We start from the raw sequence: 161,519 nt of genomic DNA on the forward strand, positions 1-161,519 counted from the left end.
GCCAGGCGAGCGCGCCGCCCCGGGCCACGCCGACACGCGCCGCCGCACCTGCACGCCCGGCGGCGACACGGTCCCCGGTCACGCGCGAGCCGCTTCCGCCTGGCTGACGCAGCTTCCCGCGCGGGCAGGCTTCACCGAAGCGTCACGGAAGCGCGCGCGTCGCAGCGCGATCATTCGGCGCGTGTAGCCCGGGGCGACAGCGGAGGGCCTGGATGCGCGTGATCCTGTTCGGCTTCGATGGGTTGCGGCCCGACCTCGTGACGGAAGCAGCGTCGCCGAACATCTGCCGCGTGATCGCCGAGGGCACGCGGTTCGCCAATGCCCGCTCGGTGTTCCCCTCCGAGACGCGCGTTGCCACGCCCTCCCTCGCCACGGGCTGCCGACCCGCCTCGCACGGGCTCGTCGCCAACGCGCTCTACGATGCTGCCGCCGCGCCGGACCGCGTGCTGAACACCAAGCACGCGAAGGCGATGGATGCGCTGGTCGCCGCGCATGGAAGGCTGCTCGAGCGCCCCTCGCTCGGCGCAATCCTGCACGCGGCGGGGCGGAGGATGGACGTGGTGTGGACCGGAACGCTCGGCGCGGCACGCGCGGCCTTTCCCGAAGCCGGCGCGCTCGGCGCCTTCCGCTGGCACCCGGAGGAAGCGGTCGGCGCGGCCGAAGCCTTCGGGCCGGGGCCGGAGGCCGCCGTGCCGAACACACCGCGCGTTCGTCACGCCGCGCGGCTCTTCGTCGACCACGTGCTCGGCCTCCGCCGGCCAGACGTCGCGCTGTTCTGGGCATCCGAACCGGATGTCTCCTTCCACTACGAGGGCATCGGCGCGGCCACCTCGCGCGAGGCGCTGCGTGACGCCGATGCCGCACTCGGCGAGGTGCTCGCCTGGCGCGACGCGCAGCCCGACCGTGACGGGATCGTCGTCATCGCGATGTCGGACCACGGCCACGTGACGGGACAGGGGCGGATCGATCTCGTTTCGGAGTTGTCGCGCGCTGGCTTCGCATCCGGCAGGCGGCTCGCCGAGGAGACGCCGATCGCGCTCGGCGGCGGCGGTGCGCCTGGGCTCTGGGTGAAGGGCAGCGACGGCGCGACGATCCGCGCGCTCTGCGCCTGGCTGCAGGAGCAGCCCTGGGTCGGTCTCGTTCTCGCGCGCGCGGCGGAGGCGCATGGCCTCGCTGGAACCGTTCCGCTCGCGGCGCTCGGCGCGCTGCACGCTCGCTCGCCCGACCTTGCCTTCACCTTCGCCGGGTCCGATGAGCCCGACCAGTTCGGCCTTCCCGGCCGTGCCTTCATCGAGGTGGCCGACGTGCCGGAGGGCGGCGGCATGCATGGCGGGCTGCACCGGCGCGAGCTGGCGGCCTTCCTCGCGATGGCAGGCGGACCGGTTCCGCGCGGCCGGGTCGCTGCCTGCCCGAGCGACCTCACCGATATCGCGCCAACCATTCTCTCCCTGTTCGGCATCGCGCCCGAAGGCATGGACGGCGTGCCGCTCGCCGAGGCGCTCGGCGGCGCGGAGCCTGCGCCGGCACGGCGCTTCGTATTGCACGGCCATGGCGACGCGACGCTCGCGATGGACGAGGCGCGCGGACGCACCTATCCCGCCGGCACCGCTCACGGGTGAGATACTGGCGGGGCGCGCCGCGCGGTGCGATGCTCCCGCCCGTCCCAGCCCCCCCTGGAGCGATCATCATGCGACTGGTCATTGCCCTTGCCGCTGCGGGCCTTCTCGCATTCACCACGGCCGCAGAGGCGCAGACGCTGCGCATCGCCCTGTCCGCCCAGCCTACCTCGGCCGACCCGCACAATTACGCGCTGACACCGAACTCGACCCTGCGCGATCACATCTTCGACGGGCTCACGCAGGTCGATGCAGAGCTCCGCGTCGTGCCGGCGCTTGCGACGTCATGGGAGCGGCGCGATGACCGCACCTGGGTGTTCCGGCTGCGCGAGGGCGTGCGGTTCGCCAACGGTGCCGCCTTCGGCGCGCCGGATGTGGTGTTCAGCTTCTGCCGCATCCTGAACAACGAGACCGAGGTCGTCGGGTCCTTCTCGCGCGAGGTGAAGCGTCTCGCCCGCGTCGAGGCGGAGGGAGAGGGCACGGTGGTGATCACCACCGGCGAGCCGAACCCGCTTCTGCCGTCCGACCTTGCCTCGCTCGCGATCATCCCGCGCGGGCTCGCGAACCATGAGGGTTTGCGCTTCTCTGCCGATGGCTGCGGCGTGAAGGGCCCGTGGCCGACCATCGCGCAGTTCAACGACGGCACGGCCGCGATCGGAACGGGTCCGTATAGGCTCGTGCGGTTCACGACCGGGGGTGCGATCGAGCTTGCTCGGAACGACACCTACTGGGGCGAGAAGCCGCATTGGGCCGCCGTTCGGCTGACACCGCTGACGCAGGTAGGCCCGCGGCTCGCGGCACTTCTGGCCGGCGACCAGGACGTGATCGAGAGCCCGTCTACCGGCGACATTCCGCGCCTGCGGGGGAACCAGGCCGTGCGGCTCGCGGTCGCGCCGACGACGCGGCTGATCTTCCTGCAGCTCGACTTCCGCGAGCCCGCGCCCTTCGTCAACGGAGGCCAAGCGCCCAACCCGCTTCGCGACGTGCGCGTGCGCCAGGCGCTCTCCCTCGCGATCGACCGCGGCGCCATCGCCGAGCGAATCATGGATGGTGTGGCGACGCCTGCGGCGCAGTTCCTGCCGAACGGCATGCGCGGCACCATCCCCGAACTCGCCGTACTCCCTTACGACCCCGCGAGGGCGCGCGCGCTGCTCGCCGAGGCGGGGCACCCGAACGGGTTCAGCCTCACGCTGCACGCGACCAACAACCGCTACATCAATGACGTGCGCGTCATCCAGGCGATCGCGCAGTACTTCCAGCGGATCGGCGTGCGCGCGGAGGTCGATGCGATGCCGTCCACCACCTTCTTCCCACGCCGTGGCCGTGCCGAGTTCTCGGTGGCGATGGGCGGCTGGGCGGCGGGGGCAGAGGAGACGCTCCTGTTCTTCCGCGCCTGGATGATCAGCCGCGACCCGCCGAAGGGGCTCGGCATGAGCAACTACGGCGCATGGTCGAACACGGCGTTCGACCGCCCCGCCATCGCCTCGCTCTCGACGATGGACGATGCCGCCCGCACCGGGCTGATGCAGGAGGCCGGCAGGATCGCGCTCGCCGAGATGCCCGTGATCCCGATCCATTTCGAGAGCGGCGTCTGGGCCTTCCGCACGGGGCTGACATTCTCCGGGCGTGTCGATCAGACGACGCCGGCGATGGACGTACGCCCCGAATGAGCGCGCTCTCGAGCCTGATCGCCGAACGCCTCGCGCGCCCGGGGCGCGTCGGTATCCCGTTCGAGGACACGGGCAATCCCGATCGCAAGCTGACGCTCGAGGCCTACCGCGCGAACGCATTCCGGCCGGGCAGGCCGGTCGTGTTCGTCCAGCACGGCATGGGGCGGAACGGGGACGAGTATCGCGACTTCTGGATCCCGGCGGCAGACCGGCACGGGTTGCTGATCCTCGCCGTCACCTTTGGCGCCGAGGCGTGGCCGACGCCGGAGACCTACAACAACGGGCTCGTGTTCGACGAGGCTGGCGCGGTGCGGCCCCGCGAGGCCTGGGGCTACGCGGTGCTGCCGCGCCTGTTCGCCGCAGCGCGCGAGGCGGGGCTGATCATTGGCGATGCGGCGCACCTCTTCGGCCATTCCGCTGGCGCTCAGTTCGTCCACCGCATGCTGGCGACCTGCGGCGCTGGGCCCTTCGCGCCGGTGATCGCCGGCAATGCGGGATGGTACACGCTTCCCGAACTCGATCGCCCCTTTCCCGAGGGCCTCGGCGGGCTCGGACTCGGCGGGGATGCGCTGCGGCGCTTCCTCGCGACGCCGCTGACCATCCTCGCCGGCAGCGCCGACACCGAGACGAGCGGGCCGAGCCTGCCGAGCCACGCGGCCGCTCTGGCGCAGGGGCCGCACCGCTTCGCCCGCGCGCACGCCTTCCTCGAGGCGGGGCAGGCGGCGGCGAAGCGGCTCGGCATCGCCTGCGCGTGGCGTCTCGTCGTGGCCGATGGCATCGGCCACGATGGTGCCGCGATGTCACGCATGGCGGCGGGGTTGTGGTTCGACCGGCTCGACGCGGGCGAGGCCGCGGCGAAGTCGCGGGAAGGCGGGCTCGCGACCGTTCTTTGACGGTTACAACGCCTCTGCCGCGGCGCGCGCAGCGAGCGCGCGGATTCGCGCGACCATCGCGGCGATGCCGTTGCCGCGGTTGGCAGACAGGTTGCCGATGAGGTCGAGCTCCTTGAGGAACCGCGCGGCATCGGCGGCGAGAACCTCGTCCGGTCTCCGGCCGGAATAGATCCGCAGAAGCATCGCCACGAGGCCCGCGACGATCGCGGCATCCGAGGCGGCGGCAAGGTAGAGGCGGCCGTCGCGCAACTCGGAGGCGAGCCACACCTGGCTCTGGCAGCCCTCCACCTTGTGTGCGGCATCCTGCCACTCGGCCGGATAGGGCGGCAGCTTGCGGCCCCAGTCGATCACCATGCCGTAGCGGTCCATCCAGTCGTCGAAGAAGGCGAACTCCTCCGCGAGCGCCGCCATGGCGGAAGCGGCGGTGTCCTCCTGGGGCTGGACGAACGGGTCGGTCATACTCAGGCACATGGGCTGGAACGGGGCGGGCTCAATAGGCCATCCAGCCGCCATCGACCATCAGGTTCTCGCCGGTGATGAAGGTCGCCTCGTCGGAGGCGAGGAAGAGCGCCGCGGAGGCGACGTCCTCCGGCCTTCCGAGGCGCGGCCAGGGGGTGCGCTGGTGGCTGTACTCGACCCAGCGCGGCTCGATCGCCCGTCCCGTCTTGCCCGTCATGATCTTGCCGGGTGCGACCGCGTTGCAGACGATGCCGTGCTTGGCGTAGTCCACCGCGATCTGCCGGGTGATGTAGACGGTGCCGGCCTTGGCGACGCCGTAGGCGATGTTCTCCGGGCTCGCGACCATGCCGTGCTGGGAGGAGATGTTGACGATGCGGCCGCGCACGCCCTCTTCGTTCGGCTCCTGCCCGAGCATCACGTTCACCGCCGCGCGGCTCATCAGGAACACGCCCGTGATGCCGACGGCGAGCGTGCGGTTCCATGTCTCGAGGCTCGTGTCGGTCAGCGTGCCGCCGACATTGTAGATCGCGTTGTTGACGAGGATATCGAGGCGGCCGAACCGCGCGAGGGTCTCAACGACCGCGCCTTCGGCGGAGGCCTCGTCGGACACGTCGGTGCGCAGGAAGGCGACGCGGTGGCCCTCGCGCGCGAGGATCTCGTGCGTCGGCTCGCCGCCCTCGCGCACCTCCTCCGTCATGTCTGCGATCGCGATCGCTGCCCCTTCCGCGGCGAAGCGGCGGGCAATCGCGCGGCCGATGCCGCTCGAGGCGCCGGTGACGAGCGCGACCTTGCCGGCAAGACGACCTGCCATCGAGACTGTCCTTTCAGTAACCGAACGTTGCGAGAACGGGGAAATGGTCGGAGGGCCGGCGTTCGCGCGCGCCCTTGCCGTCGCCCTCGGTGAAGCGCGCGGCCAGCTTGTCCTGCACCTTGCAGGAGGCCTGGTGCAGCCTGACGGCGTTGCGCGCGACCATCAGCCGCGGCGAGACGAGGACGTGGTCGATCAGCTCGTGCACCTCCGCCCCGCCCTGGAGCGGATCGGAGAAGGTGACGGAAGAGGCCGCGCGGAGGATGTCGGGCTTCATCGCGTGGCGAAGCAGGAGGTCGGGCTCGAGGAAGGAGCCGACCATCTCGTCGAGGATGTTGTGCAGCAGGAACTCCGCCTCGAACAGCTCGCCGAACGGCCCGTCATTGAAGTCGCCGAGCACCACGAGCCCATGCGGCACATCGGCCATCATCAGGCGCAGGCTCACGTAGCGTCTGAGCGCGGCGACCTCCGCGGAGACCTTCTGGCGCACGTCGAGCGCATCGAGCATCGCCTCGGGTTCGCGCGCCTCCCATTGCGCCATCGTCTTCAGCTTCGAGAACTTCGACTTGAGGTGGACGTTGACGAAGGCGAGCCGCTTGCCGCCAGGCAGCGCGAGATCGACGCAGACGGGCTCGCGCGCGAACTGGTGGCGGCGACGATCCGCCACGCGGAAGCCCTGCCAGGGGTAGAAGAAGAAGCTTCCCGTCAGCGCCGCCATGCCTGGCGAGTCGGGCGGAACCACCGTGAGCCCGCCGGCGAGCGCGCGCCGGACGAGGATGTAGGTCGATTGCCATGTGGCGTTCGAGCCGACGACGGCGAAATCGTCATCGAGGAAGCGCGCGACGAAATGCTCGACCTGCGCCTTCAGCGGCGGGCCTTCCTGGATGGCGAGCACGTCCGGCTTCAGGGCGCGGATCACCCCGGCGATGCGGTCGCACAGGAGGGGCACGTCGGCGATCGGGTCGAGGCGGATGCTGCCGAGCGTGCGGCCGGCGAAGCGCGGCGGGATCGTGCCGTCCCAGTCCTTCCAGCGGCCGTTGAACAGGCCGACCATCCACTCGATGTTCCAGGTCGCGACCCGCAGCGTCGGCATCCCGCCCCCCTCTGGCCATGGCCACCGTAGTGGCATGCAGGGGCCGTCGGGAAGGGCGCTTGAAGTGGCCTGCACCTGCGCCCATGGTCAGGCGCATGACGACGAAGGACATGCTGATACGCCCGGACCCGGCCGACGCGCGGCTGACGCGGCGCGTCGCCGGCATCGATCAGTCCGGCGCGCCGGTCGAGACGTCGGTGACGGTCGAGCGGCCGCTGACGCTCTACCTGAACGGGCAGGAGATCGTCACGATGATGACGATCGGCGACTACCCGGAGTATCTCGCGCTCGGCTACCTGCTGAACCAGAACATGCTGCGGCGGGACGACGTGGTCACCGCCGTCGACTACGACGAGGAGATCGAGACCGTCGTCGTCCGCACCGAGCGGGGAACCGACTTCGAGGAGAAGCTGCGCAAGAAGACTCTCACCTCGGGTTGCGCGCAGGGAACCGCCTTCGGCGATCTGATGGAACGGTTCGAGAGCGTGACGTTGCCGGACGCCGAGCTCCGCACCTCCTGGCTCTACCGGCTGACGCATGCCATCAACACCATGCCCTCGCTCTATCTCGAGGCCGGCGCGATCCATGGCTGCGTGCTCTGCGAGCGCGATCAGCCGCTCGTCTACATGGAGGATGTCGGCCGCCACAACGCGGTGGACAAGATCGCCGGCTACATGTTCCGCCACGGCATCGAACCTGGAGACAAGATCTTCTACACCACCGGGCGGCTGACCTCAGAAATGGTGATCAAGACCGTTCAGATGGGCATTCCCATCCTCGTCTCGCGCTCGGGATTCACCGCCTGGGGAGTGGAGCTCGCGCGCCAGGCGGGGCTGACGCTTGTGGGCCGCGCGCGGGGGCGGCGCTTCCTCGCGCTCGCGGGAGAGAAGCGCATCGTGTTCGACCTCGACCCGGCGCTGGCGGAGGAGGAGCGCGCCGCGCATCGGCGGAAGGGCGCAGAGCGTGACGACTGAGCCTGTTCCTCCCACCCTGGGCGTCCTGCTCGCCGGCGGGCTCGCGCGCCGGATGGGCGGCGGCGACAAGGGGCTCCGCACCCTCGGCGGGCAGACCATGCTCGCCCGCGTGATCCTGCGCGTCGCCAACCAGTGCGATGGCCTGATCCTGAACGCCAATGGCGACCCCGCGCGCTTCGCCGGCACCGGCCTTCCCGTGGTGGCCGACGACGTGCCGGGCTTCGCCGGCCCGCTCGCAGGCATCCTCGCCGCGCTCGACTGGGCGGCGGCGAACCGGCCCGGCATCGAGTGGGTGGTGAGCCTGCCGACCGACAGTCCCTTCCTGCCGCGCACGCTCGTCGCGCGCCTGCACCGCGCCCGCGCCGCCTCCGGCGTGCCGCTCGCCTGCGCGCGCTCTGCCGGCCAGGCGCATCCCGTGATCGGTCTCTGGCCGGTCTCCTTGCGCGACGACCTCCGGCATGCGCTGACGGTCGAGCACATCCACAAGATCGACCGCTGGACGGCGCGGCACGGCATCGCCTTCGCCGACTGGCAGACCGAGCCGGCCGATCCGTTCTTCAACGCCAACACGGTCGGCGAACTGGCGGAGGCGGAGGCGCTGCTCGCCGCCCACCCGGAGCTTTAGCGACTTGAAAAACCGAACGATACGGCGCAACGATGTGGCCAGGAACGCCACCATCGGAACGCCGCCATGAAGGCCTTCATCGTCGCCGCGGTCATCGCCATCTGCCTCGCCGTCGCAGGCAACTACGTGCTCGAGGGCAACTTCCAGCAATACGTCGACCACGCCTTCTCGACGACCGGCGTGCGGCTCTGACCGGCCTCAGGCGAGGCCGCTGAACGGCAGGAAGGCGACGCTGTCGCCGGGCGCCACCTCGCGCACCTCCTCGCCAAGCTCGACGAACCCATCGCTTTCAACAAGCGACGACAGGATGCCTGCGCCCTCGCGCGGGAACTTGCGCGCTTCCGTCATCCCGTCCGGCGCGAGGGCGAGGCTTGCGCGCACGTATTCTCGCCTGCCCTCCTTCTTGCGATAGGAGAACGCCGCGCGCACCGCATAGCGCGGCAGCGGCCGCAGCTCTGCCCCCGCAAGGTGCAGGACGAGCGGGCGGACGATGTGGGCGAACGTCACCATCACCGCCACGGGGTTGCCGGGAAGCCCGACGAAGGCGGTTCCCGCAACCTGGCCCATGGCGACGGGCCGCCCGGGCTTGATCGCGAGTCGCCAGAGGAACAGCGAGCCGGCCTGCTCCACCGCCGCCTTCACGTGGTCCTCCTCCCCGGTCGAGACGCCGCCGGAGGTCAGAAGCAGGTCATGCTCCGGCGCGGCGGCGGCGAGCGCTTGAGCCACGGCCTCGCGCCGGTCGGGCAGGATGCCGAGATCGGTGACGCCGCAGCCGAGCGCGCCGAGCAGGGAAGCGAGGGTGAACCGGTTGCTGTCATAGACCTGCCCGGGTGCGAGCGTGGCGCCAGGCTCCGCGATCTCGTCTCCGGTCGAGAACACGGCGACGCGCAGCATCCGCCGCACGGGGAGCCGCGTGAGCCCGACGGAGGCTGCGAGGCCGACATCCTGCGGCCTGAGCCGTCGCCCGGCCGGGAGGATACGTGCCCCGCGCGCGACATCCTCGCCCGCCTCGCGCGCATTGGCCCCGCGCTTCAGCCCGGCAGGCAGCCGCACGCGCCCATCGGTCAGCGCCTCGGTGTCCTCCTGCATGAACACCGTGTCCGCGCCCTGGGGCATCGGCGCGCCCGTGAAGATGCGGATGGCCTCGCCGGCTCCGAGAGGGGGTACCCGCTCGGCCCCCGCCGCCACCCGCCCGGCGACGGGAAGCACGCTGTCGCCCTCGGCCGAGAGATCGGCATGGCGCACGGCGTAGCCGTCTACCGCGCTGTTGGCGAAGCCGGGCACGTCGAGCGGAGCGATCACATCCTCGGCCAGCACGCGCCCATGCGCGGCGGCAAGGCCGACCGTCTCGGCCTCTGCGATCGGGGCCAGCCGCTCGGCGAGGATCGCGAGCGCCTCCTCGATCCGTATCAGCGCGCCGCCGAAGGCGAAGCAGTCGTCGGAAAGCTGGGCCATGCCCCGCCCTCTCAGGCCGCACGCGGCCGCAGCCCGGCGGCGGCGGCGACGAAGGCGGCGATCGCCTCGACATCGTCGAGCGGCAGCACGGGGAGCGGGCAGCCCGGCACCGGCCCGTCAGAGGCGACGGCGACGACGGAGGGGTCATCGGCCCAGAGCGGCGGCTTGCCGACAGAGGCGCGCCAGACCTCGAGCTTGCGGTGCCCCTCCTTCTTGAAGCCCTCGACCAGGACGAGATCGACGGGCGCGAGCCGTGCGGCGAGCTCCTCGAGCGTCGGCTCGCGGGCGCCGCGGAGCTCGTGGATCAGCGCGTAGCGCGCGGCGGAGCCGACAAGAACCTCCGTCGCGCCGGCCATGCGGTGGGTGTGGCTGTCCTTGCCGGGCGTGTCGATGTCGAAGGCGTGGTGCGCGTGCTTGATGGTCGAGACGGTCAGGCCGCGCGCGACGAGGGCGGGGATGAGCCGCGCGAGAAGCGTCGTTTTCCCCGAGCCGGACCAGCCGGCGATGCCGAACAGCGTCATGGACGAAAGATGGGGGCTGGCGGAGCCTCTCCGCCAGCCCCCCTGAACACCGCTGCGGTGTGCCTCAGTCGGCCCCGGCGCCGCGCGCTCCCGTCGGCGCGCGGGCATCCCGGCTGCCGGCCATCACCTCCTCGACCCAGAGGCTGTGATGCTCCTTCGCCCAGTTGAGGTCGACCTGGCCGCTGCCCATCGCGTCGAAGGCGCCCTCCATGCCGAGCGAGCCGATGTAGATGTGCGCGAGGATGATCGCGATCATCACGAGCGCGATCACGCCGTGCAGCTGGGTGGCGAGCTGCATGCCCGACATGGTGGTCACGAACTGGAAGGGGAACATCAGGATGAACCCCGTCACGGCGATGGCGCCACCGCCGAGCACGACCGACCAGAAGATGATCTTCTGCCCGGCGTTGAAGCGCCGCGCCGGCGGGTGGCCGTGGCCGATGAGCCCGCCGCCTTCGGCGAACCAGCGCACGTCCGTCGCGCCGGGAATGTTGTCGCGGATCCAGATCACGAGCATCAGCAGGATGCCGAGCGTGAAGGGGAAGGCGAGGAAGTTGTGCGCGAGCTTGCCCCACTGCGACCAGGTGGTGAACGCCTCCGGCCCCATCAGCGGCAGGAGCAGCTCGCGCCCGAAGCTGATGTTGAGGCCGGTGATGCCGAGCACGATGAACGTCGTAGCCGTCAGCCAGTGCACGAAGCGCTCGAAGCCGTTGAAGCGCTCGATCGTCCGGCCCGAGGGCCCGCCATCGATGCGGATCTTGCCGCGCATGGCATAGAACAACACCAGCACCACGAGCATGCCGCCGACGGCGATGGCGCCGATCCACTTCAGCGTGGTGCGCCAGAAGTGCTGGAACTCGCGCCCCTCCGGCTGGATGAGCGTCGCCGCGCGCTGGTCCGGGATTGTGATCCGGCCGCGCACGTCGCCTTGGAGGTAGTTGAACAGCATCTGCTCGCTCGCCTGCGCCGGCGCGGAGGGCGCGGGCGCCTGGGCGTGTGCGGGCGTCGTCGCGCCGGGCGCGGCGATCGCGAGGGCGAGCGCGAGCATCGTCCCTGCGAAGGCCCGGCGCAGCGTTCGGGTCAGTCCTGTCATGCGGTGCTCCTGCCGCTCGGAGGCATCGCGCCCCCTGACCATGTCGTCAGCCCGGCTCAGCCGGTCGTCATTTCCTTGTACGCGGTGCGCCAGCCCCAGGCGCCGGACCCGTAGCCGCGGCGCGTCACGCGCTCGGCGTAGATCTGGGCGATGATGTCGCCGTCTCCGGCGAGCAGGGCCTTGGTCGAGCACATCTCGGCGCAGAGCGGCAGCTTGCCCTCGGCGAGGCGGTTCGAGCCGTACTTGGCATATTCCGCCTGCGTACTGTCCGCCTCCGGGCCGCCGGCGCAGTAGGTGCATTTGTCCATCTTGCCGCGCGTGCCGAAATTGCCGAGCCGCGGATACTGTGGCGCACCGAACGGGCAGGCGTAGAAGCAGTAGCCGCACCCGATGCAGAGATCCTTCGAGTGCAGCACCACGCCGTCTGCCGTGGTGTAGAAGCAGTCGACCGGGCATACCGCGGCGCAGGGCGCATCGGTGCAGTGCATGCACGCCATCGAGATCGAGCGCTCGCCCGGCTTGCCGTCATTGATGGTGACGACGCGCCGACGGTTGATGCCCCAGGGAACCTCGTGCTCGTTCTTGCACGCCGTGACGCAGGCGTTGCACTCGATGCACCGGTCGCTGTCGCAGAGGAACTTCATGCGGGCCATGGTTGTCTCTCCCCTTCCCTACCCGCTCACGCCGCCCTGATCTGGCAGAGGGTGCACTTGGTTTCCTGCATCGCCGTCACCGGGTCGTACCCGTAGGTCGTGACCGTGTTCACGCTCTCGCCGAGCACGATCGGGTCGGTTCCCTGCGGGTATTTCCGCCTCTGGTCCTCCTGCATGAACCAGCCGGCGAAATGGAACGGCATGAAGGCAACGCCGCGGCCGACGCGGTCTGTCACCAGCGCCTTGACGCGGATGTGCTTGCCGGCAGGCATCTCGGGTCCGTTCACGAGCACCCACTGCCCGTCGCGGATGTTCCGCTCGGCTGCGTCCTGGGTGTTGATCTCGACGAACATGTCCTGTTGCAGCTCGGCCAGCCACTTGTTCGAGCGCGTTTCCTCGCCGCCGCCCTCGTACTCGACGAGGCGGCCCGAGGTCAGCACGATCGGGAAGTTGCGCGCGACGTTGTTCTGCACCGCGCGGTCCTGCACCGTCTTGCCGATGTTGCGCACCCGGAGCGCCATGAAGTTGTCGCGCGTCGGGTACTGCGCCACGAGGTCCGGCCGCGGGCTGTAGATCGGCTCGCGGTGCACCGGGATCGGGTCGGGCAGGTTCCAGGCATTCGCCCGCGCCTTGCCGTTGCCGAACGGGATGCAGCCATGCTCGAGCGCGACGCGCTGGATGCCGCCCGAGAGGTCGGTCGACCAGGCGACGTTGTCGGGGTTGGCGCCGCCGATGCGCTCGATCGTCGCGCGCTCCTCGGCGGTCAGGTCGGAATCCCAGCCGAGCTTCTTCAGCACGCCGTAGGTGAACTGCGGATACCCGTCCTCGATCTCCGAGCCCTTCGACCAGCTTCCCTCCGACAGCAGCGTCTCGCCGTTGCGCTCGACGCCGAATCGCGCACGGAACGTTCCGCCACCATCCTTCACGTGGAGGTTGGTGTTGTAGAGGATGTGCGTTCCGGGGTGGCGGTACTGCGGCGTGCCCCAGCAGGGCCAGGGCAGGCCGTAGTAGTCGCCCCTGATCTCGGCCGGTGCGTTCTCCGGCGCGCGCAGCGTCACCAGATCGAACGCGCCCTGGTTCGCCATGTGCGCCTTCAGGCGCTCGGGGCTCTGGCCGCAATAGCCGGTCGACCAACCGCCGAGGTTGATCTCGCGCAGGATGCTCTCGGCCTCCGGCTCCTTGCCGTTGACCTTGATGTTCTTGAACATCTCGGTAGCGAAACCGAGCTTCTCCGAAAGGCGGTAGATGACCTCGTAGTCGTTCTTGCTCTCGAAGATCGGCTTGACGACCTGCTCGCCCCACTGCAGCGAGCGGTTCGAGGCCGTGCGGCTGCCCGAGCATTCGAACTGCGTACAGATCGGCAGCACGTAGGTGTTCTCGCGCCGGTTGGCGAGCACGGCGAAGGTGGTCGGGTGCGGGTCGGCGATCACCAGAAGGTCGAGCTTCTCGAGGCCCGCGACCGCCTCCGGCATGCGGGTGACGGTGTTGCCGCCATGGCCGAACACCACCATGCCGCGGAAGTTCGGCTGGCCCGCGATCAGGTTCGCGGTGTCGCCCGAGCCGGGCTCGAGCGTCGTCGCGTCGAAATAGCGCGTGGTGGTGATGCCGGGCATCTCCATCATCCGCTTCCGCGCCGCGTCATCGGCGTTGCCTGGGCCGAACCGGCCGCGGAGATAGTCGTAGGAGACGTCCCACACCCGGCCCCAGTGCCGCCAAGCGCCCTCGTCGAGCCCGTAGTAGAGCGGCAGCGTCGTCACATCGAGGCCGAGGTCGGTCGCGCCCTGCACGTTGCAGTGGCCGCGGAAGATGTTCGCCCCCGTGCCGTTCGAGCCGACATTGCCCGTGGCGAGAAGCAGGATGCAGGCGGCGCGAACGTTCGCGGTGCCAACGGTCTTCTGCGTCAGCCCCATGCACCAGATCAGCGTCGCCGGCTTCTGCTTGGCGAACATCTCAGCCACCTTGCGCATCTGCGCGCCAGGCACGCCGGTGACCTTCTCGACCTCCGCGGGGGTCCACTTCGCGACTTCGCGGCGGACCTCGTCCATCCCGTACACGCGCTGGCGGATGAACTCCTTGTCCTCCCAGCCGTTCTCGAAGATGTGCCAGAGCAGGCCCCAGAAGACGGGGATGTCGGTGCCGGGCCGGGGCCGCACGTACTCGGTCGCATGCGCGGCCGTGCGGGTGAAGCGCGGGTCGATGACGATCAGGTTGGCGCGGTTGATCTCCTTGCCCTGCAGCACGTGCTGCAGCGACACGGGGTGCGCCTCCGCCGGGTTCCCGCCCATGATGATCATGGTCTTGGAATTGCGGATGTCGTTGTAGCTGTTCGTCTGCGCGCCGTAGCCCCAGGTGTTGGCAACGCCCGCGACCGTCGTCGAATGGCAGATGCGCGCCTGATGGTCGACGTTGTTGGTGCCCCAGAAGGCGGCGAACTTCCGGTAGAGATACGCGCCCTCGTTGGAGAACTTGGCCGAGCCGAGCAGGAACACCGCGTCGGGGCCGGATTGCTGGCGGATCTCGAGGAGCTTGTCGCCGATCTCGCTGATCGCCTGGTCCCAGTTGATGCGCGTCCACTGCCCATTGACGAGCTTCATCGGGTACTTCACCCGACGGTCGCCGTGCACGAGCTCGCGCACCGAGGCGCCCTTGGCGCAATGCGTGCCGCGGTTGATCGGGCTTTCCCAGGCCGGCTCCTGGCCCACCCACACGCCGTTCTGCACTTCCGCGATCACCGTGCAGCCGACCGAGCAGTGCGTGCAGATGTTCTTCTTGAGCTCGACGGCGACGCCGGGCTGCATGGGCCCGGCCTCGGCCTTCCTCACCGTGCCCGCGCCGAGCGCGCCGAGCGCGCCGAGCCCGCCGGCAACGACGCCGGACCTCCTGAGGAAGCCTCGGCGATCGGTCGCGCCGCCCGAAAGTCCGGCGAAGGACGCGGCAAGCCCGCCGCGCGCGGCCCTGCCCTCGCTGCGCTTGATCAGCATCGCGCCTCTCCCTCAGTGCTCGTAGCGGTTGGTGCGGTAGAAGGCCTGCACGTTCGGGCTGTCGGCCTTGTAGCGGGCCTTGCGCGCCTCATCGCGGCTCTCGCGCGCAGCGGCCGGCGTGGCCACGAGCGGCGTGGCGGCCGCGGCGGCGCCGGCGGAAAGCCCCAGGGCCTTCAGGAAGCCACGCCGCGCGGGCACGGCTTCGCCTTGCTTCTTCGTCATCGTCCCTCGCTCCAAACCAGTCCGTTCCAGCACCCGGGAAACCTTCGCAGCGGCACGGAGGGGCAGAACCCCTCAGGCCGGCAGCGTGGCCGCCTCGGTCTCGATCGCAGTGAACACGGCCCCGAGCCGGCCGACGGCGCGGTAGAACCGCGCATGCTCGGCCGCCTCGAGGTCGGAAAAGAACTTCGCAGCCCAGGGCTCGACATGGCGCGCGTAGAAGCGCCGCGCCTCGTCCGCTCCGCCCGCCGGGTCGCTGCCGAACTCGCCGCGCAGAAGCCCGGCCATGATCTCGGCAAGCGTGGCGATATGGTCCTCCGGCTCCGCGACGCCCTCGGCGCGCGCGATGCCAAGACGGTCCATCTCGGCACGCAGCTTCGCAAGCGGGCGCTCGTGCAGGAAGCCGGTGAGGTAGTAGCTCGCATAGGGCAGGAGCTCGCCGCGCCCGAGCCCGATGAAGAGGTCGTGGAACTCGCGCGCGACTGCCGCGGCGTCGACCGAAGCGGCGGCGGCGGAGAGTGCGCCGCGCGCGGCGCCGAGCGCCGTGTCGTCGCCGCCGATCGACGCCAGGCGACGCAGCAGCGCGACATCGGGTGCGCGCGCGAGAAGCGCCGCGAGAAGCGACCAGTGCTGCGCGCGCATCGCATCGACCGCGTCCGGCTCATCGGCCTCCGCACCCGGTGCCGGGTAGAGGTCAGGACGCAGGATGGTGCGCGCGACGCCGCTGGCCTGCTCGACCATCAGCACACGTTCGGCCGGAACACGTTGCCAGTGCGACACGGAGGGCTGAGAAATCCCGAGACGGCGCGCAAGCTCACTCACCCCGCCACAGGCGCGGATCGCTTCCTCGAGGCCAGGTTCTCTCCCGGACGACACGACTCCCTCCATGCCCGGAGGCTATGACTGAGCGAGGCGCAGGGTCAATAGGAGTTGACTATGCCGCGAGATCTACGCTTCGGCGTTGATATCGTTGCGGTACGGAACCGGACTTGGGCGATCGCCGCACGCGCGTGCAATTCCGACCTGAGAAGTCCGGTATCAGGTCGGGACCGCCCCGCCGTGGCGTGGCCGGGGCGGGTCGGCGACAGGCGCGGGCGGCCGCGCCTTGGCTCCTGCCGGCGGCGCGCGCTCAGGCGGGGCGGCGGCGACGGCTTGCGTCTCGTTCCGAACAGGCTCCGGCGCGGCAGGCTCGATCCGCACGGGCGAGGGGGGCGCTGCCCCATCCTGTCGTGGTTCGGCGTCCCCGGCCGCCTCCGGCGTGGGCCTGTCCCTGACGAGGCCGAGGATCCTGTCGGCAAGCGCCTCGACATCGGGTCCGGAGGCGAGATCGGCCATGTAGCCCGGCGCGCCGCCGGGGGTGTTCCAGTCCCACGCATAGTCCGCCGGGCCGATGAAGTCGCGGATCGAGGGGTCTAGGCTCCAGGCCCGACGCAGCGCGGCATTGCGCAATGCGGCAGGGACGCCCTTCCTGAGGAAGACCGTCACGTCGCTCTCCACCGTCAGCTCCTCGATCGGCGGCAGGGAGGCGAGGTCGATCTCCGGATCTGGCTCGGCGGGAGGCGCCGGCCCGGGCTTGGGCGCGGACGCGGAGGCGCACTCAGGCGCAACAGGCTCCGGCTGAGCCTCGGGCCTCGCCGCGTCGTCGACGGGCACGCCCTCGCGCGCGGCCTGCTTGCGCCTCGACCAGCGGGAGAGGAACCCCTCTCCTCCACGGCTCTCGTCCTCAGCCATCGCGGCCAACCCTGCGCCGGATGCCGAGGCTTTCGGGGTCGGCCCGATCGCGCTTGCGCTTGTGGAATCCGCGCTCGACATGGTGGGCGGCGACGAAATCCTCGAGCGCCTCGCGGATCTGCCCGGGCATGGGCACGGTCTCGATCACGTCCTCCCCGGCGGTGATCATCGCCTCCGCTTCGCCCGGGTCGGCCAAGACGGCGACGAGCGACATGCCCGGCGCAGCCTCGCAGCGCCGCAGCACCACCCACAGCACGGGCGCGCCCGTCTCGAGGTTGGCCTTGTAGTTGGGGGTCTCGGAGGAGAAGAAGCTCACCGTCGCGCGGCCGGCGATGAAGGCGGTGAGCGCTGCCGTCTCGCGCAGTACCGTCCAGGGCGCGGCCGTCGTCTCGCCCGGAAGCACGGCGACGGGGCACCAGACATGGTCCTGCCAGGGCGAGGTCGCCGGCCGGCGTTCGACCACGACCGAGACGGGGTGGTGCTCCTCTGCGAGCATGGCGGTCCCTCCCCTCAGGCCGCCTTCGCCTGCCGGAGCGGCAGGCCGGCGAGCAGGTTCTGCGGCTTCATACGCACGGTCTTGCCCGCGCTCATGGCGAGCGAGAGATAGACCGGGCGGCCGGCCACGCGCGGCAGCATCTCTGCCGGGTTCTCGAACTCGAGCCGGAACAGGGCCAGCACGCGGCCGAGATCCTCGGGCTCCACCTTCTCGCCGTTCCAGAGCCGCGTGGCGATCGCCGTCGCCTCGGCATCGAGCCCGACATACCAGGCCCAGGCCTCGTCATGGATCGTCTGAAGCGGCTGGACCGAGACGCCTATGCCGAGAAGATGCCTGACCCAGGCCTCGATGACGCGGGCAAGCGCATCCTGCCCCTCCCGGCCGAAGGTGAGGTCGAGCACCGTGTCGAACCGGTCGCTCCTCTCCCAGTAGGCTTGGGTGTTCTCGGGCGAGAGCACGTCGAGCTCGACGGAGCGGAGCCCCGCGCCCGTCTCGGCGATCATCTGGCCGAGCACGCCGAGGCCCCCGTGGCCCGCGCGCGCGCCGCCCGCGGCGGCCTCGACCGTCTCCTCATCGGCGAGAAGCAGGTTGCCGCCCTCGGTGCTCACGCGCTGGGGGCGGAAGAACAGCTCTGCGGCGCGGACGCGGAGCGGGTCCTCCGCCGCATCGAGGATGTTGCGCAGGATGAGCTGGGCGAGCTGGGCGATGAAGAGAGGCGGCGTGCCGCGCACGTCGCCGCGGAACAGGGCGGTATAGGCGGCCTCGAGCGTCGGGTGGGCGAGCAGGTGGTCGCGGAAGGCGAGCCAGGCCTGCCAGTTCTCCCGGGCATCTTCATCCGCCAGCGCGGAGACCTCGATCCCGGCAACGCCCCGTCGCGGATTGGCCAGCAGGCTCGCATGCAGCGCGCGCTCGGCGTCGCAGGCCTCCCCGGGTGGGACGAGCTCCGGCCGGGCGAGCCAGGCAGAGAGAAGCGCGTCGGAGATGGCGAGGCCGCCCGCCTCGTCGCGCTCGACCAGGTGATGGCCGCAGGAGAGCCAGAAATCAGGCCTCACGCCGCCCCCCGCTTCATCAGCGAGACGAGATCGACCTGCTCCGCCGCCTCCTCGGCCTCGTCGGTGCGGACAAGGCCGATCACCGGCAGGGCCTGGGTGTCGCCCCTTGGCCTCAGGCTGCGGAAACGCTCGCGCACGCCGTCGGCTTCGACGCTGCGGGTCAGCGCGATCACGGTTCCGGGCTCATGGCCTGCCGCGAGCTCCTCTGCGAACCCCATCTCCTCCTCGGCGGCAGCGCGGGCGGCGGCGTCATCCGGCGCGCCGAGATGCGCGCGGATATGGGCCGCGAGCGTCGCGAGCGCCGCCTCGCGCTCCTCCTCGCCCGCCACGCCGACCGTGACGAGCGTCGAGAAGCCGAAGCTCGGCAGGCCGAGGAAGCCCGCGCGGAAGGCCTGGCGGGCGCGGCCGGCGAGTGCGGCAGGATCATCGTCCCAGAACATGAAGCCGCCGACGACGGCGATCTCGCCAGGCTCGGCCGCACAGTCGAACACCACCGTGTCGGAGACATCGAGGCGGATGGTCCGAAGCGCGCGAGTCATAGGCGGGCGAGCCAGGACGGCGTGGCGGCAAGCGCCTCCGCGAGGGATAGCCGCTCCTCATGCCCGGCCTCGTCGCGCAGGATCAGGTCGCCCGAGGGGTCGATGCCGCGGCGGACGCCTGCAGGCTCGTCGAGGCGCGAAAGATAGGCCTCCGCCACCGGGGCGAGCCCCTCGTCCTGCCAGGTGTAGAGCCCCGCCATCAGGTGCCGGGCGAAGCGCTCGGCGAGGCGGGCGCCGTCGGCGTCCTCGAAGCCCTGCTGCTCCAGCGAGGTGCGGTCAGGGTGAAGGCCGGGCTCGACATCGGCGGGCTCGCCGAGGCGGAGGGCGGCGTGCAGCACGAGCCAGGCGGGCGCCTGGAGGTCGCCCACCACGGGCGCATTGGCCATCCGCATGCCGCCGAGCAGCGCGCCGTCGATCCGCACCGTGCCGGGCCAGGCGAAGCCGATCGGGTGCTCGGGCGGTGCGGCGACGGCGAGCGCATCGGCGAGCGCGGCCATGCCCGCGAGGAAGGCAACCCGGGTGCGGGCGAGCGGCATCGCCGGCTCGAGGATCACCGCGCAGTCGAACAGGAGCGACCCGCGCGAGAGAACCAGCGTTCCGGCCCCCTCCTCCGCCGCGATGGCGCAGGCATGGCCAAAGGCATCGCCCCCCTCGCGGAGGATGACGCCGCGGAAGAGCGGCGGCAGGTCAAGGCGTCGGTCGAGGTCGGCGGCGCGCATGAGCCGGGTCCGATGTGTCCTGGCGGTCGTCGTCGTCCCGACATATATGGCCACCAGGCCGGGAGTAACAGGCGGGCCTCTGGAGCGAGGGATACGGGGCATGGCGGGCGAGCCTGGGCGGCGCGTGTTCGTGTGCAGCTGCGAGGACACCATGCCGCTCGACGAGGCCGGCATCGCCCGGGCCTGCGCGCGCGCCATCCCCGGCGCACGCGTGGAAGCCGCCCGCCAGCTCTGCCGCGCCGAGATCGAGCGCTTCGCCGCCGCCCTCGGCCAGGGCGACGTCCTGGTCGCCTGCACCCAGGAGGCGCCGCTTTTCGCGGAACGGGCGGAGGATGCCGGGCACACGGGCCGGCTCGATGCCGTGAACATCCGCGAGCAGGCAGGTTGGAGCGCGGAGGCGAAGGCAGCGACCCCGAAGATCGCAGCCCTTCTCGCCGCCGCCGCCGTGCCCATGCCGGAGGTGCCCATCGTCCCCTTTACGAGCGAAGGGGTGACGCTCGTCTACGGCCGCGACGAGACGGCAATCGAGGCGGCGCGGCAGCTCGAGGCACGGCTGAACCTCACGGTGCTGCTGACGAAGCCGAGGGACGTGCCGCCGCCGAGCCGCACCGAGTTCCCTGTGCTCAAGGGAACCATCCGCGCGGCCAAGGGCCATCTCGGCGCCTTCGAGCTCACGGTGGACGACTATGCCGCCCCCGCCCCGTCCTCGCGCGCCGCGCTTGCCTTCGGGCCGGGGCGCGACGGGGCGAAGAGCCGCTGCGACGTGATCCTCGACCTCTCCGGCGGCACGCCGCTCTTTCCCGCGCACCACAAGCGCCCCGGCTACCTGCGCGCGGACCCGGGCGACCCGGCCGCCGTGCAGCGCGCCCTCCTCAAGGCGTCGGAGCTCGTCGGCCAGTTCGACAAGCCGCGCTTCATCACCTTCACCGAGGGGCTCTGCGCGCATTCGCGCAACCGCCGCACGGGCTGCACGCGCTGCCTCGACCTCTGCCCCGTCGGCGCCATCACGCCTGCGGGCGACCATGTGGCGATCGACACGAACATCTGCGCCGGTTGCGGCTCCTGCCACGCCGTGTGCCCCACCGGTGCCGCCACCTACGCACTGCCGCCGCCCGATGCGCTCCTGCGCAGGCTGCGCGCGCTCCTGCTCACCTATGCCGAGGCAGGCGGCAGGCGGCCGGTGCTCCTGGTGCATGAGGGCGAGCACGGCACGACGCTGATCGAGGCGCTCGCCCGATACGGCGAGGGGCTGCCGGCGCGCGTTCTGCCCTTCCAGCTCAACGAGGTGACCGCGCTCGGGCTCGAGACGGTCGCCGCCGCCTTCTCCTATGGCGCGGCCGAGCTTCAGGTGCTGATGACCGCACGCCCGCGCGAGGATACCGAGGCCCTCGACCGCACGCTGACGCTCGCCGACACGGTTCTGCGTGGTCTCGGCTTCGGCGAAGGCCGCCTCGGCGTGATCGCTGCCGACGACCCCGGCGCGCTCGGCCGGGCCCTCGCCGCCCTGCCGAAGCGCGACGGCGTCGCCTCGCCGCGCAGCTTCCTCGCGATGGGCGACAAGCGCGGCGTGACGCAGACAAGCCTACGCGAGCTCGGCAAGGCCGCGCCCGTTCCGGCGATGCTGATCCCGCTTCCCGAGAAGGCGCCCTTCGGCAACCTCGTCATCGATGCCGCCGGCTGCACGCTCTGCCTCGCCTGCGTCGGCACCTGCCCCACGGGCGCGCTGCGCGACAACCCCGACCGGCCGATGCTCACCTTCACCGAGGATGCCTGCGTGCAATGCGGGCTCTGCGCCGCGACCTGCCCGGAGAAGGTGATCACGCTCGAGCCGAGGCTCAACCTTGCCCCCTCCGCCTCGGAGCCGCGCCTTGTGAAGGAGGAGGAGCCGTTCTGCTGCATCCGCTGCGGCACGGCATTCGGGACGAAGAGCACGATCGAGCGCGTGGCAGCGAAGCTTTCCGCCTCGCACTGGATGTACAAGGGCTCCGCGCCGAACCTCGACCTCATCCGCATGTGCGCGGACTGCCGCGCCATCACCGTGACGGAGGGCAACCGACTCGACCCCTATGCGGCAGCGGAACGACCCCGGATCGTCACGACCGACGACTACCTCGCTGCCCGCGAGGAAGGCGCGCCCGACGATCCGAAGAAGCTGAATTGAGCATGGCGCTCGTCATCAGCGAAGGCGGGCTCGACCACCCCGATGTCGTGGCACTTCTCCATACGCACTTCACCCGTGCCCACGCGGTGACGCCGAAAGGCTCGGCGCATGCGCTCGACCTCTCGGGACTCAAGGCGCCCGCCATCACCTTCTGGTCGGCCTGGGATGGGACTGCGCTGCTCGGTGTCGGCGCACTGAAGGCAATCTCGCCGGACCACGGCGAGGTGAAGTCGATGCACACGGCGGAAGCCGCCCGGCGCCGCGGCGTCGGCGCGGCGATGCTGCGGCACATCATCGGGGCGGCACGAGCGCGGGGCATGGCGCGGCTCAGCCTCGAGACCGGATCGTTCGACTACTTCGCCCCCGCCCGCGCCCTCTACGCCGCGCACGGCTTCATCGAGTGCGAGCCTTTCGAAGGCTACCGGCCCGACCCGAACAGCACGTTCATGACGCTCTCGTTGCGCTGAAACCTTGACGGGTCGGTTCGCCGCAGTGGCAGCGTCACGCAGAAACGAAAACCCGCCCTGTCGTCGCGACAGGGCGGGCCCATGAAGCCGTAGCCTGAGGGCTGGTCAGCGCCGGCGGCGAACCACGAAGCCGAAGCCGACGAGTGCCGTGCCAAACAAGGCCAGCGCGCCAGGTGTTGGGATCGGCGTTCCGTTGCTGAAGCTGTAGGTGATGTCGTTGATCCCGCCGTTGAACCCGTCCGGCCCGAACAGCACGGCGAAGCCGGTGCTCGACGTGGCGTTGACGTTCACCACGAGGCCCGTCGTGCCCGACACCGCGGCGCCAGGGTCGGAGGCGACGACGCTGCTGTCGGTCAGGTCGATCACGCTCCAGGCGATGGTGCGGTTCGTGTCCGGCCAGCCGCCGAGGAAGAAGCTCTCGAGCGTGACGGTGTTGCCGGCCGCGACGTTGAGGTTGAGCTGGCAGTCCGTGCCCGTGCTGCAATACGCGGCATCGCGGCCCGAATAGGAGCCGACCCAGTTCAGCAGCCGCTTGTCTGCGTCGTTCAGCGGATCCCAGTTCAGCGTCACCGGGCCGGAACTGCCGAAGCCGGGCAGGGCGATCTGGATCACGTTGGCGTTCGTGACGAAGCCCATGTCCTCGACCTTGACGACGACGGGCGCCGCAGAGGCGATGCCGCTTGCGAGAACACCGGCAAGGACGGCTGGAGCCAAGATTCGGCGAAGCATATTCGCTCTCCCCTGCGCAACGTCACGCGCTCGCTGACGCGCCACGCAACACTACGCCCGGGACAAGCAAACACCATGCCGAGACGTAAGGCTCTGATGTTCGATGACTTTCGAACGCCCATGAGAGGCCGTGTAAAGTCTCCCGACAAACAGCCGCACGCAACGGCGGCAGACACCCAGCTCTGACTCAACCGGTGCGTCAGCGTCGCGTCTCGGCCTCGAGGAAATCCAGCAGCGCGTCGAGGTCCTCGCGGTTGCCCACCGTCTGCTCCGGCATCCGCGTCCCTGGCGTGTAGGCGGCCGGGCCCTGCGTGAACAGCTGCGCCACCGTCTCGCGCGTCCAGACGATGTCCATCCCCTTCAGCGGCTCGGAGTAGCGGTAGTCCGGCACCGTCGCGATGCGGCGCCCGAACAGGCCGGCAAGCGTCGGGCCGGCGCGGTTGGCGCTGTCGCCCGAAAGCGTGTGGCAGGCAGCGCAGGCGCGGAACACGCGTGCGCCCGGGTGGTCGGACGCGGCGAGCCTGTCCTCCGCCTCCGGCGCAACCGCGCCGAGATGCGCGCCCGTCTCTGCGTTCCAACGGCGGACGCGCCGATCCGTCCCGCCCGTATAGAGCGTTCCATCGGGAGCGAAGGCGGCCGCCCAGACAGGCAGGCCGGGGCCCGACAGCGTGCGCGCGAGCCTTCCCTCGGGAAGCGACCACAACGCGACCGAGCCGCGGATGCCGCCCGCCGCGAGAAGCGTGCCATCCGCGTTCGCCGCGAGCGCGATCACGGGGCTCGAGCCGCCGGCAAGCTGCATCACCGCGCCGCCGCCGAGCGGCACCAGGCGCACGACACCGTCCGCCCCCGCAACCGCCACGCGGCCCGTCAGCACGGCGAGCGTGTTCTGCGGCCGGCCGAACTCGGCAAGGATGCGCGGCTGCGCGCCGTCAAGCGGCCAGAGACGCAGCGTGCCGTCATAGCCCGCGGAGACGATGGCCGAGCCATCGGCGAGCACGCCCACGGCGTTGACCGCGTTCTCGGCGTGGCCCTCGAACACGCGCGGCGGCGAACCGTCGATTGGCCAGAGCCGCACCGTGCGGTCCCACGCCGCGGAGACAAGGAAGCGCCCGCGCGGGTCGGCGGCGAGCGAGGCGATCTTCGCCTCGTGGCCCTCGAACACGCGCTCGGGCCGCGCCGCACCTGGCCGCCACAGGGCGATGCGCCCTTCCTCGCCCGCGGTCGCGAAGCGCCCATCGGGGAGGAAGGCGACGGCGTTCACCGCGCCGTCATGCGCCCGAAGCACGGCGAGCGCAGCCGCACGCTCGGGCGACCAGAGGATGGCGGACTGGTCGAAGCTCCCCGACAGGACCTGCGCGCCGTCGGGCGACACCGCGACCGCCTTCACCGGCCCGCCATGGCCGCGAAGTTCCGCCACAGCCGGCGAGGCGAGAACGAGTGCGGCGAGCAGGACGAGAAACCTCATCGCGCGAACCCGAGCTCTCGCAGCATCGCCCCCGTTCCCTCCTCCGCCAGAAGCGCCTCGAAGCGCTGCACCGCCTCGCGCCCGCGCCGCGCATGGGGCACGGCGAAATCGTAATGCTCCTCGGCAAGCGGAAGGAAGCCGAGGCCGTAGGCGCGCGCCACCGTCTCGATCGCCACGCCCCAGTCGACCCTGCCCTGCGCCACGGCCGCGGCGACCGCGTTGTGGCTCTTCGGCTGGTTCAGCACGCCTGCGGGCCGGGCGCCCGCGAGAAGCCGCTCGATCAGGATGCGCGTGCCAGAGCCCTGGTTGCGGCTGATCATCACGCAGGCAGGATCGGCCAGCGCCGCGGTGACCGCATCCGGGATGTCGCGTCCCTCGAAGCGCGCATCGCCCTGTCGGAACACGATGCCCTGCATGCGCCGCCAGCCCGGGATCAGCCCCACGCCTGGCGGAAGTAGCGGTGCGTTGTAGGTACCGCTCACCTCGTCGAGCAGGTGCATGGGCGCAAGGTCGCACTCTCCGCGGCGCGCTGCGGCGAGCCCGCCGAGCGAGCCGATGGCGAGAAGCTTCGCCGTGGTGCCGCGTTCGGCGAGAAGCCCGACTACGCGGTCGAGCCCGACGCAATGGCTGCCCATCACCACGAGATCGGCCGGCCGCATGCGCGCGCCGATCAGCGTGACGGAAACAGGCGTTCCGGCGTCGATCCCATCCGCAAGCGCATCGATCGCGACGAACCCGTCAGCCATCGAGAAGGCGGTGACGGAGCCGGAGCCCTTCGCGAGAGGATAGGCGGCGAGGCCCGCCTCGTCCTCGACAAGCGACACCATAGCGTACTCCGTGCGGCCGATCTCGGACGGCGTGCGCACGGCGAGCCGCGCCTCGACGGTTTCCGCCGCGTACTCCGGGAGCCCCGCCATCGCACGGACCAGCGGCGCGACAAAGGCGTGAAACGTGAACACTGCGCTTGTCGGGAAGCCGGGAAGCACCGCGACCGGCGTGTCGCCGACGAAGCCGAGGCAGAGCGGCTTGCCGGGCTTCAGCGCGACGCCGTGCACGACGACGCGGCCGAGCGAGGAGAGGACCCGGTGCGATACGTCTCCCGCGCCCTTCGAGGTGCCGCCCGAGAGCACGACGAGATCGGTCTCGTCGGCCGCGCGCGCGATGGCCGCGGCGAGCATCCCCTCGTCGTCGGGGATGATGCCGAACGGCACCGCCTCGCCCCCTACCTCGGCGACGGAGGCGGCAACGATCGCGCCGTTGCTGTCGAACACGCCGGCCGGGCGCTGCGGCGAACCGGGCGGGACCAGCTCGTCGCCCGTCGACAGCACCGCGACGCGCGGGCGGCGCAGCACCGGAACCTCGGCCAGCCCGATCGCTGCGAGCATGCCGATGGAGCGCGACGACAGCACCGTGCCGCGGCGAAGCAGCGTCTCGCCGCGCGCGATGTCGCTCCCCGCGCCGGCGATCGCGGCACCGGGCGCGACGGCGCGGCGGATGAGCACGACCGGCCCCGCCTCGCCCTCCTCCGTCTCGGTGTGCTCGACCATCACCACCGTGTCGGCGCCGCGCGGCACCATTCCGCCCGTGGCAATCACCGTCGCGGTGCCAGGCTCGACGGCGAGGGCCGGCGCGTGCCCGCAGGCGAGAACCTCCGGGTTGAGGCGAAGCCTGACAGGCGCCTCCTCGCTCGCGCCAAGCGTGTCGGCCGCGCGAAGCGCGAACCCGTCCACCCCGCTCCGGTCGAAGCCCGGAACATCGACGCCGGAGACGACATCCTCGGCGAGCACGCGTCCCAAGGCGGCGCCGAGAGGGCTGGTCTCGGCGCCGAGCGGCCGTGGGGTGAAGGCTGCGGCGAAGCGGGCGCGCGCCTCGGGCTCCGCCACCACCTCGAGGAACTGTTCCTGCCGTGCCGCGGCGCGGACTACCGCCATCGCGTCGAAGGGCGGCATGGGTTCAGGCAACCAGGAACGGGGGGAAGAGATGCACGGTCACTCCGACACCGTCGGGGTGCCCCTCGCTCTCCGGCGGGATCTCGACCCAGCCGGTAGCGCGCGCGAAAGCAGCGAGCGAAGGCTGGTCGGCGGCGGTGAGCGGAATGGCGCGCCCCTCCTCGAGGCGAACCAGCACGAGATCCGCAAGCCCTGGCTGGGACGGCATCTTCCGCGCCAGCGTCGCCTCGGCACGCTCGCCCGAGGGCGCGAGAAGCGCGCACCAGGCGAGCAGGCATGCGGCCGGGTCATCGGGCAGCATCGCCGCAGGGCGTCGCGCCTCGTCGAACCCGAGAAGCGTCTCCTCGATCGGCCGCGCGGCGAGGCCCGGGAAGGCCGGATCGGCGACCGGCCCGAGCACGACCCTGGACAGCGGCGCGAGCAGGGCGCGCATCGCCGCGGCATCGCCTGCGGCCAGCAGCCGGGTGAGAAGCGGGGGCCGCTCACCGGCCCGGGCCAGGACCTGGCCCGCAGGCAGGTGCGCGCCTGGCTGAACCACCCCCTCACCCGGCGCGGCGGTGGCCGTCACCTCGAACCAGCGGCCGGCATCCGAGGCTGCATCAGGCGGGATGACGGCATCGGCGCCTTCGGGAAGCGCCTCTCCCGCGAGGATGCGCCGCAGGCCGGCGAGCGGCACCGGCCCGTAGGGACTCGCCCCCAGCGTCGCTTCCGCGGGCACGGCCCAGCCTGCGCGGCGGGCGGTCATCACCGCCGGCACGGGGTCGGCGACGCGGAGATCCTCGGCAAGCGGCTCTGCCGTCGAAGCGGGCGCCGACGCCTCTCGCGCCTGCGACGCGACCCACGAGCGCGCCTCGGCGAGCGGGGAGAGTGCTGGCCTGCGGGAGAGAACCGACATGGTCGGGAATGTGGGGCCAGGATGCCCCGGGGAAAACCCCGCCGACGAATCAGGCCCGCTCGATCAGGGAACCTTGTGGCAGGCCACCCTGTGCCCCTCGGCACGCGGCCGCAAGGGCGGCTCCTCCGCCGCGCAATGGGCATCGGCGAGCGGGCAGCGGGTGCGGAACCGGCAGCCGGAGGGAGGATCGTCGGGGCGGGGGATCTCGCCGGTGAGCACGATCCGCTCGCGCCTCTCTCCTCCGGGGTCGGGCACGGCGGAGAGGAGCGCTCGGGTGTAGGGGTGCAGCGGCGCGTCGAACAGCACCTGGCGCGGCGCCTCCTCGACCACCTTTCCAAGATACATCACCGCCACCCTGTCGGCCATGTGGCGCACCACGGCGAGGTTGTGGCTGATGAAGAGGAAGGCGAGGCCGCGCGCGCGCTGGATGTCGCGCATCAGGTTCAGGATCTGCGCCTGGATCGAGACATCGAGGGCGGACACGGCCTCATCCGCGACGATCAGCGCGGGGTCGAGCGCGAGCGCGCGGGCGATGCCGATGCGCTGGCGCTGCCCGCCGGAGAATTCGTGCGGGTGGCGCCCGGCATGGTGCGCGGCCAGCCCGACCTGGTCGAGCAGGCGGCGCACCGCCTTGGCGCGCTCGGGCGCGTCGCCGATGCGGTGCACGACGAACGGCTCGGCGAGGATCTCCGCAACCGTCATGCGCGGATCGAGCGAGGCGAACGGGTCCTGGAACACGATCTGCATCCGCCGGCGGAGCGCCCGGAGCCGCGCGGGGCTCGCCTCGCGGATGTCCTCGCCCTCGAAGCGGATCGTTCCCGCATCCGCCTCGATGAGGCGGAGCGCGAGGCGGCCCGTGGTGCTCTTTCCGCAGCCCGATTCGCCGACGAGGCCGAGCGTGCCGCCGGCGGGAACGTCGAGGTCTATGCCGTCGACCGCGCGCACGGGCCGGCCTTCCGGGCCGAGGAAGCGCGCGCGGGCCCGGAAATGCTTCACGAGGCCACGGATCTCGAGAATCGTGCCGCTCACGGCACGAGCTCGTAGCCGGTGTGGCGGATGCAGGCCGCCGCACGCGCCGGCCCGAGTGGGATGAGCGGCGGCAGCGCCTGCTCGCACGGTGCCTTGGCGTATTCGCAGCGCGGCGCGAAGCGGCAGCCGCGCGGCAGGGCGAAGGGCGGCGGCACCTGGCCAGGGATAGCGTGCAGCCGCTCGATGTCGCCGCCCATCCGCGGAAGCGAGGCGAGCAGTCCCTCCGTGTACGGGTGCGCGGGGTCCGCGAACAGCATCGCGGCCGGCGCGGTCTCGACGACGCGGGCGGCGTACATCACCGCGACCCGATCGGCGAAATCGCTCACCACGCCGAGATCGTGGGTGATCAGGATGACAGCCATGCCGAGCTCGGCGCGAAGCCGGCGCAGCAGGTCGAGGATCTGCGCCTGCACGGTGGCATCGAGCGCCGTGGTCGGCTCGTCGGCGATCAGCAGGCGCGGGTTGCAGGCGAGCGCCATCGCGATCATCACCCGCTGGCGCATGCCGCCCGAGAGCTGGTGCGGATACTCCGAGACGCGCGCGGCGGGGTTCGGGATCTCGACGAGCGAGAGAAGCCGCACCGCCTCGGCCTTCGCTGCCGAGCCGGAGAGGCCGCGATGCCAGGAAAGCGCCTCGGCGATCTGCGAGCCCACGGTGAACACCGGGTTCAGGCTCGTCATCGGTTCCTGGAACACCATCGCCATCGAGCCGCCGCGGATCGCGCGCATCTGGCGTTCCGGGAGCGACAGCAGGTCCTGCCCGTCGAAGGTGACGCGGCCCGTCACCTTCCCTGGAGGCGGAATGAGCCGCATCAGCGCGAGCGCCGTCATGCTCTTGCCAGAGCCGCTCTCGCCGACGACGGCGAGGACCTCCCCGGGCGCGACCGAGAAGGCGAGGTCCTCCACCACAGCGAAGGGGCCGAACCGAACGGTCAGCCCCTCGACCTCGAGCAGCGCACTCACCGCATCTCGACCTTCATCCTTGGATCGAGCACGTCGCGCAACCCATCGCCGAGCAGGTTCAGCCCCAGCACGGTGACGGCGATGGCCAGCCCGGGGAACAGGCTGATCCACGGCGCCTCGAGCATGTAGTCGCGCCCGTCGGCGATGACGCTGCCGAGCGAGGGCGTGGGCGGCGGCGGGCCGACGCCGATGAAGCTGAGCACCGCCTCGGCGAGGATGGAAAGGGCGAAGATGTAGGTGCTCTGCACCACGAGCGGCGTGAGAGAGTTGGGCAGGATGTGGCGGAACAGGATATGCGCATGCCCCGCGCCGAGCGCGCGCGCCGCCTCGACATACTCCATCTCGCGCACCACCAGAACCGAGGCGCGCACGATGCGCGCGGTGCGCGGCGTGTAGGCGACGGTCAGCGCGATAGCGGCGTTGGTCTCCGACGGGCCAAGCGCGGCGGCGAGCGAGACGGCGAGCAGGATCCCGGGAAACGCCATCAGCCCGTCCATCACCCGCATGATCGGCCCGTCGAGCGCGCGGAAGTATCCCGCCATCGCGCCGAGCAGCGCGCCGAGCACGCCGGTGGTAACCACGACCATCAGCCCGATGCGGAGGGAGACGCGCGTGCCGTGGATGATGCGGCTCAGGATGTCGCGGCCGAACCGGTCCGTGCCGAGCCAGTGGATGTCGTTCGGCGCACCGAGGCGGTAGCGGAAATTGTTCCGTACCGGATCATGCGGGGCGATCCAGTCGGCGAACAGGGCAATGAGCACCACCGCTCCGAAGAGCGCGAGACCGATCAGCACGCCGCGATGGCCGAGCGCGCGCACCACGACGCCCGCGCGGCGCGGCGCGGCCGCCTCGCCTGCCACCGCTTCAGCGGCCATAGCGCACGCGCGGGTCGACCGCCGCGTAGAGCAGGTCCACCGCGAGGTTGACGAGAACGAAGATCGTCGCGGTGAGCAGGAGCCCACCCTGGATCACCGGATAGTCGCGCCGCTGGATCGCGCCGATGATCAGCCGCCCCACGCCGGGAAGGCTGAACACCTGCTCGATCACCACCGCGCCGCCGAGCAGGATGCCGACGGAGACGCCGGCCACGGTGATGACCGGCACGAGCACGTTCGCGCCCGCGTGGCGGAACACGACAACCCATCCGGGCAGGCCCTTCGCACGGGCGGTGCGCACATAGTCCTGCCGCAAAACGTCGAGCATCGAGGCGCGTGTCATGCGCGCGAGCAGGCCCATCTGCGTCAGGGCCAGCGCTCCCGCAGGCATCGCCATCGAGCGGAGCCAGCCGAGCGGGTCCTCGCCGAACGGCACGTAGCCACCCGTCGGCAGCCAGCCGAGCTGGACGGCGAAGCCCCAGATGAAGACGAGGCCGAGCCAGAAATCCGGCAGCGACAGCCCGACGAGGGCGAGCGCCATCACGCCCTGGTCGGTCCAGCTGTTCGGGCGCACGGCAGCGACCATGCCCGCGAGAACGCCGAGGACGATGGCGAAGACGAGCGCGAGGAAGGTGAGCCCCAGCGTGACGGGAAGCCGCTCGAGGATCGCGTCCGTCACGCTTCGCCGGAGCAGCACGCTCTCGCCGAGATCACCGCGGAGCAGCGCGCCATACCACTCCACCATGCGCTGCAGGATCGGCTTGTCGAGGCCGAGCTGGACGCGAAGCCGCTGCAGCTCCTCCGCCGTCGCGGAAGGCCCCGCCATCTCGCTCGCCATGTCGCCCGGAACGAGGGCGATGATCGCGAAGGAAACGAGCGAGACGACGAGAAGGACGGGAATGGCGGAGAGGAGCCGCCCGAGCGTGTAGCGAAGCACCGTTCGTGCAGACCCTCTCCGCCCGTACCCTCAGGAGAACCAGCAATCCCACATGCGCGGAATGCGGTAGGGCTTGTAGTTCACGACATTCGCCCGCGTTGCCTGCACGATGCCGACATCGCCGCACTTGATCGAGATCGCCTGGTCGTACATCCGCCTCTGGAAGTCGGCGACGGCCTGCTTGCGGTCAGCCTCGGCGAGGCTCGTCGTCAGCTTCGTCTGCGCCGCCTCGATGCCCGGGTCGCGCTCGTGCTGCACCGGCGCGTGGCCGGAGAAGAAGCCGACGACGCCGTAGGGCCCCTCATAGGGCTCGATGCCGAGCATCAGCGTCCAGAGATGCCAGCCCTCGCGGCGCGTGCGCTGGTTGAAGGCCGTTGGCCAGTCGACAACGACGAGCTTCACGTTGACGCCGATTGCCTTCAGCTGCTCGGCGGCGACCTCGCCCGTTGCCTTGTGGTTGGAGAAGGAGCTGTCGCAGAGGACGATCACCTCCTCATTGCGGTAGCCGCTCTCGCGCAGGAGCGCGCGGGCACGGTTCTGGTCCTTGAGGTTGTAGAGCTCCTTACCGACATCGCCTGCGAAATAGGTCGTACCGGGATGCTGCCAGCCATGGGTCAGGCGATAGAGCCCGTCGGTGGAGATCGCCATGATCTCCTCCATGTCGAGCGCGGCCTGTACGGCGCGGCGGAAGGCGAGGTTGCTGGTCGGTCCCTGCGCATGGTTCATCATCAGCGTCTGGAACGCCCACGGCATCATCTCGTAGGCGCGGACGTTGCGGTCGTCCTTCAGACGCTGCGCGGCGGGCACGGCGAGCGCCTCGAGAACGTGCAGCTCGCCCGTCTGCAGTCCCGCCGTGCGCGCGCCGGCCTCGGGCATGAAGCGGATGGTGACGCCGTCGAAATGCGCCGTCTTCTTGCCGCCGAACCCGTCACGCTCGCGGAAGTTCGTGTTCTGCACGTAGTCATCGAAGCGGGCGAGCTTCACGTGGCTGTCGGGACGGTACTCCACGAACCGGAACGGCCCCGTACCGATGATCTCGATCTTGCCTGCCTCCTTCCCGGCCTCCTCGGCCGGGATTATGGCGCAGGGCGCGCGCGGGCTCGAGATGCCGGCGATGAAGCCGGGATACGGCTCCTTCAGCTTCACGACGACGGTGTTGGCATCGGGCGTCTCGATCGTATCCACCGGCCGCATGATGAAGGCCGAGCCGCCTACCTTCCCGTAACGCTCGAGCGAGGCCTTCACGTCGGCCGAGTTCATCACCTTGCCGTTGTGGAATTTCACACCACGGCGAAGCGGGAAGGTGTAGGTCAGCCCGTCCGACGAGATGGTCACGCCTTCGGCGAGGTCGGGCATCGGGTTGCCGACCTCGTCGCGCGCGAACAGCGTCTCGTAGATGTGCAGGTTGATGTTGCGGCTTGCCTGCGCCGTCGTCGTCGCGGCATCGAGGCTCGGCGGCTGCGCCTGCTGCGCGATCACCACCTCCCCGCCGCGGCGCTGGGCGATCGCCGGCGCGCCGATCGTCGCCGCGGCCAGCCCCGCCGCCGTACCCTTGCCAAGCGTCCTGCGCGTGATCATTGCCCGTCTCCCCAACGGTTGCCTCGGAACGATCCCTCGAAGCAATGATGGCGCGATGCAGGCATCTTGGCAAACGGCTCCGGAGGCGCGACAGTCACGCCGTCGAGACGAGGAGCCTGATGGAGCATCCGGCGGAAGCCTCGCCCGTGCGCGCCGAGATCGACCTCTGGGCGCAAGGCAAGCAGGCGGGCCACCTGCGCGTTCCCTACTCGCGCGACGACAGCGGCTGGGGCACGATCGGCATTCCCGTCGTCGTGGTTGCCAACGGCGAGGGGCCCACGCTCCTTCTCACCGCCGGCAACCATGGCGACGAGTACGAGGGCCAGGTCACGCTTCTGCGGCTTGCCCAGGCACTGGACCCCGCCGCGCTCTCCGGCCGCGTGATCATCCTGCCCGCGATGCATTTTCCCGCGGCACTCGCCGGAACACGGAAAAGCCCGCTCGACGGAAAGGACTTCAACCGCTGCTTCCCCGGCAACCCGCGCGGAAGCTTCGCGGACGTCCTCGCCCACTACATCGATTCGCACCTGCTGCCGCTCTGCGACGCGCAGATGGACCTGCACAGCGGCGGCACGGGGATGGACATCGTTCCCTCCGCAGTCGGCCACGTCCTGCCGGACGAAGGCTACATGGCCAAGACGCTGGCGATGGCCGATGCGTTCGGCGCGCCGATCACGCTCGTTCTCGAGGAGGTGAACGCGGGCCCGACGCTGCTTGCTGCGGCGGAGCGGCGGGGCGTCGTCGCCCTCTCCTCCGAGCTCGGCGGCATCGGGCGGCTGAACCCACGCGGCCTCGCCATCACCGAGCGCGGCGTGCGCAACGTGATGAAGCATCTCGGCATGCTCGACGGTGCGCCCGAAGGCGAAGGCAGCCGGCGGATGACGGTTCCGGACATGCGCCACTACGTGTTCGCGCCGCATGACGGCATCTGGGAAGCCGCCGACGGGCTCGGGGCGACCGTGGCGGAAGGCGCGATCGCTGGCAGGCTGCACCGGATCGAGGCGCCGCTCGCGCCCGCGCTCGAGCTCTCCTATGCCGCGGGCGGGCTTCTCTGGTGCACACGCGGGCCGGGACGGTGCCGTGCGGGCGACCCCGTCGCCGTCGTCGCGCGCGATCTCTGAGCCACATCGCTGAGGCCAGAATCGCTGAGGCCAGAATCGGTGAGGAAGGAAACGGAGGCAGACGCTATGACAGCCGTGGTGAAATCGCTCTCGAACTCGAAGGCCGAAGAGGCCGAGTGGGAACTCCGCTGCGACATGGCGGCGGTGTTCCGCGTCTCCGCGAGGCTCGGCTGGAACGAGCAGATCGGCAACCACAACAGCGCGATGATCCCGGGCGATGACCCGCTCTTCGTGATCAACCCGCGCGGCTACCTGTTCCAGGAGCTCAAGGCGTCCGACCTGATCGTGTGCGACCTCGACGGCAAGGTGCTGCGCGGCACGGGCGAGCTGCGCAAGGTGGCCTTCCACATCCATGCGCGCATCCACCTCGCCAACCCGAAGGCGGTCGTGGTCATGCACGTGCACCCGCAATACCTCACCGCGCTCTCGATGCTCGACGGCGGCGAGTTCAGGCTCGCGCATCACAACAACCTGCTGCTGAACGACCGGATCGTCTACGACACGCAGGGCTACGAGCCGGTGCACGACAACGAGGAGGGGGACCGCATCGCCAGCATGCTCGGCGACAAGACGATCATGGTGATGGGTGGGCATGGCGTGTCGGTCGTCGGGGCCACCGTGCACGAGGCGTTCGACGAGCTCTTCATCGCCGAGCGCACCGCGATGTACCAGGTGACCGCGCTTTCGACAGGCCTGCCGATGCGCGAGCTGCCGCAGAAGTATCGCCGTGGCTATACAGGGCCCTGGGGCGATCGTGTCGATGCACGGATGCATCTCGACGCTTGGCGCCGCATCCTCGATCGGGAGGAGCCCGACTACAAGACCTGACAGGTACGGCCGGCGGGGGGAGGTTGCAGCGTCGCCGGGAAGCGCCAACATTCCCGGTGACGTTTCCACCGCCAAGGACCTGCCCCGATGATCGACCTGTATTACTGGCCGACGCCGAACGGCCACAAGATCACGATGTTCCTCGAGGAAGCCGGCCTCGCCTACGACATCAAGCCGGTGAACATCGGCAAGGGCGAGCAGTTCAAGCCCGACTTCCTCGCCATCGCCCCCAACAACCGCATGCCCGCGATCGTCGACCACAAGCCAGCCGATGGCGGCGCGCCCATCAGCGTGTTCGAGAGCGGCGCGATCCTGCTCTACCTCGGAGAGAAGACCGGGCAGTTCATTCCGAAGGACAGCCGCGGCCGCGTCGCGGCCCTCGAGTGGCTGTTCTGGCAGATGGGCGGTCTCGGGCCGATGCTCGGGCAGAACAACCATTTCCGCGCCTACGCCCCGGAGAAGATCCCCTATGCGATGGACCGCTACGGCAAGGAGGCCGACAGGCTGTTCGGCGTGCTCGACAAGCGCCTGTCGGGCCGCGAGTTCCTCGCCGGCGCGTACTCGATCGCCGACATGGCGAGCTACCCCTGGGCGGTGACGCATGAGCGCCAGGGGGTCGACATCGCCGCCTTCCCGAACGTGAAGGCCTGGCTCGACCGCATCGGCGCGCGGCCGGCCACGCAGCGCGCCTATGCGCTCGGCCCGAAGTACCGCCCCGAGCAGGCACCGGTAATGGACGAGGAACAGCGCCGCATCCTGTTCGGCCAGACCTCCGCTTCCATCGCCTCGGGCGCGCACACGGCCAAGGCGTGATCACGCTCTTCGAGCTGGCCGGCGCGGAGGATGCGCGCCGGTTCAGCCCGGCCGTGTGGCGCGTGCGGATGGCGCTCCGCCACAAGGGTCTCGCCTTCGAGGGAAGGCCCTGGCGCTTCATGGAGAAGGAGGCGATCGCGCCCTCCGGCGGTGCGACGGTCCCCGTGATCATCGATGGCGGGAAATGGGTGCGCGAGAGCTTCGCCATCGCCGAGTATCTCGAGGACCATTACCCCGACCGCCCAAGCCTGTTCGGCAGCCCGCAGGGCCGCGCGCTCGGCCGGTTCATGCTCGCCTGGGTCGACCGCACGCTGGCCTTCCCCGTCGCGCGGCTGATCCTGACCGACATCTTCGCCTGCCTCGCCGAGACCGACAGGGACTACTTCCGGCAGAGCCGGGAGAAGCGTTTCGGCGTCGCACTGGAACAGGTGTGCCCGGACCCGGACGCCGAGCTCGCGAACATCCGCACCCTGCTCGAGCCCGTACGGCGGCTCGCCGCGGCCCAGGACTTCATGGGCGGCGCGGAGCCGGGCTTCGCGGACTACGCGCTCTACGGCACCTTCATGTGGGCGCGGATGACGAGCGGCAGGCTCACCCTCGCCGAGGACGATCCGCTTCGCGCCTGGCTCGCACGCGTCGATGCGCTGTTCGACGCGGAAGGGCCGAAGGCGCTGGAGGCGGCGGGAATGAGCGGGCGATAGCAGTGCCGCTCGCGGCCGCCTGTCAGCACCCTACTGCGGCGCGGCCCCGGCTAGGTGCGGACCCAGTCCGTCTCGGAGCTCGGCGAAGGTGTATGGATGTCCGCTTGTCCAAGCAGCGGCGCAAAGGAGGACATCGCTGCAGATCCGAAAAGGATGACAGGCGGCCGCGCCGATAATCCCGTGGCAACCATAGAGGTTGGCGGCGTCGGGTGGAGGAGCAGGAGAGCGATCGACAGGCCTATCCTGGCCGACGGCCAACGATCGCATTGGCGTGCGCCTCGATCGAAACACGCCCACTGGCCTCGATAGGCACCTGCTCACGAACCCGAGATTTGAGTTGCGTCACGTCGGCTGACGCCAGTGTTGCGAGCATCGGAGCGAGATGGGGCGCCGTGATCGTAGTGGACCAATAGTCGTCAAAATCGTCGAAGGTTCGTCGCATGCGAATAACGCACGCCTCGATGTCGGCGAAACCCGCCCCTGTCCACAGCATATGTAGTCCTTCGGGCGTCGAGGCTTCCGCTCTAGGGGCCCGTAGTGGCGTGAACCCCATGCCCGCGATCTCGCTTATGATGGCCTCCGACGGGCCGCCGCCGCTGACGACGTCCCAGACATACGCGGCCGCGAGACCGCCCGGGCGCAAGACACGAGCCATTTCAGCGACGCCCCGGGCAGGGTCGGGAATGAAAAACACGACGAGCGCCATTACGGCCGCATCGAAGGTGCCATCGGCAAACGGCAATGCCATTGCATCGCCCTGTCGAAACCTCGCGATGGGTATCGCCAGCCGCTCTCGTGCAAAGGCCAGCTGACCTTCCGAGGGATCCACGCCTTCGACAGTCATTGGGGTGCAGTGCTCGACCACAACCTGTGTAAACGCGCCATTGCCACACCCGATGTCGAGCCATCGCAAATTCGGCGGGGGCGAGAGCCAATCAATGAAGGCGCGTCCGGCCAGTCCACTCCACTTGCCCATCATCCGTTCATAGACGGCGCCGTCATCGAACTTGATCGTGGGGGTGGACATTCGGTCACCTCGCTGCGTATTCGCGCGCTTACGAACGTCGGCTCCAATGATAACCGGACACAACCTCGGCGTCTACATTCCGATCACGGTGATGACTGTTCGGGGTCAGGCACGACTAAACTCAACCTGAGTATCCCGGAACCCTTTTCGGACCGGCAACGACCAGTTGAGCTCGGCTGGCGAACCGTGGTTCGAGCTTCCATAGGAGAGCCGGAATCATCCGTCCCGGAATCGGCAGCAAGCCAATGCTGCCCAGCGCGCCGGGCGGCGTCCTTCAACCCGATCGATCGCTGCCACCGGGTGGCGCGCCACGACCAAACCGGCTGCCATCCATCTTGCCTTCGTTCAGCCTGCGTCAATCAGGCTGTGGCCCCGCGCTCATGAGTATGCGCCTTAGAGCCTGTCTCGAATCTCATGCGCAACGGCCAAGGCGCCGCAGCAAGAGCATGATGGAGGCAGCTTATAGAAAGGCCTCGGCCGAACAGACGGATGCCTCGAAGTCCTTCGCAAGACGGCGATTGCGGCCGATCCACGCGAAGAAGCGCTCGACCACCCATCTGCGCGCGTGAACGGCGAAGCCGACTTGTCCCTGCGACTTTCGGACGATCTCGATGCGGATAGGGCTGGCGCCCGCGACCCGCTCGCCCGCGTAGCCCGCGTCGGCGAAGGCGAGTTCTACGAAGGGCTTCCGCGCTCGTCCCGCTCGCCTCTGACCGACCCGTCGGAAGCGATTAGCCTGCCAGCCTGAACCGGGTTGACCTGCGTCATCGACGAGGCCGACCCTTGCCGATACGTTCCTCGGCCCGATCGAGCGTGGGGAGCGCATCATGACCACCAGACGTGAGCTTGCCGCGCTTGTCGCTGCCGCCGCCGCTCTTCGTGGAGGATTCGGGCCCGGCGCGGTGCTGGCGCAGCCCCTCACCGGCACACCGGCCCCGCCGGTATTCCGCTACACCACGCCGATGCCCTCCGGTGTCGTCATGCCCGCCACGGTCGAGACCGGCTTCGGCCGTTTGAACTTCTTCGACGGCGTGCCGGATGCCGACAGCACGCGCCTCATCTACGACAATCTCGATCGTCAGCGCGCCCTCCAGGCTTACCTGCTTGCCCTGCCTGCCGTGAACCAGGCGGCAAATCGCGACGCCATCCTCAGCGTAGGCCCAATCAACCTGACGGTGCCGATCTGGGAAGCGGTCGTGGACAGCCGCACGGTCGAGCTGACCGCCAACAACAACACGCCCTACACTTGGTTCTGGGTAGACCTTCGCAGCGGCCCGCTGGTGATCGAGGTGCCGCCGGGCGTGCTGGGCCTGATCAACGACATGTTCTATTCCTGGGTGGCCGATGTCGGCATCACCGGCGCCGATCGTGGCCGCGGGGGCAAGTATCTGTTGCTGCCGCCGGGCCACAGCGGGGCGGTGCCGCAGGACTACATCATCGTCCGCCCGAAGACCTTCCAGAACTGGCTCGCCTGGCGCAGCTTCCCCGTCAACGGCGACTTCCGCCCCGCCGTGGAATCGGTGAAACGCCACACCAAGATCTATCCGCTGTCCCGCGCCGCGAATCCGCCGCGCCTGACCTTCGTGGACATGTCCGAGCGGCCCTTCAACATGGTCGGCCCGTCCGATTTCCGCTTCTGGGAGATGCTGAACGACGTGGTCCAGGTGGAACCGAGCAACGCGTCCGACCCGGTCACGCTCGGCTTCTTCGCCTCCATCGGTATCCAGAAGGGCAAGCCCTTCCAGCCCGACGCCCGCATGCGCCGCATCCTGACGGAGGCCGCCGTGGCCGGCGATGCGACGGCCCGCGCGCTGTCCTATCGGGCGCGCGATCCGGAGGCGCGCATCTTCAACGACCGCCGCTGGCGCTTCGCGTTCCAGGGCGGCTACCAGTTCCTGCATCAGCCGGGTGTCGCCAACCTCGACGCGCGCGCGTTCTTCTTCTTCCTGGCGACCGGCGTGACGCCAGCGATGGACACGCAGGTCGCGGGCGAGGGCTCGACCTATCCCTGGACGGCCGAGGATGCGCTAGGCAACGCCTTGGACGGCGGCAAGACCTATCGCCTGCACCTGCCGGGCCCGGTGCCGGTGCGGACCTTCTGGTCCACCATCGTCTACGACACCCAGACCCGGTCCATGCTGCAGACCGACAACCGCTTCCCCTCGGTCAGCAGCCAGAATCCGGGCCTGCAGGTGAATCCCGACCGCTCGGTGGATGTCTGGTTCGGCCCGACCGCGCCGGCGGGGAAGGAGAGCAACTGGGTGCAGACCATCCCGGGCAAGTCGTGGTTCATGATCCTCAGGCTCTACGGCCCGCTGCAGCCCTGGTTCGACAAGAGCTGGAAGCCCGGCGACATCGAACTCCAGGGCTGAAGCGGGGGACGGCGGCGGGCAAAGTGCTACGGGCGGCGCCGATGCGCCGAAGCCCGTGCTGAGCGTATGTCCGCATAGCGTCGCAAGCAGCCATTACGCTGGCATTTCGAGACAACCGCTTAGCTCCCCCAATCGGGCGCGAAGGCCGGGTTCACGAAGCGGCGGTCCTTCGGCAGCGCGGCGATCGCTGCGCGGTCCTCGTCGTCGAGCGTGAGGGAGAGGGCGGCGAGGTTCGCGCGCTGGTTCTCCGGCCGTGACGATTTCGGGATCGCCGACACGCCCTCCTGCCCGACGAGCCAGGCGAGCGCGACCTGCGGGCCGGTCACCCCGTGCTTCGCGGCGATGCGCGCGAGCGCTGGGTCATCGGTGAGCCCGCCCTTGCCGAGCGGCGAGTAGGCCGTCAGCGCCAGGTTGTTCTCGCGGCAGATCGAGAGAAGCGGGTCCTGCCCCAGCATCACGTGGTACTCGACCTGGTTGGCCGCGATCGGCGCGCCGGTCGCGATCGCCTCGCGCAACAGCCGCGGCGTGAAGTTCGCGACCCCGATGGCGCGGCAGAGGCCGCGCTCCTTCAGCACCGCCATCATCGCGAGCGTCGGCGCGAGCGGCACGGCGGGGTTCGGCCAATGGATGAGGAAGAGGTCGACATAGTCGAGCGCGAGGCGCTTCAGGCTCTGCTCCAACGCATGGTCTGGCGCGGCGAGGTTCTCCCACCACACCTTGGTGGTGACGAACACCTGCTCGCGCGGCACTCCGCCGTCGCGGATGCCCTGCCCCACCGCCTCCTCGTTGTCGTACATCTCGGCCGTGTCGATGTGCCGGTAGCCGATCTCGAGCGCGGAGGCGACGGCGCGGGCGCACTCCTCTCCCTTCATCGGCCAGGTGCCCAGGCCAAGCTTCGGCATCGACAGGTGCGGCGTCTGGATGATCGGCATGCGAGGGGCTCCCGTTCTGGCAGGCGAACCCTCTGCGGGGATGGCCCCGCGGTCAACCCGCACTGGCCGAAACCGGCCGTTTCCCTTTCCCCTGAAGGTGATCTAGGCTCGCCGCCAATAGCCTCGTTCCGCTCGGGAGAGAACGCCATGACAATGTCGCGACGCCACGCCCTCGCCGCCGCCGCCCTCATCCCCGGGGCAGCCCTGGTCGGCGGTCCGGCCCGGGCGCAGCAGCGCTTCGACAGCATCTTCATGTTCGTCCCCGCCGGCCCCGGCGGCGGGTGGGACGGCACGGGCCGCGCCATCGAGCAGGCGGCGCGCCAGGCCGGGCTGGTCGGCTCGTTCCAGTTCGAGAATGTCGGCGGCGCGGGCGGCATGGTCGGCCTGCCGCGCTTCGTGAACCAGCGCCGCAACCAGGCGAACGCGCTGATGGTGGGCGGTAGCGTGATGGTGGGCGCCGGCATCACCAACAAGTCGCCGGTGACCATCGCCAACGTCCAGCCCGTCGCGCGGCTGACGGAGGAGGCGGGCGTCGTCGTCGTGCCGGCCAACTCCGAGGTCAAGAGCTGGACCGATCTCGCGGCGAAGTTCCGCTCGAACCCGGGCGCTGTGCCGGTGGGCGGCGGCTCGGCAGGCGGGACGGACCATATCGCGCTCGGCCTGATCCTGAAGGCGCTCGGCCGCAACCCGCGCGAGGCCTCCTACGTCGCCTTCGCCGGCGGCGGCCCGGCCAATGCCGCGATTCTTGGCGGCCAGGTGGGCGCCGGCATCTCGGGCTACTCCGAGTTCTCCGAGCAGGTGAAGGCGGGGCGGATGCGCGCCCTCGCAACTACCGGAGAGAAGCGCATCGCGGGCACCGACATCCCGACGCTGAAGGAACTCGGCATCAACGTCACGGCGGCGAACTGGCGCGGCGTGTTCTGCCCGCCTGGGCTGAACGGGCAGCAGCGCCAGGCGCTGATCGACCTGATGACGGCGATCCATGCCACGCCGCAGTGGAAGGAGATCCTGACCACCCGCGCCTGGGACGATGCGTTCCTCACCGGCGATGCGTTCGGCGCCTACCTGAAGCAGGACATCGCCGCGACGGAAGAGGTCCTGAAGGACCTCGGTCTCGCGTGAGCCTCGCTCTCGGCCGCCGGGCCACCCTCGGCGCGGCGCTGGCCTTCCCCGCGCTCGGCGCGGCGTGGGCGCAGCAGCGGTTCGACAGCCTGTTCGTGTTCGTCCCTGCCGCGCCAGGCGGCGGCTGGGACCTGACGGGCCGCGCGATCGAGCAGGCGGCACGCACCGCGGGGCTGGTCGGGTCGTTCCAGTTCGAGAACGTGGGCGGAGGCGGAGGCATGGTCGGCCTGCCACGCTTCGTCAACCAGCGCCGCGGCCAGGCCAATGCGCTGATCGTCGGCGGCTCGATCATGCTCGGCACGGGCATTACGGGGAAATCCTCCGTCACGGTGCGTGACGTTCCGGCCATCGCGCGGCTGACCTCAGAGGCAGGCGTGATCGTCGTGCCTGCGGCCAGTCCGTATCGCGACTTCGCGGGGCTGGCCGCTGCGCTGAAGGCGAACCCCGGCGCGGTGCCGATCGGCGGGTCCGTCGCCGGCGGGATCGACCATGTGATGCTCGGGCTGATCCTGAAGGCGCTCGGGCGCTCCCCGCGCGACGCCTCCTATGTCGGCTTCCAGGCAGGCGGGCAAAACATCGCCGCGGTGCTCGGCGGGCAGGTTCAGGCCTCGATCAGCGGCTATTCGGAGTTCTCGGAGCAGATCAAGGCGGGCAGGCTGCGCGCGCTCGCCATCTCCGGCGAGACGCGGCTCGAGGGCGAAGGCTCCGACATCCCGACGCTGCGCGAGCAGGGCGTGGACGTCACGCTCGCCAACTGGCGCGGCGTGTTCGGCGCACCGGGCACCACGGCGGCGCAGCAGCAGGCGCTCGCCTCGCTCATGGGCGCGATCCACGCCACGCCGCAGTGGAAGGAGATCCTCCGCACCCGCGCCTGGGCCGATGCGTTCCTCGCCGGCGAGGCCTTCGCACGCTTCGTCGAGAAGGATATCGCAGACACCGAGGCGGTGCTGAAGGATCTCGGGCTTGCCTAGGCACCGGCCGATTGCGGGCGAGGTCGCCTGCGCTGTCGCGCTCGTCGTCATCGCGCTCGGCGCGCTGTGGCAGACCGCGGTGATCCCGACCTCGCCGATCTATGCCCGCGTGGGCCCGACGCTGTTTCCCTGGATCGCCTCGTCCTGCCTTCTCGTCATCGCCGTGCTGCTTCTCGTGCAGGCGCTGCGCACGGGCTTCGGCGTCGAGGAAAGCCTGACGGTCGACTGGCGCTCCCTCGCCTGGGTCGCTGCGGGGCTTGCCGCCAATGCCGCGCTGATCGGCACGGCGGGCTTCGTGTTCGCGGCGACTGCCCTGTTCGCCTGCGTCGCGCGCGGCTTCGGCAGCACCAATTTCCTGCGTGACGCGGCGATCGGCCTCGTCATCGCCTTCGGGTCCTATTACGGGTTCGAGAAGCTGCTCGGCGTGAACATCGGCGCCGGCATTCTCCAGGACCTCATCTGAATGGATACGCTTGCCGCGCTCGCAGGCGGATTCGCCACCGCACTGACGCCGACCCACCTTCTGTTCGCCTTCGTCGGCTGCTTTCTCGGTACGGCCGTGGGCGTCCTGCCAGGCATCGGCCCGGCGCTGACGGTCGCGCTGCTTCTGCCGATCACCTTCCAGGTGCCGGCGACCTCCGCCTTCATCCTGTTCGCTGGCGTGTACTACGGCGCGATGTATGGCGGCTCGACCACCTCGATCCTCCTGAACACGCCGGGCGAGAGCGCGACCATCATCACCGCGCTCGAAGGCCACCGCATGGCGCGCGCGGGCCGGGCAGGGCCCGCGCTCGCGACCGCCGCGATCGGGAGCTTCGTCGCGGGAACGATCGCGACGCTGGCGCTCACCTTCGCAGCCCCCGTCGTCGTCGAGCTCGCGCTGAAGCTCGGGCCGGCTGAGTACTTCAGCCTGATGGTCGTCGCCTTCGTCGCGGTCTCCGCCGTGCTCGGCGCCTCCGCGCTGCGCGGGCTCGCCTGCCTGTTCCTCGGGCTTCTTCTCGGCATCGTCGGCGTCGACCTGCAGACGGGCCAGCCACGCTTCACCTTCGGCATGATCGAGTTCCTCGACGGGATCGAGGTGACGATCGTCGCCGTCGGCCTGTTCGCGGTGGCAGAGACGCTGCATCTCGCCACACGCCGCAAGCACGGCGAGGACGAGATCCTGCCCGTGCAGGGCAGCTTGTGGCTCTCGAAGTCGGACTGGGCGCGATCCTGGAAGCCGTGGCTGCGCGGCGCCTGCATTGGCTTCCCCTTCGGCGCCATCCCGGCAGGCGGGTCGGAACTGCCGACGTTCCTCTCGTACTACATGGAGCGGAAGCTCTCGAAGAACCCGGGGGAGTTCGGCCACGGCGCGATCGAGGGCGTGGCGGGGCCGGAGGCGGCGAACAACGCATCGGCCGCGGGCGTGCTGATGCCGATGCTGACGCTCGGCCTGCCGACCTCGGTGACGGCGGCGATCATGCTGTCTGCCTTCCAGAGCTACGGCATCCAGCCCGGGCCGATGCTGTTCGTGACGCAGGGCGATCTCGTCTGGGGCCTGATCGCGAGCCTCTATGTCGGCAACGTGATGCTGCTGATCCTGAACCTGCCGCTGGTCGGGCTCTGGGTGAAGATCCTGAAGATCCCGACGCCGCAGCTCTATGCCGGAATCCTCGTCTTCGCCACGATCGGATCCTACGGCGTGTCGAACTCGGTGATCGACCTGCTCGTGATGTACGGCGTCGGCATCGTCGGGCTGTTCATGAAGCGCTACGACTTCCCCGTGGCACCGGCCGTCATCGGCATGATCCTCGGCCCGCTCGCCGAGCAGGCCTTCCGCCAGGCGCTGACGATCAGCCAGGGCGATGTCACGACCTTCATCACCCGCCCGATCAGCGCCTCCTTCCTCGTCGTCGCGCTGCTTCTCGCCTTCGGCCCGAAGCTGTGGTCGGCCTGGGTCGCCACGCAGCAACGCGCGCGCGCCTGAGGCGCGCCAACCCGCCGCCATGATCGCGAGGTAGAGCGCGCGGCATGATCATCCGCCGCCTCGTCTATCTCGCCCTCGCCCTTGCCCTCGCAGCCCTGCCGCTGTGGCTGCTGTGGCACGCCCTCGCAGCGGGTGGGTGGACGGCGTGGGAAGCGGTGCTCTGGGGCTCGCTCGCGGTGACGAGCCCGTGGGTCGGCAACATGGCGGCCTCCTCGCTCATCGGCGCGCTCGTGCTGTTCCTCTCCCGCGACACGCTTCGCGCCGTCTGGCCTAGCGTGGCGCGCGGACAGGTGGCGGCGCGCACCGCGCTCCTTCTCTGCATCCGCAACGAGGACACCGACGCAGCGCTCGCACGCGTCGCGCCGCTTCTCGACGGTCTCGCCGGGGAGGGAGACCACTTCGCCCTGTTCATCCTGTCCGACACGCCGGACGGCGCACAGGCCGAGGCCGAGGCAGCTTCCGTCGAGCGGTTCCGCTCGGCACGGGCGGATGCCGCGCGCATCCAATACCGCAGGCGAAGCGAGAACACCGGCTTCAAGGCCGGCAACGTGATGGAGTTCGTGAAGCATCGCTCGGTCGGCTTCGAGGCGATGATCACGCTCGACGCAGACAGCGTGATGACGGCCGAGACGGTGCTCGCCCTCGCTCGGCTGATCGCTTCGAATCCCGGCACGGCGCTGATCCAGACGCTGATCGTCGCGCGGCCCGCGCTGCTGCCGTTCCCGCGGCTGTTCCAGTTCGGCATGCGCCACGGCATGCGCGCCTACGCCGCAGGCATCGCCTGGTGGCAGGGGCCGGATGGTCCCTACTGGGGACACAACGCGATCATCCGCGTCGCGCCCTTCGCCGCACATGCCGAGCTGCCGAGGCTGCCGAACGGGGCCGCGATCCTGAGCCATGACCAGGTCGAGGCGGCGCTGCTGCGCGGCGCGGGGTTCGACGTGCGGCTCGATCCGCGCGAGTGCGGCAGCTACGAGGCGAACCCCCCGACGCTGCTGTCGTTCCTGCAGCGTGACATACGCTGGATGGCGGGGAACCTGCAGTACTTCTCGCTTTTGCGGCTGCCCCTGTTCACGCTGGTCGGGCGCGTGCAGCTCGTCTTCGCGATCATGCTGTTCGCCTGGGCGCCGCTCGGCGTTCTCGCGGCCCTCGCCGCGCTTGGCAACGCGCTGTCGTCAAACCCTGCTGCGGCGGTCGATCGGGGCTGGGCGCTCGCGGCGACGCTTGCCTACCTGCTCGCCTATTTCTCGCACAAGCTGCTCGGCGCGCTCGAGGTCGCGCTCAAGCCGGCGGAGCGCGCGCGCTGGGGCGGAGGTGCGGCACTCGCGCGCGGCGTTGCCGTCGAGTTCGTGCATGGCCTCGCCCTCGAGGCGATCCGCGCGGTGAACCAGACGGCGGGCATGGTGGCGATGGCGTTCGGGCGGCGCATCGGCTGGGCGCCGCAGGCGCGCGAGGACACCCGAGTGCGCTGGGGCGAGGCGGTGCGCGGCCTCTGGTGGCACAGCCTCGCCGGCCTCGCGGGGCTCGCTGGATTTGCCGCCGCGGGCCTCGTGCCGTTCCTCTGGGCGCTGCCTTTCCTCGGCGGCCTCGCGCTCGCCGTGCCGCTCTGCGTGTGGGCGTCGGATCCCGCGCGGGGTGAGGCGATGGTGCGTAGCGGCCTTGCCGCGATCCCGGAGGAGCGCGACCCCGCCTCGCCGTTTCCGCCCCTGGTGGGGTGAAACCTTCTCCTCGCCGCCGGCGAAACGAGGGCGGGACCGTGGAGGAGACCGACGATGCCCCAGCTTCACCGGCGTGAGCTTCACCGGCGTGCCGTGCTCGCCCTTCTGGCCGGCCTCGCGCTCGCGCGCGACGCGAAGGCCGAGCGGACCGTGTTTGCCGAGGATGGCGTGGCCGTGCGCGGCACGGACGTGGTCGCCTATTTCAGGGAGGGTCGCCCCATCGCCGGGCGGCGTGAGTTCACCCATGCGTGGCGCGGCGCGACCTGGCGCTTCGCGAGTGCCGAGAACCGCGACGCCTTCGCGGCAGAGCCCGAGCGCTACGCGCCTGCCTATGGCGGATTCTGCGCCTGGGCGGTCGCGCAGGGCTACACAGCGCCCATCGACCCCCGGGCTTGGCGGATCGTCGAGGGGCGGCTCTACCTCAACTACAACGCCCAGGTGCAGCGCGACTGGGAGCGCGACATTCCCGGCAACGTCGCCAAGGCCGATACGAACTGGCCGAGGCTCGCCATTACACGTTGAAGCGGAACAGCATCACGTCGCCATCGCGGACGACGTACTCCTTGCCCTCGACGCGCATCTTGCCGGCTTCCTTGGCGGGAACCTCGCCGCCGAGCGAGACGTAGTCGTCATAGGCGATCGTCTCTGCCGCGATGAAGCCGCGCTCGAAATCGCCGTGGATCACACCTGCCGCCTGCGGCGCCTTGGTGCCCTTCACGATGGTCCAGGCCCGCGCCTCCTTCGGGCCGACGGTGAAGTAGGTGATGAGCCCAAGCAGCCCGTAGCCGGCGCGGATCACCCGGTCGAGCCCGCTGTCGGAGAGACCCAGCCCCGCGAGGAACTCCGCCTTGTCGGCCTCGGCGAGCTGGCTGATCTCCGCCTCGATCGCCGCGGAGACGACGACATGCGCCGCGCCCTTCTCCTTCGCCATCGCGGCCACGCGCTCGCTCAGCGCGTTGCCGCTCGCGGCCGACGCCTCCTCGACATTGCACACGTAGAGAACGGGCTTGGTCGTCATCAGCCCGAGCGCGCGAGCCGTCGCCTCCTGGCCAGGCGCGACCGCGGTACGCGCGGGCCTTCCGGCGGCAAGCGTGGCGATCATCGGCTCGATCACCGCCACCTGCGCCACGCTTTCCTTGTCCGCTCCGCGCGCCTTCTTCTGGAGCTGCGGCAGGCGCTTCTCGAGGCTCTCAAGGTCGGCGAGCATCAGCTCGGTCTCGACCGTGTCGGCATCGCGGATCGGGTCGATCGAGCCGTCCACATGCGTCACGTCGCTGTCCTCGAAGCAGCGCAGCACATGCACGATGGCATCGACCTCGCGGATGTTGGCGAGGAACTGGTTGCCGAGCCCCTCGCCCTTCGAGGCGCCGCGCACGAGGCCCGCGATGTCGACGAACTCGAGGCTGGTGGGGACGACCTTCGCGCTCTTGCCGATCTTCGCGAGCGTCTCGAGGCGCGGATCGGGCACGGCCACGCGGCCCACGTTCGGCTCGATCGTGCAGAACGGGTAGTTCGCGGCCTGCGCCGCGACGGTGGCGGTGAGCGCGTTGAAGAGCGTCGACTTGCCGACATTCGGCAGGCCGACGATGCCGCAATTGAAACCCATGTCGGTCCCTCTACGAGGCAGGCTGGGTGAGGAGCGCCACCCGCGTCATGAAATCCTCCGCACGCCCCTCCGCGAGAAGCGGCGCGGCCTCGGCCACCGCGTCGAGCAGCCGCTCGAGCCACTCCCGGTCGCCGGAAGCGAAGTTGCCGAGGACGTGCCCGTGCACCCGCTCCTTCTGCCCCGGATGGCCGATGCCGAGGCGGACGCGCCAGTAGTCCTGGCTGCCGAGCTGGCGGTCCATCGAGCGGAGGCCGTTGTGCCCGGCCGCGCCGCCGCCCTTCTTCACCCGCACCTTGCCGGGCGCGAGGTCGAGCTCGTCATGGAACGCGGTGATGGCCTCGGGCTTCAGCTTGTAGAAGAAGGCCGCCGGCTGCACCGACGTGCCGCTCTCGTTCATGAAGGTCTCGGGCTTGAGCGCGAGGATCTTCTGCCCCGCTATCGTGCCCTCGCAGAACTGGCCGCGGAAGCGCGCGCGCCAGGGCGAGAAACGGTGCCGCGCGGCGATCGCCTCGAGCGCCATGAAGCCGATATTGTGCCGGTTCCGGGCGTATTCCGGCCCAGGATTGCCGAGCCCGACCCAGAGCCGCATCACGCCCCCGCGGCATGCGCCGCCCCCCGGGTCACGGGGAGCGGCGGATGCTCATGCACTACTTCTTGGCGGCGGGCTTGGCGGCGGCAGGCGGAGCCGCGGCCGCAGCGGCGGCCGGCGCAGCCTCGGCGGCCGGGGCCTCGGCCATCTTGGTCGGCGCGGCGATCGTCGCGATCGTGAAGTCACGATCGGTGATCACCGGGCGGACGCCTTCCGGCGCCTTCACCGCGCTCCAGTGGATCGAATCGCCGATGTTGAGGCCGGTGAGGTCGATCTCGAACTTCTCGGGCACCGTCTCGGGCGTGCAGTACACCTCGACCTCGTGGCGGACGACGTTCAGCACGCCGCCGGCCTTCAGGCCAGGCGAGGCCGTGTCGTTGAGGAACACCACCTCGACGCCGACGCGGATTTCCTGACCCGCCGCAAGGCGCTGGAAATCGACATGCTCCGGCCGGTCTGTCACCGGGTGGAACTGCACGTCGCGGAGCAGGGCACGCTCGGTAACTTCGCCGACCTTCACGTCGTAGAGGCGGGACCGCCAGCCGGCCTTGTGCAGCTCACGCATCACCATGCGGGGATCGAGCGCCACCAGGCGCGGGGTCTGCTTCGCCCCGTAGATCACCGCGGGGACATGCCCCTCACGCCGTGTCGCACGCGCCGCCCCCTTACCGGCCCGCTCGCGCGCCACGGCCTCGATCGTCACGACCTCGACCATCATAGGCTCCTTCGCGAAAGAGAAGCGCCGGCCTCCAGGGGTGCCGGCGCGGGGCGGTGCATAAGGGAAACGGCCAGGAAAGACAAGGCTGCCCTCAGTCGGGGCTGACCACCGTCATCGTCCAGGCGGCCACACCATTGGCTGGCGGCTCGACGAAGAGCGGCGTGGCATTGGGTGTCCGCACATTGGCCGGCAGGCCGATGACCGAGCGGATGGCGCGCCAGAACGCGCCGTGGCCGATGAGCAGCACGGCCGGGGGCTCGGCGAGGGCCCGGTTCACCGCCCCCACCGCGCGGGTGCGCAGCGCACCGAAGGGCTCGCCGCCCGGCGGCGTGAAGCGCTCCTCGATCCATTCCGCGAACCACTCGGCCATGGGCTGGCCCTCGTGACTGCCGAACGCGCTCTCGCGCAGGTCTTCATCCATTGCGATGGGCAGGCCGAGCTCGGCCGCGACGATCTCCGCCGTATGCCGGGCCCGGCCCAGGGGCGAGTGGATGATGGTCGAGATGCCGCGCCCCTTCAGCGCCTTCGCAGCCGCCTCGGCCTGGGAGATGCCCCGCGCGTTCAGGGGAATGTCGACGTTGCCCTGGCTGAGCATCCGGGCGTTCCAGTCGGTCTCGCCGTGGCGAAGGAACCAGAAGGCGACAGGGGTGAGCGCCATCAGGCAAGGCCCTCCTCGGCGAGGATGGGGGCAACCGCAGGGCGCGCCGCGATGCGCGCGCGATGCGCCGCGAGGTTCGGCCAGCGGCCATCGGCGAGACCCAGCCGCGCGGCGATGGTGGTGTTGAAGAAGAGCATGAGGTCCGCTGCCGTCGGCCTGTCGCCGAGCAGCGTCTCGCGCCCCTCCAGCGCCGCCTCGGCGATGTCGAGCGCGCTCATGGCGCGCGCTGTCGCCGCCTCGGCCAGCGCGGCCTCCGCGCTCTCGCCGCCGTCGGTGAAGCGGCCGGGCATGAAGCGTGGCTGCCAGGCCGTCACGATGGTGCAGACGCCCCAGGACAGCCACTCGACCGTCCGTGCCATGGCGAGCGGATCGGCCGGCACGAGCCCCGAATCCGGGGCGGAGAGGCCGACGTGCAGCGCGATGGCGATGTTCTCGGTCAGCACGCTGCCGTCCTCGAGCGCGAGGGCCGGAACCTGGCCCTTGGGGTTCACCGCGAGATACGCGGGCTTGCGGTGCTCGCCCGCGCCAAGCGAGAGGAAGCGCGTCTCGTGGTCGATCCTCGCCTCGGCCAGCATGAGCCGCGCCACGGTTCCCGTGGTGCGCATGCTGGTCCAGAGGACGGGGCGCGGCATCAGGCAAGCCCCTCCGCAGCGAGCGCCTTCTTCGTGCCCTCGCGGGCGGCCACCCGGTCATGCAGCCGCTTGAGGTTCGGGAAGTCGGCCAGTTCCTTGCCCGAGCGGGGAACCCAGCGCGCCATCACGAAGAGATAGTTGTCGACCACCGAGTGGCCGGACCTCAGCGCCGTGTCGCGGCCGGAGAGCATCTCCTCGGCGATCTTGAGGTACTTCACCGTGTCCTCCTTCGCCTTCTCGGCCGCCGCCGGTGCATGCGCGGGGTCGCCCACGAAGCGCTCGGCGCGAAGGATGCGGGTGAAGCCGCCATTGTGCAGGCTGCCGGAGATGAAGTTCATCCACTCGAGCGCGCGAGCCTGCTCCTCCGTATCGACGGGCAGCAGCCCGGCGCCGGGGCTCGTGCGCGCAACCCAGAACAGCAGCGCGGGGCATTCGGTGAGCACCGAGCCGTCGTCGCGCACGATCGCGGGAACCTTGCTCTTGGGGTTGATCTTCAGGAACTCGGGCTTGAACTGCTCGCCCTCCTTGAGGTTCACGCGCACTGCCTCGAAGGGCCGGCCGCTCTCGTAGAGGGAGATATGCACCGCCTGGCTGCAGGCGCCCGGGCTGTAGAAGAGCTTCATCGTTTCTTGGACCTTTGCCGGTGGGACGGAAATAGGATCGAAACCGCGGCGCACGATGGAGAGGGAGTGTCGGCCACGCAAGAGGAGAGACAATGACCGAAACCGCCGAAAGCCTCGTCCTGTTCTGGCGCGAGGCGGGGCCGGAGCGTTGGTTCGCGCGCGACGACGCGTTCGATGCCCTGTTCCGCTACCGCTTCATGGCGCTTCACCTCGAGGCGGCGGCACGGCAGCACGACGACTGGAGCGGGACGGCGGAGGGCGCGCTCGCGCTTCTCCTGCTGCTCGACCAGTTCCCGCGCAACTGCTTCCGCGGCACCGGCCACATGTACGCGACCGACCCGCTGGCGCGCATGTTCGCCGACCGCGCGATCGCGGCAGGACATGACCAGGCGACCGGGCCCGAGCTTCGCCTCTTCTTCTACCTTCCATACTGCCACGCGGAGGACATGGCCGCGCAGGAGCGGGCGGTCGCGCTCATCACCCCGCTCGGAGAGGAACCGGCTGGCCACGCGCGCGGGCACCGCGACATCATCCGCCGCTTCGGCCGCTTCCCGCACCGCAACCCGATGCTCGGGCGCGAGACGACGGCAGAAGAGCAGGCGTTCCTCGATGCGGGCGGGTTCAGGGGGTGAGAGGCGTGGCGGCGGTCAGCAGAAAAGGCTGCTGACCGAGCTCTCCTCGCTGATGCGGCGGATCGCCTCGGCGAGAAGCGGGGCGATCGTCACCTGTCGGATGTTGTGGCTAACACGTACGGCTTCGGTGGCGAGGATGCTGTCGGTCGTCGTCATCATGCCGATCGGGCTCGCCGCCACGCGTGCCACCGCGCCGCCGGAGAACACCCCGTGCGTGACGTAGGCGGAGACGCCGGTGGCGCCGTTCTTCATCAGTGCCTCGGCGGCGTTGCAGAGCGTGCCGGCCGAATCGACGATGTCGTCGACGAGGATGCAGTGCCGGCCGTCCACCTCGCCGATGACGTTCATCACTTCCGAGATGCCCGCGCGCTCGCGCCGCTTGTCGATGATCGCGAGGTCGCAGTTCAGCCGGGTGGCGATCTGCCGCGCGCGGACGACGCCGCCGACGTCGGGCGAGACGACGATCAGGTCCTGGCCCTTGTAGCGGTCACGGATGTCGCCGGCGAACATCGGCGCGGCGAAGAGGTTGTCGACGGGGATGTCGAAGAAGCCCTGGATCTGCCCTGCGTGGAGATCCATCGTCAGCACCCTGTCGGCCCCCGCCTCGGTGATCAGGTTCGCCACGAGCTTGGCCGAGATCGGCGTGCGGGGCCCCGATTTCCGGTCCTGCCGCGCATAGCCGAAATAGGGGATCACCGCCGTGGCGCGTCGCGCCGAGCCGCGGCGCAGCGCATCGAGGGTGATCAGCAACTCCATCAGATTGTCGTTCGCCGGATAGGAGGTGGACTGCACGACGAACACGTCCTCGCCGCGCACGTTCTCGTGGATCTCGACGAACACCTCCATGTCGGCGAAGCGGCGGACGGAGGCCTTGGTGAGCGGCAGGTTGAGCGCGGTCGCGACCGCCTCGGCGAGCGGGCGGTTCGAGTTGCAGGCGACGATCTTCATCGCAGGCGGAACCCCCAGGCAGTGTGCGGTCGCTATGTCAGGACGAGGCAGGAACGCGGCGCGGGCTTCGTAGCAACGTGACGATTGGGTGTAAACCGGCGGAGGGACATTGCATGCCCCAAAGGACATCGCATGCCCTCAAGCGCCGGGCGCCCGCTCCGCGGGCTTGGCTCGCGCCATAAGGCGCGGCGCGCAGTTCGCGCATGGTCCATCCATGCCCTCAGTCGCCGGGCGCCCGCTCCGCGGGCTTGGCTCGCGCCATAAGGCGCGGCGCGCAGTTCGCGCGCTTACTCGCTGCGCGGCTACTCGCCGTTGCGGTAGCGGGCGATCACCTCGGCCACGCCCTGCGCCGCCTGGTCGGCCACGATCACCGCCACGTCGCCCCAGAAGCCGTTCAGCGAGCCGCGGGGGATCTCGTTGAGCTGCGCGACGCGGCCGAGCTCGAGCCCGTCTGCCCGGGAGACGACCCAGGTAATCTCCACGCGCTCCTGCCCGCGCGCGACGGGGGCGACCACGACCTGCCCCGCCACCGAGAACTCGGCCGGCGCGCCCGGATCGGCCACAACGACCCCCTCGCGGCCGAGCGCGTTTCGGATGGCGCGGTCGAGCGAGCGGGCGCCGTCCCCCGGCGCGCCGGTGATCGGCACGACGCCGGCGCTCGGCAGGCGTTCGGCCAGCTGCTCGGTCGTCGCCTCGCGCTGGCGGGCATCGACGGTCGCGAGCATGCGCGCGATGGCCGGCGCCGCCTCCGTCGCCGTCGTCTTGAGCGTGTCGCGCGACGCGCCGGCCCACGCGCCGGCCGGAACGGCCCGCGGTCCGCCCGCTTGGGCGATCGGCTTTCCGTCGGGGCCGGCGAGCGAATAGGTCAGCCGCACCTGGCCCGCCTCGGCCGCGCCGTTCACCAGGAGGCTGTAGCGCGGGTTCTGAATGCCAGCGGCGGTGGCGGGGATCTCGAGCTCCTGAAGTGCCGCGGCGAGCGCCTCGGCGAACTGCTTCGCCCGGTCCTCCGTCAGCCCGGCCGAGGAGGGCGGCGGCACGACGATGCGCGCCGGCGGGGGCCGGACGAGCGAGGGTGGCGAGGGCGAGGGGCTCGAGCCGGGTTCGAACGGCATCGGCAGCTGCACGCAGCCGCCGAGCAGAAGGAGCGCGAGAAGGATCGAGAGAAGGCCGGGCCTAGAGCGCACAGGTCGCGAGCATCCCGAGGAGCAGGAGGAGGACGAACATCCAGACATAGGGCATGGCGCGCCTCCCTTAGAGCACGTTCCGATCGATTGGAAACAATCGATCGGAAGGTCGTGCTCTAGAACCATAAACGGGTAGAGCAGCTTAGCCCGACCTGATGGAACCAGCGTTGGTTCCATCAGGTCGGGCGCTGCTCTAGCACGCCGCCCGGCCCAGTTCATCCGGTCGCGCCGGGCCCAACTCTTCAATCCAGGGCGATGGCGGAGAGCTGGTGCCCGATCGGCCCCGCACCTTCGAGCGTGGCGCGGCGGTAGCTGAAGAAGCGGTCGGTCTCGGCGAAGGTGTCCGCCGGAACCGTGGCCCGCCGCTCCACGCCGGCGGCGGCGAGCGCGGCGTCGCAGTAGCCGGCGAGGTCGAACTGCGCGTGGCCCGGCCGCCGGCCCGCGGCGAAGAAACGAGCATTGGCCGCGTCCGCGGCGAGGAACTGTGCGTGGAACGCGTCGTCCACCTCGTAGCTCGGCTGGCGGATCGAGGGGCCGATCACGCCCGCGATGCGCCCCCTGCGCGCGCCGAGGCGCTCCATCGCCGCGACGGTCGCCTCGATGATGCCCGCGAAGGCGCCGCGCCAGCCGGCATGGGCCGCGCCGATCACGCCCGCCTCGGCATCGGCGAACAGCACCGGCACGCAATCGGCCGTGACGATGCCGAGCGCGAGGCCCCGGCGGCGTGTGACGACCGCGTCGGCCTTCGGCCGCGCATCCGCGCCCCAGGGCTCGTCGAGCACCGCCACATCGGGCGAATGCACCTGGAAAAGCCCAACGAGCGCCTGCGCGCCGAGCCCGAGCGCGGCCGCGGCGCGGGCGCGGTTCTCCGCCACGGCCTCAGGGTCGTCCTTGCCCGACAGCGAGCAGTTCAGGCTCGCGAACTGGCCCTCCGACACCCCGCCCGCGCGGGTGAAGAAGCCATGCGGCAGCCCGTCGAGCACGGGGTGGGTGAGCGAGGGAACGGTCATGCGGCGAATCCCGGAAGGGGCGGAAGCCGAGGGTCGCAAAGCGCGATCGCCTTGAACAGAAGCCCCATCGCGTCCGCGTCCATCAGCCGCCGCGCGCCAGACTGCAGCAGCGCGGCCTGCGCGGGCAGGGCGTTGCGGCAGAGGATGGCCGTTCGCTCCGGCAGGCCGAGTCGGCGGAGGAACTCGCCCTGCGGCACGGGTCCCTGCACGGCGGCTCCAGCGGCGCGCGCCGGGGCGGCGAAGGCGCGGAAATCGACATGGGCGGTGAGGTCGGCCTCCCCTGGCTCGGCGAGCGGGTCGGCCCGCGCATGGCCGCGCACGGCCTGGAGGCTGTCCTGCGTCGCTTCGTCCGCGCGGCCGTAGTCGATGAAGAGGGCCGCGCCGCCCTCGCGGGCGAGCCGCGTGCCGAGCAGCGCCGCGAGCGCGCGCGCGGCCTCGCACACCTCGCCGCCGCCTGCTGCAGCAATGTCGGGCGGGGGGGCGGCGGGCATGGCGGTGAAGGCGAGGCGACCCTCGGCCAGCGTCACCGCCTGCTCCACCCAGGCCTCGCCGGCACGGAAGAAGCGGCGGATCGGCAGGGCATCGAGGAACTCGTTGGCGATCAGGATCATCGGCCCTTCCGGAAGCGCCTCGGCCGTCTCGTGCCAGGTCGCCTCGCCGAGGCGCACGCGCTGGATCTCCCGCAGCGCCGGGCTCGTCTCGACGAGATGCAGCGAAAGCGCGGCGCGGAAGCCGGGCGCGACGCGGCCGATGGCGCGGAGCGCATCCTCCATCAGCGTTCCCCGCCCCGGCCCGAGCTCGGCGAGGACGAGGCGCGTCGGCGTCCCCATCGCCTGCCAGACCGTCACCGCCCAGACGCCGAGGAGCTCGCCGAAGGCCTGGGTGATCTCGGGGGCCGTAACGAAATCGCCCCGCGCGCCGAGCGGGTCGCGGCTGGCGTAGTAGGCGGCGTTGGCGTGCGCCATGAACCGGTCGAGTCGCATCGGGCCGGTGGCGGCGATTTCGGCCCGGATGGCCGCCGCCGTCATGCCCGCCTTCTGCCGCTCGTCGCCATCATCCAGAGACCGATCGCCAGCATCGGCAGGGACAGGAGCTGGCCCATCGTCGCGCCGAAGGCGAGGAAGCCGAGGAAGGCATCGGGCTCACGGAAGAACTCGCCGATGATCCGCGCGATCGCATAGCCAGCGAGGAAGGCGCCGCCGAGGAAGCCGCGGCGTGCGCGGATATCCTCGCGGCGCGCGAGCGTTGCTAGAACCGCGAAGAGCACGAGGCCCTCGAGCGTCGCCTGGTAGAGCTGGCTCGGGTGGCGGGGGATGCCGAGCGGGTCGGTCGGGAAGACCATCGCCCAGGGCCCGTCCCAGGCGCGGCCATAGAGCTCGGCATTGATGAAGTTGGCGCAGCGGCCGAGGAACAGACCGATCGGAACGACCGTCGCGACCCTGTCGCCGAAGGCGAGCATGTCGATGCCCTGGCGACGGCAATAGACGACGATGGCGACGATGACGCCGAGCATGCCGCCGTGGAAGCTCATGCCGCCCTGCCACACCATCAGCGCCTCGAGCGGGTTCGCGAGGTAGTGGCCGGGCCGGTAGAACAGGACGTAGCCGAGCCGCCCGCCGAGGATGATGCCGAGCACCGTCCAGGTGAGGAAATCGTCGACCTGCTCGCGGGTCGCCACCGGCGGCGGGGCCGGGCCGAGGCGGCGCATGATCATCCAGCCCGAGACGATGCCGACGATGTAGGCGAGCGCGTACCAGCGGATCGCGAAGGGCCCGATCGAGACGAGAACCGGGTCGATGCTCGGGAAGGCGACGAGGCCGAGCATCACGGGCAGCCCCGTGCGGGTTCGGCAAGCATCGCGCGCAGGCCCGCATCGGCGTCATCGAGCACCGGCGCGATGTGGCGGAGCGGCACGGCGAGCGCGGCGACGAGGTCGGCATGGCCGACGCCCCGGTACTCGTGCAGGCGCACCGGACGGCCGAGATTGGCCAGCGCCGCGGCAAGCACCTGCGCGTTGCGCGGCAGCACCGTCACGTCCGCCGTGCCGGTCATCAGGACCGACGGCGGCGCGCCTCTCCCGACATGGCTGATCGGCTCGCCCGCGAGGTCCTGCGGCGGCGGCCCGAAGGCCTCGACGACCGTCCGCCCCGTGCCAGGCAGGAAGTCGTAGGGTCCTGCGAGACCGAGGAAGGCCGCGACATTGCGGCACGGAGAGAGGCCGTGCTCGCCGAGGAAGCGTGGGTCGAGCGCGAGCATCGCGGCGAGATGCGCCCCGGCGGAATGCCCGGCGAGCACAAGGCGCCGTTCGGGCGCGATGCCGTTCGCGGCGAGAAGCGTCGGCAGGGACGCGACCGCGTCGGCCCCGTCTTCCACAAAGCCCGGGAAGGTCACCTCCGGCACGAGCCGGTAGTCGGGGATGGCGACGAGCCAGCCGCGCGCGGCGAAGGCTTGACCCACGAAGCGGAAATCCTCCCGCGCGCCTCCGCTCCAGCCGCCGCCGTAGAAGAACACCATGAGCGGCGTCTCTTCCGTCACGCCATCGGGCGGCAGGTAGAGGTCGAGCCGCCCGCGCGGGCCCTCGGCATAGGCGAGGCCCTCGATGCGGCGCGTGCCCTCGTCGGGCGTGATCGCGTTGAGCGCATCGACGCCCGAGCAGCCGGCGGCGAGAAGCAGGGAGAGGCCGGCAAGCGCGGCACGGCCCCCCTTCATGCGTCGGGGCTCATGCGTAGGGATCGTCCGAGGCGAGGTGGCGCTTCACGTAGGCTTCGACGCCCTGCTCGAGCGTCGTGAACTGGCCGGGGTAGCCGGCGGCGCGAAGCCGGTCCATCCGCGCCTCGGTGAAGTACTGGTACTGGCCCTTCAGGCTCGCGGGCATGTCGATGAAGCGGATGTCGGGCGCCCGCCCCATCGCTGCGAACACCGCGTGCGCGAGGTCGAGATAGGTTCTGGCCTTGCCGGTGCCGAGATTGAACAGGCCGGAGACCCCGGGCGTCTCGAGCAGCCACAGCATCACCGAAACGCAGTCTCCAACCCACACGAAGTCCCGCGCCTGCGCGCCGTCGGCGATGTCGGGCCGGTCGGAGCGGAACAGCGTCGCCGGGCCGCCCGCGGCGATCTCCTCGGCCTTGCGCTTGACCACCGAGATCATGTGGCCCTTGTGGTACTCGTTCGGGCCGTAGACGTTGAAGAACTTGAGCCCCGCCCATTGCGGCGGGCGCGGCCGCCCGCGCCGGACGAGATCGACCACCCGCCTGTCGAAGGCGTGCTTCGACCAGCCATAGAGGTTGAGCGGGCGGAGCTTCGCGAGCGATTCCGGAGCGGCATCGTCCTCGAAGCCCTGGTCCCCCGCTCCGTAGGTTGCGGCCGAGGACGCGTAGATGAACGGCACGCCGGCCTTGGCGCACCATGACCAGAGCGCGAGGCTGAGGGTGATGTTGGTCGCGATCGTCAGGTCGGCGTCGCGCTCGGTCGTCGAGCTGATCGCACCCATGTGCAGGACCGATTTCAACTTCGGCGCCGTCTCGAGCCAGGCCGGGAGCTGCTCTGGCGCGATGAAAGAGGCGACCTGGTGCTTGGCGAGGTTGCGCCACTTGTCGTCGGAGCCGAACCGGTCGCACACCGCAACCTCCTCGCCGCGCGCGGCGAGCGCCGCGACGAGGTTCGAGCCGATGAAGCCGGCCCCGCCCGTGACGAGATGCATCCTGTCCCCTGTCGACGACGCGTGGTGTCCCGAAGACGCGAGTTGTCCATGGACCGGCCGGGGTTATAGGGTCCGGGCCGAGGGCGCCGCAAGCAAGCGCCGCCCCGCACGGAGAGGAGCGAGCGATGCGCGGCAAGGTGGCGGACGATCTGGCGGGCGTGGCCGGCGGCGCCTTCTCGGCGCTCGCAGGATTGCGGAGGGAGCTCGGCGAGCTCGTCCGCTCCGGCACCGACGAGATGGCCCAGCGCCTTGCCCTCGCGAGCAGAGAGGAGGTCGATGTCCTGCGCGACCTGCTCGACCGCGCGCTCGCCGAGCATGCGGCGCTCGAAGCGCGGCTCGGCGCGCTCGAATCCCGCATCGCCCTGCTCGAAACGCGCCCCGAGCCGAAGCCGGCGCGCGCGCAGAAGCCGGCACCGCCGGCTGCCGAGGAGGAGTGACGGGTCGGTGACATCGCGCCAGCCGCGAAGACGGTCCTTGCGGCGCGGCAGCCTCACCCCGTAATCTATTGTTGGTGTGAAAGGGGTTCGCCGGCAACAAGATGTCGGGGTTTCGGCCCAGTCACCCTGGGCCCGTCACCATCCCGCGGCACATGCCGCGGCCGTGCGATATAACTCCAGGACAGGGAGCACGCGGCCATGACCGACCGCCTCGCCCTCCGAGACGCCCATACCGCCAACCCGCTCGACCTTCTCGAACAGATCGTCTCGGCCAATGACTGGCCGTTCGACCGTCGCGGCGATGACGAGATGGCCGTCGAGGTCCCGGGAAAATGGTGCGACTACACCCTGCACTTCTCCTGGTGCGCCGAGATCAGCGCGATGCATTTCTTCTGCGCGTTCGACCTCAAGGTTCCCGCCGCGCGCCGGGCCGCCGTGCATGAACTCCTCGCGCTCGCCAACGAGAAGCTCTGGCTCGGCCATTTCGGCGTGTGGGCCGAGGAGAACACGCCGGTGTTCCGCCACTCCGTCCTGCTTCGCGGCGCAGGCGGGCTGTCCGTCGAGGCGCTCGAGGACATGGTCGACATCGCCGTGACGGAGTGCGAGCGTTTCTTCCCCGCCTTCCAGTTCGTGCTGTGGGGCGGCAAGGGCCCGGCCGATGCGCTCGCCGCGGCGATGCTGGAGTGCGCCGGAGAAGCGTGATCGGCGTCGTGATGCCGGGCTGAACGGGGGGAGAGATGGCAGAAGCGGGTCCGGTCCTGCTCGTCGGCTGCGGCAAGATGGGTGGGGCGATGCTCGCCGGCTGGCTCGAGGCCGGCCGCAAGGTCGCCGTGGTCGAGCCGAAGGCGCCGGTCCCGCGGACGCCTGGCCTGGTCGCTGCCGTCGCGGTGCCCGAGGACCTGCCGGGCGGGCTCGCGCCTTCTGCCGTCGTGCTCGCGGTCAAGCCGCAGGAAGCGGCCAACGTCGTGCCGATCTACGCGCGCTTCGCCCGCTCGGCCGTCTATCTCTCGATCATGGCGGGCAAGACCGTCGCGGGCCTTGCCGGGATGCTCGGCGCGGAAGCCCGCATCGTGCGTGCAATGCCGAACACGCCAGCCTCCGTCCGCAAGGGCGTGACCGCCTGCTTCGCCGGCGAAGGCGTGACGGCGGCACAGAGGACGCTTTGTGACGAGCTGCTCGGCACCGTCGGCAAGGTGGCCTGGGTCGATCGCGAATCGCTGATCGACCCGGTCACCGCCGTCTCGGGGGGCGGCCCGGCCTATGTGTTCCTGCTGGCGGAGGTTCTGGAGGAGGCGGCCGTTTCCGAAGGCATCCCGCGCGACCTCGCGCGGCTTCTCGCGCGCGAAACCGTCTCGGGCTCCGGCGCGCTCCTCGCCGCGAGCACCGACGACGCCGCGCAACTCCGGAAGAACGTCACGAGCCCGGGCGGCACGACGGCCGAGGCGCTCGCCGTGCTGATGGCCGAGGATGCATGGCCCGCGCTGATGAAGCGCGCGATCGCTGCGGCGACGCGGCGGTCACGGGAACTCGCAGGATAGGCACGGGCCGGTCTATCCTCCCTGCATGACAGCCATCGACAGCTTCGACCGGGACGTCACCGCAGCCTTGCTCGCCGTCGCAGGCCGCGACGGGTGGTCTGCCGTGACCATGACAGCCATCGCGGAGGAGGCGGGCTGCACGCTCGCCGCGCTCCGCGCCCGCTTCGCATGCCGCGAGGCGATCCTGCTCCGCTTCGGCACGATCATCGACGTGACGGTGGCGGCAACGGAAACCACGGGCGAGACAGCGCGCGAGCGGCTGTTCGACGTCCTGATGCGCCGCTTCGACGTGCTTCAGCCGCATCGCGCAGGCGTCCTTGCCGTCGCCCGCGCCGCGCCGGGCGACCCGTGCCTTCTCGCTGCCGGCGCTCCGGCGGCGGTGCGCTCGATGGCCTGGATGCTCGAGGTGGCAGGGCTGCCGGCGACGGGCATCGCCGGGCAGCTTCGCGCCAAGGCGCTTCTCGCCCTCTGGCTCGCCGCCTTCCGCGCCTGGGCGAAGGACGACACCGCCGACATGGGCGCGACGATGGCCGCGCTCGACCGGCTGCTCGACCGGGCAGAGGGGCTCGCACGGACGCTCGAGCCGCTTCTCGCGGCGCGTGGATCGACCCCGAAACCGGCCAGCGAGGCCGAGGAACCGACGCCCGCCTGAGCCTCGGCGCGGCGCGCCCCCAAGGCGTTATACTGCACCGCACAATAGGGTTTGACCCGGCCTTATCGGGCCGCTAGACGGTCAGGCGGCCGAGACGGCCGCGGCACCCTGCCCCCCGGTTCGGCGCCGCCCCGCGACGCCCACGGAGCCACGCAACAAGGACCAACAGTCATGGCAAAGAAGCCCGAGCCCATGTTCGACATGGACCTCGCCAAGGTTATGGCCGATTTCAAGCTGCCCCATGTCGACGTCGAGGCGATGGTCGCTGCCCAGCGCAAGAACATCGAGACGCTGTCCACCGCGAACAAGCTCGCGATCGAGGGCATGCAGGCGGTCGCCAAGCGCAACATGGAGATCATGCAGCAGACGATGGCCGACCTGACGGAGGCCATGAAGGCGATCGCCTCTGCCGACGCGCCGCAGGCCAAGGCCGCGAAGCAGGCAGAGATGTTCAAGTCCGGCTACGAGAAGGCCATGCAGAACATGCGTGAGCTGCAGGACATGGTGCAGAAGGTCTCGGGCGAGACGCTGGGCGTGCTGAACAAGCGCGTCGCCGAGTCGCTCGACGAGGTGAAGGCGATGATGGCGGCCGCCTCCAAGAACTGAGCGAGACCGTCCGATCTACGGATACGGGAGCGGCGTAACGCCGCTCCCACGCTTTATCCAGGCAGGCTGATCCGGGCCCGCAACCCACCGCGCGGGCTTTCCTCGAGCGCGATCTCCCCGCCATGCGCGCGCACGATGTCGCGCGCGATCGTCAGCCCAAGCCCCGTTCCCCCCGCCCCGCCGGGCTGGTCGAGCCGAACGAAGGGGCGGAACGCATCCTCGCGCCTCGCGGCCGGAATGCCCGGCCCGTCGTCATCCACCGTGATTTGAACCGCCACGCCGCCATTGGGGCGGACGAAGCGCGCAGCACCGAGCCAGACATGCGCCGCATGGCGCCGCGCATTGTCGACGAGGTTCGTCACGCAGCGGCGCATCGCATCGGTGCGCAGCGGCAGGACGAGCTGGCGCTCCGCCTCCACCGTCACCTCCGTGCCGTTGCGCCGCGCCTTGGCCGCGACCTCCTCGAGCAGCTCCGACACGTCCGCCGCCTGGGCCTGCTCGGTTCCCTCGCCGCGCGCGAAGGCGAGATAGGCCTCGATCATCCGCTCCATCTCGGCAAGGTCGCCCGAAAGCGCCTCGGCCTCCTCGCGGTCCTCGTCGGGCAGGCGGGGGGCGAGCATGGCAAGCCCGAGCCGCATCCGCGTGATCGGCGTGCGCAGGTCGTGGCTGACGCCCGCGAGCATCTCGGTGCGCTGCGACAGGAACCGCGCCACGCGCTCGCGCATCCTGTTGAAGGCCACCGCCGCCTGGCGCACCTCGTCCGCCCCTTCAGGCTTGATCGGCGCGACGTCTCGCCCCTTGCCGAAGGCCTCGGCCGCCGAGGCGAGGCGGCGGATCGGCTTGACCTGGTTGCGCATGAACAGCACGGCGATGGCGAAGACGATCAGCGCCGACCCGATCAGCCAGAGCACGAACACCGTGACCGTTCCGGTAAAGAGCCGTTTCGCCGGCGCCTCGACATGCAGGAGCGCATTGGGAAGCTGCACCTGGATCTCGACCGCGCGCTCCGACCGCGGCCAGGTGATGCGGAAGGGCAGCCGCACACGCTCCTCGATCGCCGCTGCGAGCTCGTCCTCCGCCGGCCCGGTGCGGATGTCGGGCTCGTCCGGAAGCACCCCGCCAGGCTCTAGGCGGAGCACGAGCTCGAGCCGCGACAGCGCCTCGTTCGTCACCCAGACGAGAGTCTCGGGCCGCGGGTCGCGCTCCAGCGTCTCGACGATGAAGCCGATGTCGCCCGCGACCGCGGAGGCAAGGCGGCGCGATACGACCTCCCAGTGCGTGCCGTAGAACACCTGCAGCGCCACGGCCTGGAGCACGATCAGCGGCGTCACGATGATCAGCACCGAGCGCCCGAGCAGGCTTCTCGGCAACACGCGCTTGACGTGGGCGAGCAGGCCGCGTGCGATCACGCGCTCCCTCCCATCAGCCGGGCCTCAGCACGTAGCCCCTGCCCCGCACGGTCTGCAGGAAGGCGGGCTCGCGCGGGTCGGGCTCGATCTTGCGGCGAAGCCGCGTGACCTGAACATCGATCGCGCGCTCGCCCGCGTCCTCCTGTCCGAGCGCCGCGGCAAGGTCCTCGCGCGTCAGCGTCTCGCCTGCACGGGAGGCGAGCGCGCCGAGAAGCGCTGCCTCGCCGCTCGTCAGCCGCACCGGCTCGCCGTTCCTGACGAGCAGCCCGCGCGCAGGGTCGAACGTCGCCTCGCCGAGGCGCACGGGGCCGGCGCTGGGCGCCTGCGCGGCCGGGGCGGCGAGGCGACGCAGGATCGTGCGGATCCGCAACGAAAGCTCGCGCGGCTCGAAGGGCTTTGGCAGGTAGTCGTCGGCGCCGCGCTCGAACCCGGCGATGCGGTCCTCCGGCGTGCCGCGGGCGGTGAGCAGAACGACCGGCACGTCGCGCTCGCGCCGCACCGCCTCTGCAAGGTCGAGCCCGCTCTCGCCAGGCATCATCACGTCGAGCACGATCAGGTCGAACGCCATCAGCTTCAGGAGGTGGCGCGCCTCGGCGGCATCGGCCGCGGCCGTCACGCGGAACCCCTCGCGCTCGAGGAAGCGGCGCAGCAGGTCGCGCAGCCGCTGGTCGTCGTCGACGACGAGGAGGTGGTAGGCCTCGGACGCGGCGCCGCTGGCCATCACGCGACCTTGCCGCTCTCCCGGTCCTTCGCCTGGCCCGCCTCGATGCGGGCGCGCGCATCCGCCCCCATCATGCCGAGCATGACGCGGCGGAAGCCTTCGACCGCCTGCGCGCCTGATTCGCGGTAGGCGCGCGAGATGGTGTCGCGCTGGCGCTCGAACAGGCGGCGCTCGAGCGCCTGGCCCTTCTGCGTCAGGGTCAGCAGCCTCTGGCGGCGGTCGTTCCGCCCCGGCGCATGCACCACGTAGCCGCCTTCGACGAGCGGCTTCAGCACCCGGCCGAGCGATTGCTTGGTGATGCGCAGGATGGCGAGAAGCTCCGACACGGTGATGCCCGGGTGCCGGCCGACGAAGTGCAGCACGCGGTGATGCGCCCGCCCCATGTCGAGCTCGGCGAGGATCGCGTCCGGCCCCGCCGTGAAGTCCCGGTAGCCGAAGAAGAGGAGCTCCATCCCGAGACGGATCTCCTCCTCGCGGAGGAACAGGAGGGAAGCGGCACCGCGGGCATCCATGCGCGTCAGTCTTTCCTGGGTTGACGGGTCGTTACGTCAGCAACGTTGACATATTAACCGACCGACCGTAGCGTCGCCAAGGTTGCTCTTGAGGCATCACTCACGCAAGAAAGTTGCTCGAGAAGCAGCGGCAACATACCGAAGGATGCGCCCATGGCCCTTGTTCCCTATGACGACCGCGACGGGCTGATCTGGCTCGATGGTGTCCTGCGCCCGTGGCGCGAGGTCAAGGTTCACGTTCTCACGCATGCCCTGCACTACGGCTCGGCCGTGTTCGAGGGCGAGCGTGCCTATGAAGGCCACGTCTTCAAGCTGACCGAGCACAGCCAGCGCCTGATCGACAGCGGCCGGATCATGGACATGCAGATCCCCTGGACGCTCGAGCAGATCGACGAGGCGACGAAGGCGACGCTCGCGGCCTCGGGGCTGAAGGACGCCTATGTCCGCCCGATCGCCTGGCGCGGCTCGGAGATGATGGGGGTGGCGGGCCAGAAGAACACGATCCACCTCGCCATCGCCGTCTGGGAATGGGGCGCCTACTTCGCCGACAGGATGAAGGGCATTCGCCTCGACATCGGCGAGTGGCGCCGACCGCACCCGAAGACGGCGCCGACCGCGGCGAAGGCCGTCGGCCTCTACATGATCGCGACGCTGAACAAGCACGCGGCCGAGGCCAAGGGCTACGCCGACGCGCTGATGCTCGACTGGCGCGGCCAGGTCGCCGAGGCGACGGGCGCGAACATCTTCTTCGTGATCGACGGCGAGGTGCATACGCCCACGCCTGACTGCTTCCTCGACGGCATCACGCGCCGGACGGTGATGAAGCTCGCGCGGAACCGGCAGATGAAGGTGGTCGAGCGCGCGATCATGCCCGAGGAGATGGCCAAGGCGACCGAGTGCTTCCTTTGCGGGACCGCAGCCGAGGTCACGCCTGTCTCCGAGATCGGGCCCTACAAGTTCACGCCCGCCGACATCACCAAGACGCTTCTCGACGATTACGAGAAGACGGTGCGGATGAGCCCGGAGGAGGTCGCGAAGATCGCCGCCTGAGACCGTTCGCGAAGGCTGCTGCCGCGGCCTGGCGGCAGCAAATTCTCAAACGGGGTCAGATATCCGTCGATCACGCTCGCCTGAAGCCAGTTGCCGGCACGCGCGGCGGCGGTTAAGCCCCGCGAGTGCCGAACGCCTCCGAACAGCCTTGGTTCCCTCGCGCGCTCGCGCTCGTCGGCGCGATCACGCTTCTGCGGGTGTTCTGGCTCGCCTTCAACACGCCGGATCTCTACGCGGATGAGGCGCAGTACTGGGTTTGGGCGCAGGACCTGCGCCTCGGCTACGTCACCAAGCCGCCGCTCGTCGCCTGGCTGATCGCCGGCACCACCGCTCTCTGCGGCCCGGGCGAGGGCTGTATCCGCCTTTCCTCGCCGCTTCTGCACGCAGGTACCGCGCTCCTGCTCTGCGCGACCGCGGCACGCCTCTTCGGCGCCCGCGCGGCACTCTGGGCCGCTTCCGTGTACGCGACGCTTCCGGCCGTCTCGGTCTCCTCCGCCATCGTCTCGACCGATGCGGCGTTGCTCTTTGCCTGGGCAGCTGCGCTCCATGCGCTCGTCCGGCTGCGCGAGGGTGCGGGCCTCGCCTGGTGGGCCGTGCTCGGGCTCTCGCTCGGGCTAGGGTTCCTCGCGAAATACGCGATGGTGGGCTTCCTCGGCGGGCTTGTACTTACCCTCATCCTCGACCGCGAGGCGCGCAGCACCCTGCTGCGCGGCGCGGGCCCGTGGCTCGCCGCAGCGCTCGCGCTCGCGGTTCTGACGCCGAACCTCGCCTGGAATCTCTGGAACGGGTTCGCGACCGTCCGCCATGTCGGGGAGAACGCCAACCTCGGCGGCGGCCCATCTTTCAACCCGATCCAGGGCCTCGAGTTCCTCGGCGCGCAGTTCGGCGTGTTCGGGCCGATCACCTTCGCGCTGCTTCTCTGGGTGCTGTCGCGCCGTGCCACCTGGGCCGACCCCGCAACGCGCATGCTCGCGCTGTTCGCCGCCCCGATGGGCGCGCTGATGCTCGCCCAGTCCTTCGCGAGCCGCGCCAACGCCAACTGGGCCGCGCCCATCTACGTCGCCGGCACGCTGCTCGTCGTCGCCTGGGCGCTGGCGCAGGGGCGCGCGCTGCTCCTCCGCCTCTCCGTGGGCCTCCATGTCGCAGCGGCGCTGATCCTGTTCGCGGGGCCTCCGGCGGCAGAGGCCGCCGGCTTCTCGCTTCCGCGCGGCGCCGATCCGTGGATGCGGCAGAGGGGCTGGGCCACGCTTGGCGAGGCCGTCTCGCGCGTCGCCGCCGAGAACCGCGACGCGCGACTCCTGTTCGAGCAGCGCCGTGACATGGCGACGCTGATCTACTACGTCCGCCCCCACCCGCTCGATGCGCGCATGTGGGAGGCGGACGGCATCGCCCGGAACGAGTTCGAGCTGACCGCCGCGCTCCAGCCGGGCGAGCGCGGCCCCCTCCTGTTCGTGACGCGCCGCGACACCGCACCCGATGTGTTCGCGCGCTTCGAGCGCGTCGAACAGGCCGGGCGCATCACCGTGCCGACGCACCGCAACGCCGCGCTGCGCTACACGCTCTGGCGGCTCGAGGGGTTCCGCGGCTACCGCGACTGAGCCTCGTGTCGCGACAGACGCGGCGCGGCGCGGAATGCTACGCTCGGCCGGCATGCAGCCTGGCCACGACACAGCCCGACCGACGCGGAGCCTCACCGGCCTCCTGCTGCGCGTCACCACCGGCTTCGCGCTGCTCGCGCTCGCAGCGATCCTGCTTCCCGCGCTCGGCCGTGCCTGCCAGGACTGGCTGGAGTCGCGGGTCAACAGCGCGCATCTCGCCGCCCTCGCGCTTGAGGCGGCGGGCGAGGACATGCTCGACCCACAGCTCCAGGACCAGCTTCTGACGCTCGCGGGCGTCGATCTCGTGTCGCTGCGCACCCCCGGGCGGCGCATCCTGCCGCTTGCCCGCGAGGGGCGGGAGTTCCAGGTCGGCAAGGTGATCGACCTCAGGACACTGTCGCTCCCCCGGGCAATCGTGCTCTCGATCGAGCTCCTGATCCGCGACGAGGACGGGCATGTCCGCGTCATCGGCGACGGCATCACCGAACCGACGACGGTGGTCGACCTAGTGATGGAACGGAAGCCGCTCGTCGCCGCGCTGCATGCCTCGATGGCGCGGATCGTCATCACCGGCGTGGTGATCGCCGTGATCGCCTCGCTCCTGCTCTTCGCCATCCTGCAGATGCTGCTCGCGCGGCCGATGCGGGCGCTGACCGACAGCATCCGCCGCTTCGCCGATGACCCCGAGCGCCCGCTGCCCGAGCCGCGCGTGCGCCGGAAGGACGAGATCGGCGCCGCGACCGAGGCGATGGCGCAGATGCAGAGCTCGATCAGGCAGGACCTCTGGCGCAAGTCGCGCCTCGCCGCCCTCGGCACGGCGGTGGCGAAGGTGAACCACGACCTGCGCGGCGTGCTGGCCACGGCCCTTCTCGTATCCGACAGGCTCTCGGGCAGTTCCGACCCGAAGGTGCGCGCCTCCGCCCCGCAGCTCCTGGCCTCTATCGAGCGGGCCGTCGCGCTCTGCTCGCGCACGATGGAGTTCGTGCGCGAAGGGCCGCCGACGCTGAATGCGGCGCGGTTCGAGCTGAAGCCGCTGATCGAGGAAGCCGGCGCGGCAGCGAAGGCAGCGGCCTCGGCGGACGAGGCGCGCGTCTCGGTCATCGCCGATGCGCCGGGCGAGCTCGCCCTGGTGGCCGACCGGGAGATGCTGTTCCGCGTGGTCCTCAACCTCGCGCGCAACGCCATCGAGGCCGGCGCGACCCGGGTGACGGTCACGGCGCGGGAACGGGAGGGCGCCGTCTCGATCGAGCTCGCCGACAACGGCCGCGGCCTTCCCTCCGCGCTGGCGGCCGATCCGTTCAAGCCGTTCCAGTCCGGCCGACGCGGCGGCTCGGGGCTCGGACTCTCGATCGTGCGCGACCTCGTGCGCGCCCATGGCGGAGAGATCTCGGTCGCCGAGACGGGCCCCTCGGGAACTCGGTTCCATATCGGGCTGCCGCTCGATGCCACCGCCGAGCCGGAGGCAGAGGCGCCCCAGGCGCAGCCGCCCGCCCCACCCCCGCCAGAGCCGATCAGCGCTTCGTGAGCGCGTGGCGCGTCAGGTCTCCGGCTCGTCGCGCTCGATGCGCGAGGAATCGAGCGTGCGGTCACGCTGCCTCCGACGCGCGGTCTCGGCATCGTCATCGGCCTTCGCCGCCTTGTCGCGGCCATGCACGGCGCGATTGGCCTCGGCCTTCGCCTGCTCTTCGGCCTTCGCGCGCGCCTTGCGTACGCGGCGCAGGTTGACGATCTCGCCCATGGCGCTGCCCTCCCGCGGCGTTGCCGCCGCTCCGTGCCCGGCCCGATCATGACAGAGGTGCTCTCCGCTGTCCTGACCACCGTCGTGCCGGTCTTCGCGCTGGTCGCGCTCGGGTTCGTATCGGTCAAGCAAGGGTATATCGACGCCGCGGCCCAGCGCGGGCTCGTCATCTTCGCCTTCAACCTCGCCGCACCCGCGCTTCTGTTCTCCGCCGGCGTCTCCTCCGAGGGCGCGGGCGGGCGGGCGGCGGTCGCGTTCTTCGCCGGCTGCCTCGCCACCTACGGGCTCGTCTACCTGCTCGGCAAAGGCCCGCTCGGGCTCGGCATGGCCGAGGCGGCACTGACGTCGCTCAACGCCGGCTTCGGCAATGTCGTCGCCATGGGCATCCCGCTCACGCTCGCGGCCTATGGGCGCGAGGGGCTCGAGACGCTTCTCGGCATCGTCGGCCTGCACTCGCTCGCGCTGGTGGGGCTGACCACCGTCCTGCTCGAGCTCGCGCTTCGTGGCGCAGGCTCGGTTCGGGCGTTCGGCAACGTCGCGCTCGCCGTCGTCTCGAACCCGATCGTCGCGGCCCTTCTCGCGGCCATCCTGTGGCGGCTGCTCGGACTGCCGCAGCTGCCCGGGCCGATCCGCGCCACGCTCGACCTGCTCGGCTCGGCGTCGGCGCCGGTCGCGCTCGTCTCACTCGGTGCCGGGCTTGCCGCGTTCCGCCTCGGCCATGCCTGGCGCGAGGTGGCGGTCGCGGGGCTCGCGAAGCTCTTCGTCATGCCAGCGCTCGTGTTCCTCGCCTGCCGCGCCATCGGCCTCTCCCCGGCGGAGACGGCCGTGACGGTGACGGCCGCCGCCTTGCCGACAGGCTCGAACCCTGTGCTGCTCGCCGTGCGCTACGGCCTCGGCGCGGACCGTGCCGGCGCCACGGTGGTCGCCTCCACCCTCGTCTCGGTGGTCACGCTCTCGGGCCTGGTCGCTCTGTTCCGCTGAGACGCCAGGCTGCGGGGTTGCACGACAGGCCCGGCTGCGTCATCGGAGAGGGACAAGCGAAACGGGAGGACCAGATGGGCAGGACCATCACGCTCACGGCATCGGACGGCCACACGCTCTCTGCCTATGCGGCAGGGCCGGAGGACGCGACGCGCGCGCTCGTCGTGGTGCAGGAGATCTTCGGCGTGAACCATCACATGCGGACCGTGTGCGACCGGTTTGCCGCCGAAGGCTACGCCGTGGTCTGCCCCGCCCTGTTCGACCGCACGCAGCGCGGCGTCGAGCTCGGCTACACGGGCGAGGACGTCGCCCGCGGCCGCGAACTTCGCGGCCAGGTGCCCGAGGCGGGGCCGGTGCTCGACATCGAGGCCGCCGCCGCGGCGCTGCCGAAGGGCGCGAAGCGTGGCATCGTCGGCTATTGCTGGGGCGGAACGGTTGCCTGGTGGGGCGCGACGCGGACGAAGAGCTTCGCGGCAAGCTCCTGCTGGTATGGCGGCGGCATCGCCGGCACGCGCACGGAGGCGCCGCACTGCCCGGTGCAGATGCATTTCGGGGAGAAGGACGCCTCGATCCCGATGAGCGATGTCGAGGCGATTCGCGCCGCCCAGCCCGGCGTCGAGATCTTCGTCTATGAGGGAGCGCAACACGGCTTCGGCTGCGACGAGCGCGGCAGCTTCAGCAAGCCCGACTCCGACCTCGCCCAGAAGCGGACGCTGGCCTTCTTCGGAAAGCATCTTTCGTAGGCCCTCAGACGCCGGGCGCCGCCTCCGGCGGCTTGGCTCGCGGAGTTTCTTCATGCCCTCAGGCGCCGGGCGCCGCCTCCGGCGGCTTGGCTCGCGCCAGGGGGCGCGGCGCGCAGTTCGCACGCTTGAAGCAAAGGCCCTCAGGCGCCGGGCGCGGCGAGACCGCTACGCCTCGCCCTTCGCCTCGAGGCCGAGGACGCGCCCGGCCACGGCGTCGAGCCGCGCGACCAAGGCCGGGTCGCGCTTCTCCGGCGCCGTGACGATCGCGTTCTCGAGCGCGGTGTGGCAGCCGGCCCAGCAGGGCTCGCGCCGCTCGCCGAGCACCGGAACCACCTTCGCAACGAGCGACCGCGCCTTCGCCGCGTTCTCGAACAGCACCTTCACGACGAGTTCGACCGTCACGTGGTCATGCTCGGGGTGCCAGCAATCGTAGTCCGTCACCATCGCAACGGTCGCGTAACAGAGCTCGGCCTCCCGGGCGAGCTTTGCCTCCGGCATGTTCGTCATGCCGATCACGTCGCAGCCCCAGGCGCGGTAGAGCTCGCTCTCCGCGCGCGTCGAGAATTGCGGCCCCTCCATCGCGAGATAGGTGCCGCCGCGCTGGTGCGGCAGGGCGAGGTCGCGGCAGGCCTGCTCGAGCGCGTCGCCAAGGCGGCGGCACACCGGGTCGGCCATCGAGACGTGGGCGACGCAGCCTGCGCCGAAGAAGCTCTTCTGCCGCGCGAAGGTGCGGTCGACGAACTGGTCGACGATCACGAAGCTGCCGGGCGGCAGCTCGGCGCGGAGCGAGCCGACGGCAGAGAGAGAGATGATCTCGGTGCAGCCCGCCCGCTTCAGCGCATCGATGTTTGCGCGATAGGGAAGGTCGGTCGGCGAGAGCCTGTGTCCGCGGTCGTGCCGCGGCAGGAACACCACCTGCACGCCGGAAAGCCGCCCGAACAGCAGTTCGCCCGAAGGGAGGCCCCAGGGCGTCTTCACCTGGCGCCACTCCGCCCCCTCGATGCCCTCGATGTCATAGACGCCCGAACCGCCGATGATGCCGATGACGGGCGTGGGAACGGGCGGAGGCGAGTCGGCCATGCGTGGTGTCCTTGCAAGCGAAAGGGGCCGCCCCGGAAGGCGGCCCCATCTTCTAGCCCAAAGCCGCGCTGCCGATCAGTGCTTCAGGTCAGCCCAGATCTTGCGCTTCACGGCGTAGGTCATGCCGGCCAGGATCGTCAGGAACAGGATCACCCGCACGCCCATCGCCCTGCGCTGCTCGAGTTCCGGCTCCGCTGCCCATGCCATGAAGGTCGTGACGTCGCGCGCCATCTGTGAGGTGGTCGCGGGCGTGCCGTCGGCGTAGACGATCTGGTCGTCGTTCAGTGGCCGGCCCATCGCGATCCAGTGCCCGGGGAAGTAGTCGTTGTAGTGCATCCCATCCATCACCGGCACGCCAGGCGGCGGCTCGTCTCGATACCCGGTCAGAAGCGCGTAGAGATAGTCGGCGCCGCCACCGCGCGCCTTGATGATCAGCGAGAGGTCAACAGGGTAGGCGCCGTTGTTGACCGCGCGAGCCGCCCTCTCGTTCGGGAAGGGGCTGCGGAAACGGTCGGATGCGCGGCCGGGCCGCTCGAACATCTCGCCATCGTCGTTCGGCCCGTCCTGGACCTGAACCTCGGCGGCGATGGCCCGGATCTCGTCCTCCGAGAGCCCGATCTCGGCGAGGTTCCGGTAGGAGATCTGCTTCATCGCGTGGCAGGCTGCGCAGACCTCCTTGTAGACCTGGAAGCCGCGCTGGGCGGAGGCACGGTCGAACGTGCCGAACAGGCCACCGAACGACCAGTCCTGCGCGGGCGGCTTGACCACCTCGCCCGCCGCGTTCGCTGCGAACGGCGTGGCGAGAACGAGCGCTGCCGCGACAACAGCGTTCCGAAGACTGCGCATCATGCCTTCTCCATCGGCTTGGCGGAGGCGCCCGCGGGCACAGGACCGCCGCCACGCAGCACCGGCGCCGAGATGCTCTCGGGCAGCGGGCGCGGCCGCTCCAGCTTCCCGAGGACCGGCAGGATCACCAGGAAGTACATGAAGTAGTAGGCGGTGCCGACGCGGCTGATCGTCACCCAGATGCCCTCGGCCGGCATCGCGCCCGCATAGCCGAGCACGACGCAGGCGATCGCGAACATCCAGAAGAACGGCCGCGCGAGCGGGCGGAACTTCATGCTGCGGACCGGGCTCGTGTCGAGCCAGGGCAGCACGAACAGCACCGCGATCGAGCCGAACATCAGCAGCACGCCGCCGAGCTTGTCGGGCACCGCGCGAAGGATCGCGTAGAACGGCAGGAAGTACCACTCGGGCACGATGTGCGCCGGCGTCACCAGCGGGTTCGCCGGGATGTAGTTGTCAGCGTGGCCGAGATAGTTCGGCATGAAGAACACAAGGAACGCGAACACGATCAGGTAGATGCAGAGGCCGAACGTGTCCTTGATCGTGTAGTAGGGGTGGAACGGGATCGTGTCCTGCGGGCCCTTCGGCTCGATGCCGAGCGGGTTGTTCGAGCCCGTGATGTGGAGCGCCACCACGTGCAGGAACACCACGCCGACGATCAGGAACGGCAGCAGGTAGTGCAGCGAGAAGAAGCGGTTGAGGGTGGGGTTGTCCACGCTGAACCCGCCCCACAGCCACACCACGATGTCCGGCCCGACGATCGGGATCGCGCTGAACAGGTTGGTGATCACGGTCGCCCCCCAGAAGCTCATCTGGCCCCAGGGAAGCACGTAGCCCATGAAGGCGGTGGCCATCATCAGGAGCAGGATGACGACGCCGAGCATCCACAGGAGTTCGCGCGGCGTCTTGTAGGATCCGTAGTACAGGCCGCGGAAGATGTGGATGTACACCACAATGAAGAACATGCTGGCGCCGTTCATGTGGATGTAGCGGATCAGCCAGCCGTAGTTCACGTCGCGCATGATGCGCTCGACACTGTCGAACGCGTAGGCCGTGTGCGCCGTGTAGTGCATCGCGAGGAAGATGCCGGTGACGATCATCACCACGAGGTTGACCATCGCCAGCGCGCCGAAGTTCCAGAAGTAGTTGAAGTTCTTCGGCGTGGGGAACTGCGCATACTCCTTGTTGAGCATGCTCGGGATCGGCAGGCGCTCGTCGATCCAGCGCACCACCGGGTTCTTCATGTCGCTCTTGTGCAGTCCGGCCATCGTTCTGTGCCTCAGCCGATGCGGATGGAGGTGTCGGTCAGGAACGCGTACTCGGGGATCTCGAGGTTGCGTGGCGCAGGGCCGCGGCGGATGCGCCCCGAGGTGTCGTAGTGGCTGCCGTGGCAGGGGCAGAACCAGCCGCCGAAGTCGCCCTTCGGGTCCGTCGGGCGCTGGCCGAGCGGCACGCAGCCGAGATGGGTGCAGATGCCGATCATCACGAGCCACGCGGGCTTCTGCACGCGGGACTGGTCCGTCGCCGGGTCGGGAAGGGCGGACATGTTCACGTCGGCCGCGGCCCGGATGTCGTCGGCCGTGCGGTGGCGGACGAACACGGGCTTGCCGCGCCAGACCACGGTGATGGCCTGGCCCTCGGCGATCGGCGCGAGATCGACCTCCGTGGAGGCGAGCGCCAGCACCGAGGCGGAGGGGTTCATGCTGTCGATGAAGGGCCAGGCAAAGGCGCCGACGCCGACAGCGGCCATCGCCGTCGTGGTCAGCTTCAGGAAGTCGCGCCTCGTTTCGGCTGACCTGCCGTCGGCAGAGCCTGTCGCGGTGGCCGCGTTCGCCATTCCCACTCCCTCCTGCGGCCCCGCCACATGTCGGGCCGCCCTGATCGCCCACGTCGTCGCCCGTTGCCGGCGCCGGTGCACGGGGCGGGGAAACGGCAATGCAGCCGCAGGCGGGCACACGCATGCCCGCACCCCGAACCCAGCGCCCGCGGGCCTATAGCGCCTGATGCCCGGTAGGGCAACCTGGCGAGGCTCGGACGACTTGCGTTGCGACATGGACATGGCTCCGGCATTGGCAAGGGCGCTGCCGCCCCAGTGAACCGCCTTCTGCGAAGCCGGGGGCGTTGACGCCGCGCCCGGCTTGCCGCCCCATTCCGTCCATGCCGATTCCCTCCGACGCCCAGAAAGACGCTGCGCGGACCTGGTTCTCGACGCTGCGTGACCGCCTCTGCGCCGCCTTCGAGGCCCTCGAGGACGCGCCGGACACCCCCCTCGCGGGGACCCGCCCGCCCGGGCGCTTCACCCGCACGGAGTGGCAGAGGCCAGGCGGCGGCGGCGGAGCCATGAGCGTCATGAAGGGGCGCGTGTTCGAGAAGGTCGGCGTGAACGTCTCGACCGTGCATGGCGAGTTCAGCCCCGAATTCCGCGCCCAGATTCCCGGCGCTGCGGAGGATCCGCGCTTCTGGGCCTCGGGCATCAGCCTCGTCGCGCACATGCAGAGCCCGCGCGTGCCGGCCGCGCACATGAACACCCGCATGATCGTGACGACCAAGGGCTGGTTCGGCGGCGGCGGCGACCTGACCCCGATGTTCCTTGACCGTCCCGAGACGGAGGAGGACGGCGCGACCTTCCACGCCGCCTTCAAGGGGGCCTGCGACCGGCACGACCCGGCCTGGTACCCGAAGTTCAAGGAATGGTGCGACCGATACTTCTACCTTCCGCACCGGGGCGAGCCGCGTGGCGTGGGCGGCATCTTCTACGACACCCACGATACCGGGAACTGGGACGCCGATTTCGCCTTCACCCGCGATGTCGGCCTCGCCTTCCTCGAGGCCTTCCCCGCCATCGTCGCGCGGCGGATGCGCGAGCCATGGACGGAGGAGGAGCGCGAGCACCAGCTCATCCGCCGCGGCCGCTATGTGGAGTTCAACCTTCTCTATGACCGCGGCACGCTGTTCGGGCTGAAGACGGGCGGCAACACCGAGGCGATCCTGATGAGCCTGCCGCCCGAAGTGCGCTGGCCCTGAGGCGCCGGGGGCCGGGATGCCGGGCGGCCCCCTCTTCCACGCCTGGTCCGTCGGCTCGCTGCGCAGGCTCGGCTTCACCGGCCCCTGGATCCGCGTGAGCCTCGAGCCAGACGCGCTCGTGCTCCTCGGCGAGGGGGGCGTGATGCGGCGCATCGCCCTGACGGACATCACCGCCATGGCCGCGAGCGTGGTCAGCGGCAGGCACGTCTGGCACGCGATCTGGCTGACGCTCGGCGGTGCGCCGGGCAGGCTGGAGATCACGACGCCGCCCTCGCTCGAGGAGCGCGTGGGCTACGAGGCGGTCGTGCGCGGCCTCGCCGAGGCACTGATGGCCCGCGGCGTGCCGGTCACGACCGGCCATGGCTGGTTCGGCGCCGTGTTCGGATTGGGCGCGCTTGGCCTCGTCGCTGCAGGGCTGGTGGTGTTCTCGATCGTGCTCGCGGTCGAGGAGGACGGGAGCTGGTGGCACCCTCTCCCGGCGCTCGCCTTCATCCTGACGATGATCGCGCTCCTCTGGCGCACGCTGACGCGCGAGACGCCGAGGCCGGCACGCAGCGCGGCCGACCTCTCCCGCGCCTTCGCCTGGCGGCGCTGACGCCTCGTCACGTCAGGCGGGTGCGGCATCCGGCCTGACGTGGCGACACAGGCTCAGTCGCCGGTCCAGCCGCGCACTGTCTTCACGTGACGGCGCCTCAGCAGGTCGAGCACCACGTGCGGCTCCATCTCGAGCTCCTCGTCGGTGCAGCCCAGCATCCTGGCGAGGCTGACCGGTTGCATGGCTGCGAGGGCCGGTACGCCAGGGACCGCCGCGACATCACTGTCATAAAGATCGAACCAGGGGATTCCCGCCGCGGCATATTCCTTCGCCGTCGGCGGCTCAGTCGGAGGAGCCTCGCCGGTCACGTGCCGCCATGCCATGGCATCGAGGATGGTGACGAACATGCGCAGTGTGCGGGAGGTGTCGTAGTCGGCAAGCGGCCGATCATCTGCATAGACGCGCTGCCTGATCCAGCCTCCCGGAGCGAGGCCGAGCTGCGGCGATTCGCTGTAGAGACGCTGGGCTGACGCCTGCTCCTGCCAGACCAAAGGCTCCTTCCAGCGCGCATAGGCATCGCTGGTCAGCGGCGTCACAGACAGCTGCAGCCCGCCATGCTCGGCCGCGCCGGTGAGCTGCTCCTCGGCCGTCACCCCCGCGCCTAGCGGCATGGCCACGAACTGCCGAACGACATCGCTTTCGGTCTTGAAGCCGTCGAGCCACGGCTGCAGCGGAACCGGACAATAGTCCTGCGGCTCCCGGTGCAACCCGTCGCGCCATCGCTCTCCCGACACGGCGTTGATCTTGCCGGTCGCGATCTTCACCGCGCACGGCATCCGCCTGTCCTCGAACCAGCTTTCGTGGAAGCCTATCCACAGCGCCTCGGCCTGCCACATCGGCATGATGAGGCCGCCGCGCCGCACGACCGAGGCAGGCAACCGATCGGCATAGTCGTCAACATGCTTCAGCGGGAACCAACCAAGCCCGGCAGGCAGGCGGTGTATCACGTCCGTATCCGGCACCCGTAGCGTGCGGTGGAATGAAATGCGCGCCGCCGCTTCCGCGCCAAGATGCGGAAACCGGAACGTCAGGATGCTGCCATCGAGTTCGATCATCGCCAATCCCCCTCCTGTCACGTCGTTGCCTCAGCTAATCACCACTCCCCGTCACGCACCTCGCGCGCGATGCGGAGGATGGCGTGGTCGGGCATCGCGTTCAGCTCGCGGATGAGCTCCGCGAACAGTTTCGGCCGCCGAAGGATCGCGCGGCGCAGGTCGGCCGAGACCTTGCCGGCAAGCGCGAGCAGAACGTCGCGGTCCTCGCCCAGCACATCCGCGAGGCGGGCGATCGCCTCCTCCCCCGGCGGTGCGACGAGGCCCCGCTCGATCCGCGAGAGGTAGTCGGGCTGCACCCCGGCACGCGCTGCGACCTGGCGCAGGGTGAAGGCCCGCGGTTCGGTCTTGGCGCGGGCGAGACGGGCGTGGCGGATGGTCTCGCCGAAGCCGCCATCTGCCCCTGCGCCAGCCTCAAGCCGGGTCGCGTCATCCTTCACGGCGCCCATCTGATGACTGTTGATGCATTAGTCAACACTTACCAACGGTCAGACGAGGAGCAGCGGCCGTTCACCGCCCCAACCGCGCAAGCGCCATCAGCGCTCCGCCGGCGAGAAGCCCCCAGAACGCCGCGCCGATGCCGCCGATGCTCACACCGGAGGCAGAGACGACGAAGGTGACGATCGCCGCCTCGCGGTCGCGCACCTCGGCGAGCCCCGCCACAAGCGCGGCGGCGAGCGGCGCGAGCAGCGCAAGCCCCGCGACGGCCTGGACGAGTACGGGCGGCGCCAGCGCGGCGAGCCCCGTCACCCCGCCCGCCAGAACGCCGAAGGCGACGTAGGTCGCGCCCGCAACCGTCGCCGCCCACCAGCGCCGGGCGGGGTCGCGGTGCGCGCCAGGCCCAGCGCAGATCGCGGCCGTGATGGCGGCAAGGTTCACCGCGTGCGAGCCGAACGGCGCGGCAAGGACGGACGTGACCCCCGTCGCCGTGAACAGCGGCCCGGGCGCAGGGCGGTAGCCATTCGCCGAGAGCACCGCGATGCCCGGAATGTTCTGCGACGCCATCGTCACCAGGAACAGCGGCAGCGCGATGCCGACGAGCGCCGAGGGCACGAATTCCGGCACCACGAGCACGGGCGTCGCGACGATCTCGCCGATGCCGCCCTCGGGAAGCGACACCGTTGCCGCCACGCCGATCACCGCCGCGGCGACGGCGGCGGGAATGGCTGCGAGCCGGTTCAGCCGTCCCGCCACCGCCCAGGCGAGCAGCATCGGCAGCGCCAGCAGCGGCACCTCCGCCGCGGCACGCACCGGCGCGAGGCAGAGGCTGAACAGGACGCCGCCGAGCATGGCGTTGGCAAGCGGCGCGGGGATTGCCGCCACGGCGCGGCCGAGCGGCCCGAACAGCCCCGCGAGCACCACGAGCGCGCCGGAGACGACGAAGGCGCCAACGGCGGCCGCGAACCCGCCCTCCGGCGCCCCCGACGTCGCGAGCAGCGCCGCCCCCGGCGTGGACCAGGCGACGGAGATGGGCATACGCCTGGCCAGCGACAGGACGATGCCGCAGAGGCCCATGGCGGCCGTCAGCGCGGCGAGGCCGGAGGCCGCCTCCGCCGGGTTCGCCCCCGCCGCCACGAGCCCCTGCAGGACCACCGCGAAGCTCGAGAAGAAGCCGACGAAGCCGGCGAGGAGCCCTGCCCACGTGGCCTGGAGCGAGGCCCCTCTCAGAGCCAGTCCAGTGCTTCGCCTGCCGTGATCGTCTGGCATCGATTTCCTGCGATTCCGGTGCTCCCGGCCTTCAAGGCCGCTCCGCTCCGGTTCCCGGAAACCGCGCCATCCAGGTCACGGCAGCGACGTCTCGGACTGCCTCTGCGCACGCTCCGCTCACGCGGCCTCGCGCATGTTCCGCGCCCGCCGCGCGGCCGGCCGCTCCAGGCAGAGGTCGAGCCATGCCTTCACCTTCGGGAAGGGCGAGAGGTCATACTTGTTGAACCAGGCCGAGTAGGCGACGGACGCGACGTTGAGGTCCGCGACGGTGAAGTCCTTGCCGAGCAGGTAGCGCCCGGCCTTGGCGAGCGTCGCCTCCAGCACGCCGTACGGCTTCTTCATCCCCTCGGCGCCCGCGGCTGCGAGTGCCGGGTCGCGCTGGTCGGGCGGGCGGATGAAGCTGTTGTAGGCCCACTGCATCTGAATCGGCTCGAGCTCGGTCGCGGTCCACAGCGTCCACATGAACACGCGGCCCTCGTCCTCGACCTTCTCCGGCCACAGGCCCTCGCCGTACTTGCGGGCAATGTAGAGGTTGATGGCGAGGCTCTCCCACAGCACGAGGTCGCCGTCCTTCAGAGCGGGGATCTTGGCATTCGGGTTCAGCGCCTGGAACGCGGAGGATTTCACGCCGGTGGCGAAATCCGTCGGCTCCAGGACGTAGTCGAGCCGCACCTCCTCCGCCGCCCAGAGATTGCGGAAGGCGCGGGAACGGGGAATGCCATAGATCGTCACGGGCTCTGCCATCGCTGCGGTCTCCTTTGTGTGGCGGCGGGACGCTAGCAGCGGCCGGCGCGTCGGTCATCGGGGGCTGTTCCGGAACTCGGGCGATGCTAGTTTGGTAGCGGAACGAACCCGCCGGGACAGGGGAGAAGGTACCGATGACGTCACGCCTTGCAGCTCCATGCCTTGCCCTGGCGCTCGCCGCACTTGGCGGCTGCGCCCAGGGTCCGAGCCCGGCGGAGGTCCAGGCCGCGCGCGAGCCGCCGGCCGGCTTCCACTGCCCCGCCCCGGGCACGACCGTGCGCGGCAGCGACGGGCGCGAGATCATCCACCGCGGCGTGGCGGCAGACGACGCGGAGGTCTGCCTGATCTCCCTCACCGTGGGCGGGCGCACGCAGGAGGTGCGGGCGCTGTTCAGCATCGCCGCACTCAGCCGCTTCACGCCGGGCGAGGAACGCGCCGCGCTGCGCGCACTCTTCCCCCTCGCGCCAGGCAAGTCGGCCTCCTGGCTGACGCACGATTTCTACGGCGAGGCGTGGACGGTGAGCGTGCAGGTCGTCGGCCGCGAGACGATCACCGTCCCTGCCGGCACCTTCGATACGTGGCGGCTGCAGCTCGGCGACCGTGGCTTCGGGTTCAACTCCTGGGAGGTCCGGATGCACCGCTGGGTGCTCGAGGACGGCACCGTCATCCAGCAGCGAGGCGAGGTGGTGCGCGGCGGCGTGCCGCCGGGCTCGCCCTTCCTGCAGAGCTGGAGCGCGACAGCGGTGATCCGCCCCTGAACGGGCTGCGGCGGTGCGCCCCACTCGCACCGCCGCGATCATCGCGGGTTCTCCGCAGAACGATACGCTATCGGCTCATTCCGCGGCCACACGCTGCAGCGGCGAGGGCGGAGCGCCCCTGGCGCCGTGGTCGTCGAAGAACTGCTCGTCCTCCGTCGAGCCCTTGAGCGCGGTGGTCGAGGATGCGCCCCCGGTGATCGCGATCGACACGGCATCGAAATAGCCGGTGCCGACCTCGCGCTGGTGGCGCGTCGCGGTGTAGCCCATCGGCTCGGCGGCGAACTCGGCCTGCTGCAGTTCCGAGTAGGCCGCCATGCCACGCTCGCGATAGCCGCGCGCGAGCTGGAACATCGAATGGTTCAGGCTGTGGAAGCCGGCCAGGGTGACGAACTGGAACTTGTAGCCCATCGCGCCGATCTCCCGCTGGAACGCCTCGATCCGGTCCGGCGCGAGCTTCTTCCGCCAGTTGAACGAGGGCGAGCAGTTGTAGGCGAGCATCTTGCCGGGGAACGCGCGGTGGATCGCCTCCGCGAAGCGCCGCGCCTCCTCGATGTTCGGCTCGGACGTTTCCCACCAGAGCAGGTCCGCATAGGGCGCGTAGGCCAGGCTGCGCGCGATCGCGTACTCGACGCCCACGCCCGGCTTGATCCGGAAGAAGCCCTCCGCCGTGCGCTCGCCTGTCAGGAACGGGCGGTCACGCTCGTCGATGTCGGCGGTGAGAAGCTGGGCGGAGTGGCTGTCGGTGCGGCAGAGCAGGACCGTCGGCACGCCCTCGACATCGGCGGCAAGCCGCGCGGCGTTCAGCGTGCGGATATGCGTCGCGATCGGAACGAGAACCTTGCCGCCCATGTGGCCGCACTTCTTCTCGGACGCGAGCTGGTCCTCGAAATGCACGCCTGCGGCGCCGGACTCGATCATCGCCTTCATCAGCTCGAACGCGTTCAGAGGCCCGCCGAACCCCGCCTCGGCGTCGGCGATGATGGGCGCGAACCAGTGCGTCTCGTCCCCCTTTCCCTCCATCTTCGCCACCTGGTCGGCCCGGCGAAGCGCGTTGTTGATCCGCCGCACCACCATCGGCACGGAGTTCGTGGGGTAGAGCGACTGGTCGGGATACATCTCGCCGGCGTGGTTGGCGTCGGCCGCCACCTGCCAGCCGGAAAGGTAGATCGCCTTCAGCCCGGCCTTGACCTGCTGAAGCGCCTGGTTGCCCGTCATCGCGCCGAGAGTGGGCACGAAGGGCTCGGTCCTCAGCAGGTGCCAGAGCCGCCGCGCCCCCATCTCGGCGAGCGTGTGGCGGATGCGCACATGGCCCGAGAGCCGTTCCACCTCCTCCGGCGTGTAGTCGCGCCGAATGCCGGCAAAACGCTCGGCAAGCCAGGAAGGCGGGGTGCCGGGAAGCCCGGCACCGGCCTCTGGGGCGTAGACGCGCGGGTAGTTCATCATCGACATGGCGGTCTCACTCCTTGGCACATCCCTCGGTTTTCGGGAGGGCGATAAGTGAATGTTTGACGCTGCAGTCGCGAAACGCCAGCAGGTTCGCGCAAGAAGATGAGCAAAGCGGTGCGTCGCTTTTCGGAAAACTGCGTGGTAATGTGAAACATGTAAAAGTTCGGAGCGCGTTCCATGGCACGCAAACCGCTGATCGGACGGACGATCCGCCGCCTGCGAACAGAGCGGGGCATGACGCAGCAGGCGCTTGCCGCAACCCTCGGCATCTCCGGCAGCTACCTGAACCTGATCGAGCATGACCAGCGTGGCGTCACCGCCTCGCTGCTGCTGAAGCTCGCCACCTTCTTCCAGGTCGACCTCGCCGCGCTCGGCGGCGCCGAGGAGCGGCAGACGGAGGCCTCGCTCCGCGAAGCCTTCCTCGACCCGCTTCTCGGCGCGGAGAAGGTTCCGGAAGCGGAAGTCTCCTCGCTCGTCGATGCCGCGCCCAATGCCGCGCGTGCCGTGCTTGCGATCTACCGTGCCTTCCGCGTCGCGCGCGAGGATGCCGCAGGTATCGCGCTTCCGACCGGCACGCGTGTGACGCTGCCGACCGAGGAGGCGCGGGACGTGTTCCACGCGCGGCTGAACCACTTCCCGCCGCTCGAGGCCGCGGCGGAGGCGATCGGTGGCGAGATCGGCGCGGTGCTGCCGGCGGAGATGAACCATGCCATCGCCGAGCGCCTCCGCCGCACGCACCACATGCGGGTCGTCGTGCAGGCGCAGCCCGAGATCCGCCGCTACGACGCGGCCACGCGCACGCTCTTCCTTTCCGACCTGCTTCCCCGCGAAAGCCGCGGGTTCCAGATGGCCTACCAACTGATGCTGATCGAGGCCGGCGAGGTGGTGGAGGCGGAGTTGGCGACCATCGCCCCAGGCACCGAGGAGAGCGCGGCGCTGATCCGCTTCGGCCTGCTGAACTACGCCGCGGCCGCGCTCCTCATGCCCTACGCAGCGTTCCTCTCGGCCGTGCGCGCGCTGCGGCATGACGTCGATGCGGTGGCCGCCCGCTTCGGCGTCGGCTTCGAGCAGGCCTGCCACCGGCTCTCGACGCTCTCGCGCGAAGGCGCGCGCGGCATCCCCTTCTTCTTCCTGCGAGCCGATGCCGCAGGCAACGTGACGAAACGATTCTCTGCCGCGGGGTTTCCGTTCGCGCGCTATGGCGGGTCCTGCCCGCGCTGGGTTCCGCACCAGGCCTTCGCGACGCAGGGCCGCGTGCAAGTCCAGGTCGCGCGCCTGCCGGACGGCGCGACCTTCCTCTGCTTCGCCAAGGCACTCGCCCGGCCGGCAGCGCCGTGGCCCGAGCCGCCCGAGGTGCACGTGATCGCGATGGGCTGCGACATCGGCCACGCGCGCGACGTGGTGTACGCGGACGGGCTCGACCTCGAGCGGGCGGTGACGGAGATCGGCCTCTCCTGCCGGCTGTGCGAGCGTCCGAACTGCAGAAGCCGCGCCTTTCCTCCCGTCGCGCACCGCCTGGTGCTCGACCCGGCGGTGAAGGGCGCCTCGCCGTTCAGCTTCGCACCCGCAGTGCGCTGAGCGCGGCGGCAACGCCACGCTCCTTCCATACGGCAAAGCCGAGAAGTGCTGCGATGCCTGCGGCGATCGTGGTCGCATCGAGCCAGAATGCGCCCTGGCCGAGACGGAGCGCGACGCCGCCCGCCCAGGAAAGGAACAACCCGACGCAGAACACCTCGAGACTGTGCCGCCCCGCTGCGCGGAGAGGGACGAACACCGGCCGCGCAAGCACCCCCTCACGCGCCGTGAGGCGGGAAGCGAGCACGGCGAGCGCGAGCGCGTGCAGGATGCGCGGCAAGGCGAGATCCTGCTTGCCGAACACCCCATCGTTCATGGGCACCGGCAGAAGCAGGGCATCTGGCAGCCACCCGCGCCAGCCAAGCCTGATCCAGAGACCTGCGAGGACAACGAGCGCGGCGAGCCCCGTCACCCACGCGCCGCGCGGCAGGACGCGCCCCTCGAGCAGCGCGCGACGGCCGCACACGGCGCCGATCGCGAAGAGAACCTGCCAGGTGAACGGGTTGAGGCCGATCGGTTCGCCGCCCAACCCGGGAAGCTGCAGCCCGCCCCAGAAGCCCGCCGCGTAGACAAGCCCGGACAGTCCGAGTGCGGCGGATGGCGAGCGCGCAACCAGCGCCATGAAGACGGGCAGCGCCAGCATGCACCAGACGAACACCGGCAGGATGTCCATGAAGCGCGGCTGGTAGAGCATCGTCGGCGCGGCGAGCGAGGCGGCGATCGGGCTCTCCGCCATCCACACCCAGCCCAACCGGGCGATCTCGCCGGGCAGCTTCATGGCGCGATCCGACCAGACGACGAGGGCGGCGAACAGGAAGAAGACGATCAGGTGAATGCGCCAGAGCCGGACCGTCCGGGAAAGCAGATCGGCGCGCGCCGCAGGCATGCCGTCGCGGCTCGCCCGATAGGCGAACAGCGAACCGAGGCCGAGGCCAGAGAGCAGCACGAACTGCTCCGAACTGTCGGAAAGCCCCCAGGCGCTGTGGATCGCCCAGGCGCCAAACCAACTCCCCGCGACGTGGCTGACGAAGATCTGCAGCTGCATCAGGCCGCGCAGCGCATCCAGCCGCGGATCGCGCGCCGGACGCGGCGGCGCTGCGGGCATCGATGTCACCTGTCAGGCTTCCGCGCGCTGCAGCCAGGACCGCAGGCGGCCCAGCGCTGCCACCCCCTCGTCGCGCTTCACCCAGAGGATGACCGCCGCCATCAGCAGGGTGAACACCGCCTCCTTGAACAGCACGCCGCCATCGCCGTAGGGGTCGATCCCGAGCGGGCTGACGACGTGGAAGAAGATCGCTCCTGCCATAATGCAGAAGGCGAGTGCCGCGCCGGCCATGCGCGTCGCAGGAATCACGACAAGCACGGATGCGACGATCTCGATGATGCCAACACCGATGCGCATGACCTTCTCGTGGCCGGGAAAGCCGAGCCAGTCGGTCAGGATGGTGAAGAGATGGACCGAGCCTTCGTTGCCGGTCAGCTTGTACTGCTCGTACCAGAGGAACTCGTAGGCGATCCAGATCGCTGCGGGCCATGTCATCCAGGAGAGGATCGTGCACGTGTCGCGGCGGTTCATCATCGGGCTCCGGCGGAGGCGGCCATCCGCTCGATGGCTGCACAGGCTTCGCCCGCCGCGTCGTCGTGGTTACCCTCCCGGCACGATGTCACGCGCCGGAAACATCACGCCTCTGCGAGCATCGGTTTGCGCTAGGCTCGCGGCCAGGAGGGCCCTATGTCGCAGGACCGCTACCACAAGGACCGCATCGGCAACCGGCGCCTGAAGCCCGAGACGCTGATGCTCGGCTACGGCTACGACCCCGCGCTCTCGGAAGGCGCGGTGAAGCCGCCGGTGTTCCTCACGTCCACCTTCGTGTTCCGCTCGGCCGAGGACGGGCGCGATTTCTTCGACGTGGTCGCCGGCCGCAAGGAACCTCCTGAGGGCGAAGGCGCGGGCCTCGTCTATTCGCGCTTCAACCATCCCAACAGCGAGATCGTCGAGGACCGGCTTGGCATCTACGAGGAGGCGGAGGCCTGCTCGCTGTTCTCCTCAGGCATGGCGGCGATCGCGACGGCACTGTTCGCGTACGCGAGGCCGGGAGACTGCATCCTGCACTCGCAGCCGCTCTATGGCGGAACCGAGACGCTCGTCTCCCGCACCCTCGCACCCTGGGGCATCTCTGCGGTGGGCTTCGCGGAGGGGATGAGCGAAGCGGCGATCCGCGATGCGGCCGAAGCGGCGCAGGCGAAGGGAAGGCTCTCGGTCGTGCTGCTCGAGTCGCCGTCGAACCCGCTGAACACGCTCGTCGATCTGTCTCTCGTCCGCCGCGTCGTCGACGCAGTGGCGGAGGCTCACGGCGCGCCGCGGCCGATCATCATGGTCGACAACACGCTGCTCGGGCCGCTGTTCCAGCACCCGCTGCGGCACGGGGCGGACCTCTCGCTCTATTCGCTGACGAAGTATGTCGGCGGCCATTCCGACCTCGTCGCCGGCGCGGCCCTCGGCGCGCGCGCGGCGATGAAGCCCGTGCGAGCGATGCGCAGCGCCATCGGCACGCAGCTCGATCCGCATTCCTGCTGGATGCTCGGCCGCTCGCTCGAGACGCTCAGCCTCAGGATGCGGGCCGCCGTGCGCAACGCCAAGACGGTGGCAGGCTTCCTGCGCACGCACCACGCCGTGATGAAGGTGCATGATCTGGGCGCGCTGGCCTCCGGCAGCCCCGCTGCTGCAGTCTACGCCGCGCAATGTTCCGCTCCCGGCTCGACCTTCAGCTTCGACGTGCGCGGCGGGCAGAGCGAGGCCTTCGCGGTGCTGAACCGCCTCCGCGTGTTCAAGCTTGCGGTCTCGCTCGGCGGCACCGAGAGCCTCGCCTGCCACCCGGCGAGCACGACGCATTCGGGCGTGCCGCAGGCGGTGCGCGAGGCGATCGGGCTCTCGGCGGCGACGATCCGCCTGAGCGTCGGCATCGAGGACGCCGAGGACCTCGTCGCCGATCTCACCCAGGCGCTCGCGCCCCTGTAGCCGCGAGGATATCGATGCCGCGATGGCCGGGCTCGACGCCTTCGAGCAGCGCGACATCGCCTTCGATGTGCGCGGTGCGCAGCGACCGGATCGCCCGGTAGGCCGGCGAGCAGTACCACGCCCGCGCGGCATCGATATCGGGAAAGGCGATGACCACGAGATGCGATGGCCAGGCGCCTTCCAGCACCTCCGGCGCGGCACCGTGGATGAGGTATCGCCCGCCGAACGGCGCGAGCGTCGCGTCGATCCGCTCCAGATAGGCGATGACCTCGTCACGCAGCGCGGCGGGGCGAAGCTGGGCGACGGCGTAGCCGGGCCGCGCGCCGTTCATGCCACGCTCTCGGCCGGAGCGCGGAGGAAACACCCCTCCGCGACGGTGATCGCGGCGACCGCCACGGCCTGCCCGATCACGAAGGCGATGCCAAGACCGCTGAGCGGAACGAGCGCGAGCACGCCCACGCTCGCCGCGACCCAGGCGCCGTTGCCCAGCACGATCAGGCGGAGCAGCCACCCCGGCACCGGACGCGACCGCGCCGCATAGACGAGCACGATGGCGGAGGCGAGCAGGATGCCGCCCGCCGCGAGCGACAGCGCCGGCGGCAGGCCGAACAGCCGGGCGAGCAGTCCTGGCGCGGCAAGGCAGAGCGCGCCGAGGCCCGCGCAGCTTGCGGCATCGACGGCGAGAACGGTGTTCAGCCAAGTGGAACGATTGGTCATTGGTCGGTCTCCATGCGGTTCGGACGAGGCCGTGATGCCGCGGTCTCGCATCGCGCGTCGATGACCTCGGAGGTCATGGAGAAGCCATCGGAGACGCCCTAGGCTCACGCGATGACCGACACGACGGATATGCGGACCGAGTTCGGAGCGCTTCTGCGAAGCTGGCGGGAGAGGCGGCGGCTGAGCCAACTCGCGCTCGCGCTGGAAGGCGGCATCTCCTCCCGCCACCTCAGCTATATCGAGACGGGCCGTGCGAGCCCGAGCCGCGAGATGGTGCTGCGGCTCGCCGAGCAGCTCGACATACCGCTGCGCGAGCGCAACCGGCTTCTGCTATCCGCCGGCTTCGCCCCCGCCTTCGCCGAGCGAGGCCTCGACGACCCGACGCTTGCGCAGATGCGCGCGATGGTCACCCGCATCCTCGAGGCGCACGCGCCCTTCCCTGCCGTCGCGATCGACCGGCACTGGCACCTCGTCGCGGCGAATGCGGCCGTGCCGCCTCTGCTTGCCGGCGCTGCAGAGGCGCTGCTCAAGCCGCCGGTGAACGTGCTCAGGCTCACGCTGCACCCGGAAGGGCTCGCCCCGCGCATCGTCAATCTCGGAGAGTGGCGCGGCCATCTCCTCGCGCGGCTGTCGCGCCAGATCGCCGACACGGGCGATGCCGCGCTCGCCGCCCTGCGCGCCGAGGTCGCTTCCTATCCGTCGCCGCCTGAGGAGGAGGGCCATGCGCAGGGCCTCGCCGTTCCGTTCCGGATCAGGACGGCGAGCGGCGTGCTGAGCTTCCTCTCGACCTCGATGGTCTTCGGCACGCCGCGCGAGGTGACCCTGTCCGAGCTCGCGATCGAGGCCTTCCTGCCGGAGGACGCGGCGACGCTCGCGGCTCTGACGGGCTGAGGTTCAGCCGCCGAGCGCGAGCGCGATCGGGATCGTCGCCGCAGAGACGATCGTTTGCGCTGTCGTAATGCCGGCCATGAGCGGCGCGTCGCCCCCGAGCTGCCGGGCGAGGATGTAGGACGACGAGGCCGTCGGCATCGAGGCGAAGAGAAGCGCGATCTCCGCCGCCGCGCCGCCCACCCCGAAGCCGCGGCAGGCGAGCCAGACGGCAAGCGGCAGGATGACGAACTTCGCCACGCTCGAGATCGCCGCGGCGCGCGGCTTTGCCCAGAGCGCTGCCGGCTGGAACGCAGCGCCGACGCAGAGCAGCCCGATCGGCAGGCTCGCCTGGCCGAGCGAGCGGCCTGCGGAGACAACGAAGCCGGGAAGCGGAACCCCGATCAGCTGGATCGCGCCGCCGATGGCGCAGGCGAGGATGAGCGGGTTGGTCGCGAGCGCCTTCGCCGTGCCGAGCACGGTGGGCCGCGCCGTTCCGAAACGCGCGAAGACGAGGACCGACATCACGTTCACCGTCGGCACGATCGCGGCGGTGGCGACGGCGGCGAGCGTCACGCCCGGCGCGCCATGCAGCCCGGCGGCGACGGCAAGGGCGATGTAGTTGTTGAAGCGAACGCCGCCCTGGAACACGGAGGTGAAGGTCGGGCCGTCGACGCGCATCGCCGGCTTGGCCGCGACAAGCCCCGCGCCCACCACGACGAGCGAGAGGACGATCGCGCCCGCCATTGCGGCGACCGGGACGGCGGAGAGATCGGCCGTCGCCAGCCCGACGGCGAGAAGCGCGGGAAGCAGCACGAGGTAGCATAGCCGCTCTGCGCCTGCCCAGAACGCATCGCCGAGCCCCGGCACGCGCCGCAGAAGCGCGCCGAGGCCGATCAGCGCGGCGACAGGCAGGATGGCGGCAAGGACGATGGCAGCGCGGTCCATCGGCGAGGGATAGCGCGCCGCCGTCGTGCCGTCATGTCACGTCGGGCACCGGGACCCCGGCAGCCACGAGTGCCTGCTCGAGTACGGCAAGGCGCGCACGCAGCGGTGCGGTTGCCCCCTCCACCTCCTCCACGGTGAAACGTGGCGTAATGTGAGCCGGGCAGTTCCAGTCGAACGCCTCGACCGTGACGAGCACGGCACGCTCCGCCCGCCCGCGCCAGCCAGGAAGCGCAAGGCGTGCGGCAAGCAAGGGATCCTCCACCAGCGCCACGGTGCGCGCATGCCCGAGGACCTTCAGCCTTCGCCGCCGCGCGAAGTCGAGCAGCAGCAGGCTCACCCGCCCGTCGCGCGCGAGATTGCCGACCGTGATGTACTGCCGATTGCCGGCAAGATCGAGGAAACCAAGCGTGCGGTCGTCGAGAACGCGGATGAAGCCGGGCTTGGCGCCCCGATGCTGCACGTACGGCCAGCCCGATTCGCCGACGGACGCGATGAACATCGTGTCGCGTTCGGCGATGAACCCAGCCTCGGCCGGCCCGAGGCGATCGGGCGCGGCCTCCGCACGGGTTGCCCGGGCGTACGCAGCGGCACTGCCCATTTCCGCCTGCACCGCGCGAACGCTGTCGGTGAAGGCGATTTCCCCGAAGCGTGCTGTCATCGCTCCCCTCCTCACTCCGCCGCGGCGAGCGCGATCTTCGGGAAGTCGATCTCGGTCGCAGCCAGGCGGTTGAACATGTTGGTCAGCAGGTTCAGCGCCACCACGCCGACGATCTCGACGATCTCGGCATCATCGAGGCCGGCCGCGCGGGCGTCGGCGAGCGCGGGGGCGCCGACGTCGCCGGTGTGCTCCCTGATCGCGAGCGCTAGGCGAAGAGCGGCCTCTGCCTTGGCATCGCCAGACACGCCACGCCGTGCGGCATCGATCTCCTCGGGAGCGAGCCCGGCCATCCGGCCTAGCACCACGTGGGCGGCGAGGCAGTAGCCGCAGCGACTCGTCTCCGCGAGCGCAAGCGCGATGCGCTCCCGGATGGGCGCGTCGAGCCGCGCCTCGGACAGCGCGCCCGAAAGCGCCAGATAGCCGCCAAGCAGCGCCGGCGAATGCGCCATGCTGCGCATCATCGCGGGCACGCGGCCCAGCTTTGTCTGCACAGCGGCGAAATGCCTACGGGAGGCTTCCGGCGCGTCTTCCAGTGCCAGGGCGAGAATCGTCTGCATCATCGTACCTCGTTGCCTGGGCAGCCATCATGGCGCCCCTTGCCCGGAGAAATGCGCATCAGGGGTGGCGAGTGGAATTGGGTGTAGGCGCAAGACATCATTCCGTTATACGGAATGATCATGGACCGGCTCAACGCGCTCACGCTCTTCGTCGCAGTTGCGGAGGAAGGAGGTCTTGCGGCCGCCGGGCGGCGGCTTGGCCTGGCGCCGCCTTCCGTGACCCGCGTCATTGCGGAACTCGAGCAGCACCTCGGGGTGCGCCTCTTCCTCCGCACGACGCGCCGCGTGACGCTGACGGACGCAGGGGCAGCGCTGCTGCCGCGCGCCCGAGCGGTCATCACCGCGATGGCCGAGGCGGAAGCCGAGGCGGCTGGCGCGGCAATCACCCCCCAGGGCATGCTCCGCCTGACAGGCCCTGTCACCTTCGGGCGAATGCATCTTGCCGGCATCGTCGCCGCCTTCCTCCGCGCCGAGCCGCGCGTGACGGCGAGCCTGCTTCTTGCCGACAGGGTGGTCGATCTCGTCGAGGAAGGGCTCGACCTCGCGCTGAGGATCGGCGCGCTACCGGACAGTTCGCTCCTAACCCGCAAGGTCGGGCAGACCCAGCGCGTGCTGGCCGCGAGCCCCTCCTATCTCGCCCGCCGCGGCGTGCCGGACACGCCGTCCGCGCTTACGGTGCACGACATGATCGGCTTCAGCGCCCTGCCGGACCCGCTAGAGTGGCGCTGGGGACGCGCAAGAGCCGACGCCGTCATGCTGACGCCGCGTCTTTCCGTCAACGATGCAGGAGCGGCGATCGCGGCGGCGGAAGCCGGCGAAGGGATCGTGCCGGCCTTCTGCTACATGCTCGCCCCCGCGATTGCATCAGGAAGACTCGTGCCGGTGCTCGGCGCGTTCTCCCCGCCGGCGGTGCCGGCGCATCTCGTTCAGACCGCAGGTCGTTTCCCGCCGGCGCGCGTCAGCGCCTTCATCGGCTTTGCCGCACCGCGGATCGCTGACGCCTTCGGCGCTTATGCGCGCGCGCTCGGACCCGCCGTCACGCCCGCACATCCATCGCCTGGCGCAACCCGTCGGACAGGAGGTTGAAGCAGATCGAGGTCGCGAAGATGCATACCCCGGGCAGCATCGCGACGGTCGGGTTCACGTAGATCGCCGTGCGCAGCGTGTTCAGCATCAGCCCCCATTCCGGTTCGGGCGGCGTCACGCCGAGGCCGAGGAAGGAGAGGCCGGAGGCGAGGATCATCGACACCGACACGAGGCTCGTCGCGTACACGAAGATGGGCCCGAGCACGTTGCCGAGGATGTGCACGCGGATGATGGTCAAGGCACCCGCACCGGAGGCCCTCGCCGCCTCGACGAAATCGAGGTTGCGCACCCCCGTCGTGACGCTTTCCGCCACGCGGATCACGGGCGGGATGAACACGAGGGTGAGCGAGAGGATGGCGTTCAGCGTTCCCGCACCCAGCGCGCCGGAGATGGCGATGGCGAGAAGCACCGAGGGGAAGGCGTAGAACACGTCCGTCCCGCGCATGATCAGCATGTTCACGCCGCCGCCGGCATAGCCCGCGAGCACGCCGAGCGTGGTGCCGATCAGGAAGGCGAGGAACACGGGCGTGATGCCCATGAACCAGGAAAGCCGGCCGCCATAGAGAAGCCGCGTCAGCATGTCGCGGCCGAGCTCGTCGCTGCCCAGGGGGTAGTTCGGCGTGCCGACGGGGCGAAGCCTGCGCAGCATGCTGCCCTGGTAGGGGTCGTGCGGCGCAATCAGGTGCGCGAACACGATGGCGCCGAGCATCGCGAGCAGGATCAGCGCGCAGGCGATGGTCACGGGGTCGCGCCGAAGCCGCTTCCATACCCCCGCCCAGTAGCCCTGCGAGCGGATCGCCGTCTCGCGCGCCTGCACGGCGAGCTCCGCCGCAGCGGCAGATGCTTCGACCCTCACCGTCGTGCTGCCATCGGCCATGCGCTCCCCCTCCTCAGGCCCGCTTGATGCGCGGGTCGAGCGCCGTCTGCACGAGATCGACGACGAGGTTCAGCGCGACGAAGAACATCGCGAGCACGAGGATGGTTCCCTGCAGCACCGGCAGGTCGCGCTGGAAGATCGCGCTGTTGAGCAGGAACCCCGTGCCGGGCCAGGAGAACACGGTCTCGACCAGGATGGAGCCGCCCATCAGGTAGCCGAGCTGGAGCCCGATCACGGCGATGGCGTTCGGCGCGGCGTTCTTCACCACGTGCCAGAAGATGCCGCTTCGCGAGAGGCCTTTGCCGCGGAGCGTCTGGATGAAGTCCTGGTTCAGGATCTCGGCGACGATGCCGCGTACGGTGCGCGTCACGATCCCCATCGGGATCACCGAGAGCGTCACGGCAGGAAGCACAAGGTGGCTGATGTGCTCCCAGTCCCACACCCAGTCGCTCGAGCCGCCAGGCCCGGCGCCCATTGCGGGAAGCCAGTTCAGGTTCACGCTGAACAGGATCACCAGAACCATGCCGAGCCAGTAATGCGGCACCGACACGCCGGTGACGGCGAGCGAGACGGCGATCTTGTCGATCGCGGTGCCCTGGAAGGAGCCGGCAAGCCCGCCGAAGATGCAGCCGAGCACGAAGCCGATCAGCGCGGCGGTGAGCGCGAGCCTGAGCGTGTTGACCACGGCGACCGACAGGTCGGCCCAGACGGGCCGGCCGGTGGCGAGGCTATTGCCGAGATCGCCTGTCGCCACCTTGCCGAGCCAGACGCCGAACTGGATCGGCAGCGGCCGGTCGAGCCCATAGTCGCGGCGGATCTGCTCGACGAGGTCCTGCGGCGCATCGGCCGGAACGATCGCGTTGATCGGGTCTCCCGGTGCGATGTGCACCAGCAGGAAGCAGACGAGCCCGACAGAAAGAGCGATCGGGATCGCGTAGAGGATGCGCCGGACGAGATAGATCAGCATTCAGCGGTGACCGTAGCGAGGGGGCCCCGCACGCCGCACGGATTGCGGGGCCCCTCTCTTCGTCACTGGATGTACGGAAGCGTCAGGTCGACGAACCAGCTCTGCGGCTGGACGAAGCCACGCACACGCTGGCTCATCGCGCGCGGCGACACGTCATGCGCGATCCAGATGAACAGCGCCTCGTCCACGCCGGCGGCATGCAGCTTCGCAAGCGCCGCGTCGCGCGCCTCGGGCTCGAACGCGTTGCGCGCGGCAGCGACCATCTCGTCGAACTTGGGGTCGCTGAAGAAGCCCCAGTTGTTCGAGGTGGGCGGGGCCATCTTGCTGTCCCAGAACCGCACCATGGCGAAGAACGGGTCCATCGCCGCGAAGGACACGTTGATCGCGTGCGCGCCGCGGGCGGAGGCGTCCTTGCAGCCGCGCCGCCAGTTGGTGAACAGCGCGTTCCACTCGATCACGTCGAACTCGACGTTGACACCGATCTCCTTGAGGTTCTGCTGCACGAACTCGTTCATCGGCAAGGGCTGCATCTGGCCCGAGCCGGAGGCGCTGATCTGGACCTTGATGGTCAGCGGCCGCTGCGGCCCGTAGCCTGCCTCGGCGAGAAGCCGCTTCGCGGCTTCCGGGTCATGCTTGATCTGGAAGGACGGGTTGCCCCACCAGGGGTGGCCCGGCGGCACCGATCCGACGGCCGGCACCATCAGCCCGCCGAGCAGCGTCTTCAGCCCCTCGCGGTCGATGCCGAGGTTGATCGCCTGGCGGACGCGCCTGTCAGCCAGCGGCGAGCCTTCTGCGAAACAGGGCTGCCAGGGCCACACATGCGGCTGGGCGTTCTGCTCGATCCGCATGTTGCGCGACCGGAGCTGCGGCAGCGCATCGGGCGCCGGCGCCTCGATCCAGTCCACCTGGCCCGAGAGAAGCGCTGCGGTGCGCGCATTGGCCTCGGGGATCGGCAGAAGGACGATGCGCTCGGCCTTCGCCTTCTCGCCCCAGTAGCCGTCGAAGCGGACGTACTCGGCACGCTCGCGCGGCACGAACCGCACCATCCGGAACGGACCGGTACCGGAAGGATCTGCCGCGAAGGCGTTCCATGCCGCCTCGGGCGAGGCCGCGCCGGCGCGCTTTGCGTCCCAGTGCCTCGGGCTCGCGAAGAAGAGGTTGGTGAGGTTGATCGGCAGAAGGCTGTCCGGCTCGGAGGTGTAGAGCGCGACGGTGTAGTCGTCGATCTTCTCCGCGCGGCGCAGCGTCGGCATGCGCGTCGCGGTCACGCCCACCTGGCGCGGGTCGAAATGCGGCGCCTCGCGGTCGAGCACCTTGCGGACGTTCCACACCACGGCGTCGGCGTTGAAGTCCGACCCGTCGTGGAACTTCACGCCCTGGCGCAGCCTGAACACCCACTTCGTCTTGTCGGCCGCGTCGACAGCCCACTCGGTGGCAAGCCCCGGGCGAAGCGGCGTCGCGCGGTCGCCCCGCGTGAGGTCCCACTCGACGAGCGCGTTGTAGAGCGGAATGCCGGTGAAGCGGTTGCCCTCGAACCCCTGGTCCGGCTGGCCGTGCGTCAGCGGGATGTCCGCCGCCGTCATGCCGATGCGGATCGTTCCCTGGGCGAGTGCCGCGCCCGGCGCTGCCGCGATCAGGGCGGCAAGGCTCGCGGCGAGAAGCGTCGAGCGTGTCATCGTCATCAATGCTCTCCCTGCTTTCCGGTCGATGCGGCTCGTGGTGGCCGCTGCCGGAACATCGTGATGGGTCGCGCGACGAAATGCCAGCGTATCGGGTGCAACCCGCGATGGGTCTGGCAAGGCGCGTGCCAGCCTCGACCCGCTTCGGGGCTTGCGAGGCAGCAGGAAGCGGGGCGATTCTGCCCAACCCCTGGGCAACCTGCCCTGCAATCCAGCGCCGGTGCCTCCCATGCGCCTCCTCCTGCTCAACGCCAACACCGATGCCGCCATCACCGCGCGCATGGCCGCCCTCGCCGCGCCCATGGCCGGCGACAGCGTGACGATCGAGCAGGCGACGGCCCGGTTCGGCGCGCGCTACATCACGACGCGCGCGGCCGCGACCATCGCCGCCCATGCCACGCTCGATGCCTTCGCCGCCCACCTCGCCTCGGCTGCCGCACCGCCCGATGCCGTCCTGCTCGCCTGCTTCGGCGACCCGGGCCTCGCGGCGCTGCGCGAGCTCGCTCCCGTTCCCGTCGCTGGCATGGCGGAGGCGAGCCTGCTTGCCGCAGCCTCGCTCGGCGGGCGCATCGGCGTGCTGACGGGCGGGGAACGGTGGGTGCCGATGCTCGGCGAATACTTCGCCGCCATCGGCCTGGGCGGCAGGACGATCATCCGCGCCGTGCCGCAGACGGGGGCGGAGATCGCCGCCGACCCCGATGGCGCCGTCGCCGGGCTCGCCCGCGAAGCCTCGGCTCTGGTGGAGGACGGCGCGGAGGTCGTCATCCTCGGCGGCGCCGGCCTCGCGGGGCTTTCGGGGAGGATCGCCGCGCGCGTGCCCGTTCCCGTGCTCGACAGCCTCGCCGCAGGCCTCTCCCAGGCGATGATGCTCGCCCGCCTCGGCCCTTCCGCGCCTTCCGCGGGTTCCTATGCCGCCCCGCCTCCTTCGCCTGTCACGGGGCTGAGCGACGCACTCTCGCGCCTGCTCGCCGGGGGCTGACCGGCTGCGCGATCGGCCCGCTCGATGCGCGCCGCGCAGTGCTTGAATCCTGGGATGTGTGCAATCGGGTCGAGCGCGGGGTGTGTCAGCAGGTTCGCCGCTGCCTCGCGATAAGCGAAGGGGATGAAGGCGAGGCCATCCGGCAGGCCCGGTGCGGCGCGCACCGCAAGCACGATCTCCCCCCGCCGCGTCGTGACGCGCGCGAGCCCACCCGGCTTCAGCCCGAGGCGGCGAATGTCGGCTGGCGCGAGGCTGAGCGTTGGCGAGGGCTCGAGCGCATCGAGGGCCGCGGTGCGGCGCGTCATCGTTCCGGTATGCCAATGCTCGAGCTGCCGCCCCGTCGTCAGGATGAAGGGATAGGCAGAATCGGGAAGCTCGGCGGGGTCGGACAGCGCTGCGGGCACGAGGCGTGCACGACCACTCGATGTCGGGAACCGGTCGGCGAAGACGATCTCCTCGCCTGGCGCGCCAGGCGTCGGCGCGGGATAGGTGACGGAGCCTTCGCGCTCGACCCTCTCCCACGGGATGTTGGCGAGCGACGGCATGAGCTGCGCCATCTCGGCGTACACCTCCGAGACGGGCCGGTGCTCCCACGCGAGGCCGAGGCGGCGGGCGAGCTCGACGAGGATCCAGAGATCCTGCCGCGCCTCGCCCGGCACGGCGAGCGCGGCGCGGCCCATCTGAACCTGGCGGTTGGTGTTGGTGACCGTTCCGGTCTTCTCCGGCCAGGCCGAGGCAGGCAGCACGACATCGGCGAGCGCGGCGGTTTCGGTCAGGAACAGGTCCTGCACCACCAGGTGCTCGAGCGAGGCAAGTGCGGAGCGCGCATGCGCTGCATCGGGGTCGCTCATCGCCGGGTTCTCGCCCATGATCAGCATCGCCCTGATCGAGCCCTCCTCGGCCGCATGCAGGATCTCGACCACGGTGAGACCCGGCTCGGCCGAAATCTCGACGCCCCACAGCGCCTCCGCTTCGCGTCGCGCGGCGTCATCGGCAACGCGGTGATAGTCGGGCAGCATCATCGGGATGAGCCCGGCATCGGACGCACCCTGGACGTTGTTCTGTCCTCGCAACGGATGCAGCCCCGTTCCCGGCCTGCCGACATGGCCGCAGAGCAGCGCGAGGGCAACGAGCGCGCGCGCATTGTCGGTTCCGTGCACCGACTGGCTGATGCCCATGCCCCAGAGGATGATCGAGGCGCGCGAGGTCGCATAGGCGCGCGCCACGGTGCGGATCTCCTCCGCGGCGACGCCGCAGATCGGCGCCATCGCCTCGGGCGCGAAGCCGCGGACGTGCCCGGCGAGCGCCTCGAACCCCTCCGTGCGGGCCGCGACGAAGGCTTCGTCGTACAGACGTTCTGCGACGATCACGTGCAGCATCGCGTTCAGAAGCGCGACATCGGCACCGGGCCGGAAGCGCAGGACGTGGCGCGCGAACCTGTCGAGCGGCGTAGGCCGCGGGTCGGCGATCGCGAGTGTCGCACCGCGCGCGGCGGCGTCCTTGATGAAGGTCGCCGCCACGGGGTGGTTCACCGCGGGGCTCGCGCCGATGATCAGGATGAACTCGGCATCGGCCACGGCGGTGAACGGCGCGGTCACGGCACCGCTGCCGATGCCCTCGAGCAATGCGGCGACCGAGGCGGCGTGGCAGAGCCGCGTGCAGTGATCGACGTTGTTCGTTCCGAACCCCGTGCGCACGAGCTTCTGGAAGAGATAGGCTTCCTCGTTCGAGCCCTTGGCGCTGCCGAAGCCCGCGAGCGCGTCTGGCCCGTCACGGTCTCGCACGCGCCGCAAGCCCGCAGCGGCGCGCTCGAGCGCCTCGTCCCAGCTCGCCTCGCGGAACTTCGCGCGCGCTGCGGCAGGCGTGTCTGAATCGCGCGGGTCCTTCGCTGCGCCGTCGATGCGCACGAGCGGAACGGTCAGCCGCTCGGGGTGGCGCACATAGTCGAACCCGAACCGGCCCTTCACGCAGAGCCGCCCTTGGTTCGACGGCCCCTCGCGCCCGCGCACCTCGACGATGCGGTCCTCATCGACATGGAACGCGACCTGGCAGCCGACGCCGCAATAGGGGCAGACACTGTCGACGACGCGCTCGGGCTCGACTGCGCGCACGCCGTTGACGACCACGCTCGCGGCAAGCAGCGCGCCCGTCGGGCAGGCCTGGACGCATTCGCCGCAGGCCACGCAGGTGCTTCCGCCCATCGGCAGGCCCGCGTCGAACACCACGCGCACATCGGCACCGCGATGCGCGAGCCCGATCACGTCGTTGTGCTGCACCTCGCGGCAGGCGCGCTCGCAGAGCCCGCAGGCGATGCAGGCATCGAGCTGGACGAGCATCGCGGGGTGGCTCGCGTCAGGCTCCGGCGGCGGTGTGGTGCGCGGGAAGCGACTTTCCGTGACGCCGAGTTCGCCGGCGAAGCGCGCGAACGGGCCAAGCGGGTCGCGCAGCGTCTCCGGCTGGTCGGCGAGCAGGAGCTCGAACACCATCCGCCTCGCCCGCGCCGCGCGCGCGCTCGCCGTGCGCACCACCATGCCCTCGGCAGGCGTGCGGATGCAGGAGGCGCCGAGCACGCGCTCGCCCTCAATCTCGACAAGGCAGGCGCGGCAGTTGCCATCGGGACGGTAGCCAGGCTTCGGCAGGTGGCAGAGATGCGGTATCTCCGTGCCGCGGCGCTGTGCGACCTGCCAGATCGTCTCGCCCGGCACGGCGGTGACGCTCTCTCCGTCCAGCGTGAACGTGACGCTCACGGAATGCTCTCCGGCATGTGGCGCATCAGCGTGAGAACCGGGTTCAACGCCGCCTGGCCGAGGCCGCAGATCGAGCCGTCCGCCATCGCGGTGGCGAGCTCGGCAAGCAACGGCCGGTCCCACGCCGGCGCGTCGAGCAGCGCAACGGCCTTCGCCGTGCCGACGCGGCAGGGCGTGCACTGCCCGCAGCTCTCGTCCCGGAAGAAGCGCAGCAGGTTGCGCGCTGCCTCGGCGAGATCATCGTGGTCCGACAGGACGATCACGGCGCCCGAGCCGACGAAGCAGCCATGCTTCTCGAGCGCGCCGAAGCCGAGCGGCAGGTCGGCCATCGCAGCCGGCAGGATTCCGCCCGAGGCGCCGCCCGGAAGATAGGCCAGGAAGCGGTGCCCTTCCGCCATTCCGCCCGCATGCTGCTCGATCAACGCGCGCGCGGTGATGCCGACGGGCGCGTCCTTCACGCCGGGGGCGCGCACGCGCCCCGACACGGAGTAGAGCCGACGCCCCGCATGGCCGTTCAGCCCCTGCGCGGCGAAGGCCTCGGCGCCGCCGGAGACGATCTCCGGCAGCCACCACAGCGTCTCGATGTTGTGGATCAGCGTCGGCTGGCCGAACAGGCCCTTCTGGCCGGGAAACGGCGGCTTGTGGCGCGGATAGCCCCGGCGGCCCTCGAGGCTTTCGAGCAGCGCCGTCTCCTCGCCGCAGATATAGGCGCCCGCGCCACGGCGGAGATGGATCGCGCCGCCGAAGCCGCCGGCGGGAATGTCGGCGATCGCCTGCCGCAGCGCCGGGATAAGGTGGCGGTACTCGTCGCGGAGATACATCCAGCATGCCTCAGCCTCGACGGCGCGCGCGGCGATCAGCATGCCTTCGAGGACGCGGTGCATGTCGCGCTCGAGGCACCACAGGTCCTTGAAGGTGCCAGGCTCGCCCTCATCGGCGTTGACCACGAGATGGCGCGGCCCGGGGTTCGCGCGGACGAGCCGCCATTTGCGCGCGGCTGGAAACCCCGCCCCACCCATGCCGCGGAGCCCCGCGCGTTCGACGAGAGCGGCAAGCGCCTCGGGATCGACAGGCGCGGCGGTGAGCGCCGCGTAGGGGCGCGGCGGCGGCGCGGGAAATGGCGCTCCCTCCTGCTCGTGCGCAGGCGCATGGTCGCACAGGCCCATGCAAGGGGCATCGATGATCCGCGCACCGGGATGCGCCGCACGGAGCCGCTCGCGATGGGCAGAGGCGCCGGCCATCGCGCAGGGCAGGCCGGTGCAGACCCGGATCGTTTCGGGCGGTACATCGGCGTGGTCGTCGATCAGGTCGAAATGCGCATAGAAGCTCGCCGCCTCGAAGGGCACGACATGCGGCACGCCGAACGCCTCGGCAAGCGCGCGGAGATGGCCGCGGCGGATCGCGCCTAAGCGGCCCTGCACCGCGTGCAATGCCTCAATCATCATGTCGGGCCGGCGCGGCATGTCGCCGAGCGCGTCTGTCACCTCAGCGAGCGCGATCGCATCCAGCGCCTCGCCGCGCGGGCCGCTCCTCGGCGTCCGCGCCCTGTCCGCTGCCATGGCGGTTCCTCCCGCGGCGAATCATGCGGCGAACCTGCCACGCGCGCAATCCGCCCCCCCTACATCGAGGGTTCGAGGCGGCAATTCACCAGAAGCTCGGCCACCACCGCGTGCGCTGGCAGGCGCAGGGTCGTCTCGATCAGGGCCGCGGCATCCTCCGCGTGCGTCATCTCCTCGCGGGGGTAGGTGCTCACGCCGGCCGTCATGTCGGTCGCGACATAGCCAGGGCAGAAGGCGGTGGCGCGGATGCCCTGCGCCCAGCCTTCGCGGCGGATCGCGTGGGCGAGCGCGACCACGGCGAACTTGCTTGCCGCATAGCCCATGTTCTCGTTCGCCACCCGCTTGCCGGAGAGGGACGAGACGATCACCACGCGGCCCGTGCCCGAGGCGGCGAGGTGCGGCCAGGCTGCACGCACGAGATGCTTCGGCCCCTTCACGTTCACCGCCCACATCCTATCGAGCGCCGCGTCGTCCTCGTCCAGCAGCCGCGCCATGGGGTTGATGCCGGCCGCAGCCACCACGCCGTCGATGCGCCCGAAGCGCGCGGCCGTCGCCTCTGTCCAGGCATCGGCCGAGGCTGCCGTCTCGGCATCGTAGCGGTGGGCGAGCAGCCTGTCGGACACAGGCAGGTCATGGCGGTCCCGCACCCCGGCCGAGACGGCGTAGCCGGCCTCGAGAAGCCGCTCGACCACCGCGCGGCCGATCCCCCGCGCCGCGCCGGACACCATTACCACCCGGCCTGTCGGATCCAGCATTCGTCCTCCCGTCTCGCCGCCATCGCGTTCCGCTGGCATCCTACACGCCATGACACCACCCGATACCCCGCTCGCCACGCTCGAGGCGGCCGCGCGCAGCACGCTCGCCTATCTCGACTACCCCAAGCGCGCCTGGACGCCCGCGCGCCTCGCACCGGACGGGACGGAGGCGGCGGATGTGCTGGTCGTCGGCGCAGGCATCAACGGGCTTGCCATCGCCTTCCTGCTGGCGCGCGAGAAGGTCGCCCGGGTGCGGGTGATCGATGCGGCGGCGGAGGGCCAGGAAGGCCCCTGGCTCGGCTTCGCGCGGATGCGCTGGCTGCGCACGCCGAAGGAGCTTGTCGGCCCCGATCTTGGCGTTGCCCCCCTCTCCTTCCCCGCCTGGTATGCCGCGCGCTTCGGGAAGGCGGCCTGGCAGGCGCTCGACAAGGCGCCGAACGCGGTATGGATGGAGTATCTCGCCTGGTTTCGCGACACGGCCGGCATCGCCGTGGAGAACGGCACGCGCCTCGTGTCGGTCGAGGAGGGGTCGGACGGGCTGTTCGCCTGTACGCTGCGCACCGAAGCCGGCGAGACGGTTGCCTACGCACGCCGGGTCGTGCTCGCGATGGGCGTGCTCGGTGCGGGTGGGGCGGCGCTGCCACGCGAGATCGCCGCGCTGCCCAGCCATCTGCGCGCGCATTCCTCGGACACGATCGATTTCGCGGCGCTCGCCGGAAGGCATGTCGCGGTCATCGGCGCGGGCGCCTCCGCCTTCGACAACGCCGCCGTCGCGCTCGAGACAGGCGCGGCGAAGGTGACGCTGATCGCCCGCCGCGCCGCCATCGCCCAGCCGAACGTCAAGCAGGCGATGGAGTTCGCGGGCTTCCTCCGCCACTACGGCGAGCTCGAGGATGCGCAGCGCTTCCGGCTGCACCAGGTGCTCGCCCGCTTCGCCGTGCCGCCGCCGCCCGACAGCGTCAAGCGCTGCACCGTGCATTGCGAACGCTTCGCGATGATCACCTCGGCGCCGCTCCTTTCCGTTCGCGAGGAGGGCGGGCGCGCCGTGCTCGAGACAGCGCGCGGCAGCGTGACGGCGGATTTCGTCATCGCCGCCACGGGCTTCGCGGTGAATATGCAGGCGCGGCCCGAGCTCTCCGCCTTCGCCCCGCGCATCGCCACCTGGGCTGACCGCTTCCCCGCGGCCGCGGCCGACACAACGCTCGGGGCAATGCCCTATCTCGATGGCGGCTTCGCCTACACCGCGCGCGAGGCGAAGGACGCGTCGGTGCTCGGGCGCATCCACGATGTCGGCATCGCCTCCGTTCCCTCGGTCGGACCGGTCTGCGTCGGGCTGAACGGGATGAAGTTCGGGCCGGACCGTGTCGTGCGCGCCATCACCCGCAGCCTCTTCCTCGAGGATGCGGAAACCCATGTCTCCGCCGTCGAGGCCTTCGCCGCAACCGCCGCGCCGGCCGGGGACGACCCGCTCGTGATCTGAAACAGCTAGCATCGGGAACACCGCATGGACGCCGTCCTGCAAAGCCTCGCCGCCGGTCTGCCGCAGCTCGTTCTGCAGTTCCTTGCCGCCGCGGGCGTCTATGCCGCGGGCATCGCCGTCTACACGCGGCTGACGCCGTATCATGAGCTCGACCTGGTGCGCAGCGGCAACATCGCCGCCGCCGTCACGCTCTCCGGCGCGCTGCTCGGCCTTGCCCTGCCGATCGGCGCGACGCTCGCGCGATCGCTCTCCGTCGCCGACATCCTCGTCTGGGGCGCGGTCGCGACCATCGTCCAGGCGGCGGCGTTTGGCGCGGCGAGCCTCCTGTTGCGCGAGCTTCCGGCGCGGGTCGAACGGGGTGACCTCGCGGCCGCGCTCGTCGCCGCAGCGGTGCAGCTTGCGGTCGGGCTGATCAACGCCGGCGCCATGTCGGGCTGAGGCGATGCGCCGGCTCGACCGCTTCGCGACGCTGCTGCTGCTGGCGATGGCGCTGTGGGCCTTTTTCGGCGAGGAGCGCGAGCCGGCTCCGCCGCCGCGCTCAACCCCGCCGCCGGTCCTGCTGCCGCCCGAGCTTCCTCCCGCGCAGCCCATCCCGCCGACCCCGCAGCCGCAGGACCGTGCCGTGCTTCCGCCGCCGTCGCCGCGGGATCCCGTGTTCGACGTCGCCCCCGGGCCCAATGGCGGCACGAGCAGCGGCACGGCGTTCTCGATGAACCCCTCCGGCCTCTGGCTGACGGCAAAGCATGTCGTGAACGGCTGCCGTCGCGTCGGCATCCGGGAGCGGCAGGGCTGGGTTCAGGCCTCCGTCGCCTGGGCGCATCCCGGTGCCGACATCGCGCTGATCCAGACGCGCGGCGGCACGCCAGGCTTCGCACTTTCGGGAGACGCGCCGACACGGGGGATGGACGCGTTCGGCATCGGCTATCCGCAGGGCCGCCCCGGCGCGGTGCAGGGGCGGCTTCTCGGGCGCGCGCAGATGCAGGCGCGGCGCCTGTTCAAGGGCCTCGCGCCGACGCTCGAATGGGCGGAGGTGCGGCGCGTGCCGAACTTCGGTGGGTCCTTGGGCGGCATTAGCGGCGGGCCCCTCTTCGATGCGAACGGCAACGTGCTCGGCGTGATGGTTGCCGAGCAGCCACGCCGCGGCCGCTTCTCCACCGCGGCACCCGAGACGCTTCTCGCCATGGCAGGAAGCCAGCGGCCGCTTCCCATCGCCGGCGCCGGAACGCGCGCGGTCGCGATCAGCCCCGGCGGTCTGGGCACGGTGGCCGATCGGCTCCGCGGCGAGCTTCGCGTGGCGCAGGTGCTTTGCCAGGGGTGACTCAGCGCTCGATCGGCGTGCCTTCGGGATTGAGCGAGACATGCGCCGAGACGACGCGCCAGCCGATGTCAGGGAGTCGCGCGAAGATCTTCGTCTCCCGCCCGATCATCCCCGTCGCGATCCGGCGATAGACGATGTTCGTCACACCGAAATCCCGGCCATAGGTGGTGATGCGAATCTCCAGCCGCTCGCGCTGCTGGTAGCCGCCGGTCTGCGCACGGCGGAAGCGGCGGATCGCCTCCATGCCGAACAGGATCTCGCCCACGCCGAGGCGAACCGTGCGCGGGTCGTCCCAGAAGATCGCCTCGAGCGTGGGGATGTCGTTGGTCATCAGCGCGGTCTCATAGCGGTCGAGAACCTCGCGCACTTCCGCCACCACGTCTGCCTGGTCGATCTCCATCGGGCTTTTCCTCTCCTGTTGCGCTTGTAGGATGCGCCAGCCGGAGAAGGAGGGCGAGACGGGATGAGCGCGATGGAGGCCGAAGAATGAGCGACGCGCTGCCACGCCGGCTCGACCGGTTCCTCGAAGCCCTGCCGCAGCGTTTCCCGGGCCCCGGCGGGGCCGTCGCGATCCTGCGGGAGGGCGAGGTGCTTGCCCGCCACGCCTGGGGCTACGCCAATGCCGAGAGGCGCATTCCGTTCACGCCGCGCACGCTGTTCCGGATCTGCTCGATCACGAAACAATTCACCTGCGCGGCGGTGCTCGAGGCTCTCGGCGAGCCCGAGGCACTCGATGCCGCCATCCGTGCGCGGCTTCCGCTCCTCGGAGCGGCGGCACCGCCGGCGCGGCTGCTCTGCCACAACCAGTCGGGCCTCAGGGACTATTGGGCGGTGGCGATGCTGCACGGCTCGCCGGCCGAGGCGCCGTTCGGAGACCAGGAGAGCGCGCGGGTGATCGGCGCGACGCGATCGCTCCAGTTCGCGCCGGGCACGCGCTCGTCGTACGTGAACCAGAATTTCCGGCTTCTCTCCGATGCTCTGGAGGAGGCGTCGGGGCGCAGCTTCGCAGAGCTTCTGCGCACCCATGTCTTCGGCCCGATCGGCATGGAAAGCGCGATCCTCGCCGCCGACACGCGCGCCATGCCCGACGGCACCGAGGGGTACGAGGGCACGCAGGCGGGCGGGTTCCGCGCTGCAGAGAACCGCATCGTCTGGACCGGCGATGCCGGCATCGGCGCCTCGCTCGACGACATGATCGCCTGGGAGAAGCACATCGACGCGACGCGCGACGACCCCGACGCGCTGCATGCGCGCCTCTCCGCGCCGACCGCCTTCGCAGACGGCGCACCCGCCCGCTACGGCTTCGGCCTCGCGCGCCGCGCCGAGCTCGGCCGCGCGGTGATCGGCCATGGCGGGGCGCTGCGCGGCTGGCGCAGCCATCGCTTCTACGCGCCGGCGGGGCGTATCTCGGTCGTTGCGTTCCTGAACCAACTTGGCGACGCCACGGCGCTTGCCATCGATGCCTTCGCCACGCTTCTCGACCTCGAGAAGCCGAAGCCCGACACGACGATCGCGCCGCCGCGATGGCTCGGCGCGTATCTGGAGCCGGAAACCGGCCTTGCCGCGCGCATCGACTCCTACGCCCCCGGCCAGGTGCGGCTCCGCTTCGGCCAGACGCCGGAACTTCTCGATCTCGACGCCTCGGGCGCGGCGTCCGCGAGCGGCACGCGGCTCGCGTCGGACGGTGCCGCGCTCACCATGCAGCGCTTGCAGGAGAACATCACGACGCGGCTCATCCCTCGTGGGGGCGTGCCCGAGCGCGACATCGCCGGGCGGTATCGCTGTGCGGAGCTCGACGCCGAGCTCGCCATCGAGGATGCCGGCGGCGCGCTCTATGGTGCGTTCTCCGGGTTCCTCGGCCAGGGGCGGATGGAGCTGCTCGAGCCGATCGCGACCGATCTCTGGGCGCTGCCCTGCCCCCGGGCGCTCGACCATACCCCGCCGGGAGACTGGACGCTCTCGGTGCAGCGGGAGGGAGGACGGCCGACGGCGCTCGTCGTCGGCTGCTGGCTCGCGCGCGGGCTTCGCTACGAACGGGTCGCCTCGGGCTGAAAGGCCCGACGCAGGGGCGGGCTACGCCCAGGATCAATGCCGCAGGGGGCGTGCCCGTGCCATAGTGAGCCGGTGATCGTCTCGGGACACGGCGCATGAGCCGGCAGGGTCGGCGACGCCTTGAAGGGATGCACCGCCGCTCGGTGTTCGTGGCGCTGTTGCGCCTGCTGTTCCAGCCGGAGATCGAGGCCTTCGAGGGCCGCGCCCCGCTTGGCCGCGTGTTCTGGCTCTACGGCGTGGCGACCAGCCTCGGCATTGCCCTGCTCTACCGCCTCGCGATGGAGGCGGGGCGGGTCGGGCTGCAGCAGGGGCTGCTGCTGCTTCTCGCGGCCTATACGGTCTGGGTGCTCGTCGCGGTGTGGCGCTGCGCGGCGAACGCAGCGCCGTTCTGGCGAACCCTGGCACGCAGCCTGACGGTGACCTGGGCCGCCAATGCCATCCTGCTCGGAAGCTTCCTCGAGCTCGAGCTCCTCGCCCGGCTTGGCGGCGGTCCATGAGGGAGCATCCTGCCGCGCGGCGCGGATGGTCCAGAGGAGGGAGGATCGATGCCACGACACGATGACGACGCCGAACCCCCGGCCTGCTTCGCCTCGCCTCCCTGCTTCCTGCATGAGCTCGACCCCGCCTGGCGCGGCGGCTTGGCTGCCGACGCGGAGACCTGGCGCGACGTGTCCCGCTGGCGGAAGGCCGAGCGCGCGCGCCTGGTCGCGGAGCGCACGGCGCTGGCGCCTGAGGAGCGCGCGCGGCGGACGGAGGCGATCATCCGCCATCTCGATGCGCTGCTCGGCGAGGTTGCCGGCAGGGTCATCTCCGGATGGTGGCCGGTGCGGGGCGAGCTCGACCTGCGGCCATGGCTCGCCGGCCTCGCAGCGCGCGGCGCCACTGCCGCACTCCCCTGCGTCCTGCGGCGGCGCGAGCCGCTCGGCTTCCGCGCCTGGCACGAAGGCGCGGCGATGGGCCGCGATGCGGTCGGGATTGCCTGCCCGCAGGAGGACAGGGCCGTCCGCCCCGACATCGTGCTGGCGCCCGTCGTCGGGTTCGATGCCGCCTGCTACCGCCTTGGCCATGGCGGCGGATACTTCGACCGGACGCTCGCCCTGCAGCCGCGGCCGCGCGCCATCGGCATCGGCCTCGCCGCCGCACGGGTTCCGTCCATCTTCCCGCAATGGCACGACGTCCCGATGGAGGCGGTGGTGACCGAGGAGGGCGTGGTCAGGCCCTCTGCGTGAGGCCAGGGCGGCCGCCCACCCTGGCGCTGCGGCGGTGATGCCGTAATCTCGCGCCCATGGCAGCAGCGCGAGGGCAGTGGCGTGACAGGGCGGTCGCGCCCGCACTCGTCGTCCTCTCGGGGCTTCTCTACACGGCCGGCTACGTCACCTCGAAGCTGCTCGCCGGGCGCGTCGATGCGATACAGCTCACCTTCCTGCGCTGCGCGCTGCTGCTCGCCGCCTTCGCCGCGTCGACGCCGTTCGCGGCGAGCCCAGGCGCGGCCTGGCGGCGGCTGCTGTTCCCGCCGAGGGCGCGGGACATGCGGCTTGCGGGGCTCGGGGTGATCGGCTCCTCGATCATGGTGATCTTCGCCTATGCGCGCATGCCCGTGGTCGAGGTCTCCGCCGTCGGCTTCATGGGGCCGATCATCCTCACCGCCCTGGCAGGCCCGATCCTCGGCGAGCGGGTCGGAGCGCTGCGCTGGCTCGCCGTCGGGCTCGGCTTCGGCGGCATGCTCGTCGTGCTCCGGCCGGGTATGGCCGGGTTCCAACCCGCCGCCCTTCTCGCGCTCGCCGGACAGTTCGCCTATGCGGGCTACCAGATCGTCACGCGCAGGCTTCGGGGCATCGCCGATGCGCGCGACCTGACGCTCCAGGCCGCCATCGTCGGCACCGCCATCACCGCGCCGACGCTGCCCTGGCTGTGGAGCCACCCCTCCGCCGCAGACTGGGCGATGATCGTCGCCTTCGCCGCGCTCCAGGCAGCCGGGCAGGTGACGCTCGCGATGGCGCTGCAGCGCGCCGAGATGGCTGGGCTGCAGCCATGGCAATACGTGAAGCTTCTCTGGGCGGTGGGCTTCGATCTCCTGCTGTTCGGCCTCTGGCCTGACCCCGTCGCGGCCATCGGCGTCGCGTTGATCCTCGCGGGAACGGCGCTCGCCGCCTCCCGCGCAGCACCGCCCCGTTGACGACGCCGCGGGCGCCCGCACATGGTGCGGCGATGGAAGGGACCCAAGCCGCACGCGCCCCGCGCGACGCGACCGTTACCGTTGCGTCCGATACGCCCGCCTCGACGCCCTTCCTGCTTCTCGCAGCGGTTGCCGGCATCGGCCAGATCGCGGCGAACCTGCCGCTGCCGAGCCTTCCGGCCATCGCCGAGACGTTCCGCGTCGGCGCGGGCGGGGGCGAGCTCGTGCTCGCGGTGTTCCTCGCCGCCTTCGCGCCGTTCCAGCTCGTCTGGGGGCCTCTGTCGGACAGGCATGGGCGGCGGCCGGTCGTGCTCGGCACGCTCGCGCTGTTCGCCGCCGGAAGCCTTCTCTGCGCCGCCGCCACGAGCTTCGCCGTGCTGCTCGCGGGCAGGGTGCTGCAGGCGGCCGGCGGGGCCGCGGGGCTTGCCATCGCTCGCGCAATGATCCGCGATGCCAACGAGGGCGCGGGCGTCGGGCGGGGCATGGCGTCGCTCTCGATGGCGATCGCCGCGGTGCCCGCGCTTTCGCCGCTCGCGGGTGCGGGCCTCGACCTGCTCGCGGGCTGGCGGGCTGGCTTCGTCGCCTCCGCAGCCGTGGCGTTGGTGGTGCTCGCCTGGGCCGCCAAGGCGCTCGGGGAGAGCAACCGGACCAGGCTCGCCGTGCTCGATGCGGCGGCGATCGCGCGCGGCTACCGCGGCGTGTGGTCGTCTCAGCGGTTCCGCGCCAACGTGCTGGTGGCCGCTGGCGCGATGGGCGGGCTGTTCGCCTTCGGGGCCGGCAGCCCGCACCTCTACATCACCGTGTTCGGGCTGACGCCGACGGCCTACGCGCTCTACCCGCTGATCGCCGTGATCGGCGTCGTCATCGGCGGGGGCATCGCGCGGCGGCTGATGAAGTCGGGGCGCACCACGGCGGGGCTGACGACGGGGACGGTGCTGATGCTCGCAGGCGGCATCGGGATGGTCGCGCTCGGCCCGCTCGATCTCTTCACCAAGCACGGCGTGAACGTGACGATGAGCCTGTTCGTGCTCGGCCTCGGCCTCGCCCTGCCGGCGGCCTTCGCCGAGGCGCTCGCCGAGTTCAAGGGCAATGCCGGAACGGCGGCCTCGCTTGCTGGCGCGATCCAGATCGCGGGCGGGGCGGTGGCTGCGGGGCTTGCTGGCGTGATCGGCATGCCCGCGGCGATGGCCGCCTGCGGGCTGCTCGCCATCGCCTCGCTTGCGATCAGGCCTGCGACGGAGCGGCCGTAGGGCTAGCGAGGCCGGGGAGCGAACCCCCCGGCCCGCGGCGGCCGATCAGGCCGCCTGCTTCGCCAGATGCCCCTGGGCGATCAGAGTCTCGGCGATCTGCACCGCGTTGAGCGCAGCGCCCTTGCGGAGATTATCGCTGACGCACCAGAAGGCGAGGCCGTGCGGAACGGTCGTGTCCTTGCGCATGCGGGAGACGAACACCTCGTCCTCGCCTGCCGCCTCGACCTGCGTGATGTAGCCGCCATCCTCGCGGCGATCGACCACCGCGACGCCTGGCGCCTTCCTCAGCGCGGCGAGCGCCTCCGACACCGTGATCGGGCCCTCGAACTCGACATGCACCGCCTCGGCGTGGCCGACGAACACCGGCACGCGCACGCAGGTGGCGATCACCGCGATGTCGGGGTCGAGGATCTTCTTGGTCTCGGCGACCATCTTCCACTCTTCCTTGGTCGACCCGTCCTCCATGAACTTGTCGATGTGGGGAATGCAGTTGAACGCGATCGGCTTGGTGAACTGCTCTGGCGTCGGCAGGTCATTGACGAAGCTGCCCTTCGACTGGGTGTAGAGCTCGTCCATCCCCTCCTTCCCTGCGCCGGAGACCGACTGGTAGGTCGAGACGACGACCCGCTTGATCCGCGCGATCGCGTGCAGGGGCTTCAGCGCGACGACCATCTGGATGGTCGAGCAGTTCGGGTTGGCGATGATGTTGCGCTTGGCGAAGCCCTTGAGCGCCCCAGGATTCACCTCGGGGACGACGAGGGGGATGTCGGGCTCCATCCGGAAGTGGCTGGTGTTGTCGATCACCACGCAGCCCGCTGCCGCGGCGCGCGGCGCGTGCACGGCAGAGACCGACGCGCCGGGGCTGAACAGGCCGATATCGATACCCTTGAAGTCGAAGGTCTCGAGGTTCTGCACGGTCAGCACCTTGTCGTCGCCGAAGCTCACCTGCGAGCCGGCGGAGCGGCCGGAGGCGAGGGCGACCACGTCCGTGGCGGGGAAGTCGCGCTGGGCCAGCGTTTTCAGCAGCTCGCGCCCGACCGCTCCGGTGGCGCCGACGACTGCAACCCTGTAGCCCATGACACATGCTCCTTTCCGCCTGGATTGGCAGGAGAGGGAGTTACGCCCCCCGCCCGCCGTGTTCAAGCGCCGGCCGTGCCGCAAGCCGTGCGCCCGAGGCAAGCCACACCCCGGCTGTCAGCGCCGCGAATCCAGGCAGTTCGGGCCAGGAGGGCACCTCGCCGAGGGCAGGGATGGCGAGCAGCGCGGTCAGGGCCGGGTTCAGCGCCGCCGGGCTTGCCGCCCGCGCCGCCCCAAGCCTGGCGACGCCGATGTTGAACAGGATGACCGAGAGCGTCGCCGCCAGCCCGCCATGAAGGGTCGCCTGGAGCGCGAGCTCGCCGAGCGGGATCTCGAGGAACCGCGGCCCGGACATCGCGAGATAGGGCGGCAGGTAGACGACGGTCGAACCGATCGTCGACAGCGCCACGGCATCGAGCGACGGCAGCCGCGCCTTGCGGATGGCGATGGTGTAGAGGGCCCAGAGCAGGCCCGCGCAGGCGAACAGGGCATGGCCGATGAAGACGCGCGGCGAATGCCCGGCAAGCGTGGCGCCGACGAGCGTCGCGACACCGGCGACGATCAGCACCAGCCCCGCAAGGCTGCGCCGCGACAGGCTTTCGCGCAGGAAGAGATGGGCGAGCACCCCTGTCCACACGGCCGAGAGGGGGGCGGTCATCGCCCCGCCATGGCCCGCGGGGGCGAATACGAGGCCGCCGGTGTTGCAGAGGCTGAATGTGAAGCCCGAGCCGCCGATGACGGCAGCGAGGGAGAGAGGGCTCAGCTTCCGCACGGCAAGCCCGTGCCGAAGCGCATAGGGCGTCATCAGGATCGCCGCGGTCAGGAACCTCAGCGCCACCATGTCCGGCGCGCGGAGGCTCGAGGCGCCGAGCAGGTAGCGCGTCGCGACGGCCCATCCCGCCCAGATCGAGACCGCTCCGATCGCCGCGGCCCAGCCGAGCGCCTCGCCGGCCGGACGCCGGGGCGGTGCGCCTGCTTCGCGTTCCATGCGCGCCGAGCATAGGCAAGCGGCTGGCGCACGCCAGAGCGGGACATCCATGCGCGGCGGGCATGCTTGGGAGGCTGGTGCAGGGCCCGGAAACGCGAACGGCCGGCGCGTCGCCGCGCCGGCCGCCCGTTCAGCGCAAGGCGCCGAGGATCAGGCCATCACGAGATTGTCGGGAATGGCGTGCCCGTTCTCGCGGAACCACTTCGCCGCGCCCGGGTGGAACGGCAGGAAGGTGTTCTTGTTCCAGTTCTCCGGCAGCGTCTCCTTCGAGGCCGCCGTCGCCTGCACCATCCGCGCATTCTGCGTCATGACTGACTTCACGATCTCGTAGGCCAAGTCATCGGGCAGGCTCTTGTGCGCGATGGCGAAGTTGTAGACGCCGAGGATGTTGATGTCGGCCTGCGGCGTCCTGTACGTGCCCTTCGCCACCGTGCCCTTCGAAAGCTCGGGGATGGCCTTGGTGATCGTGTCCATCTGGGCGCTGGTGAAGCCGAAGATGTTCACCTGGTTGGTCGTCTCGAGCTCGGAAAAGGCCGGGATGGGCACGCCCGAGGCGAAGAGGAACGCGTCGAGCAGGCCGTCGGACACCTGGCCGACGAGGTCGGACGCGCTGCCGTAGCGGATCGCCGACGGCGTGACGCCGAGCTCGCGCAGGATCAGCGGGTAGTAGGTCCCGGGCGTGCCGCCGCGCGGGCCGACCCCGACGCTCTTGCCGTTGAGCTGGCTGTGGTCGGTGATGCCCGAGCGGGTGAGGGCGACGCCGTGGAACGGCGTGTCATACATCGGGAACAGAGCGCGGATGTCGCGGAAGCGGTTGCCCTGCGTCCACTCGCCCTTGCCTTCCCAGGCCTGCAGCGCGACGCCCATCGTCACCATCCCGAGCTCGACCTCCTTGCGGTTGGTCAGGATGATGTTCTGGTTCGGGCCCTGCGTGGTGCGATAGGAGATGTTCACCCCCGTCGCTTCCTGCGCGATCTGCCCCCAGGCGGGCCCGAAGATGGCATAGGTGCCGCCCGGCGCGGCGGTGCCCATGTTCAGGGCACGCGGCCAGGACGAATTCTTCGGCTGCGCCGAGACGATTGCCGGAAATCCGAGAGCAGCAACAGACGTGGCTGCCAGCAGATGGCGTCGCTTCATCATACGGTGATCCTCCCCTTACACACGGAAACAGTCGGCGGGCGGTGACCCGGGCCCGCCTTCTTGCCGCCAACATGGGTGAAACCGGGCCCGGAGAAAAGGGGGAAGCCGCTTCGAGGGCCTGGCCGCGGGCAGGTGCCCTTCTTCGGCCGCCCGGGATGCCCACATCCGGAAGGCCGGCCCGAAGAAGAGAGGACAACCCATGATCGCACGACGGACAGCCCTGCTCGCCGCTGGAGCTTCCCTTCTCATCGCGCCAAGGGCCCTGGCCCAGGCAGCCGCACCCTCGGGCCCGTTCACCCTGCCGCCCCTTCCCTATGCTGCAAGCGCGAACGAGGCGGCGATCGATGCCCAGACGATGGAGATCCATCACGGCCGGCACCACGCCGCCTACGTGGCGAACCTGAACGCGGCGGTCGCCCCCCATTCCCAGGTCGCGGCCATGCCGCTCGAGCAGATCCTCGCCAGGCTCGCGGAGATGCCGGAGGGGGTTCGCACCGCCATCCGCAACAATGGCGGCGGGCACGCAAACCACGCGATGTTCTGGAGCATCATGGGCGGGCGCGGGGGCGAACCCTCTGGCGAGCTCGCGACAGCCATCGCGCGCGATTTTGGGTCCGTCGCGACGTTCCGCGAGCAGTTCGAGCGCGCCTCGACGACCGTGTTCGGCTCGGGCTGGGCGTTCGTGACCGTCACGCGGGACGGCACGCTCGCCATCGCGCAGAAGCCGAACCAGGACACGCCGCTGATGGAGGGCGGGCGCGTGCTGCTCGGCAACGACGTGTGGGAGCACGCCTACTACCTGCGCTACCAGAACCGCCGCGCCGACTACGTGCGGAACTGGTGGACGGTGCTCGACTGGGAGAAGATCGGCGCTCGCTACGCCTCGGCGAAGGCGGGCACGCTGACGATCTGAGCCCGCTCTAGTCCGCGAGTGCCTTCATCGCTGCATAGAGGTCGCTCTTGCCCTCGAAGCCGATGCCGGGAAGGTCGGGCAGCGTCACGTGCCCGTCCTTCACGGCGACGCCGTCGGGGAAGCCGCCATAGGGCTGAAAGAGGTCGGGATAGCTCTCGTTGCCGCCGAGGCCGAGGCCCGCGGCGATGGCGAGGCTCATCTGGTGCCCGCCATGAGGGATGCAGCGCGCGGGCGACCAGCCATGCTCGTGCAGGACGGCGAGCGTGCGGCGATACTCGCAGAGCCCGTAGCTGAGCGCGCAGTCGAACTGCAGCCAGTCGCGGTCCGCCCGCATGCCGCCGTGGCGAAGCAGGTTGCGCGCATCCTGGTGCGAGAACAGGTTCTCGCCCGTCGCCATCGGGCCCGGGTAGAACTGCGCAAGCGTCGCCTGCAGCGTGTAGTCGAGCGGGTCTCCCGCCTCCTCGTACCAGAAGAGCGGATACTCGCGGAGCATCTTCGCATAGGCGATGGCGGTTTCGAGATCGAAACGCCCATTCGCATCGACCGCGAGCTGCGCCTCCGAGCCGATCTCTGCAAGCACGGCCTCGATGCGCCGCCGGTCCTCCTCGACCGAGGCGCCGCCGATCTTCATCTTCACGACGGTGTAGCCGCGCTTGAGGTAGCTCCGCATCTCGGCCTTCAGCGCGTCGTCATCCTTGCCGGGGTAGTAGTACCCGCCCGCGGCATAGACGAAGACACGCGGGTTCGCCTGGCGGCCCGCCCCTTCGGCCAGGTGATGGTGCAGCGGCTTGCCCGCGATCTTCGCCGTCGCGTCCCAGATCGCCATGTCGAGCGTGCCGACCGCGACCGAACGCTCGCCATGCCCGCCAGGCTTCTCGTTCGCCATCATCGCCGACCAGCAGCGGTCAGGGTCGAGATTGGTGCCGGCGTCGTCGTTCAGCGACGCAGGGTCCGCCTCCATCAGCCGCGGGGCGAAGCGCTCGCGGATCAGCCCGCCTTGGCCGTAGCGCCCGTTGCTGTTGAACCCGTAGCCGACGACGCGGCGCCCGTCGCGCACCGCGTCGGTCACGACCGCGACGAGGCTCGTCGTCATCTTCGAGAAGTCGATATAGGCGTTGCGGATCGCCGACGCGATCGGCTTGGTCACTTCCTCGACGGCGAGGATGCGAACGGTCATGCGGAACTCTCCCGGGGGTCAGGCAATGGTCACAGCGAAGCGCCGGCGCAGATGGTGATCTGCTGGCCGGTGATGGAGCGAGCCTCCTCCGAGATCAGGAAGGCCGCAAGCCCCGCGACCTCCGACGCCTCGATCAGCCTGCCTCCCGGCGGCAGCCTCACCGCGATGCCGGCGCGGGCAGGGTCGCGGATCATCGCGGTATCGGTCGCTGCCGGCGCGATGACGTTGACGGTGATGCGCCGGGGTAGCAGTTCCATCGCCCACGAACGCGCGAGGCCGACAAGCGCCGCCTTGGTCGCGGCATAGTCTGCCCGGCGCGGCGCACCGTTCGCCGCGCGGCTGCCGATCAGGACCACGCGGCCGCCCTCCGGCATGGCGGGCAGAAGCGCCGCTCCGAGCGCCTGCGCCGCGGCAACGTGGATCCGCCACATCAGCGACGCCGTTTTGGCGTCCACCTCGCCGACCGCCCCGCCCCGCATGATGCCCGCGGCATGGACGAGGGCATCGACAGGCCCGAGCGTTGACGCCGCCTGCACTGTCGCCTCCGCGTCGGCGAGGTCAACGGTACGGGAGGCGAAACGCTCATCCGCGAGCGCTGCCGGCGCGCGGTCCAGGCCCGTGACGCGCCAGCCATCGCCGAGAAGGCGCTCGGCGATGGCGAGCCCGATGCCGCTCGATGAGCCGGTGACGAGGGCGTGGCGCGTGCCGCTCATTGCGGCTCGTAGTTCACGCTGCGCAGGAGCTCACGCGCTCGGACGATCTCGGAGGCGATGAAGCGCTTGGTGTCGTCGACGCTCTCGTCGACCGGCTCGAGGATCATCTGCGTCATGCGCGCGATCATGTCGGGCTCGCGCATCGTCTCGCGCATCAGCGTGTTGACCTTCTGCACGATCGGCTCCGGCACGCCCTTCGGGCCCCAGATTCCGTACCAGGAATTGAACTCGTAGCCGTCCATGCCTTGCTCGATCATCGTCGGCACGTCTGGTGCCAGCACCGAGCGCTGCTTTGTGGCGATCCCGAGCGCGCGGGCCCGGCCTTCCTTCGCCGCTGGCAGGAGCGCGAAGGATGGGTCCATCAGCAGTTGCACGTTGCCTGCGACGATGTCGGTCAGCGCCGGCTGGGTCCCGCGATAGGGGGCGAACTCGATCGCGACACCGGCGCGGCGAAGGAAGTCGATCGTCGCGAGATGCCCCGCAGAGCCGAGAGAGGAGAGGGCGAAGGTCCACTCCCGCGGCTTCGCCTTGGCGGCGGCGAGCACCTCGGGGATCGTCTTCTCCGGCCGGTGCGGCGTAGAGACGAGCACGAGTGGCGCAGCGGCCGTGCGCGCCATTACGGTCAGGTCGGACTCGGGGTTGAAGGTCGCGGCCTTGAGAACGAGCGGCATCACCGCCGTGTTGAATGCCGAAGCGAGGAACGTGTACCCGTCCGGCGCGGCCTGGATGACCGCGGAGGTGCCAACGAGGCCCGAGCCGCCGGTGCGGTTCTCCACCACGGCGTTGGCGCCAAGCTTCTCGTTCAGCCGCTGCGCGAAAAGGCGGCCAAGCAGGTCGTTCGCGGCTCCTGGCGGCCACGGAACGATGACGCGGATCTGTCGCCCCCGCGGCCAGGCCTCCTCGGCATGCACGGCGGGGGCGGCAAGCAGCGCGGCGGACGCGGCGAGAACGCCGCGCCGCGTCGGGTGGCGGGAAGGTGTGCCAATTGTCATGGACCTCTCCTCGTTGTTCGTCCGCTTGGCGGATCGTTCTCTAGGGGGGATCAGGCTGCGTCGCAGAGCGCGATGCCGGAGGCGGCGACGACGGCGCGGATGCGGGCGAGCTCCTCGGCGCTCGGCGGGATGGTCGGCGGGCGCACGGTCGCCTCGGGGATGATCCCGGCGGCTGCCATCGCCGCCTTCATGTTGGCGTGCGCCTCGCCCGTCGGCTCGCCTGCGCCGTAGACGGCCTCCTTGAACGGATCGATGCGCGCCTGGATCGCCATCGCGGCCTTGAGGTCGCCGACCTTCACGGCCTCGAGCAGGTCGTTGATCAGGCCGGGGATCAGGCTCGCGAAGCCGACGAGCGCGCCGTCAATCCCCTGCACCATTGAGGCGAGAAGGTACTCGTCATGGCAAGTGAGAAGAGCCTTCTCCGGCGCCGCGGCACGAATGGCGGCGAGGTCGCGCGCATACTTGTTCATCTCGCGCGTGCCGATCTTGAACGCTTTCACCGAAGGCAGGCGCGCGAGCTCGGCCAGAAGCTCGGAGCTGAACGAGGCCTTCGTCCAGGCGGGGTAGACGTGCACGATCAGCGGCAGGCCGGTCGCCTCGCCGATCGCGCGGAAGTAGTCGACGGCCTGGGAGGGGCGGAAGCCGAACCGAAGCCAGTGATGCGGCGGCATGATGTCGAGAGCCTGCGCGCCTGCGTCCTTCGCCCAGCCGGCCTGTTCCACCGCGTCGCGCACGCCCTCGCACACGACGGAGGAGACGACGGGGCAGATGCCCTTCGCCGCGTCGGCGACGATGCGCGTCACCTCCGCCCGCTCGCGCGGCGTGAAGCTGAACACCTCGCCCGTGTGTCCGTTCGTCATCATGCCGACGACGCCCGGCTGGCGGCCGAGCCATTGCGCGAAACGGCGCAGCGCAGGCTCGTCGATCGAATGGTCCGGCCGGAATGGAACGGCCATCGCCGGGATCAGGCCGTGGAAGTTGGTCATCGCCATGGGGGTATCTCCTCGTGTCACGCCTGGCGGCGGGGAAGGGGTGCGGGGAGCGCGCCGTTGCCGCCGGCCTGCAGCGCGCGCGAAAGCGACCGCGCTGCCGCGACGACCGGCGCGGCGGTGCCTGCGACGAACTCGTCGAGGGAGGCGACGAAGCTCGGCAGGGCGACGGAGAGGCCGGCCACCGGAACGCCATCGGCATCGAGCACGGGGGCGGCGAGAACGCGCAGGCCGGAGACGTTCTCCTGGTCCGACACCGCGAAGCCGCGGGAGCAAACCGAGGCGAGGCGGGCGAGCAGCGCGTCGAGATCGGTCAGCGTGTGCTCGGTGAGCTTCGGGCGCGGCGCGCTCTCGAGCACGGCGCGCTGCACCGCCTCGGGCATGAAGGCGAGGATGGCGTGGCCGATGGCTGTGGAATAGGCCGGCATGCGGCTGCCGATGCGCACATCGACGCCGAGGCGCACGAGGCCTGCCTGGATGCGTTCGACATAGACGATCGATGCCTGGTCGAGCACGCCGATGGACGCGGCCTCGATCCTCTCGCCGACCAGCTCGCGAAGCAGCGGGCGGGCGAGGGTGCGGAGGTCGGACCGGGCGATCGCGTTGAAGCCGAGATCGAGGCAGGCAAGCGTGAGGCGGAAGCGCCGCGTTCCGGGAACGCGCGCGACCAGCCCGAGCATCAGAAGCGTGTTGAGCAGCCGGAAGGCGGTGGCGTTGTCGATACCCGCGGCGCGGCCGACCTCGGACAGCGTCAGCTCCGGCCGGTCTGCCGTGAAGGCGCGGAGGACGGCAAAGCCCTTGGCGAGGGAGCGGACGACGCTCTTCTCCGCCGGGTCTGCGCCCTGCCGCTCCTCGTCGCGTCCGTCCGGCTGTTCGGAATGCGAACTTTTGTTTTCGCTCATGGCAAACCTAATCCCGACCGCCCCGCCCGGTCAAGCACCGAAACGATCGGTGCCTGCCGGGCGGCAGCGGCTCCGGCTCACGCCTGCGGAAGCGGCGTCCAGTGTGGCGCCGGGCGGATGATCCGGTTCTCCATGTGCACCAGGTAGCCGGCCTCGGCCGCCTTCTTCAGATAGGCCTGCCAGGCCGGGTCGGCCGCCATGGCGTTGCGGCGCTGCTCGCGGTCCGCCTGGCTCTCATAGGCCCACATGTGCACGGCCTGGTTCAGCTGGCCCTCGACCGTGACGTACCAGCCGACGCAGCGGCCAAGATACTTCTGCTGCAGCGGCCAGGCGTGCTCGCGGTAGAGAGCGACGAAATCGTTCAGGTGGTTCGGCTTGCAGGTGTAGATGCGCAGGTCGACGATCATGGCGCGGCGGTCCCTTCCATCGCTTCAGGCCGCGCAGGCGCGCGCGGCCGGCGAAGACTTGCGTAAGGCGGGGCGCGGCGCCATACCTCCGGCCGTGTCGAGGCTCCTGCCCTCCCTGCGCCGACGCTCGGGCGCACTCGCCCTGCTCGGGCTGCTCGCGCTCCTCCTCGCCCCCGCAATGCCCGACCGCGAGGGCCGCGCCGAGGCCTTCTCACTCATCATCTGCACGACCGAGGGGCTCGTCAGCGTCCCCGTGGGCGAGAAGGACGCACCCGCCCCGGCCGAGGCGCATGAGCATTGTGCGACCTGCCTCGGGCGCGACCTCGCCTTCGCACCACCGCCGCCACCCGGGCCCGAGCGCAGGCCGGGCTGGAGCGTGGCCGCCTCTCATACGCCGGAACCGCCGGCACCGCATCCCTCGCCCCATCTCCGGCCACGGACACGCGCACCACCCGCCCTCGGCTGATCCGTGCCGCGCGCGGTGCCCCCGCGCGTCCCCGCATCATCGAGGGTTCCATCCATGTCCCAGAACACAGTCCACCGCGCCGCGCAGCGCGGGCTTGCCATCCTCGCCGGAGGCGCGCTGGTGATGCTCATCGCCGTCGGTGGCGCCATGCTGTGGCTGAAGCCGTCGAGCGACAGCCTCGGCCCGACGCTTCCCGCCGGCGTCGCGATCGGCGGTCCGTTCACGCTGACGGACGAGACAGGGCGGCAGGTGACGGACGCGACCTATCGCGGCCGCCACATGCTGGTCTTCTTCGGCTTCACCTACTGCCCCGACGTGTGCCCGACCGAGCTCGCCAAGGTTGCCGCAACGCTCGACCTTCTCGGCGCGGAGGCGGAGAAGGTCACGCCGCTCTTCATCACGGTCGACCCGGCGCGGGACAGGCCGGGCGAGCTCGAGGTCTACACCGAACAGTTCCACCCCGCGATCATCGGGCTCACCGGCACCGATGAGCAGATCGCTGCGGCGACGCGCGCCTATCGCGTCTTCTACAGCAAGGTGAAGACCGGGCAGGAGGCCGATGCCTACACGATGGATCATTCCGCCTTCATCTACCTGATGGGCCCCGATGGTGCGTTCCGCCAGTTCTTCTCCCCCCAGGCGACGCCCGAGCAGATGGCGACGACCATCCGCGCGCACCTCGCCCGCTCCTGACCAGGACACGGACACCATGACGACACGACGCCTCCTCCTCGCGGCCGCAGCGGCCGCGCTCGCACTTCCCGCCGTCGCGCAGGCACCGCTCGTTGTGCATGAGCCCTGGGCGCGGGCGGCGATGGCCGGCCGCACCTCTGCCGCCTACATGACGATCGAGAACACCGCCGACACGCTCGACCGTCTCGTCGCCGCCTCGAGCCCGATCGCGCGCACGGTCGAGCTGCACACCCACATCATGGACGGCGCGGTGATGCGCATGCGCCCCGTGACGGCGATCGAGGTGAACCCGGGCGAGCCGGCGGTGCTCCGCCCGGGCGGGCTGCACCTGATGCTGATCGACCTCGCGCGCCAGCTCCGCCCCGGCGAGACCATTCCAGTGACGCTTCGTTTCGAGCGCGCAGGGGACGTCACGGTGCAGGTTCCGGTGCAGCCTGCCGGGGCCGCGGGCCCCGGCCAGGGCGGGCCGCATCGCGGCCACTGACGGGGCTCAGGCAGGCGTGGGCGCGGCTGCCGCCCCGCCCTCTGCCCAGGCGAGGATATCCTCCGCCACCTTCACCCGCCCGCTGTCGCGCAGGAGAAGGTGGTAGCCCTGCTCGTAGCCGACGATCCGCTGACGACCGTCGGCGAGGCCGGGAAGGCGCTCGCGCAGGGCATCGATCGCCCGCTCTGGAACGATGTCGTCGCGTGCGCCATAGAGCACGAGCGCCGGATGGTCGAACCGGCGCGAGGCCTCGAGCGCGGCATCCATCAGCGCCACCAAGCCGAAGATCGCATCGACCCGCGTCGAGCGAAGCACCAGCGGGTCGCGCCCGAGCGCGATCAGGGCCGCCTCGTTGTCCGAGGCGCGGATGAACGGGCTGCCGCCGACGATACCGAGGGCGGGTACGGTATGGGCGAAAACGTTGAGGAACCACCGTCCCGTGTCTCCCATCGTCTCGCCGCCCCACACCGCAGGCGCGGAAAGAACGTAGCCATCCGCCGGCGGGGGGCTCGCGCGCGACCCGGCCAGAAGCAGCACCGCGCCTCCCATGCTCTCGCCGAGCAGGATCAGCGGCAGCGAGGGGTGGCGGGCGCGGATCAACGTCGCTGCCGTCACGGCATCGTCTGCCAGCGTGTCCGCGCCGGGCCAGAGGCCGCGCGATGGGGTGCCGCCGAAGCCACGCTGGTCATACGCGTAGAGGGTCCACCCCGCATCCGTGAACAGCGGGCTCGGAATCTCGAAGGCGCGGGAATAATCGTTGAAGCCGTGCAGCGCGAGGATCACGCCCCGTGCCACCCCTTCCGGCTTCCAGGAGCGGAGGGGCAGGCGCACCCCATCGGCCATCATCAGCGCATCCCCGGCATCGACCGGCGGCCCGACCGGTGGGCCGGCCGGCACGATGCGCGGCGAGCACCCTGCGGCAGCAAGCGTGGCAAGCAGGGTACGGCGGGGCAGGGCAGCGCCTTGGCGGGGCTCGGTTGTCCCAGGTTCGGTTGATCGTCGCATGGCTGCCGCTATCATCCGCCACCGCTGAGGAGACAGGAACAGCCATGCAGACCCCATCGGCCGCCCAGGCTGGACAGGCAGCCTTCGTCGCCGAGACGATCACCGTGACCGACACGACCGTCGCGTGCGACGGCGGGGGAGGCGCGCTTGGCCATCCGCGCGTGTTCCTGAAGCTGGTGGACGGGCGGGTGGTCTGCCCCTACTGCTCGCGCACCTATGTGCTGGCCGCCGCGGGAGGCGGCAAGGCGGGCTGACCCGCCCGGACGGGGAGGCCGCCATGGCCGGAGACGCCAAGCACCTGATCCTTGTCGACGGGTCGGGCTACATCTTCCGCGCGTTCCATGCCCTGCCGCCGATGACGCGGCCGGACGGCACGCCCGTGAACGCCGTGTTCGGCTTCGTGAACATGCTCGCCAAGCTCATCCGCGAGAACCCGGATGTGCGGATGGCGGTGATCTTCGACGCCGGGCGGCGGACGTTCCGGAATGACATCTACCCGGCCTACAAGGCCCAGCGACCCGACCCGCCGCCCGAGCTGATCCCCCAGTTCGGCCTGATCCGCGAGGCGGTGGACGCGTTCGGCCTGCCCGCGATCGAGCTCGCCGACTGGGAGGCCGATGACCTGATCGCCGCCTATGCCCGCGCCGAGACGGAGGAAGGCGGGCGGGTGACCATCATCTCCTCCGACAAGGACCTGATGCAGCTCGTCGGGCCGTCGGTGACCATGCTCGACCCCATCAAGCAGAAGCCGATCACCGAGGCGGAGGTCGTCGAGAAGTTCGGGGTGCCGCCCTCGAAGGTGGTCGAGGTGCAGGCGCTTGCCGGCGATTCGATCGACAACGTGCCCGGCGTCCCAGGCATCGGCATCAAGACCGCGGCCGCGCTGATCACCGAGTACGGCGATGTCGAGACGCTTCTCGCGCGGGCCGGCGAGATCAGGCAGCCGAAGCGGCGCGAGGCGCTGATCGAGCATGCCGCGGCCGCGCGGGTCAGCCGGAGGCTGGTCGAGCTGAACCCCGATGCGCCGCTGCCCATGCCGCTGGCCGCGCTCGCGCTGAAACCGCCGGAGAAGGCGAGGCTCGCCACATGGCTCGCCGCGCAGAACTTCCGCTCGACCATCCAGCGCCTCGGGCTCGACGGCGCCGGTGCGGTGGCGGAGCAGGCGCCGAAGCCCGACACGCCGGAAGCCCCCGCCGCCCCGTTCGGCCCCTATGTCACGATCACCGACGCGGCGACCCTCGATGCCTGGATCGTCGAGGCGCGCGCGCTCGGCATCGTCGCGCTCGACACCGAGACCGACAGCCTCGATGCGCAGCGCGCCCGGCTCGTCGGCCTTTCGCTCGCCCTCGCGCCCGGTCGCGCGGCCTACATCCCGCTCCGCCACACGAGCCGCGGCAACGACCTCGCGGCCGACCCCCCGCCGAAACAGCTCGGCTTCGAGGCGGCCATCGCCGCGCTTCGCCCGCTTCTGGCAGACCCCTCGGTCCTGAAGGTCCTGCAGAACGCCAAGTACGACCTGAACGTGCTTGCGCGCGCGGAGAATGGCGGCCTCACCGTGTCGCCGGTCGACGACACGATGCTTCTCTCCTTCTGCCTCGATGCCGGCGCCCACAAGCATGGGATGGACGATCTCTCCGCGCTGCATCTCGGCCACACGCCGATCACCTACGACAGCGTCACCGGCACGGGCCGCGCGCGCATCTCCTTCGCCGAGGTGTCGCTCGACCGCGCGACCGCCTATGCGGCCGAGGATGCCGACGTGACGCTCCGCCTCTGGCACGTGCTGCGGCCGAGGCTGCGCGAGGCGAAGGTGCTCTCGCTCTACGAGCAGGTGGAGCGTCGGCTCGTTCCCGTGCTCGGTGCGATGGAGCGCGCGGGCATCTCCGTCGATGCGCGCGACCTCCGCCAGATGAGCGCCGAGTTCGCAGACCGCCTCGCTGCGCTCGAGAGCGAGATCCACACGCTTGCGGGGCGGAGCTTCACGGTCGGCAGCCCCCAGCAGCTCGGCAAGGTTCTGTTCGACGAGCTGAAGCTCGAACCGCCCGGCGGCCGGCGGACAAAGACCGCCACGGGCCAGTATGCAACCGATGCCGGTGTGCTGGAGGAGCTCGCGCCGCAGCATCCATTGCCCGCCAAGGTGCTGGAGTGGCGCCAACTCGACAAGCTAAAGTCGACCTACGCAGATGCGCTGGTCAACCAGATCAACCCCGAGACGAACCGCGTTCACACCTGCTTCGCGATGGCCGCGGCGAGCACCGGGCGCCTCTCCTCGACCGACCCCAATCTCCAGAACATTCCCGTGCGCACCGAGGAAGGCCGGCGCATTCGCCGCGCCTTCGTCGCCGAGGCGGGGCACCTCCTCCTCTCGGCCGACTACAGCCAGATCGAGCTTCGCCTTCTCGCGCATGTCGCCGACGTTCCCGCGCTGTCGGACGCGTTCCGGAAGGGCGAGGACATCCACGCGCGCACGGCCTCGGAGGTGTTCGGCGTGCCGATGGCGGGGATGGACCCGCTGACACGGCGACGCGCCAAGGCGATCAACTTCGGCATCATCTACGGCATCTCCGCCTTCGGACTCGCCAACCAGCTCTCCGTCACGCCAGGGGAGGCGAAGGCCTATATCGATGCCTATTTCGAACGCTACCCCGGCATCCGCGCCTACATGGAGCGGATGAAGGAGGAGGCGCGGATGAAGGGGTTCGTCACGACGCCGTTCGGACGGCGCGTGTGGATTCCAGGCATCGGCGAGAAGAACCCTGCCCGCCGCGGCTTTGCCGAACGCCAGGCGATCAACGCCCCGCTCCAGGGCGGCGCGGCGGACGTGATCAAGCGCGCGATGGTGCGGCTTCCCCGAGCGCTCGCCGCGGCCGGCCTCGCCGCGCGCATGCTGCTCCAGGTGCATGACGAATTGCTGTTCGAGGTGCCCGAAGGCGAGGCGGAGGCGACGGCGTCTGCCGTGAAGCAGGTGATGGAAGGGGCTGCCACCTTGCGCGTTCCCCTCGTCGTCGAGACCGGTGCAGCGCCGAACTGGGCGGCGGCGCATTAGAGCACGTTCCGATCGATTGGACTCGATCGATCGGGAGGTCGTGCTCCAAGACCACAAATGGGTAGAGCAGCTTAGCCCGACCTGATGGAACCGGGGTTGGTTCCATAAGATCGGGCGCCGCTCTAGCGGCGACGGCGGGCCTCGTCGAGCGCGGCGAGAATCGACACCGCCGGCTCCTCGCCGAGCAGCCGCTCCGCCTCCTTGCGCACGCGGCGCCGCCAGTTCGGATGTTCCGATGTCGTTCCGGGAAGGTTCGGCTGCTCGACCGTCAGCGTCACGTCCTCGAGCGGCATGACGACGAGCGGCGAGGGCGTAGCGCCGAGAAATCGGGCCACGGACGTGCCAAGCTGATGCTCGGCGCGGAGCGGCGGTTCGCCCTGCGCCCCGCCATGCTCCGCCAGCGCCTGCCAGAGGCAGCGCCTGTCCTCCGCGCGCAGCGCTTCGGCCTGCTCCCGCGTCTCTCCAGGAGCGAGAAGGCCAAGCTCCTCGCGAAGCGGAATGTCCTGTCCTTCCCACCAGCCCGCGAGCGTCGGCAGGTCATGCGTCGTGCTCGTCGCGGTCGCGGTGGCGTCGTAGCGCGAGGGCGCCGCGAATCCGGTCCCCTCGCGCTCGAAGAACAGCACGCGGATGCCGTAGAGCACATGGTCGGCGAGCGTCTCGCCATAGCCTTCCGGAACCGTCCCGAGATCCTCGCCGATGACGATCGCCTCGTCGGCCTCCGATTCGGCGGCGACGATGCGCAGCATGTCGGCGGCCGGGAAGCGCAGATAGGCCCCCTCGCCAGGTGCTGCGCCATCGGGAATGCACCAGATGCGCGCAAGACCCATCACATGGTCGAGCCGGATACCGCCGGCATGGCGCATCGCCGTGCGCAGGTCCTCGAGGAAGGGAAGGAACGCGGCTTCGACGAGCGGCCGCGGCGCGAAGGTGGTCAGCCCCCAGTTCTGTCCGATCGGGTTCAGCGCATCCGGCGGCGCACCGATCGCGACGCCGGAGAGAAGCGCGGCGGTGCCTGACCAGGCGCGCGAGCCGCCCGGGCTGTTGCCGACCGCGAGGTCGGAGATCAGGCCGATCCCCATGCCAGCATCCATCGCCGCCTTCTGCGCGGCATCGAGCTGCCGCGCCGCGAGCCATTGCAGGAAGGCATGGAACGTCACCTCCTCGGCTTGCGCGGCGGCGAAGCGCTCGACCTCCTCCGAGGCAGGGTTGCGCAGCGGCGCGTCCCAGCTCCGCCAATCCCACAGCGAAGGATCCCGCTGATACTGGACCGCGTGCAGCACCTCGAACCGCGCATGGTTCTCGAGCGTCATGCCGCCCGAGCTCCGGAACGCGAGGAACTCCGCCTCGAGAGCGCTGCCGCGATGGGCCTCACGGAAGCGCGCGAACAGCGCACGCAAGAGCGCGAGGCGCGCTGGCACCGCGCGGCCGTAGTCGACGAGGCTCGAGGCCTGGAGTTCGCCGAGCCCATCGGACAGCCCCAGCGATGCGGCGAGCTCGGCGACGGAGGCGACGTCGGCGAGCCCGCCGGGGTCGGCCATCCAGCCGTTCAGCATCGAGCGATGCGAAGGCGAGTAGGGGCTGTAGGCAAGCGGGTCGGCGGCGAAAAGCGCGTGCAGCGGACTGACCGCGAGCGCGTCGGCCCCGGCCGAGGCAGCCGCGCGAACAAGGGGGGGCAGATGGCCGAGATGCCCGAGCCCGCCATCGCCCGCGCCGCGAAGCCCGTAGACCTGCGCACCGATTCCCCAGAGGCGACGCGTCGCGAGGGCGCCACGATGGCAGCTGGGGGGAGCGACGAGCACCCGCACCGAACGCTCCGAGAAGTCGAGCGTCGCTTCACCGATCGCTTCCGGCAGGGTGATGGTGAAGCGCATCGCGCCGGCGTCGCCGCGGAACGGCTCGGCCGTGCCGTGATGCAGCCCGCCTGCGGCATCCTCGAGACGCCACGTGACCGCCTGCCCCAGATCCTGCTCGCCGAGGGGAACGGTGAGCGCGCCGCCGGCGATGCCGGTCAGAAGCGGCGGCAGGGCGCCATGCCAAAGCCCCGACTCCGCCTCGCGAAGCCGCTCCTCCGGCCGCGTCTCGTCGACACCGACGGCGCGAAGGAGCGCCCGGATCGTGTCGATACCGACATGGCGATGCTCGCCGCGATAATCGGTCCAGCTCGGGTCGATTCCGTTGAGGCGTGCGAGCGCAAGCAGGGCTTCGTCCGTGCCGGTCATGCGCTCCCCTCGCGCCGTGCGAGAAGCACGAGCGCATGCGCCGGAACGACGAGACGATCCGCCACATCCGCTTCCGGCACGTCAGGTGCGGCGGTGTCGAGGAGCAGCCGGAACGCACCTGCAAGTGCGAAGGTGGCCGGCTGCGGAGAGGGATTCATCAGCACCCGCAGCACCTCGATACCGGCGCCGGACGGGCCGGCGAGCTGCATCGCGAAGGCGCGGTCGCCATGGTCGTGCCAGCGGTCATGCGCGAGCACCGTGCCGTCCGCGGCATACCAGGCAAGGTCGGTGATGCCGCCGCCGACATGCGCGCCATGAAGGAAACGATCCGACCTGAGAACGGGATGAGCGCGGCGCAGCGCGGCGAGCCGCGCGACGAAGCGCGTCATCGCCTCGCCCTCCGCCGAGGCGGCAAGCGTCCAGTCGAACCAGCTCGTCGCATTGTCCTGGCAGTAGGCGTTGTTGTTGCCGCCCTGGCTCCGCCAGGCCTCGTCGCCCATCGCGAGCATCGGCGTGCCATGTGCGAGGAAGACGGTGGCGAGCAGGGCGCGCGCGACGCGGTGGCGGGTTTCGAGGATCGCCGGATCGGCCGTGTCGCCTTCCGCGCCCCAGTTGCGGCTATGGTTGTCGGGGTGTCCGTCGCGGCCCTCCTCGCCGTTCGCCTCGTTGTGGCGGCGCTCGTAGCTCACCGTGTCGCGCAGCGTGAAGCCGTCGTGGCTCGCCACGTAGTTCACGCTCGCCCAGGCTCGGCGGCCGGAATGATCGAACAGGTCGGCCGAGCCTGCGAGCCGCGCGGCCATCGCCGGGCGAAGCCCCTCGTCGCCACGCCAGAAGCAGCGGACGGTGTCGCGGAACCGGTCATTCCACTCGGCGAAACCGGAAGGATGGCGGCCGAGCTGATAGCCGCCATGGCCAATGTCCCATGGCTCGGCGATGAGCTTGGCGCGCGCGAGCACGGGGTCCTGCCGAAGCGCGTCGAAGAAGCCCGCCCCGACATCGAAGCCGCCCGCCTCGCGGCCGAGCACGGTCGCGAGATCGAAGCGGAACCCGTCGACACCGTAGACGGTGACCCAATGACGAAGACTGTCCATCACCATCTGAACGACGCGAGGGTGGGAAAGGTTGAGCGTGTTGCCCGTTCCCGTGTCGTTCACCATCCGGCGCGGATCGTCTGCCCGGAGGCGGTAGTAGCTCGCCTGGTCGATACCGCGGAAAGAGAGGGTCGGGCCATCCTCGTCCCCCTCCGCGGTGTGATTGTAGACGACGTCGAGAATCACCTCGATTCCGGCCGCGTGAAGGGCGCGGATGGCGGCGCGCATCTCCTCAGCCTCGCCGGACGCGAGATAGCGGCAATGCGGCGCGAAGAAGCCGAGCGTGTTGTACCCCCAGTAGTTCGTGAGCTTGCGGCGGACCAGGAAGGGTTCATCGGCGAAGGCCTGGACCGGCAGGAGCTCGACGGCGGTCACGCCGATGCGCTGCAGGTGCCCGATGACGGCCGGGTGGGCGAGCCCGGCGAATCGGCCACGATGCGCTTCCGGAACGGCTTGGTGGGTGATGGTGAGGCCGCGCAGATGCGCCTCGTAGATCACCGTGTCGCGCCAGGCGGTGCGCGGCGGCGGCGGTGCACCGTCCGGCTCGGCGAAGGTCGTTACCACGGCCTTCGGCATCAGCGCGGCGCTGTCACGGCGATCCATCGCCCCATCCGCGCGGTGGCCATGCAGCGCTTCGCCGTATCGCAGCGTGCCGGCCAGTGCCTTCGCATACGGGTCGAGCAGCAGCTTGTTGGGATTGAAGCGGTGGCCTGCCTTCGGCTCCCACGGCCCATGCACCCGATAGCCATAGGCGAGACCGGGTCCTGCGCCGGGAAGATAGCCGTGCCATACCCCGTCGCTGTGCTCGGGCAGGTCGCGCCGGGCGATCTCGCGCCGGCCGTCACGGTCGAACAGGCAGAGCACCACGCGCGAGGCATGCTCGGAGAACAGCGCGAAGGTCACGCCCATCCCGTCCCAGGTCGCGCCGAGCGCGTGGCCGGAACCGGGCTCGAGCCGCTCAGGCAGAAGGGTCACGCAGGGCGGCTCCTCCCTCGCGTGACAGAGCCGACGATCCGACGACGCCGCTTTCTCGCATTGCGTCATGGTAGCCCGGCTGCGCGAGGCCGGGTCAACCGCAGCGTGTGGGCGTTGGTCAGCGCCAGGCGCGGCGCAGCACCAGGAAGCTTCGGTAGGCCAGTTCCGCTACCGGCGCGACCGGCCAGCTGCCGACCACGCGCCCGAGCAGCCGCCAGCCAGGCAGAGCCCGCCAGAGCACGGCGAAGGCGCGCGCGCCGCTCGCGAGCCGCCCGTCCGCCCCCAGCACATACATGCGCGCGAGCGCAGCCTCGCGCGTCAGGCCTTCCGGCAATGCCGCGTCGTCGCACGCGGTGAGATCGACCCACTCCACACCCTCGGCGCCCGGGCGGCCGCGGTAATGTGCGATCTCGCGGCGGCAGACGGGGCAGCCGCCATCGAAGTACACGACCGGCCGTGTGCGCGCGTCCTGCATGATATGGAAATGGCCCCGTACCGGCCGCCGCCAAGCCCTGCGCTTGCGGCCACGCGCGGCGGCGCCATCTCTCGTCGGTCATCAGGAGCCACCGATCGATGAACGCGCCAACGAGCCATGCCCCCGCTCCGCCCCTCGTCAGCACGCCGGCAAGCGCGCTGCCTGCCTGGGTGATCGGCGAGCTCCGCTCCGACCATGCGGGCGAAACCGGCGCGGTGATGATCTATCGCGGCATCCTCGCCGTGAGCCGTGATGCGGGCGTGCGCCAGTTCAGCGAGCGGCACAAGGCGACGGAGCAGGGGCATCTCGACCTTCTCGAGGCGCTCCTGCCGCGTGCGCAGCGAAGCCGGCTTCTGCCCATCTGGCGCATCGCGGGGTGGCTGACCGGGGCGATCCCCTCGCTGTTCGGGCCGCGCGCGGTGTACGCGACGATCGATGCGGTCGAGACCTTCGTCGACCACCACTACCAGGCGCAGATCGACCGCCTCGACGCCGAGGCGATCCACCCCGACATCCGCGCGCTGCTCGAGCATTGCCGCGTCGAGGAGGTGCACCACCGCGACGAGGCGCGCGAGCTCGGCGACGAACCGCCTGGGCTGCTGCTCCGCGCGTGGTCGCGCCTCGTCGGTGCCGGGTCCTCCGCGGCCGTCTCCGCCGCGCGGCGGATCTAGGCCGCCCCCAGCCAGAGGGCCCTGGCCGCGAGGCCAGCTGTCGTGAGCCCGACGGCGATGACCAGCCCTTCGAGGATCTGCACGTGCCGCCACGGCGGCAGCCTCGCGACGATCGCCGCGGCCAGCCGGCTTCCCGGAACGGTCGCCGCCCCGAGAGCGAGGCCGAGCACCACGAGGTCGGCGGGCAGCAGGCCCGTTGCGGCGTAGCCCGCACAGCGCGCGAGATGCATCGACCCTGAGACGAAGGCGTCGGTCGCGAGAAGCGCGGGGCCGGTGAGCCCCGCGCCGAGGAGAAGCGGCACGAGAAGCACGCCCACCCCCGTTGTCATGCCCGAGAGGAGTCCCGTGGCCGCCCCGCCGAGGACGAGCACGACGGGGTGGCCCATCACCGCGCGGCCCGACAGAGCACGGCGGAGCGGCACGCTGATGACCAGGAAGCTTCCGACGAGCAGATCCGCCATCGGCCCGGAGAGCGCGGCGAAGGCCGAGGCGCCGAGGAGAGACCCGGGCAGGACCCCGAGAAGTACGGGCACGGCACGGCGAAGCGAGAGCCCGTGCCGGAAGGCCCAGATGCGCCCGAAATTGGTCGGCACCATCGCCACCGCAAGCACCGGCACGGCAACGCGCGCGCCGAGCACCGGCAGCAGGTAGGCCGACATCATCAGCCCCGCGCCGAAGCCGGAGATGCCCGAAAGCGTCCCGGCCACGAGCGACAGCGCGAGCGCCGCCGCCCACTGCCAGGGTTCGAGCACCGCCGCGCTCAGCCTGCGAGGAACGCGCCGCCGTTGACGTGGATCGACTGCCCCGTGACGTAGCGCGCGCCCGGGCCGGCGAGGTAGCGCACCGCTGCCGCCACCTCCTCCGAGGTGCCCTCGCGGCCGACAAGCGTCTTCCGCCCCGCGCGATGCCCAGGCGCGTGCGGAGTGGCGGACCCGCCTGGCCCGCGCGTCGTGTCGATCATGCCCGGCGCGACGAGGTTGACGGTGATGCCGTCGGCCGCGAGGTCATGCGCCAGCGCGCGGGTGAAGCCGGCAAGCCCCGCCTTGGCCGTGACGACATGCGCCCGGTGTGGCGCGCCGGTGTGCCCGGTGAGCCCGCCGATATTGATGATCGCGCCGGCACCCGACGCCTTCAGCGCGGCGAGCGCGGCCTTGGTGACGTGGAAGGCGCCATCGAGGCAGACATCGAGGATGGCGCGCCAGGCGGCAAAATCCATCTCCTCGAACGGCACCTCGCGGCGGATCGCTGCGTTGTTCACGAGGATGTCGAGACGCCCGAAGCTCTCGAGCGCGGTGCGCACCATCGCCGCAGCGGCAGCCTGGTCCACCACATCGCCGAGCGTGACCGCGGCACGGCCGCCTGCCCCGCGGATCGACTGCGCGACAGCCTCGGCCTCGTCGCGGTTGCTGCGCGCATTCACCACCACCGCAGCACCGCACGCTGCGAGATCGCGCGCGATCGCCGCGCCGATGTTCCGCCCCGCACCGGTGACGAGCGCGACGCGGCCCTCGAGTTCCCTCTGCATGGTCCTCTCTCCTCACCCGCGCAGGGCGGACATATCGACGCGCGTAGACGCAAACACCGAACCCGCGAAGCCGAGCAGAGCGCGGGCCTGCGCCTCGCTCCATCCGCCGTGACGGCAATTGGCGATGCACTTCTCCTCGAGCTCGGTACGCGACAGAGGCTCCGACGCGCCGCCGCGGAAATGCGGCTGGCGGTCCTCCACCTCGGTTCCGTCATCGAGCGCCAGTCGCACATGGCCGGTGAAGGCCTTCGGATAAGGGTTCGCGGGGTCGACGACGTAGGACACCTTGGCAGCGAGCGCGCGAAGCCGCGGATCGGCCACCCGCTCCTCGGTGAAGGCGTCGAGATAGGCGCCGTCGAGGATGAAGCCTGCCGCGATGCCGTAGGGGATGGAGAACTTCGCAGCATAGGCGTTCGGAACGGCGCGCTTGAACTCGAGCGGTTCCCAGAGCCTGTGCAGGATGCCTTCCGCCGTCTCGCAGGTGACGGAGACAATGCGCTCGGGCGCGATGCCGCGTGCGGCGAGGCGCCGTGCGCAGTCGATGTAGGGGTGGATCATCGTGCCGCAGGCATAGGGCTTGAACGCGATCGTCTCGGCCACCCAACGCTCGCCGAAGCCACCGAGCAGCGCGTCCCAGTCGCCTTCCGTCGCGCGGGCGAAGCCGTTGAACAGCCCGTGCTTGCCCTCGAACACCGAAGCGGGGCCAATGAAGCCGCCGCGCGCGAGAAGTGCCGCCCGCACCCCCGCCTGCGCCGCCCAGCCTGGGTGGACGCGCTTGGTCCAGGACCCGTCGGCCAGGTACTCGATCACGCCGGAGGCGAAGCTTCCTGCGATGCCGAGCGCATCGACGAGCGCCTTCTCCGACAGCCGGAGCGCGATGCCGACGCCGAGCGCAGCGCCCATCGCGCCGAACACCGCGGTGGGGTGGAAGCCGGCCTTGTGTACCGCCTTCGGGATCACGGTCGAGAGCCGGCACGTCGCCTCCGAGCCCACCGCGATGCCAGCGAACGCGTCCGCGCCCGAGAGGCCGAACCGCTCCGCGGCGGCGAGCACGGCCGGGACGACGACGGCCCCGGCATGAACGGGCCCGCCCTCGAACGTGTCGTCATAGTCCTCGCCATGCGCGGCGGTTCCATTCACCAGCGCGGCATCGGTCGCCGTCAGCGCCCTCGCGTGGCCGATCGCCGTCGAGCCACCCGCGCCTTCGGTGCTGTCGAGCACGGCGGTGAGATAGTCCTCGTTGCGCGCGCCGACGCAGAGCCCGCCGGCATCGAGCACGAGGCGCTCAGCCATGTCGCGCATCGCCTCGGTCGGTTTCGCCGCCAGCGCCGCGGCGGCGAGACGTTGCGCGATCGTCATGCTTTTCTCCTGAACTCGGACCAGAGCGAATAGGCGGTGAGCGCCGCGGCGAGGGCAAGCAGCGTGAGCGCGATCGGGTCCTCGACGAACACGGCATGGTCGCCCCCCGAGATCACCAGGCTGCGGCGGTAGTTGCTCTCGAGCATGAAGCCGAGCACCACGCCGAGAACGAGCGGCAGCACCGGAACCTCGGCCAGGCGAAGCAGGTAGCCGAGAACGCCGAAGCCGAGGACGAGGGCGACATCGAACAGGCTCTGCTCGATCGCGAACACGCCCGAGACGATGAGGCAGAGAATGGCGGCGAGCAGGTAGGGCTTCGGCCGGTTCACGAGCCAGAGCGCCGGCGTGAGGATGACGAGGCCGAGCAGGAGCATGGCGATGTTGGCGGCGAGCAGCCCGCCATAGAGGCCCCAGACGACCTCCGGCGCGCGCTCGAACAGCAGCGGTCCCGGCGTCAGCCCATGCACCATGAAGCCGCCCAGCAGGATCGCGGCCGAGTTCGAGCCGGGAATGCCGAGCGAGAGCAGGGGAACGAGCGCGGTTGCCGTGACGACATTGTTCGCCGCCTCCGGCGCCGCGACGCCCTCGGGCGCGCCCTTGCCGAACGCGTCCTTGTTGCGCGACCAGCGCCGCGCCTCGTTGTAGGCCATGAAGGCAGCGATGGTTCCGCCCGCGCCGGGCGTCACGCCCTCGAACGTGCCGATGCCGCAGCCGATCGCCTGGGCAGGAAGCAGACGCCGCATCATCGCAAGCCCGGGAAGCTCGAGCCGCGTGTCACCCGCCTCCGCCTTCGCCCAAGGCGGCTCGCCAATCTGCACGAGCATCTCGGCGACGGCGAACAGCCCGACCATCACCAGGATGGGACGGATGCCGCCGAGCAGCTCCGCGCTCTCGAAGGTGAAGCGCGGCACGCCCGACACGGGGTCGGTTCCGACCGTGGCGATCATCAGCCCGAGTGCGGCGGCGACCAGCCCCTTCATGAGCGACTTGCCGGAGAGCGAGGCGATGACCGAAAGCCCGAGCACGGCGAGCGCGAAATAGGCTGCCGGGGTGAACGCGAGCGCGAGGCGCGCCAGCGGTTCCGTCGCCAGAACGAGAACGACCAGGCCGAAGAGGCCGCCGACGAGGCCGGACACGAGCGAAATGCCGAGCGCCTCTCCCCCCTTGCCCTGCCGCGCCATCTCGTAGCCGTCGAGCGTCGTCGCGGCGGAGGCATTCGTTCCCGGCGTGCGGATCAGGATCGCGGGGATCGACCCACCATATTCCGCGCCGACATAGACGGAGGCGAGAAGCACGATCGCGGGGATCGGCTCCATGCCGTAGGTGAACGGCAGCAGCAGCGCCATCGCGATCGAGGGCGAGATGCCCGGCAGCGCGCCGCCGAGGATGCCCCAGAGGCAGCCTGCGGTGGCGAACAGGATGGTGACGAGCCCGTCACCGGACAGGAGCCCCGCCATCCCTCAGTATCCGCCGAACAGGCGCCCCGCAGGGAACGGAATGCCGAGCAGGAGGACGAAGCCTCCCCAGAACAGCAGCGCGAGCCCGACGGCGAAGGCCGCAACGCTCCATCCGCGCGCGCCGGCAAACCAGGCGACTGCCGCGGCAAGCGCGCCGATGGCGATCGGATATCCCACATGCGGGATCGCTGCCACGTACACCACGAGAAGTCCGAGCAGCCCGGCCGCGCGCACATGGTCAGGCGGTTCGCGCGCATCTGTCCGGCCGGCCAGAGTGGCGCGGAGCAGAAGCCCCGTGCCCGCCAACCCCATCAGCCCGGCGATGACGAGCGGCACGCCGCCCGGGCCGACCGCATCGGACAGGAGGCTTTTCGGAATCGCCGCCGCCATCGCGCCATAGCCGCCGGCGAGCGCGATCGCGCCGAGGCCAAGGCCGAGATCGGCCGCACGGCTCATCGCGCGACGCCGAGCTCCCGCAGGGAGGTGCCGATATCGGCCGCGACCTCGGTGGTGAAGGCGCGTGCGGCCGGGCGAGGCAGAAGTCGCGGGGTCGGCACCAGGCTCTCCTTCGTGTACACCGCCTTGTAGGCGGGACTGTCGAGCACGGTTGCCAGTGCAGAGGCCCATTGCGCGGCGATCTCGTCCGGCATGCCCTTCGGGCCGGCGAGGCCCCGGAACTTCGTCACCACAAGGTCGATGCCCTGCTCGCGCGCGGTACCGAGATCGGGGAAGTCGGAGAGGCGATCCTCGGTGAGAACGCCGAGCAGCTTGACCCGCCCCGCGTCGAGCTGGGCGCGGATCTCCTGCACCTCGCCGATGCCGAGATCGAGCGTGCCGTTCAGCACGTTGATCATCAGGTCGCCGCCGCCCTCGTGCGGCACCACCGCGGCGCGCGCGCCGGTGAGGCGGTTCAGGCGCTCCAGCGCGATACGCTCGAGCGAGGCGGGGTTCGCCGCGCCCCATTTCTGCCTGCCTGGATTGGCGCGCGCAGCGGCCATCGCCTCGCCGAGCGTGTTGAATGGCGATTCCTTCCGCGTGTAGACGACCTCGGGGTCGAGAAACACGACCGAGAGAGGGTCAAGGCTGTCGTAGCCGAACTCGGGACGCGAGAGCAGCGTCGTCTGGATGTAGGTCGGCGTCGTCGCGTAGAACATTCCGCCATCGGGACGGGACCGTGCGACGCGCGCCACCGCCGTCGCACCGCTTCCGCCGCGCACGTTCTCCACAGCGAAGTTCACCCCCATCACCGGCTGGAGGTGGCGGATCAGCTCGCGGAGGAACACGTCGCTCCCGCCGCCGGGGGAGGAGTGCGTCACCAGCGTGACCGTCTGCACGGGATAGCGCGCCTGCGCGTCCGCCCTCGCGGCGAACAGCGCAGGCGCGGCGAGGCCGGCCGGTACGACGGCAAGCGTGGCACGACGTGTCAGCATGGTACTCTCCCTGGAGGCCGGGGGCGCTTCTGCGGGCCCCTCGGCGGTTGGTCCGGTCAGCGTCCCTTGAACTGAGGCTTCCGCTTCTCGAGGAAGGCGCGGCGGCCCTCGATGTAGTCCTCGGAGGCGAAGCAGGCAGCGACCATCGCGTCGCCTTTCGCGCGGTCGCGCTGGCTCTCGTCCTTCATCGCCTCGTTCAGGACGAACTTTGCGGTGGTGACGGTGAGCGGCGCGTTGCCGACGATGGTCGCCGCATAGTCCGCCACGTACGCGGCGAGCTCGGCATCGGGCAGAACACGGTTGACGAGGCCCATGATGCGCGCCTCCTCGGCGGAGAAGAGCCGCGCGGTGAACAGCATCTCCTTCGCGAAGGAGGGGCCCACCACGTCGGAGAGGCGCTTCATCCCGACATAGCCGTAGCCGAGGCCGAGCTTGGCGGCAGGGATGCCGAAGCGGCTGTCCTCGGCGCAGAGGCGCAGGTCGCAGCAGATGGCGAGCGCCATGCCGCCGCCGACGCAGGCGCCGTGGATCTCGGCGATGGTCGGCTTCGGGAAGCCGTGCAACAGCCCGTACACGCGCTCGGTCTGCGCGTTGTAGGCGCGCACGGCGTCATCGCCCTGCCGCTCGCTCTCGAATTTCGAGATGTCTGCTCCGGAGACGAACGCCTTGCCGCCCGCGCCGGTGACGACGACGACGCGTACCTCGGGGTCGTCGCGGAAATCGGTGAGGATGGCTTCCGCCGCCTCCCACATCTCCATCGAGACCGCGTTGCGGCGCTCGGGGTTGTTGAAGGTCATGGTGCCGATGCCGCCTGCCTTGGAGGCAAGCATCTTGTCGGTCTTGAGAACGAGGCCGTCGGGCATGGGGCTGCTCCTCAGATGATCTGGCGCGCGCGGAAGCCGGCGATCTCGTCCGACGAGTAGCCGGCCTCGGCGAGCACCTCGTCGGTGTGCTGGCCAATCTCGGGCGGCGGCGCGGCGAGGGAGGACGGCGTGCGCGACAAGACGATCGGCTGGCTGACGAGCTCGATCTTCCCACGCACGGGGCTCTCGACCGAGGCGGCGACGCCGAGATGCTTCACCTGCGGGTCGGCGAACACCTCGTCGATCGAGTAGATCGGGCCCGTCGGCACGCCCGCCTCGTTCAGCGTCGCGACCCAGTGTGCCGAGGGCTTCGTCTTCAGCACCTCGTTGATCTCCGCGTTCAGCGCGTCGCGGTTCTTCGACCGGTCAGCCCCCTTGGCGTAGTTGGGGTTGGTGATCCAGTCCTCGCGGCCGACGACCTTGGCGAAGCGCTCCCAGATCTTGCCGCCAGCGACCGCGACGTTGATGTGGCCGTCCGCCGTCGGGTACACGCCGGTCGGGATCGAGGTCGGATGGTTGTTGCCTGCCTGCTTCGGCACCTCGTGGTCGACCAGCCAGCGCGCCGCCTGGAAGTCGAGCATGAAGATCTGCGCCTGCAGAAGCGAGGTCTGCACCCACTGGCCGAGGCCGGATTTCTGCCTCTCGAGCAGCGCGAGCATGATGCCCTGCGAGCAGAAGATGCCGGCGCAGAGATCGGCGATGGGAATGCCGACGCGCACGGGGCCCTGGCCGGGCAGGCCGGTGATGCTCATCAGCCCGCCGAGGCCCTGGGCGATCTGATCGAAGCCGGGCCGTTCCGCGTACGGACCGTCCTGGCCGAAGCCGGAAATCGAGGCGAGGATGATGCGCGGGTTGATCGCCTTCAGGCTCTCGTAGTCGATGCCGAGGCGGCCCTTCACGTCGGGCCGGAAGTTCTCCACCACCACGTCCGCCGTCTCGACGAGCTTGCGGAAGATCGCGATCCCCTCGGGCGCCTTCAGGTTCAGCGTCATCGCCCGCTTGTTGCGGTGCAGGTTCTGGAAATCCGGGCCATGCCGCGGTCCGCCGAGCGGCTCGCCCGCATCGAGGCCTTCGGGCATCTCGACCTTGATCACGTCCGCCCCCCAGTCTGCGAGCTGGCGGACGCAGGTCGGCCCGGAGCGGACGCGCGTGAGGTCCAGCACCCGGATACCCGAAAGCGTGGCGGAGGCGGCAGGAAGCGGCATACTGGACGGCCCTCTCTTGCGTGCTGCTTGGCGTTTTCCGAGGCGGCTTAGCACCGGCGCGAGCGTGTGTAAACTGTTAACAGTTTGCGTTTGCAACGCCGCGATGGCACACCGGGCGCATGCTCGACACGCCGCCAGGATCAGCCGGTCCGATCGACATCGTCCGCACCCAGTCGCTCACCACGCTGGTGCAGCGGGAGCTTGAGCGCCTGATCCTCGCCGGCGAGGTGAAGCCCGGCGAACGCATCAACGAACAGCACGTCGCCCAGCGCCTGCAGGTCAGCCGCGGGCCGGTGCGCGAGGCGCTTCGCGGCCTCGAGCGGGCCGGGCTCGTCGAGGCACGGGTCAACCGCGGCGTCTATGTGCGCGAGGTCTCGGTCGAGCAGGCGGTCGAGATCTACGAGATGCGCGGGCTGATCACGGGCTTCGCCTGCGCCCGCCTCGCCGCCGCCTCGACGGCCGACCAGCGGGCCGAGCTCGCCGCGATGGTGGCCCGCATGGAGCGCGCCGCGGCAGACGGCGACCAGGCCGGCTACTACGAGATCAACCTCGCCTTCCACGACCGGCTCATGCAGTTCGCCGGCAACGCGCGCGCCAAGGCCATGTACGACGCGCTGGTGAAGGAGAGCCATCTCTGCCGGCGGCGAAGCCTGTTCAGCCCGCGCAACATGGCCGAGAGCAACGCCGAGCATGCGGCGATGCTGGATGCGATCCGCCGCGGTGACGTCGATACGGCGCGGCGCATGGGCGAGGAGCACATCGTCGGCGGGCGACGCCGCTTCCTCGACGTCGTCGCCGCCGGCACCGGCAGCTAACTCCCTACAGCCGACTGTTGACACTTTCGCTTTGCGCGTCGACCGTTCGCGCGAACGGAGGACACCCATGCCAGATGACATCGCCCCACAGAGCGCCCCGCCGGCCATGATCCCTTGGGGGAAGGAGCTGCTGCCAGGCTTCCGTCGCGAGCGCATCGATGTCGGCGGCGTCGGCATCAATGTCGCGATCGGCGGATCGGGGCCGCCGCTCCTCCTGCTGCACGGCAACCCGCTGACGCTCGTCTCCTGGCACAAGGTCGCGCCCTCGCTCGCGCAGGGCTTCACCGTCGTCGCGCCCGACCTGCGCGGCTACGGCGACAGCGACAAGCCCGACGGCGGGCCCGATCACAGCGGCTACTCGTTCCGCACCATGGCGAACGACAACGTCGCCGTGATGGAGAAGCTCGGCTTCGGCCGCTTCGGCGTGGCCGGGCATGACCGCGGCGCGCGCGTCGGCTTCCGCATGGCGCTCGACCATCCCGAGAAGGTCACGCGGCTCGCAGCGCTCGACATCGTGCCGACGCACCACGTGCTCTCGAACGTCACCCTCGGCTGGGGGCTCGAGGCGTATCACTGGTTCTTCATGGCGCAGAAAGCGCCCTTCCCCGAGAAGCTGCTCTGCGCCGACCTCGCCTATTACATCTCATACAAGCTGAACAAGAAGGGGGTCGGACTCGAGATCTTCAGCGCCGAGGCCATGGCGGAGTACGTCCGCTGCACCACGCCAGAGCAGATCCACGCCGTGTGCGAGGACTATCGCGCGACCGTCTCGGTCGACTTCGCGATGGACACCGCCGATTTCGGAAAGCGGACGATCGCCGCGCCCGTCCTCGTGCTCTGGGGCTCGAACAGCCATTGCGGCCGGCACTTCAAGCCGCTCGAGGCCTGGGCCCCCTGGGCACCCGACCTTCGCGGCTGGCCGGTGCCGACGGGCCACTACCCCGCCGAGCACCGGCCCGAGCTCGTCTACGATCCGTTCTGGCGCTTCTTCTCAGGCAGCGAACCCGTTCCTTACAAGGAATGATCGGCAGGTGAGGTAACCTCCACCGAGGCGGAGGCGAAGCGTGGGCACAACGAAGGAGATCCTCCGATGCGCCCTGCCTCGATCCTTGGCCGGCTTCTGCGTGGCTCGGTAGCCCTCGCGCTCGCCGCAACCCTTTTCGAGCCTGTACCCGCATCGGCGTCGGACCAGAAGACGATCGCCGAACAGCTCGTCGATGCGTTCGAGGGCGTGTTCGGCGTCCATGCCGGGGCACGGCGAAGCGGCGCCAAAGGGGTGTGCGCGACCGGCGAGTTCATTGCGACGGGCGCGGCCGCCCATCTGACGAAGGCGGCCACGCTGCGCGAGGGCGTGCGTGCTCCCGTACTGGCGCGCTTCTCCGTCGGCGGCGGCAATCCGAATGCGCCGGATGCATCGCCTTCCGTGCGCGGCCTCTCCTTCGCGATCGAGGGTCCGGGCGGCGAGGCGCACGAGTTCGTGCTGATCAATGCACCGGTCTTCGGCGCGCGGACGCCGGAGAGCTTCCTGACCTTCCTGCGCGTGCGACAGGCGGACCCCGCGACGGGACGCGTCAATGCCGAGGCCGTCGCCGCAGCCAACGCCGCCCATCCCGACTGGGCGCCGCAGATGGCCTATCTCCGCGAGAATGCGCCACCCGCAAGCTATGCGACGGCGCCGTATTTCGGGGTCAACAGCTTCGTCCTCGTCGATGCCGCCGGAGCCCGCCGCCATGCGCGATGGACCTTCGAGCCGGTCGCCGGGCGGGTTGGCCTGACGGCGGAGGAACGCGCCTCCCGCCCGCGCGACTTCCTGGACACTGAGCTGCGCGACCGCCTCGGCCGCGGCCCGGCGGAGTGGCGCGTGCTTCTGACGCTCGCCGCCCCGGGTGATGCCGTCGACGATGCCGTAACCGCCTGGCCGGCCGACCGGGAGACGCTGCAGGTCGGGCTTCTCCGCATCACCGCGGCCGATGCGGCGGGAACGAAGGGCGCGTGCGACGGGCGCTTCTTCAACCCGACACTCCTGCCCGACGGGATCGAGCCGTCGAACGATCCGATCCTGACGATCCGAGCGGAGGTCTATGCGGTGTCGCTCTCGCGGCGAAGCAACTGAGGCGGGCGCGATGGCACGCGAAGGGCCCCTTCTTCAGAGCAGGCCTTTCGCGATGCCGCCATCGACATTCACCGTCTGGCCGGTGACGTAGCCGGCCAAAGGGCTCGCGAGCCACACCACCATCGCGGCGACCTCGTCGGGCTCGCCGAAACGCCCGAGCGGGATCTCGTGCGTAAACTCGGCGATGATCTCCTCGCGCGTGACGCCTCGCTCGGCCGCCATCCTGTCGGCCCGGTCGGTCCAGAGCCGGGTGAGCGTGCGGCCAGGCGCGACCGAGTTGATGCGGATGCCCTCGGGCGCGAGCTCGCCCGCCAATGTCTTCACGAGCCCGAGCAGACCCGCCTTGTGCACGTTGGAGACGACCTGGTGCGCATGCGGCTGCCGCGCCGAGGCGGCACCGAGGATGACGATCGCCGGCCCCTCGCCCTTCCTCAGATGCGGCAGCGCGGCGCGCACAAGCCGCACGGCGGAGAGCACGTTGAACGTGTAGTTGCCGAGCCAGTCCTCGTCGGTGAGCTTCTCGAAGGCGGAGCGGATCGACCCGCCCACGCAATCGATCACCGCATCGAGCCCGCCGAGCGCTGCGGTCGCCTTGGCGACAAGCGCGTCTGCCTCACCCGCGAAGGTGACATCGGCGGCGAAGGCCTCCGGCGCGTTGCCCGTGGCTTCGCCGATCGCGGCCGCGGCGTCGGCGATGTCGGCGGCGTTACGCGATGCGATGGCGACACGCGCACCCTCTGCGGCGAGCATCCGCGCGGTGGCCAGCCCGATGCCAGCCGATGCGCCGACGACGAGCACGCGACGCCCTTCATACCTGAGATCCACTGATCCTCCTTTCGACGATGCGATAGAGACCGAACACGGGAAGAATGGTTGCCGCGATCACGGCGATGCGGACGATCTGGAACGCAGTCACCGCCGTTGCGTCGAGGCGCATGATCTTCGCCGTCAGCACCATCTCGGTGATGCCTGCCGGCGCGACGGCGAGGAAGGCCGCGGCATAGGGCAGGCCCGTCGCGGCTGCAAGCAGGGCGCCGCCGGCCGCCGCGGCGACCACGAGCAGCACCGCAACCGCAAGCCCGCCGAGCGCCACGCGCGGCAGGCGAAGCAGGCTCTCGCGTCGGAAGCGCACGCCGAGCGCGATGCCGATCGCGATCTGCGCCACCACGAGCGCGCCCCACGGCACTGCCGCACGGAACGGCTCGACGGCGGCGAAGACGGCCGCGCCGAGCATCGGACCGACGAGCCAGGGGTTGGGGAACCCCGCAGGCATCAGCGCCCAGGCGCAGACGAGCGCGCCAGGCATGAGTGCCACCCAGGCCCATGGGTGAACGCCTTCCGCAGGCGCCTCCTCGATGCTCCCGCCTGTGCCGAAGGCGACGACGAGCACAGGAACCATCAGCACCACGACGAAGACGCGGATGGCATGCACCGTCGCCACCGCATCGGCATCGCCGCCATGCCGGCGCGCGACCTGCGCCATGTCGGCCATGCCGGCCGCGGCGGTGGCGAAGAACGCGGTGCGCGCATCGACGCGCGCAAGCGGGCGGAGCAGGAAGGCCGCGGCCGTCGTCACGGCGATGACGCCGATGGTCGCCACCACGATCGCAGGCGCGAGCGAGATCGTTCCACCGAGCACCGCCGGCGTCATCCTGAGCCCGATCGCCACGCCGACCACCGCCTGGCCGATCTGCCGACCAGCCGGGACCGGCGCGAGCGAGAGCCCGTAGGCAGAGGCGGCCGCGGTGGCCACCATCGGGCCGATCATCCAGGCGAGCGGCACGCGAAGCCACCAGGCGACGACGCCGCCAGCAAGGCCAAGCGCGAGGCCGAGCGCGATGGCCCGCGGCTTCAGCGAGTTGAGCTTCGGCAGGCGGGACATGACCGTCGCGCGTTTCGCAGCTTGCGGCGCGGGGGGCGGCGGGGCGTCGTTCATTGAACCGGTTGCGGCATCATGGTCGCGGCAGGCTCTGCGCGATGCTGCAAAGTGTCAACGGTTGACACAATGGCGGCTACCCGTCGGCCTGGGCATGGGAAATGGGCAGAAAACGTCGCCCAACCGCGGCGAAACGACCAGCGTTGACGGTTGACAGTTCCCCGGCCTAGAGATGGACCCGGAAACGAACACCCCTTCGCCACGCAGCGCCAAGGGGGAACCCTACGGGAGGAACGCGCATGACCCTACGCCGGAACGCCGTCTCGCGCCGCACGCTGCTCGCCGCCGCCGGTGGCGCCGCGCTCGCAGCACCTGCCACGCTGCGCGCTCAGGGCGCCTACCCCGAGCGGCCGCTCACCATCCTCGTGCCCTTCGCGACCGGCGGCTACAACGACCGCTACGCCCGCGCCATCGCGCCGTTCCTGCAGAAGCATTTCGGCCAGCCCGTCGTCGTGCAGAACCGCCCGGGCGGGTCGACGATGCTCGGCAACATGTTCTACCTGCAGCAGCCCGATGACGGGTACATGGTGATGGTCCACTCGGCCGGGCCGTTCATTCCCCTGTCGATCCTGACGCGGAACGCGCAGTACAAGGCCGACGATTTCTGGATGATCAACCTGCCCTCGCGCGATTCCACGCTTCTCGCCTGCGCGACAAACAAGCCGTTCAACACGGTCGAGGAGGTGATCGCGCAGCTGAAGCGCGACCCGCGCTCGATCAGCGTCGGTGTCCAGCCGGCCTCGGCGGACCTCGTGAACCTTGCGCTGCTGATGCAGGGCCACGGCATCGACCGCTCGCGCATGCGCATCGTAACCTATGACGGCGGCGGCCCGGCGCGCACCGCGACGATGGGCGGGCATGTCGATGTCGGCTTCGTCGGCGGCGAGGGCTTCCTGCCGGTGAAGGACCGCATCCGGCCGCTGCTCGCCTTCGCCGACGAGAAGGTCGATGGCTTCGAGGAGACGCCGCTGATCACCGACCATGCCAAGGCAGCAGGCTTCGCGGACGAGTTCGTCGATGGCTCGCAGCGCGGCTTCGTCGTCTCGAAGAAGTTCCGCGACGCGGCGCCCGAGCGCTACCGCATCATGGCGCAGGCGATCGAGCGCGCGACGAAGGACCCCGAATGCGTCACGACGCTGAAGGGCCAGCAACTCGCCACCACCTGGTATGGGCCGGAAGCCTCGAACCAGGCCTATCTCCGCTCCGCCTCGCTGATGGAGAAGTACTCCGACCTCCTGAAGCAGGCCTGAGAACGGCGGTCGCGGCGATGCGCGAAGGGGGCGGCATCCGGATCGAATGGGGCCAGCTTGCGCTGGTCACCGCGCTGGCCGGGCTTGCCCTCGCCTACCTGATCGACGCGCGCTCGGTCTCTCTCTCGACGCAGAACCTGCTGCTGCTGCAGCCGACGGCGATCATCGTCCTGATCCTCTGGGCGGTGATCGCCTATGGCTGCATCAGGCGCGGCGAGACGGATGAAGGCCCCTCCAAGGCCGACTGGGCCGGTCGCGCGCGCGTTCTCGCCATGGTCGCCGCGTTCGGCGCGTTCATCTTCTCCCTCGAACGCATCGGCTATGACATCGCGATGGCGCTGTTCGTCTGCGCCGGGCTATGGATCGGCGGCGAGAGGCGGCCGCTCGTGCTCGTCCTTTTCCCGCTGATCTTCACCGCCGCCGCGATCCTCGGCTTCCGCGCGCTCGTGCCCTACCCGTTCCCCACAACCCTTCTCTAGGCGCGCGATGATCGATCTCGATGCAGCCGGCTCGGCCGTCGCCCTTCTCGCCGGCTCGCTCGATGCCTGGATCTGGGTGATTCCGGGGCTGCTCATCGGCCTCGTCTTCGGCGCGATGCCGGGCATCTCCGTGTCGATGGCGATGGCGCTCGTGCTGCCCGCGACGCTCTACATGGAGTTCCTGCCGGCGATCATCTTCCTCACCTCCGTGTACACCGGCGCTGGCTTCGGAGGGTCGGTGCCCGCCGTGCTGATGAACATCCCCGGCACGTCCTCGGCGGTCGCGACGACGTTCGACGGCTACCCGATGGCGCGCGCGGGCAAGCACAACGAGGCGCTCGGCCTCGCCCTCGTTGCCTCCTGCCTCGGCGTGCTCGGCAGCTACATCGTGCTGTTCGTTCTCGTGCAGCCCCTCGCCGAGCTCGTGCTTCGCATCGGGCCGTTCGAGATGGCGGCGATCGCCATCTGGGGAATGATCCTGCTCGGCTCGCTCGGCGGAAAGTCGCTCAGCCGCGGCCTGTTCGCCGCAGGCATCGGCATCCTGATCGGCACGGTCGGCATGAACACGGCCGGCTACCTGCGCGGCACGGCGAACATCCCCGAGCTGCTCGACGGCGTGCCGACGATTCCCGCAATGGTCGGGCTGCTGGCAGCGAGCCAGCTCTTCGGTCTCGTGAACACGCATTTCCTGGTGGAATCCGAGGAGGACCGGCAGATCAGCCTCCGCCGCATCATCGCGGGTGGAATGATGACCTTCCGCCACCCCGTCACCCTGATCCGCGGCTCGATGATCGGCGCGCTGGTCGGCGCCGCGCCGGGCGTCGGCTCCTCGATCTCGAACCTTCTCTCCTACGCGGAGGCGCGCCGCGCCTCGAAGGACCGCGACAGCTTCGGCAAGGGCAACCCCGAGGGCGTGATCGCTTCGGAGAGCGCGAACAGCTCTTCCGAAGGCGGCTCGATGGCGACGATGCTCGCGCTCGGCATCCCCGGCGGCGGCGCGACAGCGATCCTTCTCGCCGCGTTCGCGATGCACAACGTCGTCGGCGGGCCGCGCTTCATGGATCAGAACCGCGACATCGTCTACGCGATCATCCTGTCGAATTTCGCCCAGGCCGTGCTCCTGCTTTTCGTCGGCACGGGCTTCGTGTTCTGCGCCTCCGCCATCGTCCGGCTGCCGCTGCGCTTCCTCATCCCCTGCGTGCTCGTGATGGCGACGATGGGCTCGTTCGCGATCGAGGGCTCGATCGCGGGGCCGGCGACGCTCTTCGTCTTCGCCGTGCTCGGCTGGCTCATGTCGTCGGCGGGCTATCCCGTCGCCGCGGTCGTGGTCGGGCTGCTTCTGGGGCGGCTGATCGAAACCGAGATGCTCCGCGCCTGGCAGCTCGCCGGCGGCGACCCGGCGGAGGTGCTGAACCACCCTGCCGCCATCGGCATCATCCTTCTGATGTGCCTGTCTCTCGGCGTCTCGGCGTGGCAGGAACGCAGGCGCCGCCGCGCGAAGGATCTCATCGGCGTGGGCTGACCGGAAGAAGAGGCAGATGCCGCGCCATGAGCTGATCGTCGCACTCGGAGAGATCCACTACCGCGTCGAGCGCCCCTGGGGCGACGTCCCCTCCGGCGCGGGGGTGCCGAGCGACGTCGCCTGCGCGGCCGACGGCACGGTGTTCTGCCAGCTTCGCCAGGATCCCTCTGTCGGCCCCGCGGGCCCGGCCGTCGTGGTGCTCGCCCCCGATGGGCGGCGCCTCGATGCCTGGGGCGGCGACGACGTGGCCGACGGGCACATGCTGTCGGTCCATCCCGACGGCCGGGTGTTCGTGGTCGATCGCGACGCGCACGAGATCATCGTATTCGACCGGGCAGGCAAGCGCCTCGGCGGCCTCGGCGCGCGGCACCGCCCGGGCGAGCCGTTCAACGCGCCCTGCGACGTCGCCTTCGGGCCGGACGGCTCGATCTACATCGCTGACGGCTACGGAGCCTCGGTCGTGCATCGCTTCACGGCCGAGGGCACGCCGCTCGGGCGCTGGGGCGAGCCGGGGGAGGGACCGGGCCAGTTCACCACGCCGCACGGCATCTGGGTTCTGGGCGATGGCCGCGTGACGGTCGCAGACCGCGAGAACAACCGCGTCCAGGTGTTCGATGCCTCGGGGCGGTGGCTTGCGGACTGGCGCGACCACCACAAGCCGATGTCGGTGCACGGCGCGCCAGGCGGCGGGCTCTACGTGACAGACCAGGTGCCGAGGCTCTCGCTGGTCGATGGCACCGGCGCGCTCCTCGGCCGCTGCCGCCCGGTGCTGAACGGCGCGCACGGCATGTGGGCCGCGCCGGACGGGGCGATCCTGCTCAGCGAGCAGAACCCGCCCCGCCTGACGCGGCTCGTACCCGTCTAGGCAGCCTGGCGCCGCCCCGCGGCCACGCCGATCATGCCCAGCGCAGCAAGCAGGAGCGCAGCGCTCGCCGGCTCTTGCACCGGGACGCGGGCGATATAGACCCCCGCCCAGCTCGCCTCCTCGTCGGCCATGCTGACGCTGATGACGAAGTTGCCGTCGCGGAAACCGTCACGCTCGAGAGCGATCGAGGTGATCGGCAGGCCCGCCGCCTCGGGATCGACGAGTTCGCCGAGCATGCCCTCGGCGAGGAGCTCGGACGGGCTCGCGCCGTTCGCGAAGTCGAAGAACAGCGCGGTGAGCGCCTCCTCACCCGCCTCGGCAGGCTTGAGCGCCTCGGCGGGGCAGGCCAGTGTCACCGTCCGTGTCTCCGTGCCCCATGCAACCCGGAAGGCCAGGCGTCGCCCGTCGAACGAGAGCGGTTCGCCGATGCGGTTCAGCGACGTTCCGGAGCCGTTCACCGCACCGGGGATGGTCTCGCCGAACGACACCAGCGTCGAGAGACCTGGCTGCCCGACGCGCGCGAGGCCGCCGCGCAGGGCGGCACTCAGCGGACGGGCCCGCCCCGTCCCGGGCCAGGCGCAGGGCCAGTGCCTGGGCCTGGGCCAGGGCCAGGGCCCGCTGCTCCGCCAGGCCCGCGTCCCGGTCCCGGCCCACGCCCGCCGGCGCCCCGTTGCGCCCTATCCCGCGCCGTCAACGTCTGGCCGCGCTGGTCGGGCGTCATGGCATTCCACCGCTGGCGGATCGCCCCATCGTCGAGATCGGGCGAGTCCTGCCGGAACGCGTTCTGGACGCGCTCTCGGGCTCCAGGCGGAAGATCGTCGAAATCCTGCCCGAGCATCTGCTCATGGCGTGCGCCCACCTGCGCTGGCGGCTGCTGGGCGAAGGCCAGCCCCGGCAGCGCTGCGAAGGCCAGGGCGAGAACAGCTCTGCGGTGCATCGTTCGAACTCCTCTCCAGGCCGCAACGAAACGTGCAGCATCATGGATAGGCCGTCGGCACGTGGAACGGATTGATCGGGATCAACCCTGGGCAGACTGTGTCCGAAGCACTCAGCCCGCGTTGATCTCCTCGGCGAGCAGCGCGATCTCAAGCCACTCCTCCTCCGCCGCCGCGTGATCCGCCTGCGCCTTGGCGAGCGCGGCGGAGGCGCGGTCGAAGGCCGCGCGGTCGCGCGCGTAGAGGCCCGCATCGGCGAGGATGGCGTTCTGCCTCGCGATCTCCGCCGCAAGCACCTCGATGCGCGCAGGCAACGTTTTCAGCGCGTGCTGCTGCGCGAAGCTGAGCTTCCGCTTCGCCTCCTGGGCCGGTGCCGCCTGGCGGGAGGCCTCGGCTCGCTTCTGCTGCGCGGGCGGGGCGCTCCGCGGCGTCACGCCCTCGCCGCGCTGGGCCAGCATGTCGGAGTAGCCGCCCGCATATTCCTGCCACCTCCCCTCGCCCTCGGAGACGATCACCGATGTCGCAACACGGTCGAGGAAGTCGCGGTCATGGCTGACCACGAGCACGGTGCCGCGATACTCGGCGAGAAGCTCCTGCAGGAGGTCGAGCGTCTCGAGGTCGAGATCGTTCGTCGGCTCGTCGAGCACGAGCAGGTTGGAGGGCTCGGCCAGCGCGCGGGCGAGCATCACGCGCGCCTGCTCGCCGCCCGAGAGCTTGCCCACCGGCGTCTGCGCCTGCTCGGGAAGGAACAGGAACTCCTTCAGGTAGCCCATCACGTGCCGCATCGTGTCGCCGACGCGCACCATGTCGCCGCCGCCGGTGAGCGTGTCGGCGAGGCTCCTCTCCGGGTCGAGGCTCGCACGGGACTGGTCGAGCGCGACCATCGCGAGCCCCGCGCCGAGGCGCACCGAGCCCTCGTCGGGCGCGAGCGCGCCGGTGAGCATGGAGAGAAGCGTCGTCTTCCCCGTGCCGTTCGCGCCGACGATGCCGACACGGTCGCCCCGCATGATGCGCGTGCTGAAGCGCGCGACGATCGTACGCTCCCCGTATCGTTTCGTGATCTGGTCGGCGGCGATCACGAGGCTGCCCGAGCCGTCTGTCTCCGCGGCCGTGGCGCTCGCGCGGCCCGTCGGGATCACGCGGGTGCGTCGCTTCTCGCGCAGAGCGCGGAGCTCTGCCATGCGGCGGACGTTGCGCTTGCGCCGCGCCGTGACGCCGTAGCGGACCCAGTCCTCCTCCCGCGCGATCTTGCGCCCGAGCTTGTGCGCCTCGGCCTCCTCCTGCGCGAGAACCTCGTCGCGCCAGGCCTCGAAGGCGCCGAAGCCCTGCTCGAGCCGCCGCGTCTCGCCGCGGTCGAGCCAGACCATCGCGCGGGAGAGCCGCTCGAGGAACCGCCTGTCATGGCTGATCAGGACGAGCGCGCCGCGATAGGCGCGAAGCTCCGCCTCGAGCCACTCGATGGCGGGAAGGTCGAGATGGTTGGTCGGCTCGTCGAGAAGCAGGATGTCGGGGTTCGGCGCCAGCGCGCGGGCGAGCGCCGCGCGGCGCGCCTCGCCGCCCGACAGCGCGGCAGGATCCTCCGCTCCGGTGAGGCCGAGCTGTGCGAGCAGGTAGCGGCCGCGATAGGGGTCGTCACCCGGGGCGAGCCCTGCCTCGACATATGCCCCCGTCGTTTCGAAGCCGGCGAGATCGGCGCCCTGCGGCAGGTAGCGCAGCGTCGCACCGGGCTGGAGGAAGCGCGTGCCGGCATCGGCCTCGATCAGCCCGGCGGCGATGCGGAGAAGCGTCGATTTCCCCGCCCCGTTGCGGCCGACCAGCGCGAGCCTGTCCCCCTCCCCCACGGCAAGCGAGGCGGAGCGGAGAAGTGGCGTCGCGCCGAAGGTGAGCGCGATGTCCTGGAGCGCGAGAAGAGGCGGAGCCATGGCGGCTCTCTACGCCAGCGAGGCCGCCAGGGCTACAGGCCGCAGGCGGCGAGCGCGGCCCGCATGTGCGGCGGCACCGGCGCCTCGGCCCGGATCTCCGGCCGCCCGTCCCAGCCCGGTATCACGATGGCGCGCGCGAGAAGCTGCAGCCCCTCCGGCGCGGCGCGGCCGTACAGCGCGTCGCCGAGGATCGGGAAACCGGAGGCGGCGCAATGGATGCGAAGCTGGTGCGTCCGCCCCGTCTGCGGCGAGAGCTCGAGCCACGTCGTGCCCGCGCCGCGGCCGAGCACGCGGAACCGCGTTACGGCAGGCAGGCCGGCAGGGTCGGGCCGCATGCGCCAGCCGCGTTCGCGCGAGCTCACCTTGGCGAGGGAGAGGTCGATCACGCCCTCCTCCGCCTCGGGTCCGCCCTGCACCACCGCCCAGTAGGTCTTGCCCACGCGCCCTTCCGCGAAGAGCCGGCCGAGCGCGGCGAGCGCGGGCTTGGTGCGGCCGAGCACGAGGCAGCCTGCGGTGTCGGCATCGAGCCTGTGGGCGGGCTCCGGCCGGTGCCGCTTGCCCTCGCGCAGCGCCTCGAGACCATCCTCCACCGAGGCGCGCGCCCGGGGGCCGCGATGCGTCGGCAGCCCGGCCGGCTTGTCGATCACCAGCACCGCCTCGTCGCGGTGCAGGATCACGGGTTTCACCAGGCTGTGCCGTCCTTCCTGAGGAAGCGGCGGCGGCCATCCCGCCCTGGCGCAAGGTGGAGGTCGACGTCGGGATAGGCGCAGACATCGCTGTCCCTGGCCTTGGTTCCAACGACGAGGAACACCGCGTCAACTTCCGTGCGGTTGACGAGACAGTGCGCGTCCCCGGTGTCGCACGGAAACCCCACGACCATGCCGGGAGTCATCGGCTGCTCGCCGTCATTCGTGATCAGCGTCGGCGTGCCCTCAAGCACCATCACGAACTCGTCCTCCGCGCTGTGGGCGTGGCGAAGGCTGCTCGCCGCACCCGGCGCTAGGCGGACAAGGTTGACGCCGAACTGCGTCAGCGAGAACGCATCGCCGAGCCGGCGCGAGAAACGCCCCGCGACCGCCGCATGGAACGGCGCTGGGTATGAGGTGCCGCCCCTTTCCTCGATCTCGTGCGTGTCGACGGCGCGCGCCATCTCCCCCTCCCTCTCAGGGCATCAGCAGCGTCGAGCCTGTGGTCCGCCGCGCCTCGAGCGCGCGATGCGCCTCCGCCGCGTCCTTCAGCGGGAAGCGCTGGTTCACCTCGATCTTGACCGCGCCCTTCTGCACCACGTCGAACAGCGCCGAGGCGCTGCCGGCGAGTTCATCGCGCTTGGCGGTGTAGGTTGCGAGCGTCGGGCGCGTGACGTAGAGCGACCCCTTGGCCGCGAGAATGCCGAGTTCGAACGGCGGCACGGGGCCGGAGGCGTTGCCGAACACGACGAGCATGCCGTAGGGCGCGAGGCAGTCGAGCGACTTCATGAACGTGTCGCGCCCGACGCTGTCGTACACCACCGGCAGCATCTTGCCGCCCGTGATCTCCTTCACCTTCGCCTGGAAATCCTCGCGCGTGTAGACGATCGGGTGGTCGCAGCCATGTGCGCGGGCAAGCGCGGCCTTCTCGTCCGACCCGACCGTGCCGATCACCGTGCAGCCGAGATGCTTGGCCCACTGGCACATGATGAGGCCGACGCCGCCCGCCGCTGCGTGGATCAGGATCGTCTGGCCCTTCTGCACCTTGAAGGTGCGGAGCAGCAGGTATTCGGCCGTCATGCCCTGAAGCATCATCGCCGCCGCCGTCTCGAAGCTGATCGCGTCGGGCAGCTTCACCAGGCGCTCGGCCTTGATCGTGCGGAACTCGGCATAGGCGCCGATCGGCGCGGTGGCGTAGGCGACACGGTCACCCGGTTTGATGTCGGTCACGCCCTCGCCGACGGCCTCGACCGTGCCCGCTCCCTCCATGCCGATCGTCGCCGGAAGCGAGGGGGGTTTGTAGAGGCCGGTGCGGAAATAGACGTCGATGTAGTTGAGCCCGACCGCCGCGTGGCGCACCAGCGCCTCGCCCGGGCCAGGGGAGGGAACCGGAACCTGCTCCCAGCGCAGCACCTCGGGGCCGCCATGCTCATGGATACGAATGGCGTGATGCATCGGTCGCTCCCGGTCTCTCTGTGTCGTCTCTAGCCTGGTTGCGGTGTCAGTGTGCCGGCGCTGCGAGGAGCGGTGCGTCGGCGTGCTCGTGGGCGAGGAGATAGCGCTTCGTATCCGCTCCCTCGCCGCCCGAATAGCCGCCGAGCGCGCCCGAGCCGACGACCCTGTGGCAGGGAATGATGATCGGGATCGGGTTCGCGCCGCAGGCACCGCCCACGGCGCGGGCGGAGCTGCCGAGCGCGGCGGCGATCTCGCCGTAGCGCCGCGTCCGGCCTGGCGGGATCGCCAGCATCTCGTCCCACACCTTCCTCTGGAAGGCCGTTCCCGCGGGCGCAAGCGGCAGGTCGAACGCCGACCGGGGGTCGTCGAAATAGGCGTCGAGCTGGCGCCTGGCCCGCGCAAGCAGCGGCGTCGCCTCCGCCACGCCGGCGCCGCGCCCGAAGTCGAGCGCGACGATCCGCCCGTCCTCCTCGAAGACGGTGATCTCGCCGAGCGGTGAGTGCAGCGTCAGATGCGGCACGACGATCCCATTATTGCGGGCCGCGGAAGGCAGGGCCGGCCACGGCGGAGGGCGATTTCGCGCCGCAGCAGGCCGGGCGTCAAGCCACCCCCTGACCGGTCGGGCCATCGGGGGCTGATCGGCCGCCGCGCCCGCGCTAGCATCGCCCAGGAAGCGCCTGCCCGGAGAGGGGCGCGCAAGGGAAGGGACGACACCCATGGCCATCTCCATCGCAGCGATCGACCCCGCGCGGCCGGATTTCGCCGGCGAGGTCTCCGGCATCGACCTCGCCGCGCCGATCACCCCGGCCGATGCCGCCGCGATCGACGCAGGCATGGCACGGTTTGCCGTGCTCGTGTTCCGCGACCAGCGCATCACCGACGAGCAGCAGGTGGCATTCAGCCGCCATTTCGGCCCGCTCGAGGAAGCGACGGGCGACCTCCGGCCGGTGGCGGAGCGGCGCATCTCGATGGCGCTGAACGACATCTCGAACCTCGACCAGTCGGGCAAGGTGATGGCGCGGGATGACCGCCGCCGGCTGTTCAGCCTCGGCAACATGCTCTGGCACTCGGATTCGAGCTTCAAGGCGGCCCCAGCGCGCTACTCGCTCCTTTCGGCCCGCGTGATTCCCGGCGCGGGAGGCAATACGGAGTTCGCCGACATGCGCGCCGCCTATGACGCACTCGACGACGAGACCAAGGCGATGATCCAGGACCTCGTCTGCGAGCACAGCCAGATCTATTCGCGCGGCGCGCTCGGCTTCACCGAGTTCACCGAGCAGGAGATGCGGCAATGCGCCCCGGTGAAGCAGCGCCTGGTGCGCCGCCACCCCGTTTCGGGCAGGAAGAGCCTGTTCCTCTCTGCCCATATCGGCGCGATCGACGGCATGCCGGTTCCCGAGGCGCGCATGCTGATCCGCGACCTGACGGAGCATGCGACGCAGCGCGAGTTCGTCTACGCGCATGTCTGGCGGCCCTTCGACCTCGTGATGTGGGATAACCGCGCGACTATGCATCGCGCCCGCCGCTACGACGCGACGCAGGTGCGCGACATGCGGCGCACCACCGTGTCCGACGAGGTCTCGACGCTCGAACAGGTCGCCTGAACACATCCGGCTGACTCACCGGCGCAGGGGGGCGTGCCCAGCGCGGGCCCCTTCTTCCTGGGCGGCGCAAATCTGCAATTGCGAGTCACTCGCAAATCGGCTAACACGCGCTCGTGACCGGTACCGAGACGCCTTCCCCTGAGCCGCGCGAGACCGCGGCGGTGGCTGCACCGCGCGTGAGCACCACAACGCTGTTCGAGGGACGGGCCGAACTCGAGATCGATCACCGGGGAGAGATCTACCGCCTGCGCATTACCCGCACGGGAAAGCTCATCCTGACGAAGTAGCCGGTGCCTCCCGGGGAGGCGCCAGCCAGCCAGCCACCGGCCCCGCGCCGGCAGCCAGCCAGCCCATCGCAAACGACCATCGCGAAGGAGTGGCCGGCCCATGCGGGCGCCGATGTTCCGACTGCTGATCCTCTCGACCACCATTCTCTCCGGCGGCGCCGCCGCGCAGACCGCACCCGCGACGACGCCCGCGCCGCAGGGCGTGACCTCGCTCGATGCCGTCGTCACCACCGCGACGCGCACGCCGGAAGTGGCGGGCGACGTCGCCGCGCCGGTAAGCGTGGTGCCGCGCGAGGAGATCCTCCGCCGCCAGCCGCAGAACCTGAACGACCTCCTGTTCGACATGCCTGGCGTGGAGGCAGACGGCCTTCCCCGCAACAGCGTGATGCAGCCGCAGATCCGTGGCCTGGGCGACGATCGCGTCGTCATCCGCGTCGACGGCGTGCGGCAGAACTTCTCCTCCGGCCATCGCGGCCGCCTCTTCCTCGACCCGTTCCTGCTGCGCCAGGTCGAGGTGGTGCGCGGGCCAGGCTCGATGCTCTACGGCTCGGGCGCGCTGGGCGGCGTGATCCAGATGCGCACCGTCGAGGCCGATGACCTGCTCCGCCCAGGCGAAAACCTCACCGGCATCGCCTCGGGCGGCTGGCAGAGCAACAACGGCCAGTACCAGGGCGGCCTCACCTCCGCGTTCCGCTCCGGCGCGCTCGATGGCGCTGCCTCGCTCATCGGCCGCACCGCGCAGGACTTCGAGGACGGAATCGGCCAGGACATTCCCTATTCCGCTGCCGATACGGTCTCCGGCCTCGCGAAGCTCGGCTACACGGTGGGCGACGGCATACGCCTCGGCGTCTCGGTGATCGGCTTCGGCGAGAACACGACGATCCCGGTCGCGGCCAACACGACCGACGCGACCAACATAGCCAAGCGCCGGCTCAGGCAGCAGCAGATCGCCGTCTCCGGCAGCTACGCGCCGCCCGGGCAGGACTGGGCCGATGCCGGCTTCACCGCCTACTACACCGAGGTTGGCATCGACGAACGACGCGTGGTGCCGAATGACGGCCGCTTCGACACGACCGACTACCAGACCTTCGGCCTCGACCTTCAGAACACCTCGCGCTTCTCGCTCGCTGGGTTCGAGCGCCATGCGCTGACCTACGGCATCGACGCCTTTCGCGACGACCAGGAGGGCACGCGCAACGGCGCGCCGCGCACGGCGTTTCCGAAGGCCAACCAGACGATCATCGGCCTCTTCGTCCAGGACGCGATAACCATCGGGCCCGTGACGGCAACCTTCGGCCTTCGCTACGACAGCTATGAACAGGAGGCACAGGGGCAGCAGAACCGTTCCGAGGATCACCTCAGCCCGAAGGTGTCGCTCGCCTGGCAGGTCACGCCCTGGGCGCAGCCCTACGTCTCGTACTCCGAGGCGTTCCGCGCGCCCTCGCTGGTCGAGCTCTACCAGACCGGCGTGCACTTCCCGATCAGCTTCTTCCCGTTCCCGACCTTCAACAACTTCATTCCGAACCCGGACCTCAGGCCCGAGATCGCGCGGAACAAGGAGGCCGGCCTCAATCTCCGCTTCCGCGACGTGTTCAGCCCGCGCGATTCGCTGCGCGCGCGCCTCTCGGTGTTCCAGAACGACATCGACGACTATATCGAGCTCGTCGTCGGGGCGACCACGACGCAGGCGCGCAACGTCTCTCGCGCGCGCATCCGAGGCATCGAGGTCGAGGCGGGCTACGACAGCGGTCCCTGGTTCGCGACCCTCGGGGCCTCGGCACTGGATGGGGAGAACAAGACCGAGGGCGGTCCGCTCAGCCTGATCCCGCAGCACAAGGTGGCGGTCACGCTCGGCCACCGCTTCCTCGAGAGCGGCTGGACGGTGGGCGGGCGCGTGCTCGCCACCGCGACGCAGTCGGAGAAGCCGCAACCCTCCTACCCCACAAGCGGCTACGGCCTGCTCGACCTGTTCGCGACCTATGCGCCGACGGAGGGACCGTTCGAAGGCTGGCGCCTCGATGTCGGGCTCGACAACGTGTTCGACCATGCCTACCGACGCCTGTCCTGGGACAGCGGCGCGAACCCGTCGCAGTTCTACGATGTCGGGCGCAACCTGAAGGTTGCGCTGCGCGCGCAGTTCTGAGTGCGCGCGATGCGGCGCGAGCGGCTTGCGGCGGCGTCCGGGGGGGACGATCGCGCGCACGCGCTCGCGCTCTCGCTTCTCGTCCACGCGGCCGCAGCGTTTCCGTTCGTGCTTGGCGTTGCCGGCGGCGGGGCGAAACTCGGAGAGGGCATCGGCGCCGCGGGCGGTCCTGCCACCACCTTCGAGGTCGTCGGCCCCCCAGTGCGCGGCGTCACCGATGCGCTTGCCGAGGAGGGAGCGGAGAACGAGGCACCGGCCGTCACCGCCGCGCTGGTTGACGAGGCGCCGCCGCAGCCGATGCCCGAGCCGGAGGAGGCGCGGTTCGTCGATCCTTCACCGGAGCCCCTGCCCGCCTTTCCCGAACCCGACATCGCGCGCGTGACCGAAGCGGAGCCGATTGTGCCGTTTCCGGAACCCGAGGCACCGCGGCTTGCCGAAGCCGAAGCGGTCGCTGAGAGTCCGGAGCCCGATCCTGTCGCCGAACTGGTGCCACCCGAGGCCAAGCCGGCGCAGCGCGCCGAACGCCGGCCCCGGCCACCCGCGCCCGTGCGCGAGGCAGCGCCGAAGCGCGCACCGGCGGCGCGAAACGAAACAGTGGAGCAGCGCCGCGCACCACCACGCCGCGGCGCTCCTTCCACTTCCGCATCGGCCGCCGCGACGAGCGGATCGTCGGCATCGCAGGCAAGCGCCGGTTCTGCAGGAAGTGCCGCGCTTCTGCCGATACTCGTCACCAACCCCGCCTTCCGCCATCCCCCCCGGCCGCCCGCCTACCCGCCTGCCGCCGTCGCGCGCGGGCTCGAAGGGACGGTGCTGATCCGCGCGCTGGTCTCGCCCGACGGCACAACGGTCGAGATCAGGCTCGAGCGGTCATCCGGGGTCGCGCTGCTCGACCGTGCGGCGCTGGCCGCCGTGCGCGGCTGGGCGTTCCGTCCTGCCTCCGTCGGCGGCAGGACGGTTCCAGCCTGGGTCGAGGTGCCGGTGCATTTCCGGCTCGGCTGATACGAGACCGAAAGAAAAGGAGAAGAGTCGATGATGCCTGCACTGGATGGCGGCGCCGCGATCGCCGAGCGGTTCGCAGCGTTGCGGGCCGAGCGGCCGGGCCTGCGCGTGCGCGATGCGGCAGCGAGGCTCGGCGTTCCGGAAGCTGCGCTCGTCGCCTCCACCGAAGGTGCCGTGCGCCTCCGCCACGACTGGGCCGGCCTGCTGGCCGCCATCTCGCGCACAGGCGACGTGATGGCGCTGACGCGGAACGAAACCGTGGTGCATGAGCGCCACGGCACCTATGGCACGGCGGAGGTGCACGGCAAGGTCGGGCTGATCGTCGGCGACGAGATCGACCTCCGCCTGTTCCTCGCGTACTGGGCGCATGCCTGGTTCGTTCCGGCCGGCCGCCCTGGCAGCCCGCGCGGGTCGGTTCAGGTGTTCGACGCAGCGGGCATTGCGACGCACAAGATCTTCGCCACAGAGGCAACCGATGCCGAGGTCTTCGCCGCGATCGCGCACGAGCTCGCCGATGACGACCAGGCGGTTCCCGCCTTCATCGCCGCCCAGCAGCCCAGGGCGCCACGTGCCGATGCGGCGGTCGATGGCGCGGGGCTGCGCGAGGCCTGGGCGACGCTCCCCGACACGCATGACTTCATCCGCCTTCTGCGGCGCTTCGACGTGACGCGACACCAGGCGATGCGGCTTGCGGGCGAGGACTTCGCCGCGCCCATCGGCACCCGCGCACCGGTGCGCGCCTTGGAGACCGCGGCGGGCTCGTCGCTGCCGGTGATGGTGTTCGTCAACAACCCCGGCACGATCCAGATCCACAGCGGCCCTGTCCGGCGCGTGGAGATGCGCGGCCCGTGGTTCAACGTGCTCGATCCGCGCTTCAACCTGCATCTTCGCACCGATGGCCTCGCCTCGGCCTGGCTCGTGCGGAAGCCGACAGTCGACGGGATCGTGACCTCCATCGAGGCGTTCGATCGTGACGACCAGCTCGTGCTGATGCTGTTCGGCAAGCGCAAACCAGGGCAGGCGGAGGACGAGGCGTGGCGCGCACTCGCGACCGCCGTCACGCTTGCGGAGCCTACGCCATGCTGAGCCGACGCACAGCCCTCGCTGCACCGGTCCTGCTCGCCGGCACGGCGCGCGCTCACGGACGGCGCATCGTCGTGGCAGGAGGTGGCATCGCGGAGATCGTCGTCGCCCTCGGCGCCGGGGGCGACATCGTCGCCGCCGACAGCACCGCGCTATTCCCACGCCGGCTGACGCGACTGCCGCAGGTTGGGTATCTCCGCTCGCTCGGCGCGGAAGGCGTTCTCTCCGCCTCGCCGACGCTGCTGATCCTCGCCAACGAGGCGGGGCCGCCGGAGGCGGTGGCGCAGCTCGAGCGGTCGGGCGTGCGGGTGGTTCGCGCGCCACGCGTCACTGGCCGCGACAGCCTCATCGCGGCGGTGCGCGTTCTCGCGGCGACACTTGGCGCGGAGGCGCGCGGCGACGCCATGGCGCAGGCGATCGCCGCTGACTTCGATGCGCTCACGGGCATCGTCGCTGGCCTGCAGCGACGCCCCTCCGCCGTGTTCGTCCTCGCCGCCGGCGGCGGCGCGCCGCAAGCCTCCGGTACGGCATCGGCTGCGGACGCGATGCTTGGCCTCGCGGGCGCGCGCAACGCCATCACCGCCTATCGCGGCTACAAGCCTGTCTCTGCCGAGGCACTGCTCGCCGCCGATCCCGAGGCGCTGGTGACGACGACGCACACGATGGAGGCGCTGGGCGGCGAAGGTGGGTTCGCACGTATTCCCGCGCTCGCCCCGCTCGCCGCGGTGCGCGGGGGGCGGGTGATCGTGTTCGACAGCCTCTATCTGCTTGGCTTCGGCCCGCGCACGGCACATGCGGCGCGCGACCTTGCCGCGGCGCTGCATGGCGACAGCGTTGGCAGCCTTCCCGCACGGCCATGGCTGGCGGAGCACACGTGACCCGCTCCGCACTCGCCTTGCCCGCGCGGCGGCGGCTCTCCACGAGCACCGCTCTGGCAGTGCTTGCCTTGCTGCTCGCGCTCGCCGTCATCGCGGCGCTCGCCACCGGGCCTGTTCCGCTGTCGCCTGGCCGCGTGCTCGCCGCGATCGCGGGCGACGCGCCGCTGCGCGATGTCGCCATCGTGCAGGCGCTCCGCCTTCCTCGCACGCTCGCCGCGGCGGTTATCGGCGCCGTGCTTGGCGTCGGCGGCGCGGTGATGCAGGGCATGTTCCGAAACCCGCTCGCCGACCCCGGCCTGCTCGGCGTCTCTGCGGGAGGTGCGATGGGCGCGGTCGCGACGATCGTTCTCGGCGCTGCGCTACTTCCCGAATGGTCACGGCCCCATGCCGGCGCCGCGGCCGCTTTCGCCGGCGCGCTTTCCGTCACGCTGCTGGTGCAGCGGCTCGCCACGGTCGAGGGCCGCGTGCTGATCGGCGCGATGCTTCTCGCCGGCATCGTGTTCAACGCGCTGGCCGGCGCGGTGACGAGCGCGATGATCTTCGCCGCCGACGACATGCAGCTCCGCGACATTCTGTTCTGGACGATGGGAAGCGTCGCGGGGGCGACGCATGCGAAGCTTGTGCTCGTCGCCGCCGCCTCGCTTCCGCTTCTGCTCGCCGCGCCGCTTCTCTGCCGCGCCCTGAACGCGCTGATTCTCGGCGAGCGAGAGGCGCTGACGCTCGGCATCCCGGTCGAGCGCGTGAAGCGCCTCGCCGTCGTGCTCGTCGCGTTGGCCGTCGGTGCCTCGGTCGCTGCCGCGGGGATGATCGCCTTCGTCGGCATCGTCGCGCCGCATCTCTGCCGGCTCGCGCGCGGCGCCGATCACCGCTTCGTCCTGCCCGCGAGCGCCCTGGTCGGCGCAACGCTCCTGGTCGCAGCGGACACCGCCGCGCGCACCGTGCTCGCGCCTGCGGAACTGCCCATCGGCCTCGTGACGTCGCTGATCGGCGGGCCATTCTTCCTCGCACTGCTGCTCCGCCAACGCCTTGCGGTGGACGGGTCATGATCGAGGCAAGAGGTCTCCGCGTCGCGCGCGGCGGGCGGGTGCTTCTCGCCGTCGCCGAGCTGTCACTCGCCCAGGGCGCCGTCACAGGCGTCGTCGGCCCGAACGGCGCAGGCAAGTCGACGCTGACGCGCGTGCTCGCGGGCGAGCTTCGCCCCGACACGGGAACGGTTCGCCTCGGAGAGCTTCCCGTCGCCGCGATCCCCCCTGCCGAGCTCGCACGGCGTCGCGCGGTGCTGCCGCAATCGACCATGCTCGGCTTCCCGCTGACGGCGGAGGACGTCGTGCGGCTCGGGCGCACGCCCCATGCAGGTGCCGCGAGCGCAGCGGAGGACGAGGCCGCAATCGCCGCGGCGATGGAGGAGGCGGGCGTCATCCACCTTGCGAGCCGCATGATGGCGACGCTTTCGGGAGGCGAGGCGCAGCGCGTGCAGCTCGCCCGCGTTCTCGCCCAGCTCTCCGGCCCCGACCCGGCGACAACAGCGCTCTTCCTCGACGAGCCGACCTCGAGCCTCGACCTTGCCCATGCGCACGCCATCCTTCGCGCCGCTTCGCGGCGTGCGGTGCAGGGCGCCACCGTGCTCGCGGTGCTGCATGACCTCTCGCTCGCCGCCGCCTGGTGCGACCGCGTACTGGTTCTCGAGGGCGGCACGATCGTGGCCGACGGCGCGCCGCACGCCGTGCTCGACGAGGCGCTTGTCTCGCGCGTCTGGGGCATCAGCGTCAGGCGCCTCGAGGGCGGGAGCGCGCGGGACATCGCCTTCCTCGCCGCCTGACCGCGCGACGGCCCTGCGTAGCTCGCGGGTTGACGACGCACCGGCCGCTTGCTGCGATGGAGCATCACCGTACACATGCGCCGGAGCCTCCATGGCACAGCATCGCCTCGAAGCCTCGCCGGAGACCGTCCACTGGGGCTATTTCGGGGCCGATGTGAAACCGGTGCTCGCCATCGCCTCGGGTGACAGGGTCGACGTCACCTGCGTGTCAGGACGGACGGAGACGTTCCCCGAGAAGGCAAGCGGCTTGACGGTTCCGCCCGCGCTGAAGGCGATCAACGAGCGCCTCGCGCCGGAGCTCGGCGCGCACATCCTCACCGGGCCCATCGCGATCGAGGGGGCCGAGCCGGGCGATATGCTCGAGGTCCGTATCGAGGCGATCACCCCGGGTGCGGACTGGGGCTACAACGCCGTCCGTCCCCTCGTCGGCACGCTGCCTGAGGATTTCCCGCTCACCCGCATCCTGACCATCCCGGTCGACCGCGCGCGCAACAGCTGCAGGCTTCCCTGGGGAACCGAGCTCGCCCTGTCGCCGTTCTTCGGGGTGATGGGCGTCGCACCCCCGCCTGCCTATGGGCGCATCGCGTCGAACCCGCCACGCGAGCATGCGGGCAATCTCGACAACAAGGAGCTCGTCGCGGGCACCACCCTGTTCCTGCCCGTGTTCGTGCCCGGCGCGAACTTCTCGGTGGGCGACGGGCACGGGGTTCAGGGCGATGGCGAGGTCTGCATCACCGCGCTCGAGATGTGCCTCGACGGCACGTTCACCTTCGTGCTGCACAAGAAGAAGGGTTCCGCCCCGCTTCTGTCCTTCCCGCGGGCGGAGACGGCGACGCACTACATCTCGATGGGCATGAACGAGGATCTCGACCTCGCCATGAAGCAGGCGCTGCGCGAAATGATCGCCTTCATAGCCGCGCGCTCGAACCTCTCGCCGCTCGATGCCTACCAGCTCTGCTCGCTCGCGGCCGATTTCCGCGTCACGCAGACGGTGAACGGCATCAAGGGCGTGCACGGGATGCTGCGCAAGGACCTGATCTGAGTGGTCCACAACCGGTGCGTGTGAGTTGTCCACAAGTTTCTCTCGACCGCGCCGTCACAACGGATTGTATGCGGCCAGGGCTCTCTGATACCGTATCTGGTGTCGGGAAGGCAGAAACCAGTGGGAGCCCGCGGGATGGATTGGACCGAGGAAGCAATCGCCACGCTGCGTCAGCTCTGGGCGGAAGGGCTCTCGACCGCCGAGATCGGCCGGAGGATGGGCATCTCGAAGAATGCCGTGGTCGGCAAGGCGCACAGGCTCAATCTCGCCGCGCGCCCCTCGCCGATCCGCCGCGTTCCGGGGCAGCCCGTGCCGCCGCGCGCACCCCGCGTCGTCGCGCGCCCGGCCATGCCGCGGCCCATGCCGATGCTGCCCGTCTCCCGCCCCGCCCTCGGCCAGTCGCCCG

Annotated in this window: 167 protein-coding genes and 1 pseudogene; 72 read left to right on the forward strand and 96 right to left on the reverse strand. The window is 70.5% G+C overall.

Features of this window, described 5'->3' with window-relative positions:
* The 4 genes from FIF60_RS21900 to FIF60_RS04380 all read left to right on the forward strand — a co-directional run.
* A partial coding sequence (locus FIF60_RS21900; protein WP_204251107.1) for a hypothetical protein occupies window positions 1-187 on the forward strand: 187 nt, incomplete at its 5' end.
* 25 nt (window positions 188-212) lie between these two features.
* Window positions 213-1,619 (forward strand): alkaline phosphatase family protein, encoded by a 1,407-nt coding sequence (locus FIF60_RS04370; protein ID WP_144184243.1) that lies wholly within the window; start codon window positions 213-215, stop codon window positions 1,617-1,619.
* A 68-nt stretch (window positions 1,620-1,687) separates the two neighbouring features.
* Window positions 1,688-3,286: an ABC transporter substrate-binding protein gene (locus FIF60_RS04375; protein ID WP_239451487.1), complete on the forward strand. Its 1,599-nt coding sequence runs from the start codon at window positions 1,688-1,690 to the stop codon at window positions 3,284-3,286.
* Window positions 3,283-4,179 (forward strand): alpha/beta hydrolase, encoded by an 897-nt coding sequence (locus tag FIF60_RS04380; RefSeq protein ID WP_144184245.1) that lies wholly within the window; start codon window positions 3,283-3,285, stop codon window positions 4,177-4,179. Before FIF60_RS04375 ends, FIF60_RS04380 begins: the two co-directional genes overlap by 4 nt.
* Before the next feature lie 3 nt (window positions 4,180-4,182).
* On the opposite strand, the gene FIF60_RS04385 is transcribed toward FIF60_RS04380, so the two are convergent.
* Genes FIF60_RS04385 through FIF60_RS04395 form a run of 3 tightly spaced genes read right to left on the reverse strand, consistent with a single transcriptional unit; the run spans window position 4,183 to window position 6,539 of the window.
* Window positions 4,183-4,638 (reverse strand): SufE family protein, encoded by a 456-nt coding sequence (locus FIF60_RS04385; protein WP_144184247.1) that lies wholly within the window; start codon window positions 4,636-4,638, stop codon window positions 4,183-4,185.
* Window positions 4,639-4,669: 31 nt separating this feature from the next.
* Entirely contained in the window at window positions 4,670-5,449 is a 780-nt protein-coding gene (locus FIF60_RS04390; RefSeq protein WP_144184249.1) for an SDR family NAD(P)-dependent oxidoreductase, read from the reverse strand.
* A 13-nt stretch (window positions 5,450-5,462) separates the two neighbouring features.
* A complete protein-coding gene (locus tag FIF60_RS04395; protein ID WP_158639058.1) occupies window positions 5,463-6,539 on the reverse strand; it encodes an endonuclease/exonuclease/phosphatase family protein in 1,077 nt (358 codons plus the stop codon).
* Between the two features lie 95 nt (window positions 6,540-6,634).
* Between FIF60_RS04395 and FIF60_RS04400 the strand changes: the two genes are divergently transcribed.
* From FIF60_RS04400 to FIF60_RS22250, 3 genes are all read left to right on the forward strand, one after another.
* Window positions 6,635-7,513 carry a formate dehydrogenase accessory sulfurtransferase FdhD gene (locus tag FIF60_RS04400; RefSeq protein WP_204251108.1) on the forward strand — a complete coding sequence of 293 codons (879 nt, stop codon included), beginning with the start codon at window positions 6,635-6,637 and terminating at the stop codon, window positions 7,511-7,513.
* A complete protein-coding gene (mobA, locus tag FIF60_RS04405) occupies window positions 7,503-8,138 on the forward strand; it encodes a molybdenum cofactor guanylyltransferase MobA (RefSeq protein WP_144184255.1) in 636 nt (211 codons plus the stop codon). Before FIF60_RS04400 ends, mobA begins: the two co-directional genes overlap by 11 nt.
* A 66-nt stretch (window positions 8,139-8,204) precedes the next feature.
* Window positions 8,205-8,330 (forward strand): hypothetical protein, encoded by a 126-nt coding sequence (locus FIF60_RS22250; RefSeq protein ID WP_275426711.1) that lies wholly within the window; start codon window positions 8,205-8,207, stop codon window positions 8,328-8,330.
* Between the two features lie 6 nt (window positions 8,331-8,336).
* Here FIF60_RS22250 and moeA read toward each other — a convergent pair whose 3' ends face one another.
* The 12 genes from moeA to FIF60_RS04465 form a co-directional block, all read right to left on the reverse strand.
* Window positions 8,337-9,593 carry a molybdopterin molybdotransferase MoeA gene (moeA, locus tag FIF60_RS04410; RefSeq protein ID WP_144184257.1) on the reverse strand — a complete coding sequence of 419 codons (1,257 nt, stop codon included), beginning with the start codon at window positions 9,591-9,593 and terminating at the stop codon, window positions 8,337-8,339.
* An 11-nt stretch (window positions 9,594-9,604) separates the two neighbouring features.
* A complete protein-coding gene (gene mobB / locus FIF60_RS04415) occupies window positions 9,605-10,114 on the reverse strand; it encodes a molybdopterin-guanine dinucleotide biosynthesis protein B (RefSeq protein WP_144184258.1) in 510 nt (169 codons plus the stop codon).
* A 64-nt stretch (window positions 10,115-10,178) separates the two neighbouring features.
* The gene (locus tag FIF60_RS04420) at window positions 10,179-11,207 is read right to left on the reverse strand and encodes a formate dehydrogenase subunit gamma (protein ID WP_144184260.1); all 1,029 of its coding nucleotides are present in this window, start codon (window positions 11,205-11,207) and stop codon (window positions 10,179-10,181) included.
* A 56-nt stretch (window positions 11,208-11,263) separates the two neighbouring features.
* Entirely contained in the window at window positions 11,264-11,860 is a 597-nt protein-coding gene (fdh3B, locus tag FIF60_RS04425) for a formate dehydrogenase FDH3 subunit beta (protein ID WP_144184262.1), read from the reverse strand.
* Window positions 11,861-11,886: 26 nt separating this feature from the next.
* Complete coding sequence (locus tag FIF60_RS04430; RefSeq protein WP_144184264.1) at window positions 11,887-14,841, reverse strand: formate dehydrogenase subunit alpha; 2,955 nt, start codon at window positions 14,839-14,841, stop codon at window positions 11,887-11,889.
* 12 nt (window positions 14,842-14,853) lie between these two features.
* Window positions 14,854-15,063: a twin-arginine translocation signal domain-containing protein gene (locus FIF60_RS04435; protein WP_144184266.1), complete on the reverse strand. Its 210-nt coding sequence runs from the start codon at window positions 15,061-15,063 to the stop codon at window positions 14,854-14,856.
* Window positions 15,064-15,135: 72 nt separating this feature from the next.
* Entirely contained in the window at window positions 15,136-15,936 is an 801-nt protein-coding gene (locus FIF60_RS04440; RefSeq protein ID WP_204251109.1) for a molecular chaperone TorD family protein, read from the reverse strand.
* 162 nt (window positions 15,937-16,098) lie between these two features.
* The gene (locus FIF60_RS04445; protein ID WP_144184270.1) at window positions 16,099-16,791 is read right to left on the reverse strand and encodes a DUF3306 domain-containing protein; all 693 of its coding nucleotides are present in this window, start codon (window positions 16,789-16,791) and stop codon (window positions 16,099-16,101) included.
* Window positions 16,784-17,287, reverse strand: coding sequence for a DUF3305 domain-containing protein (locus FIF60_RS04450; RefSeq protein WP_144184272.1), 504 nt, complete (start codon window positions 17,285-17,287; stop codon window positions 16,784-16,786). The genes FIF60_RS04445 and FIF60_RS04450 overlap by 8 nt, the downstream gene beginning before the upstream one ends.
* A gap of 14 nt (window positions 17,288-17,301) precedes the next feature.
* A complete protein-coding gene (locus FIF60_RS04455) occupies window positions 17,302-18,339 on the reverse strand; it encodes a DUF6352 family protein (RefSeq protein WP_144184274.1) in 1,038 nt (345 codons plus the stop codon).
* Window positions 18,336-18,878 (reverse strand): DUF6505 family protein, encoded by a 543-nt coding sequence (locus FIF60_RS04460; RefSeq protein WP_144184275.1) that lies wholly within the window; start codon window positions 18,876-18,878, stop codon window positions 18,336-18,338. Before FIF60_RS04460 ends, FIF60_RS04455 begins: the two co-directional genes overlap by 4 nt.
* The gene (locus FIF60_RS04465; protein ID WP_158639059.1) at window positions 18,875-19,597 is read right to left on the reverse strand and encodes a biotin/lipoate--protein ligase family protein; all 723 of its coding nucleotides are present in this window, start codon (window positions 19,595-19,597) and stop codon (window positions 18,875-18,877) included. Before FIF60_RS04465 ends, FIF60_RS04460 begins: the two co-directional genes overlap by 4 nt.
* 100 nt (window positions 19,598-19,697) lie before the next feature.
* On the opposite strand from FIF60_RS04465, the gene FIF60_RS04470 reads away from it, so the two are divergent.
* Window positions 19,698-21,758 (forward strand): 4Fe-4S dicluster domain-containing protein, encoded by a 2,061-nt coding sequence (locus tag FIF60_RS04470; RefSeq protein ID WP_144184279.1) that lies wholly within the window; start codon window positions 19,698-19,700, stop codon window positions 21,756-21,758.
* A 2-nt stretch (window positions 21,759-21,760) separates the two neighbouring features.
* Window positions 21,761-22,225, forward strand: a complete 465-nt coding sequence (locus FIF60_RS04475) for a GNAT family N-acetyltransferase (RefSeq protein WP_144184280.1) — start codon at window positions 21,761-21,763, stop codon at window positions 22,223-22,225.
* 105 nt (window positions 22,226-22,330) lie between these two features.
* On the opposite strand, the gene FIF60_RS04480 is transcribed toward FIF60_RS04475, so the two are convergent.
* The 9 genes from FIF60_RS04480 to FIF60_RS04520 all read right to left on the reverse strand — a co-directional run bounded on the left by FIF60_RS04480 (window position 22,331) and on the right by FIF60_RS04520 (window position 32,644).
* Window positions 22,331-22,954 (reverse strand): hypothetical protein, encoded by a 624-nt coding sequence (locus FIF60_RS04480; protein ID WP_144184282.1) that lies wholly within the window; start codon window positions 22,952-22,954, stop codon window positions 22,331-22,333.
* Window positions 22,955-23,153: 199 nt separating this feature from the next.
* A complete protein-coding gene (locus FIF60_RS04485; protein WP_144184284.1) occupies window positions 23,154-24,419 on the reverse strand; it encodes a c-type cytochrome in 1,266 nt (421 codons plus the stop codon).
* The gene (locus FIF60_RS04490) at window positions 24,416-26,368 is read right to left on the reverse strand and encodes a molybdopterin biosynthesis protein (RefSeq protein ID WP_144184286.1); all 1,953 of its coding nucleotides are present in this window, start codon (window positions 26,366-26,368) and stop codon (window positions 24,416-24,418) included. The genes FIF60_RS04485 and FIF60_RS04490 overlap by 4 nt, the downstream gene beginning before the upstream one ends.
* Before the next feature lie 4 nt (window positions 26,369-26,372).
* The gene (locus tag FIF60_RS04495) at window positions 26,373-27,263 is read right to left on the reverse strand and encodes a molybdopterin-binding domain-containing protein (RefSeq protein WP_144184288.1); all 891 of its coding nucleotides are present in this window, start codon (window positions 27,261-27,263) and stop codon (window positions 26,373-26,375) included.
* 63 nt (window positions 27,264-27,326) lie between these two features.
* Window positions 27,327-28,292 (reverse strand): ABC transporter ATP-binding protein, encoded by a 966-nt coding sequence (locus tag FIF60_RS04500; protein ID WP_144184290.1) that lies wholly within the window; start codon window positions 28,290-28,292, stop codon window positions 27,327-27,329.
* Window positions 28,289-29,254 (reverse strand): ABC transporter ATP-binding protein, encoded by a 966-nt coding sequence (locus FIF60_RS04505; protein WP_144184292.1) that lies wholly within the window; start codon window positions 29,252-29,254, stop codon window positions 28,289-28,291. The genes FIF60_RS04500 and FIF60_RS04505 overlap by 4 nt, the downstream gene beginning before the upstream one ends.
* Complete coding sequence (locus FIF60_RS04510; RefSeq protein WP_144184294.1) at window positions 29,251-30,129, reverse strand: ABC transporter permease; 879 nt, start codon at window positions 30,127-30,129, stop codon at window positions 29,251-29,253. Before FIF60_RS04510 ends, FIF60_RS04505 begins: the two co-directional genes overlap by 4 nt.
* Window positions 30,119-31,066 carry an ABC transporter permease gene (locus FIF60_RS04515; protein ID WP_144184296.1) on the reverse strand — a complete coding sequence of 316 codons (948 nt, stop codon included), beginning with the start codon at window positions 31,064-31,066 and terminating at the stop codon, window positions 30,119-30,121. The genes FIF60_RS04510 and FIF60_RS04515 overlap by 11 nt, the downstream gene beginning before the upstream one ends.
* A gap of 30 nt (window positions 31,067-31,096) precedes the next feature.
* On the reverse strand, window positions 31,097-32,644 hold the full coding sequence (locus FIF60_RS04520) for an ABC transporter substrate-binding protein (RefSeq protein WP_144184298.1): 1,548 nt from the start codon (window positions 32,642-32,644) through the stop codon (window positions 31,097-31,099).
* A gap of 119 nt (window positions 32,645-32,763) precedes the next feature.
* Between FIF60_RS04520 and FIF60_RS04525 the strand changes: the two genes are divergently transcribed.
* From FIF60_RS04525 to FIF60_RS04540, 4 genes are all read left to right on the forward strand, one after another.
* Window positions 32,764-33,765 (forward strand): succinylglutamate desuccinylase/aspartoacylase family protein, encoded by a 1,002-nt coding sequence (locus FIF60_RS04525; RefSeq protein WP_158639060.1) that lies wholly within the window; start codon window positions 32,764-32,766, stop codon window positions 33,763-33,765.
* A 66-nt stretch (window positions 33,766-33,831) separates the two neighbouring features.
* Window positions 33,832-34,593, forward strand: coding sequence for a class II aldolase/adducin family protein (locus FIF60_RS04530; protein WP_144184302.1), 762 nt, complete (start codon window positions 33,832-33,834; stop codon window positions 34,591-34,593).
* Between the two features lie 87 nt (window positions 34,594-34,680).
* The gene (locus FIF60_RS04535; RefSeq protein WP_144184304.1) at window positions 34,681-35,406 is read left to right on the forward strand and encodes a glutathione binding-like protein; all 726 of its coding nucleotides are present in this window, start codon (window positions 34,681-34,683) and stop codon (window positions 35,404-35,406) included.
* Window positions 35,403-36,107, forward strand: a complete 705-nt coding sequence (locus FIF60_RS04540) for a glutathione S-transferase family protein (RefSeq protein ID WP_204251110.1) — start codon at window positions 35,403-35,405, stop codon at window positions 36,105-36,107. Before FIF60_RS04535 ends, FIF60_RS04540 begins: the two co-directional genes overlap by 4 nt.
* Before the next feature lie 238 nt (window positions 36,108-36,345).
* Here FIF60_RS04540 and FIF60_RS04545 read toward each other — a convergent pair whose 3' ends face one another.
* Together FIF60_RS04545 and FIF60_RS04550 are read right to left on the reverse strand one after the other, a co-directional pair.
* Window positions 36,346-37,134 (reverse strand): class I SAM-dependent methyltransferase, encoded by a 789-nt coding sequence (locus tag FIF60_RS04545; RefSeq protein ID WP_144184306.1) that lies wholly within the window; start codon window positions 37,132-37,134, stop codon window positions 36,346-36,348.
* A 460-nt stretch (window positions 37,135-37,594) separates the two neighbouring features.
* Window positions 37,595-37,840: pseudogene (locus FIF60_RS04550) on the reverse strand (transposase); the annotation flags it as partial.
* A 274-nt stretch (window positions 37,841-38,114) separates the two neighbouring features.
* On the opposite strand from FIF60_RS04550, the gene FIF60_RS04555 reads away from it, so the two are divergent.
* Window positions 38,115-39,506 (forward strand): DUF1254 domain-containing protein, encoded by a 1,392-nt coding sequence (locus FIF60_RS04555; protein WP_204251111.1) that lies wholly within the window; start codon window positions 38,115-38,117, stop codon window positions 39,504-39,506.
* Between the two features lie 119 nt (window positions 39,507-39,625).
* On the opposite strand, the gene FIF60_RS04560 is transcribed toward FIF60_RS04555, so the two are convergent.
* A complete protein-coding gene (locus FIF60_RS04560; RefSeq protein ID WP_144184310.1) occupies window positions 39,626-40,438 on the reverse strand; it encodes an aldo/keto reductase in 813 nt (270 codons plus the stop codon).
* 147 nt (window positions 40,439-40,585) lie between these two features.
* On the opposite strand from FIF60_RS04560, the gene FIF60_RS04565 reads away from it, so the two are divergent.
* Genes FIF60_RS04565 through FIF60_RS04590 form a run of 6 tightly spaced genes read left to right on the forward strand, consistent with a single transcriptional unit; the run spans window position 40,586 to window position 46,737 of the window.
* A complete protein-coding gene (locus tag FIF60_RS04565; protein WP_144184313.1) occupies window positions 40,586-41,560 on the forward strand; it encodes a Bug family tripartite tricarboxylate transporter substrate binding protein in 975 nt (324 codons plus the stop codon).
* Window positions 41,557-42,531: a Bug family tripartite tricarboxylate transporter substrate binding protein gene (locus tag FIF60_RS04570; RefSeq protein WP_144184315.1), complete on the forward strand. Its 975-nt coding sequence runs from the start codon at window positions 41,557-41,559 to the stop codon at window positions 42,529-42,531. Before FIF60_RS04565 ends, FIF60_RS04570 begins: the two co-directional genes overlap by 4 nt.
* A complete protein-coding gene (locus FIF60_RS04575; protein ID WP_158639061.1) occupies window positions 42,524-42,994 on the forward strand; it encodes a tripartite tricarboxylate transporter TctB family protein in 471 nt (156 codons plus the stop codon). Before FIF60_RS04570 ends, FIF60_RS04575 begins: the two co-directional genes overlap by 8 nt.
* Window positions 42,995-44,497 (forward strand): tripartite tricarboxylate transporter permease, encoded by a 1,503-nt coding sequence (locus FIF60_RS04580; protein ID WP_144184319.1) that lies wholly within the window; start codon window positions 42,995-42,997, stop codon window positions 44,495-44,497.
* Between the two features lie 44 nt (window positions 44,498-44,541).
* On the forward strand, window positions 44,542-46,215 hold the full coding sequence (gene mdoH / locus FIF60_RS04585; protein WP_144184321.1) for a glucans biosynthesis glucosyltransferase MdoH: 1,674 nt from the start codon (window positions 44,542-44,544) through the stop codon (window positions 46,213-46,215).
* 54 nt (window positions 46,216-46,269) lie between these two features.
* Window positions 46,270-46,737, forward strand: a complete 468-nt coding sequence (locus tag FIF60_RS04590) for a YHS domain-containing (seleno)protein (RefSeq protein WP_144184323.1) — start codon at window positions 46,270-46,272, stop codon at window positions 46,735-46,737.
* Here FIF60_RS04590 and ychF read toward each other — a convergent pair.
* From ychF to FIF60_RS04620, 6 genes are all read right to left on the reverse strand, one after another.
* On the reverse strand, window positions 46,727-47,821 hold the full coding sequence (gene ychF, locus FIF60_RS04595) for a redox-regulated ATPase YchF (RefSeq protein WP_144184325.1): 1,095 nt from the start codon (window positions 47,819-47,821) through the stop codon (window positions 46,727-46,729). The genes FIF60_RS04590 and ychF overlap by 11 nt on opposite strands.
* Window positions 47,822-47,831: 10 nt before the next feature.
* On the reverse strand, window positions 47,832-48,410 hold the full coding sequence (pth, locus tag FIF60_RS04600) for an aminoacyl-tRNA hydrolase (RefSeq protein WP_144184327.1): 579 nt from the start codon (window positions 48,408-48,410) through the stop codon (window positions 47,832-47,834).
* 58 nt (window positions 48,411-48,468) lie between these two features.
* Complete coding sequence (locus FIF60_RS04605) at window positions 48,469-49,125, reverse strand: 50S ribosomal protein L25/general stress protein Ctc (protein WP_144184329.1); 657 nt, start codon at window positions 49,123-49,125, stop codon at window positions 48,469-48,471.
* Window positions 49,126-49,219: 94 nt separating this feature from the next.
* Window positions 49,220-49,786, reverse strand: coding sequence for a histidine phosphatase family protein (locus FIF60_RS04610; protein ID WP_144184331.1), 567 nt, complete (start codon window positions 49,784-49,786; stop codon window positions 49,220-49,222).
* Complete coding sequence (locus tag FIF60_RS04615; protein ID WP_144184333.1) at window positions 49,786-50,418, reverse strand: glutathione S-transferase family protein; 633 nt, start codon at window positions 50,416-50,418, stop codon at window positions 49,786-49,788. The genes FIF60_RS04610 and FIF60_RS04615 overlap by 1 nt, the downstream gene beginning before the upstream one ends.
* On the reverse strand, window positions 50,418-51,041 hold the full coding sequence (locus FIF60_RS04620) for a glutathione S-transferase family protein (protein WP_144184335.1): 624 nt from the start codon (window positions 51,039-51,041) through the stop codon (window positions 50,418-50,420). Before FIF60_RS04620 ends, FIF60_RS04615 begins: the two co-directional genes overlap by 1 nt.
* Before the next feature lie 92 nt (window positions 51,042-51,133).
* Here FIF60_RS04620 and FIF60_RS04625 point away from each other — a divergent pair, with 92 nt between their 5' ends.
* Window positions 51,134-51,673 carry a DUF924 family protein gene (locus tag FIF60_RS04625; RefSeq protein WP_144184337.1) on the forward strand — a complete coding sequence of 180 codons (540 nt, stop codon included), beginning with the start codon at window positions 51,134-51,136 and terminating at the stop codon, window positions 51,671-51,673.
* Window positions 51,674-51,688: 15 nt separating this feature from the next.
* Here the strand turns inward: FIF60_RS04625 and FIF60_RS04630 are convergent, their stop codons facing one another.
* The 7 genes from FIF60_RS04630 to rfaD form a co-directional block, all read right to left on the reverse strand.
* The gene (locus FIF60_RS04630) at window positions 51,689-52,621 is read right to left on the reverse strand and encodes a ribose-phosphate pyrophosphokinase (RefSeq protein WP_144184339.1); all 933 of its coding nucleotides are present in this window, start codon (window positions 52,619-52,621) and stop codon (window positions 51,689-51,691) included.
* A gap of 302 nt (window positions 52,622-52,923) precedes the next feature.
* A complete protein-coding gene (locus tag FIF60_RS04635; protein WP_144184341.1) occupies window positions 52,924-53,805 on the reverse strand; it encodes a hypothetical protein in 882 nt (293 codons plus the stop codon).
* A gap of 242 nt (window positions 53,806-54,047) precedes the next feature.
* Window positions 54,048-54,815 (reverse strand): peptidoglycan editing factor PgeF, encoded by a 768-nt coding sequence (gene pgeF, locus FIF60_RS04640; RefSeq protein ID WP_144184343.1) that lies wholly within the window; start codon window positions 54,813-54,815, stop codon window positions 54,048-54,050.
* Complete coding sequence (locus tag FIF60_RS04645; RefSeq protein WP_144184345.1) at window positions 54,812-55,843, reverse strand: class I SAM-dependent methyltransferase; 1,032 nt, start codon at window positions 55,841-55,843, stop codon at window positions 54,812-54,814. Before FIF60_RS04645 ends, pgeF begins: the two co-directional genes overlap by 4 nt.
* Window positions 55,840-56,640, reverse strand: coding sequence for a prolipoprotein diacylglyceryl transferase (lgt, locus tag FIF60_RS04650; RefSeq protein ID WP_144184347.1), 801 nt, complete (start codon window positions 56,638-56,640; stop codon window positions 55,840-55,842). The genes FIF60_RS04645 and lgt overlap by 4 nt, the downstream gene beginning before the upstream one ends.
* Window positions 56,640-57,524: an alpha/beta hydrolase gene (locus tag FIF60_RS04655; protein WP_144184349.1), complete on the reverse strand. Its 885-nt coding sequence runs from the start codon at window positions 57,522-57,524 to the stop codon at window positions 56,640-56,642. The genes lgt and FIF60_RS04655 overlap by 1 nt, the downstream gene beginning before the upstream one ends.
* Window positions 57,525-57,534: 10 nt before the next feature.
* Window positions 57,535-58,515, reverse strand: a complete 981-nt coding sequence (gene rfaD / locus FIF60_RS04660; RefSeq protein ID WP_144184351.1) for an ADP-glyceromanno-heptose 6-epimerase — start codon at window positions 58,513-58,515, stop codon at window positions 57,535-57,537.
* A 125-nt stretch (window positions 58,516-58,640) separates the two neighbouring features.
* On the opposite strand from rfaD, the gene FIF60_RS04665 reads away from it, so the two are divergent.
* From FIF60_RS04665 to FIF60_RS04685, 5 genes are all read left to right on the forward strand, one after another.
* Complete coding sequence (locus FIF60_RS04665; protein ID WP_144184353.1) at window positions 58,641-58,952, forward strand: accessory factor UbiK family protein; 312 nt, start codon at window positions 58,641-58,643, stop codon at window positions 58,950-58,952.
* 198 nt (window positions 58,953-59,150) lie between these two features.
* Window positions 59,151-59,654 carry a type III secretion system chaperone family protein gene (locus FIF60_RS04670; protein WP_144184355.1) on the forward strand — a complete coding sequence of 168 codons (504 nt, stop codon included), beginning with the start codon at window positions 59,151-59,153 and terminating at the stop codon, window positions 59,652-59,654.
* Between the two features lie 35 nt (window positions 59,655-59,689).
* Entirely contained in the window at window positions 59,690-60,490 is an 801-nt protein-coding gene (gene proC / locus FIF60_RS04675; RefSeq protein WP_144184357.1) for a pyrroline-5-carboxylate reductase, read from the forward strand.
* A gap of 25 nt (window positions 60,491-60,515) precedes the next feature.
* Window positions 60,516-61,142 carry a TetR family transcriptional regulator gene (locus tag FIF60_RS04680; RefSeq protein WP_144184359.1) on the forward strand — a complete coding sequence of 209 codons (627 nt, stop codon included), beginning with the start codon at window positions 60,516-60,518 and terminating at the stop codon, window positions 61,140-61,142.
* 171 nt (window positions 61,143-61,313) lie between these two features.
* Window positions 61,314-61,748 (forward strand): phasin family protein, encoded by a 435-nt coding sequence (locus FIF60_RS04685; RefSeq protein WP_144184361.1) that lies wholly within the window; start codon window positions 61,314-61,316, stop codon window positions 61,746-61,748.
* A gap of 53 nt (window positions 61,749-61,801) precedes the next feature.
* Here the strand turns inward: FIF60_RS04685 and FIF60_RS04690 are convergent, their stop codons facing one another.
* Genes FIF60_RS04690 through FIF60_RS04700 form a run of 3 tightly spaced genes read right to left on the reverse strand, consistent with a single transcriptional unit; the run spans window position 61,802 to window position 64,390 of the window.
* A complete protein-coding gene (locus FIF60_RS04690) occupies window positions 61,802-63,157 on the reverse strand; it encodes an ATP-binding protein (RefSeq protein ID WP_239451488.1) in 1,356 nt (451 codons plus the stop codon).
* A gap of 13 nt (window positions 63,158-63,170) precedes the next feature.
* A complete protein-coding gene (locus tag FIF60_RS04695) occupies window positions 63,171-63,878 on the reverse strand; it encodes a response regulator (protein WP_144184363.1) in 708 nt (235 codons plus the stop codon).
* Complete coding sequence (locus tag FIF60_RS04700; protein ID WP_144184365.1) at window positions 63,878-64,390, reverse strand: MarR family winged helix-turn-helix transcriptional regulator; 513 nt, start codon at window positions 64,388-64,390, stop codon at window positions 63,878-63,880. The genes FIF60_RS04695 and FIF60_RS04700 overlap by 1 nt, the downstream gene beginning before the upstream one ends.
* 153 nt (window positions 64,391-64,543) lie before the next feature.
* Here FIF60_RS04700 and FIF60_RS04705 point away from each other — a divergent pair, with 153 nt between their 5' ends.
* From FIF60_RS04705 to FIF60_RS04715, 3 genes are all read left to right on the forward strand, one after another.
* Entirely contained in the window at window positions 64,544-65,440 is an 897-nt protein-coding gene (locus FIF60_RS04705; protein ID WP_144184367.1) for a branched-chain amino acid aminotransferase, read from the forward strand.
* A gap of 125 nt (window positions 65,441-65,565) precedes the next feature.
* Entirely contained in the window at window positions 65,566-67,038 is a 1,473-nt protein-coding gene (locus FIF60_RS04710; RefSeq protein ID WP_144184369.1) for an ArnT family glycosyltransferase, read from the forward strand.
* Between the two features lie 34 nt (window positions 67,039-67,072).
* Complete coding sequence (locus FIF60_RS04715) at window positions 67,073-68,563, forward strand: sensor histidine kinase (protein ID WP_158639062.1); 1,491 nt, start codon at window positions 67,073-67,075, stop codon at window positions 68,561-68,563.
* 12 nt (window positions 68,564-68,575) lie between these two features.
* Here the strand turns inward: FIF60_RS04715 and FIF60_RS04720 are convergent, their stop codons facing one another.
* Complete coding sequence (locus FIF60_RS04720; protein WP_144184373.1) at window positions 68,576-68,776, reverse strand: DUF4169 family protein; 201 nt, start codon at window positions 68,774-68,776, stop codon at window positions 68,576-68,578.
* Between the two features lie 48 nt (window positions 68,777-68,824).
* On the opposite strand from FIF60_RS04720, the gene FIF60_RS04725 reads away from it, so the two are divergent.
* Window positions 68,825-69,757 carry an AEC family transporter gene (locus FIF60_RS04725; RefSeq protein WP_158639063.1) on the forward strand — a complete coding sequence of 311 codons (933 nt, stop codon included), beginning with the start codon at window positions 68,825-68,827 and terminating at the stop codon, window positions 69,755-69,757.
* 74 nt (window positions 69,758-69,831) lie between these two features.
* Window positions 69,832-70,500, forward strand: coding sequence for a dienelactone hydrolase family protein (locus FIF60_RS04730; protein ID WP_144184377.1), 669 nt, complete (start codon window positions 69,832-69,834; stop codon window positions 70,498-70,500).
* A 165-nt stretch (window positions 70,501-70,665) separates the two neighbouring features.
* Here the strand turns inward: FIF60_RS04730 and FIF60_RS04735 are convergent, their stop codons facing one another.
* The 4 genes from FIF60_RS04735 to petA all read right to left on the reverse strand — a co-directional run bounded on the left by FIF60_RS04735 (window position 70,666) and on the right by petA (window position 74,263).
* Window positions 70,666-71,580: an S-methyl-5'-thioadenosine phosphorylase gene (locus tag FIF60_RS04735; protein ID WP_144184379.1), complete on the reverse strand. Its 915-nt coding sequence runs from the start codon at window positions 71,578-71,580 to the stop codon at window positions 70,666-70,668.
* A gap of 75 nt (window positions 71,581-71,655) precedes the next feature.
* Window positions 71,656-72,429 carry a cytochrome c1 gene (locus FIF60_RS04740; protein WP_456305139.1) on the reverse strand — a complete coding sequence of 258 codons (774 nt, stop codon included), beginning with the start codon at window positions 72,427-72,429 and terminating at the stop codon, window positions 71,656-71,658.
* Window positions 72,426-73,694, reverse strand: a complete 1,269-nt coding sequence (locus FIF60_RS04745; RefSeq protein ID WP_144184381.1) for a cytochrome b — start codon at window positions 73,692-73,694, stop codon at window positions 72,426-72,428. The genes FIF60_RS04740 and FIF60_RS04745 overlap by 4 nt, the downstream gene beginning before the upstream one ends.
* An 11-nt stretch (window positions 73,695-73,705) precedes the next feature.
* Complete coding sequence (petA, locus tag FIF60_RS04750; protein WP_144184383.1) at window positions 73,706-74,263, reverse strand: ubiquinol-cytochrome c reductase iron-sulfur subunit; 558 nt, start codon at window positions 74,261-74,263, stop codon at window positions 73,706-73,708.
* Between the two features lie 320 nt (window positions 74,264-74,583).
* Here petA and hemF point away from each other — a divergent pair, with 320 nt between their 5' ends.
* Window positions 74,584-75,450, forward strand: a complete 867-nt coding sequence (hemF, locus tag FIF60_RS04755; protein WP_144184385.1) for an oxygen-dependent coproporphyrinogen oxidase — start codon at window positions 74,584-74,586, stop codon at window positions 75,448-75,450.
* 16 nt (window positions 75,451-75,466) lie between these two features.
* A complete protein-coding gene (locus FIF60_RS04760) occupies window positions 75,467-76,045 on the forward strand; it encodes a hypothetical protein (protein WP_144184387.1) in 579 nt (192 codons plus the stop codon).
* Window positions 76,046-76,098: 53 nt separating this feature from the next.
* Here the strand turns inward: FIF60_RS04760 and FIF60_RS04765 are convergent, their stop codons facing one another.
* From FIF60_RS04765 to FIF60_RS04780, 4 genes are all read right to left on the reverse strand, one after another.
* The gene (locus FIF60_RS04765) at window positions 76,099-77,100 is read right to left on the reverse strand and encodes a hypothetical protein (protein ID WP_144184388.1); all 1,002 of its coding nucleotides are present in this window, start codon (window positions 77,098-77,100) and stop codon (window positions 76,099-76,101) included.
* 38 nt (window positions 77,101-77,138) lie between these two features.
* Window positions 77,139-77,546: a helix-turn-helix domain-containing protein gene (locus FIF60_RS04770; protein ID WP_144184390.1), complete on the reverse strand. Its 408-nt coding sequence runs from the start codon at window positions 77,544-77,546 to the stop codon at window positions 77,139-77,141.
* 61 nt (window positions 77,547-77,607) lie between these two features.
* Window positions 77,608-78,804, reverse strand: coding sequence for a benzoate/H(+) symporter BenE family transporter (locus tag FIF60_RS04775; protein WP_144184392.1), 1,197 nt, complete (start codon window positions 78,802-78,804; stop codon window positions 77,608-77,610).
* Between the two features lie 117 nt (window positions 78,805-78,921).
* Window positions 78,922-79,548 carry a glutathione S-transferase family protein gene (locus tag FIF60_RS04780; protein ID WP_144184394.1) on the reverse strand — a complete coding sequence of 209 codons (627 nt, stop codon included), beginning with the start codon at window positions 79,546-79,548 and terminating at the stop codon, window positions 78,922-78,924.
* A 134-nt stretch (window positions 79,549-79,682) separates the two neighbouring features.
* Between FIF60_RS04780 and FIF60_RS04785 the strand changes: the two genes are divergently transcribed.
* Entirely contained in the window at window positions 79,683-80,306 is a 624-nt protein-coding gene (locus tag FIF60_RS04785; protein WP_144184396.1) for a DUF3108 domain-containing protein, read from the forward strand.
* A 75-nt stretch (window positions 80,307-80,381) separates the two neighbouring features.
* Here the strand turns inward: FIF60_RS04785 and aceA are convergent, their stop codons facing one another.
* Entirely contained in the window at window positions 80,382-81,755 is a 1,374-nt protein-coding gene (gene aceA, locus FIF60_RS04790) for an isocitrate lyase (protein WP_456305140.1), read from the reverse strand.
* 174 nt (window positions 81,756-81,929) lie between these two features.
* On the opposite strand from aceA, the gene FIF60_RS04795 reads away from it, so the two are divergent.
* The gene (locus FIF60_RS04795; RefSeq protein ID WP_144184398.1) at window positions 81,930-83,330 is read left to right on the forward strand and encodes a helix-turn-helix domain-containing protein; all 1,401 of its coding nucleotides are present in this window, start codon (window positions 81,930-81,932) and stop codon (window positions 83,328-83,330) included.
* Here the strand turns inward: FIF60_RS04795 and opgC are convergent.
* Both opgC and FIF60_RS04805 read right to left on the reverse strand, forming a co-directional pair.
* The gene (gene opgC / locus FIF60_RS04800; RefSeq protein ID WP_144184400.1) at window positions 83,305-84,432 is read right to left on the reverse strand and encodes an OpgC domain-containing protein; all 1,128 of its coding nucleotides are present in this window, start codon (window positions 84,430-84,432) and stop codon (window positions 83,305-83,307) included. The two genes, FIF60_RS04795 and opgC, sit on opposite strands and share 26 nt — an antisense overlap.
* A gap of 12 nt (window positions 84,433-84,444) precedes the next feature.
* Entirely contained in the window at window positions 84,445-84,903 is a 459-nt protein-coding gene (locus FIF60_RS04805) for a DoxX family protein (protein WP_158639064.1), read from the reverse strand.
* 156 nt (window positions 84,904-85,059) lie between these two features.
* Between FIF60_RS04805 and FIF60_RS04810 the strand changes: the two genes are divergently transcribed.
* Window positions 85,060-86,346 carry a cystathionine gamma-synthase family protein gene (locus FIF60_RS04810; RefSeq protein ID WP_144184404.1) on the forward strand — a complete coding sequence of 429 codons (1,287 nt, stop codon included), beginning with the start codon at window positions 85,060-85,062 and terminating at the stop codon, window positions 86,344-86,346.
* Here the strand turns inward: FIF60_RS04810 and FIF60_RS04815 are convergent.
* Window positions 86,321-86,677, reverse strand: a complete 357-nt coding sequence (locus FIF60_RS04815; RefSeq protein WP_144184406.1) for a DUF1330 domain-containing protein — start codon at window positions 86,675-86,677, stop codon at window positions 86,321-86,323. The two genes, FIF60_RS04810 and FIF60_RS04815, sit on opposite strands and share 26 nt — an antisense overlap.
* Window positions 86,674-87,063 carry a hypothetical protein gene (locus tag FIF60_RS04820; RefSeq protein ID WP_144184408.1) on the reverse strand — a complete coding sequence of 130 codons (390 nt, stop codon included), beginning with the start codon at window positions 87,061-87,063 and terminating at the stop codon, window positions 86,674-86,676. Before FIF60_RS04820 ends, FIF60_RS04815 begins: the two co-directional genes overlap by 4 nt.
* A gap of 111 nt (window positions 87,064-87,174) precedes the next feature.
* Between FIF60_RS04820 and FIF60_RS04825 the strand changes: the two genes are divergently transcribed.
* A complete protein-coding gene (locus FIF60_RS04825) occupies window positions 87,175-87,954 on the forward strand; it encodes a helix-turn-helix domain-containing protein (RefSeq protein WP_144184410.1) in 780 nt (259 codons plus the stop codon).
* Between the two features lie 3 nt (window positions 87,955-87,957).
* Here FIF60_RS04825 and FIF60_RS04830 read toward each other — a convergent pair whose 3' ends face one another.
* Genes FIF60_RS04830 through FIF60_RS04840 form a run of 3 tightly spaced genes read right to left on the reverse strand, consistent with a single transcriptional unit; the run spans window position 87,958 to window position 90,096 of the window.
* Entirely contained in the window at window positions 87,958-88,878 is a 921-nt protein-coding gene (locus FIF60_RS04830; protein WP_144184412.1) for an AEC family transporter, read from the reverse strand.
* A 31-nt stretch (window positions 88,879-88,909) separates the two neighbouring features.
* Window positions 88,910-89,536: a pyridoxamine 5'-phosphate oxidase family protein gene (locus tag FIF60_RS04835; protein WP_144184414.1), complete on the reverse strand. Its 627-nt coding sequence runs from the start codon at window positions 89,534-89,536 to the stop codon at window positions 88,910-88,912.
* Window positions 89,537-89,547: 11 nt separating this feature from the next.
* Window positions 89,548-90,096 (reverse strand): carboxymuconolactone decarboxylase family protein, encoded by a 549-nt coding sequence (locus tag FIF60_RS04840; RefSeq protein ID WP_204251112.1) that lies wholly within the window; start codon window positions 90,094-90,096, stop codon window positions 89,548-89,550.
* Between the two features lie 117 nt (window positions 90,097-90,213).
* Between FIF60_RS04840 and FIF60_RS04845 the strand changes: the two genes are divergently transcribed.
* Entirely contained in the window at window positions 90,214-91,179 is a 966-nt protein-coding gene (locus FIF60_RS04845) for a LysR family transcriptional regulator (protein WP_144184416.1), read from the forward strand.
* Here FIF60_RS04845 and FIF60_RS04850 read toward each other — a convergent pair.
* The 3 genes from FIF60_RS04850 to FIF60_RS04860 form a co-directional block, all read right to left on the reverse strand.
* Window positions 91,130-92,056: an ABC transporter permease gene (locus FIF60_RS04850; RefSeq protein ID WP_144184418.1), complete on the reverse strand. Its 927-nt coding sequence runs from the start codon at window positions 92,054-92,056 to the stop codon at window positions 91,130-91,132. The genes FIF60_RS04845 and FIF60_RS04850 overlap by 50 nt on opposite strands.
* A gap of 13 nt (window positions 92,057-92,069) precedes the next feature.
* Entirely contained in the window at window positions 92,070-93,023 is a 954-nt protein-coding gene (locus FIF60_RS04855) for an ABC transporter permease (RefSeq protein ID WP_144184421.1), read from the reverse strand.
* A gap of 62 nt (window positions 93,024-93,085) precedes the next feature.
* Window positions 93,086-94,705, reverse strand: a complete 1,620-nt coding sequence (locus tag FIF60_RS04860; protein WP_144184423.1) for an ABC transporter substrate-binding protein — start codon at window positions 94,703-94,705, stop codon at window positions 93,086-93,088.
* Window positions 94,706-94,931: 226 nt separating this feature from the next.
* On the opposite strand from FIF60_RS04860, the gene FIF60_RS04865 reads away from it, so the two are divergent.
* Window positions 94,932-95,681, forward strand: coding sequence for an aspartate/glutamate racemase family protein (locus FIF60_RS04865; protein ID WP_144184425.1), 750 nt, complete (start codon window positions 94,932-94,934; stop codon window positions 95,679-95,681).
* Here the strand turns inward: FIF60_RS04865 and fdhF are convergent.
* The 3 genes from fdhF to FIF60_RS04880 are packed head-to-tail and all read right to left on the reverse strand — an operon-like array spanning window position 95,609 to window position 100,742.
* Window positions 95,609-98,428 (reverse strand): formate dehydrogenase subunit alpha, encoded by a 2,820-nt coding sequence (fdhF, locus tag FIF60_RS04870; RefSeq protein ID WP_144184427.1) that lies wholly within the window; start codon window positions 98,426-98,428, stop codon window positions 95,609-95,611. The genes FIF60_RS04865 and fdhF overlap by 73 nt on opposite strands.
* The gene (locus FIF60_RS04875; protein WP_144184429.1) at window positions 98,425-99,987 is read right to left on the reverse strand and encodes an NADH-ubiquinone oxidoreductase-F iron-sulfur binding region domain-containing protein; all 1,563 of its coding nucleotides are present in this window, start codon (window positions 99,985-99,987) and stop codon (window positions 98,425-98,427) included. The genes fdhF and FIF60_RS04875 overlap by 4 nt, the downstream gene beginning before the upstream one ends.
* Window positions 99,988-100,046: 59 nt before the next feature.
* On the reverse strand, window positions 100,047-100,742 hold the full coding sequence (locus FIF60_RS04880) for an SDR family NAD(P)-dependent oxidoreductase (protein WP_144184431.1): 696 nt from the start codon (window positions 100,740-100,742) through the stop codon (window positions 100,047-100,049).
* Window positions 100,743-100,791: 49 nt separating this feature from the next.
* On the opposite strand from FIF60_RS04880, the gene FIF60_RS04885 reads away from it, so the two are divergent.
* Genes FIF60_RS04885 through FIF60_RS04895 form a run of 3 tightly spaced genes read left to right on the forward strand, consistent with a single transcriptional unit; the run spans window position 100,792 to window position 103,540 of the window.
* Window positions 100,792-102,222, forward strand: coding sequence for an FAD/NAD(P)-binding protein (locus FIF60_RS04885; protein WP_144184433.1), 1,431 nt, complete (start codon window positions 100,792-100,794; stop codon window positions 102,220-102,222).
* Window positions 102,223-102,246: 24 nt separating this feature from the next.
* Complete coding sequence (locus FIF60_RS04890; protein ID WP_144184435.1) at window positions 102,247-102,660, forward strand: DUF350 domain-containing protein; 414 nt, start codon at window positions 102,247-102,249, stop codon at window positions 102,658-102,660.
* A gap of 4 nt (window positions 102,661-102,664) precedes the next feature.
* Window positions 102,665-103,540: a S1 family peptidase gene (locus FIF60_RS04895; protein ID WP_144184437.1), complete on the forward strand. Its 876-nt coding sequence runs from the start codon at window positions 102,665-102,667 to the stop codon at window positions 103,538-103,540.
* Between the two features lies 1 nt (window position 103,541).
* On the opposite strand, the gene FIF60_RS04900 is transcribed toward FIF60_RS04895, so the two are convergent.
* Window positions 103,542-103,940 (reverse strand): AtzH-like domain-containing protein, encoded by a 399-nt coding sequence (locus tag FIF60_RS04900; protein WP_144184439.1) that lies wholly within the window; start codon window positions 103,938-103,940, stop codon window positions 103,542-103,544.
* An 86-nt stretch (window positions 103,941-104,026) separates the two neighbouring features.
* Between FIF60_RS04900 and FIF60_RS04905 the strand changes: the two genes are divergently transcribed.
* The 5 genes from FIF60_RS04905 (at window position 104,027) to FIF60_RS04925 (ending at window position 109,018) form a co-directional block, all read left to right on the forward strand.
* On the forward strand, window positions 104,027-105,592 hold the full coding sequence (locus FIF60_RS04905; RefSeq protein ID WP_144184441.1) for a D-aminopeptidase: 1,566 nt from the start codon (window positions 104,027-104,029) through the stop codon (window positions 105,590-105,592).
* A 95-nt stretch (window positions 105,593-105,687) separates the two neighbouring features.
* Window positions 105,688-106,089 (forward strand): hypothetical protein, encoded by a 402-nt coding sequence (locus FIF60_RS04910; protein WP_144184443.1) that lies wholly within the window; start codon window positions 105,688-105,690, stop codon window positions 106,087-106,089.
* Window positions 106,090-106,137: 48 nt separating this feature from the next.
* On the forward strand, window positions 106,138-106,821 hold the full coding sequence (locus FIF60_RS04915) for a 5-formyltetrahydrofolate cyclo-ligase (protein WP_144184445.1): 684 nt from the start codon (window positions 106,138-106,140) through the stop codon (window positions 106,819-106,821).
* Window positions 106,822-106,877: 56 nt separating this feature from the next.
* Window positions 106,878-107,768: a DMT family transporter gene (locus FIF60_RS04920; protein ID WP_144184447.1), complete on the forward strand. Its 891-nt coding sequence runs from the start codon at window positions 106,878-106,880 to the stop codon at window positions 107,766-107,768.
* Between the two features lie 32 nt (window positions 107,769-107,800).
* Window positions 107,801-109,018 carry an MFS transporter gene (locus FIF60_RS04925; RefSeq protein WP_144184449.1) on the forward strand — a complete coding sequence of 406 codons (1,218 nt, stop codon included), beginning with the start codon at window positions 107,801-107,803 and terminating at the stop codon, window positions 109,016-109,018.
* 45 nt (window positions 109,019-109,063) lie between these two features.
* Here FIF60_RS04925 and FIF60_RS04930 read toward each other — a convergent pair whose 3' ends face one another.
* The 3 genes from FIF60_RS04930 to FIF60_RS04940 form a co-directional block, all read right to left on the reverse strand.
* Complete coding sequence (locus tag FIF60_RS04930; RefSeq protein ID WP_144184451.1) at window positions 109,064-110,095, reverse strand: aspartate-semialdehyde dehydrogenase; 1,032 nt, start codon at window positions 110,093-110,095, stop codon at window positions 109,064-109,066.
* A 40-nt stretch (window positions 110,096-110,135) separates the two neighbouring features.
* Entirely contained in the window at window positions 110,136-111,083 is a 948-nt protein-coding gene (locus FIF60_RS04935; RefSeq protein WP_158639065.1) for a DMT family transporter, read from the reverse strand.
* Between the two features lie 150 nt (window positions 111,084-111,233).
* A complete protein-coding gene (locus FIF60_RS04940; RefSeq protein WP_144184455.1) occupies window positions 111,234-112,223 on the reverse strand; it encodes a TAXI family TRAP transporter solute-binding subunit in 990 nt (329 codons plus the stop codon).
* Between the two features lie 199 nt (window positions 112,224-112,422).
* Here FIF60_RS04940 and FIF60_RS04945 point away from each other — a divergent pair, with 199 nt between their 5' ends.
* The gene (locus FIF60_RS04945; protein ID WP_144184457.1) at window positions 112,423-113,136 is read left to right on the forward strand and encodes a superoxide dismutase; all 714 of its coding nucleotides are present in this window, start codon (window positions 112,423-112,425) and stop codon (window positions 113,134-113,136) included.
* 7 nt (window positions 113,137-113,143) lie between these two features.
* Here the strand turns inward: FIF60_RS04945 and FIF60_RS04950 are convergent, their stop codons facing one another.
* From FIF60_RS04950 to FIF60_RS04975, 6 genes are all read right to left on the reverse strand, one after another.
* Window positions 113,144-114,313: a mandelate racemase/muconate lactonizing enzyme family protein gene (locus FIF60_RS04950; RefSeq protein ID WP_144184459.1), complete on the reverse strand. Its 1,170-nt coding sequence runs from the start codon at window positions 114,311-114,313 to the stop codon at window positions 113,144-113,146.
* A 29-nt stretch (window positions 114,314-114,342) separates the two neighbouring features.
* The gene (locus FIF60_RS04955; RefSeq protein WP_144184461.1) at window positions 114,343-115,026 is read right to left on the reverse strand and encodes an SDR family NAD(P)-dependent oxidoreductase; all 684 of its coding nucleotides are present in this window, start codon (window positions 115,024-115,026) and stop codon (window positions 114,343-114,345) included.
* Window positions 115,023-116,018 (reverse strand): Bug family tripartite tricarboxylate transporter substrate binding protein, encoded by a 996-nt coding sequence (locus FIF60_RS04960; RefSeq protein ID WP_144184463.1) that lies wholly within the window; start codon window positions 116,016-116,018, stop codon window positions 115,023-115,025. Before FIF60_RS04960 ends, FIF60_RS04955 begins: the two co-directional genes overlap by 4 nt.
* 50 nt (window positions 116,019-116,068) lie before the next feature.
* Complete coding sequence (locus FIF60_RS04965; RefSeq protein ID WP_144184465.1) at window positions 116,069-117,010, reverse strand: dihydrodipicolinate synthase family protein; 942 nt, start codon at window positions 117,008-117,010, stop codon at window positions 116,069-116,071.
* A 17-nt stretch (window positions 117,011-117,027) separates the two neighbouring features.
* Window positions 117,028-117,909, reverse strand: a complete 882-nt coding sequence (locus FIF60_RS04970; RefSeq protein ID WP_144184467.1) for an IclR family transcriptional regulator — start codon at window positions 117,907-117,909, stop codon at window positions 117,028-117,030.
* A 77-nt stretch (window positions 117,910-117,986) separates the two neighbouring features.
* The gene (locus FIF60_RS04975) at window positions 117,987-118,316 is read right to left on the reverse strand and encodes an NIPSNAP family protein (protein ID WP_144184469.1); all 330 of its coding nucleotides are present in this window, start codon (window positions 118,314-118,316) and stop codon (window positions 117,987-117,989) included.
* 94 nt (window positions 118,317-118,410) lie between these two features.
* Here FIF60_RS04975 and FIF60_RS04980 point away from each other — a divergent pair, with 94 nt between their 5' ends.
* The 3 genes from FIF60_RS04980 to FIF60_RS04990 are packed head-to-tail and all read left to right on the forward strand — an operon-like array spanning window position 118,411 to window position 119,959.
* Complete coding sequence (locus FIF60_RS04980; RefSeq protein WP_158639066.1) at window positions 118,411-118,782, forward strand: DUF2946 family protein; 372 nt, start codon at window positions 118,411-118,413, stop codon at window positions 118,780-118,782.
* Window positions 118,783-118,836: 54 nt separating this feature from the next.
* On the forward strand, window positions 118,837-119,475 hold the full coding sequence (locus tag FIF60_RS04985) for an SCO family protein (RefSeq protein ID WP_144184473.1): 639 nt from the start codon (window positions 118,837-118,839) through the stop codon (window positions 119,473-119,475).
* Between the two features lie 16 nt (window positions 119,476-119,491).
* Window positions 119,492-119,959 carry a copper chaperone PCu(A)C gene (locus tag FIF60_RS04990; protein WP_144184475.1) on the forward strand — a complete coding sequence of 156 codons (468 nt, stop codon included), beginning with the start codon at window positions 119,492-119,494 and terminating at the stop codon, window positions 119,957-119,959.
* A 6-nt stretch (window positions 119,960-119,965) separates the two neighbouring features.
* Here FIF60_RS04990 and FIF60_RS04995 read toward each other — a convergent pair whose 3' ends face one another.
* Entirely contained in the window at window positions 119,966-120,964 is a 999-nt protein-coding gene (locus FIF60_RS04995; RefSeq protein WP_158639067.1) for an alpha/beta fold hydrolase, read from the reverse strand.
* Between the two features lie 44 nt (window positions 120,965-121,008).
* On the opposite strand from FIF60_RS04995, the gene FIF60_RS05000 reads away from it, so the two are divergent.
* Complete coding sequence (locus FIF60_RS05000) at window positions 121,009-121,218, forward strand: zinc-finger domain-containing protein (protein WP_144184479.1); 210 nt, start codon at window positions 121,009-121,011, stop codon at window positions 121,216-121,218.
* Between the two features lie 23 nt (window positions 121,219-121,241).
* The gene (polA, locus tag FIF60_RS05005; protein ID WP_144184481.1) at window positions 121,242-124,010 is read left to right on the forward strand and encodes a DNA polymerase I; all 2,769 of its coding nucleotides are present in this window, start codon (window positions 121,242-121,244) and stop codon (window positions 124,008-124,010) included.
* A 122-nt stretch (window positions 124,011-124,132) separates the two neighbouring features.
* Here the strand turns inward: polA and malQ are convergent, their stop codons facing one another.
* From malQ to FIF60_RS05020, 3 genes are all read right to left on the reverse strand, one after another.
* On the reverse strand, window positions 124,133-126,229 hold the full coding sequence (gene malQ / locus FIF60_RS05010) for a 4-alpha-glucanotransferase (RefSeq protein ID WP_144184483.1): 2,097 nt from the start codon (window positions 126,227-126,229) through the stop codon (window positions 124,133-124,135).
* A complete protein-coding gene (glgX, locus tag FIF60_RS05015; protein ID WP_239451489.1) occupies window positions 126,226-128,295 on the reverse strand; it encodes a glycogen debranching protein GlgX in 2,070 nt (689 codons plus the stop codon). Before glgX ends, malQ begins: the two co-directional genes overlap by 4 nt.
* Window positions 128,296-128,413: 118 nt before the next feature.
* Window positions 128,414-128,770: a thiol-disulfide oxidoreductase DCC family protein gene (locus FIF60_RS05020; RefSeq protein ID WP_144184487.1), complete on the reverse strand. Its 357-nt coding sequence runs from the start codon at window positions 128,768-128,770 to the stop codon at window positions 128,414-128,416.
* Between the two features lie 98 nt (window positions 128,771-128,868).
* Between FIF60_RS05020 and FIF60_RS05025 the strand changes: the two genes are divergently transcribed.
* Window positions 128,869-129,441, forward strand: a complete 573-nt coding sequence (locus FIF60_RS05025; RefSeq protein ID WP_144184489.1) for a demethoxyubiquinone hydroxylase family protein — start codon at window positions 128,869-128,871, stop codon at window positions 129,439-129,441.
* Here FIF60_RS05025 and FIF60_RS05030 read toward each other — a convergent pair.
* Genes FIF60_RS05030 through FIF60_RS05065 form a run of 8 tightly spaced genes read right to left on the reverse strand, consistent with a single transcriptional unit; the run spans window position 129,438 to window position 137,280 of the window.
* A complete protein-coding gene (locus FIF60_RS05030) occupies window positions 129,438-130,193 on the reverse strand; it encodes a sulfite exporter TauE/SafE family protein (protein WP_158639068.1) in 756 nt (251 codons plus the stop codon). The two genes, FIF60_RS05025 and FIF60_RS05030, sit on opposite strands and share 4 nt — an antisense overlap.
* Before the next feature lie 8 nt (window positions 130,194-130,201).
* Window positions 130,202-130,966, reverse strand: coding sequence for a 3-oxoacyl-ACP reductase FabG (gene fabG / locus FIF60_RS05035; RefSeq protein WP_144184493.1), 765 nt, complete (start codon window positions 130,964-130,966; stop codon window positions 130,202-130,204).
* Between the two features lie 12 nt (window positions 130,967-130,978).
* Window positions 130,979-132,325: an MmgE/PrpD family protein gene (locus tag FIF60_RS05040; protein WP_144184495.1), complete on the reverse strand. Its 1,347-nt coding sequence runs from the start codon at window positions 132,323-132,325 to the stop codon at window positions 130,979-130,981.
* Window positions 132,322-133,782, reverse strand: a complete 1,461-nt coding sequence (locus FIF60_RS05045) for a tripartite tricarboxylate transporter permease (RefSeq protein ID WP_144184497.1) — start codon at window positions 133,780-133,782, stop codon at window positions 132,322-132,324. Before FIF60_RS05045 ends, FIF60_RS05040 begins: the two co-directional genes overlap by 4 nt.
* Before the next feature lie 3 nt (window positions 133,783-133,785).
* Complete coding sequence (locus FIF60_RS05050; protein ID WP_144184499.1) at window positions 133,786-134,238, reverse strand: tripartite tricarboxylate transporter TctB family protein; 453 nt, start codon at window positions 134,236-134,238, stop codon at window positions 133,786-133,788.
* On the reverse strand, window positions 134,235-135,212 hold the full coding sequence (locus FIF60_RS05055; protein ID WP_144184501.1) for a Bug family tripartite tricarboxylate transporter substrate binding protein: 978 nt from the start codon (window positions 135,210-135,212) through the stop codon (window positions 134,235-134,237). Before FIF60_RS05055 ends, FIF60_RS05050 begins: the two co-directional genes overlap by 4 nt.
* Before the next feature lie 56 nt (window positions 135,213-135,268).
* On the reverse strand, window positions 135,269-136,075 hold the full coding sequence (locus tag FIF60_RS05060) for an enoyl-CoA hydratase (RefSeq protein WP_144184503.1): 807 nt from the start codon (window positions 136,073-136,075) through the stop codon (window positions 135,269-135,271).
* Window positions 136,076-136,086: 11 nt separating this feature from the next.
* Window positions 136,087-137,280 carry a CaiB/BaiF CoA transferase family protein gene (locus FIF60_RS05065; protein WP_144184505.1) on the reverse strand — a complete coding sequence of 398 codons (1,194 nt, stop codon included), beginning with the start codon at window positions 137,278-137,280 and terminating at the stop codon, window positions 136,087-136,089.
* Between the two features lie 119 nt (window positions 137,281-137,399).
* Between FIF60_RS05065 and FIF60_RS05070 the strand changes: the two genes are divergently transcribed.
* The 3 genes from FIF60_RS05070 (at window position 137,400) to FIF60_RS05080 (ending at window position 140,208) form a co-directional block, all read left to right on the forward strand.
* Window positions 137,400-138,095, forward strand: a complete 696-nt coding sequence (locus FIF60_RS05070; protein WP_144184507.1) for an FCD domain-containing protein — start codon at window positions 137,400-137,402, stop codon at window positions 138,093-138,095.
* 67 nt (window positions 138,096-138,162) lie between these two features.
* A complete protein-coding gene (locus FIF60_RS05075; protein WP_144184509.1) occupies window positions 138,163-139,119 on the forward strand; it encodes an alpha/beta fold hydrolase in 957 nt (318 codons plus the stop codon).
* A gap of 66 nt (window positions 139,120-139,185) precedes the next feature.
* Window positions 139,186-140,208 carry a catalase family peroxidase gene (locus FIF60_RS05080; protein WP_144184511.1) on the forward strand — a complete coding sequence of 341 codons (1,023 nt, stop codon included), beginning with the start codon at window positions 139,186-139,188 and terminating at the stop codon, window positions 140,206-140,208.
* A gap of 33 nt (window positions 140,209-140,241) precedes the next feature.
* Here the strand turns inward: FIF60_RS05080 and FIF60_RS05085 are convergent, their stop codons facing one another.
* Complete coding sequence (locus FIF60_RS05085; RefSeq protein ID WP_144184513.1) at window positions 140,242-141,033, reverse strand: SDR family oxidoreductase; 792 nt, start codon at window positions 141,031-141,033, stop codon at window positions 140,242-140,244.
* Window positions 141,017-142,090, reverse strand: coding sequence for an AbrB family transcriptional regulator (locus FIF60_RS05090; protein WP_158639069.1), 1,074 nt, complete (start codon window positions 142,088-142,090; stop codon window positions 141,017-141,019). The genes FIF60_RS05085 and FIF60_RS05090 overlap by 17 nt, the downstream gene beginning before the upstream one ends.
* Window positions 142,091-142,383: 293 nt before the next feature.
* Between FIF60_RS05090 and FIF60_RS05095 the strand changes: the two genes are divergently transcribed.
* From FIF60_RS05095 to FIF60_RS05110, 4 genes are read left to right on the forward strand one after another with little or no spacing between them, the layout of a single operon-like run.
* Window positions 142,384-143,394 carry a Bug family tripartite tricarboxylate transporter substrate binding protein gene (locus FIF60_RS05095; protein WP_144184517.1) on the forward strand — a complete coding sequence of 337 codons (1,011 nt, stop codon included), beginning with the start codon at window positions 142,384-142,386 and terminating at the stop codon, window positions 143,392-143,394.
* 17 nt (window positions 143,395-143,411) lie between these two features.
* Window positions 143,412-143,873: a tripartite tricarboxylate transporter TctB family protein gene (locus tag FIF60_RS05100; protein ID WP_144184518.1), complete on the forward strand. Its 462-nt coding sequence runs from the start codon at window positions 143,412-143,414 to the stop codon at window positions 143,871-143,873.
* A gap of 7 nt (window positions 143,874-143,880) precedes the next feature.
* On the forward strand, window positions 143,881-145,395 hold the full coding sequence (locus FIF60_RS05105; protein ID WP_144184520.1) for a tripartite tricarboxylate transporter permease: 1,515 nt from the start codon (window positions 143,881-143,883) through the stop codon (window positions 145,393-145,395).
* A gap of 16 nt (window positions 145,396-145,411) precedes the next feature.
* A complete protein-coding gene (locus FIF60_RS05110; RefSeq protein ID WP_144184522.1) occupies window positions 145,412-146,260 on the forward strand; it encodes an NHL repeat-containing protein in 849 nt (282 codons plus the stop codon).
* Here the strand turns inward: FIF60_RS05110 and FIF60_RS05115 are convergent.
* A complete protein-coding gene (locus FIF60_RS05115) occupies window positions 146,257-146,748 on the reverse strand; it encodes a PEP-CTERM sorting domain-containing protein (RefSeq protein ID WP_144184524.1) in 492 nt (163 codons plus the stop codon). The two genes, FIF60_RS05110 and FIF60_RS05115, sit on opposite strands and share 4 nt — an antisense overlap.
* A 182-nt stretch (window positions 146,749-146,930) precedes the next feature.
* Here FIF60_RS05115 and FIF60_RS05120 point away from each other — a divergent pair, with 182 nt between their 5' ends.
* A complete protein-coding gene (locus FIF60_RS05120; protein WP_144184526.1) occupies window positions 146,931-147,272 on the forward strand; it encodes a hypothetical protein in 342 nt (113 codons plus the stop codon).
* Between the two features lie 36 nt (window positions 147,273-147,308).
* On the opposite strand, the gene FIF60_RS05125 is transcribed toward FIF60_RS05120, so the two are convergent.
* From FIF60_RS05125 to FIF60_RS05145, 5 genes are read right to left on the reverse strand one after another with little or no spacing between them, the layout of a single operon-like run.
* Window positions 147,309-149,117, reverse strand: coding sequence for an ABC-F family ATP-binding cassette domain-containing protein (locus tag FIF60_RS05125; protein WP_144184528.1), 1,809 nt, complete (start codon window positions 149,115-149,117; stop codon window positions 147,309-147,311).
* A 32-nt stretch (window positions 149,118-149,149) separates the two neighbouring features.
* The gene (locus FIF60_RS05130) at window positions 149,150-149,803 is read right to left on the reverse strand and encodes an RluA family pseudouridine synthase (protein WP_144184530.1); all 654 of its coding nucleotides are present in this window, start codon (window positions 149,801-149,803) and stop codon (window positions 149,150-149,152) included.
* Window positions 149,800-150,267: a cupin domain-containing protein gene (locus tag FIF60_RS05135; protein WP_144184532.1), complete on the reverse strand. Its 468-nt coding sequence runs from the start codon at window positions 150,265-150,267 to the stop codon at window positions 149,800-149,802. The genes FIF60_RS05130 and FIF60_RS05135 overlap by 4 nt, the downstream gene beginning before the upstream one ends.
* 13 nt (window positions 150,268-150,280) lie before the next feature.
* Window positions 150,281-151,258, reverse strand: coding sequence for a quinone oxidoreductase family protein (locus tag FIF60_RS05140; protein WP_144184534.1), 978 nt, complete (start codon window positions 151,256-151,258; stop codon window positions 150,281-150,283).
* A gap of 46 nt (window positions 151,259-151,304) precedes the next feature.
* Window positions 151,305-151,778 (reverse strand): methylated-DNA--[protein]-cysteine S-methyltransferase, encoded by a 474-nt coding sequence (locus FIF60_RS05145; protein WP_144184536.1) that lies wholly within the window; start codon window positions 151,776-151,778, stop codon window positions 151,305-151,307.
* A 196-nt stretch (window positions 151,779-151,974) separates the two neighbouring features.
* On the opposite strand from FIF60_RS05145, the gene FIF60_RS05150 reads away from it, so the two are divergent.
* The 10 genes from FIF60_RS05150 to FIF60_RS05195 form a co-directional block, all read left to right on the forward strand.
* Entirely contained in the window at window positions 151,975-152,862 is an 888-nt protein-coding gene (locus FIF60_RS05150) for a TauD/TfdA dioxygenase family protein (RefSeq protein ID WP_144184538.1), read from the forward strand.
* Between the two features lie 176 nt (window positions 152,863-153,038).
* A complete protein-coding gene (gene hemP, locus FIF60_RS22025) occupies window positions 153,039-153,149 on the forward strand; it encodes a hemin uptake protein HemP (protein WP_239451490.1) in 111 nt (36 codons plus the stop codon).
* A 100-nt stretch (window positions 153,150-153,249) separates the two neighbouring features.
* A complete protein-coding gene (locus FIF60_RS05160) occupies window positions 153,250-155,292 on the forward strand; it encodes a TonB-dependent hemoglobin/transferrin/lactoferrin family receptor (RefSeq protein ID WP_144184542.1) in 2,043 nt (680 codons plus the stop codon).
* 9 nt (window positions 155,293-155,301) lie between these two features.
* The gene (locus FIF60_RS05165; protein ID WP_239451496.1) at window positions 155,302-156,291 is read left to right on the forward strand and encodes an energy transducer TonB; all 990 of its coding nucleotides are present in this window, start codon (window positions 155,302-155,304) and stop codon (window positions 156,289-156,291) included.
* Window positions 156,292-156,321: 30 nt separating this feature from the next.
* On the forward strand, window positions 156,322-157,377 hold the full coding sequence (locus tag FIF60_RS05170) for a hemin-degrading factor (RefSeq protein ID WP_204251113.1): 1,056 nt from the start codon (window positions 156,322-156,324) through the stop codon (window positions 157,375-157,377).
* Window positions 157,371-158,252 carry a heme/hemin ABC transporter substrate-binding protein gene (locus tag FIF60_RS05175; protein ID WP_144184545.1) on the forward strand — a complete coding sequence of 294 codons (882 nt, stop codon included), beginning with the start codon at window positions 157,371-157,373 and terminating at the stop codon, window positions 158,250-158,252. Before FIF60_RS05170 ends, FIF60_RS05175 begins: the two co-directional genes overlap by 7 nt.
* Complete coding sequence (locus tag FIF60_RS05180) at window positions 158,249-159,298, forward strand: FecCD family ABC transporter permease (RefSeq protein ID WP_239451491.1); 1,050 nt, start codon at window positions 158,249-158,251, stop codon at window positions 159,296-159,298. Before FIF60_RS05175 ends, FIF60_RS05180 begins: the two co-directional genes overlap by 4 nt.
* Window positions 159,295-160,071: a heme ABC transporter ATP-binding protein gene (locus FIF60_RS05185; RefSeq protein ID WP_144184549.1), complete on the forward strand. Its 777-nt coding sequence runs from the start codon at window positions 159,295-159,297 to the stop codon at window positions 160,069-160,071. Before FIF60_RS05180 ends, FIF60_RS05185 begins: the two co-directional genes overlap by 4 nt.
* 91 nt (window positions 160,072-160,162) lie before the next feature.
* Entirely contained in the window at window positions 160,163-161,113 is a 951-nt protein-coding gene (locus tag FIF60_RS05190) for an acetamidase/formamidase family protein (protein WP_144184551.1), read from the forward strand.
* Between the two features lie 135 nt (window positions 161,114-161,248).
* The coding region (locus tag FIF60_RS05195; RefSeq protein WP_239451492.1) for a GcrA family cell cycle regulator at window positions 161,249-161,519 on the forward strand (271 nt) is incomplete at its 3' end.

Source organism: Elioraea rosea (assembly GCF_007644105.1).
Lineage (GTDB): Bacteria > Pseudomonadota > Alphaproteobacteria > Acetobacterales > Acetobacteraceae > Elioraea_A > Elioraea_A rosea.

What these genes read in the sequence shown, in the direction of transcription:
- FIF60_RS04735 (WP_144184379.1), bottom strand. Translation starts at nt 71,580, where the DNA reads ATGGCCGACTCGCCTCCGCCCGTTCCCACGCCCGTCATCGGCATCATC.
- FIF60_RS04925 (WP_144184449.1), top strand. Translation starts at nt 107,801, where the DNA reads ATGGAAGGGACCCAAGCCGCACGCGCCCCGCGCGACGCGACCGTTACC.
- FIF60_RS04815 (WP_144184406.1), bottom strand. Translation starts at nt 86,677, where the DNA reads ATGAACGGCGCGCGGCCCGGCTACGCCGTCGCCCAGCTTCGCCCCGCC.
- FIF60_RS04940 (WP_144184455.1), bottom strand. Translation starts at nt 112,223, where the DNA reads ATGATGAAGCGACGCCATCTGCTGGCAGCCACGTCTGTTGCTGCTCTC.
- FIF60_RS04795 (WP_144184398.1), top strand. Translation starts at nt 81,930, where the DNA reads ATGGCACGCAAACCGCTGATCGGACGGACGATCCGCCGCCTGCGAACA.
- FIF60_RS04890 (WP_144184435.1), top strand. Translation starts at nt 102,247, where the DNA reads ATGGACGCCGTCCTGCAAAGCCTCGCCGCCGGTCTGCCGCAGCTCGTT.
- FIF60_RS04840 (WP_204251112.1), bottom strand. Translation starts at nt 90,096, where the DNA reads ATGATGCAGACGATTCTCGCCCTGGCACTGGAAGACGCGCCGGAAGCC.
- FIF60_RS04395 (WP_158639058.1), bottom strand. Translation starts at nt 6,539, where the DNA reads ATGCCGACGCTGCGGGTCGCGACCTGGAACATCGAGTGGATGGTCGGC.
- FIF60_RS04975 (WP_144184469.1), bottom strand. Translation starts at nt 118,316, where the DNA reads ATGATCGTCGACCTGCGCATCTACACCTGCAAGCCGAACCACCTGAAC.
- FIF60_RS05020 (WP_144184487.1), bottom strand. Translation starts at nt 128,770, where the DNA reads ATGCAGGACGCGCGCACACGGCCGGTCGTGTACTTCGATGGCGGCTGC.
- FIF60_RS04610 (WP_144184331.1), bottom strand. Translation starts at nt 49,786, where the DNA reads ATGGCGCTCACCCCTGTCGCCTTCTGGTTCCTTCGCCACGGCGAGACC.
- proC (WP_144184357.1), top strand. Translation starts at nt 59,690, where the DNA reads ATGGCAGAAGCGGGTCCGGTCCTGCTCGTCGGCTGCGGCAAGATGGGT.
- FIF60_RS04810 (WP_144184404.1), top strand. Translation starts at nt 85,060, where the DNA reads ATGTCGCAGGACCGCTACCACAAGGACCGCATCGGCAACCGGCGCCTG.
- FIF60_RS05090 (WP_158639069.1), bottom strand. Translation starts at nt 142,090, where the DNA reads ATGTCCCGCCTGCCGAAGCTCAACTCGCTGAAGCCGCGGGCCATCGCG.
- FIF60_RS04965 (WP_144184465.1), bottom strand. Translation starts at nt 117,010, where the DNA reads ATGGCGATGACCAACTTCCACGGCCTGATCCCGGCGATGGCCGTTCCA.
- FIF60_RS04730 (WP_144184377.1), top strand. Translation starts at nt 69,832, where the DNA reads ATGGGCAGGACCATCACGCTCACGGCATCGGACGGCCACACGCTCTCT.
- FIF60_RS04485 (WP_144184284.1), bottom strand. Translation starts at nt 24,419, where the DNA reads ATGAGGTTTCTCGTCCTGCTCGCCGCACTCGTTCTCGCCTCGCCGGCT.
- FIF60_RS04915 (WP_144184445.1), top strand. Translation starts at nt 106,138, where the DNA reads ATGCCACGACACGATGACGACGCCGAACCCCCGGCCTGCTTCGCCTCG.
- hemF (WP_144184385.1), top strand. Translation starts at nt 74,584, where the DNA reads ATGCCGATTCCCTCCGACGCCCAGAAAGACGCTGCGCGGACCTGGTTC.
- FIF60_RS04465 (WP_158639059.1), bottom strand. Translation starts at nt 19,597, where the DNA reads ATGCGCGCCGCCGACCTCGACCGACGCCTTGACCTGCCGCCGCTCTTC.
- FIF60_RS04830 (WP_144184412.1), bottom strand. Translation starts at nt 88,878, where the DNA reads ATGGACCGCGCTGCCATCGTCCTTGCCGCCATCCTGCCTGTCGCCGCG.
- FIF60_RS04770 (WP_144184390.1), bottom strand. Translation starts at nt 77,546, where the DNA reads ATGGGCGCCGTGAAGGATGACGCGACCCGGCTTGAGGCTGGCGCAGGG.
- FIF60_RS04680 (WP_144184359.1), top strand. Translation starts at nt 60,516, where the DNA reads ATGACAGCCATCGACAGCTTCGACCGGGACGTCACCGCAGCCTTGCTC.
- FIF60_RS05140 (WP_144184534.1), bottom strand. Translation starts at nt 151,258, where the DNA reads ATGCATCACGCCATTCGTATCCATGAGCATGGCGGCCCCGAGGTGCTG.
- FIF60_RS05050 (WP_144184499.1), bottom strand. Translation starts at nt 134,238, where the DNA reads ATGAGCCGTGCGGCCGATCTCGGCCTTGGCCTCGGCGCGATCGCGCTC.
- FIF60_RS04920 (WP_144184447.1), top strand. Translation starts at nt 106,878, where the DNA reads ATGGCAGCAGCGCGAGGGCAGTGGCGTGACAGGGCGGTCGCGCCCGCA.
- FIF60_RS04905 (WP_144184441.1), top strand. Translation starts at nt 104,027, where the DNA reads ATGAGCGACGCGCTGCCACGCCGGCTCGACCGGTTCCTCGAAGCCCTG.
- FIF60_RS04945 (WP_144184457.1), top strand. Translation starts at nt 112,423, where the DNA reads ATGATCGCACGACGGACAGCCCTGCTCGCCGCTGGAGCTTCCCTTCTC.
- FIF60_RS04400 (WP_204251108.1), top strand. Translation starts at nt 6,635, where the DNA reads ATGACGACGAAGGACATGCTGATACGCCCGGACCCGGCCGACGCGCGG.
- FIF60_RS04615 (WP_144184333.1), bottom strand. Translation starts at nt 50,418, where the DNA reads ATGCCGCGCCCCGTCCTCTGGACCAGCATGCGCACCACGGGAACCGTG.
- FIF60_RS04995 (WP_158639067.1), bottom strand. Translation starts at nt 120,964, where the DNA reads ATGCGACGATCAACCGAACCTGGGACAACCGAGCCCCGCCAAGGCGCT.
- FIF60_RS05110 (WP_144184522.1), top strand. Translation starts at nt 145,412, where the DNA reads ATGCCGCGCCATGAGCTGATCGTCGCACTCGGAGAGATCCACTACCGC.
- FIF60_RS04555 (WP_204251111.1), top strand. Translation starts at nt 38,115, where the DNA reads ATGCCCGCCACGGTCGAGACCGGCTTCGGCCGTTTGAACTTCTTCGAC.
- FIF60_RS04700 (WP_144184365.1), bottom strand. Translation starts at nt 64,390, where the DNA reads ATGGATGCCCGCGGTGCCGCTTCCCTCCTGTTCCTCCGCGAGGAGGAG.
- FIF60_RS04450 (WP_144184272.1), bottom strand. Translation starts at nt 17,287, where the DNA reads ATGCTCGCAGAGGAGCACCACCCCGTCTCGGTCGTGGTCGAACGCCGG.
- FIF60_RS04775 (WP_144184392.1), bottom strand. Translation starts at nt 78,804, where the DNA reads ATGCCAGACGATCACGGCAGGCGAAGCACTGGACTGGCTCTGAGAGGG.
- FIF60_RS05040 (WP_144184495.1), bottom strand. Translation starts at nt 132,325, where the DNA reads ATGACGATCGCGCAACGTCTCGCCGCCGCGGCGCTGGCGGCGAAACCG.
- malQ (WP_144184483.1), bottom strand. Translation starts at nt 126,229, where the DNA reads ATGACCGGCACGGACGAAGCCCTGCTTGCGCTCGCACGCCTCAACGGA.
- FIF60_RS04865 (WP_144184425.1), top strand. Translation starts at nt 94,932, where the DNA reads ATGCGCCTCCTCCTGCTCAACGCCAACACCGATGCCGCCATCACCGCG.
- FIF60_RS04580 (WP_144184319.1), top strand. Translation starts at nt 42,995, where the DNA reads ATGGATACGCTTGCCGCGCTCGCAGGCGGATTCGCCACCGCACTGACG.
- FIF60_RS04560 (WP_144184310.1), bottom strand. Translation starts at nt 40,438, where the DNA reads ATGCCGATCATCCAGACGCCGCACCTGTCGATGCCGAAGCTTGGCCTG.
- FIF60_RS05100 (WP_144184518.1), top strand. Translation starts at nt 143,412, where the DNA reads ATGCGCGAAGGGGGCGGCATCCGGATCGAATGGGGCCAGCTTGCGCTG.
- FIF60_RS04620 (WP_144184335.1), bottom strand. Translation starts at nt 51,041, where the DNA reads ATGAAGCTCTTCTACAGCCCGGGCGCCTGCAGCCAGGCGGTGCATATC.
- FIF60_RS05170 (WP_204251113.1), top strand. Translation starts at nt 156,322, where the DNA reads ATGATGCCTGCACTGGATGGCGGCGCCGCGATCGCCGAGCGGTTCGCA.
- FIF60_RS04420 (WP_144184260.1), bottom strand. Translation starts at nt 11,207, where the DNA reads ATGACAGGACTGACCCGAACGCTGCGCCGGGCCTTCGCAGGGACGATG.
- FIF60_RS04820 (WP_144184408.1), bottom strand. Translation starts at nt 87,063, where the DNA reads ATGACCAATCGTTCCACTTGGCTGAACACCGTTCTCGCCGTCGATGCC.
- FIF60_RS04480 (WP_144184282.1), bottom strand. Translation starts at nt 22,954, where the DNA reads ATGCTTCGCCGAATCTTGGCTCCAGCCGTCCTTGCCGGTGTTCTCGCA.
- FIF60_RS05105 (WP_144184520.1), top strand. Translation starts at nt 143,881, where the DNA reads ATGATCGATCTCGATGCAGCCGGCTCGGCCGTCGCCCTTCTCGCCGGC.
- FIF60_RS05190 (WP_144184551.1), top strand. Translation starts at nt 160,163, where the DNA reads ATGGCACAGCATCGCCTCGAAGCCTCGCCGGAGACCGTCCACTGGGGC.
- aceA (WP_456305140.1), bottom strand. Translation starts at nt 81,755, where the DNA reads ATGTCGATGATGAACTACCCGCGCGTCTACGCCCCAGAGGCCGGTGCC.
- FIF60_RS04385 (WP_144184247.1), bottom strand. Translation starts at nt 4,638, where the DNA reads ATGACCGACCCGTTCGTCCAGCCCCAGGAGGACACCGCCGCTTCCGCC.
- FIF60_RS04930 (WP_144184451.1), bottom strand. Translation starts at nt 110,095, where the DNA reads ATGGGCTACAGGGTTGCAGTCGTCGGCGCCACCGGAGCGGTCGGGCGC.
- FIF60_RS04705 (WP_144184367.1), top strand. Translation starts at nt 64,544, where the DNA reads ATGGCCCTTGTTCCCTATGACGACCGCGACGGGCTGATCTGGCTCGAT.
- mobB (WP_144184258.1), bottom strand. Translation starts at nt 10,114, where the DNA reads ATGACGCTGTTCGGCATCGCCGGCTGGTCCGGCTCGGGGAAAACGACG.
- lgt (WP_144184347.1), bottom strand. Translation starts at nt 56,640, where the DNA reads ATGCTCGGCCTCGTCGCCTTCCCGAGCATCGACCCGGTTCTCGTCTCG.
- FIF60_RS04380 (WP_144184245.1), top strand. Translation starts at nt 3,283, where the DNA reads ATGAGCGCGCTCTCGAGCCTGATCGCCGAACGCCTCGCGCGCCCGGGG.
- FIF60_RS04990 (WP_144184475.1), top strand. Translation starts at nt 119,492, where the DNA reads ATGACGACACGACGCCTCCTCCTCGCGGCCGCAGCGGCCGCGCTCGCA.
- FIF60_RS04475 (WP_144184280.1), top strand. Translation starts at nt 21,761, where the DNA reads ATGGCGCTCGTCATCAGCGAAGGCGGGCTCGACCACCCCGATGTCGTG.
- FIF60_RS04875 (WP_144184429.1), bottom strand. Translation starts at nt 99,987, where the DNA reads ATGGCAGCGGACAGGGCGCGGACGCCGAGGAGCGGCCCGCGCGGCGAG.
- FIF60_RS04645 (WP_144184345.1), bottom strand. Translation starts at nt 55,843, where the DNA reads ATGACGGCGGCGGCCATCCGGGCCGAAATCGCCGCCACCGGCCCGATG.
- polA (WP_144184481.1), top strand. Translation starts at nt 121,242, where the DNA reads ATGGCCGGAGACGCCAAGCACCTGATCCTTGTCGACGGGTCGGGCTAC.
- FIF60_RS04880 (WP_144184431.1), bottom strand. Translation starts at nt 100,742, where the DNA reads ATGCTGGATCCGACAGGCCGGGTGGTAATGGTGTCCGGCGCGGCGCGG.
- FIF60_RS05025 (WP_144184489.1), top strand. Translation starts at nt 128,869, where the DNA reads ATGAACGCGCCAACGAGCCATGCCCCCGCTCCGCCCCTCGTCAGCACG.
- rfaD (WP_144184351.1), bottom strand. Translation starts at nt 58,515, where the DNA reads ATGCATCTCGTCACGGGCGGGGCCGGCTTCATCGGCTCGAACCTCGTC.
- FIF60_RS04390 (WP_144184249.1), bottom strand. Translation starts at nt 5,449, where the DNA reads ATGGCAGGTCGTCTTGCCGGCAAGGTCGCGCTCGTCACCGGCGCCTCG.
- FIF60_RS05055 (WP_144184501.1), bottom strand. Translation starts at nt 135,212, where the DNA reads ATGCTGACACGTCGTGCCACGCTTGCCGTCGTACCGGCCGGCCTCGCC.
- FIF60_RS04510 (WP_144184294.1), bottom strand. Translation starts at nt 30,129, where the DNA reads ATGGCCGCTGAAGCGGTGGCAGGCGAGGCGGCCGCGCCGCGCCGCGCG.
- FIF60_RS04535 (WP_144184304.1), top strand. Translation starts at nt 34,681, where the DNA reads ATGATCGACCTGTATTACTGGCCGACGCCGAACGGCCACAAGATCACG.
- FIF60_RS05080 (WP_144184511.1), top strand. Translation starts at nt 139,186, where the DNA reads ATGCGCCCTGCCTCGATCCTTGGCCGGCTTCTGCGTGGCTCGGTAGCC.
- FIF60_RS04375 (WP_239451487.1), top strand. Translation starts at nt 1,688, where the DNA reads ATGCGACTGGTCATTGCCCTTGCCGCTGCGGGCCTTCTCGCATTCACC.
- FIF60_RS04565 (WP_144184313.1), top strand. Translation starts at nt 40,586, where the DNA reads ATGACAATGTCGCGACGCCACGCCCTCGCCGCCGCCGCCCTCATCCCC.
- FIF60_RS04470 (WP_144184279.1), top strand. Translation starts at nt 19,698, where the DNA reads ATGGCGGGCGAGCCTGGGCGGCGCGTGTTCGTGTGCAGCTGCGAGGAC.
- FIF60_RS05075 (WP_144184509.1), top strand. Translation starts at nt 138,163, where the DNA reads ATGCCAGATGACATCGCCCCACAGAGCGCCCCGCCGGCCATGATCCCT.
- FIF60_RS04435 (WP_144184266.1), bottom strand. Translation starts at nt 15,063, where the DNA reads ATGACGAAGAAGCAAGGCGAAGCCGTGCCCGCGCGGCGTGGCTTCCTG.
- FIF60_RS04860 (WP_144184423.1), bottom strand. Translation starts at nt 94,705, where the DNA reads ATGACGATGACACGCTCGACGCTTCTCGCCGCGAGCCTTGCCGCCCTG.
- FIF60_RS04760 (WP_144184387.1), top strand. Translation starts at nt 75,467, where the DNA reads ATGCCGGGCGGCCCCCTCTTCCACGCCTGGTCCGTCGGCTCGCTGCGC.
- FIF60_RS05185 (WP_144184549.1), top strand. Translation starts at nt 159,295, where the DNA reads ATGATCGAGGCAAGAGGTCTCCGCGTCGCGCGCGGCGGGCGGGTGCTT.
- FIF60_RS04695 (WP_144184363.1), bottom strand. Translation starts at nt 63,878, where the DNA reads ATGGCCAGCGGCGCCGCGTCCGAGGCCTACCACCTCCTCGTCGTCGAC.
- FIF60_RS04460 (WP_144184275.1), bottom strand. Translation starts at nt 18,878, where the DNA reads ATGACTCGCGCGCTTCGGACCATCCGCCTCGATGTCTCCGACACGGTG.
- FIF60_RS04605 (WP_144184329.1), bottom strand. Translation starts at nt 49,125, where the DNA reads ATGGTCGAGGTCGTGACGATCGAGGCCGTGGCGCGCGAGCGGGCCGGT.
- FIF60_RS04960 (WP_144184463.1), bottom strand. Translation starts at nt 116,018, where the DNA reads ATGACAATTGGCACACCTTCCCGCCACCCGACGCGGCGCGGCGTTCTC.
- FIF60_RS04740 (WP_456305139.1), bottom strand. Translation starts at nt 72,429, where the DNA reads ATGATGCGCAGTCTTCGGAACGCTGTTGTCGCGGCAGCGCTCGTTCTC.
- FIF60_RS05175 (WP_144184545.1), top strand. Translation starts at nt 157,371, where the DNA reads ATGCTGAGCCGACGCACAGCCCTCGCTGCACCGGTCCTGCTCGCCGGC.
- FIF60_RS04900 (WP_144184439.1), bottom strand. Translation starts at nt 103,940, where the DNA reads ATGGAGATCGACCAGGCAGACGTGGTGGCGGAAGTGCGCGAGGTTCTC.
- FIF60_RS05160 (WP_144184542.1), top strand. Translation starts at nt 153,250, where the DNA reads ATGCGGGCGCCGATGTTCCGACTGCTGATCCTCTCGACCACCATTCTC.
- FIF60_RS04670 (WP_144184355.1), top strand. Translation starts at nt 59,151, where the DNA reads ATGACCGACCGCCTCGCCCTCCGAGACGCCCATACCGCCAACCCGCTC.
- FIF60_RS04785 (WP_144184396.1), top strand. Translation starts at nt 79,683, where the DNA reads ATGACGTCACGCCTTGCAGCTCCATGCCTTGCCCTGGCGCTCGCCGCA.
- FIF60_RS04625 (WP_144184337.1), top strand. Translation starts at nt 51,134, where the DNA reads ATGACCGAAACCGCCGAAAGCCTCGTCCTGTTCTGGCGCGAGGCGGGG.
- FIF60_RS04495 (WP_144184288.1), bottom strand. Translation starts at nt 27,263, where the DNA reads ATGTCGGTTCTCTCCCGCAGGCCAGCACTCTCCCCGCTCGCCGAGGCG.
- FIF60_RS04520 (WP_144184298.1), bottom strand. Translation starts at nt 32,644, where the DNA reads ATGATCACGCGCAGGACGCTTGGCAAGGGTACGGCGGCGGGGCTGGCC.
- FIF60_RS04715 (WP_158639062.1), top strand. Translation starts at nt 67,073, where the DNA reads ATGCTACGCTCGGCCGGCATGCAGCCTGGCCACGACACAGCCCGACCG.
- FIF60_RS04765 (WP_144184388.1), bottom strand. Translation starts at nt 77,100, where the DNA reads ATGATCGAACTCGATGGCAGCATCCTGACGTTCCGGTTTCCGCATCTT.
- opgC (WP_144184400.1), bottom strand. Translation starts at nt 84,432, where the DNA reads ATGCCCGCAGCGCCGCCGCGTCCGGCGCGCGATCCGCGGCTGGATGCG.
- FIF60_RS04835 (WP_144184414.1), bottom strand. Translation starts at nt 89,536, where the DNA reads ATGACAGCACGCTTCGGGGAAATCGCCTTCACCGACAGCGTTCGCGCG.
- FIF60_RS04655 (WP_144184349.1), bottom strand. Translation starts at nt 57,524, where the DNA reads ATGAAGGGGGGCCGTGCCGCGCTTGCCGGCCTCTCCCTGCTTCTCGCC.
- FIF60_RS04370 (WP_144184243.1), top strand. Translation starts at nt 213, where the DNA reads ATGCGCGTGATCCTGTTCGGCTTCGATGGGTTGCGGCCCGACCTCGTG.
- FIF60_RS04720 (WP_144184373.1), bottom strand. Translation starts at nt 68,776, where the DNA reads ATGGGCGAGATCGTCAACCTGCGCCGCGTACGCAAGGCGCGCGCGAAG.
- FIF60_RS04590 (WP_144184323.1), top strand. Translation starts at nt 46,270, where the DNA reads ATGCCCCAGCTTCACCGGCGTGAGCTTCACCGGCGTGCCGTGCTCGCC.
- FIF60_RS04950 (WP_144184459.1), bottom strand. Translation starts at nt 114,313, where the DNA reads ATGACCGTTCGCATCCTCGCCGTCGAGGAAGTGACCAAGCCGATCGCG.
- FIF60_RS04845 (WP_144184416.1), top strand. Translation starts at nt 90,214, where the DNA reads ATGGACCGGCTCAACGCGCTCACGCTCTTCGTCGCAGTTGCGGAGGAA.
- FIF60_RS04885 (WP_144184433.1), top strand. Translation starts at nt 100,792, where the DNA reads ATGACACCACCCGATACCCCGCTCGCCACGCTCGAGGCGGCCGCGCGC.
- FIF60_RS04545 (WP_144184306.1), bottom strand. Translation starts at nt 37,134, where the DNA reads ATGTCCACCCCCACGATCAAGTTCGATGACGGCGCCGTCTATGAACGG.
- FIF60_RS04955 (WP_144184461.1), bottom strand. Translation starts at nt 115,026, where the DNA reads ATGAGCGGCACGCGCCACGCCCTCGTCACCGGCTCATCGAGCGGCATC.
- FIF60_RS05045 (WP_144184497.1), bottom strand. Translation starts at nt 133,782, where the DNA reads ATGGCGGGGCTCCTGTCCGGTGACGGGCTCGTCACCATCCTGTTCGCC.
- FIF60_RS04985 (WP_144184473.1), top strand. Translation starts at nt 118,837, where the DNA reads ATGTCCCAGAACACAGTCCACCGCGCCGCGCAGCGCGGGCTTGCCATC.
- FIF60_RS04725 (WP_158639063.1), top strand. Translation starts at nt 68,825, where the DNA reads ATGACAGAGGTGCTCTCCGCTGTCCTGACCACCGTCGTGCCGGTCTTC.
- FIF60_RS04855 (WP_144184421.1), bottom strand. Translation starts at nt 93,023, where the DNA reads ATGCTGATCTATCTCGTCCGGCGCATCCTCTACGCGATCCCGATCGCT.
- FIF60_RS04525 (WP_158639060.1), top strand. Translation starts at nt 32,764, where the DNA reads ATGGAGCATCCGGCGGAAGCCTCGCCCGTGCGCGCCGAGATCGACCTC.
- FIF60_RS04530 (WP_144184302.1), top strand. Translation starts at nt 33,832, where the DNA reads ATGACAGCCGTGGTGAAATCGCTCTCGAACTCGAAGGCCGAAGAGGCC.
- ychF (WP_144184325.1), bottom strand. Translation starts at nt 47,821, where the DNA reads ATGGGTTTCAATTGCGGCATCGTCGGCCTGCCGAATGTCGGCAAGTCG.
- FIF60_RS04685 (WP_144184361.1), top strand. Translation starts at nt 61,314, where the DNA reads ATGGCAAAGAAGCCCGAGCCCATGTTCGACATGGACCTCGCCAAGGTT.
- fdh3B (WP_144184262.1), bottom strand. Translation starts at nt 11,860, where the DNA reads ATGGCCCGCATGAAGTTCCTCTGCGACAGCGACCGGTGCATCGAGTGC.
- FIF60_RS05165 (WP_239451496.1), top strand. Translation starts at nt 155,302, where the DNA reads ATGCGGCGCGAGCGGCTTGCGGCGGCGTCCGGGGGGGACGATCGCGCG.
- FIF60_RS04910 (WP_144184443.1), top strand. Translation starts at nt 105,688, where the DNA reads ATGAGCCGGCAGGGTCGGCGACGCCTTGAAGGGATGCACCGCCGCTCG.
- petA (WP_144184383.1), bottom strand. Translation starts at nt 74,263, where the DNA reads ATGGCGAACGCGGCCACCGCGACAGGCTCTGCCGACGGCAGGTCAGCC.
- FIF60_RS04745 (WP_144184381.1), bottom strand. Translation starts at nt 73,694, where the DNA reads ATGGCCGGACTGCACAAGAGCGACATGAAGAACCCGGTGGTGCGCTGG.
- FIF60_RS05000 (WP_144184479.1), top strand. Translation starts at nt 121,009, where the DNA reads ATGCAGACCCCATCGGCCGCCCAGGCTGGACAGGCAGCCTTCGTCGCC.
- FIF60_RS04825 (WP_144184410.1), top strand. Translation starts at nt 87,175, where the DNA reads ATGACCGACACGACGGATATGCGGACCGAGTTCGGAGCGCTTCTGCGA.
- FIF60_RS04445 (WP_144184270.1), bottom strand. Translation starts at nt 16,791, where the DNA reads ATGGCTGAGGACGAGAGCCGTGGAGGAGAGGGGTTCCTCTCCCGCTGG.
- pgeF (WP_144184343.1), bottom strand. Translation starts at nt 54,815, where the DNA reads ATGACCGTTCCCTCGCTCACCCACCCCGTGCTCGACGGGCTGCCGCAT.
- fabG (WP_144184493.1), bottom strand. Translation starts at nt 130,966, where the DNA reads ATGCAGAGGGAACTCGAGGGCCGCGTCGCGCTCGTCACCGGTGCGGGG.
- FIF60_RS04430 (WP_144184264.1), bottom strand. Translation starts at nt 14,841, where the DNA reads ATGCTGATCAAGCGCAGCGAGGGCAGGGCCGCGCGCGGCGGGCTTGCC.
- FIF60_RS04665 (WP_144184353.1), top strand. Translation starts at nt 58,641, where the DNA reads ATGCGCGGCAAGGTGGCGGACGATCTGGCGGGCGTGGCCGGCGGCGCC.
- mdoH (WP_144184321.1), top strand. Translation starts at nt 44,542, where the DNA reads ATGATCATCCGCCGCCTCGTCTATCTCGCCCTCGCCCTTGCCCTCGCA.
- FIF60_RS04490 (WP_144184286.1), bottom strand. Translation starts at nt 26,368, where the DNA reads ATGCCGCCCTTCGACGCGATGGCGGTAGTCCGCGCCGCGGCACGGCAG.
- FIF60_RS05150 (WP_144184538.1), top strand. Translation starts at nt 151,975, where the DNA reads ATGGCCATCTCCATCGCAGCGATCGACCCCGCGCGGCCGGATTTCGCC.
- FIF60_RS05070 (WP_144184507.1), top strand. Translation starts at nt 137,400, where the DNA reads ATGCTCGACACGCCGCCAGGATCAGCCGGTCCGATCGACATCGTCCGC.
- pth (WP_144184327.1), bottom strand. Translation starts at nt 48,410, where the DNA reads ATGCGGCTCTGGGTCGGGCTCGGCAATCCTGGGCCGGAATACGCCCGG.
- FIF60_RS05135 (WP_144184532.1), bottom strand. Translation starts at nt 150,267, where the DNA reads ATGGCGCGCGCCGTCGACACGCACGAGATCGAGGAAAGGGGCGGCACC.
- moeA (WP_144184257.1), bottom strand. Translation starts at nt 9,593, where the DNA reads ATGGCCCAGCTTTCCGACGACTGCTTCGCCTTCGGCGGCGCGCTGATA.
- FIF60_RS05065 (WP_144184505.1), bottom strand. Translation starts at nt 137,280, where the DNA reads ATGCCGCTTCCTGCCGCCTCCGCCACGCTTTCGGGTATCCGGGTGCTG.
- FIF60_RS05095 (WP_144184517.1), top strand. Translation starts at nt 142,384, where the DNA reads ATGACCCTACGCCGGAACGCCGTCTCGCGCCGCACGCTGCTCGCCGCC.
- FIF60_RS04970 (WP_144184467.1), bottom strand. Translation starts at nt 117,909, where the DNA reads ATGAGCGAAAACAAAAGTTCGCATTCCGAACAGCCGGACGGACGCGAC.
- FIF60_RS04805 (WP_158639064.1), bottom strand. Translation starts at nt 84,903, where the DNA reads ATGAACCGCCGCGACACGTGCACGATCCTCTCCTGGATGACATGGCCC.
- FIF60_RS05125 (WP_144184528.1), bottom strand. Translation starts at nt 149,117, where the DNA reads ATGGCTCCGCCTCTTCTCGCGCTCCAGGACATCGCGCTCACCTTCGGC.
- FIF60_RS05060 (WP_144184503.1), bottom strand. Translation starts at nt 136,075, where the DNA reads ATGCCCGACGGCCTCGTTCTCAAGACCGACAAGATGCTTGCCTCCAAG.
- FIF60_RS22250 (WP_275426711.1), top strand. Translation starts at nt 8,205, where the DNA reads ATGAAGGCCTTCATCGTCGCCGCGGTCATCGCCATCTGCCTCGCCGTC.
- FIF60_RS04850 (WP_144184418.1), bottom strand. Translation starts at nt 92,056, where the DNA reads ATGGCCGATGGCAGCACGACGGTGAGGGTCGAAGCATCTGCCGCTGCG.
- FIF60_RS04935 (WP_158639065.1), bottom strand. Translation starts at nt 111,083, where the DNA reads ATGGAACGCGAAGCAGGCGCACCGCCCCGGCGTCCGGCCGGCGAGGCG.
- FIF60_RS04895 (WP_144184437.1), top strand. Translation starts at nt 102,665, where the DNA reads ATGCGCCGGCTCGACCGCTTCGCGACGCTGCTGCTGCTGGCGATGGCG.
- FIF60_RS04780 (WP_144184394.1), bottom strand. Translation starts at nt 79,548, where the DNA reads ATGGCAGAGCCCGTGACGATCTATGGCATTCCCCGTTCCCGCGCCTTC.
- FIF60_RS04630 (WP_144184339.1), bottom strand. Translation starts at nt 52,621, where the DNA reads ATGAAGATCGTCGCCTGCAACTCGAACCGCCCGCTCGCCGAGGCGGTC.